Annotated in this window: 202 protein-coding genes, 3 tRNA genes, 2 other RNA genes and 3 pseudogenes (2 of these 210 running past the window's edge); 71 read left to right on the top strand and 139 right to left on the bottom strand. The window is 67.4% G+C overall.

Annotated features, from left to right (window positions below; genetic code table 11):
- The 6 genes in view from SL003B_RS07220 to SL003B_RS07195 are tightly spaced (at most 46 nt apart) and all read right to left on the bottom strand, a layout consistent with a single transcriptional unit that may run on beyond the window.
- Positions 1–251: the 5' end (the start) of a hypothetical protein gene (locus SL003B_RS07220; protein ID WP_013652172.1), read on the bottom strand. The gene continues 304 nt to the left of window position 1, outside the view; 251 of the gene's 555 nt are visible here — the first part of the coding sequence; it begins with the start codon at positions 249–251; its stop codon lies beyond the left edge, outside the window.
- Complete coding sequence (locus SL003B_RS07215) at positions 220–648, bottom strand: hypothetical protein (protein WP_013652171.1); 429 nt, start codon at positions 646–648, stop codon at positions 220–222. The genes SL003B_RS07220 and SL003B_RS07215 overlap by 32 nt, the downstream gene beginning before the upstream one ends.
- Positions 649–690: 42 nt before the next feature.
- A complete protein-coding gene (locus SL003B_RS07210; protein WP_013652170.1) occupies positions 691–2,175 on the bottom strand; it encodes a hypothetical protein in 1,485 nt (494 codons plus the stop codon).
- Positions 2,176–2,202: 27 nt separating this feature from the next.
- Positions 2,203–2,931, bottom strand: coding sequence for a hypothetical protein (locus SL003B_RS22250; RefSeq protein ID WP_013652169.1), 729 nt, complete (start codon positions 2,929–2,931; stop codon positions 2,203–2,205).
- Between the two features lie 22 nt (positions 2,932–2,953).
- A complete protein-coding gene (locus SL003B_RS07200) occupies positions 2,954–3,184 on the bottom strand; it encodes a RebB family R body protein (RefSeq protein ID WP_013652168.1) in 231 nt (76 codons plus the stop codon).
- Positions 3,185–3,230: 46 nt separating this feature from the next.
- Positions 3,231–3,833, bottom strand: coding sequence for an RNA polymerase sigma factor (locus tag SL003B_RS07195; protein WP_242390345.1), 603 nt, complete (start codon positions 3,831–3,833; stop codon positions 3,231–3,233).
- Positions 3,834–4,556: 723 nt separating this feature from the next.
- Here SL003B_RS07195 and SL003B_RS07190 point away from each other — a divergent pair.
- Positions 4,557–5,969: a methyl-accepting chemotaxis protein gene (locus SL003B_RS07190; protein ID WP_013652166.1), complete on the top strand. Its 1,413-nt coding sequence runs from the start codon at positions 4,557–4,559 to the stop codon at positions 5,967–5,969.
- A gap of 260 nt (positions 5,970–6,229) precedes the next feature.
- Here SL003B_RS07190 and SL003B_RS07185 read toward each other — a convergent pair whose 3' ends face one another.
- The 17 genes from SL003B_RS07185 to SL003B_RS07115 all read right to left on the bottom strand — a co-directional run bounded on the left by SL003B_RS07185 (position 6,230) and on the right by SL003B_RS07115 (position 20,962).
- Positions 6,230–7,000, bottom strand: a complete 771-nt coding sequence (locus SL003B_RS07185) for an ABC transporter ATP-binding protein (protein WP_013652165.1) — start codon at positions 6,998–7,000, stop codon at positions 6,230–6,232.
- 11 nt (positions 7,001–7,011) lie between these two features.
- On the bottom strand, positions 7,012–7,992 hold the full coding sequence (locus tag SL003B_RS07180) for an ABC transporter substrate-binding protein (RefSeq protein WP_013652164.1): 981 nt from the start codon (positions 7,990–7,992) through the stop codon (positions 7,012–7,014).
- 34 nt (positions 7,993–8,026) lie between these two features.
- The gene (locus tag SL003B_RS07175; protein WP_013652163.1) at positions 8,027–8,860 is read right to left on the bottom strand and encodes an ABC transporter permease; all 834 of its coding nucleotides are present in this window, start codon (positions 8,858–8,860) and stop codon (positions 8,027–8,029) included.
- Between the two features lie 13 nt (positions 8,861–8,873).
- Entirely contained in the window at positions 8,874–10,226 is a 1,353-nt protein-coding gene (locus SL003B_RS07170; protein WP_013652162.1) for an LLM class flavin-dependent oxidoreductase, read from the bottom strand.
- 32 nt (positions 10,227–10,258) lie between these two features.
- Positions 10,259–11,155 carry a TauD/TfdA dioxygenase family protein gene (locus SL003B_RS07165; RefSeq protein ID WP_013652161.1) on the bottom strand — a complete coding sequence of 299 codons (897 nt, stop codon included), beginning with the start codon at positions 11,153–11,155 and terminating at the stop codon, positions 10,259–10,261.
- 94 nt (positions 11,156–11,249) lie between these two features.
- The gene (msuE, locus tag SL003B_RS07160) at positions 11,250–11,819 is read right to left on the bottom strand and encodes an FMN reductase (protein ID WP_041375425.1); all 570 of its coding nucleotides are present in this window, start codon (positions 11,817–11,819) and stop codon (positions 11,250–11,252) included.
- A gap of 139 nt (positions 11,820–11,958) precedes the next feature.
- A complete protein-coding gene (locus tag SL003B_RS07155) occupies positions 11,959–13,323 on the bottom strand; it encodes an FAD/NAD(P)-binding protein (protein ID WP_013652159.1) in 1,365 nt (454 codons plus the stop codon).
- Between the two features lie 286 nt (positions 13,324–13,609).
- Entirely contained in the window at positions 13,610–14,251 is a 642-nt protein-coding gene (locus tag SL003B_RS22720) for an RBBP9/YdeN family alpha/beta hydrolase (protein WP_277914624.1), read from the bottom strand.
- A 98-nt stretch (positions 14,252–14,349) separates the two neighbouring features.
- The gene (locus SL003B_RS07150; RefSeq protein ID WP_041375424.1) at positions 14,350–15,006 is read right to left on the bottom strand and encodes a peroxiredoxin; all 657 of its coding nucleotides are present in this window, start codon (positions 15,004–15,006) and stop codon (positions 14,350–14,352) included.
- Between the two features lie 42 nt (positions 15,007–15,048).
- Positions 15,049–15,528, bottom strand: coding sequence for an Lrp/AsnC family transcriptional regulator (locus SL003B_RS07145; RefSeq protein ID WP_013652156.1), 480 nt, complete (start codon positions 15,526–15,528; stop codon positions 15,049–15,051).
- Positions 15,525–15,728, bottom strand: coding sequence for a hypothetical protein (locus SL003B_RS23320; protein WP_148259267.1), 204 nt, complete (start codon positions 15,726–15,728; stop codon positions 15,525–15,527). The genes SL003B_RS07145 and SL003B_RS23320 overlap by 4 nt, the downstream gene beginning before the upstream one ends.
- Positions 15,729–15,912: 184 nt before the next feature.
- Positions 15,913–16,632: a sulfate/molybdate ABC transporter ATP-binding protein gene (locus tag SL003B_RS07140; RefSeq protein ID WP_013652155.1), complete on the bottom strand. Its 720-nt coding sequence runs from the start codon at positions 16,630–16,632 to the stop codon at positions 15,913–15,915.
- 12 nt (positions 16,633–16,644) lie between these two features.
- Entirely contained in the window at positions 16,645–17,508 is an 864-nt protein-coding gene (gene cysW, locus SL003B_RS07135) for a sulfate ABC transporter permease subunit CysW (protein WP_041375423.1), read from the bottom strand.
- 275 nt (positions 17,509–17,783) lie between these two features.
- Entirely contained in the window at positions 17,784–18,623 is an 840-nt protein-coding gene (gene cysT, locus SL003B_RS07130) for a sulfate ABC transporter permease subunit CysT (protein ID WP_041375422.1), read from the bottom strand.
- 3 nt (positions 18,624–18,626) lie between these two features.
- On the bottom strand, positions 18,627–19,796 hold the full coding sequence (locus SL003B_RS07125; RefSeq protein ID WP_013652152.1) for a sulfate ABC transporter substrate-binding protein: 1,170 nt from the start codon (positions 19,794–19,796) through the stop codon (positions 18,627–18,629).
- A 182-nt stretch (positions 19,797–19,978) separates the two neighbouring features.
- Positions 19,979–20,446 carry an RrF2 family transcriptional regulator gene (locus SL003B_RS07120; RefSeq protein WP_041375421.1) on the bottom strand — a complete coding sequence of 156 codons (468 nt, stop codon included), beginning with the start codon at positions 20,444–20,446 and terminating at the stop codon, positions 19,979–19,981.
- A gap of 440 nt (positions 20,447–20,886) precedes the next feature.
- Positions 20,887–20,962 (bottom strand) — tRNA-Lys (locus tag SL003B_RS07115).
- Positions 20,963–21,478: 516 nt separating this feature from the next.
- On the opposite strand from SL003B_RS07115, the gene SL003B_RS07110 reads away from it, so the two are divergent.
- From SL003B_RS07110 to SL003B_RS07095, 4 genes are all read left to right on the top strand, one after another.
- Positions 21,479–23,254, top strand: a complete 1,776-nt coding sequence (locus tag SL003B_RS07110) for an acetolactate synthase 3 large subunit (RefSeq protein WP_013652150.1) — start codon at positions 21,479–21,481, stop codon at positions 23,252–23,254.
- Between the two features lie 14 nt (positions 23,255–23,268).
- Entirely contained in the window at positions 23,269–23,841 is a 573-nt protein-coding gene (ilvN, locus tag SL003B_RS07105; RefSeq protein ID WP_013652149.1) for an acetolactate synthase small subunit, read from the top strand.
- Between the two features lie 168 nt (positions 23,842–24,009).
- Positions 24,010–25,254 (top strand): phosphoglycerate dehydrogenase, encoded by a 1,245-nt coding sequence (gene serA, locus SL003B_RS07100; RefSeq protein WP_013652148.1) that lies wholly within the window; start codon positions 24,010–24,012, stop codon positions 25,252–25,254.
- A gap of 106 nt (positions 25,255–25,360) precedes the next feature.
- Complete coding sequence (locus tag SL003B_RS07095; protein WP_013652147.1) at positions 25,361–26,107, top strand: pyridoxine 5'-phosphate synthase; 747 nt, start codon at positions 25,361–25,363, stop codon at positions 26,105–26,107.
- A gap of 18 nt (positions 26,108–26,125) precedes the next feature.
- Here the strand turns inward: SL003B_RS07095 and SL003B_RS07090 are convergent, their stop codons facing one another.
- The 3 genes from SL003B_RS07090 to SL003B_RS07080 form a co-directional block, all read right to left on the bottom strand.
- The gene (locus SL003B_RS07090) at positions 26,126–26,908 is read right to left on the bottom strand and encodes a matrixin family metalloprotease (RefSeq protein WP_013652146.1); all 783 of its coding nucleotides are present in this window, start codon (positions 26,906–26,908) and stop codon (positions 26,126–26,128) included.
- 196 nt (positions 26,909–27,104) lie between these two features.
- On the bottom strand, positions 27,105–27,551 hold the full coding sequence (locus tag SL003B_RS07085; protein ID WP_013652145.1) for a YbhB/YbcL family Raf kinase inhibitor-like protein: 447 nt from the start codon (positions 27,549–27,551) through the stop codon (positions 27,105–27,107).
- A gap of 215 nt (positions 27,552–27,766) precedes the next feature.
- Positions 27,767–28,567 carry a siderophore-interacting protein gene (locus SL003B_RS07080; RefSeq protein ID WP_013652144.1) on the bottom strand — a complete coding sequence of 267 codons (801 nt, stop codon included), beginning with the start codon at positions 28,565–28,567 and terminating at the stop codon, positions 27,767–27,769.
- A 202-nt stretch (positions 28,568–28,769) separates the two neighbouring features.
- Between SL003B_RS07080 and SL003B_RS07075 the strand changes: the two genes are divergently transcribed.
- Positions 28,770–29,411, top strand: a complete 642-nt coding sequence (locus SL003B_RS07075; RefSeq protein ID WP_013652143.1) for a TetR/AcrR family transcriptional regulator — start codon at positions 28,770–28,772, stop codon at positions 29,409–29,411.
- Between the two features lie 80 nt (positions 29,412–29,491).
- Positions 29,492–30,511, top strand: a complete 1,020-nt coding sequence (ilvC, locus tag SL003B_RS07070; RefSeq protein ID WP_013652142.1) for a ketol-acid reductoisomerase — start codon at positions 29,492–29,494, stop codon at positions 30,509–30,511.
- Positions 30,512–30,597: 86 nt separating this feature from the next.
- Here ilvC and SL003B_RS07065 read toward each other — a convergent pair whose 3' ends face one another.
- The 5 genes from SL003B_RS07065 to SL003B_RS07045 all read right to left on the bottom strand — a co-directional run bounded on the left by SL003B_RS07065 (position 30,598) and on the right by SL003B_RS07045 (position 35,062).
- The gene (locus SL003B_RS07065) at positions 30,598–31,542 is read right to left on the bottom strand and encodes a D-alanyl-D-alanine carboxypeptidase family protein (protein WP_013652141.1); all 945 of its coding nucleotides are present in this window, start codon (positions 31,540–31,542) and stop codon (positions 30,598–30,600) included.
- Positions 31,543–31,582: 40 nt separating this feature from the next.
- Positions 31,583–32,344: an ABC transporter permease gene (locus SL003B_RS07060; RefSeq protein WP_013652140.1), complete on the bottom strand. Its 762-nt coding sequence runs from the start codon at positions 32,342–32,344 to the stop codon at positions 31,583–31,585.
- Complete coding sequence (locus SL003B_RS07055) at positions 32,341–33,267, bottom strand: ABC transporter ATP-binding protein (RefSeq protein WP_013652139.1); 927 nt, start codon at positions 33,265–33,267, stop codon at positions 32,341–32,343. The genes SL003B_RS07060 and SL003B_RS07055 overlap by 4 nt, the downstream gene beginning before the upstream one ends.
- A gap of 197 nt (positions 33,268–33,464) precedes the next feature.
- Positions 33,465–33,731 (bottom strand): hypothetical protein, encoded by a 267-nt coding sequence (locus SL003B_RS07050; protein ID WP_013652138.1) that lies wholly within the window; start codon positions 33,729–33,731, stop codon positions 33,465–33,467.
- The gene (locus tag SL003B_RS07045) at positions 33,728–35,062 is read right to left on the bottom strand and encodes a type ISP restriction/modification enzyme (RefSeq protein ID WP_013652137.1); all 1,335 of its coding nucleotides are present in this window, start codon (positions 35,060–35,062) and stop codon (positions 33,728–33,730) included. Before SL003B_RS07045 ends, SL003B_RS07050 begins: the two co-directional genes overlap by 4 nt.
- Before the next feature lie 144 nt (positions 35,063–35,206).
- Between SL003B_RS07045 and SL003B_RS07040 the strand changes: the two genes are divergently transcribed.
- The 3 genes from SL003B_RS07040 to SL003B_RS07030 all read left to right on the top strand — a co-directional run bounded on the left by SL003B_RS07040 (position 35,207) and on the right by SL003B_RS07030 (position 39,349).
- Positions 35,207–36,397, top strand: coding sequence for a GNAT family N-acetyltransferase (locus SL003B_RS07040; protein ID WP_148259266.1), 1,191 nt, complete (start codon positions 35,207–35,209; stop codon positions 36,395–36,397).
- 83 nt (positions 36,398–36,480) lie between these two features.
- The gene (locus SL003B_RS07035; protein WP_013652135.1) at positions 36,481–37,392 is read left to right on the top strand and encodes a PhzF family phenazine biosynthesis protein; all 912 of its coding nucleotides are present in this window, start codon (positions 36,481–36,483) and stop codon (positions 37,390–37,392) included.
- A gap of 400 nt (positions 37,393–37,792) precedes the next feature.
- Complete coding sequence (locus SL003B_RS07030; protein WP_013652134.1) at positions 37,793–39,349, top strand: 2-isopropylmalate synthase; 1,557 nt, start codon at positions 37,793–37,795, stop codon at positions 39,347–39,349.
- A gap of 344 nt (positions 39,350–39,693) precedes the next feature.
- On the opposite strand, the gene SL003B_RS07025 is transcribed toward SL003B_RS07030, so the two are convergent.
- From SL003B_RS07025 to miaA, 3 genes are all read right to left on the bottom strand, one after another.
- Positions 39,694–40,227 carry a GNAT family N-acetyltransferase gene (locus SL003B_RS07025; RefSeq protein ID WP_013652133.1) on the bottom strand — a complete coding sequence of 178 codons (534 nt, stop codon included), beginning with the start codon at positions 40,225–40,227 and terminating at the stop codon, positions 39,694–39,696.
- A 117-nt stretch (positions 40,228–40,344) separates the two neighbouring features.
- Positions 40,345–40,818, bottom strand: coding sequence for a GIY-YIG nuclease family protein (locus tag SL003B_RS07020; RefSeq protein ID WP_013652132.1), 474 nt, complete (start codon positions 40,816–40,818; stop codon positions 40,345–40,347).
- Positions 40,818–41,798, bottom strand: a complete 981-nt coding sequence (miaA, locus tag SL003B_RS07015) for a tRNA (adenosine(37)-N6)-dimethylallyltransferase MiaA (RefSeq protein ID WP_242390343.1) — start codon at positions 41,796–41,798, stop codon at positions 40,818–40,820. Before miaA ends, SL003B_RS07020 begins: the two co-directional genes overlap by 1 nt.
- Here miaA and serB point away from each other — a divergent pair.
- Positions 41,782–42,675 (top strand): phosphoserine phosphatase SerB, encoded by an 894-nt coding sequence (gene serB / locus SL003B_RS07010; RefSeq protein ID WP_013652130.1) that lies wholly within the window; start codon positions 41,782–41,784, stop codon positions 42,673–42,675. The two genes, miaA and serB, sit on opposite strands and share 17 nt — an antisense overlap.
- A 15-nt stretch (positions 42,676–42,690) precedes the next feature.
- Here serB and SL003B_RS22245 read toward each other — a convergent pair whose 3' ends face one another.
- The 8 genes from SL003B_RS22245 to SL003B_RS06970 all read right to left on the bottom strand — a co-directional run bounded on the left by SL003B_RS22245 (position 42,691) and on the right by SL003B_RS06970 (position 52,245).
- Positions 42,691–45,621, bottom strand: a complete 2,931-nt coding sequence (locus tag SL003B_RS22245; RefSeq protein ID WP_148259265.1) for a putative bifunctional diguanylate cyclase/phosphodiesterase — start codon at positions 45,619–45,621, stop codon at positions 42,691–42,693.
- A gap of 586 nt (positions 45,622–46,207) precedes the next feature.
- Positions 46,208–47,689, bottom strand: coding sequence for a DegQ family serine endoprotease (locus SL003B_RS07000; protein WP_013652128.1), 1,482 nt, complete (start codon positions 47,687–47,689; stop codon positions 46,208–46,210).
- Between the two features lie 139 nt (positions 47,690–47,828).
- On the bottom strand, positions 47,829–48,014 hold the full coding sequence (locus tag SL003B_RS06995; protein WP_013652127.1) for a DUF2065 domain-containing protein: 186 nt from the start codon (positions 48,012–48,014) through the stop codon (positions 47,829–47,831).
- Positions 48,011–48,910, bottom strand: coding sequence for a protease modulator HflC (hflC, locus tag SL003B_RS06990; RefSeq protein WP_013652126.1), 900 nt, complete (start codon positions 48,908–48,910; stop codon positions 48,011–48,013). The genes SL003B_RS06995 and hflC overlap by 4 nt, the downstream gene beginning before the upstream one ends.
- Positions 48,910–50,091: an FtsH protease activity modulator HflK gene (hflK, locus tag SL003B_RS06985; protein WP_013652125.1), complete on the bottom strand. Its 1,182-nt coding sequence runs from the start codon at positions 50,089–50,091 to the stop codon at positions 48,910–48,912. Before hflK ends, hflC begins: the two co-directional genes overlap by 1 nt.
- A 195-nt stretch (positions 50,092–50,286) precedes the next feature.
- Positions 50,287–50,754, bottom strand: a complete 468-nt coding sequence (locus SL003B_RS06980) for a GNAT family N-acetyltransferase (RefSeq protein WP_013652124.1) — start codon at positions 50,752–50,754, stop codon at positions 50,287–50,289.
- Between the two features lie 16 nt (positions 50,755–50,770).
- Positions 50,771–51,616: a universal stress protein gene (locus SL003B_RS06975; RefSeq protein ID WP_013652123.1), complete on the bottom strand. Its 846-nt coding sequence runs from the start codon at positions 51,614–51,616 to the stop codon at positions 50,771–50,773.
- A gap of 77 nt (positions 51,617–51,693) precedes the next feature.
- The gene (locus SL003B_RS06970; protein WP_049792560.1) at positions 51,694–52,245 is read right to left on the bottom strand and encodes a dihydrofolate reductase; all 552 of its coding nucleotides are present in this window, start codon (positions 52,243–52,245) and stop codon (positions 51,694–51,696) included.
- Between the two features lie 326 nt (positions 52,246–52,571).
- On the opposite strand from SL003B_RS06970, the gene SL003B_RS06965 reads away from it, so the two are divergent.
- Positions 52,572–53,666: a TRAP transporter substrate-binding protein gene (locus SL003B_RS06965; RefSeq protein ID WP_041375419.1), complete on the top strand. Its 1,095-nt coding sequence runs from the start codon at positions 52,572–52,574 to the stop codon at positions 53,664–53,666.
- Positions 53,667–53,958: 292 nt separating this feature from the next.
- Here SL003B_RS06965 and SL003B_RS06960 read toward each other — a convergent pair whose 3' ends face one another.
- From SL003B_RS06960 to SL003B_RS06940, 6 genes and pseudogenes are all read right to left on the bottom strand, one after another.
- Positions 53,959–55,344 carry a TRAP transporter large permease gene (locus SL003B_RS06960; RefSeq protein WP_013652119.1) on the bottom strand — a complete coding sequence of 462 codons (1,386 nt, stop codon included), beginning with the start codon at positions 55,342–55,344 and terminating at the stop codon, positions 53,959–53,961.
- A complete protein-coding gene (locus SL003B_RS06955) occupies positions 55,344–55,916 on the bottom strand; it encodes a TRAP transporter small permease subunit (RefSeq protein ID WP_013652118.1) in 573 nt (190 codons plus the stop codon). The genes SL003B_RS06960 and SL003B_RS06955 overlap by 1 nt, the downstream gene beginning before the upstream one ends.
- A 153-nt stretch (positions 55,917–56,069) precedes the next feature.
- Positions 56,070–56,189, bottom strand: a pseudogene (locus tag SL003B_RS22715) (thymidylate synthase); the annotation flags it as partial.
- 27 nt (positions 56,190–56,216) lie between these two features.
- A complete protein-coding gene (locus SL003B_RS06950; RefSeq protein ID WP_013652117.1) occupies positions 56,217–56,507 on the bottom strand; it encodes a type II toxin-antitoxin system RelE/ParE family toxin in 291 nt (96 codons plus the stop codon).
- Positions 56,508–56,509: 2 nt separating this feature from the next.
- Positions 56,510–56,746 carry a type II toxin-antitoxin system ParD family antitoxin gene (locus tag SL003B_RS06945; protein ID WP_013652116.1) on the bottom strand — a complete coding sequence of 79 codons (237 nt, stop codon included), beginning with the start codon at positions 56,744–56,746 and terminating at the stop codon, positions 56,510–56,512.
- A gap of 205 nt (positions 56,747–56,951) precedes the next feature.
- Entirely contained in the window at positions 56,952–57,758 is an 807-nt protein-coding gene (locus SL003B_RS06940) for a thymidylate synthase (RefSeq protein ID WP_041375418.1), read from the bottom strand.
- Between the two features lie 290 nt (positions 57,759–58,048).
- Here SL003B_RS06940 and ssrA point away from each other — a divergent pair.
- The 4 genes from ssrA (at position 58,049) to SL003B_RS06925 (ending at position 59,586) form a co-directional block, all read left to right on the top strand.
- Positions 58,049–58,415, top strand: a transfer-messenger RNA (tmRNA) gene (gene ssrA / locus SL003B_RS22710).
- A 120-nt stretch (positions 58,416–58,535) separates the two neighbouring features.
- On the top strand, positions 58,536–59,144 hold the full coding sequence (locus SL003B_RS06935) for an SspB family protein (RefSeq protein ID WP_013652114.1): 609 nt from the start codon (positions 58,536–58,538) through the stop codon (positions 59,142–59,144).
- Positions 59,145–59,167: 23 nt separating this feature from the next.
- Positions 59,168–59,368, top strand: coding sequence for a DUF4169 family protein (locus SL003B_RS06930; protein ID WP_041375417.1), 201 nt, complete (start codon positions 59,168–59,170; stop codon positions 59,366–59,368).
- Positions 59,365–59,586: a ribbon-helix-helix domain-containing protein gene (locus SL003B_RS06925; RefSeq protein WP_013652113.1), complete on the top strand. Its 222-nt coding sequence runs from the start codon at positions 59,365–59,367 to the stop codon at positions 59,584–59,586. Before SL003B_RS06930 ends, SL003B_RS06925 begins: the two co-directional genes overlap by 4 nt.
- Positions 59,587–59,608: 22 nt before the next feature.
- Here the strand turns inward: SL003B_RS06925 and SL003B_RS06920 are convergent, their stop codons facing one another.
- Both SL003B_RS06920 and SL003B_RS06915 read right to left on the bottom strand, forming a co-directional pair.
- On the bottom strand, positions 59,609–63,583 hold the full coding sequence (locus tag SL003B_RS06920) for an AsmA family protein (RefSeq protein WP_013652112.1): 3,975 nt from the start codon (positions 63,581–63,583) through the stop codon (positions 59,609–59,611).
- Positions 63,584–63,692: 109 nt separating this feature from the next.
- Positions 63,693–65,108, bottom strand: coding sequence for an FAD-binding oxidoreductase (locus tag SL003B_RS06915; RefSeq protein ID WP_041375416.1), 1,416 nt, complete (start codon positions 65,106–65,108; stop codon positions 63,693–63,695).
- 156 nt (positions 65,109–65,264) lie between these two features.
- Here SL003B_RS06915 and SL003B_RS06910 point away from each other — a divergent pair, with 156 nt between their 5' ends.
- Together SL003B_RS06910 and SL003B_RS06905 are read left to right on the top strand one after the other, a co-directional pair.
- Positions 65,265–65,759 carry a thioesterase family protein gene (locus tag SL003B_RS06910; RefSeq protein ID WP_013652110.1) on the top strand — a complete coding sequence of 165 codons (495 nt, stop codon included), beginning with the start codon at positions 65,265–65,267 and terminating at the stop codon, positions 65,757–65,759.
- A 131-nt stretch (positions 65,760–65,890) separates the two neighbouring features.
- Positions 65,891–67,534: a chloride channel protein gene (locus SL003B_RS06905; protein WP_013652109.1), complete on the top strand. Its 1,644-nt coding sequence runs from the start codon at positions 65,891–65,893 to the stop codon at positions 67,532–67,534.
- 8 nt (positions 67,535–67,542) lie between these two features.
- On the opposite strand, the gene SL003B_RS06900 is transcribed toward SL003B_RS06905, so the two are convergent.
- Together SL003B_RS06900 and SL003B_RS06895 are read right to left on the bottom strand one after the other, a co-directional pair.
- Positions 67,543–68,571: a phytanoyl-CoA dioxygenase family protein gene (locus SL003B_RS06900; RefSeq protein WP_242390341.1), complete on the bottom strand. Its 1,029-nt coding sequence runs from the start codon at positions 68,569–68,571 to the stop codon at positions 67,543–67,545.
- Between the two features lie 83 nt (positions 68,572–68,654).
- Entirely contained in the window at positions 68,655–70,469 is a 1,815-nt protein-coding gene (locus SL003B_RS06895) for an aminopeptidase P family protein (RefSeq protein ID WP_013652107.1), read from the bottom strand.
- A gap of 235 nt (positions 70,470–70,704) precedes the next feature.
- Between SL003B_RS06895 and SL003B_RS06890 the strand changes: the two genes are divergently transcribed.
- Positions 70,705–70,929 carry a hypothetical protein gene (locus SL003B_RS06890; RefSeq protein ID WP_013652106.1) on the top strand — a complete coding sequence of 75 codons (225 nt, stop codon included), beginning with the start codon at positions 70,705–70,707 and terminating at the stop codon, positions 70,927–70,929.
- 90 nt (positions 70,930–71,019) lie between these two features.
- On the opposite strand, the gene SL003B_RS06885 is transcribed toward SL003B_RS06890, so the two are convergent.
- The 3 genes from SL003B_RS06885 to ligA form a co-directional block, all read right to left on the bottom strand.
- Entirely contained in the window at positions 71,020–71,910 is an 891-nt protein-coding gene (locus SL003B_RS06885) for a 50S ribosomal protein L11 methyltransferase (RefSeq protein WP_013652105.1), read from the bottom strand.
- Between the two features lie 127 nt (positions 71,911–72,037).
- Positions 72,038–74,476: an ATP-dependent helicase gene (locus SL003B_RS06880; RefSeq protein ID WP_013652104.1), complete on the bottom strand. Its 2,439-nt coding sequence runs from the start codon at positions 74,474–74,476 to the stop codon at positions 72,038–72,040.
- Between the two features lie 133 nt (positions 74,477–74,609).
- Positions 74,610–76,775 carry an NAD-dependent DNA ligase LigA gene (gene ligA, locus SL003B_RS06875; RefSeq protein ID WP_013652103.1) on the bottom strand — a complete coding sequence of 722 codons (2,166 nt, stop codon included), beginning with the start codon at positions 76,773–76,775 and terminating at the stop codon, positions 74,610–74,612.
- Between the two features lie 135 nt (positions 76,776–76,910).
- Between ligA and SL003B_RS06870 the strand changes: the two genes are divergently transcribed.
- Entirely contained in the window at positions 76,911–77,153 is a 243-nt protein-coding gene (locus tag SL003B_RS06870; protein WP_013652102.1) for a hypothetical protein, read from the top strand.
- A gap of 48 nt (positions 77,154–77,201) precedes the next feature.
- Here SL003B_RS06870 and recN read toward each other — a convergent pair whose 3' ends face one another.
- The 20 genes from recN to rnpB form a co-directional block, all read right to left on the bottom strand.
- The gene (recN, locus tag SL003B_RS06865; protein WP_013652101.1) at positions 77,202–78,872 is read right to left on the bottom strand and encodes a DNA repair protein RecN; all 1,671 of its coding nucleotides are present in this window, start codon (positions 78,870–78,872) and stop codon (positions 77,202–77,204) included.
- A 25-nt stretch (positions 78,873–78,897) separates the two neighbouring features.
- Complete coding sequence (locus SL003B_RS06860; protein ID WP_013652100.1) at positions 78,898–79,758, bottom strand: outer membrane protein assembly factor BamD; 861 nt, start codon at positions 79,756–79,758, stop codon at positions 78,898–78,900.
- 234 nt (positions 79,759–79,992) lie between these two features.
- Positions 79,993–80,949, bottom strand: coding sequence for a UDP-3-O-acyl-N-acetylglucosamine deacetylase (gene lpxC, locus SL003B_RS06855; protein ID WP_013652099.1), 957 nt, complete (start codon positions 80,947–80,949; stop codon positions 79,993–79,995).
- A 249-nt stretch (positions 80,950–81,198) separates the two neighbouring features.
- Positions 81,199–82,956, bottom strand: coding sequence for a cell division protein FtsZ (gene ftsZ / locus SL003B_RS06850; protein ID WP_013652098.1), 1,758 nt, complete (start codon positions 82,954–82,956; stop codon positions 81,199–81,201).
- A 101-nt stretch (positions 82,957–83,057) separates the two neighbouring features.
- Positions 83,058–84,380, bottom strand: coding sequence for a cell division protein FtsA (gene ftsA / locus SL003B_RS06845; RefSeq protein WP_013652097.1), 1,323 nt, complete (start codon positions 84,378–84,380; stop codon positions 83,058–83,060).
- Complete coding sequence (locus tag SL003B_RS06840) at positions 84,377–85,291, bottom strand: cell division protein FtsQ/DivIB (RefSeq protein ID WP_013652096.1); 915 nt, start codon at positions 85,289–85,291, stop codon at positions 84,377–84,379. The genes ftsA and SL003B_RS06840 overlap by 4 nt, the downstream gene beginning before the upstream one ends.
- Entirely contained in the window at positions 85,279–86,205 is a 927-nt protein-coding gene (locus SL003B_RS06835) for a D-alanine--D-alanine ligase (RefSeq protein WP_013652095.1), read from the bottom strand. The genes SL003B_RS06840 and SL003B_RS06835 overlap by 13 nt, the downstream gene beginning before the upstream one ends.
- 127 nt (positions 86,206–86,332) lie before the next feature.
- Entirely contained in the window at positions 86,333–87,286 is a 954-nt protein-coding gene (murB, locus tag SL003B_RS06830) for a UDP-N-acetylmuramate dehydrogenase (RefSeq protein ID WP_013652094.1), read from the bottom strand.
- Positions 87,283–88,695: a UDP-N-acetylmuramate--L-alanine ligase gene (gene murC, locus SL003B_RS06825; protein ID WP_041375415.1), complete on the bottom strand. Its 1,413-nt coding sequence runs from the start codon at positions 88,693–88,695 to the stop codon at positions 87,283–87,285. The genes murB and murC overlap by 4 nt, the downstream gene beginning before the upstream one ends.
- Positions 88,692–89,810 carry an undecaprenyldiphospho-muramoylpentapeptide beta-N-acetylglucosaminyltransferase gene (gene murG, locus SL003B_RS06820; RefSeq protein WP_013652092.1) on the bottom strand — a complete coding sequence of 373 codons (1,119 nt, stop codon included), beginning with the start codon at positions 89,808–89,810 and terminating at the stop codon, positions 88,692–88,694. Before murG ends, murC begins: the two co-directional genes overlap by 4 nt.
- A gap of 11 nt (positions 89,811–89,821) precedes the next feature.
- Positions 89,822–90,979: a putative lipid II flippase FtsW gene (ftsW, locus tag SL003B_RS06815; protein ID WP_013652091.1), complete on the bottom strand. Its 1,158-nt coding sequence runs from the start codon at positions 90,977–90,979 to the stop codon at positions 89,822–89,824.
- Positions 90,979–92,379, bottom strand: a complete 1,401-nt coding sequence (gene murD / locus SL003B_RS06810; RefSeq protein WP_013652090.1) for a UDP-N-acetylmuramoyl-L-alanine--D-glutamate ligase — start codon at positions 92,377–92,379, stop codon at positions 90,979–90,981. The genes ftsW and murD overlap by 1 nt, the downstream gene beginning before the upstream one ends.
- 7 nt (positions 92,380–92,386) lie before the next feature.
- On the bottom strand, positions 92,387–93,472 hold the full coding sequence (mraY, locus tag SL003B_RS06805; RefSeq protein ID WP_013652089.1) for a phospho-N-acetylmuramoyl-pentapeptide-transferase: 1,086 nt from the start codon (positions 93,470–93,472) through the stop codon (positions 92,387–92,389).
- A gap of 9 nt (positions 93,473–93,481) precedes the next feature.
- The gene (locus SL003B_RS06800; RefSeq protein WP_013652088.1) at positions 93,482–94,912 is read right to left on the bottom strand and encodes a UDP-N-acetylmuramoylalanyl-D-glutamyl-2,6-diaminopimelate--D-alanyl-D-alanine ligase; all 1,431 of its coding nucleotides are present in this window, start codon (positions 94,910–94,912) and stop codon (positions 93,482–93,484) included.
- Positions 94,909–96,378, bottom strand: coding sequence for a UDP-N-acetylmuramoyl-L-alanyl-D-glutamate--2,6-diaminopimelate ligase (locus tag SL003B_RS06795; RefSeq protein ID WP_013652087.1), 1,470 nt, complete (start codon positions 96,376–96,378; stop codon positions 94,909–94,911). The genes SL003B_RS06800 and SL003B_RS06795 overlap by 4 nt, the downstream gene beginning before the upstream one ends.
- 86 nt (positions 96,379–96,464) lie before the next feature.
- On the bottom strand, positions 96,465–98,180 hold the full coding sequence (locus tag SL003B_RS06790; protein WP_013652086.1) for a peptidoglycan D,D-transpeptidase FtsI family protein: 1,716 nt from the start codon (positions 98,178–98,180) through the stop codon (positions 96,465–96,467).
- 10 nt (positions 98,181–98,190) lie between these two features.
- Positions 98,191–98,547, bottom strand: a complete 357-nt coding sequence (ftsL, locus tag SL003B_RS06785) for a cell division protein FtsL (protein ID WP_013652085.1) — start codon at positions 98,545–98,547, stop codon at positions 98,191–98,193.
- Positions 98,548–98,551: 4 nt separating this feature from the next.
- Positions 98,552–99,592 (bottom strand): 16S rRNA (cytosine(1402)-N(4))-methyltransferase RsmH, encoded by a 1,041-nt coding sequence (gene rsmH / locus SL003B_RS06780; protein ID WP_013652084.1) that lies wholly within the window; start codon positions 99,590–99,592, stop codon positions 98,552–98,554.
- Entirely contained in the window at positions 99,589–100,059 is a 471-nt protein-coding gene (locus SL003B_RS06775; RefSeq protein WP_013652083.1) for a division/cell wall cluster transcriptional repressor MraZ, read from the bottom strand. The genes rsmH and SL003B_RS06775 overlap by 4 nt, the downstream gene beginning before the upstream one ends.
- A 361-nt stretch (positions 100,060–100,420) precedes the next feature.
- Positions 100,421–100,821: RNase P RNA component class A (gene rnpB, locus SL003B_RS22545), an RNA gene on the bottom strand.
- A gap of 150 nt (positions 100,822–100,971) precedes the next feature.
- Here rnpB and SL003B_RS06770 point away from each other — a divergent pair.
- Positions 100,972–102,600 carry a Na/Pi cotransporter family protein gene (locus SL003B_RS06770; protein WP_158306629.1) on the top strand — a complete coding sequence of 543 codons (1,629 nt, stop codon included), beginning with the start codon at positions 100,972–100,974 and terminating at the stop codon, positions 102,598–102,600.
- Between the two features lie 99 nt (positions 102,601–102,699).
- Positions 102,700–102,966 carry a hypothetical protein gene (locus tag SL003B_RS06765; RefSeq protein WP_013652081.1) on the top strand — a complete coding sequence of 89 codons (267 nt, stop codon included), beginning with the start codon at positions 102,700–102,702 and terminating at the stop codon, positions 102,964–102,966.
- 34 nt (positions 102,967–103,000) lie between these two features.
- Here the strand turns inward: SL003B_RS06765 and SL003B_RS06760 are convergent, their stop codons facing one another.
- From SL003B_RS06760 to SL003B_RS06745, 4 genes are all read right to left on the bottom strand, one after another.
- Positions 103,001–103,405 (bottom strand): hypothetical protein, encoded by a 405-nt coding sequence (locus tag SL003B_RS06760; RefSeq protein ID WP_013652080.1) that lies wholly within the window; start codon positions 103,403–103,405, stop codon positions 103,001–103,003.
- 383 nt (positions 103,406–103,788) lie between these two features.
- Complete coding sequence (locus SL003B_RS06755) at positions 103,789–104,466, bottom strand: lytic transglycosylase domain-containing protein (protein ID WP_013652079.1); 678 nt, start codon at positions 104,464–104,466, stop codon at positions 103,789–103,791.
- Positions 104,467–104,720: 254 nt separating this feature from the next.
- Positions 104,721–105,482 (bottom strand): N-acetylmuramoyl-L-alanine amidase, encoded by a 762-nt coding sequence (locus tag SL003B_RS06750; protein WP_013652078.1) that lies wholly within the window; start codon positions 105,480–105,482, stop codon positions 104,721–104,723.
- Positions 105,479–106,171, bottom strand: a complete 693-nt coding sequence (locus SL003B_RS06745) for a J domain-containing protein (protein ID WP_013652077.1) — start codon at positions 106,169–106,171, stop codon at positions 105,479–105,481. Before SL003B_RS06745 ends, SL003B_RS06750 begins: the two co-directional genes overlap by 4 nt.
- Before the next feature lie 279 nt (positions 106,172–106,450).
- Between SL003B_RS06745 and SL003B_RS06740 the strand changes: the two genes are divergently transcribed.
- A complete protein-coding gene (locus SL003B_RS06740) occupies positions 106,451–108,484 on the top strand; it encodes a putative bifunctional diguanylate cyclase/phosphodiesterase (RefSeq protein WP_013652076.1) in 2,034 nt (677 codons plus the stop codon).
- A 24-nt stretch (positions 108,485–108,508) separates the two neighbouring features.
- Here the strand turns inward: SL003B_RS06740 and arsH are convergent, their stop codons facing one another.
- From arsH to SL003B_RS06720, 4 genes are all read right to left on the bottom strand, one after another.
- Positions 108,509–109,234, bottom strand: a complete 726-nt coding sequence (arsH, locus tag SL003B_RS06735) for an arsenical resistance protein ArsH (protein WP_013652075.1) — start codon at positions 109,232–109,234, stop codon at positions 108,509–108,511.
- Positions 109,227–109,649 (bottom strand): arsenate reductase (glutaredoxin), encoded by a 423-nt coding sequence (gene arsC / locus SL003B_RS06730; protein ID WP_041375414.1) that lies wholly within the window; start codon positions 109,647–109,649, stop codon positions 109,227–109,229. Before arsC ends, arsH begins: the two co-directional genes overlap by 8 nt.
- The gene (locus SL003B_RS06725; RefSeq protein ID WP_041375413.1) at positions 109,646–109,984 is read right to left on the bottom strand and encodes an ArsR/SmtB family transcription factor; all 339 of its coding nucleotides are present in this window, start codon (positions 109,982–109,984) and stop codon (positions 109,646–109,648) included. Before SL003B_RS06725 ends, arsC begins: the two co-directional genes overlap by 4 nt.
- Before the next feature lie 79 nt (positions 109,985–110,063).
- Entirely contained in the window at positions 110,064–110,615 is a 552-nt protein-coding gene (locus SL003B_RS06720; protein ID WP_049792559.1) for a winged helix DNA-binding protein, read from the bottom strand.
- Between the two features lie 155 nt (positions 110,616–110,770).
- Here SL003B_RS06720 and SL003B_RS06715 point away from each other — a divergent pair, with 155 nt between their 5' ends.
- Positions 110,771–111,442, top strand: a complete 672-nt coding sequence (locus SL003B_RS06715) for a nitroreductase (protein WP_013652071.1) — start codon at positions 110,771–110,773, stop codon at positions 111,440–111,442.
- A 2-nt stretch (positions 111,443–111,444) separates the two neighbouring features.
- A complete protein-coding gene (locus SL003B_RS06710) occupies positions 111,445–112,938 on the top strand; it encodes a glycosyltransferase family 39 protein (RefSeq protein ID WP_013652070.1) in 1,494 nt (497 codons plus the stop codon).
- On the opposite strand, the gene SL003B_RS06705 is transcribed toward SL003B_RS06710, so the two are convergent.
- Complete coding sequence (locus SL003B_RS06705; RefSeq protein WP_049792558.1) at positions 112,935–113,678, bottom strand: quinoprotein dehydrogenase-associated SoxYZ-like carrier; 744 nt, start codon at positions 113,676–113,678, stop codon at positions 112,935–112,937. The genes SL003B_RS06710 and SL003B_RS06705 overlap by 4 nt on opposite strands.
- Before the next feature lie 654 nt (positions 113,679–114,332).
- Here SL003B_RS06705 and SL003B_RS06700 point away from each other — a divergent pair.
- From SL003B_RS06700 to SL003B_RS06675, 6 genes are all read left to right on the top strand, one after another.
- Positions 114,333–115,325, top strand: a complete 993-nt coding sequence (locus SL003B_RS06700) for a TRAP transporter substrate-binding protein (RefSeq protein ID WP_013652068.1) — start codon at positions 114,333–114,335, stop codon at positions 115,323–115,325.
- Between the two features lie 322 nt (positions 115,326–115,647).
- Positions 115,648–116,181 carry a TRAP transporter small permease gene (locus SL003B_RS06695; RefSeq protein WP_013652067.1) on the top strand — a complete coding sequence of 178 codons (534 nt, stop codon included), beginning with the start codon at positions 115,648–115,650 and terminating at the stop codon, positions 116,179–116,181.
- Positions 116,182–116,187: 6 nt separating this feature from the next.
- Entirely contained in the window at positions 116,188–117,501 is a 1,314-nt protein-coding gene (locus SL003B_RS06690; protein WP_013652066.1) for a TRAP transporter large permease, read from the top strand.
- An 89-nt stretch (positions 117,502–117,590) separates the two neighbouring features.
- On the top strand, positions 117,591–118,340 hold the full coding sequence (locus tag SL003B_RS06685) for a sulfite exporter TauE/SafE family protein (protein ID WP_013652065.1): 750 nt from the start codon (positions 117,591–117,593) through the stop codon (positions 118,338–118,340).
- A gap of 138 nt (positions 118,341–118,478) precedes the next feature.
- Positions 118,479–122,063 carry a hydantoinase B/oxoprolinase family protein gene (locus SL003B_RS06680; protein WP_013652064.1) on the top strand — a complete coding sequence of 1,195 codons (3,585 nt, stop codon included), beginning with the start codon at positions 118,479–118,481 and terminating at the stop codon, positions 122,061–122,063.
- A gap of 91 nt (positions 122,064–122,154) precedes the next feature.
- The gene (locus tag SL003B_RS06675; protein WP_041375412.1) at positions 122,155–122,487 is read left to right on the top strand and encodes a hypothetical protein; all 333 of its coding nucleotides are present in this window, start codon (positions 122,155–122,157) and stop codon (positions 122,485–122,487) included.
- 73 nt (positions 122,488–122,560) lie between these two features.
- Here the strand turns inward: SL003B_RS06675 and SL003B_RS06670 are convergent, their stop codons facing one another.
- Positions 122,561–123,694, bottom strand: coding sequence for an exonuclease/endonuclease/phosphatase family protein (locus SL003B_RS06670; protein WP_013652062.1), 1,134 nt, complete (start codon positions 123,692–123,694; stop codon positions 122,561–122,563).
- 158 nt (positions 123,695–123,852) lie between these two features.
- On the opposite strand from SL003B_RS06670, the gene SL003B_RS22240 reads away from it, so the two are divergent.
- Entirely contained in the window at positions 123,853–124,752 is a 900-nt protein-coding gene (locus tag SL003B_RS22240) for a diguanylate cyclase (protein ID WP_013652061.1), read from the top strand.
- Positions 124,753–124,825: 73 nt separating this feature from the next.
- Here SL003B_RS22240 and SL003B_RS06660 read toward each other — a convergent pair whose 3' ends face one another.
- Positions 124,826–125,119, bottom strand: a complete 294-nt coding sequence (locus SL003B_RS06660) for a hypothetical protein (protein ID WP_013652060.1) — start codon at positions 125,117–125,119, stop codon at positions 124,826–124,828.
- A 326-nt stretch (positions 125,120–125,445) separates the two neighbouring features.
- Here SL003B_RS06660 and SL003B_RS06655 point away from each other — a divergent pair, with 326 nt between their 5' ends.
- Positions 125,446–127,209, top strand: a complete 1,764-nt coding sequence (locus SL003B_RS06655; RefSeq protein ID WP_041375411.1) for a methyl-accepting chemotaxis protein — start codon at positions 125,446–125,448, stop codon at positions 127,207–127,209.
- Between the two features lie 34 nt (positions 127,210–127,243).
- On the opposite strand, the gene SL003B_RS06650 is transcribed toward SL003B_RS06655, so the two are convergent.
- A complete protein-coding gene (locus tag SL003B_RS06650) occupies positions 127,244–128,029 on the bottom strand; it encodes a HugZ family pyridoxamine 5'-phosphate oxidase (RefSeq protein ID WP_013652058.1) in 786 nt (261 codons plus the stop codon).
- 284 nt (positions 128,030–128,313) lie between these two features.
- On the opposite strand from SL003B_RS06650, the gene SL003B_RS06645 reads away from it, so the two are divergent.
- Positions 128,314–128,793, top strand: a complete 480-nt coding sequence (locus SL003B_RS06645; RefSeq protein ID WP_013652057.1) for a BA14K family protein — start codon at positions 128,314–128,316, stop codon at positions 128,791–128,793.
- A 130-nt stretch (positions 128,794–128,923) separates the two neighbouring features.
- On the opposite strand, the gene SL003B_RS06640 is transcribed toward SL003B_RS06645, so the two are convergent.
- Positions 128,924–130,144: an alanine racemase gene (locus SL003B_RS06640; RefSeq protein ID WP_013652056.1), complete on the bottom strand. Its 1,221-nt coding sequence runs from the start codon at positions 130,142–130,144 to the stop codon at positions 128,924–128,926.
- 188 nt (positions 130,145–130,332) lie between these two features.
- Between SL003B_RS06640 and SL003B_RS06635 the strand changes: the two genes are divergently transcribed.
- A complete protein-coding gene (locus SL003B_RS06635) occupies positions 130,333–130,959 on the top strand; it encodes a LysE family translocator (RefSeq protein WP_013652055.1) in 627 nt (208 codons plus the stop codon).
- A gap of 30 nt (positions 130,960–130,989) precedes the next feature.
- Here SL003B_RS06635 and SL003B_RS06630 read toward each other — a convergent pair whose 3' ends face one another.
- From SL003B_RS06630 to SL003B_RS06605, 7 genes are all read right to left on the bottom strand, one after another.
- On the bottom strand, positions 130,990–132,060 hold the full coding sequence (locus SL003B_RS06630; RefSeq protein WP_013652054.1) for a DUF2336 domain-containing protein: 1,071 nt from the start codon (positions 132,058–132,060) through the stop codon (positions 130,990–130,992).
- A gap of 944 nt (positions 132,061–133,004) precedes the next feature.
- Positions 133,005–133,613 carry an FMN-dependent NADH-azoreductase gene (locus tag SL003B_RS06625; protein WP_013652053.1) on the bottom strand — a complete coding sequence of 203 codons (609 nt, stop codon included), beginning with the start codon at positions 133,611–133,613 and terminating at the stop codon, positions 133,005–133,007.
- 117 nt (positions 133,614–133,730) lie between these two features.
- Positions 133,731–137,459 (bottom strand): methionine synthase, encoded by a 3,729-nt coding sequence (metH, locus tag SL003B_RS06620; protein ID WP_013652052.1) that lies wholly within the window; start codon positions 137,457–137,459, stop codon positions 133,731–133,733.
- Between the two features lie 17 nt (positions 137,460–137,476).
- Positions 137,477–138,391: a methylenetetrahydrofolate reductase [NAD(P)H] gene (gene metF, locus SL003B_RS06615; protein ID WP_013652051.1), complete on the bottom strand. Its 915-nt coding sequence runs from the start codon at positions 138,389–138,391 to the stop codon at positions 137,477–137,479.
- Positions 138,392–139,399, bottom strand: coding sequence for an ArsR/SmtB family transcription factor (locus SL003B_RS06610; RefSeq protein WP_013652050.1), 1,008 nt, complete (start codon positions 139,397–139,399; stop codon positions 138,392–138,394).
- 261 nt (positions 139,400–139,660) lie between these two features.
- Positions 139,661–139,831, bottom strand: coding sequence for a hypothetical protein (locus SL003B_RS23525; protein ID WP_158306628.1), 171 nt, complete (start codon positions 139,829–139,831; stop codon positions 139,661–139,663).
- A gap of 402 nt (positions 139,832–140,233) precedes the next feature.
- A complete protein-coding gene (locus SL003B_RS06605) occupies positions 140,234–141,319 on the bottom strand; it encodes a DUF2336 domain-containing protein (RefSeq protein WP_013652049.1) in 1,086 nt (361 codons plus the stop codon).
- 214 nt (positions 141,320–141,533) lie between these two features.
- Between SL003B_RS06605 and tsaA the strand changes: the two genes are divergently transcribed.
- A complete protein-coding gene (gene tsaA / locus SL003B_RS06600; RefSeq protein WP_013652048.1) occupies positions 141,534–142,061 on the top strand; it encodes a tRNA (N6-threonylcarbamoyladenosine(37)-N6)-methyltransferase TrmO in 528 nt (175 codons plus the stop codon).
- 134 nt (positions 142,062–142,195) lie between these two features.
- Here tsaA and katG read toward each other — a convergent pair whose 3' ends face one another.
- Positions 142,196–144,367: a catalase/peroxidase HPI gene (katG, locus tag SL003B_RS06595; protein ID WP_013652047.1), complete on the bottom strand. Its 2,172-nt coding sequence runs from the start codon at positions 144,365–144,367 to the stop codon at positions 142,196–142,198.
- A 326-nt stretch (positions 144,368–144,693) separates the two neighbouring features.
- Here katG and SL003B_RS06590 point away from each other — a divergent pair, with 326 nt between their 5' ends.
- Entirely contained in the window at positions 144,694–145,659 is a 966-nt protein-coding gene (locus tag SL003B_RS06590) for a hydrogen peroxide-inducible genes activator (protein ID WP_013652046.1), read from the top strand.
- Here the strand turns inward: SL003B_RS06590 and SL003B_RS06585 are convergent.
- The gene (locus tag SL003B_RS06585) at positions 145,614–146,264 is read right to left on the bottom strand and encodes a helix-turn-helix transcriptional regulator (protein WP_041375903.1); all 651 of its coding nucleotides are present in this window, start codon (positions 146,262–146,264) and stop codon (positions 145,614–145,616) included. The genes SL003B_RS06590 and SL003B_RS06585 overlap by 46 nt on opposite strands.
- A gap of 108 nt (positions 146,265–146,372) precedes the next feature.
- On the opposite strand from SL003B_RS06585, the gene SL003B_RS06580 reads away from it, so the two are divergent.
- Positions 146,373–146,699, top strand: a complete 327-nt coding sequence (locus tag SL003B_RS06580) for a DUF2293 domain-containing protein (protein WP_013652044.1) — start codon at positions 146,373–146,375, stop codon at positions 146,697–146,699.
- A gap of 22 nt (positions 146,700–146,721) precedes the next feature.
- On the opposite strand, the gene SL003B_RS06575 is transcribed toward SL003B_RS06580, so the two are convergent.
- The 6 genes from SL003B_RS06575 to ettA form a co-directional block, all read right to left on the bottom strand.
- Entirely contained in the window at positions 146,722–147,141 is a 420-nt protein-coding gene (locus SL003B_RS06575; RefSeq protein ID WP_013652043.1) for a Zn-ribbon domain-containing OB-fold protein, read from the bottom strand.
- Position 147,142: 1 nt separating this feature from the next.
- Positions 147,143–148,420 (bottom strand): thiolase family protein, encoded by a 1,278-nt coding sequence (locus SL003B_RS06570; protein ID WP_013652042.1) that lies wholly within the window; start codon positions 148,418–148,420, stop codon positions 147,143–147,145.
- 318 nt (positions 148,421–148,738) lie between these two features.
- Positions 148,739–149,131 (bottom strand): RidA family protein, encoded by a 393-nt coding sequence (locus SL003B_RS06565; protein ID WP_013652041.1) that lies wholly within the window; start codon positions 149,129–149,131, stop codon positions 148,739–148,741.
- A 63-nt stretch (positions 149,132–149,194) separates the two neighbouring features.
- Entirely contained in the window at positions 149,195–149,818 is a 624-nt protein-coding gene (locus SL003B_RS06560; protein WP_013652040.1) for an MOSC domain-containing protein, read from the bottom strand.
- Between the two features lie 85 nt (positions 149,819–149,903).
- Positions 149,904–150,461, bottom strand: a complete 558-nt coding sequence (locus SL003B_RS06555) for a pyridoxamine 5'-phosphate oxidase family protein (protein WP_013652039.1) — start codon at positions 150,459–150,461, stop codon at positions 149,904–149,906.
- Positions 150,462–150,796: 335 nt separating this feature from the next.
- Entirely contained in the window at positions 150,797–152,446 is a 1,650-nt protein-coding gene (ettA, locus tag SL003B_RS06550) for an energy-dependent translational throttle protein EttA (protein WP_013652038.1), read from the bottom strand.
- Positions 152,447–152,756: 310 nt separating this feature from the next.
- Here ettA and SL003B_RS06545 point away from each other — a divergent pair, with 310 nt between their 5' ends.
- Both SL003B_RS06545 and SL003B_RS06540 read left to right on the top strand, forming a co-directional pair.
- Positions 152,757–153,272, top strand: a complete 516-nt coding sequence (locus SL003B_RS06545) for a MarR family winged helix-turn-helix transcriptional regulator (RefSeq protein ID WP_013652037.1) — start codon at positions 152,757–152,759, stop codon at positions 153,270–153,272.
- 14 nt (positions 153,273–153,286) lie between these two features.
- Positions 153,287–153,982 carry a GNAT family N-acetyltransferase gene (locus tag SL003B_RS06540; protein WP_013652036.1) on the top strand — a complete coding sequence of 232 codons (696 nt, stop codon included), beginning with the start codon at positions 153,287–153,289 and terminating at the stop codon, positions 153,980–153,982.
- A gap of 3 nt (positions 153,983–153,985) precedes the next feature.
- Here SL003B_RS06540 and SL003B_RS06535 read toward each other — a convergent pair whose 3' ends face one another.
- Positions 153,986–155,293 carry an NAD(P)/FAD-dependent oxidoreductase gene (locus SL003B_RS06535; RefSeq protein ID WP_013652035.1) on the bottom strand — a complete coding sequence of 436 codons (1,308 nt, stop codon included), beginning with the start codon at positions 155,291–155,293 and terminating at the stop codon, positions 153,986–153,988.
- Between the two features lie 3 nt (positions 155,294–155,296).
- A complete protein-coding gene (locus tag SL003B_RS06530; RefSeq protein ID WP_013652034.1) occupies positions 155,297–156,616 on the bottom strand; it encodes an NAD(P)/FAD-dependent oxidoreductase in 1,320 nt (439 codons plus the stop codon).
- Positions 156,617–156,821: 205 nt separating this feature from the next.
- On the opposite strand from SL003B_RS06530, the gene selD reads away from it, so the two are divergent.
- Positions 156,822–159,032, top strand: a complete 2,211-nt coding sequence (selD, locus tag SL003B_RS06525) for a selenide, water dikinase SelD (RefSeq protein ID WP_049792651.1) — start codon at positions 156,822–156,824, stop codon at positions 159,030–159,032.
- A 59-nt stretch (positions 159,033–159,091) separates the two neighbouring features.
- Here the strand turns inward: selD and SL003B_RS06520 are convergent, their stop codons facing one another.
- The 15 genes and pseudogenes from SL003B_RS06520 to SL003B_RS06450 form a co-directional block, all read right to left on the bottom strand.
- The gene (locus SL003B_RS06520; protein ID WP_013652032.1) at positions 159,092–159,463 is read right to left on the bottom strand and encodes a hypothetical protein; all 372 of its coding nucleotides are present in this window, start codon (positions 159,461–159,463) and stop codon (positions 159,092–159,094) included.
- Positions 159,450–159,899, bottom strand: coding sequence for a hypothetical protein (locus SL003B_RS06515; protein ID WP_013652031.1), 450 nt, complete (start codon positions 159,897–159,899; stop codon positions 159,450–159,452). The genes SL003B_RS06520 and SL003B_RS06515 overlap by 14 nt, the downstream gene beginning before the upstream one ends.
- Positions 159,900–159,926: 27 nt before the next feature.
- Positions 159,927–160,021, bottom strand: a tRNA-Sec gene (locus SL003B_RS06510).
- Positions 160,022–160,135: 114 nt separating this feature from the next.
- Positions 160,136–161,968, bottom strand: a pseudogene (gene selB / locus SL003B_RS22705) (selenocysteine-specific translation elongation factor); the annotation flags it as partial.
- On the bottom strand, positions 161,965–162,741 hold the full coding sequence (locus SL003B_RS06500) for a tetratricopeptide repeat protein (RefSeq protein WP_013652030.1): 777 nt from the start codon (positions 162,739–162,741) through the stop codon (positions 161,965–161,967). The pseudogene selB and the gene SL003B_RS06500, both read right to left, overlap by 4 nt.
- The gene (gene selA / locus SL003B_RS06495) at positions 162,735–164,132 is read right to left on the bottom strand and encodes an L-seryl-tRNA(Sec) selenium transferase (RefSeq protein ID WP_013652029.1); all 1,398 of its coding nucleotides are present in this window, start codon (positions 164,130–164,132) and stop codon (positions 162,735–162,737) included. Before selA ends, SL003B_RS06500 begins: the two co-directional genes overlap by 7 nt.
- Before the next feature lie 4 nt (positions 164,133–164,136).
- Positions 164,137–165,063: a formate dehydrogenase accessory protein FdhE gene (fdhE, locus tag SL003B_RS06490; protein ID WP_013652028.1), complete on the bottom strand. Its 927-nt coding sequence runs from the start codon at positions 165,061–165,063 to the stop codon at positions 164,137–164,139.
- A gap of 154 nt (positions 165,064–165,217) precedes the next feature.
- Positions 165,218–165,886: a formate dehydrogenase subunit gamma gene (locus tag SL003B_RS06485; protein WP_013652027.1), complete on the bottom strand. Its 669-nt coding sequence runs from the start codon at positions 165,884–165,886 to the stop codon at positions 165,218–165,220.
- A complete protein-coding gene (gene fdxH, locus SL003B_RS06480; RefSeq protein ID WP_013652026.1) occupies positions 165,879–166,787 on the bottom strand; it encodes a formate dehydrogenase subunit beta in 909 nt (302 codons plus the stop codon). Before fdxH ends, SL003B_RS06485 begins: the two co-directional genes overlap by 8 nt.
- Before the next feature lie 15 nt (positions 166,788–166,802).
- Positions 166,803–169,280 carry a formate dehydrogenase-N subunit alpha gene (gene fdnG / locus SL003B_RS06475; protein ID WP_206771963.1) on the bottom strand — a complete coding sequence of 826 codons (2,478 nt, stop codon included), beginning with the start codon at positions 169,278–169,280 and terminating at the stop codon, positions 166,803–166,805.
- 12 nt (positions 169,281–169,292) lie between these two features.
- Positions 169,293–169,790 (bottom strand): molybdopterin oxidoreductase, encoded by a 498-nt coding sequence (locus SL003B_RS24165; protein WP_013652024.1) that lies wholly within the window; start codon positions 169,788–169,790, stop codon positions 169,293–169,295.
- Positions 169,791–170,361: 571 nt separating this feature from the next.
- A complete protein-coding gene (locus tag SL003B_RS06465; RefSeq protein ID WP_013652023.1) occupies positions 170,362–171,876 on the bottom strand; it encodes a PhnE/PtxC family ABC transporter permease in 1,515 nt (504 codons plus the stop codon).
- Complete coding sequence (locus SL003B_RS06460; protein ID WP_013652022.1) at positions 171,869–172,531, bottom strand: ATP-binding cassette domain-containing protein; 663 nt, start codon at positions 172,529–172,531, stop codon at positions 171,869–171,871. The genes SL003B_RS06465 and SL003B_RS06460 overlap by 8 nt, the downstream gene beginning before the upstream one ends.
- Positions 172,528–173,388, bottom strand: coding sequence for a putative selenate ABC transporter substrate-binding protein (locus SL003B_RS06455; RefSeq protein ID WP_013652021.1), 861 nt, complete (start codon positions 173,386–173,388; stop codon positions 172,528–172,530). The genes SL003B_RS06460 and SL003B_RS06455 overlap by 4 nt, the downstream gene beginning before the upstream one ends.
- A 357-nt stretch (positions 173,389–173,745) precedes the next feature.
- A tRNA-Ile gene (locus tag SL003B_RS06450) sits at positions 173,746–173,822 on the bottom strand.
- A 290-nt stretch (positions 173,823–174,112) separates the two neighbouring features.
- Here SL003B_RS06450 and SL003B_RS06445 point away from each other — a divergent pair.
- Positions 174,113–175,282, top strand: coding sequence for an AI-2E family transporter (locus SL003B_RS06445; RefSeq protein ID WP_013652020.1), 1,170 nt, complete (start codon positions 174,113–174,115; stop codon positions 175,280–175,282).
- The gene (locus tag SL003B_RS06440; RefSeq protein WP_013652019.1) at positions 175,279–176,031 is read left to right on the top strand and encodes an SIMPL domain-containing protein; all 753 of its coding nucleotides are present in this window, start codon (positions 175,279–175,281) and stop codon (positions 176,029–176,031) included. Before SL003B_RS06445 ends, SL003B_RS06440 begins: the two co-directional genes overlap by 4 nt.
- A 37-nt stretch (positions 176,032–176,068) precedes the next feature.
- Here the strand turns inward: SL003B_RS06440 and SL003B_RS06435 are convergent, their stop codons facing one another.
- Positions 176,069–176,656 (bottom strand): GNAT family N-acetyltransferase, encoded by a 588-nt coding sequence (locus SL003B_RS06435; RefSeq protein ID WP_013652018.1) that lies wholly within the window; start codon positions 176,654–176,656, stop codon positions 176,069–176,071.
- Between the two features lie 145 nt (positions 176,657–176,801).
- Here SL003B_RS06435 and speD point away from each other — a divergent pair, with 145 nt between their 5' ends.
- The 3 genes from speD (at position 176,802) to SL003B_RS06420 (ending at position 178,837) form a co-directional block, all read left to right on the top strand.
- Positions 176,802–177,320, top strand: a complete 519-nt coding sequence (speD, locus tag SL003B_RS06430) for an adenosylmethionine decarboxylase (protein WP_013652017.1) — start codon at positions 176,802–176,804, stop codon at positions 177,318–177,320.
- The gene (gene speE / locus SL003B_RS06425) at positions 177,317–178,189 is read left to right on the top strand and encodes a polyamine aminopropyltransferase (RefSeq protein ID WP_013652016.1); all 873 of its coding nucleotides are present in this window, start codon (positions 177,317–177,319) and stop codon (positions 178,187–178,189) included. Before speD ends, speE begins: the two co-directional genes overlap by 4 nt.
- Positions 178,190–178,336: 147 nt before the next feature.
- A complete protein-coding gene (locus tag SL003B_RS06420) occupies positions 178,337–178,837 on the top strand; it encodes a cytochrome b (RefSeq protein ID WP_013652015.1) in 501 nt (166 codons plus the stop codon).
- Between the two features lie 72 nt (positions 178,838–178,909).
- Here SL003B_RS06420 and SL003B_RS06415 read toward each other — a convergent pair whose 3' ends face one another.
- The 5 genes from SL003B_RS06415 to SL003B_RS06395 all read right to left on the bottom strand — a co-directional run bounded on the left by SL003B_RS06415 (position 178,910) and on the right by SL003B_RS06395 (position 185,853).
- Positions 178,910–179,323: a ketosteroid isomerase-related protein gene (locus SL003B_RS06415; protein ID WP_013652014.1), complete on the bottom strand. Its 414-nt coding sequence runs from the start codon at positions 179,321–179,323 to the stop codon at positions 178,910–178,912.
- Positions 179,324–179,476: 153 nt separating this feature from the next.
- The gene (locus SL003B_RS06410; protein WP_013652013.1) at positions 179,477–180,562 is read right to left on the bottom strand and encodes a DUF930 domain-containing protein; all 1,086 of its coding nucleotides are present in this window, start codon (positions 180,560–180,562) and stop codon (positions 179,477–179,479) included.
- A gap of 341 nt (positions 180,563–180,903) precedes the next feature.
- Complete coding sequence (gene rpoD, locus SL003B_RS06405; protein WP_013652012.1) at positions 180,904–182,904, bottom strand: RNA polymerase sigma factor RpoD; 2,001 nt, start codon at positions 182,902–182,904, stop codon at positions 180,904–180,906.
- 416 nt (positions 182,905–183,320) lie between these two features.
- Complete coding sequence (dnaG, locus tag SL003B_RS06400) at positions 183,321–185,267, bottom strand: DNA primase (protein ID WP_013652011.1); 1,947 nt, start codon at positions 185,265–185,267, stop codon at positions 183,321–183,323.
- Positions 185,268–185,355: 88 nt separating this feature from the next.
- Complete coding sequence (locus SL003B_RS06395; protein WP_013652010.1) at positions 185,356–185,853, bottom strand: GatB/YqeY domain-containing protein; 498 nt, start codon at positions 185,851–185,853, stop codon at positions 185,356–185,358.
- Between the two features lie 241 nt (positions 185,854–186,094).
- On the opposite strand from SL003B_RS06395, the gene carA reads away from it, so the two are divergent.
- Positions 186,095–187,294 carry a glutamine-hydrolyzing carbamoyl-phosphate synthase small subunit gene (carA, locus tag SL003B_RS06390; RefSeq protein ID WP_013652009.1) on the top strand — a complete coding sequence of 400 codons (1,200 nt, stop codon included), beginning with the start codon at positions 186,095–186,097 and terminating at the stop codon, positions 187,292–187,294.
- A 168-nt stretch (positions 187,295–187,462) separates the two neighbouring features.
- On the opposite strand, the gene SL003B_RS06385 is transcribed toward carA, so the two are convergent.
- The gene (locus SL003B_RS06385) at positions 187,463–188,005 is read right to left on the bottom strand and encodes a MerR family transcriptional regulator (protein WP_242390340.1); all 543 of its coding nucleotides are present in this window, start codon (positions 188,003–188,005) and stop codon (positions 187,463–187,465) included.
- A gap of 584 nt (positions 188,006–188,589) precedes the next feature.
- Entirely contained in the window at positions 188,590–189,642 is a 1,053-nt protein-coding gene (locus tag SL003B_RS06380; RefSeq protein ID WP_013652007.1) for an AraC family transcriptional regulator, read from the bottom strand.
- Positions 189,643–190,037: 395 nt separating this feature from the next.
- On the opposite strand from SL003B_RS06380, the gene SL003B_RS22700 reads away from it, so the two are divergent.
- The 3 genes from SL003B_RS22700 to greA all read left to right on the top strand — a co-directional run bounded on the left by SL003B_RS22700 (position 190,038) and on the right by greA (position 194,423).
- Positions 190,038–190,352, top strand: coding sequence for a helix-turn-helix domain-containing protein (locus SL003B_RS22700; RefSeq protein WP_013652006.1), 315 nt, complete (start codon positions 190,038–190,040; stop codon positions 190,350–190,352).
- A gap of 129 nt (positions 190,353–190,481) precedes the next feature.
- A complete protein-coding gene (gene carB, locus SL003B_RS06370; RefSeq protein WP_013652005.1) occupies positions 190,482–193,844 on the top strand; it encodes a carbamoyl-phosphate synthase large subunit in 3,363 nt (1,120 codons plus the stop codon).
- Between the two features lie 105 nt (positions 193,845–193,949).
- The gene (gene greA / locus SL003B_RS06365; protein WP_041375408.1) at positions 193,950–194,423 is read left to right on the top strand and encodes a transcription elongation factor GreA; all 474 of its coding nucleotides are present in this window, start codon (positions 193,950–193,952) and stop codon (positions 194,421–194,423) included.
- Between the two features lie 33 nt (positions 194,424–194,456).
- Here greA and SL003B_RS06360 read toward each other — a convergent pair whose 3' ends face one another.
- Positions 194,457–194,927, bottom strand: coding sequence for an Lrp/AsnC family transcriptional regulator (locus tag SL003B_RS06360; RefSeq protein ID WP_013652003.1), 471 nt, complete (start codon positions 194,925–194,927; stop codon positions 194,457–194,459).
- Positions 194,928–195,091: 164 nt separating this feature from the next.
- Between SL003B_RS06360 and SL003B_RS06355 the strand changes: the two genes are divergently transcribed.
- From SL003B_RS06355 to SL003B_RS06345, 3 genes are all read left to right on the top strand, one after another.
- On the top strand, positions 195,092–196,093 hold the full coding sequence (locus tag SL003B_RS06355; RefSeq protein WP_013652002.1) for a mitochondrial fission ELM1 family protein: 1,002 nt from the start codon (positions 195,092–195,094) through the stop codon (positions 196,091–196,093).
- Positions 196,094–196,181: 88 nt separating this feature from the next.
- Positions 196,182–197,147: a thioredoxin-disulfide reductase gene (trxB, locus tag SL003B_RS06350; protein ID WP_013652001.1), complete on the top strand. Its 966-nt coding sequence runs from the start codon at positions 196,182–196,184 to the stop codon at positions 197,145–197,147.
- A 41-nt stretch (positions 197,148–197,188) separates the two neighbouring features.
- The gene (locus SL003B_RS06345) at positions 197,189–198,085 is read left to right on the top strand and encodes a LysR family transcriptional regulator (protein ID WP_013652000.1); all 897 of its coding nucleotides are present in this window, start codon (positions 197,189–197,191) and stop codon (positions 198,083–198,085) included.
- 594 nt (positions 198,086–198,679) lie between these two features.
- Here the strand turns inward: SL003B_RS06345 and msrP are convergent.
- The gene (gene msrP, locus SL003B_RS06340) at positions 198,680–199,642 is read right to left on the bottom strand and encodes a protein-methionine-sulfoxide reductase catalytic subunit MsrP (RefSeq protein WP_013651999.1); all 963 of its coding nucleotides are present in this window, start codon (positions 199,640–199,642) and stop codon (positions 198,680–198,682) included.
- 191 nt (positions 199,643–199,833) lie between these two features.
- Positions 199,834–201,897, bottom strand: coding sequence for an elongation factor G (locus SL003B_RS06335; protein WP_013651998.1), 2,064 nt, complete (start codon positions 201,895–201,897; stop codon positions 199,834–199,836).
- Between the two features lie 261 nt (positions 201,898–202,158).
- On the opposite strand from SL003B_RS06335, the gene SL003B_RS06330 reads away from it, so the two are divergent.
- The gene (locus tag SL003B_RS06330) at positions 202,159–202,506 is read left to right on the top strand and encodes a hypothetical protein (protein ID WP_013651997.1); all 348 of its coding nucleotides are present in this window, start codon (positions 202,159–202,161) and stop codon (positions 202,504–202,506) included.
- 48 nt (positions 202,507–202,554) lie between these two features.
- On the opposite strand, the gene SL003B_RS06325 is transcribed toward SL003B_RS06330, so the two are convergent.
- The 3 genes from SL003B_RS06325 to SL003B_RS06315 form a co-directional block, all read right to left on the bottom strand.
- On the bottom strand, positions 202,555–203,034 hold the full coding sequence (locus tag SL003B_RS06325) for a DUF992 domain-containing protein (protein ID WP_013651996.1): 480 nt from the start codon (positions 203,032–203,034) through the stop codon (positions 202,555–202,557).
- Between the two features lie 176 nt (positions 203,035–203,210).
- A complete protein-coding gene (locus SL003B_RS06320) occupies positions 203,211–204,410 on the bottom strand; it encodes a pyridoxal phosphate-dependent aminotransferase (protein WP_013651995.1) in 1,200 nt (399 codons plus the stop codon).
- Between the two features lie 139 nt (positions 204,411–204,549).
- Positions 204,550–205,689, bottom strand: coding sequence for a nitrogen regulation protein NR(II) (locus SL003B_RS06315; protein ID WP_013651994.1), 1,140 nt, complete (start codon positions 205,687–205,689; stop codon positions 204,550–204,552).
- A 250-nt stretch (positions 205,690–205,939) separates the two neighbouring features.
- On the opposite strand from SL003B_RS06315, the gene SL003B_RS06310 reads away from it, so the two are divergent.
- The 5 genes from SL003B_RS06310 (at position 205,940) to SL003B_RS06295 (ending at position 208,412) form a co-directional block, all read left to right on the top strand.
- The gene (locus SL003B_RS06310; RefSeq protein ID WP_013651992.1) at positions 205,940–206,227 is read left to right on the top strand and encodes a hypothetical protein; all 288 of its coding nucleotides are present in this window, start codon (positions 205,940–205,942) and stop codon (positions 206,225–206,227) included.
- Positions 206,227–206,448: a hypothetical protein gene (locus tag SL003B_RS06305; RefSeq protein ID WP_013651991.1), complete on the top strand. Its 222-nt coding sequence runs from the start codon at positions 206,227–206,229 to the stop codon at positions 206,446–206,448. The genes SL003B_RS06310 and SL003B_RS06305 overlap by 1 nt, the downstream gene beginning before the upstream one ends.
- 307 nt (positions 206,449–206,755) lie before the next feature.
- Positions 206,756–207,166, top strand: coding sequence for a DUF3775 domain-containing protein (locus SL003B_RS06300; protein WP_013651990.1), 411 nt, complete (start codon positions 206,756–206,758; stop codon positions 207,164–207,166).
- Between the two features lie 148 nt (positions 207,167–207,314).
- Positions 207,315–207,446, top strand: a complete 132-nt coding sequence (locus tag SL003B_RS23960; RefSeq protein WP_277914618.1) for a hypothetical protein — start codon at positions 207,315–207,317, stop codon at positions 207,444–207,446.
- 24 nt (positions 207,447–207,470) lie between these two features.
- Entirely contained in the window at positions 207,471–208,412 is a 942-nt protein-coding gene (locus SL003B_RS06295) for a heparan-alpha-glucosaminide N-acetyltransferase (protein WP_013651989.1), read from the top strand.
- Positions 208,413–208,416: 4 nt separating this feature from the next.
- On the opposite strand, the gene SL003B_RS06290 is transcribed toward SL003B_RS06295, so the two are convergent.
- Complete coding sequence (locus SL003B_RS06290) at positions 208,417–209,331, bottom strand: choline/ethanolamine kinase family protein (protein ID WP_013651988.1); 915 nt, start codon at positions 209,329–209,331, stop codon at positions 208,417–208,419.
- A gap of 158 nt (positions 209,332–209,489) precedes the next feature.
- Here SL003B_RS06290 and SL003B_RS06285 point away from each other — a divergent pair, with 158 nt between their 5' ends.
- The gene (locus tag SL003B_RS06285; protein WP_013651987.1) at positions 209,490–209,774 is read left to right on the top strand and encodes an Rdx family protein; all 285 of its coding nucleotides are present in this window, start codon (positions 209,490–209,492) and stop codon (positions 209,772–209,774) included.
- A 22-nt stretch (positions 209,775–209,796) separates the two neighbouring features.
- Here the strand turns inward: SL003B_RS06285 and SL003B_RS06280 are convergent, their stop codons facing one another.
- Positions 209,797–210,417: a hydrogen peroxide-inducible genes activator gene (locus SL003B_RS06280; RefSeq protein WP_277914622.1), complete on the bottom strand. Its 621-nt coding sequence runs from the start codon at positions 210,415–210,417 to the stop codon at positions 209,797–209,799.
- A 113-nt stretch (positions 210,418–210,530) separates the two neighbouring features.
- On the opposite strand from SL003B_RS06280, the gene SL003B_RS06275 reads away from it, so the two are divergent.
- A complete protein-coding gene (locus SL003B_RS06275) occupies positions 210,531–210,716 on the top strand; it encodes a ferritin family protein (protein ID WP_013651985.1) in 186 nt (61 codons plus the stop codon).
- An 87-nt stretch (positions 210,717–210,803) separates the two neighbouring features.
- On the opposite strand, the gene SL003B_RS06270 is transcribed toward SL003B_RS06275, so the two are convergent.
- A complete protein-coding gene (locus tag SL003B_RS06270) occupies positions 210,804–211,034 on the bottom strand; it encodes a hypothetical protein (RefSeq protein WP_148259260.1) in 231 nt (76 codons plus the stop codon).
- Positions 211,035–211,289: 255 nt separating this feature from the next.
- Between SL003B_RS06270 and SL003B_RS06265 the strand changes: the two genes are divergently transcribed.
- Entirely contained in the window at positions 211,290–212,840 is a 1,551-nt protein-coding gene (locus SL003B_RS06265) for a diguanylate cyclase domain-containing protein (RefSeq protein ID WP_013651983.1), read from the top strand.
- 12 nt (positions 212,841–212,852) lie between these two features.
- Here the strand turns inward: SL003B_RS06265 and SL003B_RS06260 are convergent, their stop codons facing one another.
- Positions 212,853–213,299: a MarR family winged helix-turn-helix transcriptional regulator gene (locus SL003B_RS06260; protein WP_013651982.1), complete on the bottom strand. Its 447-nt coding sequence runs from the start codon at positions 213,297–213,299 to the stop codon at positions 212,853–212,855.
- A gap of 96 nt (positions 213,300–213,395) precedes the next feature.
- Between SL003B_RS06260 and SL003B_RS06255 the strand changes: the two genes are divergently transcribed.
- From SL003B_RS06255 to SL003B_RS06225, 7 genes and pseudogenes are all read left to right on the top strand, one after another.
- Positions 213,396–213,884, top strand: coding sequence for a DUF1579 domain-containing protein (locus SL003B_RS06255; protein ID WP_242390339.1), 489 nt, complete (start codon positions 213,396–213,398; stop codon positions 213,882–213,884).
- Positions 213,885–213,905: 21 nt separating this feature from the next.
- Positions 213,906–214,682: a VOC family protein gene (locus SL003B_RS06250; RefSeq protein ID WP_013651980.1), complete on the top strand. Its 777-nt coding sequence runs from the start codon at positions 213,906–213,908 to the stop codon at positions 214,680–214,682.
- A 748-nt stretch (positions 214,683–215,430) separates the two neighbouring features.
- Positions 215,431–217,590, top strand: a pseudogene (gene uvrB, locus SL003B_RS23800) (excinuclease ABC subunit UvrB); the annotation flags it as partial.
- A gap of 1,165 nt (positions 217,591–218,755) precedes the next feature.
- Positions 218,756–219,295, top strand: coding sequence for a chalcone isomerase family protein (locus SL003B_RS06240; protein ID WP_013651978.1), 540 nt, complete (start codon positions 218,756–218,758; stop codon positions 219,293–219,295).
- Positions 219,292–220,605: an MFS transporter gene (locus SL003B_RS06235; protein ID WP_013651977.1), complete on the top strand. Its 1,314-nt coding sequence runs from the start codon at positions 219,292–219,294 to the stop codon at positions 220,603–220,605. Before SL003B_RS06240 ends, SL003B_RS06235 begins: the two co-directional genes overlap by 4 nt.
- A 60-nt stretch (positions 220,606–220,665) precedes the next feature.
- The gene (locus tag SL003B_RS06230; protein ID WP_013651976.1) at positions 220,666–221,028 is read left to right on the top strand and encodes a DUF6665 family protein; all 363 of its coding nucleotides are present in this window, start codon (positions 220,666–220,668) and stop codon (positions 221,026–221,028) included.
- Positions 221,029–221,324: 296 nt separating this feature from the next.
- On the top strand, positions 221,325–222,233 hold the full coding sequence (locus SL003B_RS06225; protein ID WP_242390338.1) for a DUF1402 family protein: 909 nt from the start codon (positions 221,325–221,327) through the stop codon (positions 222,231–222,233).
- 20 nt (positions 222,234–222,253) lie between these two features.
- Here SL003B_RS06225 and SL003B_RS06220 read toward each other — a convergent pair whose 3' ends face one another.
- A complete protein-coding gene (locus SL003B_RS06220) occupies positions 222,254–222,928 on the bottom strand; it encodes an MBL fold metallo-hydrolase (protein WP_013651974.1) in 675 nt (224 codons plus the stop codon).
- Between the two features lie 224 nt (positions 222,929–223,152).
- Here SL003B_RS06220 and SL003B_RS06215 point away from each other — a divergent pair, with 224 nt between their 5' ends.
- Both SL003B_RS06215 and SL003B_RS24160 read left to right on the top strand, forming a co-directional pair.
- Positions 223,153–224,265: a DUF1176 domain-containing protein gene (locus SL003B_RS06215; protein WP_013651973.1), complete on the top strand. Its 1,113-nt coding sequence runs from the start codon at positions 223,153–223,155 to the stop codon at positions 224,263–224,265.
- A 208-nt stretch (positions 224,266–224,473) separates the two neighbouring features.
- Positions 224,474–225,076, top strand: partial view of a cold-shock protein gene (locus tag SL003B_RS24160; RefSeq protein ID WP_013651972.1) — the 5' portion only. It continues 150 nt past the right edge of the window; only the first 603 of its 753 coding nucleotides appear in the window; it begins with the start codon at positions 224,474–224,476; the stop codon falls past the right edge of the window.

Below are 225,076 nucleotides of genomic sequence, written 5' to 3'. Positions count from 1 at the left end.
GCGATGTCGGCGGCGGCCTGCACCACCCGTTCCGCAGCGGCAAGGCCGCTTTCGTAGGCCTGTTCTCCGGCCTGCTTCAGACGCGCCGCCTCAACCCCCGCGGCCAGCGCCGTCGGCAACGCCCGCGAGACCGCCTGATAGTCCGCCTGCAGCGATGCGATCTTGATATGCTCCTCGAGTAACTGCTTCAGCAGCGTCTCGCCCGCCGAAGGGCCGGTTTCAGGCGCGGAATCGGTCTGCGTTTCTGACATCGTCGTGCTCCTCACAGCTGCGTCCCGAACGCTCGTGCCCCCGTCCACCGCAGCCGCAGCCGCAGCCTCCGCGTGCCGCGGACGGTCCGCCCGCGAACCACAGGCCGCTGGTGCCGCCGCAGCACGGGCAGCACCCGCCACCCGCCATGGCCTCGACCCCGGCGTGACCTTCCGGTCCAGCCTCTCGCATCGCCTGCACCTGATGCGCCGCCTGGCTGGCACCCTTCAGCGACGCCCGTGCCCAGGCGATATGCGAGGCGATCCGGGGGTACAGGCAATAGAGGCGCTCGTAGTCCGCGCAGGTCCGCTCGCCGCCGAGGTCTTCCGCCCAGCGGCCGAGCAGGCCCGCCAGCACCGTGTCCAGCTCGCTGCCCACCAGATCCAGTTCCCGTTGCATCGCCGTGTCTCCTTTCACTGCCGCCCGTCGGGCGCTGTCCGTTCAACATTCCTCGCCCTCGAAACCCGAGTCGAGGCTGCGCAGGAGGCCCTGGAACTCCGGTCGCCGGGACAACGCAGGCCAGATCCGTTCCGCGCTCGCGTTTTGGCCTGCCGGGCCGAATTCTCCGCCGAAGCCGTAGTCGACCCCCGCACAGGGCGTCAGGCGCAGCGCACCGCCCGCCTCGCTTGCGTCGAAAGCGCTGTTGTGGAGGCGGTCGCGCGCATTCTCCGAGGCAAAATCGTCCCGGGCATGCCGGACGGTCACCGGGCCGTGGATGGCGCGCCCTTCGGCCGTCAGCAGCGTCGGAGCGGCCAGTGACGTTAGGACAATAGCGCCCTCCGACCCCGGCCCCGAGGCGGGCATCGCCTCGGCGAGCTCCGCGAGGCCGTCGAAATGGACGCAGCCAGCGAGGCGCCGCCGCCGCGGCCCGGCAGGCGGCACCGGGAGCCCGGCACAGACCGCCGTCGCGCCCAGGCAGGGCGGCGCCAGCGTCGTGAGCATCAACAACTCCGGCTGCGACAGGTCCGGATCGCCGACGATCTTGGCCACCTCCGCAGCACTCAGGCCCGACAGGGCCGCGACCCGACGCGCTATGGCACTCTCGGCCGGCCACGGCCCGCCGTCTCCGGACGACCCGGCATCCAGCGCGGCCAGCAGGCACAGGATCCGCAACTCCGCATGGGCGGCGCGGCAGCGGGCTGAGGCGTTCGGCACGAACAGCACCGGCCGCAACCCGTCGTCTCCCGACGTCGGCACGGCAAGCGCGGCGGCGACGTTGTGGCCGCGGCCGGCATTTCCCCGATCCCAGGCATGGGACAGGTAGGACAGCAGCTGGCGCATCATGGCCGTCTCGTCCGCAAGCGGCTGCGGCCAGCGGCGTACGACCGCGCGCAACGGCTCAGCGACGAAGATCCGGTCCAGCGCGTCGACATGCCCCTGCCCGAGCCGGACCATACTTGCCCGGCCGGGATTCAGGCCAGGATTCAGGGCCGGATAGGTCCGTGCCGCGCCGATGCGTTCGGCGGCAACCTCCCCGCAAAGACCGCCGGCATACGTCGTCCAGCGCTGCACGAGAACGCGACCGCCGCCGTCGTCGGCCACGGCCAGCCCGATCCCGCCACCGCCGGCCAGAACGGAGCGGGAGGCCAGGCACAGGAACGCCAGCGCTTCGCCGGTCAGGGCCGACCAGTCGGGCAGCGACAGCTCGACGACGGCATGACCGGCCTGCCGCGCGGCGCTTGCCAGATAGCAGAGCGGGCTGGTCAGCAGCGGCAGCTGCGGGTCGCCGCTCGCCTCCCGCGCCCCGGCGCGGCGGACCGCGAACGCCTCGTCGCTCATGTCGAGGCCGTAGAGCACCAGGTCGTCGAGTTGCGGCCGGTCCCCGGCAGCCGCGCGCAGGCTCGCCTCGGGGACGGCCAGCGCATAGCTTCGCCGCGCCGGATCCGCATCCGGCAGAGCGGCAAGGAATGCGCTGAACGAAGACATGGATCCTCTCCCCGATCCGCCGGGCGGCTACGAAACGTTGAGATCCGACAGGATCGTCTTGGCCGACTGTCCTGCGGTCGAACTGACGGTGCCGTAGACCGTCACTGCAGCGTTGACCATGTTCTGGATCTCGCCGAGCAGGGGCACCGCGACGATCTCGCCGATCGGCCCCTCGGCCGCCTTCTTGATCGCGACCGCCTGCGCGGCGAGGGCGATCTGCATGACGGCGTTCATGTAGTTGGCCGCGTCCTGGACGGCGAGGCCGGTGGTCTGGCCGACCATGATCTCCGGCGGCGTGGTAGCCATCTTGAGCCCGTAGGACTCGGTTTCCGTGTTGGTGAACTGGACCGCCTGCACGACCTTCTGGTTCAGCGCCGACGTGCTCGGCTGTGCCGCCGCAGCCGGGTTGGAAAGCCGGCCCGCGCCAGCGTCCTGAAGGCCGCTTCGGCTGCCGTTTCCGAGACTCGCCCCCAGCGGGCCGGCGGGCTGCGCTGCCGCTCCTGGATTGACGCCAGGTCCGACGCGGGATCCCGGCCCACCCCCTCCGGCCATGGCACCGGGCGCGGCCCCGGGTCGCGCGGTCATCCGGGTCTCCCCGCGCGCAGCCTGCTCGACGCCAGGACGCGACCGCGGCTCCGCCCCACCCGGTCCGCGCTCGGAGCCCTCCATCGGGCCGCCCCGGACGCCCGATGCGGGATGGACGGTCTCGGCCGCCTCGGCCGGCGCCTTTCTGCGGAACAGGGACGACATCCACATGATCGCTCTCCAATACAATCCGTCAGGACTTCTCGCCGATGTCCATGATCAGCTGGCAGGCCTTGGACACCACAGCGGTGGTGATCTGATTCATTGCCTGCTGGCTATGCACCGCGTTCTGAATCGACAGGCCCGTCGCATGGCTGCTGACCTGGTACAGGGCGGCGATTGCCTGGGCCGGCGCTTCGGCGACCACCTTGACGTTGGTCTGGGTGACCGCATCGGTAATCTGCGCGTTGACGTTGTCCGGCATGGCGTTTTCCTATTCGGCACGGGCTGTCCCGCTTCTCACGGACGCATCAGCGATCGGTTCGTGAACGCCCGCCGGCGGCAGCATCCGACGCACTGTCGTCCAGCGCCCGGCGCAGCATCTGGCGCAGGGTCTGCACGCGCTTGCGCGCCAGCGGCTCGGAAATGCCGAGCACCACAGCGATGTCGCGATAGCTCCTTTCCTCACCGAAGCGCATCTGGAAGATGGTGCCGTAGGACGGCGGCAGGGCGCGGATCACCGTCTCGACCTTGCGCAGCGTTTCCTGCTGCCACAACACGCTTTCCTGCGACGGCCCGGTGTCGGCGAGATCGGCAACATGGTCCTGGTAGACGTCAGCCTCGAAATCGCGCACCTGGCGCTCCGAATTCCTCCGCCGCAACCGGCTGATGTATTCGTTCTTCATGGCGAATAGCAGGAACGCCCGCGGCTCCCGGATCTGCGTCTCGTTCCGCGCCACATGCGTCACCGCCTTGACCAGGGTTGACGACAGCAGATCCTCCGCCTCGTCGCGGTTGCCGCGCGTCAGGCGCATCGCGCTGCGCCGCAGGATGCAAGCATCGTCGATCCAGCTCGACCACAACCCCCTGGCTGGCGTATCATCGCCCGTCGGACTGTTGCTGACTTCGCACACGAGCACCCCCTTGTCGACTTTCAGGTTGGGTTGAAGCTTTTCAGAATGCAGGACGCGGAATCAACTCTCTTGTGAAGATAATCTTCGATTTTATACATTTTCTTCAGGAGCCCAGAATTAAATCTGATGCAGATAATTTATTATTTATATTAGTATCTATCTTGAAAAACGAAATACCCGATAGTCTTATCTCCGATCCAGGACAGAGACATCAAATCGTCGCAGCACGCTCGATACAATCATAGATAGAATATGCGGTGGCATTCTCCTATCTAGGATTACCCTCCTCACGGAGCTGCAACCCATCCGCAACCTGTTTCGTGCCCGCCTGGCCACCTTTTCTCGCCGCAGCCGCCGAGTGGATGAGGAGGTCGATCATCGATCACCGCTTCGTGATCACCGCTTCGCGGTCCCGCCCGCATCCCGCCGCAAGCCATCATCGCCCGCAACGGAAGAACAAGAAACCGGTCACCTTGTGCCTCAACGAAAGCTGTATTGCTGCGGCCGCTTTGCTGCACTGCAGAATGCGCAGGACAGTTATCGACCGGCAGGCCATCCAAATCTCAATATAGTACCAAAGTATCAAACCAACAAAAACGACTGTAAAATTCGCAGACCCCTCTGTTTACTGCAATAGGGAGAACGCGCACGACGCAGGCGTCACCCGTAAAGCCCGACATCGGGCATCATGTCGCGCCACATCTTCGGGAACCGGCCACACCCATGCCTATTCGACTGCCGAGAAAGACGCAGGTTGCGCAGACCGAAGCCGCTGATTTCGAGCACCTGTTCGATCTGCTCCACAAGGTGTCCCACCTCACGGCGCAGACCGACGATTTCGGCCGGTGGCTGCGTGATTTCATGAAGCTCATCTGCGACTTCGCGGACTGGAAGATCGGCCATGCCTGGGCGCCGCTGAAGGACGATCCCAACGAACTGGTCTCCATCCGCATCTGGCACCTTCAGCCCGGCGTGAACGCGCGCGCGTTCATGGAAAAAACCGAGACGCTGCAATATGCCTCGGGGGTCGGCCTCCCCGGCCGCGTCCATCAGAAGAAGAAGGTCGACTGGATCCCGGACGTCAATCTCGACGACAACTACCCGCGTAAGCCCTATGCCAACGCGGCCGGCTTCAAGGGCGGCTACGGCTGCCCCGTCATGGTCGACGGCGCCGTTGCGGCCGTGATCGAATTCTACGACGACCGACCGGCCGATCCGTCGCCGCTGCTGATCCGGACGTTGGAATACCTCGGCATGCAGGTCGCGCCGGTGCTGGAGCGCTCCGAGCGCGCGCGCCAGCGGCGCGAGCTTGCGGATGCACTGGAGACGCGGGTCGCCAGCGCGGTCGGCGAGATCTCGCAATCGGCCCTGAGCATGCAGCAAGCCGCCGAAACCGCCAAGACGCTGTCGACCACGGCCCAGTCGCGCTCAAGGAGCAGCGCCGACGCCTCGACCCGCTCGTCCGACCAGGTCAGGACCGTCGCCGCCGCGACCGGTGAACTCAGCCAGGCGATCCGCGCCATCGAGGGCGAACTCGGCGCGGCGCGCAATACCGTCGCTGCCGCAGCGGACCGCGTCGTCTCCGCCAACGCCACCTTCGAGAGCCTCCGGCAGGGGGCGGGCGAGATCGAGGAGGTGATCGGCATCATCAACAAGATCGCCGAGAAGACCAAGCTGCTGTCGCTCAACGCCACCATCGAAGCCTCGCGCGCTGGCGCGCTCGGCGCCGGCTTCGCCGTCGTCGCCTCGGAAGTGAAGGATCTCGCCGCTCAAACCGAGACCTCGACCCGGCACATTGCAGAACGCGTGCAGGACATCCAGGTCCTGGCCTCAGAGGCGCTGCAGGAATTCAAGGCGATCGCCGCGACGATCCAGGACATCCGCAACTCGACCGAGTCGATCTCCGGCTCCGTCGAACGCCAGCAGCGCACGACCGAGGCGATCTCGGCGAACTCGGCCGAGGCAGAAGGCCAGTCGCAGGCCGCCTGCGACGCCGTCAATGACGTGGTCCACGACCTTGCCAGCATCGACGAGAATTCCGATTGCGTGCTGGACACGGCCGGCCGGTTCGTCGCCCGCATCACCGCGCTCCAGGACGAGGTCGGCAGCTTCCTGAAGATGATCCGGGAGGACTGACAGCGCTCGGACGCGCACGGCATCGCCCTGCCGAGCATACGCAACTCGGCCGTGAGCGAAGATCGCGGTCAGTTCCGTGCCGGTGGAAAAGAGAATGGACATACCATTGTTCTTTCCGCTGAAATTTGGGAAGAGAACCCATAGCGCCCCGATCGATGAGACCTGATCGGGGCGCTCTGTGGCACTGGCTAGCGCGGCGATGATCCTCCCGGCTATCGGCTCTGTGAGCCTGACGCCGCGCCGCTGGGTAGGAACCGTGGTCAGTGCAAACCGAACTCGGCCATGAGTTGCTGGCGGAACGTTACGAAACGTGCCTCGTTCCTATCGCGCGGGCGCGGCAGGTCGATATCGATCAGGCGGATCGCAGCGCCCTTGGTTTTGGGTAGAACTAGAACCCGGTCCGCGAGAAAAATCGCTTCTTCGAGATCATGGGTGACGAGAACCATGGTAACCCCTTCTTCGACCCAAATGCGGGACAGTTCCTCCTGCATAGTGATTTTGGTCATGGCATCGAGCGCTCCCAGCGGTTCGTCGAGCAGCAGGATCTCAGGCTGTACGGTCAACGCACGGGCGATGCCCACCCGCTGAGCCATTCCGCCCGAAAGCTGCCGAGGCCAAGCGCTCTCGAACTCGCTAAGGCCGACCAGGCGAATGTAGCGCCGGGCGCGCTCCCTGGCCTCGATTGCCGGCACGCCCTGCACCTCCAATCCGAAGGCGACATTACCGAGTACGGTGAGCCATGGCAGCAGACGCGGCTCCTGGAAGATCACCGCCCGATCACGGCCCAGACCGTGGACGGGGGCACCGTCGATCAGAACTCCACCCTTATCGGGGTTCTCCAACCCCGCGAGAATCCGCAGCAAGGTCGTCTTTCCCGAGCCGCTCGCGCCCACAATGGCGAGGCTCTCGCCACCACGGATCTCCAGATCGATGCCTTTCAGCACTGTCAGCGGTTCGCCATTGATGGCGAAGGCCTTGGTGAGGTCACGGATCGTGACCTCACCCCGGGCTTGGGACTCAACGACAGTCATTGCCCACCCCCTCAGTTCGACGCCTGCTGGTCGCTGGTGACCAGTAGGATGTCTTTCGCACGGAGCTGCCCGTCAGCCAACGCGCCTTCCCGAACCAGGACGTCGATCCAGAACTGAACGTCACGCTCGACGGCAACGCCACCCGCGCGCACGCCATACCCAGCGAAGTATTGGGCGACCTCGGGGTTCTCACCGCGCTCCTGAAGGACACGGGCGAGGATCTCGCGCGTCTCCTCGGGGTTCTCGCGGGCGAAGTCGAGCGCGCGGGCCGATTGCTCCACGAAGGCGCGGGCCGCCTCGGGATGGGCATCGACCCAGTCCCGGCGCAGCACGGTGAACCCGCCGGCGATCTCGCCCAGCACGTCAGTGTCGTCGAAGACCGCGCGAAGACCACCATTCGCCCGCGCCGCCCCTTCGAAGGTCGTCTGCCAGTAACCGAAGGCGGCGATGTCCACCTGGCCCGAGCGCAGCACCTGTTCCAGTTGCGGGCCCGGCACGACCACGAGATTGGCGACGTTCCGCGGTAGTCCCACCGAATGCAGTGCCTCGCGGACGGTGTAATCGAGATGCGCGCCCAGCGTGTTCACGGCGATGGTCTTGCCCGCGATATCCTCGATCGAGCGGATCGGGCTCTCCTCGAGCACGTGGAAGATCGATTGCGTTTCGTCGTTGATCCCATTGGTCGGATAGGCCGCGATGAAATCGTTGCCGCTGGCGATCGAGTTGATGACGGCCGAGGTTGCAGCTGACCCGATGTCGACGCTGCCCGAGGCGAGGGCGAAAAGCGACTCCGGCCCGCCGCCCGCATAGCCGATGTTTTCAAGCTTAATGCCGGTACCGTCAAAATAACCCAGTTCCTGCGCGAGTTCGTGGGCCGAGACGCCGCCATGGCTGGCGAGGAAGCGCAGGGTCACAGTCTCGGCCTGGGCTGAGCCCGAGAGCCCGAGGGCAAGCGTTGCGGCAGCGGTGAGGGATTTGAAGCGATAGGTCATTGGATGTTCCTTTCTATGGTGTTGGTTCGGCGTGTCAGTGTTGTGCGGGGCTCCAGCGGCAGAGCCGCCGTTGCAGGGTGACCAGAACCCAGTTCGCGGCGAGCCCGAGGAAGGCCAGCAGGAAGATCGCGGCGAACATCAGCGGGATCTGGAAATTGTACTGTGCGTTCATCACCTGAAACCCGACGCCCTTGTTTGCGCCGATCATCTCGGCTGCGATCAGCAGCAGCAGCGCCGTAGTCGCCGACAGACGCAGGCCAACGAAGATCGAGGGCACCGAGGCTGGCAGGACCACGCGGCGGAAGGTCGTCAGCCGCGTAGCGCCGAAGGTGCGCGCCATCTCGATCAGCTTCGGATCGACCTCCTTCACGCCGCCGATGGTGGCAAGGAGAATGGGAAAGAGCGTGGCCCAGAAAATCACGAAGACCTTGGAGGCCTCTCCGAGCCCGAGGAGCAGGATGAACACCGGATAAAGGGCAAGCGCCGAGGTTTGCCGAAAGAGCTGAAGGATGGGGTCAAGCGCCTGTTCGACAGCCCGGATCTGGCCCATGAACAGGCCGAGGGGTATCCCGAGAGCGGCGGCCGCGAGGAAGGCGATTCCCGCCCTCTGCAAGGAGACGGCGATATCATCGAGCAAGGCTCCGGACGAAATTCCATTCCACAGGGCTCCTGCCACCCGGTCGATGGGAGGGAAAACGGCAGGATTGAGCCAACCAGCGGTGCTTGCGATCTGCCAGCCGGCAAAGAAGCCGAGAATAGGGCCATAGTTGGCCGCGATACGCCGCCCGGTAACCAGGAGGCGTCCAAGCACCGCGCGAACGTCAGGACCGTTGGTGGTGCGGGCAGCATCTGAGAATTGGTAGGTCATATTAAGTCCTTCCTTATTCGGCGGCCTGTACGGTTTCGTGCGCGACTGCATGCCTGTTAACGGGAAAGGGCAGTCCAAGGTTCTCCCGCAGAGTCGTGCCCTCATAGGCGCGACGGAACAGTCCGCGGCGCTGTAACTCGGGGATCACCAGGTCGACGAAGTCATCGAGGGCCGTCGGCAACCAGGGCGGCAGAATGTTGAAGCCATCTGCGGCTTCGTTCTCGAACCATTCCTGAAGCTGATCGGCAACCTGTTCGGCAGATCCGACAATCGTGTAATGGCCGCGTGCCGAAGCGACCCACTGGTAGAGCTGGCGAATGGTGAAATTGTTCTCGTCCGCGATCTGCCGGATGAGTGTCTGACGCGACTTCATGCCCTCGGTCGGCGGTGCCGGCGGGAGCGGGCCGTCAAGGTCATAGCCGTTAAGATCAAGCGTGCCGCCAGTCAGGCCGTTCAGCAACGCAATTCCGTCCTCCTCTAGGATGAGTGAGGTCAGGCGGTCGTATTTCTCGCGCGCCTCGGCTTCGGTACGGCCAACGAAGGGCGAGACGCCGGGCATGATAAGAACATGCTCCGGGCTACGCCCGTTGGCGGCGGCACGCGCCTTGATATCGCGGTAGAACTCCTGCGCTGTGTCGAGCCGTTGGTGAGCGGTGAAGATTACTTCTGCCGTCGCAGCCGCAAGCGCGCGTCCGTCCTCGGATTGCCCCGCCTGCACGATCACCGGATGCCCTTGCCGTGAGCGCGAGACGTTCAGTGGTCCACGGACCTTGAAATGCTCGCCCTCGTGGTCCGCATAATGCACCTTCGTTGTGTCGAAGAAGACGCCGCTCTCCTTATCACGGATGAAGACGTCATCCTCGAAGCTGTCCCAAAGCTTCTTAACCACCTCGACATGCTCGCGCGCCCTTGCATAGCGGAAGGCATGGGGATGCTGATGATCGAGGTTGAAGTTGCGCGCGGCGGCCTCGGTCGCGGTGGTGACGACGTTCCAGCCGACCCGCCCGTCTGAGATCAGGTCGAGGGAAGCGAATTTCCGCGCGATGTTGTAGGGTTCTTCGTAGGTCGTCGAGGCAGTCGCGATGAAGCTGATACTCTTCGTCAAAGGCGCCAGCGCAGCGAACAGGGTCACCGGCTCGAAGCCGGCCACCTTCGCGTTGCCGCCCTCCATGCCACCACCAAAGGCCACTGCCAGGCCATCAGCAAGGAAATAGGCATCGAACAGGCCGCGCTCCGCAGTCAGTGCCAATTGCTTATGGAATTCGAAGTTCGTGGCGCCGTCCGCCGGGCTGTCGGGATGGCGCCATGCGGCGACGTGCTGGCCGCCGCCCGGCAGGAATGCGCCGAGTTTGATCTGTCTGGTCATCGGAGAATACCTTCCTAGGTGCGTGTGAGCAGTTATTGCAGGGCGAGACTCGGGCGGCCGTCGGGGCCGATGGGCAGGTCCCCGTCGATCGTGACGCGACGGACGACACGATGGGCATCGCCATAATCGTTCACGGCAATATGCTGGGTCGCGCGGTTGTCCCAGATCGCCACATCGCCGGCCTTCCAGCGCCAGCGGACCGTATTTTCAGGCGCTGTGATGTAGGTTTGGAACAATTCATAAAGTTTTATCGAAGCAAATCGATCGAAACCGGCAAATCTTTGCACGAAACTTCCCAGAATGAGTGTGTGCTCACCTGTTTCCGGGTGCACACGCACTACAGGATGATCGGTCTGGAAGACCTTAGAACGGAAGACTTCGTCGTAATGCTTCTTTTCGACCTCGGTCGCCCACGGCCGGTGGCTTGCATAGTCATAGGCATTGGAGTGGACTGCGCGCAGGTTGTCGGCGAACCGTTTCAAGGGTTCCGGCAGAGCATCATACGCCGCTGCCGTGTTGGCCCAGATCGTGTCGCCGCCTGTTTCCGGGATGGTGATGCCTCGAAGCACCGAGTATTTCGGATAGGCGGGCACGAAGGTCACGTCCGTGTGCCACTGGTCTGCACGTCCGCCATGCCCAGAGTCGAGCTCAAGGATCGCGGCGCTCCCCTCGCGAATATGCTGGGTCGGATGCGGGACAAGCTCGCCAAGCAGCCTCGCGAAGCTCTCCTGGCCAGCATCATCGAGGTGATCCTGCCTCCGGAAGAACACGACCTTGTGGCGCGCGATGCGCGACTTGATCTCGGCAATAACTCCCTCGGGCAGGTTTCCAGAAAGGCGCACATTGCGGATCTCGGCGCCGATAATCGGCGTGATTAGAACAACGTCGTCGCTCGAAAGAGACGTTGAGGGAATGTCGTGGACAGTCATGGGAACTCCTTCCCTTGGACACGCCTCCGCCGTCGCCTGACACCGGGGGCCCAGGCGCAAGGAGGCAATTCAGATGGATGGTTCGTTTGCGCCCTCAGGCAGCGTTATTTGCGAGGCCCAGCAGCCCGAATGCGGCTTGGGCCCTGATGGCCGTTGCAAGTTGCCTCGTCGCCGTTTCGAGGCGGGTCAGAAGCTCCGGCGACGAGGGCTCGCCGTCCTCAAAGTCAGCGGAAGACGCGTAAACACCAGTCGCGATCGTTGCCGCCTCAAAGAAGCCGAACAACGGACGAATCTGATGCTCGATCACGAGCGCATGCCGGTCCCCCCCGCCCGTTGCCGTGAGAAGAATCGGCCTGTCCTTCAGGGCCGCCGGTTCGATGAGATCGAAGAGATGCTTGAACAAGCCTGTATAGCTCCCCTTGTAGACCGGGGTTCCGACGATGAGTGCGTCCGCGTTTAAGATTCGCTTCACAACGTCACGCGCTTCAGGTGCAAGATCTCCGATCCCGGATGCAGCCCCCAGCGAGGGGCCGATGTCACGCAGATCATAAACGGCACCGGCCCAGCCTGTTCTTTCAGCACTGTTTCTGACGGCGGCCGCGACCAGCGCACGCGTGCGGGATGGATTGCTCAGGCTTCCCGCAAACCCAACAATTTCAGGCATTTCAGATCCTTTCTCGACAAAATCTATCGAGTATTAGATCTAATAAATTTCCGGCATCGAGACCATTCCAAAGAAACGTCGGATCGGAGATGATTTGCTCTGATGAAAAGGCGGCAAAGAGAACAATCGCTATCTCGCTTCACCAGCCGGAACCGGTGCCGATCAGGTCGCGGGAAAGACGGAAGACCTGTTCGCGTATATCCGGAATCGCGGTGATTTCCCAAAGTGTGCCACGAGCTGCGGGGCCGATCGCGCGGATCCGGCGAGAGGCTCGACCGTTTGCGTCGATCACCTTCGCATCTGTTGTCGTGTCGAGGCCGAGTCGCAGCGGATCGAGACGAGCCGCCCCGCGTGCAAGCAGGTCACGGATCACCGGCGCCGCGTGCGTTTCCGGATCGCGCCGGATACCCCGGCAGTCGATGACATGGTCAGCAGGAAGAGTTGTTTCATCCTCTCTGCCGTGCCGTGTGATATTCACGCTGACGCGCCCTCCAAGCAAGGTGGTGGCCCTCTCGAACCGGCCACGGATGATGACGAGTTGGCCGTCAGCCTTTGCTTTTTCCAACCGTGCCGCCGACACCGGTGGCATCTTGTGGCGATGTACCTCCCACCACGACGCGGCATGGCGGAGAAAGCGGGCACGCGCGGCGAGGTCCCATGAACGCCAGGCCGTCGCGATGTGCGGACGAATGCCGTCGACCACATCGCGCCAGGTTCCTCCCCGGGCTTCGGCAGATCTCGCCTGCCGGCGTAACCAATGTAGGAACACGCTTACCGGAGCACCGAACGGAATTTCTTCCTGGGAGAAAGGTATTGGACGGGTGGAGGCATGGACGTGCGGCAGGAGCCCCCGCCGGGATAGACAGCAAATTTGCCCGCGATGACCGGATGCGAGCAATGTCACGACATGATCGACCATGCTCAGCCCGGTTCCAATGATCAGAATCGTCGAGTCAGGAGTAAGTGGTGGTGAGAAATCCCAAGCATTGCGAAGGGGAGGATCCGGATCGACCGGTACCGCGTGACCGGTTGCAAGAACGGCGCTATCGCCCGAAATGACCGAGCCGTCGGCAAGGCGCGCGATCACGCCGGCATCGGTTTCGCTCAGGCTGACGCAGTTCCCTCGGACGCAGTGCAGCCGTTCCGCATCCGGGCCAGATCGCCATGGCTCCAGAAGGCCCGAAAGATATTGCCCGTAGGTCGCGCGATCCACGAAGCAGCTTGCAGTCGCTTGTTTTCCTTTACCGGTCAACCATTGCTCGAAATGGTCAGGTCGATCCGGAAAGGCGCTCATCTGGGAAGCACGGGTGTTCAGCAGGTGATCGGGATGCCTCGTGCTGTAGGCGATGCCGCATCCGAGCATTTGGCTTTGCTCGATGATGGTGACCCGGATGCGTTTCGCTGGTCCGCGCAGCAGATGGGCCGCCATGAGAACGCCGCTCGCGCCACCACCGACGATCACGCAGTGATGCCACGCTCCTCCCCTTGTCAGGAGACCCTTCATCACAGAAGGAACGTCAACATCAGAAAACAGAACATAGCCAAAACGAAACTTATAGCAAAGCTGAAATCGTCCACTTCGTGGTCCGGAAGATCACCTTCGATATGCTCCAGATACACGAGGAGTCCGGGATCATAAGAACAGTACGGAGACATATTATTCCTCCTTACCAGAAGAAGCCTCTCACTCCCTCATGAAAGCAGTACCAAGGCGAACAGCCAGACGTAGCAGGCGCTGAAAACGGCTGCCGGCAAGGCCCTCCTCATCACTAGGGTGATTGACGATTGCCTCATGACCGCACCGCAGCGATGGCGACCTGCACTTGGGTTCTTCTCGCGCTGCTAAAAGCACCGCTATCCCGGAAGTTTGAGAGCCGATCGGCAAATACCTTGACCGCAGGCCAGGGGCCGAAGCCGGAAGCCACATTGATGTGGCCAGCCTCTCCCATGTCAACGAAATCGGCCCCCCAGGTCTGAGCCAAATCCCGCGCTCGCGCCTGATCCATCCAGAAATCGTTCCGGCTTGCGGCAACGATGGCGGGAACGCCGAGATGCAACTCCGGTATTCGTCCGAAGCTGTCAGTTCGCAAGCTTCGCGACGGTTCTGCCGGCGCAACTAACAGGGCGCCGCCAATCCGAAGCTTCGGGCGCCTTGCCAACAGGTGAGCAATGGCGATGACTCCAAGCGAATGCCCAACCAGTAGAGCATCCGGGTGAGCTAGAATGGCGGCAGTGATTGCCGCAATCCAAGCGTCGGATTCCGGCATCGACCACGATTGCTGTTTGACGATCCTCGCTGTTGGGTCGGTGGACGCCCACCAGTGTTGCCAATGCGGTTCCGGGGAGCCATCAAGGCCAGGGACAAGCAGAGTTCTGATCATGCGACGTCTCCTTTCCTCAAAAAGACTACCGAAATAATCGTGTTTATGAATTCCAAAATATCCCCGTCAAAGAGAACATTCTTCTCTATAAGGGATGGCGCTCCTTCGGCGCGGGGCGCCAATTTGCCGTATGGTGATGCCTAATCAGTTCAATCCGGCTGTCTCGTCTCCCGGAGATACGGAAGAACCCGTTCGAACTCCCCGAATCGTGCCACAGCATCCTCGTCCGAGACGGCAGCGGTTATGATCACATTCTCGCCTTGTCGCCAGTTGGCGGGTGTCGCCACTTGATGTTTGGCGGTAAGTTGGATGGAATCCAGCGCTCTCAGGATTTCGTCGAAATTGCGTCCCGTGGTCATCGGATAGGTCAGAGACAGCTTGATCCGCTTGTCTGGGCCGATGATGAAGACAGTGCGCACAGTGGCATTGTCAGCGGGCGTACGCCCCTCGGAGCCGCCTTCGAGCGATGCGGGCAGCATATCGTAGAGCTTGGCCACTTTCAGTTCGGGATCGCCAATAAGCGGGTATGCGGGTTCGTGCCCCGTCGCGACTTTGATGTCGCCTTTCCATTTTTGGTGGCTTTCCACCGGATCCACCGAGATCCCAATGATCTTGGCGTTGCGTTTGGCAAACTCGGGGGCAAGTCCAGCCATAACGCCCAATTCGGTGGTACAGACCGGAGTGAAATCCTTAGGGTGGCTGAACAGAACCGCATAGTCGTCGCCAATCCAATCGTGGAACCGGATCGGGCCTTCCGTGGTGTCTGCCTCGAAATCCGGGGCTATATCGTTAAGGCGTAGGGTCATGTCATCCTCTCCTGGCATCTGCTTCGGCTGTTTTGGCTGGTTTCAGGGGGTCGTGACGTCGATCGGCCATACCGTCGACATCGCGATGGTTTCCATAGAGAACTTTGACGTCACGTTCCGGCATGGAAGGGCGCGCGTCAGGTCCAGATAGAACGCGTCGAAAGCTGTCATGTCGGGGACCAGGACCTTAAGCAGGTAGTCCACATCGCCTGCCATACGGTGCACCTCGACGACGGCAGACAGTGTCTTGACAACCTCCCGGAACGTTGCCCGCCATTCCGACGTATGATCAGCAGCCTCGATCTCGACGAATACGGTCAGTCCGAGGCCGATCGTCTCCGGATCGACAATGGCGACACGTCCGGTGATAACGCCCGCGGCTTCCAGCTTCTGAACACGTTTCCAACATGGCGTCTGAGATAAGCCAACGCGATCGGCCAGTTGTGCGACCGGTAAAGCCGCATCGCGCATCAGTTCATAAAGTATCTTTCTGTCGATTCTATCGAGGTCAGACTTACTCATCGCTCGGATCCCCAAATCAAATCGCCCCAAGGCGCTGCAAGTTGCCTGAAGATAAATCCTTCTGCCTGCGCCAGATATGCTGGATCGGCTTCATCCGTGGTCAGCGCCAACCGGTGCTTCTGATCCACAAGAAGGGCGTGCCAGGCCAGGCGGCGATCACCCGCCCACGGTTCCGGCAAAACGAGCACCCGCAGCCGCATCAGAACATCGGGATGGTTACGCCATACACAAACCCATTTGGGAGACGCTGCGCGGAGCACCCACCCCTCAGGCAACGAAGAGGCAGCCTCTGTCGCCTTCATCCGTACGGTCGTTAGGCGAAGGGCTATCCGAAGCCAAAGAGGAGCAGCGATCTGTTCGGCAGGCTGCATGGCGTACCGTGCATCAGGTCCTGGTGAACTCCCGCACGAAGTCGCTGGCTGGCTTCGCGCGGATCTCGGTCGGTTTACCGACCTGCTCGATCCGGCCCATCGACATGACGACAACGAGATCGGCGAGTTCCATGGCTTCCTCCTGGTCATGGGTGACAAAAACGGTCGTCAAACCGGTTCTGTCGTGGATGTCCCGCAATCCCTGCCGAAGCTCCTTGCGGACTTTCGCATCAAGCGCGCCGAAGGGCTCGTCGAGGAGAAGCATGCGCGGCTCGATGGCAAGCGCGCGGGCAAGCGCCACGCGTTGACGCTGCCCCCCCGAGAGCTGGTTCGGGAAGCGACCGCCGATGTCCGGCAACTGGATCAGATCGAGCAGGCGGTTGACCCGGCGGCCGATCTCGGCGTCGGTCGGACGCTCCTTCCGCTTCCGAGCGCGAAGCCCATAGGCTATGTTTTCGAAAACGGTCATGTGCCTGAAGAGCGCGTAGTGCTGGAAGACGAATCCCGCCCGACGCTCCTGCACCGAAAGCCCCGTAGCGTCCTGCCCGCCGAAGAGCACGCGCCCGGAGGTAGGGAATTCCAGTCCGGCCAGAATGCGTAGGAGCGTTGTCTTGCCAGAGCCTGAGGGACCGAGCAGCGCGATCAGCGCGCCCGATGGAATGAAGAGAGAGACGGGATGCAGTGCCCGTTCGGTGCCGAATTCCTTGGCGAGTTCCTCGATCTCGATGTTCACGGGGGTACTCCTTCAGTGACGCCGTGTGGCCGCCAGCAGGTCCGCATGACGCCATTCCAGTAGGGATTTAAGGGCAAGAGTGACGAGCGCGAGAAGTGCGAGGACAGCGGCAAGCGAGAAGGCCGCGACCGAGAGATATTCGTTGTAGAGCATCTCGATCGCGATCGGCATGGTCGTGGTCACTCCCCGAATCTTGCCTGAAACGACCGCCACAGCACCGAACTCGCCCATCGCGCGGGCGTTGCACAAGAGAACGCCGTAAAGGAGGGCCCAGCGGATGTTGGGTAGTGTCACTGTGAAAAAGACACGCCAGCTGGAGGCGCCCAAGGTCAGCGCGGCTTCTTCCTCCGCTCGGCCCTGTTCGATCATGACCGGGATCAATTCCCGGGCGACAAAGGGAAAGGTCACGAACATCGTGGCAAGCACGATGCCGGGAAAGGCGAACACGATCTTCATGTCATTGGCAATGAGCCAAGCCCCCATTGAGGAATTGGCCCCGAAGAGCAGGACGAGGGCCAGCCCTGCCACGACCGGCGAGACCGAGAACGGCAGGTCGATCAGCGTGATAAGGAACGCCTTACCGCGAAAGTCGAACTTGGTGATCGCCCAGGCTGCCGCGATGCCGAAGATGGCGTTCAGGGGCACGGCGATGGCCGCGACGATCAGCGTAAGCCGGATCGCCGCGCGCGCGTCAGGCGAGGCGAGCGCATCGAGCGAGGCCGCCCAGCCCTGCCGCAAGGCCTCGGCGAAGACGGCCAGGAGCGGCATGAACAGGAGAAGCGAGATCAGGACGAGGACTGTCCCAATCAAGATGTGGCGCGCGAGGCGCGGCTCCGTGGTGACGGAGGTCGGGTGCATGAGTGTTGTATCAGACATCGCTCAGCCTCGAATTTCGGTGAGGCTCTAGCGCGGCCGCCGCATTGTCATCTGTCGCGGAGTTGCGCATCAAGGCGATAGCGGCCAACGCGACCGAGATGACCGGCATCCCGACGAACCAGAGCATCAGGATTAACCAAACGGGCCTTCCTGCTATAATCGCAACGAGCACCAGAGCCATGGCGCCGAGACTACCCAAGGCGGCGAAGAAGAAGCCCGATCCCTCGGGAAGACCTCGGTGGGGGGAGAAAGGCCGGGAGCGAGTGGGCGTGACATTAGACAAGGCCGATCCTCCGTCTGCTCCAGATCTGGATGGCGTTGATGGCCAACAGCATCGCGAAGGAGATCACGAGCATGGCGATCCCGATCGCCGTTGCGGCGTCGTAATTGTACTCCTCAAGCCGGATCACGATGAGGAGAGGCGCGATCTCGGTCTGGAACGGCAGGTTGCCAGCGATGAAGATGACTGAGCCGTATTCGCCCACCGACCGCGCGAGCGCGAGCGCAAAGCCGGTGAGAAGCGCGGGCGTCAGCATCGGCAGGACCACCTTGCGCAGCGTGTAGAAACGGTGTGCACCGAGCGTAGCGCTTACCTCTTCCACCTCACGGTCGATCTCCTCGATCACCGGCTGCACGGTGCGCACGACAAAGGGCAGCCCGATGAAGATCAGCGCCATCCAGATACCGATCTCGGAATAGGCAACCTTGATGCCGAATGGAGCCAGAACCTGCCCGAACACACCATTCGGTGCGTAAAGCGCCGTCAGCGAAATGCCGGCGACCGCGGTTGGCAGCGCGAAGGGCAAATCGACGGCAGCGTCGATGAGCTTGCGACCCCAGAAACGATAGCGCACGAGTACCCAGGCAAGCATCAGGCCGAAGACGAGATTGAAGAGCGACGCGATCAGGGACGCGCGGAAGGACAGCGTCAGTGCCGCCCAGATACGACGCGAGTTGACCATTTCCCACAACTCACCGGGGCCAATCATCACCCCACGGCCCAGAAGCGCACCGATCGGAAGGAGAACCACGATGGACAAGACCGCCATCATGATCCCGAAGCTCAGCCCAAACCCCGGGAGGGGTGAGGGCGAGCGCAGAATGCTCGCCCTCATGGATCACTGTCCTGAATAGATTTGGTCGAAGATGCCGCCGTCGCCGAAATACTCGGGCTGCACGCTTGCCCAGCCGCCGAAATCCTCGATGGTCACCAGCCGGATGTCCGGGAACCGGGCGACATCCTCCGGCGCGGCGGCCGAAGTGTCCCAGGCGCGGTAATAGTGGCGGAGCGCCAGCGCCTGCGCCTCTGGGCTGTAGAGGTACTCGAGATAGGCCTCTGCGGCGGCGCGCTGCGCGTCGGAGGCGATGTTACCGTCTACCAGCGTCACCGGCGGCTCGGCCAGGATCGAGACAGAGGGCACGACGATGTCGAACTTGTCCTCTCCAAGTTCCTTCAGCGAAAGAAAGGCCTCGTTCTCCCATGCCAGCAGCACGTCACCAATTCCGCGCTGGGTGAAGGTCGTTGTCGATCCGCGCGCGCCGGTGTCGAGCACCGGCACGTTTCTGTAAACCGCCCCCACGAACTCCCGCGGGTCGAGCCCGTTCTGCTCGGCATAGCCCCAGGCCGCGAGAAAGTTCCACCGCGCCCCACCGCTCGTCTTAGGGTTCGGAGTGATGACTTGAACGTCGTCGCGCACCAGATCTTCCCAGTCCTTGATGCCCTTCGGATTCCCTTCCCGCACGAGAAAGACGATGGTTGAGGTATATGGCGAGGAATTGTGCGGCAACCGCGACTGCCAATCCGCCGGAATCTTGCCGGTACGTTCTGCAATTGCGGCGATATCGGCCGACAGCGCCAGCGTCACCACCGTCGCATCCAGGCCGTCGATCACGGCACGCGCCTGCGCGCCCGCGCCGCCGTGGGACTGCTGGACCGTAACGGGTGCGTTGCCCTGCGAAGTCCACCATTCGTTGAAGAGCTCGTTGTATTCCCGGTAGAACTCCCGCGTCGGGTCGTAGGAGACGTTCAGGATCTGGACCCGATTTTGCGCCGATGCAGCCCCCGGCGCGCCACCGGCAAGACCGAGCACTGCCAGCGCCGCCAGAAGGGCGCCCTTCCACCGACCGCCCGGTCGGACCCGCCGCAAGCCTGCGACAGCCGCCCCAGATGTGACGGTTGCGACCGGCAGGCCGTTGCCCGAACGCGCCTCGACACGGCCTTGGCTGTGACTTCGGAGAATCAAGCTTGGTGCGAGCGCGTTGGCGCCCAGATGGATATAGTAGGACATCGCGACTTCCTTTGCTCAACCCTGTCGTAACTCCGATGTCAGGCCGCAGGTCCGGCCCCCTGGGGCGGCTCCGCACAGGAGCGACCACGGACCCGGAGCCTTGCCTGACACCTAAATAACGACAGACTTAATCGTATTTTTCAAAGGAAGAATCGTGCCTTTTCAGTCGTGATTAGAGAAGATTATTCTCCGACCGCGACTTCGCGGAGCTTGAAGCGTTCCAGGGGCTGGGACTCCTGCTGCAAATCCGCCAAGGTGAGGGACTCGATCATAAGGATATATGCCGAATAGAACCCGCCAAAAACGGCCCGAACGCGGCAGGATTTTTCATCCTTGCAGTCCTCGCAGGGTCGATAGGCACGGCGCGACAGGCACGGCAGAGGCGCGATTGGTCCGTCGATCAAACGCAGAATTTCGGCGATGGACACATGCCTGGGTTCCTTGATCAGTTCGTAGCCACCCTTGCGCCCGCGGCGGCTGCCAATCAGTCCCGCACGTTTCAGATCAAGCAGAATGTGCTCCAGGAACCGCTTTGGAGCTCCAGATAACTCAGCAACCTCCTCGATCCGCAGGGCTTTTCTGTTACCGGCCCGTTCATCTGCGAGGACCATGAGGGACTTCAGCGCGTACTTGGCCTTTTGGGTAATCATCGGTAACAGCAGCTCAAAGATGTCGTCGGATTGGTTGGGCAGACAAAGACGAATACCACAACAGAAGGTGACTTAACACAAAACACGGTAATTTTCGTCGACATTAACGAGGATCTTTCCCCTTCGCCCTATCGTCCGGCGCCACGCCTTCGCCTCAGCAAGCCAATGAGAAGTGTAGCATGCAAACTTGGCGCCGCGCACCTCAGTTGAGCGACTGAATTGTCCGGTTTCGCAGAATAATATTAAGCTAGCGCGCTTAGAAGATCTGCAGAAAAGGAAGGCCGCTTGATTGGAAGCAGGAAACCGATTCCCACAACACCCGACACAGCAAGTATGGGAGAAGCCGATCCTCTACAGTTTTTCGCAGGCCGCCTGAGTGTGACCTGAGACACTCACACTGCCATCGACAGCCCAAGACAACATATTAAGTTTAGGGAGGATGGTGGGTGCACAAGGATTCGAACCTTGGACCGTCTGATTAAGAGTCAGATGCTCTACCAACTGAGCTATACACCCATCCCGCGCAGCGGTCGCAACCGGCGCGTCGACTGCGGGGTATATATCGAGGCCGGTCCGCTCATGCAAGAACCTTGATGAATTTTTTGTGGCATGCCAACCGCACCGCGACCGTACCGCGACCGAGCCGGCCCGGGCCGGGCCGGTCGCAGATCCGCGATGGCCTCGGCCGCCTCCGCAACTTTCGGCAAGCCCGGCCCCGTCCGGCGAAACAATCGTATTTTGCCCTTGACCCTTTTCCGGCCCCCGACTAGTGTGCAGCGCAGTCGGGTCGGGCAGCCATTGCCCCGGCCGGACGGGTTGACCGCGAATTTCGGGCTGAACGCATCATGGCGTCTCTCATTCTCGTAGTAGGACAGCGCGCCGCCGGAACGGGATGATCCCGTTCGGAACGGGCTGGCGCGCGCAAGGGCTCCTCGGGAGCCCTTTTTCGTTCCCGCCCCTCTCCGGAGACCCGCTTGCATCCCGCATCGCAAGCCAACCGAACCCCGAGTACTGATAGCAAGGAACGCAACGATGACACGGGAGATGAGCGGCGCCGAAATGGTGATCCAGGCGCTGAAGGACCAGGGTGTGAAGCATGTCTTCGGATATCCCGGCGGCGCCGTGCTGCCGATCTACGACGAGATCATCCAGCAGGACGGCATCGAACACATCCTGGTGCGCCACGAGCAGGGCGCCGGCCATGCGGCCGAAGGCTATGCCCGCTCTACCGGCAAGCCCGGCGTCGTCCTCGTCACCTCGGGCCCGGGCGCGACCAACATGGTCACCGCGCTGACCGACGCCATGATGGATTCGATCCCGCTCGTCTGCCTGACCGGCCAGGTGCCGACCCACCTGATCGGCAACGACGCCTTCCAGGAATGCGACACCGTCGGCATCACCCGGCCCTGCACCAAGCACAACTGGCTGGTGCGCGACGTCAACGACCTGGCGCGCATCCTGCACGAGGCCTTCTATGTCGCCACCTCCGGCCGGCCGGGGCCGGTCGTCGTCGACATTCCGAAGGACGTCCAGTTCGCCACCGGCACCTATCACGGCCCGACCGGCAACCCGGCCGCCGCGCACAAGAGCTACCGACCCCAGATGAAGGGCGACATGGCCGCCATCCGCCAGGCCATCGACCTGATGGCGACCGCCAGGAAGCCGATCCTCTACACCGGCGGAGGCGTCGTCAATTCCGGCCCGCAGGCCAGCCAGCTGCTGCGCGAACTGGTCTCGCTGACCGGCTTTCCGATCACCTCGACTCTGATGGGCCTCGGCGCCTATCCGGCGAGCGGCAAGAACTGGCTCGGCATGCTCGGCATGCACGGCACCTACGAAGCCAACATGGCGATGCACGACTGTGACCTGATGGTGTGCATCGGCGCCCGCTTCGACGACCGCATCACCGGCCGCATCGACGCCTTCTCGCCCAATTCGCGCAAGATCCACATCGACATCGACCCGTCCTCGATCAACAAGATCGTCAAGGTCGACGTGCCGATCATCGGCGACGTCGGCCATGTCCTGGAGGACCTCGTGCGCATCTGGCGCACCTCGTCGATGAAGGCCGATCCCGCCGCCCTCAAGGCCTGGTGGAAGCAGATCGACCAATGGCGCGCGCGCAAGTCGCTCGCCTACCGGCCGAGCGAGGACGTCATCATGCCGCAATACGCGATCCAGCGGCTCTACGAACTGACCAAAGATCGCGAAACCTACGTCTCGACCGAGGTCGGCCAGCATCAGATGTGGGCGGCGCAGTTCTACGGCTTCGAGGCGCCCAACCGCTGGCTCACCTCGGGCGGGCTCGGCACGATGGGCTACGGCCTGCCGGCGGCGCTTGGCGCCCAGGTCGCCCACCGCGATGCGCTTTCCATCTGTATCGCCGGCGACGCCTCGGTGCTGATGAACATGCAGGAGATGTCGACTGCGGTTCAGTTCGGCCTGCCGATCAAGATCTTCATCCTCAACAACCAGTACATGGGCATGGTGCGCCAGTGGCAGCAGCTGCTTCACGGCAACCGCCTGTCGCATTCCTACATGGAAAGCCTGCCCGACTTCGTGAAACTGGCGGAGGCCTATGGCGGACTCGGTCTGCGGGTCGACAAGCCGGCCGAGCTCGACGACGCGATCCGCGAGATGATCGCCAGCGACAAGCCGGTGCTGTTCGACTGCCGCGTCGCCAACCTCGCCAACTGCTTCCCGATGATTCCCTCGGGCAAGGCCCACAACGAGATGCTGCTGCCCGACGAAGCCAACGACGAGGCGGTGGCGAATGCCATCGGCAGCGAAGGCAAGGCCCTGGTCTGAGGAGGACCCGCACCATGAACGCAGTGAACGTCAACGCGCCCTCCGCCTATTTCATGGCCGAGGTCAGCGACAAGACCGAGACCCACACCCTGTCCCTGCTTGTCGACAATGAGCCGGGCGTACTCGCTCGCGTCATCGGCCTGTTTTCGGGGCGCGGCTACAACATCGACAGCCTGACGGTCTCCGAGACCGAGCATGAGGCGCATCTGTCGCGCATAACCATCGTCACGACCGGCACGCCGATGGTGATCGAACAGATCCGCCACCAGCTCGATCGGCTGGTGCCGGTGCATCGTGTCACCGACCTCACCGTCGAGGCGCGCCGCCTGAACCAGGACAAGCCGCTCGAACGCGAACTCGCCCTGGTCAAGGTCGCCGGCGCCGGCGAGAAGCGGCTGGAGGCTCTGCGGCTCGGCGACGCTTTCCGCGCCACCGTGATCGATGCGACGACCGAGCATTTCGTCTTCGAGATCACGGGCCGGACCAGCAAGATCGAGCAGTTCATCCAGATCATGAAGCCGCTCGGCCTGGTCGAGGTGTCGCGCACCGGCGTCGCCGCCGTGCAACGTGGCCCCGAAGGGCTGTAGCGCACGCTCCTGCCGGCGCGCCGTTGTGTCGCAAGCCTGCAAGGCTGGCGCGCCGCCAGTAGACGCCCGCGCGTCCGACCGCGTATAGGAAGGCCTGCGAGGCGCCGGATCCCCGGCGCTTCGTGTCGTCTTGCCCCCTCGTTCGCTATTCAGGAAGGCAGAAGCGCCATGGGTCATGGATTGTCGCGGCCGAAGAACCAGATTCGCTGGCTGCTGCTCGAAGGCATCGCTCCGACCGCCAGGGCCGTGCTCGAGGCGAACGGCTATCACAACGTCGAGATGCTCCCCAAGGCGCTTGACAGGGACGCCCTGATCGAGGCGATCAAGGGTGTCCATGTCGTGGGCATCCGTTCGCGAACCCAGATCACCGAGGAGATCCTCGCCGCCGCCAACACCTTGGTCGCCGTCGGCTGCTTCTCGGTCGGCACCAATCAGGTCGACCTGCACGCGGCGATGGAACGCGGCATCCCGGTCTTCAATGCCCCCTTCTCCAACACCCGCTCGGTCGCGGAACTGACCATCGCCGAGATCGTCATGCTGATGCGCGGGATCTTCGAAAAGTCCACCGCCGCCCATGCCGGCCGCTGGATGAAGACCGCTGCGGGCTCGCGCGAGGTGCGTGGCAAGACGCTCGGCATCGTCGGGTACGGCAACATCGGCACCCAGCTCGCCATGCTGGCCGAGGCCTTCGGCATGTCCGTGATCTACTACGACAAGACCGACAAGCTGCGCCACGGCAACGTCGTGCCGGCCGACACGCTCGACGAGTTGCTCGCCCGCGCCGACGTGGTCTCCCTGCACGTCCCCGACACGCCCGAGACACGCAACATGATCGGCGCCGAGCAACTGGCGAAGATGAAGCCGGGCAGCTTCCTCATCAACAACGCCCGCGGCAAGGTGATCGACATCGACGCACTGGCCGCGGCACTCGAGAGCGGCCACATCGCCGGTGCGGCCATCGACGTCTTCCCCTCCGAGCCGAAGTCAAACGCCGACGAATTCGTCAGCCCGCTGCGCGCCTTCGACAACGTCATTTTGACACCCCATGTCGGCGGCTCGACCGAGGAGGCACAGGAGCGCATCGGCGAGGAAGTGTCTCGCCGTCTGGTCGAATATTCCGACGTTGGCTCGACGCTGGGAGCGGTCAACTTCCCGCAGGTGCAGTTGCCCAAGGGCACGGACGCGACCCGCTTCATCCAGGTCCACCGCAACGTACCGGGAGCGATGCGCACCCTCAACGACCTGTTCGCGCGTCACAACCTGAATATCCACGCCCAGTACATGCAGACGATCGAGGACATCGGCTACGTGGTTCTCGACGTCGACGGCCAGGTGCCGAACGGGGTCGACATCCTGGAGGAAATCCGCGCCCTGCCCAACACCATCCGGGCGCGGCTGCTGAACCGGGTGTGACCGGCGGTTGACACCGACCGCGTTTTCGCCACGCTGGTAATCGCGCGACGGCCCGCCGCCGCGCCGCTCCCTCCCGTCCGACCATCCCGATCCCGGATCGCCGCCCATGACCGCCTCGCGCCTGTCCGTCAACGTCAACGCCGTCGCCATGCTGCGCAACCGGCGCAACCTGCCCTGGCCGAGCGTCACCGGCTTGGCCGCGATCGCGCTCGAAGCAGGCGCCAAGGGCATCACGGTGCATCCGCGCCCGGACGAGCGCCACATCCGCCGCTCCGACGTCTACGACCTCGCCGAATTGATCGAGGACCGGTTCCCGCACAAGGAACTGTGTCTGGAGGGCTATCCCGCGCCCGACTTCCTGAAGCTGGTGGAAGAAGCCCGGCCGGATCAGGTCCTGTTCGTGCCAGACGCGCCGGAGCAGTCGACCTCCGACCACGGCTGGCGCTTCGACACCGACGCCGGGCCCTTGGCGGAGGCGATCGCCGCGGCCCGGGATTGGTCGGTCGCCGTATCGCTGTTCCTCGACCCCGACCCGACCCTGCCGGAAGGCGCGGCGGCGATCGGCGCGGAGCGCATCGAGATCTACACCGGCCCCTATGGCGCCTGCTACGACGACCCGGCCGCCGCCGCCCGCGAACTGGACCGGATCGTCGCCACGGCCGAGGCCGCCCGCGCCGCCGGCCTCGGCGTCAACGCCGGTCACGATCTGACCGTCGACAACATTCCTGCCTTGATTGCGCGCGCGCCCTTCATCCGCGAGATGTCGATCGGACACGGCTTCACGGCCGACGCCCTCATTTACGGCTTTGCAGAAAGCGTGCGCCGCTTCCGCCATGCAATGGGCGAGATCTGAAATCTTCGTTGAAACCGCTCAGCCGTCCTGTCGACGGCGGACCTGCGGCTCGCCGTAGAGACGGACGACACCGGCGACGTCGCCGACCTGCGGCGTCCGGTACGCTTCCTGATACTTGAAGTGCATCAGCGGCCCAGCCCCGTGCGGATGATCGAGCCCTATGGCGTGGCCGATCTCGTGTGCGAAGGTGTAGCGCAGGTCATAAGTGTCCGCGTCACCGTTGAAGCCGATCTTCCAGGAGCGTGCCGGATTGAGGCAGATCGCCGACCGTTCGATGGGCGCGATATCCGCCGCGCCGGCTGTCACGCCGGGAGAAACCTGCGGCAGGTTCATGCCCCGACCGCCGGCCGGTGCCGGCCGCGCCACAACGCGCGCGCCCGTGCCTGCGCGCACGTTGGCAAAGGCGTAGCCGCGCGGCTGCGCCTGTGCCCCGATGACGATCTGCGCATCGCGCGTCGAGTCGACCTCCTGAAAACTCACCCCGCCGGCCGCCTGCCAAAGGGAAAAGGCTGCCGCAGCCTCGGCCCTTACAGCCGCCATCGTTAGCCCGGACCGCAGTGCCAGGGCGTCGAGAGGCACGATCCGCTGGCAGTTGCGCGCCTGCGGATCCTCGATCGCCGTATCGGCGAAGGCGTAGGTGACATGAGCCGGCGACCCGAACTCCGGAGTACCCCACTTGACGAACTGGCCGTCGAGCTTCAGCAGCTTGTATCCTGCCTCCTCTGCCATAGCTGCCGCAGACAGGAGCGTCACTGCGGCCAGCGTGCCGCCGATCACCTTGGCGATGCTCGTCAGCGTCAAGGGTCCCCCCACAATCCCCAACCCGGATCTCCCGAGCCCGTCGCTGGCGCCGGCACCGCCCTGCCGGGTCGATTCGGCTTCGAGTTCAAGGCTACCCATGCGTCACCGGTTCCGGCAAGTCCGCACGACGATTGACCGCCCCGAGCGCGCGGAACTGCACGGCGGCAAGCTGGCATCCTTCACGGGCGAGCAGACCCTAGCGCTTGGAGGTGCCGGTCAGACGGGCCTCGGCAAGCGCGTGCTGGCGCGCCAGCGCCTCGACCTGTTTGACCGTCGCGATCCGCGGCGCGGCGAGGCTCTGCGTCGACAGCGCGTAGAGGCGGAAATGATAGTGATGCACACTGTGGCCACGTGGCGGACATGGCCCGCCATAGCCTCGGCGCCGGAAGTCGTTGACCGCCTGCGCGCCGACGTCCGGGTCGATCCCCTCCTCCAGCGCAGCCTGCCCGGCGGGAATGTCGTAGATTGCCCAGTGATGCCAGGTGCCGGCCGGCGCGTCGGGGTCGTCGCAGACCAGCGCGAAGCTCCTGGTGCCCGCCGGCGCGCCGGTCCAGGCGAGCGGCGGCGACAGATCCTCTCCGTCGCAGGTGTAGGGACGCGGGATCGTCCCGCCGTCTTCGAACGCCGCAGACGTCAGTTTCATGACCGGACATCCTCCACGTGACAGATCGTCTGCCTGCACAGTCGCGGATCGCGGACGGCTCTGCCTTGACGCCGATCAAGATCCGCGTCGGGGACCCCGCCGAGCCAAGCCGAGCGAACCGGGCGCATCGATCCCGGGCAGGCCGACGCTGCCTGCCGAAAGGGGACCGCCTCCGCCCGCTCGAGGATGGTGCGCGCGCTGGGCTGCGGCTCCGATCAGCCGGCCCGGCCGTCCCGGCGCGCCGCCTGGTGTTCGTCCTCGACCATGCCGATCTTCCAGTAGCCGGAGATATAGGCATCGGCCTTGTCGACGCCGCGCTCGGTCTGGACCAGCAGCCGCAGCGCGCGGATGACGCCGCTCTCGCCGGCGATGCAGGTCTGGATCCGTCCCTGCGGGAAGGTGAGACGACGAATGACATCGATCAGCGCCGTCGAGGGCTGGTGCGGGTCGCCCTGGACCAGCCAGTGCACCTCGATGCCATCCGGCATGTCGATGTCCTGCCGGTCTTCGGCGCTGTGGATCTCGAAGATGGCCACGCCCCGGGCCGACCGCGGCATCGCCTCGAGCGTGGCGGTCGCCACCGGCAGGGCGGACATGTCCGCCGCCACGAGATACCAATCGGCGTGAAAGCCGCTCACCTTGACCGGTCCCGGCCCCATGAAGGCCAGGAAATCGCCGGGCCGCGCGGCTTGCGCCCATCGGGTTGCCGGACCCTCGTCGCCATGGGCGACGAAGTCGATGTCCATCTCCGGCCCATCGCGGCGGAAGGCGCGCACGGTATAGGTGCGCACCGGATGAATGCGACCGCTCGGCTGGCCTTCGGCGTAATGGGCGGCGAAGGCGGTCAGGCTCTCGCCGGACCGGGGAAAGGCGAGCTTGCAATGGGCGCCTTCCTTGCCGTCCGGAAAGTCGGCGAGGTCCTCGCCCGTGAACGTGATCCGGATCATGTTCGGGGTGAGACGGCGGGAAACCTTGACCGTGAGGATGCGCGGCTTGCGTCTTTGGGCAGGGATCATTCAACGACCTATACTTGACTTATGAATTCAAGTTTATTCCGAACGGGCCGGCTTGAGAAGCCCCGCTTGGCTGCTCACGGCGTTGAAGAAGGAAATCCGGCCGGTCGCCCGCAATCGCGCTTGACCTTCGCGGCGCCCTCGCATAAATCTCGAACCGTACCGTACGGTACACAATTTCAGGAACCGATCCGGTAAGCCGTCCGTGTCCATCGTCGATCTGCACGACATAAAGCCAGGCACCGAGCCCGCCTTCACGCCGCGCCAGCAGGAGGTGCTCGAATGCGCCCTCAGGCTGCTCGTCGAAGGCGGCGAGAAGGCGCTGACCACCGCCGGCCTCGCGCGCAGCGCCAACTGCTCGAAGGAAAGCCTGTACAAGTGGTTCGGCGACCGCGACGGCCTGCTTGCCGCCGTCGTCGCCTATCAGGCCAGCAAGGTGCACTTCGCCTCCGAGGCCGCGGCCACCGACGCCGCCACCTTCCGCACCCACCTGACCGGCTTCGTGCGCGAACTCCTGCAGGTGCTGCTCGGCGAGACCTCGCTGGCGCTCAACCGCCTCGCCATCGGCCAGTCCAAGCGCGACGACGACCGCCTCGGCCGCCTGCTGCTGGTGCGCGGCAAGTACACTATCAGCGCCCGCGCGCGCAGCCTGCTCGAAGCCGGCCGGTTCCGCGGCTTCCTCCGCTTCGACGACGCCGAGGAGGCCTATCAGGTGCTCTACGGCCTGGCCGTGCGCGACCTGCACATCCGCCAGTTGCTCGGCGATCCGCCGAAGCCGCGGGACCAGGACTTCGCCGGCCAGGCCGAGCTTGCCGTCGACCGCTTCTACCGGCTTTTCGGAGCCTGAGGATTTCAGGAAAAGGGGCGGGCCTCCGCCCTTGCAACGCAGCCCCTTGGACGGGGCGCAACGGGAGAAAGGGAAATACCATGCGTGTCTATTACGATCGCGACGCCGATCTGAATCTCATCAAGTCGAAGAAGGTCGCCGTCATCGGCTACGGCTCCCAGGGCCGCGCCCATGCGCTCAACCTGAAGGATTCCGGCGTCAAGGACATCGTCGTCGCCCTGCGTCCGGACTCCACCACCGCGAAGAAGGTCGAGGCCGACGGCCTCAAGGTCATGAGCGTCGCCGAGGCCGCCGCCTGGGCCGACCTGATGATGATGGCTACCCCGGACGAACTCCAGGCCGACATCTACAAGGACCACATCGCCGGCAACATCCGTGACGGCGCGGCCATCGCCTTCGCCCACGGCCTGAACGTCCATTTCGGCCTGATCGAGGCGAAGTCGACCGTCGACGTCCTCATGGTCGCGCCCAAGGGCCCGGGCCACACCGTACGCGGCGAATACCAGAAGGGCGGCGGCGTGCCCTGCCTCGTCGCGGTCCATCAGGACGCCACCGGCAACGCGCTCGACCTCGGCCTGTCCTACGCCTGCGGCGTCGGCGGCGGCCGCTCGGGCATCATCGAGACCACCTTCAAGGAAGAGTGCGAGACCGATCTGTTCGGCGAGCAGGCCGTGCTCTGCGGCGGCCTGGTCGAGCTGATCCGCGCCGGCTTCGAGACGCTGGTGGAAGCTGGCTACGCGCCGGAAATGGCCTATTTCGAGTGCCTGCACGAGGTCAAGCTGATCGTCGACCTCATCTACGAGGGCGGCATCGCCAACATGAACTACTCCATCTCGAACACCGCCGAATGGGGCGAGTACATGTCCGGCCCCCGCGTCATCACGAGCGAGACCAAGGCCGAGATGAAGCGCATCCTGACCGACATCCAGACCGGCAAGTTCACCTCCGAATGGATGCAGGAATGCAAGGCCGGCCAAGCCCGCTTCAAGGCCACCCGCCGCCTCAACGACGCCCACCAGATCGAGGAAGTCGGCGAGAAGCTGCGCGGCATGATGCCCTGGATCAAGAAGGGCGCGCTGGTCGACAAGTCGCGCAACTGAGCCGACGCCACGACCGCATCTTCGGAAGCCGCGGCCCCTGCCGCGGCTTCTTTCGTTTCCGCCGCGACGCGCCGGCCGCCGACGGCTCAGAAATAGGTCTCGATCAGCCGGGTCACTTCCGCGTCGCGGGCGCTCTCGCTCTTGCCGCCCATGACCACGACGACGAAGCCGCGTCCGCCTCGGCTTCCGGTGGCGACCAGGTTGTAGCCCGACAACCCGATGTAGCCGGTCTTCAGCCCGTCGACGCCGGGCACCCTGCCGAGCAGCTTGTTGGTCGCTTCGAAGGTCCTGCCGTTATAGGCGAAGGACGTGGCGCGGAAGTAGGCCGCATACTGTGGGAAACGGGCCTTCAGCGCCCGGCCGAGGATCGCCATGTCGCGCGCCGTGGTCACCTGGCGCGTGTCGGCCAGGCCGCTGGCGTTGACGAAGCGCGTCCGGCTCATGCCAAGGCTGCGCGCCTTGGCCGTCATCTGCGCCGCGAAGGCACTTTCCGAGCCCGCCAGGCGCTCGGCGATCGCCACCGCGACGTCGTTGGCCGAGCGCACGGCCAGCGCCTGCGCCGCCTCGCGCACGGTGATGGTCGACCCGGTCGCCAGGCCGATCTTGGCCGGCGGCCGCGCCGCCGCCCGGGCGGAGACGGCCAGCGGCGTGTCCAGCGTCAACTCGCCCCGCTCCACCGCCTCGAACAGCAGGTACAGCGTCATCATCTTGGTCAGCGAGGCCGGATAGCGCGGAGCATCGGCATTCGCCGCAAAGAGTTCCGCCCCGCTCGCTGCGTCGATCACCAGCGCCGCATGGCCGCGCGCCTCGGCCGAGGCCGGCACCAGCGCGACGCTGTCCACCGTGACCGGGTCGGGCACCGCCGTCGGCGCGACCGCCGCCTGCGCGCTGCCGATCACCTGCGGCGCAAGGCCCGCTTGCCGCGTGTCGCCCGATCCGGACTGGCAGGCGGCGAGCGTGAGCAGGGCGAGCGCGGCAAGCGCCCGCGCGGTCACGGTTAGGAAGGGAGATCCGGAAATGCCGTCACGCACGGAACCATCCTCTGTCGAATACGGGCAATCGCTGCGCTCCTCACGTCTTCAGCCGGTAGCCGGTCTTGAAGATGCGCCAGATGATCGCCAGGCAAAGGAACAGGAAGAACAGGGTCATGGCAAGGCTCAACCCGACGTCGACGTCGGCCTGGCCGTAGAAGCTCCATCGGAATCCGGAGATCAGGTAGACCACCGGATTGAGCAGGGTGACGGTCTGCCAGAACTCCGGCAGCATGCGGATGGAGTAGAAGCTGCCGCCCAGGAACGCCAGCGGCGTGACGATCAGGAGCGGCACGAACTGCAGCTGCTCGAAATTCTTCGCCCAGATGCCGATGATGAAGCCGAGCAGCGCGAAGGTCACCGCGGTCAGCACGAAGAACACCGCCATCCAGACCGGATGCCGGATTTCCAGGTCGACGAACAGCCCCGCCGTCAGCAGGATGATCACCCCGACCATCATCGACTTGGTCGCCGCCGCCCCGACATAGCCGATGACGATCTCCAGATAGGACACCGGCGCCGACAGCACCTCGAAGATGGTGCCGACGAAGCGCGGGAAATAGATGCCGAAGGCTGCGTTGGAGATGCTCTGCGTCAGCAGCGACAGCATGGTCAGGCCGGGCACGATGAAGGCGCCGTAGCTCACCCCCTCGACCTCGGTGATGCGCGAGCCGATCGCCGCGCCGAACACGATGAAATAGAGCGACGTCGAGATCACCGGCGAGATGATGCTCTGGAAGATGGTGCGCGCCGTGCGCGCCATCTCGAACTGGTAGATGGCCAGGATCGCGCGGACGTTCATTGCCTCTGCCTCACCAGGTTGACGAAGATCTTTTCCAGCGAATCCTGCGTCGTCTGCAGGTCGCGGAAGCGGATGCCGGCCTCGCGCAGGTCGTTCATCAGCCCGGTGATGCCGGTGCGCTCGCTCTGGCTGTCGTAGGTATAGACCAGTTCCTCGCCGCCGTCGGACAGGCTGAGGTCGTGGCCGGCGAGGCGCGCCGGCACCTCCGCCAGCGGCTCGATCAGGTGCAGCTTGAGCTGCTTGCGCCCGAGCTTGCGCATCAGCGTGTGCTTGTCCTCGACGAGGATGATCTCGCCGCGGTTGATCACGCCGATCCGGTCGGCCATCTCCTCGGCCTCCTCGAGGTAATGCGTGGTCAGGATGATGGTCACGCCCGACGCCTTCAGCCGGCGCACCACCTCCCACATGTCGCGCCGCAGCTCGACGTCGACGCCCGCCGTCGGCTCGTCGAGGAACAGGATCTTCGGCTCGTGCGCCAGCGCCTTGGCGATCAGCACGCGCCGCTTCATGCCGCCCGACAGCGTCATGATCTTGGCGTCGCGCTTGTCCCACAGCGACAGGTCCTTGAGCACCGTCTCGATATGGTCCGGATCCTTGCGCAGGCCGAACAGGCCGCGGCTGAAGCTCACCGTCGCGCGCACGGTCTCGAAGGATTCGGTCGTCAGTTCCTGCGGCACCAGCCCGATGCGCGCCCGCGCTGCGCGATAGTCCCTGACGATGTCGTGGCCGTCGACGCGCACGGTGCCGGAACTCGCGCTGACCAGGCCGCAGATGATGCTGATCAGCGTCGTCTTGCCGGCGCCATTCGGGCCGAGCAGGGCGAACAGCTCGCCCGGCTCGATCCTCAGGTCGACCGACTTCAGCGCCTGGAAGCCGGTGGCATAGGTTTTCGACAGGTTCTCGACCGAGATCGCGGCGTGCATGGAGACAAGGCCTGATGTGAAAGCGATGAGGCCGGTCGGCGGCGGCAGGACCGGCGGAACGCGAAAGAAACGACACTCCTATACGATAAGGCGCTCGCCGTCTCGATCAACCTTGCCAGCCCGATTCGCCGGCTCGATGCGCCAGCCAGATGCGCCGGCCACCACTGCCGGCGATCGGTCGCGGCGGTCAGGCCCGGTCAGGCCAGCCGGTCGAGTTCGGCCTCGAACGCGCGCCGGTACCGGTCGGCTTCCTCCGGCGGCAGGGCGTTGGTCATCTGCGGGAAGACGAGCTGGTGATAGGCGCGGGTCCGGCGGTCCCAGGGCATGGCCTCGGCGCGCCTCAACTCGGCCAGCACCGCCTCCAGCTTGCCGCGCACGCGCTCGGGGTCCAGCGCGTAGCGGGCCGGCTCGGCGGGGAGGAGGTCTCCCTGCACCGCGAACATGTCGAGTTGGGCCTTGTTCATGCGTCCGCCGCCGTCACCGGAGAATCGGCCGTATTGTCCCCGGCCGCTCCGACCGCTTCAATCCCGATCAGCGGCTTTTCCAGAATGCGACCGAGCAGGTCCGCCTGGCGCGGCTCCAGCTTCGCCAGCCGGCCCAGCACGTGCAGCAGGTTCATCAGGTCGCTGGTATAGTCGGCGAGCCAGTGATCCGGCTGGATCCGGTCGAGCGGCGACGGCGGGCGGCGGTCGCCGATGATCGGGCGCGTGCGGTCGCGCTTGCGGTAGCTGAACCATTGGCGCAGCACCTGCTTGCCGGAGACCTCGTAGGCCCACGCCTCGGGCGGCACGTTGTCGATATGCCCCTTGCCGACGATCAGCCGGCGGCTGGCCGCGTCGTAGTCGATCGTGTCGGGCAGCGGCTCCGGCGCGCCGGGAATGGCGCCGTCGGCCGGAATGCGCGGCGCCTCCTCCGGCGAAAGGCGCGGCGGTCCCTTGGGGCGCCCCGCGGCCGGATCGGCGAAGCGCTCGCCGTAGCAATGCAGCCAGATCACCTCGCGGCCGAGCGCCACGGCCTCGAAAAAGAGCGTCGCGTCGGCGGTCAGCGGCACGCGCAGGCCCGGCTGCACGAGATCGTCGCGGAAGCGCTCGGTGAAGGCCGGATGGGCGAGCGTGGCGGCGAGATAGGCCATCACATCGGCGGGCGTGACTTCCTGCCCGTAGGCATCAGCGAGGAAGGCGAGCACCTCCGGCCGGATGTTGGACCGGCTGGCGCCGGCATCGCGAAAGAGCGGCATCACCCGGCCGCCGAACGAGCCTTTGTAGTGGTGAAGATCGGGAATCAGGTCGGTGATCGTGATAGCAGGACCCGATGTCGGAGAGTGCGCGTCGAGCGCGGTCAGCTTCCGGCCCGCGGTCTCGACGTCGCCGCCGAGCCGCACGATGGAGCCTTCGAGCTTGCCGTCCCGCCACAGGCTGAAAGCGTTGCCGTCGGTGTAGATCAGGTTCGGCAGCGACTTGAGCTTGCTCCACTGCTCCTTGTCGTGCGGATCGTTGAACCGGCGCGGATCGGCACCCTTGCCCGGCGCCTTGACCTCGATGAAGCCGACCAGCGCCTTGCCGACCGTGACGGCATAGTCGGGGCGCGTCTTGATGTCGGCGAGGCTGGTTTCGCCGACCAGCCTGACGCCACCCGAATGCGGCACCGCCAGCGGCGCGAGCCCGGCCTCGATCAGGATTTCCAGCGGACCGCGCAACTGGTCCTCCGGCGATCCCGAAATCGCCGGATTGGACAGCTTGGCGCGCGCGCTTTCCCCGAACGCGGCCACGATGTCTTCAAGTGTCGGCTTCGGCATGAGAATCCACCGGCAACGCCACTCTAGGCAGAGCCGCGCGGAAGGAAAACCGAAACCTTTGCCCCCGGCAACCGGCGGCCTTGCCTGCGCCGGCCGGGCGGGCTACCCATGTCCTGCTGCCGTCCGCACGATGCGACAGGAGCCATGACGCTCAAGCTCAGACCCGCCCGCCTTTCCGACACCGCGCCGCTCACCGACATCCTGCACCGGTCCAAGGCTTCCTGGGGCTATCCGGCCGACAAGATGGATCAGTTCCGCGCCGAGGTCCGCATCACGCCGGCGACCATCGCGGCCCAGAGCCTGACCGTCGCCGAACGCGACGGCCGCCCGGTCGGCTTCGCCGGCGGCGAGGCGAAGGCCGACCACTTCTACCTGCACTTCCTGTTCGTCGCCCCCGAGCACCAGCGCCGCGGCATCGGCCGGCTCCTGCTCGCCGCCGCCGAAGACCGCGCCCGTGTCCTCGGCCTCGCCCGCATCCTGCTCGAAAGCGACGTCAACGCCGTCGGCTTCTACACCCGGCACGGCTTCTCCGTCCTGTCGGAGCGCGACAGCACCATGGCCGAGGGACACCGGATCCCGTTGATGAACTACGCCCTGCCGCCCATGGTCCGCCCGCTTTCCGGCGTCGACCTGCGCCTGGCGGCGAACCAGCCCTGGCCGTTCGAGCTGGCCAACCGCCCGGCGATCGAGGCGCACTGGCGCGAAGCGCAGCGCGCCAACCCGCATCTGTGGAACGGTCGCACCCTCAAGCTGGTCGACTGGACGCTGGCCGGCGGTCGCCTGTGCGGCGCCTGCGTCGAGACCTCCTTCGCCGCCTTCCTCGCCTGGCGCGACTGGGGCTGCCCGGACCGCGCCGCCTGGAACGCCTTCGGCTCCGCCCTCGTGCGCAGCCGCGACGGCGCCCTGCTCTACGGCATCATGGCGCCGACCACCGCCAACGCCGGCCTCGTCTATCCCCCCGGCGGCAGCCTCGACCTCGCCGACCTCGCCGCGGACGGCAGCGTCGACGTGCTCGGCTCGATCGCCCGGGAGCTCGCCGAGGAAACCGGCCTTGCCGCCGCGGACGCCCATGCCGGCGCCCTGTTCGCCGTCCTCGACGGCCCGCGCCTCTCCGTCGCCCGCGCGTTCCGCTTCGACCGCGACGCCGATGATCTGCGTGCCGCCATGCTGCGTCATTCCCGCGCCAGCGCGGAGCAGGAACTTTCCGACATCGTGATCCTGCGCGAACCGGCCGATCTGCCGCGCGCCAACGTGCCCGCCTTCGCCCGCGCCCTCGCCGGCCACGTACTCGCCGGCCACGTACTCGCCGAAGGGCCGACCGACGCCGCGCCCTGACATCCCGACCCCGCCGGGGTGGCAGGCGTCCGGGATCCGTGCCACAGTCCGCCCGACCGACACCCGGACAGGAGAACCGCCCCATGGGACGCCGCTACGCCGTGCTCGACGTGTTCACCAGCCAGCCCCTCGCCGGCAACCCGCTCGCCGTCGTGCTGGACGCCGAAGGCCTCGACGACGGACGCATGCAGGCGATCGCGCGCGAGTTCAACCTGTCCGAGACGGTCTTCGTCCTGCCGGCCGAGAACCCCGCCCACAGCGCCTGCGTGCGCATCTTCACCCCAGCCGCAGAACTGCCCTTCGCCGGCCATCCGACCGTCGGCACCGCCGTCCTGCTGGCCACCGAACGCTTCGGGCAAGTCGACGGCGAGCAGGATGCCATGGTCGTGCTGGAGGAGATCATCGGCGCGGTGCGCTGCGGCGTGGTGCTGCGGGAAAACGCCGCCGGATTCGCCGAGTTCGACGTGCCGCGCCTGCCGCGCTCGATCGAGCCGGTCGCCGACAGCGACGCCATCGCCGCCGCCCTCGGCCTCGAGCCGAGCGAGATCGGTTTCGAGAACCACGTGCCGACCAGCTGGGAAGTCGGCGTGCCGTTCCACTACGTGCCGGTGCGCGATCTGGAGGTGATCGCCCGCGCCGCGCCGGTGCCCGCCCTGTGGGCCCGGGCCTTCGGCCAGGGCTCCCATCGCCACGCCTATGTCTATTGCCGCGAGACCCGCGCCCGCGACAGCGCCTTCCATGCCCGCATGTTCGCCCCAGACATGGGCCTTGTCGAGGATCCGGCCACCGGTGCGGCCGCCGCCTCCTTCGCCGGCCCCGTCCACCGCTTCGACGCGCTGCCCAACGGCACCCATTTCCTGCGCCTGGAGCAGGGCTTCGAGATGGGCCGCCCGTCGCTGATCGACCTCGGGATCGACGTCGAAGGCGGCGCCCTGCACGCCGTGCGCATCGGCGGCCAGGCGACCGTGGTCGCGCGCGGCGAGCTGTTCGTGTGAGGCACCCCGCGGCCGGTGTCCGGTCGCGGAAGCCGTGATCGTACCCGCCTCCCCCTTGCCCCCGCGCCGCCTTTCCGCTACAAACCCGGCATTAACCTCCTTGTCATCTTTCGCGCGCCATTCTGGTCGCCAGAGGTGATGACCCGAAAGGCCCGCAGTTCTCATGATCGCCCGCTGCGACATGATCGACCTGACCAGCGACGCGCCGACCGCGCGCGGCGGCCTTTCCCTCATTGGCGCCCTCCTTCTGCTTAGATGCCCCTGAGCGTCGGCTGCCCCATGCGCGGGCGGGCTCTCAGGGGATAGCGGACAACATCGACCATACGTGTCAATTCGCTCCCGCCAGGGCCCTGCCGATAGCGATCGGCCGCCGGGGAGCCAAGGGAAGGAACTCTCCATCATGACCGCCGAGATGGCCAAGGATCAGGTCAGGATCTTCGACACCACCCTGCGCGACGGCGAACAGTCCCCTGGGGCCTCCATGACGCTGGAGGAAAAGCTGCAGGTCGCCGAGATCCTCGACGACATGGGCGTCGACATCATCGAGGCCGGTTTCCCGATCGCCTCCAACGGCGACTTCGAATCCGTCCGCGAGATCGCCAGGCGCGCGAAGCGGGCGGTGATCGCCGGCCTCGCCCGCGCCATCCACGCCGACATCGACCGTTGCGGCGAGGCCGTCAGGCACGCCGAGCGCGGCCGCATCCACACCTTCGTGTCGACCTCGCCGATCCATCTGAAATACCAGATGAACAAGACCGAGGAGCAGGTGCTCGAGATCATCACCGACACGGTGACCCGCTCGCGCAACCTGATCGACGACGTCGAGTGGTCGGCCATGGACGCCACCCGCACGCCGCTCGACTACCTGTGCCGCTGCGTCGAGGCCGCCATCAAGGCCGGCGCCACCACAATCAACCTGCCCGACACGGTCGGCTACGCGACGCCCGACGAATACCGGCAGATGTTCGTCGACATCCGCAACCGGGTGCCCGACGCCGACAAGGCCGTGTTCTCGGTCCACTGCCACAACGACCTGGGTCTGGCGGTCGCCAACTCGCTCGCCGGCGTCGCCGGCGGCGCGCGCCAGATCGAGTGCACCGTCAACGGCCTCGGCGAACGGGCCGGCAACGCCGCGCTGGAGGAGATCGTCATGGCGATCCGCACCCGCGGCGACGTGCTGCCCTATGTCTGCAACGTTGAGCCGAAATACCTGATGCGCGCCTCCAAGCTGGTCTCGGCCGTTTCCAACTTCCCGGTCCAGTACAACAAGGCGATCGTCGGCAAGAACGCCTTCGCCCACGAGAGCGGCATTCACCAGGACGGCATGCTCAAGAATGCCGAGACCTACGAAATCATGCGTCCCGAGGACGTCGGCGTGAAGGCCACCTCTCTGGTCATGGGCAAGCATTCCGGCCGCCATGCCTTCAAGGACAAGCTGAAGGAACTGGGCTACGAGCTCGGCGACAACGCCCTGCAGGACGCCTTCCGCCGCTTCAAGGACCTCGCCGACCGCAAGAAGCACGTCTATGACGAGGACATCGAAGCCCTCGTCGAGGACGAGATCGCGACTGCCGGCGAAGGCGCCAAGGTCATAGCCCTGACCGTCATCGCCGGTACCGGCGGCCCGCAGAAGGCGATCCTGACCATGGACATCGACGGCCGCCACGAGACGCGGGAGGCTACCGGCGACGGTCCGGTCGACGCCACCTTCAAGGCGATCAAGGCGATCGTGCCGCACGACGCCCGCCTGTCGCTCTACCAGGTGCATGCGGTCACCGAGGGCACCGACGCCCAGGCGGAAGTGTCCGTGCGCCTGGAGGCCAACGGCCGCGTCTCCACCGGCAAGGGCGCCGATACCGACACGCTGGTCGCCTCCGCGCGGGCCTATGTCGCCGCGCTCAACAAGCTGTCGCTGCGCCAGCAGGCGCTCAACCCCGGCGCGCTCAAGGCGGTCTGACAAGGTGGCCTGACCTCGCCGTCGGCCGGGGCCGAACCTGACGACGAAGGGCGCGACACCCGCCGTGTCGCGCCCTTCTTGCGTCTTGCACGGCCCCGGCCCACCCACCGCCGTCGCCCGGCCGAGCGTAAGCCTCCGCCATTTTGTCGGAAGTCACCCCGGCCGCACCGCAGCGGAGAGCCGGCCCACTCGTTGCCAGAACGGTAGTTGCTGGCGTCGGTCCGCGCCGCTTCGCCCATTGGCAGGAGGGCCGCAATCGGCCCCGGTTCTCCGCTGCCTCCCGACCCGGCGACGGAAAGAGCGCAAGAATCGGCCCCCGATCGCCTCCCGATCAGGCCCTCTTGTCAGGCATTGGAAACCAGCTTCTGCATCGCCGGGCTGAGGATCTGGTAGACGTCGCAGGGCATGCCCTTGATGCTGCGCGTCTCGCGATAGGTCAGCCCGGCCTTTTCCAGCACCCGTCGCGACGCGCGGTGGTCGGTGCGGCAGAAGCCGATCAAGTGCGTGTAGTAGGTCTTGTCGAAGAACCAGCGGGTCAGCGCCCGGCTGATCTCGGTGGCATAGCCCTTGCCCCAGTGGGCCCGCATGAACGAATAGCCCATCTCGATTTCCGAGGTCTCGTCGTAGGGCGTGAAGCCGGCGCGGCCGACGAACTCGCCGTCGCGGGTCAGGATCTTCCACTTGCTGAAGCCGTGCCGCTCCTGGTCGGTGATGAACTTGTCCAGCTTGCGCCGCACCGTGGCCTTGTCCCAGGCCGCCGCGGTTCCCAGATAGCGGTTGACCTCCGGATCCGCGTGCAACGCCTCCATCAGCGGCAGATCGTCCTGCCTGAACGGCACTGCCCGCAGGCGCTCAGTCGCCAGAACGGTCTCTAGCATCTCTCGCTCCCTTACCGCGTCGCACAACCCCTCCCACGTACGGCACCCCACAGATAGCTCCAGATTGTGCAGATACAAGGGCCGAATGAGATATTTTACCGATACACACAGCCAGCCTCACGCCGGTCCGGATCCCGCCCCGTCCGCCATCGCCAGCAGATGCGCCACGCAGTGCCGGCAGTCCGACGATCCGAACCCCGGCATCGGCACGAAAGCCCCGAACTCGGCCTGCAGCGCGGCGGCAAGAGCGCATTCGCCGTGTTCGAGGAACGCTGCGGCGGCGATCTCCGTCGCGATGCCGCTCAGCCGGTCGATGTGCCAGCGCCGCCGCTTGTCGGCGCGCAGGTGCCGGCCGATCCGGGCGCGCAGGCCGCCGGGTCCGCGCGCGCTGCCGCAATAGAGGTAGAGTCCGGCCAGCAGCCTGCCCGCCCCCTGCCGCGCGAGGTCAACGACGACCGGTTCGGCGAGCCGCAGCACCAGCACATAGGCGCCGGGGAGCGCGGGAAGCCGCTCCGCCTCGCCCTCGCCAACCCAGACCGCGGCACCGAGCCGGCGGGCGATCGCCTCGCTCTCCTCCGGCGCGCGCCGCATCAGCCGGAGACCGCGTCGGCGATCCGCTCCGCCATTGCCGCCGTCGTCTCGGCGGCCGGATCGAGCCGGGCCCAGTCGCCCATCTGGTTGCGGAACCACGTCTCCTGGCGCTTGGCATATTGCCGGGTCGCAACCGTCAGCCGTCGCGCCGCCTCCTCCAGGTCGATCTCCGCCGCAAGATGCGCCGCGATCTCCTTCACCCCGATGGCGCGCATCGCCGGCAGGCGCGGCGATAGGCCCCGCTTCAGCAGGGCGGCGACCTCGTCGATTGCCCCGCCCTCCAGCATGGCTTCCGCCCGCCGCGCGATCCGCTCGTGCAGCCAGGCGCGCGGCGGCGCCAGCACCAGCCGCGTCGTCTCGGCCTCGGCAAGGGTCGCCGCGCCCTGCGACGCCGCCTGCCAGTCGGCCAGCGTCCGGCCGGTCGCCTCGACCACTTCCAGCGCGCGGGTCAGGCGCTGCAGGTCGGCGAGACGCTCGGCCGCCTGCGGATCGCGCGTCCTGAGCGCGGCGCGGATCGCCTCCGTCCCTTCCGTCTCCGCCACGTGCCGCCACCGCGCCCGGATCGCTTCCGGGATCGCTGGCAATTCCGCCAGGCCCTCGATCAGCGCCTTGAAATAGAGCCCCGTGCCGCCGACCAGGATCGGCACCCGGCCCGCCTGCCGCGCCGCCTCGATCGCCGGGCGCACCAGGTCGAGCCACTCCCCGGTCGAAAACGGCTCGGCCGCCGGCCGCACGCCATAGAGCCGATGCTCCGCGCTCGCCTCCTCCTCCGCCCCCGGCCGCGCCGTCACGATCGAAAGCTCCCGGTAGATCTGCATGGAATCGGCGTTGATCACCACGCCGCCGAGCCGGCACGCGAGGTCGAGCGCGAGAGCCGACTTGCCGCTGGCCGTCGGCCCCGCTATCAGGAGCGCGCCCGGTGCGCCGCGCGGCGTCCGCCCGCCCTCAGGAAGAGACACGTCCATGACCCTTGTTGCCACGCTCGTTTCCAATCCGGCCGCGCCCGCGCTCGATGCCGCGCTGCTGGCAGAGGCGCGGAGCCGCCTGACCGCGCCCGCCGCGGCCGATGTCCTGGCCGAGGGCGTCGCCGCCGATCTGGCCGTCGGCGCCGGTCTCGACGCCGAGGCCGCCGAGGCCGCCCTGCGCGATCTGGTCGCCGGCCGGCCGCTCGACGTCTTTGTGCAGCCCCGGGCCCGCCGGCGCAAGCGCCTGCTGATCGCGGACATGGATTCCACCATGATCCAGCAGGAATGCATCGACGAGCTGGCCGCCGAACTCGGCCTCAAGGACCATATCGCCGCGATCACCGAACGGGCCATGCGCGGCGAGATCGAGTTCGAGCCGGCCCTGCGCGAGCGCGTCGCCCTGCTCAAGGGCCTGCCGGTCGATGCCGTGCAGACCGTGCTCGACAGCCGCATCCGCCTCACCCCCGGAGCGCGGGCGCTGGTGCACACCATGAAGCAGCACGGCGCCTATTGCGCCCTGGTCTCAGGCGGCTTCACCCTGTTCACCGCGCCGATCGCGGCGCAGATCGGCTTCGACGAGAACCAGGCAAACCGCCTGCTGATTCAGGATGGCCGGCTCACCGGCGAGGTCGAGGAACCGATCCTCGGTCGCCTGGCCAAGCGCGAGCGGTTGGAGCATCTGGTTGCCGAGAAGGGCCTTGACTACGCCGAAACGCTGGCCGTCGGCGACGGCGCCAACGATCTGGCCATGCTGGACCGTGCCGGTCTCGGCGTCGCCTTCCGCGCCAAGCCGAAGGTCGCAGAGGCCGCCGACGCGCGCGTCGACCATGGCGATCTCACCGCGCTCCTCTACCTGCAGGGCTATCGCGCGAACCAGATCGCCCCCGACTGAGGCGGGTGGCGCGTATCAGCCGGCGGCGGCCGGGACGGTGGCGGCCGCCCGACCCTGCAGCAGCCGCACCGCATCGGCGGCCGGCATCGGCCGGCCGGTGAGGAATCCTTGCGCCTGGGTGCAGCCCTCGGCCTTCAGCGCCCGCAGCTGGTCCTCGGTCTCCACGCCCTCGGCGGTGGTGGTGATGCCGAGGCTCAGGCACAGGCTGGTCACCGCGCGGATCACCGCCCGGCTTTCGGCGTCCTCGCCGATGTCCTGGATGAAGGAACGGTCGATCTTGACCTTGTCGAAGTTGAACTTGCGCAGGTAGCTGAGGCTCGAATAGCCGGTACCGAAGTCGTCCATCGCGATGCGGATGCCGAGCCGCCGCAGGTCCTCCAGCACGCCGAGCGTCGCGTCCGTATCCTGCAGCAGGACGCCTTCGGTGATCTCGATTTCCAGCCGGCTCGGCAACAGGCCGGAACTGGCCAGGGCCGCCATGATGTCGAGCATGAGCGTACGGGTGCGGAACTGAACGGGCGAGATGTTGACCGCCACGCGCACGTCCTTCGGCCAGGTGGCGGCCTCCCGGCAGGCTTCCTTGACCACCCAGGATCCGATCTCGCCGATCAGGCCGGTTTCCTCCGCGATCGGGATGAAGTCGGCCGGCGACACATTGCCCCTGACGGGATGGGTCCAGCGCAGCAGCGCCTCGAAGCCGACCACCTCATGGCTCCCGATGTCGAACAGGGGCTGGTAGTGCAGGGCGAACTCGCCGCCCTCGAGCGCCTTGCGCAAGTCCAGTTCCAGTTCCCGGCGCGCCTGCATGCGCGCGTCCATGTCCGACTCGAAGAAGCAGTACGTGTTGCGCCCGTCCTGCTTGGCCCGGTACAGCGCCATGTCGGCGTGCTTCATCAGCACGTCCGCGTCGGTGCCGTCGTCCGGCGCCATGGCGATGCCGACCGAGGCGCCGACCACGATGAAGTTGCCGTCGACCTCGTAGGGGATCCGGATCGTCTCGATCAGCCGGTCCGCGGCCGCAGAGGCGTCTTCCGCGCGCGGGTTGCCGGCCAGCATGATGGCGAACTCGTCGCCGCCCAGCCGCGCGACGTGGTCGTGGCGCCCGACCGCCGCGCGCAGGCGCTTGGCGACCTCGACCAGCAGCCGGTCGCCGGTCGGATGGCCCAGCGTGTCGTTGACCGCCTTGAACTGGTCGAGGTCGATATAGAGCAGCGCCAGCCGCCGGGCCTTCCGCCGCCTGAGCAGCGCCTCGCAGGCCTCCTCGCGGAACAGCACCCGGTTGGCCAGGCCGGTCAGCGCGTCGTGATGGGCCAGGTGGGCGATACGCTCCTCCTGACGCCGCCGCTCGGTGATGTCCTCGTGCACGGACACCGTGCCGCCTTCTGGGGTAACGCCGGCGGTCACCACCACCGTCCGCTCGCCGTTCAGGTCGAGCGCCTTCTGGCCGTCCAGGAAATAGTTGAGGCGCAGCAGCTTCGACTGGTCAGGCTCGTCGAGTACAGAAGCGCCGTTCTTCAGGCAGGCGCGGATCACGTCGGCGACCGGCTGACCCACGATCTCCCGGCCGTCGTCGAGACCGTAGAGCTTGCGGAAGTTCTCGTTGCACAAGATCACCTTGCGGCTCGCATCCGTCAGCAGGATGCCTTGCGGGATGCTTTCGATCGCCGACGAAAGGCGTTCGAACTGCTGGCGAACCTCCGCCCGCGACTCCTGGAGCAGCCGCTGGCGCGCCTCTTCCAGGCTCCTGGTCATGGCCGCGAAGGACGATGCCAGCACGCCGATCTCGTCCCTGCGGGCGCAAAGCCCGGCCGGTATCGGCACGTCGTGGCGTTCCGAGACCTGGATCCGCCGGATATGGGCCGTGAGGAGTTCGATCGGCCGCACCACCCGGATGCCGAACACGACGATGGCGATCGCGCAGGTCAGCGACGCCGCCCCGGCCAGAAGATGGATGGCGAAGGTCGCATCGCCGACCTTGCCGTTCATGGCCTCGATCGCCTGCTCGTTCATCAGCCGCGCCCGGTTGGCCAGGATATGGACCGCCTTGCGCAGGCGCGACCCGGTCACGTGATGCTGCGCCTCCTCGCGGGCCATCTGCACGCGCAGATCCATGCCGCGCTCGATCAACGCATGCAGGCCGTCCGGTCCCGTCAGCCTGGCGCGCAGGTCGTCCGCCATGGACTGGAAGCGAGTTGCGGCATCGTCCTCGCCGATCGCGCGGATCAGCTTCGCCAGGTTGGCGATCTCGTGCGTCAGTACGTCTGTGACGCGCTCCTGGACGAACAGCGCCGCCCGCACCGCCTCCGGATCGGCCAGGAGGATGTCCCGGTGCAGGCTGTCGCGCAGCCGCGCAGCCTGTTCACGCGCCGCGTGAATACTGCTGAGCACGAATGCACGGCCTGGGCCCGCCTCCACCCCGCCGCGCTGCCAGGTCGCGCTGCGGACCTGACCGTCGAGCCTGAACAGCAGGTTGCGGACCAATGTCCCGGTCTCGGCCTCCAGCCGGTCGCGTGCGGCGATCCACTCCCGATAGGCCTGGCAACTCCCGATCATCGCCTTGTGCTGCTCGATCAGATCGTCGCGGGCGGTTGCGATCGCACCGGCGAGGTCGCCCAGACCGACGCCGCGGGCGTGCCGCTCGAGCCGATCGATGTCCGCGTAGCTGGTCCGCTCAAGGTTGGCGATCGCCTCTTCGACATGTCCGTCCTGCTTCAGGAAGCATTCCTGCACGACCTCGTGCGCCAGGGCGCCGACGTGCTGCACCGTGTCGGAGGCTTTGAGCGCCGCATGATAGAGCGGTCCTGTCGTCTGGTTGGTCACCGAGATGGCGTCGGACAGGGCAACGATATTGCGGTCGCTCAACACGCTCAACGCCGCCAGCAGCACGATGATGACCATGCCGGCGAACGCGATCCTGGCCCGCAGGCGACGCGCGATATAACGCATGAAGCCCGTCATCCGCCGCCTCGCGCTCCCTCGCACGTCCGCCCCGCGGCGGAGCGCTCAGGCGCTGCGCCAAGGCTCGTCCGTGGTTCCGGCATTCCGTTCGCTCCCCACAACATGCGGTATCACGGGCACGGCACGCTCCGCAGGAGCATCGGCGCCGCACCATGTGATGGGCATTCTTACCGAGCTTCCGGTATATTTCGTAAATTTCCGCTGCGTTTTTTCAGGCCGCCGTGCCCTCCGCTCGCCCGGGGCGACGGCGGAGGGGGTATGTGCATGCTCCCTCCCATGGGGAGAGGGCTGGGGTGAGGGAGAGCGCCCCGGCGTGAGGGGATGCAGCGGATCGTTCGGCGCCTCTGCCGCCCTGCGGAGAGCCCCCCCTCAGCCAGAGTTCGCTCCGACCCCTCCCCAGGGGGTAAGGCCCATAGACAGCGGTTCACCGGCCCCGGCCGCAGCGCCGGGGCACACTCGCGGGGCAGCCTGCCGAAGGTGAGAAGGAGCATGCCGGCGGTGCGCACCGAGCCATGCGACCACCGCTCCGGCAACGAGTGGGTCTCGCGGTGCCGCGGCCGCACGACCGCCCGGATCACTCCTCAATGCGCAACGGCACGAAGCGCAGTTCTCCGGTCGGGTTCGACAGCAGCAGCAGGGCCGACTTGCGCTTCTCCGCCTTAAGCGCCGCGATCCGGTCGAGCACGTCCTTTGGCGTGGCGACCGGCTCCTGGCCGACTTCCTTGATCACGTCGCCCGCCTGCACACGCTTGTCGGCGGCGACACTGCCCGGCGCCACCTCGGTGACCACCACACCCTCGATCTCGGCGTCGATCTGGAACTTCTCGCGCAGTGCATCGTCGAGGTCCGCGAGGATCATGCCCAGCGCCTCGCTCTGCGGCGCCTGCTCGGTCTCCTGCTTCGGCGCCGCGCCGCCACCGTTCTCGGCCGCTTCGGCGTCCTCGAGCCGGCCGAGCGTCACCTGCAGCGTCACTTCCTCGCCCTTGCGCAGCACGACGACGTCGACCGCCTTACCGATCGCCGTGTCGGCGACCATCCGCGGCAGGTCGCGCATCGCCGGCACCGGGCGGCCGTCGAACGAGACGATCACGTCGCCGGGCTGGATGTCGGCCTGCGCGGCCGGCCCGTCCTCCGACACGCCGGCGACCAGGGCGCCCTTGGCCTCATCCATGCCCAGGCTCTCGGCGATCTCGTCGGTCACTTCCTGGATGCGCACGCCGAGCCAGCCGCGCCGCGTCTCGCCGAACTCGCGCAGCTGCGCGATGACGTTGACCGCAGTCTTGGCGGGAATCGCGAAGCCGATGCCGATCGAGCCGCCGGAGGGCGAGATGATCGCGGTGTTGATCCCGACCACCTTGCCGTCCATGTCGAACAACGGTCCGCCCGAATTGCCGCGGTTGATCGAGGCGTCGGTCTGGATGAAGTTGTCGTAGGGGCCGGCGTTGATGTCGCGGTTGCGCGCCGACACGATGCCGACCGTGACCGTGCCGCCAAGGCCGAACGGGTTGCCGATCGCCATCACCCAGTCGCCGACGCGGATCGCGTCGCTGTCGCCGAAGTCGACCGCCTTCAGCGGCTTGGTCGGCTTGACCTTGAGCACGGCGAGGTCCGTCTTCTCATCAGAGCCGAGCACCTCGGCCACCAGCTTGGTGCCGTCGTTGAAGTTGGCGGTGATCTCGTCGGCGCCCTCGATCACGTGGTAATTGGTGATGATGATGCCGTCCACGCCGTCGATGACAAAGCCCGAGCCGAGCGACTGCACCTGGCGCGGCTGGTCCCTGTCGCGGTTCTGACGGTTGAAGAATTCCTCGAAGAACTCCTGGAACGGCGAGCCTTCGGGCACCTTCGGCAGCGGCACCGAGCGCTGCGCCTTGACCGTCTGCGCGGTCGAGATGTTCACCACCGCGTCGGCGAGGCCTTCGGCGAGGTCGGCGACCGATGCCGGCCCCTGCGCCAGCGCCGGCGGCAACGGCATCGCCACGGTCAGCGCGACGGCCGCGGCGACGGCCACCGCCGCGCCACGGATGATCAGTTTCGGTGCGAGCAAGCGGGCCATCGGCCGGTCTCCTTCCATCCCGTCGGGCCATCCCATCGGGCGCGGCATTCCGCCGCCTGGATACACGCGCAAGGGTGCACGACATGCAGCCCTTTTTCCACGCTTTCGTGACGCGGCGCCGGCAAGCGCGCGGCGCCCGTCAGCCGCGGATCAGCCAGACCAGGAAGACCCCGACGGCAAGCGCTGCGAGGCCCGCCATGCGCAGCATCTGGTCCGGCATCTGCAGGGCGCTGCGCATGACGTTCTTCATGCCGCCGGGCGCCAGCGCGTAGAGGGTCCCCTCCAGCGCCAGCACCAGCCCGACGGCGGTCAGGAAGTCGCTCATTGAGCGGGCGATGCCGTGGGCCGGTTGTAAAGACCCGCCGGATCGTTGAAATAGCGGAAGAAGTTCGAATCCGGCGACAGCACCAGGCTCGTTCCGCCGTCCTTGAAGCCGGTCTCGTAGGCCTGCATCGAGCGGTAGAAGGCGAAGAAGTCCGGGTCCGCCCCGAAGGCCTCGGCGAAGATGCGGTTGCGTTCCGCATCGCCGTCACCTCGGATGATTTCCGCGTCGCGCCGGGCCTCGGCGACCAGCACGGTTGCGTCACGGTCCGCGCGCGAGCGGATGCGGCGGGCCTGCTCCTCGCCCTGGGCGCGGATTTCGGTCGCCTCGCGCTGGCGCTCGGTCTGCATGCGCGAGAACACCGCCTGGCTGTTGGCCTCCGGCAGGTCCGCGCGGCGGATCTTCACGTCGACCACCTCGATGCCGAGCGCAGCGGCGCTGGTGCCGACGTCGCGGCGGATGCTGTCCATCAGCGCCGACCGGTCGTCGCGCACCACGGCCGTGAACGAGGCCCGGCCGAGTTCCGTGCGCAGCGACGACTGCAGGAAGGTCGACAGGCGCTGGTTCGCCTCGCGGATGTTGTTGACGCGCTGGAAGAACAGCACCGGGTCCTGGATGCGGTAGCGCGCGAAGGCGTCCACCACGAGGCGCTTCTTGTCGGAGGCGATCGCCTCCAGCGGCGGCATGTCCAGGTCGAGGATGCGCTTGTCGAAGAAGACGACGTTCTGCACCAGCGGGATCTTGAAGTGCAGCCCGGGCTCCTGCGCCACGCGGATGATCTTGCCGAACTGCAGCACCAGCGCCTGCTGGGTCGGGTTGACGATGAACATCGCCATGTAGACCGCGAAGGCTGCGGCGGCGAGCAGGATGGCGACGACGCCGAGGATACCGTTCTTCATCACTGGGCTCCTCCGGTGCGGGTCGCCGCCGGCGTCTGCGTCCGTCCGGTCAGCTCGTTGAGCGGCAGGTACGGCACCACACCCTGGCTGCCCTGGCTGTCGATGATGATCTTGGAGTTGCTGCCCAGGACCTTTTCGATCGTTTCGAGATAGAGCCGCTCGCGCGTCACGTCGGGCGCCTTCCTGTATTCGTCGAAGATCTTGGTGAAGCGCTGCGCCTGACCGGTCGCCTCGGCGATCGTCTGGTCGCGATAGGCGCTCGCCGCTTCCATCACCCGCGCCGCCTCGCCGCGCGCTTCCGGCACGATCCGGTTGGCGTAGGTCTGCGCCTCGTTCTGGATGCGCTCCTGGTCCGCACGCGCCGCCTGCACGTCGCGGAACGCGTCGATGACCTGCTGAGGCGGATCGACCTTCTGCATCTGCACCTGGGTGATCTCGATGCCGGCCCGATAGGTGTCCAGCGTCGACTGCATCAGCTCCTGCACGGCGATCTGGATCGGCGCGCGGTTCTCGGTCAGGATCGCGTCGATGTTGGACTCGCCGACCACCTCGCGCATGGCGCTTTCGGCGACCGCCTTCACGGTGCCTTCCGGGTTCTGGATGTTGAACAGGAAGTTGGCGACGCCCTCGCGAGTGTTCTGGATGCGCCACTGGACCTTAAAGTCGACGTCGACGATGTTCTCGTCGCCGGTCAGCATGAGGCTTTCCTCGGGCACGTCGCGCGAGCGCACGCTCGATCCGGAGACGAATTCCTCCATGCCGACGGTCATTTCGCGCTGCCGCTCGACGTCGGGCGTATAGACCTCGCCGATCGGATAGGGCCAGTTGTAGTTCAGGCCCGGCGCGGTCTGGTCGCTGACCTGACCGAACACCAGTTCGACGCCGACCTGACCCTGCTCGACCCGGTACAGGCCGGTCAGCATCCACACGCCGACGACCACCACGCCGGCCAGCAGCATGCCCTTGGCGCCGAGGTTGCCGCCGCCGCCGGGCAGCACCGTCTTCATCCGGTCCTGGGTGCGCTTCAGCAGTTCCTCAAGGTCGGGTGGCGTGCCGCCGCCCCGGCTCGGGCCGCCGCCCCAGGGTCCGCCGCTGCCGCCACCGCCGCCGCCCCAGGGCCCGCCGGTGTTTCCGCCGCCCTTCCAGCCGCCGCCTCCGCCACTCTGGTTGCTCCAAGGCATCAAGACTTCCTTCCTCGGGGCGCCGGCAGATCCGGTCGCCTGATTGAACCCGCGTGTTTTCGCTTGCTGGGGGTTATAGGGAAGTTACCGGCCGCTTTCAACGAAACCCGACCGGCGCCGCCCGCTTCCTCCCGTCGCAGTGCGCTGGCTGCGCAGGTGGGTCGGCGCGGCCGGTCTGTCAAGGCCGTCCCGGCGTCAATCGGCGCCACCGAGCAGCATATCGACATGCGCGATGCCGTCTTCCAGATAGGGCGGCGAGACGGCGGCGAATCCGTGCCCGGCATAGAAGTCCTCGAGATGCGCCTGCGCCGACAAGGCGATGGCGCAGCCCGGATGGAGCGCCCGCGCCCGGGCGATGCCCTCCGCAACCAGCTGGTGCCCGAGCTTGAGGCCGCGCCGCTGCGGCGCCACCACGATCCGCCCCAGCCGCGCCTGCGGCCCGTTTACGCCCGGGGCGAACAGGCGCAGGCAGCCGGCCAGGGCGCCGTCGGCATCGCGCAGCAGATAGTGCTCGGCCTGCGGATCCAGGCCGTCAATCTCCCGGTAAGGGCAGGCCTGTTCGACCACGAACACGTCGACCCGGAGCTTCAGCAGCGCATGGAGTTCGGCCACCGACAGTTGGTCGAACCGACGCCAGACACCCGTGAACGCGCTCTCCGCCATCGCCCCCGCCATCGCGTCAATGCGCCAGGAACAGCGGGATGCCGGTCCGTTCCAGCATGGCGCGGGTCGTGCCGCCGAGGATCGCCTCGCGCAGGCGCGAATGCTCGTAGGCGCCCATGACGATCAGGTCCGCGCCGATGTCCTCTGCGGTCGCAAGCAGCGCCTCGCCCGCCGGCTTGCCGCCCGAGGGCACCGGCGTCACCGTCACCTTGAGCCCGTGGCGGGCCAGCACCAGCGCCATATCGGCGCCGGGATCGTCGCCGTGGTTCTCCGGCCCGCTCACCGGATCGACCAGCACCAGCGTCACCTCCTCCGCCCGCAGCAGCAGCGGCAGCGCGTCGGCAAGCGCGCGCGCCGCCGTGCGCCGCGAGTTCCAGGCGACCATGACACGCCGCCCGATCGGCCTGTCGCCGATGCCCGCCGGCACCACCAGCACCGGCCGGCCGGAATCGAACAGCGCCCCGTCGACGACCTGGTACTCGACGCCGCCCAGATCGCCGGCGACCGCCCGCAGCAGCACGACCAGGTCGGCATAGATCGCATGGCGGGCGACCAGGTTGTCTTCCCGCTCGGCGATCGCCAGGCGCGGGCGCACATCGAACGACAGTCCCTCGCACGCGAGCCGCGCCTCGACCGCCGCGCCGGCCGCCTTCAGCCGTGCCTCGCGCCGCTCGCTCTCCTCCAGCCAGATCTGTGCGTAGCCTTGGCCGCCGTAGCCGTAGAACGGCAGCGGCGGCACCTCGCCGACCACCAGCACCGACAGATGCGCGTCGAGCGCGCGGGCCAGCCCGACCGCCGGCGCAAGCTCCAGCGTATCGGCCGCGGCGCCGTCGACGACGGCAAGCAGTGTCTTGAACGACATGGGGTCCTCCTCCGCCCGCGCGGGGCGCGATCTCCGAAGCCTCGGCCGCGCGCAACGCGCCTTTGCACCCTTCTACCTCATTGCGCCGGCGCGGGGATATCCTTCCGCCGCCAGGTGACGTGGCAGAAGCAGGCGCTGTCCTTCTCGCCGCGCACGCCCTCCACCCGCGCCGTCTCCTGCCACACGTCCCGGTCGATGGCCGGAAAGCGCGTGTCGCCCTCCGGCCGCGCGCGCACCTCGGTGATCTCCAGCCGGTCGGCGAGTGCCATCGCCTCGGCATAGATCTGCCCGCCGCCCATGACGACGATCTCGTCGGCGCCGAGATCTGCGGCCAGGTCCGCCGCCCGCGCCAGCGCGTCCGCAAGCGAGCCAGCCACCTCGACGCCCTCGGGCGCATAGGCGGGCTGGCGCGAGATGACGATATTCGGGCGTCCCGGCAGCGGCCGGCCGAGCGATTCGAACGTCTTGCGGCCCATCACCACCGGCTTTCCAAGCGTGATCGTCTTGAAGTGCCTGAGGTCCGACGGCAGGTGCCAGGGCATGTCGTTGTCCGCCCCGATCACGCCGTTCTCGGCAACGGCGGCGACGATGACGATCTGCGGGCGGAGGCGGGCGGAACTGGACGCCAAGGCAGGGACCTCGCGAGGCTGGACGGGAACGCGCGGGCGCTTCCGCACGCAAGCCCGGACCTTAGGGGATCGCCCGCCGCCGGTGTAGTCCGAGGCTGCACAAATCGGTGGACGCGGCAGCCCGGCTCGCCCTGCCGACCGCCGTGGCGGCTCCGGCATTTTTCAGTAGGTCGTTGCGGCACATTCCCTTTTCCTGAAACCTGCGTGAGCTTGGAACTGGACAACGTCCGGCGCAGGTGCTTTTTTCCGGCTTCGACCTGCGCGGCGACTTGCGCGGCGCAGGAACCGAAACGACAAGAACCCCGCATACTTGGGAGGTAAGTTTCATGGATAGACGCTCGTTCATCAGGACATCCGCGGCGCTCGGTGCCGGCGCCGCGACCGCGGCCCTCGCCGCTCCGGCGATTGCCCAGGACAAGATCACCTGGCGCATGGTCACCACCTGGCCGAAGAACTTCCCCGGCCTCGGCGTCGGTGCCCAGCGCCTCGCCGACCGCATCACCGCCGCCTCCGGCGGCCGCCTGACCATCCAGGTCTATTCGGCCGGCGAACTGGTGCCGCCGCTGCAGTCGCTCGATGCCGTCATCGGCGGCTCGGCGGAAATGTCGCATGGCGCCGCCTATTACTGGCAGAACAAGAGCGCCGCGCTGTCCTTCTTCACTGGTGTACCCTACGGCATGACCTCGCGCGAGCTCGCCGCCTGGGTGCGCTACATGGGCGGCCAGGAGATCTGGGATGAGATCTACGACCAGTTCGGCGTGCAGGGCTTCCTGTCCGGCGACACCGGCACCCAGGCCGGCGGCTGGTTCCGCAACGAACTGACCGGCCTCGACTCCGTCAAGGGCATCCGCTTCCGCACCCCCGGCCTCGGCGGTCGCGTGTGGGAAAAGCTCGGCGCCACGGTGACCAACATGGCCGCTGGCGAGATCTTCCAGGCCCTGCAGTCGGGCGCGCTGGACGCGGCCGAGTTCGTCGGCCCCTACAACGACCTCGCCCTCGGCTTCTACCAGGTCGCGAAGAACTACTACTTCCCGAGCTTCGTCGAGCCGGGTCTGGCGACCGAACTGGTCGTCGACAAGGCCAAGTACCAGGCGCTGCCGGCCGACCTGCAGGCGCTCGTGCGCGACGTCTGCCAGGCCGAGTACGACCAGGTCGCCTCTGACTTCTACGCCAACGACCCGCGTGCTCTGCAGACCCTGGTCAACGACCACGGCGTCAATGTCCGCGAGTTCCCCGAGGAGATCCTGGAGGCCGGCGCCAAGGCCGCCATGGAAATCATGGCCGAGTTGCGCGACTCCGGCGATGCGCTGACCAAGAAGACCACGGAAAGCTTCATCGCCGCGCTCAACATCGTCCGCACCCGCTCGGAAAAGACCGACGGCGCCTTCGTCACCGCGCGCGAGAAGTACTTCAAGATCTGACCTTTCGTCGGACGCGAAACGAAAAGCCCGGGCGCAAGCCCGGGCTTAGCGTGTCGACACACCCGCAACCTCTCCGGTGTCATTCCGGCCAAGCGTGAGCTGCGAGCCGGAACCGGAGAGCCACGATGTCGATGATGTCGATGGTCTCGATAAAGCAGACCGAGAGGCCCCGGCTCGCCGATCCCGCATCCGCGCTTCGCTGCGTGCGGGATAACGTGTTTGGAGACGTGTCAGCAGTCTGAAGCCCGGCGCATGCGCCGGGCTTTTTCGTCCAGTCGATTGGTTCGCCCGCTCACAGCACCTTGGGCAGCCAGGTGACGATCTGCGGGAACGCGAACAGCAACCCGATCGCGACCAGTTGCAGCAGCACGAACGGGATCACGCCCTTGTAGATCGCCAGCGTCGACAGGCTGGCCGGGGCGACGCCGCGCAGGTAGAACAGCGCGAAGCCGAACGGCGGCGTCAGGAACGATGTCTGCAGGTTGACGCCGACCAGCACGCCGAGCCACACCGGATCGACGTCGAGCGCCAGCAGGATCGGCGCGGTGATCGGGATCACGATGAAGATGATCTCGAACGTGTCCAGGATGAAGCCGAGCAGGAACATGATCAGCATGACCAGTGCCACCGCGGTCAGCGTGCCGCCCGGCAGGCTGGACAGGAACTCGTGCACCAGGTTGTCGCCGCCCATCAGGCGGAACACGATCGAGAACACCGAGGCGCCGAACAGGATGATGAACACCATCGAGGTGATCGTCGCCGTCGCGATCACCGTCTCGCGCAGGATCGCATAGGTGAGCCGCCAGCGCAGCGCGGCCAGCACGATCGCGCCGACCGCGCCGACCGAGGCGGCTTCCGTCGGCGTGGCGATGCCGCCGAGGATGGAGCCGAGCACCGAGACGATCAGCAGCAGCGGCGGCACCAGCGCGACGGCGACCTCCTTCCACAGCCCCGCCTTCTCCGCCTCCGGCACCGGCGTCGCCGGGCAGGACGCCGGGTCGGTGACCGCCTTGAACAGGGTCCACAGCGTGTAGAGGCCGACCAGCATCAGGCCCGGCAGAAGCGCGCCGGCGAACAGGTCGCCGACCGACACCGGCACGGGGGCGAAATTGCCCTTGGCCATCTGCACCTGCGAGTTGATGCCCGACAGCATGTCGCCCATGAAGATCAGCACCGTCGACGGCGGGATGATCTGGCCGAGCGTGCCGGAGGCGCAGATCACGCCGGACGCCAGTTTGGGGTCGTAGCCGGCACGCAGCATCGCCGGCAGCGAGATCAGGCCCATCGTGACCACCGTCGCGCCGACCACGCCGGTCGAGGCCGCCAGCATCGCGCCGACCACGATCACCGACAGGCCGAGACCGCCGCGCATGTTGCCGAACAGCTTGCCCATGGTCAGCAGCAACTGCTCGGCGATCTTGGACCGCTCCAGCATCACGCCCATGAAGATGAACAGCGGCACCGCCACCAGCACCTCGTTGGTCATGAAGCCGATGTAGCGGTTGGGCAGGCTGCCCAGGTTCGACGGGTCGAACACGCCGAACCACATGCCGACGAGACCGAACAACAGCGACACGCCGGCGAGCGTGAAGGCCACCGGAAAGCCCAGAATCAGGAAGGCAATGATGCCGAAGAACATGAGCCCCGACAGGAGCTCGCCGATCAGGACGGGATCCATCAGCGTGCAGCCTCCGCCAGGTCATCCGCCTTGCGGCCGTATCGCATCGCCGCCGGCACCAGGTCCTGCCGCCCGCCGAGCACCAGTACCGAACGCAGCAGCATGGCCACCCCCTGCAGTGCGACCAGCACCGCGAAACCGATGATGAAGGACTTCAGGATGAACAGCCCGGGCATGCCGCCGACATTCGCCGACGCCTCGTAGTAACCCCAGGCCCGGGTCACGAACGGCATCGAGTAGCGATAGACGATCCAGGTGAAGGGCAGCAGGAAGACGACCACGCCGATCGCGTCGATCACCGCCTTCTGCCGGTCGCTGGCCGGACGGTAGAAGATGTCGACCCGCACATGGTCGTCGCGCAGCAGCGCGAAGCCGGCGACGGCGGTGAACATCGCGCCGTTCAGCCAGATGTAGAGGTCCTGCATCCAAACGAAACTGGTCGCGAAGGCGTAGCGCAGCACCACCACCGTGAAGCACACCAGCACGATGCCGAGCGCCAGCCAGGAAAAGATCCGCCCCAGCAAGTTGTTGATCCCGCTTATGAGGCGGATGATCGCCGCGATCAGGGTCATCACGCGCCTGGTCCCCTTGTCGGTCAAATGTGCGCCGGACATGGCACAAACAGAGCGGTCCCGGCAACCGATTCCTGTCCGCCCGGTCGACAAAACGCAAGGCGACCGTCGATCCGGCCCCGCCCAAAGGTGCATGCGCCCCCTTCGCCGCCCTCACACCGCGATCGGCGCCTTGATGTGCGGATGGGGATCGTAGCCCGACAGCGTGAAGTCCTCGTAGGTGAAGGCGAACAGGTCGGTGACCGCCGGATTGAGCGTCATGGTCGGCAGCGGTCTGGCGGGTTTGGCCTGCCGGCGCGATCATAGGTGACGGGCGACATCCATCCTCTGGTGCAGGACCCGGATCACGACCAGGGCCTCTTCCGTGAGGCGGTAGAAGAGCAGATGGGCTCCGAAAGCAGCCTTGAAATATCCGGGTCGAACATCATCGACGGACCGCCCGGAAAGCGTCCCGGATGCCAGACCCGCGCAAGTCGCCTGCATGTCGCGGAAATATCGGATCGCCTGCGCTTCGCCCCATTGCCCGAGAGTATAAGCCCAGATGGCATCGAGATCCGCTTCCGCTGCCGGCGAGAACTGGATCCGCCGCATACCTAGTCGCTCGTCTTGTGGGCGAGAAATGTGTCGAAATCGAAATCCTTCGGCTCGCCGGACGCTTCGCCGGCCTCCAGGGCTGCCCTGAGGGCGTCCATCCGTGTTTCGTGCTCTTCAAGCAGGCGCAGTCCCGCCCGCACCACGTCGCTCGCGCTGCCGTAGCGCCCGGTCTTGACCCTTTGATCGACGAAATCGGCGAAATGATCGCCTAGGGAAATCGAGGTGTTGCGCGCCATTGTGCTCTCCGTCTGAAGGCAGAATACCAAATTTTGGTAAAACCGGAAGGCCAGCCGTCGATGGCACTGCTCGCGCTGGTCAGGTCGCGGCTTGTGCGCCGCAATTGGAACTCGGTAACGCCGCGCACGCGGACCGGTCGGTGAGACGCAGGGGAGCAGTCGTCCGGCCCCGACCAAAAAGGTCATGCGCCTCCCTTCGCCGCCCTCACACCGCGATCGGCGCCTTGATGTGCGGATGGGGATCGTAGCCCGACAGCGTGAAGTCCTCGTAGGTGAAGGCGAACAGGTCGGTGACCGCCGGATTGAGCGTCATGGTCGGCAGCGGTCGCGGTTCGCGCGTCAGCTGTTCGCGCGCTTGGGCAAAATGGTTGGCGTAGAGATGCGCGTCGCCGAAGGTATGCACGAAATGGCCCGGCTTCAGGCCGGTGACCTGCGCCACCATCATGGTCAGGAGCGCGTAGGAGGCGATGTTGAACGGCACGCCGAGGAACACGTCGGCCGAGCGCTGGTAGAGCTGGCACGACAGCCGCCCCTCCGCGACGTAGAACTGGAACAGCGCGTGGCAGGGCGGCAGCGCCATGGCGTCGACCAGTGCCGGGTTCCAGGCCGAGACGATCAGCCGGCGGCTTTCCGGCGTCTCGCGGATCATCCGGAGCACGGTCGCGATCTGGTCGATGGTCCGCCCGCCATCTTCGGGCGTCGGGGCCGGCCAGGAGCGCCACTGCGCGCCATAGACCGGGCCGAGTTCGCCATGCTCGTCGGCCCAGTCGTCCCAGATCTTCACGCCGTGCCGGTTGAGATAGCCGATGTTGGTGTCGCCGGCGAGGAACCACAGCAGTTCGTGGATGATCGACTTGAGGTGCAGCTTCTTGGTCGTCACCAGCGGGAAGCCCGCGGCGAGGTCGAAGCGCATCTGGTGGCCGAAGATCGAGCGCGTGCCGGTGCCGGTGCGGTCGCCGCGGTCGGTGCCCTCGTCGAGGATCTTCTGCATGAGGTCGAGATACTGCTGCACAACGTCGTCCCGTTCGCTGGTGGTCGATGATGCCCGGTCGGGATGGCCGGTCGGGATCCGTGACCCGTCTGGGCGGACAGGATGCCGATTCCACTCGCCCCCCGCCAGCCGTCCGGACGGTCTTTCCACCGTTGCCGGCCCGCCTGCCGGCATCCGCTCCATGAGCGCAGCGCGTCGGCAGGCTACCGGCACAAGGCCGGCAGATCTCCGGCAGGAGGCCGGAGGGATGCCGGAGGGATGTCGGAGGGATGCCGGAGGGCTTCGGGAGAGAAGTGGGACGGCCCGATTTGCCCCTTTGCAAAGCCCGACCGAACTCCTATATTCGTCCTGCCGGCTTGCCGGCTACGGCGATAAATGGTCAGTGGAATAAGCCTTTCGGACCCGGGGGCGGTACCCGGCGCCTCCACCCAAGCCCATGAAAAACTCTTTGATTTCATGGGCTTTGGCGGGGGCGAAACAGGATCGACGAGGGTGTAAAGACTGCGCTTTCGCTCGGCATGGTACCACCGATATCGGGCCATCCTTATAGTTGCCAACGACAACTATGCTTCGGACGTCGCTCTCGCCGCGTAATGCGGTGCGGGTAGTCCACCAAAGTCCTTCCGGGTAGCACCGGCAGGCGGGGTCCGGAGGCACCTGGCAACAGAAGCCTCCACCTTATCCCTGCGGGGACCGGGACGCGCGGGACGCCAAGCCGCTTTGGGGTCTTTTCTTTTTCGCTCCCACGGGCCAAGGTGCGTTCGGGTTATCCTCGATTGATTCCGCCGGAACACGACCATGGCCGAAGACCTTCTGCGATACGACATCCTCGTCCAGGACGCCCTGCGCGGCGCGGTGAAGAAGATCCTCGCCGAAGTCGCCCGCACCGGTCTGCCCGGCGATCACCATTTCTACATTGCCTTCGACACGACCGCCCCCGGCGTGCGCATCTCGTCGCGCATCAGGGAGCGCTATCCCTCTGAAATGACGATCGTTTTGCAGCACCAGTTCTGGGATCTGGCGATCGGCGAACACGCCTTCGAGGTCGGCCTGTCGTTCGGCGGCGTGCCGGAAAAGCTGCTCATCCCCTTCAGCGCCATCAAGGGTTTCTTCGACCCGTCGGTCCAGTTCGCACTCGAATTCGAGCCCGGCAAGACCGCCGAAGAACTGCCCGAAGACCTGCTCGAGGCGGTCGGCGAACTGGCCGACGTCGAGGCGTCGGCCGCCCGCGACCTTGTCAGGGACGCGGACAAGGCTCCCGCCGCCAACAAGACGCCGCGCAAGTCCAAGCGCGACGCCGCGCCCACCAAGGCGGACGTTGCGAAAGGCGAAAAGGAAGCCACGCCAAAGGCTTCGGAGGCTGGCGGCGAAGTCGTCTCGCTCGACGCGTTCCGCAAGAAGACCTGACGGCAGGGCCAGGAGAGCGGATCATGGGCGCGGATATCGTCAATCTCCGCCAGGCGCGCAAGCAGCGCAACCGCAGGGCCCGGGAGGTCGCTGCGGAGGAAAACCGCCGCCTCCACGGCCGCCCCAAGGCCGATCGCAAGCTCGACGAGGCGCTCGCGGACAAGGCCCGCAAGAGCCTCGACGGCCACAGGCGCGAGGACGATCCATCCCGTTCCTCGACATGAGCCTGGTCAAGCGCTCGCTCACGCTGAAAGGCCACAGAACCAGCCTGGCGTTGGAGCCTGAGTTCTGGCAAGTCCTTGATGAAACTGCACGATCCCGCAAGGCATCGCTCGCCAGCGTCGTCGATGCGATCGATGGCGAGCGCCCGCCCGAGCAGGCCCTGTCCTCGGCCGTGCGCGTCTGGGTCATCCGCACCCTGCGCCGGGCCGCCCGGACCTGAGGGCGCGCAACCGCGCCAGGCCTCATTCGGCCGGAAAGGTCACCACCACGCCGTTCGGCATGGTCACGAACCGCGGCGCCTTGTTCTGCAGTGGCGGTGTACGTACATCCGGCCTTCGCCCACCGGCCTGCTGCGGCGGCGCCGGGCTGCGCAGATCCTGCGGCGGCCCGACCGCCGTCGCGCTCCCATCGGCGGCGGTACCGACCGGCGCGCGCTCGTCCACGACGACACCGGGCTCGAGCGGCGGCAGGGACGACCCATTCTGCGCAGGCTCGAGGCTGCCGGTCTGCTCCTCGATCAACTGGCGGATGCGATCCTCGAACGAGGGCTCGCGCGCCCGCGGTGCGTCTCCGGGAGCCTCTGGCTCCGCCGGAACCGGCGCGGCTCCGGGTTCCTCTCCAGCCGATGGATGGGTGCCGGCGTCCGCCGGGACGGCATCCTGCTGCCCGGGTGCATCCTCCGGCTGGACACCGCCTGGCACAGGTGCCCCGGCGGAGCCGTCGTCTCCGGCAGCATCGCCGGCGTCCTGGGGCTTTCGGGCCTCCTCGGCATCGCGCTGCCGCAAAGCCGCAACCTCGCGCAGGCGCTTGAGCTCACGCACCAGTCGGTCCCGTTCCAGGATTTCCGCCTGCAGCTTCTCGACCCGCTCGACCTCCTGCTCGAAGGCCCGCAAGGTCAGATACGCAGTGAAGGGCGTGATGTCGATGCGCCGCGCGGGCGCGTCGATCGGCCCCGAAAACAGGATCGCCACCTGAGGTTCGGCGCCGGCTACGGTGTCGGTACCCGGATCGACCCGCAGGGACAGATCGCTTTCCAGGGTCCAGTCGTTGAGGTTGATCTGGGCCGATCCGAACAACGCCGCGTCTCGAGAGTCGAGCGTGACATTCCGCGCTCCGAGCCGTCCAGCCACCAGGCTCAACGCTGCGTCCAGGCTTTGGAAGGGCAGCGTACCGACGTCCAGATGGCTGGCGAACACGTCGCGGATCCGGTCGTCCTGAAGCTCGAGTCCGGCGTCAGCGGCCCGGATAACCAGGGCGAACGCCTCCGGGTTGAGACCGCGGATGGCGCCGTCGCGCACGGCAACCGTCCCCCCGCCGGACAGGCCGGACACCATGGCCGAAATCGACCGGCCGGAGGTCTGGAACTCGACGAAGGCATCCATGTCGCCGGTCGCGACCGGCCGGCCGCTCCGCGCCCACGCAAGCTCCTCCAGCCTCGCGCCGGTCAGCTTGATCGTGCCCGACAGGCCGGCTTCGCCTCCCGCCCGGGTCAGCGCCGCCTGGGCTGCCAGGACACCCCCGGCATAGCGGCCGCGCAACGTGTCGAACCGCAGCAGACCCGGTCGCAAACGCACCCGGCCAGTGACGGACTCAAGCCGGGTCGCCTCATCGACGACAAGCTGTCCGGCCTCAAGGTCGATGGTCAGGTCGATCGTTTCCAGCAACGGTGCGCCGAAGGGAGCGACCGGCCATGCCCCCCTGGTATCGCCTGCCGAAGCCCATTGATCTGCGCCGAGAAGGACTTCGGACAGGTCGCGCATATCCAGGGACGAGACCGCCATGGCGCCGTCAAGCCGCCGCGTTCCGGTCGCTGGGGAAATGGCGAGATCGCCGGTCAACGTCCCCGACACGTCGGCCTCCGCGATCCTGCCGGAAAGGTCGGTCATGCGGACCTGCGTCCCCTCCCCCTCGATGTCGAACCGCACGGCAGCACCGATGTCGCCCGACAGGACAGGAAGCACATGCCCACCCAGCAGGGCGAAGGGCGCGAGATCCGCGGCTTCCGCATCGACCGAAGCGCGATAGCGCAAGGGCTTTCCGTCGGGCAGGAAAAGCTCGCCCTCGGCGCCGAGGCGTCCGCCGCCGGCTTCGGCGCTTAGATGCAGGGTCAGTCCGTCGCCGGCACGACCCGTCAGCGTGACCGCAAGGGATCCCGGCCCCAGATCCGCGGCCGGCATCACCTCGAAGCCCAGTTGCCGCAGGATCTGCGCAGCGTCCTCGCCGTCGACCGAAAGTGTCGATCCGATGTCCGCCTCGCGCCAGGCGTCGACACGTCCCGCAAGTTCGGCTTCCCAGGCGAGTGCGACGCCGCCTGCCTCGCCGCTGAGGGTGATCGCGCCCGTGCTGGTATCGCCGGTTGCCGACGCCTGGAAGCGGGCTTCCAGGGTGGCCGGAACGAGATGGTCGGCAGCGCTCGCGAACCGCTTGGCCAGCACGCTGTCGGGATAGGCCGTTTCCAGCAGAGTCGCCACACCCTGGAGGGAGTCCGCGGTCAACGATGCGGTCAACGTTCCCGACGGTGCGGCGAAGGGATCATCGATGGCGCCGCGCGCCGCGATCTGCGCGCCGGCGAAATCCTCGGCCGACAGGTTCTCGATCCGCAATCTTTCCTCAGAAAGCGCCGCCTCCAGCGCTACCTGCCGGCCTTCCACGCCCCGGACCGTCATTTCCCGGGCGAGAATCCGCAAGGAGACGTCCAGGCTCGCCAAATCGAGTCCGAAGGCGCCTGAAGGGTCGCCGAACAGGGCCGAGAACATCTCGATCTGGTCGAGATCCAGGCGATTGGCCTCCAGGCTGAGCTCCGCCACCGAGCGACCGCTGCGATTTTTCTGGTAGGTGACCGAACCGGCCCCCTTCTCCCCGGCAAGATCGAAGTTCATTTCGCTGAACGCGAAACCGTCCGGGACGAGTGTCAGCCGGCCGTCCAGACGCACCGGCGCAACCGCCTGTGCCGCCTTGGCCTCGTGCCGCCACCAAGACAGGAACGCTCCCGGCTGGTCGGAGGACAGGGACACGGTCCCGGTGTAGGTCAGCCCCGGATCAAGGGCGAGATCGCCCTGCGTCGCGATCACCGTCCGTCCAGGAAGGCGCGCCGCCGCGCGTGCGACACGCCAGCCCGCGACCGCCGTCTCGAGGTCGAGGCGAACGCTCTGGACGATGCCGCCGCCGATCACGACCGCCGGGACATCGAACGAAATGACCCCTGGCACCGACGGGATCGCGATCGCCCCGAGGCCGGCGAGCAGCTGCCCCCCGGCCTGTCCGAGCGATACCGGCTCCTGCGGTCCCTTGCCGTAGATGCGGTCCAGATCGATCTGCTTGGCGCTCGCGCGGATCTCGAAGCGCCGCGCTCCGATCAAATCTGCGTGCCCCTGCCCGCTCAGCGTCACAAGCCGGTCTTCCGGTCCGTAGCGGAACTCAAAGGCCGGGAAGGAAAGCCGCGAAATGCCCAGTTCGACCTCGCCTTCGGCACGCCAGGCGATATCGGGCTCCGTAGCCGCCGTCACCGATGCGACGGAGAACCTGCCGGTAAAGGCCGGTGCCCCGGCCTCCTGCGACAGGTTTCCGTCGATCGTCAGTTCCATCGGCGTCGTCGACGGAACGACGTCCGCTTTCACACGGATCTTGCCGTCCGCAAGCCGTTCTCCGGTCGCCACGCGCAGCGAATAGGGTTTCTGAAGATGACTGACGGTACCATCGATCTTGTAGGGACCGTTCAGGGAGCGGGCGCTGATCAGCAGATTGGCCTTTTCCAGCCGGTGCACGGAGCCATCGCGTGCGTCGACGAGCGCGACGATGCCGTCATCGATCTCGATGTGCTCGAACATGACGGTCTTCGGATCGCGACCGGACAAGACGTCGGAGGCGGACCGGGAGGTCAGCCAGTCGAGACGCCCCGCCTCGTCCAGGGAAAGCCTCAGATGCGGCCGTTCCAAGCGCATCTCGGTGACCTGGATTTCCCCTTTCAGCAGGGGCGGCAGTTCGACGCGCATTTCGAAGCGGGATACGACCAGCAGCGGGTCCTCCGCTTCGCCGACGCGAACATCGGTGAAGGTCACTGTGGGCGCCGGAAGAAGGCTGATGTCGGCCTTGCCGAGAACGGTCACCCTGTGCCCGAGCGCCTCCTGCGCATAGCGCTCGAAGGTGGAACGATAGGCTGTCCAGTCGACAAACAAGGGACCGACAAGCGCTGCGACCAGCGCCAGGATGACAGCCACGCCCGCTGAGATATAGACCGAATTCAGCGTCTATCTCCTTTCCGGTCCCGCCCCCTCATGCGCCCGGACTGCATTTGGTTGGCTTTGCCCCCCGGTTTCAAGAGGTTTCTCATGAAGCCGGCACGATCTTGCCCGGGTTCATGATGTTGTCGGGATCCAGCGCCGTCTTGATCGCCCGCATGACCGACAGGGCCTCGCCGTGCTCGCGCTTGAGATATTTCATCTTGCCCTGCCCGACGCCATGTTCTCCGGTGCACGTGCCCTCCATGTCGATCGCGCGCCAGTTCAGCCGTTCGATGAAGGCTTCGGCGGTTGCCTTTTCCTCGGCGTTGTCCGGATCCACCAGGATCGAGACATGGAAATTGCCGTCACCGACATGGCCGACCATCGGAGCGATCAGGCCCGTCGCCTCGATGTCCCGGCGGGTTTCCTCCACGCATTCGGCAAGCCGCGAGATCGGCACGCAGACGTCGGTCGCGACCGCCTTTGACCCCGGACGCAGGCCGAGCACCGCCCAGTAGGCATCGTGCCGGGCCTGCCACAGTTTCGTGCGGTCCTCGGCCTTGTCCGTCCACACGAATTCGCCGCCGCCGCAATCCGCAGCGATGGCACTGAACAGTTCCGATTGTTCCCGCACACCGGCAGTGGTGCCGTGAAACTCCAGGAACAGCGTCGGCGTTTCCTGCAGGTCGAGTTTGGAATAGGCGTTGCAGGCCTTGACCTGGAGCGTGTCGGCAAGTTCCATGCGCGCCACCGGAATGCCGCTCTGGATGGTCAGGATCACCGCGTTGCAGGCGCTTTCCACATCCGGGAACGGACACACGCCGCCCGCGATCGCTTCCGGAATGCCGTGCAGCTTCAGCGTCAGTTCGGTGATGATGCCGAGCGTGCCTTCCGAGCCTACCAGCAGCCGGGTCAGATCGTAGCCGGCCGACGACTTCTTGGCACGCGTGCCGGTATGCACGACCGAGCCATCCGCCATGACCGCGGTCAGCGCCAGGACGTTGTCCTTCATGGTGCCGTAGCGGACCGCATTGGTGCCCGAAGCCCTGGTCGCCGCCATGCCGCCGACGCTGGCATCGGCCCCCGGGTCGATCGGGAAGAACAGGCCCGTGTCGCGCAGGAATTCGTTGAGCTGCTTGCGGGTGATGCCAGGCTGGACGACGCAGTCGAGGTCTTCGGCATGCACCTTGAGCACCCGGTTCATCCGCGACACGTCGATCGAGATGCCTCCGGCCGGCGCGTTGACATGGCCTTCGAGCGACGAACCGGTCCCGAACGGAATGATCGGCACCTTGTGCTGTGCACAGATCCGGACGATCTCGACCACCTCCTCCGTGCTGTCGGCGAAGACCACGCCGTCGGGGGCCTGATTCGGCAGCCAGGTGGTCGTGTGGCCATGCTGTTCGCGGATCGCGCGGGAGCTTGCGAAACGCTCGCCGAACCGCTGGGCCAGGATGCCGACGGCAACCTCGATGCCCGGTTCGTTCCTGGTCAGGTGCATGTGAAGGGCCGCAGGCGACATCGGCAAAATCCCTTTTTCGTCTCGTGGTTCGAGCAGGTTTCATCCCTGCCGGCACCGTAGCAAATCCCTACGCCGCGCCAAAGGCTTCTCATTCGCCCGGCCTGATGCAAAGATTGCCGACGACCGTGTCGAGACCGTCAAAGGAGCAGCCGGAACATGCGTCAGGAACCGTACGAGGCGCCCTTCCGCAGCACGGTCATGACCGTGAAACCGGATTGGATCGACTACAACGGCCACCTCAACATGGCCTATTACAACGTCCTGTTCGACACCGCCGTCGATCAGGCCTTCCTGGCGATCGGGCTCGGTCCGGACTATGTCAGGACCCGCGGCGCGTCCTATTTCACCGCCGAGGCGCACGTCTGCTACCTGCGCGAACTGCATGAGGGCGACCCTGTGGTGGCGAGCGTCCAGGTGCTCGACTGGGACGACAAGCGGCTGCATGTGTTCCAGGAACTGTGCCACGCCGACGACGGCTTCCTGTCGGCCACCTCCGAGCAGTTGCTGCTGCATGTCGACATGACAGCGCGAAAGGTCGCGCCCTGGCCCGACGACATCCGTGCGGCGCTGGCGGCGATGGCCGCCCATCACGCCGTTCTCGACCGACCCCGGCGGGCCGGGCGCAGCATCGGCATCGCGCGCAAGGCGTGACGGCACCGCCTGGACCTCTATTTCCCTTGGAGAACCCCGAATTGGCGCCCGGCGGCTCTTCGATGGCCGGCCATTCCGTGCGTTAGTGACTGGGATTCCCTGCCTGAAGTTCCAACCGCCGACGACTGCCGATGCGCATCATCCTCGCCACCGCCCTCCAGTTGCCGAAGATCGTGAAAAGCTGGATCGCGCCGAACCTGAAGATGTTCGCCGCCGCCCGCCTGCCGGTCGTCTGGGCACTGTCCCTTGTCATTGGCTTGCTCGTCGCCGTTGCTGCGGTTGCGTTTCGAACCGCCATCGGTCTCGTCCAATTGCCGTGGCTCGGCACCATGTCGGAGCAGGTGGCAAGCGCGGCAGGCGCAATCCCGTGGTGGGTCATTCTGCTGGCGCCTGCGACCGGCGGCCTGATCGTCGGCCTGATGCTGGAAAAGCTCCAGGCCAAGCAGCGCGTCGGCGGCGTTGCCGACGTCATCGAGGCGCGCGCCCAGGGCGGTCGCGGACTGCCGTTCTGGCCCGGCATGTCGTCGGCGGCGATCACCGTCCTGTCGCTCGGCAGCGGCGCAAGCGCCGGCCGAGAAGGCCCCATGGTGCATCTCGGCGCGACCATCGGCGCCGCGCTGTGCCAGACTTTCCGGCTGCCCGACTCGGCCCGCCGGACGCTGCTCGCATGCGGCGTCGCCAGCGCCGTGTCGGCCTCCTTCAACGCGCCTATCGCCGGCGCCCTGTTCGCCCACGAGGTCGTCCTCGGCCACTATGCCCTGTCCGCCTTCGTGCCGATCGTGATCGCCTCGGCGGCCGGCACGCTGCTGTCGCGGCTGTGGTTCGGCGACACCGCCGCCTTCATCATCCCGGACTACCAGATCACCTCCTATTGGGAGTTCCCGGCCTTCGCCCTGCTCGGCATCACCTGTGCGGCCGTTGCCATCCTGTTCCAGTTCGCCCTGATCGGATCGGACTGGATCGCGCGCAACATCTCCATGCCGCTGTGGTTCCGTCCGGTCCTCGGCGGGCTCGCCGTCGGCGCCATCGGCATCGCTTTCCCGGAAGTGCTCGGCGTCGGCTACGAGGCGACCGACGCGGCGCTCAAACAGCAGCTGTCGATCTCCATCATGCTGGCCCTGCTCGTCGCCAAGACACTCGCCACGGCCATCACGCTCGCCTCCCGCTTCGGCGGCGGCATCTTCTCGCCGTCCGTCTACCTTGGCGCCATGACCGGCGGCGCCTTCGGCCTGATCGCCGCCTCGGCCTTCCCCGACATGGCCTCCAGCCACGGCCTCTATGCCATCCTGGGCATGGGGGCGGTGACAGCGGCGGTGATCGGAGCTCCGATTTCGACGACGATGATCGTGTTCGAACTGACCGGCGGCTACGCGCTGTCGATCGCCCTGCTCCTGTGCGTGTCGATCGCCACCGGCATCACCCAGGCGATCCATGGCCGTTCGTTCTTCCACTGGCAGCTGGAGATGCGTGGCGTGGTCCTGCAGGACGGCGCGCACCGCTACCTGATCCGCACCGTCCACGTCGAGGATTTCATGCAGCGGCTGGACATGCCGGAGGCGCTAGAAGTCCCTGAGCCCGGCCACAAGCCGGTCGTGCTCTACACCACGGACACGCTCGAGACGGCGCTGCGAACCTTCGACGAGAGCGGAGCGACGCGCCTGCCCGTCGTCCTGCGCGCGGATCCGGCGCGCGTCGTCGGCCATGCCCATCATGTTCGTGCCCTGAGCTACTTCAACTCCGCGCTGATCAAGGCTGCGGAAGAGGAGCACCGCTGAACCGACCGTCATTGCCAGCGGCGCGGCGGATCGAGCGGCCTCACCTTGCCGACACCGGGCTGACCCGTCGGCCGGCCGGTGCGCATCTTCCAGGCGTTGATGGCATCGTGGATCTCCGCCTGCCGCCAGCGCAGTCCGGGCAGGGAGAAGGGATCCAGTCCCGGCCAGGGAAGGAACGGGTTGCGCCGCAAGGAGCCGTAAATGCCAAGCCGGATCGTCGGCCTGGTGCTCACGCCACGGGCATGAAAGCCGTGGGTGTCTGCGACCACCAGCGTGTTGGCCGGGACGGCAACCTTGACCGGCTCCCGGTACCCGAGATCGGCCAGTTCCTCGTCGGAAATGCGGAACGAGCCGAGCGCATGCATCGATCGTCCCTCCGTCGAGGCCGCAATCGCCTTGGCGCGCTCCCAGGCCAGCCGCTGCGGCGTCATGCGGTGGGATCCGGGCACATAGGTGAAGGGTCCGCCGTCCTCGGCGACATCCGTCAGGAAGTACCAGCACTTGGATGTCGGCTGGAACGTGTCGGAGTGGAACACCGTCTGCGGATCACGCTCGCCGCGGTCGGGTTCGGCAAAAACCGTGTGCAGGAAGGTGATTGGATCGGCGTTCCAGGAACCGACGTAGCGCAGCAGGCCCTGGAACAGAGGGCCGGTGACCAGCGCGCCGAACTCCGGCAGGTCGCGCAGCATCTTCCGGGTGATCGGGGTGAAGCGCGTTACCGTATGGCCCTGAAGCATCTCCTGAGCAGAGAACTCGTTATCCTCGACCTCGTGCTTCAGCCGCTCGAAGTCCTCGGGCGGCAGGACGTCGCGGACGATCACATAGCCGTCGCGCGCATAGGCTTCGGCATGCTCGGCGGAAACCATGCGCTTGAGGAGGCTGCGGCGGAAGTCGGCCATCCGCTCGGCCAGCAGCAGCCGTTTCTCATGCAGCCCGTGCTCGTTCAGCCAGCGGCTGCCGATGATCGGGTTGTCCACGAACGACTTCGCTCCGGTGGCCAGTTCGAAAGCCCAGAGCGGCGATTTCAGAAAATCCATTGCGCGCATGGCCGAGACCCCATCGATGTGCGTGCCCGCAATTAATCATCATGGGGAGCACCGGGCAAGACGGCCCAGCGATGTCAGATCGGTTGCGTTGCGACCTCGAGCCAGCGACCTGCCTCCTCGTCGAGGAGCGGTCCGACGGTGGTCAACACCCGCCGGTGATAGGCATTCAGCCAGGCGCGCTCTTCCCCGGTCAGCAAGCTGGCGTCGACCAGCCGCGTGTCGATCGGCGCGAGCGTCAGGGTCTCGAAGCCGAGCATCGGGCGTTCGCCGCCGTCGACCTCGAAGGGGCCGGTCACAACCTCCAGGTTCTCGATGCGGATGCCGTAGCGTCCGGCCGGATAGTAGCCGGGCTCGTTGGACAGGATCATCCCCGGCTTGAGCGGGACGGTGCCAGTCTTGGCGATCCGCTGCGGCCCTTCGTGCACCGACAGGTAGACGCCGACGCCGTGACCGGTGCCGTGATCGAAGTCCAAGCCGGCCTTCCATAACGCGATCCGCGCCAGCGTGTCGAGTTGGGCACCGGTCGTCCCGACGGGGAAACGCGCCGTCGCGATGGCGATATGCCCCTTGAGCACCAGGGTGAAATGGCGCTTCATCTCGTCGCTCATCGGCCCGACAGCGAGGGTCCGGGTGATGTCCGTGGTCCCATCCTCATATTGTCCGCCCGAATCGATCAGGAACGGCCTGCCGACCGGGATCTTCCGGTTGCTCTGCCGGTTGACCCGGTAGTGGCAGATGGCGCCGTTCGGCCCCGCGCCCGAGATCGTGTCGAACGAGATGTCCTTGAGCGCGCCGGTCTCGAGCCTGAATCTTTCGAGTGCCTGTGCGGCGCCGATCTCGTCGAGGTCTCCGGCCGGGGCCGTCAGGTCGAACCAGTGCAGGAAGCGGACATAGGCGACCGCATCGCGCAGATGCGCCGCGCGGGCACCGGCGATCTCCACCTCGTTCTTGACCGCCTTGGGCAGCAGGACGGGGTCCGCCCCCTCGACCACACGCCCGCCGCCGGCAACGATCTGATCCGCAATCGCCTGGCCGGCGAGGTCCGGATCGATCAGCACCGCGCTTCCCTGGCTGCCGAGATCCTTCAGGGCCGGCAGGAAGCCGGCCGGCTCTCCGATCTCGGCGAGGTTCGACAAAGTGTCGCGGACGGAGTTCGAAAGCTTCCGGCCGTCAATGAACAGCGCAGGCTTGCGGTCGCGGCGAACAATCGCAAAGGACAGCGGCAGCGGCGTATGACTGACGTCCGAGCCGCGGATGTTGAACAGCCAGGCAATCGAATCGGGCTGGGTCAGCACTGCGGCATCGGCCGAGGACTCGGTCACGGCGGCAGAGATCCGAGCGATCTTGTCGGCCGCCGCTTCCCCGGCCAAGCTGATCGGATACAGGCTGACGGCGCCCACGGGCGGCGCCGGCCGATCCAGCCACGCGGCATCGACGGGGTTGTCCGCAACCGCCACCAGGTCCGCTCCGGCCTTTTCGCACGCCGCTTTCAGGCGCCGGACGCCGTTCACGGTATGAAGCATCGGATCGTAGCCGAGCCTCATGCCCTGCTCGAGATGCATGGCCAACCAGGTCGTCGGCGGCTCGTCGATCAGATGCTGCGGCTCGAAGACATCCGTGTCGACCTGCTCGCGCACCTGCAGCGTGTAGCGGCCGTCGACGAAGATCGCCGCCCGGTCGGCCAGGACGATCGCGATGCCGGCCGATCCGCCGAAACCGGTCAGCCAGTGCAGTCTGCTGTCGCAGGGCGGCACGTATTCGCCCTGGTGGGCATCCGCGCGCGGAACGAGAAAACCGTCTAGGCCGCGTCGGGACAATTCGGCACGCAATGCCGCAATTCGCGGCGCGCCGCAGGCCGGATCGGTGATGTCGTCGAAGGTCTGGAACATCGCTCGAAGCTAGTCCGGACGACTGGAACGATCAACGGTCATTCGGATCTGCGCCCAGGAAAACATCGTGAATATTCCGTTTCACACCGCATTGCAGCAATGATATTTCGCACATGCAAAAAACGCAGGACAGGCATGCACATAGAGGTCTTTTCCGATCGCCGCAGCGGCAACATATTCGGGACGACAACGAAGGGGTGAACCCCCTGCCAACCTTCCAAAACGGAGATCCGAGATGGCTATCTCTACCATGACGTCGACCGGCCTCGTCGCCGAAACCGGCCGTCCCTCTGGCGGCTTCTTCCGCCGCGCCTTCGAGCACATGGTCTCGGCTCGCGAGAAGCAGGCCCGCCGCTACGTGAACGGTTATCTGCTGTCCCTCGACGACGCGACGCTCGCCTCCTACGGCTACGACCGCGCCGAACTCGAGCGCCAGGGCTCTGCCGGCAGCCAGTTCTGAGCCTTTCCAAGCAGAAGATCCGCGGCGGCTATAGCCGCCGCTGGCCCCTCTTTCGGCCTGACAGGTCCGCTGCCCAAGAGCGACCTCAGATCAGGCCCCGCCCGCTCCCTTGACCAGCGTGAGCGTCAGCCAGCCATCCTTTTCCCATCGGCGCACGAGCCGGAACCCCTGCGTTCCATAGGCGAAGACGATGCGCGGCCCGTCCTCGACCCTCAATCCTGACAGCACCAGCGTGGCTTGAGGCGTCATCCGGCGTGCGATCGCCTTGGCCATCTGCATCAACGGCCGGGCGAGAATGTTGGCGATGACCAGATCGAACGGCCCGAGTTCCGCGAACAGGCGGTGATCGACCCCGGGCACGGTGAAGGTCCGTACCAGCGTCGAAACGCCGTTCAGCCTCGCATTTTCGCGTGCCGTGCGCGTCGCAACCGGATCGATGTCGGTCGCGAAGACCCGCTGCCGCGCCAGTTTGGCGGCCGCAATGGCGAGCACGCCAGTCCCCGTGCCCAGGTCTAGAATGTTCGCATAGCGCCGGCGCGCCAGCAGCCGGTCGATCTCGCGCAGGCAGCCTTCCGTCGTGCCGTGATGCCCGGTCCCGAACGCCAGCGCCGCCTCGATCTCGATGCCGATGGCGCCGCCTGGTACCTTGTCGCGGTCGTGGCCGCCGTGCACGACGAACCGGCCGGCCGCGACCGGCGCCAGCCCCTCCAGGCTCTTTTCCACCCAGTTTATGTCGGCGAGGACCTCCGCCTCGACCGGCGCGGCGAACGCGTCGGCGCCGAGGCGGTTCTTCAGTTCGGCCACTGCGGCGTCCAGTTCCAGGCCGAAGAACAGGATCTCGACGGCCCAGATCAGGCCGTCATGGGATGCCTCGTAGACCGTCACCGGATTGCCCTCATCCTCGAACGCCGCCTCGGCGATGGCATAAATCCTTTTCGCTTCAAGCTCTTCGGCGGTGACGCGGACTCTGACCGTGTGCATAGGATCCTCTGATCTGCAGGATAGTCCCGGCGCCGTATAGCCGGCCAGCCCGGGCGGCGCCAGCCCCTTAGAAGCTGCCGGAAACCCGCCGGAGACGTGCCGGAAACCTGCCGGAAACTGCCGGCCGTCAGTGCCGCTCGACGAAGCTGTCGAGCACGCGCTTGCGGCCGGCCTTCTCGAAATCGATGGTCAGCTTGTTGCCCTCGATCGAGGCGATGGCGCCGTAGCCGAACTTCAGATGGAACACCCGCTCGCCGACCGCATAGTCGGAGACCCCGTCACCGACCGAGCGGGCGACCAGTTCGCCCTCGATGGTCAGCGGTCCCTGCTGGCGCGCGCGCGCCGAGCGCATGTCGGCGCGCGCAAAGCCTCCGGCCTCGGCAAAACCGCCCTGGGCCGCCCTGGCGCGCTGAGCGCGCTGCCACCCGGGCGTCGAATAGGATCCGGACTGGAACGGGTCGCGCGCATCGAAGCGCGACGCGCCATAACCGCCGCCGCCGTAACCGCCGTAGCGGGTCGACGGCTCGACGACCTCGACATGGGCCTCGGGCAGTTCGTCCAGGAAGCGCGAGGGGATCGACGACTGCCACAGGCCGTGGATGCGCCGGTTGGAGGCGAACCAGATCTTCGCCCGCTTGCGCGCGCGGGTGATGCCGACATAGGCGAGCCGGCGCTCCTCCTCCAGCCCCGCCCGGCCGCTCTCGTCGAGCGCCCGTTGGTGCGGGAACAGGCCTTCCTCCCAGCCGGGCAGGAACACGGTGTCGAATTCCAGCCCCTTGGCCGAATGCAGCGTCATGATCGACACCGCCTCGCCCGCCTCGGCGTTGTCGCGGTCCATGACCAGGGCGATGTGCTCCAGGAAGCCGGCCAGGGACTCGAACTCCTCCATCGAGCGGACGAGTTCCTTCAGGTTGTCGAGCCGGCCCGGCGCCTCGGCCGAGCGGTCGGCACGCCACATCTCGGTGTAGCCGCTCTCGTCGAGCACGATCTCGGCGAGCTCGGTATGCTTCATGGCCCCGAGCTGGGCGCGCCAGCGCTCGAAGGCGGCGAGCAAGTCGGCCAGCGCCTTGCGCGCCTTGGGCTTGATTTCCTCGGTCAGGCACAGCTGCGCCGCCGCCTGCATCAGCGGAATGCGTTCGGCGCGTGCCAGTTCGTGGACGATCTTCAGCGTCGCCTCGCCGAGCCCGCGCTTGGGCGTGTTGACGATGCGCTCGAAGGCCAGGTCGTCGGCCGGCTGCGCAATGCAGCGGAAATAGGCCATGGCGTCGCGGATCTCCATGCGCTCGTAGAAGCGCGGGCCGCCGATGACCCGGTAGTTGAGCCCGAGCGTGACGAAACGGTCCTCGAACTCGCGCATCTGGAACGACGCGCGCACCAGGATGGCGATCTGGTCGAGCGAATGCCCCCTGGCCTGCAGCGCCTCGATCTCGTCGCCGATCGAGCGCGCCTCCTCTTCCGAATCCCAGGCCGAGGCGACGCAGACCGGTTCGGCCTCCGGATCGGCGTCGTCGGTGAACAGGGTCTTGCCGAGCCGGCCCTCGTTGTGGGCGATCAGATGCGAGGCGGCGGCGAGGATGTGGCTGGTCGAGCGGTAGTTGCGCTCCAGCCGGATCACCGTGGCGCCGGCAAAGTCGTGCTCGAAGCGCAGGATGTTGTCGACCTCCGCGCCGCGCCAGCCGTAGATCGACTGGTCGTCGTCGCCGACGCAGCAGATGTTGGGATTGCCCTGCGCAAGCAGCCTGAGCCACAGGTACTGGGCGATGTTGGTGTCCTGGTACTCGTCGACCAGCATGAAGCGGAAGCGCCGCTGGTAGTCGGCGAGCACATCCGGATGGGTCTTGAACAGGGTGATGACGTGCAGCAGCAGGTCGCCGAAGTCGGCGGCGTTGAGCACCGACAGACGGTCCTGGTACTCGGCATAGAGCTTGCGCCCCTTGCCGTTGCCGAAGGCGCGCGCCTCGCCCTCGGGCACGTCCTTGGGCGTCAGCGCGCGGTTCTTCCAGCCGTCGACGAGGCTGGCGAAGGCGCGCGCGGTCCAGCGCTTGTCGTCGAGCCCCTCGGCCTGGATCACCTGCTTCATCAGCCGCAGCTGGTCGTCGGTGTCGAGGATCGAGAAGCCGGAGCTCAGACCCACCAGTTCGGCATGCCGGCGCAGAATCTTGACGCAGATCGAATGGAACGTGCCGAGCCAGGCCATGCCATCAACATTACCGCCGATCAGGTGGCCGATGCGCTCGCGCATCTCGCGCGCCGCCTTGTTGGTGAAGGTGACGGCGAGGATCTGGGACGGCCAGGCGCGGCCGCTGGACAGGATGTGGGCGATGCGCGTGGTCAGCACCCGCGTCTTGCCGGTGCCGGCACCGGCGAGCACCAGGACGGGTCCGTCGATGGTCTCGACCGCCTGGCGCTGCTCCGGGTTGAGGCCGGCGAGATAGTCGGGCCCGCGCCGGGCAGCGAGCGCCCGCGCGGCGATGCCCCCGCCCGCCCGCGCGGGCGCGGCCGGCGCCGCGTCGTAGCCGGCGTCGATGGCGCTCCAGTCGTCGGAATAGCCGGAAGGCTCGGTCATGCTGCTCTTTCGCGAATCTCGGGTCGATCGAGAACAATATAGCAACGAACACGGCAAGTGCGAGGCTTCGGGGACGAGTTAGGCGGGGAAAGGCCTGCACCGGGATGACAAGGCGGTGTGGGCTTGCACCGCCTCACCCGCCGACCAGGTCGAACCAGTCGTCCTCGGTGATGACCTCGATGTCGAGCTCCTGGGCGGTCTTGAGCTTGGAGCCGGCGCCCGGTCCGGCGACGACGAGGCTGGTCTTCTTCGACACCGAGCCGGCGACCTTGGCGCCGAGCCGTTCGGCCATGGCCTTGGCCTCGTCGCGGGTCATGCGTTCGAGCGCGCCGGTGAAGACGACGGTCTTGCCGGCGACCGGCGACCCTTCGGCGGCGACCTTTTCCGCGTCGAGCGGCGTGACCTCGGCCAGGAGGGCGTCGAGGGCCTCGCGGTTGTGCGGCTCGGCGAAGAACTGCACAACCGCCTCCGCGACGACCTCGCCGACGCCATCGATGGCGTTGAGCTCGGCCCAGGCGTCCGAACCGTGGTCGGCGGCCGCCCGCATCGCCGCGGCGAAGGCGTCCCAGGAGCCGTAGGCGCGCGCCAGCAGTTTCGCGTTGCCCTCGCCGACATGGCGGATGCCGAGCGCGAAGATGAAGCGGTTGAGGTCGACCCGCCGGCGCGCGTCGATGGCGGCGAACAGGTTGCGCGCGCTGGTCTCGCCCCAGCCGTCGCGGTTCTTCAGCTTGCGGATCGGCGAGGCGGCGTCGCGCGCCTCGAGCGTGAAGATGTCGGCCGGGGTTCGGATGCCGCCCTCCTCCGGCGGCAGGTCGTAGAAGAACTCGACCTGCTTGTCGCCGAGGCCCTCGATGTCGAAGGCGTTGCGCGACACGAAGTGCTTCAGCTTCTCCTTGGCCTGGGCAGCGCAGACGAGGCCGCCGGTGCAGCGGCGCACCGCATCGGGCCGGCCAGTCTTGGCGTTGATCTCGCGCACCGCGTGGCTGCCGCACACCGGGCAGACGGTCGGGAACGCGAAGGGGACCGCATCCGCCGGCCGCTTGGCGAGGTCGACGTCGATCACCTGGGGGATGACGTCGCCGGCGCGCTGGATCTGCACCGTGTCGCCGATCCTGAGGTCCTTGCCGCCGCGGATCGGCTCGCCGTCCTGGCCGATACCCCTGATGTAGTCCTCGTTGTGCAGGGTGGCGTTGGAGACGACGACGCCGCCGACGGTGACCGGCTCCAGCTTGGCAACCGGCGTCAGGGCGCCCGTGCGCCCGACCTGGATCTCGATGTCCCTGAGGATGGTGAAGGCCTTCTCGGCGGGAAACTTGTGGGCGATCGCCCAGCGAGGGCTGCGCGAGACGAAGCCGAGCCGGGCCTGCAGGTCGAGCCGGTCGACCTTGTAGACGACGCCGTCGATGTCGTAGCCGAGTGTCGCCCGCTCCTCCTCGATGGCGTGATAGACGTCGATCAGTTCCTCCACGCTCCGGCACAGGACCATGCGCGGATTGACCGGAAAGCCCCACGCGCCGATCAGCGACACCATCTCCATCTGCGTCGCGCGCGGCACCTCGCTCATCTCGCCCCAGGCATAGGCAAAGAACTTCAACGGCCGCGCGGCGGTGATGTCGGGATTGAGCTGGCGCAGGCTACCGGCAGCCGCGTTGCGCGGATTGGCGAACACCTTGCCGCCGTTGGCGGCCATGCGCGCGTTCAGCGCGGCGAAATCGGCATGCGCCATGTAGACCTCGCCGCGCACCTCGACCACCTCCGGCACGCCGGCGGGAAGCCTGTGGGGGATGTCGGCGATCGTGCGGGCGTTGGCGGTGACGTTCTCGCCGACGGTGCCGTCGCCACGGGTCGCCGCCGAGACCAGCCGGCCGCCCTCGTAGCGCAGCGACAGCGACAGCCCGTCGATCTTCGGTTCGGCGGTGACGCCGAGCGCGCCCATGAGCGGATCGAGCCTCAGGAAGCGGCGCACACGGGCGACGAAGTCACGCACGTCGTCGTCGGAAAAGGCATTGTCCAGCGACAGCATCGGAATCGCGTGGGTAACCTTGCCGAAGCCCTCGCTGGGGGCGGCGCCGATGCGGGCCGACGGGCTGTCCTCGCGCACCAGATCGGGAAAGCGCTCCTCGATCGCCGCGTTGCGCCGGCGCAGGGCGTCGTATTCGGCGTCGGACACGGTCGGCGCGTCTTCGGCGAAATAGCGCTGGTCGTGGGCCGCGATCTCGGCGGCGAGACGGGCGAGTTCGGCCTCGGCCTCCTGGCGGGACAGGCTCTCGACGGCGGCAGCGGCGCTTTTCTCGTTCATGGACCTTGCACGGGGCTCGTGACGGGACAAAAGGCGCCGGCCGGCGCCTCGTCGGCGAGGTAGCGGAACCCGGCCCCCTTCTCAAGAGTTAGCCGTCCGATAGCCGGATTTGGCCACAGCATGAAGGAGACCACAATGGCAATTCACGAGCGCGGCACGACCGTGCTGAGCAACGGCACCGGCGCCGGCTGGTTCATCGCCGGCGCCCTGATCGTCGCCCTGATCGGCGGCGCGCTGGTCCTCGCCCTCGACGTCTTCGAGCGGGGCGACACCCTGTCGATCGAGCTGGAGATGCCCAGGGTGGACGTTCCGAAGGTCGAGCTGCCCGAGGTCGACGTCCCGACCCTCGACGTCCCGCCCGCCGACCTCCGGGATTGACCGGACGAGACCCAGGCGGGCCGAGCGCAGGCGGCGGGCGATCCTCCCTCAGCCCGCCGCCTGAGCGATCAGCCGGGCCGCGGCGGCGCGGGCCTCCTCGGTGATGACGCTGCCGGCCAGCATCCGCGCGATCTCCTCGCGCCGGTGCTCCCGGTCGATGCGCGCGATGCGGGTCGCCACGCGCTCCGCATCGGCCTCTTCCTTGGAGATCAGGAAATGCCCCGCGGCACGCGCCGCCACCTGCGGCGCGTGGGTGACGGTGAGCACCTGAACCGCCTCGGCGAGGCGGGCAAGGCGCACGCCGATGGCCTCGGCGACGGCGCCACCGACACCCGTGTCGATCTCGTCGAAGACCAGCGTCGGCGCCGAACCGGTGTCGGCAAGCGACACCTTGAGCGCCAGCAGGAAGCGCGACAACTCGCCGCCCGAGGCGACCTTCATCATCGGTCCCGGTCGCGTGCCCGGGTTGGTCTGCACCCAGAATTCCACCGTGTCGATGCCCGTCGGGGTGCGGCTTTCGGGGTCGCGCGCCAGCTCGACCAGAAAGCGCGCCCGTTCCAGCTTCAGCGCCGGCAGTTCCGCGGCGACCGCCGCCTCGAGCGCGCGGGCGGCATCTGCGCGCTGCTCCGACAGGGACGCGGCGGCGGCGTCATAGGCGACGCGGGCGGCGACGGCGGTCGCCTCCAGCGCGCCGAGCTTCTCCTCGCCGGCGTCGAGATCGGCCAGATCGGCGGCCATGCGCCGGCGCAAACCGGCGAGGTCGTCGACGGCAACCGAGAACTTGCGGCCGGCGGCGCGCAGGGCGAACAGGCGCTCTTCGGTCGATTCCAGCTCGCGCGGGTCGAAGTCGGTCTCGCGCAGGGCTGCCTCCAAGCCGCTGCGCGCCTCCTCCAGCAGGTCGAGCGCCCCGGCGAGCGCGCCGGCCGGGCCGGACAGCAGCCCCGGCGCCTGGTCGGCCTTGCGCTCCATGCGCCGGAGCAGGCTGGACAGTTCCGGGATCGGCGAGGCGGAGCCGTTCAGCGTCTCGTAGGCCTCGCTGAGGTCGGCGGCGATCTTCTCCACCTGCATCATGCGCGTGCGGCGTGCGGCCAGTTCCTCCTCCTCGCCGGCCTGCGGGTCGAGCGTCGCCAGTTCGTCAACGGCGGCGCGCAGGAAGTCGGCCTCGCGCCGCGCCGCCTCGATGCGCGCGCGGTGCTCGCGCACGGCGCGCTCGGCGGCGCGCAGCCCGCCATGGGCATCGGCGACCGTAGCGGCGAGCCCGTCGAGGCCGCCGAAGGCATCGAGCAGCAGCCGGTGGCTCTCGGGATCGACCAGGGCGCGCTCGTCGTGCTGGCCGTGCACCTCGACCAACATCTGGCCAGCCTGGCGCAGCAGGCCGACGCTGACCGGCTGGTCGTTGAGGAAGGCGCGTGTGCGCCCGTCGGCGGTCTGGATCCGGCGCAGGATGACGTCGCCGTCGTCCGGCACGTCGTTGGCGCGCAGGAGCGCCCGCACCGGGTGGCCGGTCGCGACGTCGAACACCGCGACCACCTGACCCTGGGCCTCGCCGTGCCGCACGAGGCCGGCATCGCCGCGCCCGCCGAGGGCGAGGGTCAGAGCGTCGAGCAGGATAGACTTGCCAGCGCCGGTCTCGCCGGTGAGCACGGTCATCCCGGCCGCGAAGTCGATGTCCAGCCGGTCGATCAGGACGATGTCGCGGATGGAAAGGCTTGCCAGCATGGAAAAGCCGCCCCCCGGCGCGCGGTCAGAGGATCTTGACGGAGTTGAACGCCCGGCTGATCCAGCTGCCGCGGTTTTCCGACGGCTCGTAGCCGCCCTTCTTCAGCAGCGCGAAGGCGTCCTTGTACCACCGGCTGTCGGGATAGTTGTGTCCGAGCACGGCGGCGGCGGTCTGCGCCTCGTTGACCACACCGAGCGCGTAGTAGGATTCGGTCAGGCGGAACAGCGCCTCCTCGACATGGCGCGTGGTCTGGTAGTTGATGACCACCATCTTGAAGCGGTTGATCGCGGCGATGTAGTTGCGCCGGTCGAGATAGTAGCGGCCGACCTGCATCTCCTTGCCCGCGAGCTGGTCGTAGGCGACCAGGACCTTGGACTTGGCGTCCGCGGTGTATTCGCTGTCGGGATAGCGCCGGATCAGTTCGTTGAGCGCCGACAGAGCCTTTTCGGTCTGCTCCTGGTCGCGGGTGACGTCCGGGATCTGGCGGAAGTAGGATTGGCCGATGATGTAGAGCGCATAGGCCGAATCCTCGCTGCCGGGATAGAGTGTGGTGAAGCGCTCGGAAGCGGCGATCGCCTCCGGGTAGCGGCCCAGCGAGAAGTTGATGAAGGCGAGGTTTATAAGCGATTTGCGGGCGTATTCCGAATAGGGATAGAGCTTGTCCAGTTCGGAGAATTTCTTGCCCGCGTCCGACAGACGCCCGGCGTTGCGAAGCGCCAGGCCCTCGTTGAACAGCACTTCGGCCGGAGTGTCGTCGAGCGCGAGGTCATCCTTGTCCGATGCGCATGCCCCCAGCGCCAGCGCGGAAACAAGGACGAGGGAACGAAGCAGGACGGCCACTTTTGCGGGACGTCTTGCCGCCTTGGTCTCCACGATGTCCAGCACGCAAACCACTCCTTCCCCGTCCGGGGCTCATGCCGCCTGGCCCTGCCAAGGCCGGCCCGAACGGCCAATGCACGAAACCAACCAATTCGTTCGGCAAGGGTTTTACCGGAATCGAACGCCGTTCGTCACGCCGTGTGTCGTTTTTTTTGAGCTTTTTTGTGGCGGAACTGCCGGAACGATCGTCGGCAGCTGCGAGGCCGGCCCTCGGACCGGCTCAGATCGCGCTGGCTGGGATCAGGAAACGTCGGGCCCGTACACGGCAGCCGCGAGGCCGGACCGTTCGATCTGGCCGCCCTCGCGCCAGACCGGCGCCTCGACGATCTCGTAGGCATCCTTGCCGGCCCCGGAGAACAGTTCCTCGAGGATGGCATGGTTCATCTTGTGGCCGCCCTTGTAGGAGCGGTAGAGGCCGAGGATCGGCAGACCGGCAAGGGAAAGGTCGCCGACCGCATCCAGCGCCTTGTGGCGAACGAACTCGTCCGGCCAGCGGGTGCCTTCCGGATTGAGCACGCGGTCCTCGGCGATGGCGACGGAATTCTCCAGCGAGGACCCGAGCGCGAAGCCCATGGTCCACAGGCGCTCGACGTCCTTGACATACCCAAAGGTGCGCGCCCGGGCGAGGTCGCGACGGAACACCTCCGGCGTCAGGTCGGCAGCGAAACGCTGCCGGCCGATCAGCGGCGTGTCGAAATCGATGGTGACCTCGAACCGGCAGCCGTTGTAGGGATGCAACTCGCACCAAGCGCTGCCGTTGTCGACGCGTACGGACTTCCTGATCTTGAGGTAGCGGCGACCGCGGTCGAGCCGCTTCAGGCCGACCTGGTCGATCGCCTCGACGAAGGCCAGGCTGCTGCCGTCCATGATCGGCATTTCCGGTCCGTCGATCTCGACGATGGCGTTGTCGACGCCGAGGCCGTAAAGCGCCGCCATCAGGTGCTCGACCGTCGACACCCCATCGCTCGCCGGATCGCCGATCACGGTACAAAGGGCGGTGGCGGTGACACGATCCCAGCGCGCCGGCACCTCGCCGACGGTGTCGTCCGAGCGCTCGCAGCGCTGGAACACGATGCCGGTTCCGGCATCGGCAGGTTGCAGCGTCACCGTCGCCGGCTTGCCAGAGTGAACGCCGATCCCGGTCAGTGCGACCTGTTCGGCAAGCGTCGTCTGGAGGTCCGGCCGGTTGTTCGTCATGCGCTGCCTTCTATCGTCCAGGGCGTTCGTCTCAAGGGGCGAACGCATCCGACACGACTCGTTAACATTCCCGTGTGGTGCCGAACATAGCTCTGGGGGGCGTTCGGCCGAAATAAAGCTTTATTACGGTTTGTAACGAACGAAAATGCGGCAAGGAATTGAAAAACTGAGACAATTCTACCGTAACGGCAACGGCCCGGAGATCGCTCTCCGGGCCGCCGCCAAGGGAAGAAGGCAAGGGTCGCTGACTCAGTTGGACTGCCGGCGCAGGAACGCCGGAATCTCCAGCTGATCCTCCTCGCTCGCAGCCTGCGGCCGGACCGGCGGGCGACCGGTGGCATCGAGCTGGCCGGCGGCACCGTGAGCGGCCTGCGGGCGCGGCTGAGGCGCCGGAGCCATCTGCGGCGCGCGCGGCGCGGTGCGCATGACCGGCTGCGGAGCCGGAGCTGCGGGGGCCGCGCGCGGCGGGGCGACCGGACGGGCGTCCATCTCGACCTCGTGGTCGTCGCGCCGCGACAGCCCGCTGGCCAGGCGGCGCAGCAGTCCCATCGGCCGGCGGTCGTCGGCGTGGTCGTCGTCCTCCTCGTGGTGGTCGACCGCCGCTGGGGCCGGCGGAGCGGCATAGGGCTTGTCCGCGGCGGCGCGCAACTCGCGCTGCGCGATCGGCGGGAAGTCCTCCACGCGCGGCATTCGCGGCGCCGACAGCGGCTGTTCGGCCACCGGCGGGATGTAGGGCTGGCTGACCGGCACGTCCTCGTGGCGCGCCACCGGAGTTTCCTCCTCGAGGGAGGCGGCCGGGGCCTTGGCATTCAGCAGCTCGGGGGACGGACGGAAGGCCTTGATCTGGACTTCCGGATCCGTCGCCGCTGCCACCGGGGCCGGCTCGGGGATCGACAGTTCGCGCTCCAGGCTTTCGATCGCCCGGGTGGCGGCGTCCTGCGGGACCGCCGGACGCTCGACCGGGCGGGTGACTGCGACCGGCCTTTGAACCTGCTCGACACGCTGCATGCCCGCCGTGAAGTCGGCCTGGGCAAGCGACTGCTCTTTGTCGATGCCGGTCGCCACCACGGAGACGCGGATGATGCCGTCGAGGCTTTCGTCGAAGGTCGCGCCCAGAATGATGTTGGCGTCGGCGTCGACTTCCTCGCGGATGCGGGTCGCCGCTTCGTCGACCTCGAACAGGGTCAGGTCGTTGCCGCCAGTGATCGAGATGAGCAGGCCCTTGGCGCCCTTCATCGAGGTCTCGTCGAGCAGCGGGTTGGCGATCGCGGCCTCGGCCGCCTGCTGGGCGCGCTTCTCGCCCGACGCCTCGCCCGTGCCCATCATTGCCTTGCCCATGCCGCGCATGATCGAGCGCACGTCGGCGAAGTCGAGGTTGATCAGGCCTTCCTTGACCATCAGGTCGGTGATGCAGGCGACGCCCGAATAGAGCACCTGGTCCGCCATCGCAAAAGCATCGGCGAAGGTGGTCTGTGCATTGGCGATCCGGAACAGGTTCTGGTTCGGAATGACGATCAGCGTGTCGACGTTGCGCTGCAGTTCCTGGATGCCGGATTCCGCGATGCGCATGCGGCGGGCACCTTCGAACTGGAACGGCTTGGTGACCACGCCGACCGTCAAGATGCCCTGCTCGCGCGCGGCCCGCGCGATGACCGGGGCGGCGCCGGTGCCGGTGCCTCCGCCCATGCCCGCGGTGATGAACACCATGTGCGAGCCGGACAGGTGGTCGTTGATCTCGTCGATCACTTCCTCGGCCGCCGCGCAGCCGACTTCCGGCTGCGAGCCGGCGCCGAGGCCTTCCGTCACCGCGACGCCCATCTGGATGAGGCGTTCGGCGTGGTTCATGGCGAGCGCCTGGGCATCCGTGTTGGCGACGACGAAGTCGCAGCCCTGGAGGCCGGCCGTGATCATGTTGTTGACGGCGTTTCCGCCCGCGCCGCCGACGCCGAAGACCGTGATCCGCGGCTTCAGCTCCTGAATGTCGGGCATCTTCAGGTTGATGGTCATTTTATCCTCGCGACCCTCTGGGACACCCGAGCCGGGGGCCCCTCTTCTTCCCTTGCCATGTCAGCCGTTTCCGGCGGTTCCTGTCCGACGCGTCGGACGCGTCAGAAACTCTCCCTGATCCACTGGCCCACCCGGGCCAGATAGCCTGTGTTGCCGGTCCACCCCGAGCGTCTGGTTTTTGGTTGGAACTGCTCGATCTGGGCGACCTGCGGATAGATCAGAAGCCCGACGGAGGCGGCGAACGCCGGCCCCTTCGCAGCCTCCGGAAGGCCGGCGACGCCAAGAGGCCGGCCAATACGCACGTTCCGGCCGATGATCCGGCGTGCCACCTCGGCCAGACCGGTGAGCTGGCTCGCCCCCCCGGTCAGGACGATCTGCTTGCCGACCCGGCCGGCAAATCCCGATGCCGTCAGCCGGTCGCGGACCAGTTCGAGGATTTCCTCGACGCGTGGACGGATCACCCGGGTCAGGGCGGAGCGGGGAATCTGGTTGGGCAGGTCGCTCTCACCCTCGACCGGCGGGATGGTCAGCATGTCGCGGTCGTCCGCGCTGCTGGGCAGGGCCGAGCCATGGAGCGTCTTGAGCCGCTCCGCGTCGGTCAGCCGGGTGGCGAAGGCGCGGGCGATGTCGGTGGTGACGTGCTGGCCGCCGACCGCGATCGCGTCGAGATGGACCATCTGGCCCTCGACGAACACCGACAGGGTGGTCGTACCGCCGCCCAGGTCGATGCAGGCGACGCCGAGTTCGGCCTCGTCGTCGACGATCGTCGACAGGCCGCTGGCGAACGGCGTCGCCACCAGCGTCTCGACCTGCAGGTGGCCGCGGTTGATGCACAGTTCGAGGTTGCGCACCGGCGGCACCTCGGTGGTGACCACCTGCATGTCGACGCCGAGTTTCACGCCCATCATGCCGCGCGGGTCGCGGATGCCGCGGTTGCCGTCGAGCGAATAGGAGATCGGCAGCGCGTGGGTGACCGCCCGCCCCTCGGTGACGGAATGGGACGAGCCGGCCGCGAGCACGCGCTGGATGTCGGCTTCGGCGACCGAATCGCCTGCGAGCGGTACCGTGGCGCTGAAGATCTCGCTCTGCAGCCGGCCGCAGCTGACGTTGGCGATGACGGATTCGACGGTCACCCCGGCCATGCGTTCGGCGGAATCGACGGCCAGCCGGATAGCCTGCTCGGCGGCGTCCATGTCGACCACGACGCCGGACTTGATGCCGCGTGAACGCTGGTAGCCGTAGCCGAGCACTTCGACCGCATGCGAGCGCCCGGCGAGGATTGCGCCGTCCTCGCGCGGGGTCAGCTTGGCAATCAGGCAGCAGATCTTGGTCGAGCCGATGTCGAGCACGGACATGACGACGGCGCGCCGCCCGGGCAACGGGCGCATGCGCGGCAAGTAGAGGGCGGATCCGGAGCGGCTCACGTGTTGGCCCCTCCCCGCGCGACGCGGTCCCGGCCGCGCTGGGTCGCCTTGCGCCGTTCCGCCGCCTCCTCGGTCAGCCGCACCACGACCCGGTCGGCGACCCGCAGATCGACCGCAGCGATGTCGCGGGTCAGCAGGGCGGTCTCCTCGTCCATGCGCACGAGATCGGCGAGCGCGGTCGCTACGTTGTGTTCCGGCAGGCGTATGGAGATGCCGTTCTCCAGCATCAGGTCCCAGCGGCGCTGACCGACCAGGAAGGCCGCGCGCACGCGCGAGCGCAGGGCCGGAACCTCGGCCAGGGCGGAAACGATCTCGCCGGCGCGGCGCTGCGCCCCGTGGTTGACGACCAGCAGCAGGTTGGCGTAGCGGCCGTCGACGTCGTCGGTGATGACGTCGCCCTGCTCGTTGACGATCGACACCCGGTCGCCGCGCTGCCACAGCGCGTAGGGAATGCGTTCCTCGATGGTGATCTGCAGCGTGCCCGGATAGAGCTTCAGCACCGAGGCGTTCCTGACCCAGGGGATCTCGGTCAGTCGTTGGCGGGCAGCGTCGGCGTCGAACAGGAGCAGCGAGGTTCCGTCCTGGATCTCGAGTGCCTCGAGGATCTGGAATTCGTTGGTCTCGCGCTGGCCGGACAGCTTGACCTGCTCGACGCCCAGGCCCGCGGCGCTGACCAGCGAATCGGCGACCATGCGGCCGTGTCCGCCGAGGACGACGCCATAGCCGATGGTTGAGGCGAGGAATGCCAGCGCGGCGACCGATCCCGAGAAGCGAGGCAGGGTCGCGACGACGCCGGCGGACCGCCACAGCGGCCGGCGATGCAGGCGTGCGACGCCGCGCCCGCGCGGAGCGAGCTCGGCCTCGAGCGGCCTTGCGGCGTCGTCCTTCCTAGAGCGCCTCAGCGACAGCAACTTGCATCCTCCACCATCCAGGTGACGAGGTCTCCGAAATCATATCCCTCATGGGCAGCCAGTTCGGGAACCAGAGACGTCGGCGTCATGCCGGGTTGGGTGTTCACTTCCAGGCAGATCAGGGAGCTCGTTCCATCGGCCTTCTCGTCGAAGCGGAAATCCGCCCGCGACACGCCGCGACACCCGAGAGCCTGATGCGCCGTCAGGGTAAGTTTCTGGACTTCTTGGTAAATAATCGGTGAAATTTTCGCAGGAAGAATGTGTTGTGAACCGCCTTCGGCGTACTTTGCCTCGTAGTCGTAGAAGCCGTGTCCGAGCGGCACGATGTCGATGACCCCGAGCGCACGGTCGCCCATGACCGCGCAGGTCAGTTCCCGACCGGGGATGTATCGCTCGCACATCAGCACGTCGGGGTAGGGCCAGTCGTCGCGGCTGAGTTCCTGCGGCGGAAACTGCGCGTCCTCCTTGACGATCAGCACGCCGAAGCTCGACCCCTCGTTGATCGGCTTGAGCACGTAGGGTGGCGCCATCGGGTGCTCGCTGCCGATGCTGCGCCGGTCGACGATGCGGTGCTCCGTGACCGGCACGCCGGCCGCCGCCATGACGGCCTTGGCCTTGACCTTGTTCATGGCGAGCGCCGAGGCCATGACACCGGAATGCGTGTAGGGGATCTGAAGGATCTCCAGGATGCCCTGGATGCAGCCGTCCTCGCCGAACGGACCGTGCAGGGCGTTGAAGGCGACGTCAGGCTTCGCCTCGGCCAGCACCGCGGCGATGGTCCGATCGACGTCGATTCGGGTCACGCGGTAGCCGCGCGCCTCGAGAGCATCGGCGCAGGCCCTGCCCGAACTCAGGCTCACGGGCCGTTCGTTGACCCAGCCGCCCATCAGAACCGCAACATGTTTTCCAGTCATTCGCCGACTCACCGGTACACCGCTCCCCGCCACTCTTTTTGACGGCAAATCGGTAAGGAACCGTTAACTACTCGGTTAAGGAAAAAATTTACCGACGATTCCCGCGCCGGCGCGCCACGGCGCGTCGTCAGTCGAGAAAGGGCGTCACCCCTTGCCCGGGCAGAAAGCGGCCGAGGCGCTTGATCTCCCATTCCAGGCAGATGCCGCTGTGGGCGCGCACGCGCCGGCGCACCGTCTCGCCGAGCAACTCCAGGTCGAAGGCGGTCGCGTCGCCGGTATTGATCATGAAGTTGCAGTGCATGTCGGACATGCGCGCGCCGCCGATCTGCAGGCCGCGACAGCCGGCCGCGTCGATCTCCTTCCACGCGGATGTGCCGGGCGGGTTCTTGAAGGTCGAGCCGCCGGTCTTCTCGCGGATTGGCTGCGCGCGCTCGCGGTGGGCGGCGACCTCGGCCATCTCGGCGCGGATTTCGACTTCCGCCTGCGGCGTGCCGGCAAGCACCGCGCCTGTGAATATGAGGTCGGCTGGCACCGCGCTGTGGCGGTAGGAATAGCCCATGTCGGCGTTGCTCAGGACGATCCGGTTGCCGCGCCGGTCGAGCGCGGCGAGCTCGACCAGCCGCTGGCAGGTCTCCGTGCCGTGGGCGCCGGCGTTCATGCGCAGCGCGCCGCCGAGCGCGCCCGGAATGCCGGCGTAGAACGAAAAGCCGCCGATGCCGGCCTCCGCCGCCGCCTCGGCCACGCGCTTGTCGGGGACTGCGGCCCCGATGCGCAGGCGCGCGCCGTCCAGCACCTCGACGGTGCCGAAACCCTTGCCGGTCAGGCGCACGACGACGCCCTCGATGCCGCCGTCGCGCACCAGCAGGTTGGACCCGAGGCCGATCGGCAGCACCGGGATCTCCTCCGGCAACGCAGCGAGGAACAGCGCGAGGTCGTCCTCGTCGGCCGGTTGGAACAGCAGCTGCGCCGGTCCGCCGACGCGCAGCCAGGTGACGGCGGCGAGCGGCTGGTTGGCGGTCAACTTGCCGCGCACGCCGGCAAGCCAGTCGCCGAGGGTCGCCAGGAGGTCGGGAAAGCTCACCGCACGCCTCCGAGCGCGGCGAGCTGGGCCGGCAGGGCGTGCGCCCACTGGGTGATCGTGCCGGCGCCGAGGCAGACGACATAGTCGCCCGGCCGCGCGTGTTCGGCGACGAGCGCGGCGAGCGCCTCCGGACCTTCGAGTGCGAACACCGAGCGGTGGCCGCGGGTCTTGAGGCCCGTGACGAGGTCGTCGCGGCCGGCGCCCTCGATCGGCTGTTCGCCGGCCGCATAGACCGGCGCCACGATCACCGTGTCGGCATCGTTAAAGCAGGTCGAGAAGTCGTCGAACAGGCTGGCGAGGCGGCTGTAGCGGTGCGGCTGCACGACCGCGATGACGCGGCCCTTCGCGGTCTCGCGCGCAGCGTGCAGCACGGCGCGGATCTCGACCGGATGGTGGCCGTAGTCGTCGAAGATCTCGACGCCGTTCCAACTGCCGGTATAGGTGAAGCGCCGCTTGACGCCGCCGAAGCCGGCCAGCCCCTTGCGGATCGCCTCGCTGTCGACGCCGAGCTCGTGCGCGACGGCAATGGCCGCGGCGGCGTTGGCGACGTTGTGCAGGCCGGGCATCGGCAGCACCAGATTGCTCAGCGTGCCGGTCTCGCCGGTACGCCGGTCCTGGAAGCGGACGGAGAAGGTCGATCGGCCGCCGACCATGGCGACGTCGGTGAAGCGCACGTCGGCCTGCGGGTTGGCGCCGTAGGTGACGATGCGCTTGTCCTCGATCTGGCCGACCAGCGACTGCACCTCGGGATGGTCGAGACACATGACCGCGAAGCCGTAGAACGGCACGTTCTCGACGAAATGGCGGAAGGCGGCGCGCACGCCGGCGAAGTCGCCGTAGTGATCGAGGTGTTCCGGATCGATGTTGGTGACGACGGCGACGTCGGCCGGCAGCTTGACGAACGTGCCGTCGCTCTCGTCGGCCTCGACCACCATCCAGTCGCCCGCGCCCATGCGCGCGTTGGTGCCGTAGGCGTTGATGATGCCGCCGTTGATCACCGTCGGGTCGAGCCCGCCGGCGTCCAGCAGGGCGGCGATCAGCGAGGTCGTGGTGGTCTTGCCGTGTGTGCCCCCGATGGCGATCGCCTGCTTGAAGCGCATCAGCTCGGCCAGCATCTCGGCTCGGCGCACGACCGGAATGAGCTTCTCGCGTGCTGCGACCAGTTCCGGGTTGTCGCGCCGGATCGCCGAGGACACGACCAGCACTTCCGCCCCGCCGAGGTTTTCCGCCGCATGGCCGATGGCGATCCTGATGCCCTTCTCGCGCAGCCGCGCGACATTGGCGTTCTCGCTCATGTCGGAGCCCTGGACCGTGTAGCCCAGGGTGTGCAGCACCTCGGCGATGCCGCTCATGCCGATGCCGCCGATGCCGACGAAATGCACCGGGCCCAGTTCGCGCGGCATTTTCATCCGCCGTCTCCTTTTCTCGTGTTCCCGCCCGCGGCGATCCGCTCGACCAGATCGGCGAGCCGGGCGACCGCATCGGGCTTTCCGTTCGCACGCGCAGCCGCCGCCGCAGCCGCAAGCGCCTTCGGCGCCTGCATCAGCCGCGCCAGATCGCCGGCCAGGCGATCGGCGTCGAGATCCTTCTGCGCCACTGGCCAGGCCGCGCCGGCGCGCTCCAGAACCGCGGCGTTGGCGCTCTGGTCCTGGTCGAGCGCATGCGGCAGCGGCACCAGGATCGCCGGACGGCCGATCACCGCCAGTTCGCTCACCGACGAAGCGCCCGACCGGCACACCACCAGATGCGCCGCGCCGATGCGCTGCGGCAAGTCGCCGAAGAACGCGGCCAACTCGGCCTCGACACCCAGCCGGTCGTAGGCGGCGCGCACCCGCTCCAGGTCTTCGGGCCGGCACTGCTGCACCAGCCGAAGCCGCCGGCGCAGGTCCTCCGAAAGCCGTTCCAGCGCCGGCGGTACGAGGTCGGAGAAGAACCGCGCGCCCTGAGAGCCGCCGAACACCAGGAGGTGGAACGGCCCGTCCGGATCCGGAGCGCAATAAGGTCGGCCCGCCGCCTCGATGACGGCCGGTCTCACCGGATTGCCGGTCTCTTCCGTCCTGGCCGCGATCGCTTCGGGAAGGCCGGCGATCGGAACGCTGGTCGCGACCGCCTTCACGCCCCGGGCGAGCATCCGGTTGGCGCGGCCCATGACGGCATTGGCCTCGTGCAGGATCGACGGCGTGCCGGTCAGCCGGGCCGCAAGCATCGGCGGAAAGGTCGGATAGCCGCCGAAGCCGACGACGGCGGCCGGACGCGTGCGCCGGATCACGCCGATCGCCTGCGCGGTGCCGCGCGCCAGGCTGAGTGCGGTGCGCAGCATCGCCACAGGGGTGCGGGCGCGCAGCGTCTCGGACGCGATGATATGGACTGTGCGGGCCGGGAACGGCTGGCCGTACTGGTCCGCACGCTCGTCGGTCGCGAGATCCACGCTCCAGCCGCGCCGGGCAAGTTCGCCCGCAAGAGCCTGGGCCGGGAACAGGTGGCCGCCGGTGCCGCCAGCGGTGAGGAGGATGGTTCCGCGCATCGGCCGGCCGCCTAGATCAGGCTCGACGGCGACAGCCGGCTGATGGTGACGCTCTCGGAATGCACCGGCCGCGGTCGCCGCCGCGTCAACGCCAGGATCATGCCCGCGGTCAGCGCCGTCGACAGCAGCGACGAGCCGCCATAGGAAATGAACGGCAGCGTCATGCCCTTGGCCGGCATCAGGTTCAGGTTGACGGCCAGGTTGATCGTTGCCTGCAGGCCGAACAGGACGACGAGGCCGGCCGTCGCCAGGCGGCCGAAGGCGTCCTGGTCGCGACCAGCGTGGGACAGGCCGCGCAGCACCACAAAGGCGAACACCGCCACCAGCAGCAGGCAGACGATGATGCCGAATTCCTCGGCCACCACCGCGAAGATGAAGTCGGTGTGGCTGTCCGGCAGGATGCGCTTCACCATGCCCTCGCCCGGACCCTTGCCCCACCAACCGCCGGCGAGGAAGGACTCCATCGCCGTGTCGATCTGGTAGGTGTCGCCCGACGACGGATCGAGGAACCGGTTCACGCGCGCGGTCACGTGCGGCAGGAGGAAATAGGCCGATCCGAGCCCCACGACGCCGGCGACGCCGAGCGCGACGATCGCCAGCCATGGCAGGCCGTTGAGGAAGAACAGGGCGGTCCACACCAGGCCGAGCAACATGGTCTGGCCGAAATCCGGCTGGGCCACCAGCAGCGCCGCGCTCATGCCGAACAGCAGCGCGGCGAACAGCGCGCCCGGCACCTCGCGCCGCCGCCCGCTTTCCGACAGCAGGAAGGCGACCAGCACCACGAAGGCCGGCTTCAGGAACTCCGACGGCTGGACGGAGACGCCGAGGATGGAGATCCACCGCCGCGCGCCCTTGACCTCGACGCCGAGGAACAGTGTCGCAACCATGAGCACCAGCGCGCCGATGAACACCGCCAGCGCCAGCCGGCGCACCATGCGCGGCGACAGCAGCGAACAGCCGAGCAGGACGATCAGGCCCGGGATCAGGAACATCGCCTGGCGCTTGACGAAATAGTAGCTGTCGAGTCCGATGCGCTCGGCCACCGGCGGGCTGGCGGCGAAGGACAGCACGACGCCGCCGATCATGAGCAGGATGAAGCCCGCAAGCAGATAGTGATCGACCGTCCAGAGCCATTCGGCCAGGGGACTGCGATCGGCGCGGCTGACCATCAGGCGACCTCCCGGGACTTTCGGACCATGTCCAGAGCATTGACGGCAGCGACGAAGGCGTCGCCGCGCACCTCGAAGTTCGGATACTGGTCGAAGGAGGCGCAGGCCGGCGACAGCAGCACCGCGACCTCCCCGGCCGGATCGTCGGCGGCATCGGCCGCGGCACGGCTGACCGCCACGTCGAGAGTGCCGCAGATCTCGTGCGCGACGCGGCCGTCGAGCGTCTTGGCGAAGGCCTCGGCTGCCTCGCCGATGAGATAGGCTCTGGCGATGCGCGGGAAATAGTCGGCCAGCGGCTCGATGCCGCCGGATTTCGGCTTGCCGCCGGCGATCCAGTAGATACGGTCGTAGCTGGCCAGCGCCCAGGCAGCGGCATCGGCGTTGGTCGCCTTGGAATCGTTGATGAACAGGATGCGACCGCTGCGCGCGACGATCTGCATGCGGTGGGCGAGGCCCGGAAAGCTGACGAGCGCGCCGGCGATGCGCGCCGCGGACAGCCCGAGCGCACGCAGCGCCGCGAAGGCGGCCGCAGCGTTCTGCGCATTGTGGCGCCCGCGCAGCGCGCCGATGCCGGCGAGATCGGCGCCGAGCGTCTGCGCGCCGCTGTCGGCCTCCACCAGCCGCGAGCCCTCTGCGAATACCCCGTCGGCCTGCGGCAGATGGCCGGAGATGCGCCGGACACGCACGCCCGCGCGGGCGATCCGGTCGGCGATCGCCTCGCTGAACCGGTCGTCGACGCCGACGACCGCCGTCCGGCTGCCGGCGACCAGCCGCTCCTTGATGGCGGCATAGTTCTCCATCGTGCCGTGCCGGTCGAGATGGTCCGGCGACAGGTTCATCAGGATGCCGACTGTGGGTTCGATGCTCGGCGCGAGGTCGATCTGATAGGACGAGCACTCGACTACGTAGTGCCGTCCCGGCTGCAGCGGCGCAAGGTCCAGCACCGGCGTGCCGATGTTTCCGCCCATCTGGACGTCGAGGCCGAGGGTCTTCAGCAGATGCGCGATCAGCGCCGTCGTGGTCGACTTGCCGTTGGTGCCGGTGATGGCGATCAGCGGCGCGTCCGGGCAGATCCGCCGCCGCTCGCGGCAGAACAGCTCTATGTCGCCGATCACCTCGACGCCGGCCGTCCGGGCGAGTTCGACGCTCCAGTGCGGTTTCGGATGGGTCAGCGCCACGCCCGGCGCCAACACCAGTGCGGCGAAGGTCGACCAGTCGGCGTTGCGCAGATCCTCGGTGACCACCCCCCTGGCCGCCGCTTCCGCGACGCGTGCCGGAGCATCGTCCCATGCGCGCACCTCGGCTCCGCCGGCCCGCAGCGCCTCGGCCGTCGCCATCCCCGAGCCGCCGAGCCCGAAGAGAGCGACCGTCCGTCCTGCGAAGCTGGTCACGGGGATCATCGTCGCCTCACCGCAGCTTGAGCGTCGCCAGCCCGATCAGGGCGAGCACCACGGCGATGATCCAGAACCGGATCACCACCTGCGACTCGGTCCAGCCGAGATGTTCGAAATGATGGTGGATCGGCGCCATCTTGAATACCCGCTTGCCGGTCAGCTTGAACGAGATCACCTGCACGATCACCGATACCGCCTCCAGCACGAACAGGCCGCCAATGATGGCGAGCACGATCTCGTGCTTGGTGGCGACCGCGATCGCGCCGATCATGCCGCCGAGGGCGAGCGAGCCGGTGTCGCCCATGAAGATCGCCGCCGGAGGTGCGTTGAACCACAGGAAGCCGAGCCCGGCGCCGATCACCGCGCCGCACAGCACGGCCAGTTCACCGGTGCCAGCGACGTGGTGGATCTGCAGGTATTCGGCGAACACTGCGTTGCCGGACAGGTAGGCGATCATGGCGAAGGAGGCCGAGGCGATCATCACCGGCACGATGGCGAGGCCGTCGAGGCCGTCGGTCAGGTTGACCGCATTGCCCGCGCCGACGACGACAAAGGCGGCGAAGGGAATGAACAGGATGCCGAGATTGAGGACGAGGTCCTTGAGGAAGGGGAAAGCGATCGAGGTCGAGAACGGCCCGCTGTCGAGCAGGGTCACGGCATAGGCCGCAAGGCCGGCGATGGCGAACTCGAGTCCGAGCCGGGCCTTGCCGCCGAAGCCCTTGTGGCTGGACTTGGTCACCTTCAGGTAGTCGTCGTAGAAGCCGATCAGGCCGAAGCCGACGGTCACCCCGAGCACGATCCAGACATAGGGGCTGGTCAGGTCGGCCCATAGCAGCGTGGCGACGATCATCCCGGACAGGATCATCAGGCCGCCCATGGTCGGCGTGCCTTTCTTGGTCAGCAGATGGCTCTGCGGCCCGTCCTCGCGGATCGGCTGCCCCTTGCCCTGGCGAAGCCGCAGGCTGGAGATGATCTTCGGCCCGAACAGGAACACGAACAGCAGCGCCGTCATGATCGCGCCCCCGGTGCGGAACGTGATGTACTTGAAGACGTTCAGCGCAGAAATCTGGCCGGACAGTTCGCCGAGAAAATAGAACATGTGGATTCCCTAGGCCGCCACGGATTCGTCCGCAGCGGGATATTCCTGCTTGAGCGCTTCGACAAGGGGGCCCATGCGCGTGCCGAGCGATCCCTTGATCATCACCACATCGCCCGGCCGGAGGTCCTCCTTGAGCATGGCCGCGAGCCCCGCCGCCTCCTCCGCATAGGCTGCGCGCCGATGCACCGGCAGCAGTTCCCACAGCCGGCGCATGTGCGGACCGGCGCAATAGACCAGGTCGACGCGGGCCGCGGTGACCGGCTCGATCAGCCCGGCGTGAAGCGTGTCGGCAGCTTCGCCGAGTTCGCGCATGTCGCCGAGCACGGCAATGCGCCGGCCCGGCGGCGACACCTGGGCGTCGCCGAGCACCTGCAGGGCGGCGCGCATGGAGGCCGGATTGGCGTTGTAGCTCTCGTCGATCAGCGTGGCGACGCCCGCCGGCAGCCGCAGGCGCGTCTGCGCACCGCGCCCCTTCGGCGCGCTGAGATCGCCGAGCGCGATGCCGGCGAGCGCCAGGTCGGCGCCGAGTTCGACCACGGCGAGCAACACGGCGAGGCTGTTCTTGACCAGGTGGCGCCCCGGAGCACCGATCTTGTAGGTGATGTCCTGGCCGAGGACGCGCGCCTGGATCGAGGAACTGCCGGTCTGCATGGCGACGCGCTGGGGAAAGGCGTCGGCCTGCGGGTCCTCGCCGAAGGTGCGGATCTCGGTCACGCCGGCGTTCCTCGCCAGGAAGGTCAGAAGGTCGAACTGGGCGTTGTCGCGGTTGAGAATGGCGACGCCGCCGGGTTCCAGGCCGGTGAAGATCTCGGCCTTGGCCTGGGCGATCTTTTCCACCGAGCCGAAGAATTCCAGGTGCACCGGCTGCACGGTGGTGATGATGGCGACATGCGGGCGCACCAGCGCGACCAGCGGCGTGATCTCGCCGGCGTGGTTCATGCCGATCTCGAACACGCCGTAGTCCGTATCCGCGGGCATGCGCGCGAGCGTCAGCGGCACGCCCCAGTGGTTGTTGAACGAGGCGACGGAGGCGTGGGTGCGGCCCGAGCGCTCGAGCGCAAGGCGCAGGGCCTCCTTGGTGCCGGTCTTGCCGACCGAGCCGGTGACCGCGACGATGCGGGCATGGCTGCGTGCCCGCGCCGCGCGGGCGAGGCCGCGCAGGGCCTCAAGCGGATCGTCGACGACGACGTAGCGTCCGTCCGCCGGGAGGCGCTCGAGCCGGTCGCGGGCAACGAGGGCAAGGGCGGCGCCGGCTTCCAGCGCCGCGGCGACGAAATCGTGGCCGTCGAAGCGCTCGCCCTCGATGGCGACGAAGGCATCACCCGGCTGCAGCGTGCGGCTGTCGATGGAAATGCCGCCGATTGCCCCCGGCACGTCGCCCAGCACGCTCCCGCCGGTCGCGTCGACGAAGGCGTCGCGGGTCCACAGCGGTTGGGTCATGCCTTGTCTCCTGTATCGAGGGCGGCGCGCACGGCGTCGTGATCGGAAAAGGGAAGCACCGTGTCGCCGACGATTTGGCCCGTTTCATGGCCCTTGCCGGCAACGCACAGCACGTCGCCCGCCTCGAGCCGAGCTACCGCCTCGGCGATCGCAGCGCCCCGGTCGCCGATCTCGAGCGCGTCCGGCGCACCGGCCAGCACCGCCTTGCGGATCGCGGCGGGATCCTCGCTGCGCGGGTTGTCGTCGGTGACGATGACCACGTCGGCATGGCGGGCGGCGGCGGCTCCCATCAGCGGACGCTTGCCGGGATCCCGGTCGCCGCCGGCGCCGATGACGACGAAAAGCCGGCCGCAGGTGAACGGCCGCAGCGCGGCGAGCGCGTTTTCCAGCGCGTCCGGCTTGTGGGCGTAGTCGACGAAGACGAGCGCGCCGTTGGCCTTGCGCCCGACCAGTTCCAGCCGGCCGGGCGCGCCTTCCAGATCCTCCAGCGCGCGCAGCACGGCGCCGGTCGCCTCGCCGGCGGTGATCGCGAGGCCGGCGGCGATCAGCGCGTTGGAAACCTGGAAGCGACCGGCAAGGGGCAGCGAAATCTTGTAGTCGCCGCGCGGCGTCTCGACGGTCAGTTCCTGGCTGAAGCCGGAATGGCGCAGGCCGGTCAGGCGCAGGTCCGCGCCGCGTTCGCCGACCGTGAAGATGTGCAGGCCGCGCTCGCGGGCCACCGCCAGCACCCGGTCGGCGCAGCGCTCGCCCGGATCGACGACGACGCTTCCGCCGGCAGGCAGCAGGTCGCGGAACAACCGCAGCTTGGCCTGCAGGTAGTCTTCTTCGGTGGCGTGATAATCCATGTGGTCGCGGCCGAGGTTGGTGAAGGCGCCGGCGACAAGCCGCACGCCGTCGAGCCTGTGTTGCTCGAGCCCATGGCTCGACGCCTCCAGCGCGGCGTGGGTAATGCCCTCGTCGGCCAGGCGGGCCAGTTCGGCGTGCAGCGACACCGGGTCGGGCGTGGTCAGCCCACCATAGGCGCGCCCCCTCGATGTCACCGTACCGATGGTGCCGAGGCTGGCCGAGGCGTGGCCGGCATGCTCGAAGATCTGGCGAACGAAATGGGCGACGGAGGTCTTGCCGCTGGTGCCGGTGACCGCGACCATCGTGTTCGGTTGGCGGCCGTAGAAGCGCGCCGCCATCAGCGCCAGCGCCCGGCGGGCGTCCTGGGCAACCAGGACGGGAACGCTGTCCGGCATCGTGCCGGCAAGCGCAGCAGCACCCTGCGCGTCGGTCAGCACGGCAACCGCGCCCTGTTCCAGGGCCCTGGGCACGAACCGCCAGCCGTCGACGGCGGTGCCCTGCAGCGCGGCGAACAGGAAACCGGGGCGGACCTGTCGGCTGTCAGCGGTCAGGCCGGAAACGGAAAGGGTGGGCGGCGGATGCGGCAGGCCGAGGTCGGCCGCGAGGCTGTCTAGATGCATGTCATCGTTGCGTCCGGTTCGTGCGCCGTCGGAAGGCCGGTCCGGAGCGTCCTGCGGCTGCGACCCCGCGCTCCGGCCCGCGCCATTTAATAGGAAATCTCGATCGTTTCAGCCCCCTCTCCGAACTGCGGCAGCACGCCGAGCATGGGTGCCGCGCGCCGGATGATGGCGCCGGTCACCGGCGCGGTGTTCAGCCCGGCCGTCGCGGCGAGCCCCTCGCGCTCCGGTTTCGGTTCGTCCAGAACCACCAGAACGACATAGCGCGGATCGTCCATCGGGAACGCGGACAGGAACGAGTTGCGCCGCTTGTTGCTCACGTAGCGGCCGTTCTCGACCTTTTCCGCCGTACCGGTCTTGCCGCCGACCAGATAGCCCGGCACCTCGGCCCGCTTGCCCGATCCCGACAGCACGTTGAGGCGGAACAGGTAGCGCATGGCGCGGCTCGCCTCTTCGGAAATCACCCGCGTTGCCAAGCTGTTGGCCGTCTGCTCGTCGCGCGGCAGAAAGGTCGGAGGGATCAGCCGGCCGCCATTCACCAGCGCCGCCGCAGCGACAGCGGTCTGCATCGGCGTGACCGAGATGCCGTGGCCGAAGGAGACCGTGATGGCCGCCAGTTCGCCCCAGCGCTTGGGCAGCAGCGGCGTCGCGTTCTCCGGCAGTTCGGTCGGCAGGCGCTCGGTCATGCCGAGCTTCTTCAGGAACGCCTGCTGCTCGTCGATGCCGGTCGCCAGCATCATTTTCGCGGTGCCGATGTTGGACGAATAGATGAAGATCTCCGGCACCGACAGAATGCGGTTTTTCCCGTGGAAATCCGAGATCGTCCGCCCGCCGGCACGGATCGGGCGGGTGGCGTCGAAGCTGTCGCGCATCGACACGCGGCCCGAATCGAGCGCCATGGCGGTGGTAAAGGTCTTGAACACCGAGCCCATCTCGAACACGCCGCCGGTCGCCCGGTTCAGCTTGTCCTTGTCGAGCGCCTCCTCGCGGTTGTTGGGGTCGTAGTCCGGCAGCGACGACATGGCGACCACCTCGCCGGTGTGCGCGTCGAGCACGATGCCGACGGCGGCGATCGCCTGGTAGCGCTCCATCGCCTTGGCCAGTTCGTCGCGCACCACATGCTGGACGCGCAGGTCGACGGCGAGGCGCACCGGCTCCATCGGCCGGTCCGAGGCGAAGCCGATCGAGCGCAGGTCCGACAGCCAGGCGTCGTCGACGTGCTTCTCCATGCCGGCCAGGCCCTGGTTGTCGATGTTGACCGAGCCGACGATGTGGCCGGCGGTCGGCCCGCCCGGATAGAAGCGCTGTTTTTCCCACAGGAAGCCGATGCCGGGCAGGCCGAGACGGTGGATAGCCTGCTGCTGGGCCGGGCTGATCTCACGCTTCAGCCAGATGAAGCCGGCCCGGCTGGACAGGCGCTGGCGCATGGTGTCGCTGTTGAGCTCGGGGAAGACGCTGCCCAGGCCCTCCAGCACTTCCTCGACGTCGACGATCTTGCGCGGCTCGGCATAGACCGAGGCGGTCCTGATGTCGGTGGCCAGGATCTCGCCGTTGCGGTCGACGAGGTCGGGCCGCGAGGCCGCGACGGCATCTTGGGCGGAGATGAATTCGGCCGCCGGCGTCTCGTCCATCTGGGCGAGCAGCACCAGACGTCCGCCGATCAGCAGGTACACCGCCGCGAAGGCGGCCATGGCCAGGTAGACGCGCGACCGGACCGCGCCCGACGAGATCGAGCCGGCGCCGACGCGCGGCTGGCTGCGGCGGATCTGCAGGAAGGAGGTCGGTTCGCTGGCCGCGGTCGTCATCGCCCGTTCCTCACCGGATCACCGTCGTCGTGCCGGCATAGCCGCCGAGGCTGCCGTCGCTGCGGATGGGTTCGAGCATGACCGGCCGCATCGGCAGGTCCTCGGGCGACACGATCTGCTCCGCCTCCAGCGGCTGCAGCTGCAGATAGGCATTGTAGCGTTCGACCAGCCCCTGCAGCCGGTCCGGCTGGTTGAGGATGCTCCATTCCGCCTTCAGCACGCGGATCGCCTCGCGCTCGTCGGCGATCTGCCGCTTGAGCGCGGCGATCCGCTCGGCCGAACGCTCGGCGGCCATCTTCATGTCGTAGACCGTGCCCGCTCCGAGCAGCACCGCCAGAATGAACACGAAATTCAGGTAGCGCCCCATCCCCTCAGCCCCCAAGTCCGTGAAAATCCGCCAGATGCGGGACGCCGACCGCATGGATGTCGAGGCCGCGTGCCGGCGCCGCGGTGCGTCGCGCCGCACGCAGCCGCGCCGAGCGCGCGCGCGGATTGGCTGAGGTCTCGGCCTCGTCGGCCTCGACCGCGCCCTTGACCAGCAATTCGAAGGTCGCCGGCGGCACCTCCGCCTCCGGCAGGTGGCGCGACCCGCCGGCGCGCACCCGCGTGCGGTCGGCGAGGAAGCGCTTGACGATGCGGTCCTCCAGGCTGTGGAAGCTGACCACGACCAGCCGGCCGCCCGGCCGCAGGATCCGCTCGGCCGCCGTCAGCGCCTCGGCCGCCTGGTGCAGTTCGCCGTTGACGTAGATGCGCAGCGCTTGGAACGTCCGCGTCGCCGGATGGATATGCGCCTTCTTCGGCGCGCGCCCGACGACCCGCTCGACCAGGTCGGCAAGTTCGCCGGTGCGCGTGAACGGTTTTTCCGCGCGTGCCTCGCTGATCGCGCGCGCCACCGCAGCGGCGCGCTTTTCCTCGCCGAGCAGGCCGATGATGCGGGTCAGGTCCCGGGCCGGCAGCGTGTTGACGACGTCGGCCGCGCTTGGTCCGGCCTGCTCCATGCGCATGTCGAGCGGCCCGTCGCGCATGAAGGAGAAGCCGCGTTCGGCCTGGTCGATCTGCATCGACGAAACGCCGAGGTCGAGCACCACGCCGTCGACGGCCTCGTGGCCGCAGGCGCGCGCGTGGGCGTCGAGGTCGGCGAAGCGGCCCGGCACCAGCACCAGCCGCCCGCCCGAGGCCCGCACCAGATCCTGACCGCCGGCAATCGCGTCCGGGTCGCGGTCGACGCCGATCACCGCAGCTCCGGCCTCCAGGAAGGCGCGGCTGTAGCCGCCGGCGCCGAAGGTGCCGTCGACGATCACCTCGCCTTCCGCCGGCCGCAGCGTGTCGAGAACCGCGGACAGGAGGACGGGCACGTGGCGGGCCGGTCCGCCAGCGTCTGGATCGATGTCCGTAACGCGACCAGCCATCATGCCGGTCCTCCTGCCGCGGGTGCCGGAGCCGTCTGCCCCGACAGCATGGCGAGCGCCCGGCGCGTGGCCTCCGCACGGTGCTCGCGGAACCGTTCCGGTTCCCAGATCTGGAACTTGTAGCCGAGGCCGACGAAGGTCACCTGATCGCTGACCCCGGTCGCCTCGCGGATCATGTCCGAAATCACGATGCGGCCGTCGGCGTCGATCTTCGGCGTCTCGCTGGCGCCGAACAGCGCCACCGCAAGCGCGTCGTGGTCGGGCGACAGCTTGGCGAAGGCGTTGAGCCGGGCCTGGATCTCGTCGACCAGTTCGTTGCCGCCGGCATCCACGGCCGGCGCATGCGGCGAAGCGATGCAATAGAGCCCTTCGTAGCCGTCGCGCGCCAGCACGGCCCGGAACGGCGCGGGGATCGACACACGCCCCTTCGCGTCCAGCCGGTTGGTAAAATGCGACACGAAGCCGGCCATGATCCCCTTTCGCCGGGCCTTTCTGGCCCTACCCCCCAACTCGTCCGGACACTTCTGGAAACGCCCGCACGCGCCATGCCGTGCGCCTGACCGCGCCCGATCCCGTCACGCGGACCGGATCCATCGGCTGTTTCCGGGTTGATATGGGATACCATGGGAGAATATGGGCGTCAATGGAATCGGATGGATTCAACCCCTCCGGACATACAGCCCGACGCCCCCTGCCAAAGACGACGACATCGTTAAGAAAACGCTGACGAGCGGTGAAATCGGGGCAAGCAAAGGCCCTGCGCCGACGCCCTGCGTCGGCCGCCGTCCGCGGCACGCCGCTGCGGTACGGTCTGGGTGTGTGAAAAAGAAAGATGCCAGTCGGCCTGTAAGCCGGGTTCTGTATGGCGCGGGGCCGGAACCCCGCGCGTGACGACCATTCATCTGGGACGCCCGTCGCCGGACGCCTCGCGCAACCTACCCGGATGGCCGGCCTGGAAACCGACCCGGACCCGAAGGCCCTGCGCCATCCCTATTCGGTCTTGCTCCCGGTGGGGTTTACCATGCCGCGGACGTTGCCGGCCGCGCGGTGGGCTCTTACCCCACCCTTTCACCCTTGCCGCGCACCCGAGGGTCGCGGCGGTTTGCTTTCTGTGGCACTTTCCCTGGGGTCGCCCCCGCCGGGCATTACCCGGCACCGTGTTTCCATGGAGCCCGGACTTTCCTCCCCCGCGGCCTTTCGGCGCTTGCGGCAGCGGTCGTCCGGCCGACTGGCTTCGCTGCCTTATGTGGGAACGGGCGGCGGGTCAAGCCAGAGCGGCCGGCGAACTTTCCAGGCGCCGCCGGCCCGCCCGCTGCGCGTTCGGGTGGACAAGCGGACGACACGGGCTGCGGAGGCGCCGCGATTGCAGTATGGTCCGCGCCATGATCCTGTCTGTCCTGACCGCGCTCGGCGGCGTCGGCCTGTTCCTGCTGGGAATGGAAATGCTCACCGAAGGCCTGCGCGCACTCGCCGGCAACGCGCTGCGGCGCTTCCTCCAGCGCTTCACCAGCACGCCGCTCAGAGGCGTGGTCGCCGGCACCTTCATGACCGCCCTGCTGCAATCGTCCAGCGCCACGACGGTCGCCGCGGTCGGCTTCGTCGGCGCCGGCTTGCTGAGCTTCACGCAGGCGCTCGGCGTCATCTTTGGCGCCAACATCGGCACGACGATGACCGCCTGGGTCATCGCGGTACTCGGCTTCAAGCTCCAGCTCGGCACCCTGGCCATGCCGCTGGTGATGATCGGCATCATGCTGAAAATGTTCGCCCAGGGCCGCTGGACCCATATCGGTCAAAGCCTTGCCGGCTTCTCGCTGCTGTTCATCGGCCTCGACGTCATGCAGCAGGGCCTCGCCGCGCTCGAAGGCAGCTTCACGCCGGACGACTTCCCGCCAGACACCCTGCTCGGCCGCTTGCAACTGATCCTGGCCGGTGCAGCGATCAGCGGCATCACTCAAGCTTCAGCCGCTGGCATCGCGGCCGCGATGGCGGCCATGAGCGCCGGCACGATCTCCTTTCCCCAGGCCGCCGCCCTGGTCATCGGCATGAATGTCGGCACCACGGTCACCGCCGTGCTTGCAGGTCTCGGCGGCTCGGTCGCGATGCGCCGCACGGCCTATGCGCATCTGGTCTTCAATCTGCTGACCGGCGCGATCGCCTTCCTGCTGCTCATCCCCCTGCACCACACGATTGAGGTGCTGACCGCCGGCGACACTCCGGCCGAGGCGCAGATGGCGCTGGCCGGCTTCCATACCGTCTTCAATGTCCTCGGTGTCCTGCTCATCATCGGCCTGGTACGACCGTTCGCCCAATTCGTCATCCGCCTGGTGCCGGACCGGGGGCCGAACCTGACCGGCACGCTCGACGACCGTCTGCTGGCCGATCCGCCGGCCGCGCTCGACGCGCTCCAGGCGGCGACAGCGAACACCGCCTCGACGCTGTTTTCCCTGCTCGAGACGCGGTTGCGCGACCGCTCCGCCGCCAGCCCGCGCCGCGAGATGCTCGAGATCAAGTCGGCGCTGGAGGAGATCGGCCGCTTCGCCGAACGGATCAAGACGCCGCCGAACCAGGCGGCCGTCCATGCGATCCACATGGCGGCGATCCATACCATCGACCATCTCGACCGGTTGAGCGAGCGCTGCGCCCAGACAGACCGCATCTATACCGTGGTCGCAACGCCGGAACTCGCAAAGCGCGGTGAGGAACTGCGCCAGGCCTTGCGCGATTTCGTCGCTCAGGGCGTGGCCGGTGCCGACGAGGACCGCGCCAATCGCCTGCGCAAGCGCCTGCGCGAGGACCGGCACGCGCTGCGCGAGACCATCGTCCTGAAGGCGGCCGAAGGCGAACTGGCAGCCTCGGAGGCGACCGCGCGGCTGGACGCCATCCGCTGGGCCCACCGCGTCTCCTACCATGTCTGGCGCATCATCCATCATCAGAAGGCGATCGCCGAGGCCCACGCCCGTCCGGTCCAGCCCGGGCCGCGCCTGGGCGAAACCATCGAGGAGGAACTCTAGCCTCGGCCCCGCCACGGGCCTCGGCGCACCCTGGAACGGAACCCCGGCCGGGCAACGACGTTTGCCTGCCAATGGACCCGCAACCCAGGGAGATATCCCATGCGCACCAAGACCATCATTTCGGCCCTCGTCTTCATGCCGGTGAACGCCGTGCTGTTCGGTGCCGGCATCATTCCCGTGCTGGCCATCCCGGAATTGCGCGCCTACGCCATGATCCTGATCCCAATCGTGGTCGCCGCGAGCCTCGTCGCCAGCGTGCCGCTGTCGCGGTGGATCGCGCCACGCCTGCGCCTGCGCGACCGCACGCGCCGCCCGGAAGCGCACCGGCAGGGGACGGATTACCCCGTGAGCGGATCCGCCCGGTGACGGAGGATTCGCGGCCGATGGCCGGTCGACCCGGTCAGTTCGCCGGCCCGCCGCAGATCACGTAGCTGTTGCCGCAAGCCTCCTGCGCGTCGCTGAAATAGCGGTAGCAGGTGTCGTTCGAAGGACAGTAGTGCGGATAGTCCTGATCGCAGTAACGGCACCAGCCGCCGAAGAAGCCACAGAAAGCCTCCCCCGGATCGGCCGGCGGACAGGACTGCGCCACGGCCGAGCCGGGCTTGTGCGGAGCCGGCGAGACCGGAGTCGCGCCGGGCCTGGACACCGGCGCCTCGGTCTGCGCACCGGACTGGTCGGTCGCCTGCGCCAGAAGTTGGGCCAGCACCGGCGCGATGGATTTCGGCATGCCGGATCCCTCCGCCCAGGCGCTGCCGCTGCCCAAACCGAGCAGCAGGACGCAGATCGTTGCCAGGATCGTTTTCATGTCGGGTCCTCCCCCCGTTGCTCCGTCCGACCGTCAGGCCAGCAAGGGCATCTTGTTGATCTTGCCCCTCCTCGACATCAGGCCAAGAAACGTCATCGTTTTCAATGGAATTCCGCCCCACCCGGCGTGTCGATACACCCGCAGCCTCTCCGCTGTCATTCCGGCCAAGCGTGAACTGCGAGCCGAAACCGGAGAGCCACGGTGTCGATGGTGTCAATGAAAGGAGACCAACAGGACCCCGGCTCATCGATCCCGCATCTGCGCTTCGCTGCGTGCGGGATGACGCGTCTGGAGGGGTGTCGGCAGTCTGAGGCCTGCGCGGTTTCCCGCGCAGGCCCCGGGAACTGCGGCATGCGGGGCTTCGCCCGACCGCAGGAGACCGTTCAGGTCGAGGCGAGGATCTGCTTGACCTTGCTGCAGTAGCGGCGGCTGACCGGGTTCATGCGCTTGGCGAAATGACCGGCGTTGTAGCGCAGGATGGTGCCGCAGGTGTCGCCGGAAGCGAGCTTGTGGGCGGCGGCGAGGTAGCGCATGCCCCATTCCAGGTTGGTGGCGGGGTCGTAGAGCGCCGAGGCCGAGCCCCGGTAGCCAATGCCCCGCGCAGTAGCCGGCTTGATCTGCATCAGCCCCACTTCGCCGGCGCTGCCGCGCGCCTTGGGGTTGTAGTTGCTCTCGACCCGCACCACCGCATGGGCGAGGTCCACCGGCACCCCGTGCCTGCGGGCCGCGTCGCGGATCAACTCGTCGATGCCTCCGGCCGCGCGAGCGGCCGGCGAAAGGCGGCTGCGGGACTTCTTGCCCGCCGCGCCGGCCTTTGCCTCGGCCTTGGCGACGACCAACGCCGGGGCGATTTCTTCGTCGGCCGGGCGCAGGGCGGGCACGAGGGGGCTGCCGGGGCGATGTTCGACCAGCACCTCCTGCATCTGCGGCATCTCGTCCTGCGCCGGCTGGGCGTCGGCGCCGCTGGCAGCCGCGACAGGCCCGAGGGCGGCGCTGAAGGTGAAGGCGGCGGCGATCAGGCCGAGGCCGGCGCGGCGCAAGGCAATGCGCGACTGGATCATGCAGTCATACTCCGTTTTTCTTTTCGTCTCGTCGGATGGGTCATTGGGAAGGCGCAGAGGAATGCCCGCCCGATGGGACGAAAATCGGCCCGCATCGATCACGAAATGTTACAGAAACTAAGGAAATACAGCCCGGAAATCGGGGAATTGATCGTCAGTTTATGCAGAAATTGACGTCAATTTGTTGCCAATCGGGCCGGACCGGGCACTTTCGTGACCTGCCCCGTTGCAGCGCCTCGGTCCGCGCCGCCGGGTCAGCCGAGCTCCGGCAGCGCCGCCAGCAGCGTGTGCAGCGTGACGATCGTCGACACGTCGGCGATGCCGTCGACCCGCTCGGGCCGGAAGTGGCGCTGGAACGCGGCCACCGCCGCCCTGGTGCGGGCGTCGAACACGCCCGAGATCGGCACGTCGTAGCCGTAGAGCGCCAGCATCGACTGCAATGCCTCGACGGGCTGGCCCGCCTCGCCCTCCTGGAAGAAGCGTCCGCCGGCGAGCGGTGCCGGCGCCACGTGGTGGCCGATGCCCGCGCGCGCCAGCCGCTCCCAGGGGAACTTCTCGCCCGGATCCTCCTTGCGCTGCGGCGCGACGTCCGAATGCGCCAGAACCCGCCAGGGCGGGATGGCGTGGCGGGCGCAGATGTCGCGGCACAACGCGATCACCGCCTCGACCTGCACGGCGGGGAAATCCCGGTAGCCCCATTCGTGGCCCGGGTTGGCGATCTCGATGCCGATCGAGCGCGAATTGATGTCGGTCTCGCCCTTCCAGAACGACCTGCCGGCATGCCAGGCCCGCCGCGCCTCCGGCACGCATTGCAGGATGTCGCCGGTCTCGCGCACGAAATAATGCGCAGACACCTCGGCGCGCGGGTCGCACAGCCGCCTCAGCGCGGCGTCCTCGTCCGCCATGCCGGTGTAGTGCAGCACGATCATGTCGATCGGCTTGCCCTCGCGGCGCTCATTGTGGTTCGGCGAGGGGTGTACCCTCAGGGCGAGGCCCGAATCCGGCTTGACGCTCACAGTCCCCTCTCCGCGCAGATCTGGGCATAGGCCGCGTTGAGCGCCGCCAGCCGGTCGTTGGCGATGCGCACGAATTCCGCCGGCACGCCGCGACCGATCAGCGTGTCGGGATGGGTCTCGCGCACCTCGCGCCGGTACTGCGCCTTCACCTCGTCGTCGCTCGCCTGCGGCGCCAGGCCGAGCACCGCGTAAGGATCGCCGCGCTCGCGCACGTGCCGGGCCAGGACCTTGTTGAACTCCCGCCGATCCAGCCCGAAGATCTCCGCCACCCGGGCCAGATAGCCAATCTCGTCCTCGTGCACGAGCCCGTCCGCCTTGGCGATGTGGAACAATCCGTCGAGGATGTCGATCAGCGTCTTGCGCTCGTAGGGAAACAGGTCGGCCAGCTTCTTGGCATAGGTTTCGAAGCCGGCGACGTCCTGCTTGGCGAGATCGAACAGGCGCGCCACGTTGCGCTCCTCGCCCGGCGGGATGTCGAACAGCTCGCGGAAGGCCAGCACCTCGTCGGTGGTCACCACCCCGTCCGCCTTGGCCATCTTCGCCGACAGGGCGACCATCGCCACGGTGAAGCCGACCGTGCGCGTTCCCTCCGGTCGCGCCAGCACGAGCTGAATCAGCCGGTCGACGATCTGCGCGCCGCCGGTCCCGACCGCCGCGGCGATCGACCCAATGCTGGTCCAAACGCTCATTCCAGGACGCCCAAGGACAGGATGCTCCGGCACGTCGGGCCGCCGTCGGCGCCGCCCCTGTGGTGACTTGGGGCCGCGCCCCCGATTTCGGCCGATCGACCCGGCAGGTCCCGGACTAGCCGCAACGACCCGCCCCGCGCAAGTCCCATGCGGCCGCCCGCAGGGCCCCGTATCGACAAAAGCCACGGTTCAACGCTCTTTCGGATTGCCGATTCACTTTGACGAAACCTTCCCCAGCTAGGGTTGCCCTCGAGCAGACACTCGGGATTTTTCACCAGCATGAACCGCACGAACAGCCGCCGCAACCTCCTGGCCTTCGGAGCCATGCTGCTGCTGCTCGTGCTGGTGGCAGCCGGCGTCTACGGCACCAACCGCCTGCTGACGCACTGGCTCCTGGTGCAATCCATCCAGGGTACCTTCAACGCCTGGAGCAACGGCTACCTGGAAGCGGATGAGGAACCGGCCATCGGCACGTTGCGCCTGTCGTCGACGGCCGAAGTGACGCTGCGCGGCGCGATGGGAAATGATGCGTCGCTCGAGGACGGCGAGACGGTCCTGGACAGGCTTCGGGACATCGCCCGAAGGGAACTCGGGCCCGACGCGGTCATCGCCTCCCAGGCGCTCGCCTTTCCCGCGGAGTGGACGCACGCAACCACCGCGGACATCGTTGCGGGCCTTGTCCCGGAATTCCTGACCGGAACGATCGGCGCCACTGATCTCGCGACGGTCATCGACTCTGTACGCCAGGCGAACGCTCCCATCACCACGGTCTACCTCACCTGGTGGGGCGGCATTCAAAAGACCGCGATCATCGCCCTTCCCCAACGCTCTGACGGCGCGACCATCGGCGCCCTGCTGCTGGAAGTCGACGTGTCCAGCAAGGTCGCATCGGTCAACCGCACGCTGCACGTCACCACGGGCCTCGTCGGCGCCCTGTGCCTGGCGTCCTTCCTGATCGCCGGTTTCCTGCTCTGGCTGCGCTTCCACGACCAGGTGAAGACCAACCAGGACATCGCGTTTCTCGCCCATCACGATCCGCTGACCGGGCTGCCCAACCGCGCGGTGTTCAGCGCCCGGCTGAACGAGGCGCTGCGCCTCGCCCATGCCAAGGCGAGCAACATCGCCGTGATCCTGATCGACGTCGACAAGTTCAAGGCGATCAACGACACCTACGGCCACGGCACCGGCGACATCTATCTGCAGGTCATCGCCGACCGGCTGCGGGCGGTCTTCGGCGATCACCTGGTGTCGCGCCTGTCGGGCGACGAGTTCGCCGTCATGATCGGTTCGGTATCGGACGTCGCGCGTCTGACCCGGCTGGCCGCCGAGATGATTTCGGCGACCAAGGCGCCCTGCATCATCGACGGCAAGGAAATCCCGATCTCGCTGTCCCTCGGCATCGCCAGGGCCACCGACGGCAGCTGGCGCTCGTCCCGCCTGCTGCATTGCGCCGACCTCGCCCTCTACAAGGCCAAGCATTCCGGCCGCTCCATGTTCGTCTGGTACACGCCCGAGATGGACGCCGAGGCGCAGAAGCGCAAGGAGATCGAGGACGGACTGATCAAGGCGTTGAAATACGACCAGTTCGAGCTCGTCTACCAGCCGCAGTTCTCGCTTCATGACGACACGCTGAAGGGCTACGAGGCGCTGATCCGCTGGGAGCATCCGACCAAGGGCACGATTTCTCCCGACGTCTTCATCGCCGTCGCCGAGGACACCGGCCTGATCGAGGAGATTGGCGACTGGGTCCTGCGCAAGGCCTGCAAGGAAGCCGCCCGCTGGGAAGACCGGGGTCTTCATGTCGCGGTGAATTTCTCCCCGGCCCAGTTCCGCGCCGGCGAAACCCAGATCAAGGTCGCCCGCGCGCTGAAGGAATCGGGCCTCGATCCGCGCCGGCTGGAGATCGAGATCACCGAGAGCCTGCTCATCGCCGACACCGAGGCGGTAGTCGATACGCTGCGCGACATCAGCCGGCTCGGCGTGACCATCGCCATGGATGATTTCGGCACCGGCTATTCGTCGCTGAGCTACCTCAGCCGGTTCCCGTTCGACAAGATCAAGATCGACCGCAGCTTCATCCGCAACCTCGGCAAGGACCTCGGCACGGACGCCATCGTCACCTCGATCATCGGCCTCGGCCGCTCGCTCAATGTCCTGATCACCGCCGAAGGCGTCGAGAACCAGGATCAGGTGACGCTCCTGCGCGCGGCCGGATGCGACCTCGTCCAGGGCTTCCTCTACGGTCGCCCCGGCGCGGTCAGGAGCCCCGCCCGCCCGGTGGTTTCACTTCCCGGGCAAGCGAGCGCGGGTTGAACCGGACGACCGCCGCACGCATGGTCAGATCGAGCGCTGGTTGACCCGTTTCGACAGTTCGGCCGCGCTTTCCTTGCGTTCCGAATAGCGGTCGACCAGGTAGCCGGCCCGGTCGCGCAGCAGCAGGGTGAACTTCGTCAGTTCTTCCATCACGTCGACGACGCGGTCGTAGAGCGCCGACGGCTTCATGCGCCCCGCCTCGTCGAACTCCAGGAACGCCTTGGGCACCGACGACTGGTTGGGAATGGTGACCATCCGCATCCAGCGGCCGAGCACGCGCATCTGGTTGACCGCGTTGAACGACTGCGAACCGCCCGAGACCTGCATCAACGCCAGCACCTTTCCCTGCGTCGGGCGCACGGCGCCGAGGCTGAGCGGGATCCAGTCGATCTGCGCCTTCATGATGCCGGTCATCGCCCCGTGGCGCTCCGGCGAGCACCAGACCTGCGCCTCCGACCAGGCGCACAGGTCGCGCAGTTCCTGGACCTTCGGATGGCTCGTGTCCGCGTCGTCCGGCAGCGGCAGGCCGGAGGGATCGAACACCCGCGTCTCCGCGCCGAAGCGGCACAACAGGCGTTCCGCCTCGAAGGTCAGCAGGCGGCTGTAGGAGCGCGCCCGCACCGACCCGTAGAGCAGCAGGACCCTTGGCGGATGCTCCGAAGGTGTGACCTCGAACAGCCTGTTGCGGTCGATCGGCGGCAGCAGGTCCGCGACCAGGTTCGGCAGCGTGTCGTCCCTGCCGTCAGCCACCCTGCGGCTCCTTCCGTTCGGCGACCACTTCGCCGTCCTCCTTGGTGAAGGATCCGATCGCCGGATTGGGCAGGATGTCGAGCACCGCCTCGGAGGGTCGGCACAGGCGCACGCCCTTGTCCGTCACCACGATCGGCCGGTTGATCAGGATCGGATGGGCCATCATGAAGTCGATCAGTTCGTCGTCGCTCCATTTCGGGTCGTCGAGGCCGAGATCGTCGTAGGGCGTACCCTTGCGGCGCAGCAGGTCGCGCACGGGAATGCCCATGCGCGCGATCAGGCCGGCCAGTTCGGCCCGGCTCGGCGGCGTCTTCAGGTATTCGATGACGACCGGCTGCTCGCCGGAGCGGCGGATCATCTCCAGCGTGTTGCGCGACGTGCCGCAGGCCGGGTTGTGATAGATCGTGACGGTCACGACGGGTCCTTTCTCTCGCAGCTTGGCGGCGCCACCCCGCATATGTCGGGATGGCCGCCGCAGCAGTCCTCGGTCAGGAAGCCGAGCAGGCGCCGCATGTCCTCGAAACGGACCGCATAGAGCACCTTGCGCCCCGACCGTCGCGCATCGACCAGCCCGGCCCGCTCCAGCGTCGCCAAGTGGAACGACATGCGGGTCGGCGGCACGCCCAGCGCTGCCGCGATCTCGCCGGAGGGGCGCCCCGACGGACCCGCCTTCACCAGCAGGCGGAACGCCGCCAGCCGGTCAGCATGGGCGAGCGCGGCAAGCGCCTCGATAGCCTGATCGTCCTTCATGATCAAATACTACAACTATATTTGTAATTTTCAAGTGTGAGCAGGCCGCGCACCTGCGGCCCCCGCTGCCGTCTGCCGGCTACATCGCGGCGGCGGCCCGCGCGGCCTGGTCGTAGGTACCCGAGACGGTGCGCAGGGTGGTCGCCAGCCGCGACAGCTCCGCCTCGTCGAGGCCGATCGCCTTGACCGGCCCGACCAGCAGCGCCTCGCGCAGGCGGCGGTATTCCATGCAGGCGGTCTCGCCCGCCGGGGTGATCGAGACGGTCTTCTCCTTGCCGCGCCGGCCCGAGACGATCAACTCCGCCTTCTCCAGCTTCTTCAGCGCATAGGCGACCGTGTAGGTGTCCTCAATGTTGAGCACGAGGCAGATGTCGGCCAGCGTCTTCGGCCGGCCGCGGTGGTTGACCGAATGCAGCACCAGCACGTCGAGCGGGCCCAACCCCTCGACCCCGGCCGCCGTCATGCAGCGCACCATCCAGCGATGATAGGCGTTGACCATCATGGTCACCGCGAATTCGATCTCCGAAAGCGCCGGCATCGCGCCGGAGGCGAGATGGGCTGCGGACACGATCGGGCCGATCGGCGCACCATCGCCGCTCGGCGGCGTGTCGACGGGATTTGGCGGGGTCATGGGCACTCCTGCTGCTCCGGATCGACCGACGATAGCGGAGCCTGCGCGCGGGATTCAACCGCCGGCAGACCCGTCCGACGAAGGATTGCCGAGCACCCGCCCGACCGACTAGCCTGAGCGTCGCTTCTCTCCCGCGTTTCTCGCCCGGACGGATCATGAAAGTCTCCGAAGCCCTCGCCTCGCGCATCAGCTGCCGCGCCTTCCTTCCCGAGCCGGTGCCGCTCGCCACCGTACGGGCGATTCTCGAGGGCGCCGCGCGGGCGCCATCGGGCGGCAACCTGCAGCCCTGGCATGTCCATGTCCTGACCGGCGCGCCGCTGAAGGCCCTGATCGCGGACATCGCGGCCAGGACCGCGCTGACGCCGCGCGGCGAAGGCACCGAATATGCCGTCTATCCGCCCGACCTGAAGGAGCCCTACGCGGCGCGCCGCTTCAAGTGCGGCGAGGACATGTACCGCCTGCTCGGCGTCGAACGCGAGGACCGGAAGGGCCGCGGCGCCCAGTTTCGCCGCAACTTCGAGCTGTTCGGCGCCCCGGTCGGGCTGTTCGTCTATCTCGACCGCACCATGGGGCCGCCGCAATGGGCCGACTGCGGCATGTTCCTGCAAAGCGTCATGCTGCTCGCCCGCGAGCACGGCCTGCACACCTGCGCCCAGGAGGCCTGGGCGCAATGGCATGGCACGTTGGCCGAGCACCTGTCGCCGCCGGCCGAGCACATGTTCTTCTGCACCATCGCGCTCGGCCGCATGGACGAGACCGCGCCGGTCAACCGGCTGAAGACGGAACGGGCCGCCGTCGACGACTTTGCCCGCTTCCTGGGCTTCTGATCGTGACCGGTCCTGTTCAGGCTCGCCCCGTCGCTGCGCCGGGAAGCCGCCGCGACCAGCTGCTTCTGGCCGCAATCCTCGCCCTCGCCGCCCTGCTGCGCCTGCCGGGACTCGACCGCACCAGCCTCTGGTACGACGAGGCGGTGTCGTGGAGCCAGTCGTCGCTGCCCTTCGGCGCCATGGTCGCGGCGGTCGCCGGCGACAACTACCCGCCCCTGCACAACATCCTGCTGTGGGCCGCGATCCGGCTCTTCGGCGACGGCGAGGTCGTCCTGCGCCTGCCCTCGGCGCTCGCCTCGATCCTGGCCGTCTGGCTGCTCTACCGGCTCGGCCGCAGCCTGTTCGGGCCGGCCACGGGCCTGCTCGCCGCGTTCCTGCTCGCCCTGTCGCCGTTCCAGGTCTGGTACGCCGGCGAGGCGCGCATGTACGCGCTGTTCGCCGCCTGCGGCCTCGCCTTCCTGTGGGCCGCCGCCGAGGCGCTGCGCCGGCCCTGCCGGCGGGCGTTCTGGCTCGCCACCCTCGCCGCCGCCCTGTTCCTCTACTGCCACATCTACGCGGCCTTTTCGATCGCCGGCGTTGGCCTCCTCGCCCTCGTCCTGATCGCACTCCGGTGGCGCGACGGTCTCCCGGAAGGACTGGCGCCGCGCGGACCGGACTGCCTCCTCGCCGCGCTGGCCGCTGCCGGCGTCCTGTTCCTGCCCTGGCTGGTCCTGCTCGTCGGGCGCGCCCGCCATGTCGCTGCCGAAGGCTTCTGGATCGCCTATCCGGATGCCGCCTTCCTCACCGTCATGGCGGGCGAGATCGCCGGATCGGGCACCTATGCCGCCGTTCTCGCCGGACTGGTCGGCATTTGGCCGATCCTGGCAACCGTCCGGCGCCGGTCCGGCCGGACTCCGGAGTGCCTCCGGACAGAATCAGGAGCCTGGCAGGTCGGACTGCTCGCCGCCTTCGCGGGTGCGCCGGTGCTTCTCGGCTACGGTCTGTCGATCGCCGTGCGACCGATCCTGTTCGACCGCTATCTCATTGCTGCCGCATCAGTTTTTCTGTTGATGGCAGCCGCCGCCGCGACCCGTCTGGCGCCCCGCGCCGGGGCTCTGGCGCTGGCGGCGGCCAGTCTGGCGCTCATCGCCGCGCCGCTCCACCACACGCTCGCCGAAAAGCCGCGGCCCGAGTGGCGCGCGGTCGCGGAAATCTTTCGTGCAAACCGGACGGGATCGGAATCGCTCATTCTTTACAAGGGCATGGCGGAGCCGCCGCTGCGCTACTACCTGCGTGCTCCCGGGGAGATCGTCGCCTTGCCGCGCCCCGCCGACCTGGCCGAGGCGCTCGCCGGCCGCGACCGCGCCTTCCTGCTGATAGCCCACACCGACAGGCCTGAAATGATTGAACTTCTAGCGCTTGCGGCGGCGGATTTCGAGCAGACCGGGTCATGGCGCCGCTTCGGCTGGGGCGACAGCGGCCTGACCCTCCTGATGCTCACCCGCCGCTCAGGCTAACTTCCTGATCCGATTTGGAAACTTCTCTCCCACCTCGCCCCGTCGGTGTCGGTCACCGTGACCGTCATGGTGTCGGCGCCGTTCGGAACGTAGTCGAAGCCGATCTGCGGGTCCTGGGACAGGGTGATCGAACCGGTCATCGAGAACACCTTCTCGCCGCCCTGGTGGACCTCGATATCCGACACGATGCGCAGCGGCACGTAGAGCAGGGTCACCTGATCGAGCACCATGCCCGTGTGATTGGGGTGGCGAACCGTCAGCGTTGCCTTCGGCCGGGCGAGGGACAAGCCCGCAGCGGTCGCCTCCCGGTCCAGACGCATCTGGCCCATGGTGGCGGCGATTTCCGCCGGATCGCCGGCCGGCGGCGCAGCGCAGGCAGCCTGTCCGCCGGCGAATTTCACGAAGCGGGAAGCCATCAGCAGCGCCCCGTCGTCAAGTTCCACCACCGCCCGCACCTCGGTCGCCGCATTGAGCCGCAGACGCGTGGCGAGGTCGAGCTGGCGCCGCGCACCGGCGATTTCGAACACGGCGGCGACCGGTGACGGGTTCTCGTCGACGACGAAGGTCACCGCCCGGATCGCCCGGCCGTCGGATATCCGCGCCTCGAGCCGCACGGGAACGGCACTCTGGTTGTCGGGACGAGCCGGGGCGGTGAGGACAAGTGCGTCCGGAGCGGGTCGGATCTCGCGATCGCCGAAGACCAGGCCGCGCAGTTCGCCCCAGGTCGAGTCGGCCTGCACAGGGAAAGAAAATCCTATGAAACAACAATAACTTATTACGCCGAAGGCGAGGCTGAAAGCACGCAATGTCATAAACCGTCCCTCCCGCTGGCGGCCGATGAACCCGCATCGCGCGGCCCGCGCCGGTCCGGCCAGAGAGCCCCCGCGAAGGCCGGAATTCCGCCGAGTTTCGCCGTTTTCGCCGTTGCCGCCAAGCGGCACTTTCGGATCGGAGGGGGAACCGCAGGCCGCTGCTGTCCCCTCCTGAAACCCTCCTAAAACCCTCCGAAGACCCTCCTGGAACCCGCCGGAGACCTGCCGGAGACCTGCCGGCGCCTGCTCCTTCTGTCTCACTGGTAATTTATTGACAATTTATCGACACGAGATACCGTGACGGGGTCGATCGACCGACCGCATTCGGCAGGCGACAGGGGCATGACGGGTCACGCCGAGACAGGCGCCGCACGCGCAAGGGCTGTCCCCGAAACCACCTCGCTCCGGACCGCGCGAGCACAGACGCCAGGATCAGGCGCCAGGATCGGGCGCCAGGATCGGGCGCCAGGATCAGACGCCGGGAGGCGCCGCCCGCGACAAAACCGATTGCCGGATCGGCCCGCCTGCCGCAGTCTGAAAGCAAAAGACCGCACTGAAGCGACAACAAGAGGGGAATCCACGATGACACGCACCTTGAAATCCGGAATTCTCACCACGGTTTCGGCCGCAGCCTTCGCCGCCGTGACCGCGACCGCCGCCGTCGCCGCGGAGAAGTGGGACATGCCGATGGCCTATCCGGCGACCAACTTCCACTCCGAGAACGCCGCCACCTTCGCGGCCTGCGTGACCGCCGGCACCGGCGGCGAGATCGAGATCGTCACCCATCCGGGCGGCTCGCTGTTCGGCGGCGCCGACATCAAGCGCGCCGTGCAGACCGGCCAGGTGCCGATCGGCGAGCGCCTGCTGTCGGCCCACGCCAACGAGAACCCGCTGTTCGGCATCGACAGCATTCCCTTCCTCGCCACCTCCTTCGACGACGCGGTCAAGCTGTGGACCGCGGCCGAGCCGGCGATCGCGGAAGCGCTCGACGAACAGAACCTCGTGCTGCTCTACACCGTGCCGTGGCCGCCGCAGGGCTTCTACTTCAACATGGAAGTCAATTCGGTCGCCGCCATGAAGGGCGTCAAGTTCCGCGCCTACAACGCGGCGACCGCCAAGCTCGCCGAACTGACCGGCATGCTGCCGGTGCAGATCGAGGCCGCCGAGATCTCCCAGGCCTTCGCCACCGGCGTCGCCCAGGCGATGATCTCCTCCGGCGCCACCGGCTACGACAGCAAGCTGTGGGAGAACGTCTCGCACTTCTACGAGGTCGACGCCTGGCTGCCGCGCAACGCCGTGTTCGTCAACAAGGACACCTGGGCCGGCCTGAGCGACGCGGCCAAGACGACGCTGACCGACTGCGCCGCCACCGCCGCCTCGGACGGCCTGCAGAAGGCCAAGGACTACACCCAGTTCACCCTGGACGGGCTGAAGTCGAACGGCATGCAGGTGCTCAAGCCGTCCGAGCAGCTCAAGAGCGACCTGAAGGCTATCGGCGAGACGATGACCAGCGAATGGCTCGCCTCCGCCGGCGACAAGGGCAAGGCCATCGTCGACGCCTACAAGAGCATGTAGGCCCTGCGGATGGGCGGACCGGCAGGTTGCTGCCGTTCCGCAGCTCGCGCAGACCCTTGAGCGTGCAAGCGCGGAGTGAACTGCGTATCGGCGGCCTGCTGCCACATCGTGCATCCCTGTCGTCCCGGTTGGCGCGCACGGCCGAGACCGGGGTCCAGCCCCCTGGTCTCGGCGCCCAGCGGCCAACGGTGACCGCCCAGGTTGCCGAGCCCTGCCTGCGCAGGGGCGACAAGGGAGCGGGTGTCGGCATCGCCGTCCCGTTCGCCCCGCGCCGGCGGGGACCGTTCGCCTTGCCACAGGACAGACCAGCGGGAATGGCATCATGAAGACACTCGGGCGCGGGCTGCGCCGGCTCCTCGACGGGCTCTATTTCGCCGGCGGGCTGATCGCGGCGGTCTGCCTGGTCGCAATCCTGGCGATCATCGTCGCCCAGATGGTGACCCGCTGGACCGGGCTGACCTTTCCCGGCGCGACCAGCTATGCCGGCTACGCCATGGCGGCGGCCTCGTTCTTCGCCTTCGCCCATGCGCTCAACCGCGGCGCTCACATCCGCGTCAGCGTGCTGCTGACGGCGCTCGGACCGAAACGCCGCTGGCTGGAACTGTGGTGCTTCGCCATCGGCGCCGCCCTGTCCTGGTTCTTCGCCCGCTACGCCATCAAGGCGGTTTACTGGTCGTGGAAGCTGAAGGACGTCAGCCAGGGACAGGACGCGACACCGCTGTGGATCCCGCAGCTCGCCATGGCCGCAGGCACGGTGCTGCTCGCCATCGCCATGACGGACCACCTCGTCCGCATCGTGTTCCTGGGCGAGCACGGCATCAAGGCCGACACCGTCGACCAGAGCCAGGGGAAATAAGCGGCCATGGACGCCTTCGGACCCGTCGCCATCTTCCTGTTCACCCTGTTCCTGCTGCTCGGCAGTGGCGTATGGGTTGGCCTCGCGCTGCTCGGCGTTGCCTTCGTCGGCATGGAACTGTTCACCTCGCGCCCGGCCGGCGACGCCATGATCACGACGATCTGGGCAGCCTCCTCGTCCTGGACGCTGACCGCCCTGCCGCTGTTCATCTGGATGGGCGAGATCCTCTACCGCACGCGCCTGTCGGAGGACATGTTCCGCGGCCTGTCGCCCTGGATGGCACGCCTGCCCGGCGGCCTGCTGCATACCAACATCGTCGGCTGCACCGTGTTTGCCGCCGTCTCCGGCTCCTCGGCGGCGACGCTGTCGACCGTCGGCAGGATGTCGATCCCCGAACTGCGCAGGCGCAACTATCCCGAACGCATGGTAATCGGCACGCTGGCAGGCGCCGCGACGCTCGGCCTGATGATCCCGCCATCGCTGACGCTGATCGTCTACGGCGTGACCATCAACGAATCGATCACCAAGCTGTTCATGGCCGGCGTGGTCCCGGGCCTCGTGCTCGCCTCCCTGTTCATGGGCTACGTGGCGCTCTATTCGAAGCTGTCGAAAGCCTACCGGCCGGATCCCGAACCGGCGATGAGCCTTGCCGAACGGCTACGCAACTCGCGCTTCCTGCTGCCGGTGATCGCGCTGATCGTCGTGGTCATCGGGTCCATGTATCTCGGCTGGGCGACGGCGACGGAAGCGGCCGCCATCGGCGTCATCGGCGCGCTGATCCTCGCCGCGGCGCAGGGCTCGCTGACGCTGAAGACCTTCGGCGAAAGTCTGATGGGCGCCACCCGCACCTCCGCGATGATCGCCCTGATCCTGGCCGGCGCCGCCTTCCTGTCGCTGTCGATGGGCTTCACCGGCCTGCCGCGCGCGCTCGCCACCTGGATCGGCTCGCTGAACCTGACCGCCTTCGAGCTGCTGATGGCGCTGCTGGTGTTCTACATCATCATCGGCTGCTTCCTGGACGGCATCTCGTCGGTGGTGCTGACCATGGCGGTGGTCGAGCCGATGATCCGCCAGGCAGGCATCGACGTGATCTGGTTCGGGATCTTCATCGTCGTCGTGGTCGAGATGGCGCAGATCACGCCGCCGATCGGCTTCAACCTGTTCGTGCTGCAGGGCATGACGCGCCACGAAATGAACTACATCGCCCGCGCCGCGCTGCCGATGTTCGCGATCATGGTCGTGATGGTCTTCGTGCTAATCCTGTGGCCGGAGCTCGCGACCTGGCTGCCTGAAACCATGAGCCGGCGCGGCGCCGGCTAGCCTTGGACCTGCGTCTCCTCCCGATGCGGGCGCCGCCAGTCCGGCACCCGCACCGGCCACCGCAGCCTCAGCACCGAAACGGTCCACGCATGTTCGACATTCCTTCCGCCACCCTGTCCGACCTGCCGCTGCTCATTCTGGCGGAGGCCATCGTCGCGCTCGCCGCCATCCTGCAGGCCAGCGTCGGCATGGGCTTCGGCATGCTCGCGGCACCGCTGCTGGCGCTGATCGATCCGACGCTGGTGCCCGGCCCGATGCTCGTGCTCGGCTTCGTCACCGCCGCGATCGGCGCGCTCCGGGAACGGCGGGGAATCGACTGGGGCGAATTGCGCATCGGCTTTACCGGGCGCGTGGTCGGCGCGGCCGCGGCGGTCGCCCTGCTCGCCTCCCTGCCCGACCGGTCGCTGTTCTCGCTGATCTTCGGCCTGCTGGTCGCCTTCGCGATCGTGCTGTCCGTATCCGGCTGGAAAATCGCCTTCACCCGGGTCAACCTGTTCGCGCTGTCCACCGTGTCGGGGCTGATGGGCACCATCACTTCGGTCGGCGCCCCGCCGATGGCGCTCCTCTACCAGCACCGCGACGTGCTGACGGCACGGCCGACGCTGAACGCGCTGTTCGCCTGCGGCATGATCGCCGGTCTCGCCGGCCTCGGCCTCAGCGGCTGGATCGGCTGGCGCGACGTCGGCACGGCGGCCCTGCTGGTGCCGGGCATGGCGACCGGCTTCTACCTGTCGCGCTACACGGCGCGCTTCGTCGACCGGCGGTTTCGCCATGCCGCGCTCGGCCTTGCTTTTGCGGCAGGCGTCCTTCTCATTGTGCGCGGCACGCAGGCATTGTGACGATAATAATTTGTCGATAAATTATGAATGAGAACCTGCACTGACGAGGCCGGCAAAGCCCCCGCCCCAAGCCCGGGACAGGGCGCCGCAGCCGCGCCAGAGCCAACGACAAGACCCAATGTAAAGAGGATCTGCGCCATGGCCGGCAAATGGGATTTCTGGATCGACCGCGGCGGCACCTTCACCGACATCGTCGGCCGCGCGCCGGACGGCTCGATCCGCGCCCACAAGGTGCTGTCGGAGAACCCGGAAGCCTATCGCGACGCCGCGGTGCAGGGCATCCGCGAACTGCTCGGCGTGGCCGCCGCAGACCTTATCCCGGCCGGGCGCATCGCCACGGTCAAGATGGGCACCACGGTCGCCACCAACGCCCTACTGGAGCGCAAGGGCGAGCGCACCGCGCTCCTCATTACGCGCGGCTTCCGCGACGCGCTCGCCATCGGCTACCAGGCCCGGCCGGACATCTTCGCCAAGCAGATCGTCAAGCCCGAACTGCTCTACGAGCAGGTGCACGAGATCGCCGAACGCGTGCGCGCCGACGGCAGCCTCGAGACACCGCTCGACCTCGACGGTGCACGCACCGCCCTGCAGGCCGCCTTCGACGACGGCATCCGGTCGGTCGCCATCGTCTTCATGCATGCCTATGCCTTCCCCGAGCACGAGCGCCAGGTCGCCGACCTCGCCCGTGCCATCGGCTTCCCGCAGGTCTCGGTCAGCCACGAGGTGTCGCCTCTGATGAAGCTGGTCGGACGCGGCGATACGACCGTGGTCGACGCCTATCTGTCGCCGATCCTGCGCCGCTACGTGCGCCAGGTGCAGGAGGAACTGGGCGACGGTCCGCGGCTGATGTTCATGCAGTCCTCTGGAGGACTGACCGCCGCCGACCTGTTCCAGGGCAAGGACGCGATCCTCTCGGGCCCCGCCGGCGGCGTCGTCGGGGCGGTCGAGACGTCCAGGATGGCCGGCTTCGAGCGGATCATCGGCTTCGACATGGGCGGCACCTCGACCGACGTGTGCCACTTCGACGGCGCCTTCGAGCGCGCCTTCGAGACCGAGGTCGCCGGCGTGCGCATGCGCGCCCCGATGATGCGCATCCACACGGTCGCCGCCGGCGGCGGCTCGATCCTGCATTACCGCGACGGTCGCTTCCAGGTCGGCCCGGATTCGGCCGGCGCCAACCCGGGTCCCGCCTGCTACCGCCGCGGCGGGCCGCTGACGGTGACCGACGCCAACCTGATGACCGGCAAGCTGGCGCCGGACTTCTTCCCCAAGATCTTCGGGCCTGCGCGCCACGAGGCCCTGGACGGCGATGTGGTCAGGGCCGGGTTCGCCGATCTGGCTGCCCGCATCGGCGACGGCCGCAGGCCGGAGGAGGTCGCCGACGGCTTCCTCAAGATCGCGGTCGAGAACATGGCCAACGCGATCAAGAAGATCTCGGTCCAGCGCGGCTACGACGTCACCGACTATGCACTGACCTGCTTCGGCGGCGCCGGCGGCCAGTCAGGCTGCATGGTCGCCGACGCGCTCGGCATGAAGACGGTGATCGTGCATCCCTTCTCCGGCATCCTGTCGGCCTACGGCATGGGCCTCGCCGACATCCGCGCCAACCGCCAGCAGGCGGTGGTCAGGCGCCTGGACGACGGCCTCGTTCCGGAACTCGAAGCGCTCAAGGCGGAACTCGCCGCGCACACCGAGGCGGAACTGGAGGGCCAGGGCATCGAGGCCACCGGTCGCGTCACCGAGGCGCGCGCGCATCTGCGCTACGAGGGCACCGACACGCCGCTGCCGGTGCCGCTCGCCGGCGTCGCCGCCATGACGGCCGACTTCGAGGACGCCCACCGCAAGCAGTTCGGTTTCGCCTACGAGAACAAGCCGGTGGTGGTCGAGGCGCTGGAGGTCGAGACCTTCGGCGGCGGCGCGGGCATCGCCGAGCCGGACCGGCCGCTGTGCGACGCGACGCCGGAGCCGGCGCGAAGGACGCGCTTCTTCTCCGACGGCGCCTGGCACGAGGCGGCGATCCACACCCGCGACCGGCTGGGGCCGGGCATGGCGGTCGACGGGCCGGCGCTGATCATCGAGCCGCACGCCACCATAGTGGTCGAGCCGGGCTGGCGCGCCGCGGTGAACGCCAAGGACCACGTGATCCTCACCCGCGTCGTGCCGCTGGCGCGCACGGAAGCGATCGGCACCCATGCCGATCCGGTCATGCTCGAGGTGTTCAACAACCTGTTCATGTCGATCGCCGAACAGATGGGCGTGACGCTGCAGAACACGGCCTATTCGGTCAACATCAAGGAACGGCTCGACTTCTCCTGCGCGGTCTTCGATGCCGACGGCGCACTGGTCGCCAACGCGCCGCACATGCCGGTGCACCTAGGCTCGATGGACCGCTCGGTCGAGACCGTCATCCACCTCAACGCGGGCCGGATCGCGCCGGGCGACGTCTTCGCGCTCAACGCGCCCTACAACGGCGGCACCCACCTGCCCGACATCACCGTCGTCTCGCCGGTGTTCGACGGCGCCGGGACGGAAATCCTGTTCTGGGTGGCCAGCCGCGGCCATCACGCCGACGTCGGCGGCTCCGCTCCCGGCTCGATGACCCCGCGCGCGACCACCGTCGACGAGGAAGGCGTTCTGTTCGACAATTTCAAGATCGTCGACCGCGGCCGCTTCCGGGAGGCCGAGCTGGTCGAGCTCCTGACCGACCATCCCTTCCCGGCGCGCAACCCGCACCAGAACGTCGCCGACCTGAAAGCGCAGATCGCCGCCAACGAGAAGGGCATCCAGGAACTGCGCAAGATGGTCGCCCATTTCGGCCTCGACGTCGTCCAGGCCTACATGGGCCACGTCCAGGACAACGCCGAGGAGAGCGTGCGCCGGGTGATCTCGGCGCTGAAGGACTCGGACTGCGACTATCCGACCGACCAGGGCTCGGTGATACGGGTCAGGATCACCGTCGACAAGGACAGGCGCGAGGCGACGGTCGACTTCACCGGCACCAGCGCGGTCAAGCCGAACAACTTCAACGCGCCGGAGCCGGTGACGCGCGCCGCCGTGCTCTACTGCTTCCGGGTGATGGTCGAGGGCGACATCCCGATGAACGCCGGCTGCCTCCGGCCGATCCGGATCGTGCTGCCGGACGGCTGCATGCTGAAGCCGGCCTATCCGGCCGCCGTCGTCGCCGGCAACGTCGAGACCTCGCAGCACGTCACCAACGCGCTGTTCGCCGCGCTCGGTGCCATGGCCAACAGCCAGGGCACGATGAACAACCTGACCTTCGGCAACGCCGCCTACCAGTATTACGAGACCATCTGCTCCGGCTCGCCGGCCGGCCCCGGCTTCCACGGCACCGACGGCGTCCACGTCCACATGACCAACTCACGGCTGACCGATCCGGAGGTGCTGGAGTTCCGCTTCCCCGTGCTGCTGGAGGACTTCCACATCCGCAAGGGGTCTGGCGGCAGGGGACGGTGGCACGCCGGCGACGGCACCAGCCGCACGCTGCGCTTCCTGGAGACCATGGACTGCGCGATCCTCGCCTCGCACCGGACGATCCCGCCGAAGGGCCTCGCCGGAGGCGGCGACGGCGAACTCGGCCGCACCGAGGTGCGCCGCCTCGACGGTCGCATCGAGGTGCTCGACGGCTGCGACCAGACGGTGCTCCAGGCCGGCGAGGCGGTGACCGTGATCACCCCGACCAGCGGCGGCTGGGGCACGGCCTGAGCGACCGCACAATCCCGCTAGGCAATCGATTTCCGGCGCAGTATCGTCCCGCGCCGGCAATTGTGCCGTGCGTATTCTTTCAGGTGATACCATGAACAAAATCGTGTCTGGGTCGGCGCTTGCGTTGCTGATCGCCGCCACCGTCAACGCCTCCGCCGGCCAGTGGCTGTTCGATCTGGAGAACCGCTCGGAATTCAGCGTGACCTCGTTCCGGACTCAGGAGAACGGCCAGTGGAGCGACAACTGGCTGAACGAGATCGTCGCCCCGGGCGAGGTCTTCGAGATGGACTTCGGTACCGACGAGGGCGACTGCGTCGTGCGCACGCGCATCGAGTTCACCGACAACACCTATATCGACGCCAACATCGACTATTGCGACATTTCGGTGATCACCGTCCGCAACAAGGACGTGGTCTGGAAGTGACGCCGGCGCCGCCGCAGGCGGCCGGATGACAGCGTCGAGGCCGGGTGTCCCCCGGCCTTTTTTCGTGCCCGCCTCAAGCGACCGGCGCGCTGCGCCGGTCGAAGCTCATCGACACCGGCTTGTGGTCGCTGGTCAGGGCGTATTTCGGCCGCGTGCCGGTCACCGCGTGATGGACCTCGTGTTCGACCAGTCCGCCGCGCCGGCGCGCCGCGAAGGCGAAGGGCTCGACCTGCGGGTTGTTGGTGAAGGCCTGGCTGAACAGCACGTGGTCGAGCAGGATGCGCGGGTCGCGTCCCGGATCCAGTCGGTCGCGGAAGAACACCGACCAGCGCTCGTCCTCTGGCGCATCGAACAGGGCGTGGTTGAGGAAGCGGCGGGCGAAGAAGATTTCGCCCTGCAGCGAGCTGATCAGGTCGTGATAGAGGAAGCGCCGCTCGATCCGCTCCTTGCCGGGCCCGTCGTTGAGATCGCCGGCGACGATGATCGGCGCGCTGGCGTCGGCCTTGAAGCGGGCGTCGATGTAGTGGCGGATGTCGGAGCATTCGGTGGTGATCTTGGTCCGCGCCTTGATCAGGTCCGCGACCAGAGCCGGATTGTTGGCGAAGAACGCCGCATCCGACGGCTCGCCCGTAGCCCGGACCTGGGTCAGCTTGCTCTTCAGATGCGCGCCGATGATCTCGACCAGAACGCCGTCGACGCGCGCCAGCAACACCTGCGGGTGGCGCCAGTGCGAGTGATTGCGGTCGATGTCGAATTGCAGCTGGCCGCCGACGAATTTCGGATAGGACACGTCCCAGCTGCCACCGCGATGCTCGCCGGCGGAATTGGCCTCGGTCAGGCTGCGCCACTGGTCGAGATGGAGCAATTCGCCCGTGATCGGGCGGCCCTTGCGGATCAGGAACCAGATCCACTGGCGACCCGTGCTGGCATCGGTGCCCTGCATGCCGTAGTCGCGCCGGTCGCCCGAGCCGCGTACCACGAGATCGTGGTCGGGCGCGACCAGGGCGAAGAAGCGGTTCGCCCGGGCCTCGCCGTTCGGTCCCTCGCAGACCAGCAGGATGTCGGCGTCCAGCGCGGCGATCTCCTCGCGGATCGCATCGCGCCGCGCCTCGGCCCTGCGCCTCTCGGCCGCATCGCCGCGACCCAGATCGTCAAGCAGCTTGTCGGCGTGCTCGATGTTCCAGCACGTGAACTTGAACCCCTGCATGGCTATCCTCCCCGACGCCCAGGCGGCCCGGATACGACCTGGAGGCGAAAGTGTTTCCAAGTTCGACCGGGGCGTCAAGCGCCTGGACGGCCGTACGCCGTCTCAACCAAACCGCAACCTGTTTTTGCAACAATTGCGGAGAGGAGGACGGCACCAGAATGACGGTCAGGGCACGCAGTTTCGAAGAACGGCTCGACGCACTGAGCGAGCTCGAGCACCATTTCGCTCATCACGATGCCTGGCTGGAGCGTCTGCACCGCACGCTGGTCTGCCGCATCCCGGCAGAAGCCGACATCACCGACGAAAAGGCGCATTGCAAATGCAATCTCGGCCGATGGCTGGGCGACCGCGGCGAAACGATCTTCGGCCATGATCCCCGCTTCGCCAAGATCCTGTCCGCGCACGAAGTCATGCACGGACAGGCCCGCACCCTGGCGGCAGAGGCCGTGGCCGGCCGCCCGATCCCCCCGGACAGATACGACAGGTTCGTCGAGGTCCTCACCGCCCTGCGCACGGAAATCAAGGCGCTCCACACCGATCTCGCCACCGGAATCGTCAAGTCCGACCCGCTGACCGGTGCCGAGAACCGCCTGTGGATGCGCCAGCGGCTGGAGTTCGAGGTCGCCCAAGCCCATGCCAGCGGCGAAGCGGTTAACCTCATCATGATGGACGTCGATCACTTCAAGCGGATCAACGACCGCTTCGGCCACCTGTTCGGCGACCAAGTGCTGGCCGGGATCGCCGAATCGGTCACGGCAAGTGTCCGCGCACAGGACCTGTTCTTCCGCTACGGCGGCGAGGAATTCCTGCTCTGCATCCGCCATGCAGACCTGTCGGCCGTCATGACGCTGTGCGAACGGATCCGCACCACCGTCGAAGGTCTGCGATTCAGCGGTCCGCAGGACGAGGATGTCCGGGTGACCGCATCGTTCGGCCTGGCGCCCCTGGATCCCGGCACGACGCTCGATGGCGCGATAGATAACGCCGACCGCGCCCTTTACGACGCGAAGGCCGCCGGCCGCAACAGGGTCGCTATCTGGGACCGACCTGCCGCCTGAGGTGCTGCGACGAGACCGCGACCGGCATCCGAAGACCGGCATCCGAAACCTGTCCGGGCCTGTCCGCTGCCCGTCAGTCCGTACGCGGTTCCCTGTCGATGCAGCTCCAGCCGATGTCGCAGGCGGGCGTGTCGCGCGTCGCCGTCACCGCCGGCACCGCAACCTGCGCCGGCAGGCACCATGCGCCGGTGGCGACGAACTGCTCGTAGGTCCGCGGCCCGGTGTTCATCGTCAACCGGCCGTGGCGGGCGAGCAAATCGCGCGCCTCCGCACAGGTGAGCTTCCACAGATCCGGCCGGGCCGAAAAGGCCGGGCTTGCGCTGACGGCGACAACAGCCGCGACCAGCAGCACGCGTCCTGGCATCATGAGACTGTCCTTCCGCGGGATCAGACGAGGCGCGCCTGGCACGGCGCTGCGGGCGATGCCCCGGTCCCGCCTTTCGTCCGCACGCCCGACCGACGGGATCATCCCCCCAAGCCGCTCGGGCGTCGACCCAATTCTCCGTGACCGACATGCCCGGACCGCCGTCGCGGATTTCGATCCGTGACGCATAAACACTGCATAAACCAACTTGGGGTTTTATAGAAACAACGACTCGTCTCGACGTCTGATTGTAGTGAGCCCTAACAATGACCCTCGTTTCGGGCCTGCTCGGCACGATCAACACTTCGCAAGGCCACGGAGATCCATCCATGACTGCCGCTCCCTCCCGCCCCTTCGCCGTCCGGTCCGTCAGCGCGAAAATCCTGGCGGTCGTCGGCCTACTCAGCCTCGCCATGATCGCGATCGCCGCGATCGGCACCACACAGATGAACTCCATCGGCCTTGAACTGGAAGAGATCGCCGACCAGAACATTCCCCTGACGGAAACCGTATCCAAGGTGACCGCACACCAGCTCGAACAGGCGATCCTGCTCGAACGCCTGCTGCGCCTTGGCGGCATCGACACCGGCAACGACACGACGCGCTTCCAGGCGACGATGGCGCACTTCGAGAAGCTGGCCGCCCAGGTCGACGCGGAAATCAAGGCAGCCGAGCACCTTGCCGAACAAGCGCTTGAACACGCCGTTACAGAGGAGCACGCGGCCAAGTTCCGCTCGATCCTGGCCCAGCTCAAGGACATCGAGCGCGAGCATGCCACCTATGACGACCATGCCCTGGAGGTGGTCAGGCTTATCGAGGCGGGCCGGATCGAGGACGCGACCGAACTGGCCCGGCGGGTCGAGCAGGAGCAGGAAAATCTCGATCACGAACTCGTCGAACTGATGGAGGATCTCGAAGCCTTCACCGCCGCATCGGCACGCGCCGCCAAGGAACACGAACAGCAGGCGATCCGCCAGCTCGTGGTCGTGTCCGGCGTGTCGATCCTGGTCGGCATCGCGCTTTCACTGCTGATCGCCATCAGGGGCATCAGCCGGCCGCTGAAGGCGGTCACCTTCGCCCTCGACCGACTCGCCCAGGACGACACCTCGGTGCAGTTGACGGTCCGAAGCGCCGACGAGATCGGCCGGTTGGCCGTCGCGTTCGAGGCGTTCCGGGAAAAGACTATCGAGATCAAGCGCCTGCAGGCTCAGGCCAGGGAGGAGGAGGAACGCATCGAGCTGGAAAAGCGCGAGGTCACGATGCGGCTTGCCGACGAGTTGGAAAGGACCGTCAAGGGCGTCTCCGACAGGATCGCCACGGCCGTCCACGAACTGGAGCAAACCGCCCACAGCATGGCCGCGACTGCCACGCAGACCTCCCAGCGGGCCGGCACGGTGGCCGCTGCCGCGGAGCAATCCTCGGCCAGCGTGCAGTCGGTCGCCAGCGCATCGGAAGAACTGGCCGCCTCGATCCGCGAGATCAGCCGTCAGGTCTCCGGCGCGATGGAGGTCGCCGCGAAGACCAGTCATCAGGCTCAGGCCTCGAGCAAGACCGTGGAGGGCCTGTCGGCCTCGGCGCAACGCATCGACGACGTCGTCAGGCTGATCAACGACATCGCCGAACAGACCAACCTGCTCGCCCTCAACGCCACCATCGAGGCGGCCCGGGCCGGCGAGGCGGGCAAGGGGTTCGCGGTGGTTGCTTCCGAAGTGAAGGCGCTGGCGAACCAAACCGGCAAGGCGACGGAAGACATCAGCCAGCAGGTTTCCGAGATGCAGAACGGCTCGGCCAGAACTGCCGAGGCGATCCTGACGGTCGTCCAGGCGATCGCCAGGATCGACGAGCAGATCAGCGGCATCGCCTCCGCCATCGAGGAGCAGAATGCAGTCACCGCCGAGATCGCCCGCAACGTCGCCGACGTCGCGAACGGCAGCGCAGACATTTCCGCCAACATTTCCGACGTCAGCCACGGCGCCACGGATTCGAGCGCCGGCGCCCGGCAGGTGATGGCGACGGTCCAGGATCTGGCCGGCCAATCCTCCCTGCTGCAGGACGAACTCGACCGCTTCCTGCTGACCATCCGCGCCGCCTGAGGCGGCGCGGAGGTCCTATTTCCAGGTTCCGCCGTCAGGCGGCGCCGCCCGCGCCGCCCTGCTCCCGCGCGCGTCTGGCGAGGTCGACCAGGACGGTCTTCAAGGCCGCCGGAGCGTCGAGCGGGGTCTCGAACCACAGCCGCGCGATCCGGTCGCCGGCGACGAGGTCCATCCCCTCCGGGTCGAGCGAGGCGAGGCGCCAGTCGGCCTTTGGCGCACGGCACAGCACCTCGGCATAAAGCGCGACGGCATCGCGGTGATCCTCGTTCATGTGCGCCACCGCGCCCGCCTCCCAGCCGAGAAGCGCAGCGCAGGCCTCGGGCGCGAGGATCATGTCAGCGGGCTGGAGGCTGTAGGCCTTGGCGAAGCCGCCGTTCAGGCTCGCCCGTTCGATCTCCAGCCGGAAGAAGGCGAAATCGCCGAAATCGACGTAGAGTTCGGCCTTCGGGTGGCGGGCGAGATAGCGCCGCCGCATCCGGGCGTGATCCTCGCCGCCGCGTTCGATCCGCACCGCCCGGGTGAACAGCGTGATGCGCGGATGGGCGAGCGGATCGCCCTTGCCCGCCTCGCCGAGCAGCAGCGATGAGCGCGGATCGGCCATGATCGCCGCGGTATGGCCCGACAGCGTCGAGGCCAGCATGACCGGCGTGCCGTCCATGTCGGGGGCGACCGCGACGCGGCTGGCGAGCGGATGGCCGGTTTGCGGTTCGAGCGCGGCGAGCGCGCCGTGACGGGCGCAGCGCACAAGACCCCGGGCGAGGCGGCGCGCCTCGTCGTCGGTTTCGCGGATGACGGATTTTTCCTTCGGCGTTTCGGCCATGGTGCGTGTCCTTGCCTCGACATCTCCCTCGGGCGGCATTTAACGCTGTGCGGCGCGGAATTTTTCAAGTTTTTTGCCGGCACGACCAGCGCAGGAGAGCGTGAGCAAGGGATCTCCACATTCATTTTCAATATCTTAGATCAAGGCTCCCCGGATCCGCCAAGACCCTGAACGCCAGATGAACGCGCCTCTCACGACGCGTTCAGCGCCGCCGCGGCATAGTCGCCTCATCGGTTCGACGCCCCATCGCTTCGATGCCAAGCGTCCTTGAAGGAGACCCTGCCATGACCACCACCAAGCGCCTGATTGCCGCTGCCCTGTCCGGCGCCCTGCTGCTGCCGACCGTTAGCCTCGCCGAGGCCGGTCCGCGCGACGGCTGGCGCGGCCATCCCCACGGCGGCTGGCACGGCCCGCACCGTCCGGCACCGCCCCGCCATCACGGCGGACGCCGCGACGACGCCGGCGCCGCCCTGGCCGCCGGCATCATCGGCCTCGCCGCCGGCGCCGTCATCGTCGGCGCCATGACCCAGCCGGCGCGCCCCGCGCCGCTGCCCGCACCGAGCCATGGTCCGGCTTATGGTCCAAGCTATGGCCCGGCCTACGGTCCGGTGCCGCCGGCGCCCGGCCGCGTCTACGACGCCGGCTTCGGCTACCAGCCGTGGAGCCCGGCCTGGTACCGCTACTGCGCCGACAAGTACCGCAGCTTCAACCCGTCGACCGGCACCTACACCACCTACGCCGGCGAGCAGCGGTTCTGCCAATAACCCGCCGCGTCCCGGGCGACAGGCCAGCCGAACTGGCCGCCCGCCCGGCCGGACCACCTGAAGGGGCCGCGCCCGGCGGCCCCTTTTTTCGTGCCGAACGGCGGAACGTCGCCGGTCAGTCGCCCCCCGGTCAGTCAGCCATGGTCTCGATCGAGGCGAAGCCGCTGGGCGCCTCGCCGGCCTCGAACGGCGTCTCCACCTCGACCACGGTATCGGGATAGAAGCCGTTGAAATGGGTGCGCAGGGACAGCGAATAGGCGCCGATGTGGCCGATCTCGATCCAGTCGCCGGTATCGACGGTCTCCGGCAGCCAGAACGGCCGCGACAGGATGTCGACGCTGTCGCAGGTCGCGCCGCAGACCTTGAACGGCACGATCTCGTCCGGATTGCCCGCGCGCCGCTTGCGCGCCGGATCGGGGATGAACCGCGCCGGCAGGGTGATCTTGCCGGTCCAGCTGTCGGACAGCGACGCCCAGATGCCGTCGTTGATGTAGAGCCGCCGGCCCTTCTTCAACAGCACGCGCACGACGAGCGAGATCGAGCGCGCGACGATCACCCGGCCGGGTTCGGCGACCAGCGGCAGGGTGTCGAAGCCCCAGTCGGAGATGTCCTGGCGCAGCTGCGCCATCAGCTCCTCCAGCGACGGCATCTCAGGGGTCCGGCGGCGCGGATCGTGGCCGTAGACGGCCGGAAAGCCGCCGCCGACGTCGAGCGCGACGATCGGCACGCCAGCGCGCGAGCGGATCCAGTCGGCGGAGGCGAGCGCCCGTTCGTAGGTCTGCGGATCCTCGATCTGGCTGCCGACATGGAAGCACAGGCCGCAGCGGAAGCCGATGCGGTCGATGCGCTGCAGCAGTTCGACCGCATGGGCCGGCGCGGCGCCGAACTTCTTCGACAACTCGTAGGCGGCCTGCCCCTTGGTGGCGATGCGCACGAACAGGGTGATGTCGCCGGGATCGATGTCGAGCGCGCGCACGACGCGCAGGATCTTGGCGACCTCGTCCTCATGGTCGAGCGACAGGGTGCGGATGCGGTAGGTCTCCAGCGCCAGGCGGATGTGCGACTGCGCCTTGACCGGATGCATGTAGAGCATTTCGGCTGAAGGCGCGACGCCGCGCACGGCGGCGAATTCCGCCGGCGAGGCGACGTCGAAACAGTCGATGCCGGCCTGCGCCAGCGTCGCCAGCACGAAGGGCTCGCCGTTGGTCTTGACCGCATAGGCGGTCTTGCCGGGAAACAGGCCGGCGAAGCGGCGCGCGTCCTCGGCCAGCACCTTGGGCCGGAAACAGTAGACCGGCTGGTCCGGGCGCATCGAAAGGGCTGCGTCGACGGCGGTCTGGTATCGCTCCATGAGATCGTTCCCGTGGCTCAGGGGTCTGTCTGCGACGGGCAGTGGAGCCCAGCAGGACCGCGAAGGCAAGCGCAAGGGCCCACCGTCCACCGCCGCGCACGCCACGACGTCGCACCGCACGCGGACGGCCTTGCATTTTTCCGCGGCTCTTGCTTCGCTGGTGCAGCATCCTCTAAAGGCCTCCCGATATGACCTGGGAACTCTATTCCGCCTATGTCCTCGCCACCCTGGTCGTGCTCGCGATTCCCGGGCCGACGATCATGCTGGTGATCAGCTACGCCCTCGCCCACGGGCGCCGCTCGGCGGCGGCGAGCGTGCTCGGCGTCGGCCTCGGCGATGCCACCGCGGCGACCGCATCCCTGCTCGGCCTCGGCGCCGTGCTAGCGACCTCGGCAACCCTGTTCACGCTGCTCAAGTGGGTCGGCGCCGCCTACCTGCTGTGGATCGGCGTCAAGATGTGGCGCCAGCCGCCGGCGCCGCTCGACGCCATGGAGGTGGCGCCGATGAACCCGCGCCGGATCTTCTGGCACGCCTATGTCGTGACCAGCCTCAACCCGAAGGGGATCGTGTTCTTCATCGCCTTCCTGCCGCATTTCATCGCGCCGGGCGCGCCGCTGGCACCGCAGTTCGGCCTGCTCGGCGTCACGTTCGTGGTGCTGGGGATCGCCAACGCGGCGGTCTATTCGCTCGCGGCCGCCTCGGTGCGCGAGCGCATCCGCCGGCCGCAGACGCTGAAACTGGTCAACAGGGTCGGCGGCGGCCTGCTGGTCAGTGCCGCGGCGATGACCGCCCTGTTGCGCCGCACGGCGAGCTGAGAGGCACCGAACGCGCCGGCGCCCTTTGCGTCAGGACGCCTTGCCGCCGCGCTGCTTGATGGCGGCCAGTGCCCGCACGGCCTCGGCACGCTGCATGCGGGCGTAGCGGTTGATCGCATCCGTCATCGCCTTGCCGCTCAGTTGCAGGCGTTTGGAGCGCATCTTGACGACGTTCTTGTAGGCGTTGTCGGTGACGCCGTTGGCCCGACACAGGATGATGAGCGGCGTGTCGCCCTGGTTGAACACGACGCGGGTCACGGATTCGGCCGGCAGTTCGCTGACTTCGGCCAGAAGCATGGCAAGATCGATCGGCCGGTCCGCCTTGGCGAACTGGTTGACGGCGTCGTCGATCGGCCGCTTGCGCGACTTTACGTCGCGGATCAGCATTTCCGCGCGGCTTTTTGCACTGCCGAGATCGCGCATCTGCGCCTGGACTTCCTGTGCGGCGCGCTCGGCGAGAAGCTGGATCAGCGTGTTGTTGGTGCCGAGTTCCTTGATGCGCTTGCGCAATTCCTCGGACAGATAGGGGATCAGCCGGCGCGCCGGCTCTTCGGGAATGTCACTTCGGCCGATCAGCGCTTCCTGGACGATCGGATGCTGCTGCGCCTTCTCCAGGAGCCGTTCGAACGTATCCGGCGTGAAGCGGGCCTGTTCGTTGCCGGCAACCTTGGCCAGCACCTGGGAATTGCCGCGACCGACAATGACGGTCGTCACGTTCTCGCCGAGGGGGCCGCGATCCGCAATCGCGCCGAGATGATCCATGGATCCTTCCCAGGCGATCGAGGCAAGATCCTCGTCGGTCAGAACCGGCGAGTTCTCGAGCACCTGCTTGGCTACATCGATGCTGTCGCTGGCAAGGCGCACCATCAGGTCGTGCGGAGCGTGCGGGTGATCGGAGACGCGTGCGGACAGGGCGACCCGCGCCTCTTCCTCCAACTGGCCGAGAACGCGCAGGACGATGTCGCCGAACAGCAGGGCGATATGGTCGATCTCACTGTCGTCGGCGGCGAGAAACAGATCGGTGACCGCCTCGACCAAGGTCTTGCGGCCGCTCGACGAACTGTCTCTGGCGAGCTCGGACAGCTGTTTCAGATTGACCATTCCGCCCCCCACGGACACCGCCCCGACTCCTTTTCACAATTCTAGGGGGAGATAAGTTAACGATTAATTAACCGGACGATGAAAACAGATCGCAACGCTTAACCTCTCCCGTTAAGGTGTATTTTCATGCTTAATATACATTTAAAGATTAAGTATATCATATAAATTTAGGAAGATTTACGTAAATTGATACGTATTTCCAAAAAGTCGAAAGTACCGACGCATGAAAGCGCTGCGCCACTCCGCACCGGCCGCGGACAATAGTAGTCCCGCAGCGTCAACGCGACAATTCGGCGCGGATGCCAGCAATTCCGCTGTTTTTGCGGCGCAAAAACTTTTTCGCTTCGGTTGACGGCAAAGCTTCTCTACACTTGTTTTTGTGAAGGGATGGACAATCGGGAGGCTACAACAATGTCGATCGTCCGAAATCTCGACGTCATCGCCGTTTGCGCGGCATTCGGGTTCCTCGGCGCCATCGTTTTCGGGGTGCTCTAGGCGTCACATGCTTCCGAACAGGCGGCGGCATAGCGCCGGAACGGCCCCGCCTTCGCAAGGTAACATTCGTCTTGCGGCCGGCATGCACAGCAGCCGTCGCGGAGTGCAAGCGCTTCTCCACGACGGGTTTTACTGGCAGATGCCGGCTCTCTGTCGGAGGAAAGCTTGCCGGACCACCGCACTGCGGCGGTCCGGTCGTTTGGCTTCGGCCTAGAGTGCTTTCCGATCGAGCGGAACCGCTCGATCGCTCCAGCTTCTTCACTGGGGCATATTCCTATCAGCCGGATCGATTCGATCCGGTCGGACTATGCTCCAGTATCCCTTGTCGTGCCGGATCCCAATGCCCGCCGGACCGGACTGTCTGGCAGTCTCCCCGCCCCCCGAGGCCGATGGATACTGCCGCCACCGCTCCTGGCACACGAGGTGACCGGACGAACGCTTGCAACGGCTCAGGCCGCGCGCCCGGCGAGATCCTCGATGGCGGCACGGGCGGCTTCGCGCTTCGCATCCGCGTCCATCATCATCTGGTCAGCAGCGATGAAGCTCACGTCGGTGATGCCGACGAAACCGAGCATGTGACGCAGATAGCCCGACGCGAAGTCGATGTCGGACCCGATCGCGGTTCCGCCGGAGGCGAACACCACATAGGCCTTGCGTCCGTCGAGCAGCCCGACCGGGCCGTTCTCGGTATAGCGGAAGGTCTCGCGCGCCCGCGCGACCAGATCGATCCAGGCCTTGAGCGTGGCCGGAACACCGAAATTGTAGACGGGCAGGCCGATCACCAGAATGTCGGCACTCCGAAGCTCGTTGACCAGCGTGTCCGACAGGGCCAGCTTCAGCTTCTGTTCCGGCGTCCGCTCGGCAGGATCGGTGAAATTGGCGCCGATCCAGGCTTCATCGATGAAGGGAAGGCCGGTCGACAGGTCGCGAGTCAGCACGCGTGCCTGCGGATCGGCCTCCAGGAGCCGGGCGACGAGATCATCCGCCAGCTGGCGGCTGACGGACGCCTTGCCCCGGGCGGACACGTCCAGCTTGAGGATCGTCTTGGGGTTCGACATGAAAGGTCTCCAACGGTTTGCGCCGGGAGGGGCGCTTTGTTCAACCGCTAGAAGATCTAGTGCCGGACTTTCGGATCACTATATCCGAAAAAATGAACGGTGTGTCGATGGCAGCGGCTATTCCGCCGCTTCCATCCGATGCGGATCGTAGTTGAGGATCGGCGCCAGCCAGCGTTCCGCGAGGCCGACGTCCCAGCCCTTGCGCGCGGCATAGTCCTCGACCTGGTCGCGCTCGATCCTGCCGACGCCGAAATAGTGGCTGTCCCTGTGGCTGAAATAGAGCCCCGACACCGACGAGCCCGGCCACATGGCATAGCTCTCGGTCAAGCGGATGCCGGTTGCCGCCTCGGCATCGAGCAGGTCGAACAGGGTCGCCTTTTCCGTATGGTCGGGCTGCGCCGGATAGCCGGGAGCCGGGCGGATGCCCTGGTACTTTTCCTCGATCAATTCCTCAGCGCTGAGCCTTTCGTCGGGCGTGTAGCCCCACAGCTCGGTGCGCACGATCTGGTGCAGCTTCTCGGCAAAGGCTTCGGCCAGCCGGTCGGCCAGCGCCTGGCTGAGGATCTTGCTGTAGTCGTCGCCGGCCCGGGCGTAGCGCGCCGCAAGCTCGTCCTCGCCGTGGCCGGCGGTGACCGCAAATCCGCCGATCCAGTCGGCGACGCCAACCCCTTCCGGCGCGATGAAGTCGCTCAACGCCACATTCGCCCGCCCGCCGCCGGCACGCGCCATCTGCTGGCGCAGGGTGTGCAGCACGGCCCGCTCGGCCTCGCGGCCCTCGTCGGCATAAAGGACGATGTCATCGCCACGGCTGGCCGCCGGCCAGAAGCCCGCAACGCCGCGGGCGGTCAAAAGCTTGCCCTCGACGATCTCGTCCAGCATGCGCCGGGCGTCGTCGTAGAGCGCCCTGGCCGCCGGACCATAGCGGTTGTCGGTCAGCACGCCGGGATAGCGACCCTTGATTTCCCAGGTGGCGAAGAACGGCGTCCAGTCGATCACCGGCACCAGGTCCTCCAGCGGGAAGCTGTCGAACACCGTCGTGCCGAGCCGCCTCGGGCGGACCGGCGCGAGCGAGAAATCGGCCTGGAACGCATTGGCGCGCGCCTCGGTCAGGCTGACGCGCTGTCCGGCGCGGCGCCCGGCGGCATGCTCCTCGGCGATCCGGGCGTATTCCTCGCGCACCTCGGCAAAGTAGGGCGCGCGCTGGCCCTCGCTCATCAGCCGGGAACAGACGCCGACCGCGCGGCCCGCGTCGGTGACGTAGATCGCCTGGCCGCGGGCGTAGTTGGGGTGGATCCTGACCGCCGTGTGGATGCGGCTGGTGGTCGCCCCGCCGATCAGCAGCGGCACGTCGAGTCCCTCCCGCTCCAGTTCGGCCGCCACGTGGCACATCTCGTCGAGCGAGGGCGTGATCAGGCCGGACAGGCCGATGATGTCGACCTTCTCGGCCCGCGCCGTTTCCAGGATCCTGGCCGCCGGCACCATGACGCCGAGGTCGATGACCTCGAAGTTGTTGCACTGGAGCACGACGCCGACGATGTTCTTGCCGATATCGTGGACGTCGCCCTTGACCGTCGCCATCAGGATCCTGCCGGCCGAGGACTGGCCCTCCTGGCCCAGCTCGCGCTTTTCGGCCTCCATGAACGGCATCAGGTAGGCGACCGCCTTCTTCATCACGCGCGCCGACTTGACCACCTGCGGCAGGAACATCTTCCCCGACCCGAACAGGTCGCCGACGACGTTCATGCCGTCCATCAGCGGCCCCTCGATGACGTGCAGCGGCCGCTCGAAGGACCGCCGCGCCTCCTCCGTGTCCTCCTCGATGAAATCGGTGATGCCGTTGACGAGGGCGTGTTCGAGACGCCGGGCAACCGGCCAGCCGCGCCATGCGAGGTCGGCCTCCTTCTTCCTGCCGCCCTCGCCCTTCCAGCGCTCGGCCGCCTCCAGCAGCCGGTCGGTGGCGTCCTTGCGCCGGTTCAGCACCACGTCCTCGCACAGATCGCGCAGCTCCGGGTCGAGGTCGTCGTAGATGGCGAGCTGGCCAGCATTGACGATGCCCATGTCCATGCCGCGGGCGATGGCATGGTAAAGGAACACCGAATGCATCGCCTCGCGCACGCTTTCGTTGCCGCGGAACGAGAAGGACAGGTTGGAGACGCCGCCCGAGACGTGGGCGTGGGGCAGGGTCTCGCGGATCCAGCCGGTCGCCTCGATGAAGTCGACGCCGTAGTTGTCGTGCTCCTCGATGCCGGTAGCGACGGCGAAGATGTTGGGATCGAAGATGATGTCTTCCGGCGGGAAGCCGACCTGCTCCGTGAGCAGCTTGTAGGAGCGCGCGCAGATTTCGGTCTTGCGGGCGAAGGTGTCGGCCTGGCCCTGTTCGTCGAAGGCCATGACCACGACGGCGGCGCCGTAGCGGCGCACCAGCCTGGCCTGGGCGACGAAGGCCGCTTCGCCTTCCTTCATCGAGATCGAATTGACCACGCCCTTGCCCTGGATGCACTTCAGGCCGGCCTCGATGACGCTCCACTTCGAGCTGTCGATCATCACGGGCACGCGGGCAATGTCGGGCTCGGCGGCGACGAGGTTGAGGAAGGTGACCATGGCCGCTTCCGAATCCAGCAGGCCCTCGTCCATGTTGACGTCGATGATCTGGGCGCCGTTCTCCACCTGGCTGCGGGCGACGTCGAGCGCGGCCGTGTAGTCGCCCTCCTTGACCAGCTTGCGGAAGCGGGCCGAACCGGTGACGTTGGTGCGCTCGCCGACATTGACGAAATTGGTCTGCGGCGTGACCACGAACGGCTCCAGGCCAGACAGGCGCATGTGGCGCGGCACGTCCGGCAGCGCGCGCGGCCGGTGCGGTGCGACCGCTTCGGCGATCGCGCGGATGTGGGCCGGCGTGGTGCCGCAGCATCCGCCGACGACGTTGACCAGGCCGGCGCGGGCGAACTCGCCGAGCAGGCCGGCCATGTGCTCCGGGCTCTCGTCGTAGTCGCCGAATTCGTTGGGCAGGCCGGCGTTGGGATAGGCGCACACCAGCGTGTCGGCGACGCGCGCCAGTTCCGCGATGTGGGCGCGCATCTCCTTGGCGCCGAGCGCGCAGTTGAGGCCGATCGTGAACGGCTCGGCATGGCGCAGGGAATTCCAGAACGCTTCCGGCGTCTGGCCCGACAGGGTGCGGCCGGACAGGTCCGTGATCGTGCCGGAGATCATCACCGGCAGGCGCAGGCCGCGCTCCTCGAACACCTCGTCGATGGCGAACAGCGCGGCCTTGGCGTTGAGCGTGTCGAAGATGGTCTCGACCAGCAGGATGTCGGCGCCGCCCTCGATCAGGCCGCGCGCCGCCTCGCCGTAGGCCTGGCGCAGGTCGTCGAAGGAGACCGCCCGATAGCCCGGATTGTTGACGTCCGGCGAGATCGAGGCGGTGCGGTTGGTCGGCCCGAGCGCACCGGCGACGAAGGCCGGGCGGTCCGGATGGTCGGCGCGGTAGCGGTCGCGAGCGGCGCAGGCGAGCCGGGCTCCTTCGAGGTTCAGTTCGTAGGCGAGCGCCTCCATGCCGTAGTCGGCCTGGGCGATCGTCGTTGAGGAGAAGGTGTTGGTGGCGACGATATGGGCGCCGGCGCGGTAATAGGCCAGATGGATGTCGCGGATCGCCTCGCCCCTGGTCAGGTTGAGCAGGTCGTTGTTGCCCCTGACGTCCTGCGGCCAGTCGGCGAAGCGGGCGCCTCGGAACGCCGCCTCGTCCAGCCTCAACGCCTGGATCTCCGTTCCCATCGCCCCGTCGAGGATGAGGATGCGCTCGTCGGCGACCGCCTTGAGGCGGTCGAACACGTCGGACTTCTTGAGCATGGCGGGTTCCGTCGACCTCAGGCGGCCTGCTGTTCCGGGTGCGCGGGCCTCAGGCCCAGCATGTGGCAGATCGCATAGGTCAGATCCGCCCGGTTCATGGTGTAGAAATGGAAGTCGGAGAGACCGCGGTCGACCAGGTCCATGACCTGCTCGCAGGCGATCGCGGCACCGACCAGCTTGCGCGTCTCGGCGTCGCCGTCGAGGCCGGCGAAGCGCCTGGCCAGCCACTGCGGGATGGACGTGCCGCACTTGGCCGAGAACACGATCGTCTGCTCGAAGTTCTGGATCGGCAGGATGCCCGGCACGACCGGAACCGACAGTCCGGCGGCGGCGATGCGCTCCAGATAGGCCTCGAACAGGTCGTTGTCGAAGAAATACTGGGTGATGACGCGGCTCGCGCCGGCGTCGATCTTGCGCTTCAGGTTGTCGATCTCGACCTGCCAGTCGACGCTCTCGGGATGGCGTTCCGGATAGCCGGAAACCGAGATCTCGAAGCCGCCGACATTTCGGATGCCGGCGACCAGGTCGGACGCGTAGGCGTAGCCGTCCGGACGCGGCCGGTAGCGCGCGCCGAGGCCCTCGAGCGGATCGCCGCGCAGGGCGACGATGTGGCGCACGCCGCTGTCCCAGTAGTCGCGCACCACCGCGTCGACCTCCGCGCGCGAGGCGCCGACGCAGGTCAGGTGGGCGGCCGGACGCAGGCAGGTCTCGGTCAGGATGCGCTGCACCGTGCGGTGGGTGCGCTCGCGCGTCGATCCGCCGGCGCCGTAGGTCACCGACACGAAGGACGGCGCCAGCGGCGCCAGCCGTTCGATCGTCGACCACAGCGTCGCCTCCATCTTCTCGCTCTTGGGCGGAAAGAACTCGAACGACGCCGAGATCGGCGGGGTCTGGGTCTGCCGCGAGCGGCGGCCGTCCTGGAACTCAGTCATTCACGCGACCTCACGGGTTGCATCGGCAAGCGGCAGGTCGGTCACGATCCGCCGATCACGGGCCAGCCACAGGGTTACGGTCAGTTTGGAGGCCTGGTCCTGGCCAGGCGTCAGGTCCGTGACCGCCTCGACGTCGAGCTCGAGCCCCTCCAGCCAGCGCGCCATCTGCTCGTGGCCGAAGCCGAGCCGGCGATGGGCATGGGCGTCGCGCAGGAACTCCAACTCGTGCGGCGCGAAGTCGACGATCAGCAGCCGGCCGCCGGGGCGCAGGGCGCGGGCGGCTTCCGCCAGCGCGCGCGCCGGATCGTCGAGGAAGTGCAGCACCTGGTGGATGGCCACCACATCGAAGGAGCGCGGCGGCACGTTGAGCGCATAGATGTCGCCGTGGCGCACCTGGGCGTTGGTCAGGCCGAGGCGGGCGAGATTGGCGCGGGCGACCGCCAGCATGTCGTGCGAGGCATCGATGCCGAGCGCAGAGGCATACTTGTCGGAAAACAGCTCGAGCAGGCGACCGGTGCCCGTCCCCAGGTCGAGGAACGCGTTGAACGGCTTGTCGCCGAGCGCTGCGACCATGGCCGCTTCGACCGCGCGTTCCGACACGTGCAGCGAACGTTCCTGGTCCCAGGTGAGCGCCTTGGCGGCGAAATAGGCGGCAGCCTCCTCGGCCTTGGCCTTGCGGATCGCCTTGAACCGCTCCCGGTCGCCGGCCAGCACCGGATCCTCCTTCGAGATCCGGGCGACCAGGTCGCGGGCGACATCGGCGGTCGCCCCGTCGGCCAGGCGGTAATAGACCCAGGAGCCCTCCGGGAAGCGCAGGATCAGCCCGGCCTCGGCCAGAAGCTTCAGGTGCCGGGAGATCCGCGGCTGGCTCTGGCGCAGGATCTCGGTGGCGTCCTTGACCGTCAGCTCGCTTTCCGCAAGCAGGGCGATCAGGCGCAGGCGCGTCGCCTCGCCGATCGCCCTGAGCACGTTGAGGGCCGTGTCCACCGAAAGGGTCTGTTCGTCCATCGTCCGACCGCCGACATCGTAGATTGATATAAAGATATCTTTATACGATCATTTCATGCATTGCAAGCCTCCATCGACCGACCGACGCAGACGACGGCAGGCACAATGCCCAGTCAGGAAGGTTGCAGAGGCCCGGTCAGACGAGGAAAAGTCGGGACGCCGCCGTAGAGGCCGACGGCAAAGTCCGCCACCCCGGCGGCCCAACACCCGCAACAGGGCGTCTTCAGCGGCTGATCCGCAGCGTCGGATGCGGACCCGCGCTTAGCGGCCGGTCAGGTCCTTCACGTCCTTGCGCGTGGTCAGGTCGCGCTCGGCGTCGTAGATGTCGTCCATCATGAACTCGACCGGACGATCCTTTGCCGACGTGTAGGTTCCGCTCCTGGCGCCGAAGCGCAGGATGCCGAGCTTCGCAAGCAGGTCGAGCAGCTTCACGGTCAAATCCTCCCCTCACTGCGTTCCGGAAACCGAAGGCCCGGATATGTCCTTCATACGCCGGATTGGCCGGACGGACCTTGACCCATCTCAACACGGATATCCATTCCCCTAGGGCATGCCAAAGATCTGAAATGGCACGCAAAAGAACGTTGCGGATATCGGCATGCATTGGGCGTTGCCGTCAGGCCAAGGGCCCGATGCGCAGGAAGCACCGTCCCGCGCGACGACGTTATTTCCGAAGTCTCCCGGATCGCCGGACGGGTTTCGGACACGGCAGCGAAGGCGCTCGGCACCAGCGCCGGCAGGAATCTGTCGCCCGGGCACGAAAAACCCCGCCTCGCGAACGAGGCGGGGTTTTCTGCAGCAGACCGGGAGGCGCTCCGGTCCGTGCGAGATCGGTCAGTGCGAGATCATGTCGTCCCAATGGGAGAGTTTCTGGATCGCCTCGTCCTGGCGCATGCCTTCGTACATCGCCACGGCCTGGGCGCGGGCCTGAACCGACAGCCGGTGCCGCCACGGACCGACCTTGAGCAGGGTGCTGACCGTCAGCGACGAGAAGCCGTGCGCCTTGGCAACGATCAGGAACGGCTCGACGTCGAGACGCACCATCCAGTGGCTGGCCTCGTGCAGGCCGACCTTGGTCAGGCAGGCGAAGGCGACCACCGCCTCGGCGAAGCGGTCGTCGGCGGCGAACCAGCGCAGGCTGGTCTCGTTCAGACGGCCTTCGCGCACCAGCGCCATGACCCGGCCGCGCGCGGTCTCGAAGTCGTAGCGGCTGAGCCAGTATTCGTTCGACATGCGCTGAACGGCAATCCGGGCCGCCTGCGGCAGGCGCTCGGCCTCCTTGTTCTCGCCGCTGCTCAGCAGCCGTTCGCGCACCGCGCCGGTGGCGATCGTCACCAGACGCTCGATCTCGGTCTCGGCGAGATCGTTGCGTTCGCTCAGCGCCGTCTGCAGCGCGGGGTCGTCGGTTGCCGCGTCGAGAAGGCCGGCCATGCCGTCGGTGGAAAACACCGCACCCTGGTTCGCGGCGACCCGCCGCTTGACCCGGATGTCGCCACGGCGCACCAGCACGTCGGTGACCTCTTCCGACAGCACCTCGCGTTCGGCGATCGCCAGGCGGTGGCCGTTGCCGTTGCTGCCGGCAATGTCGACCAGGTCGCAGTCGCGCAGCACGGTGGACTTGCGCAACAGGCTTTCCGCCACGTCGATCTGGTCGCCGGCGAGCTGCCGGATGGTACGCTCCGGCCCCCGGCGCAGTTCCGACAGGCGCTCGGCGACGAAGCGCCGCACCTCGACCTCGACCATGTCGACGAGCCGGAGCAGGACCGAGTCGTAGATGTCGACCTGTTCATCGGAACACTTGTCCGACGTCAGGGAAAACAAGACCGCGACATGCCGGGCGAGTTCTGCCCGACGGTCGGCGCTCGAGTCTGCCGAAAGGCCCTGAAAGTTGACCAGTTCCGTATGAAACGCTTCAGACATTTGCACTCACCCGTTGTCTGGAACATTTCACCTTCTTAGTCGACAGATTTAAAGATAAGAAAAACACGAATGAGGCATATAAGTACTTATTTTAGAAAGAATTTGATCAAAATTTATCCAGAACACCGCAGCCATTGCGAAGCCGACAACGGCCGATAGTGTAGGGTCCACAAGCATGCCGGCATACCGGCCAACGATCATCGGAGATCCGCCCATGAGTTCCGATACGCCCCGTCCCGGCGAGATCGCCCTGCCCTTCGACCCCGGCAAGCAGCCGCCCGATGCCGGACTGGTGTTCATCGGACGGATCCGCACGCCCTGGACCGACCGCCACGCCTGCCCGCGCAACGGCCGCGACTCGCAGGACATCTGCCGCATCGAGATTGACCCGCCCTATGCCCAGGGCCTGCAATCCATCGAGACGTGTTCGCACCTGTTCGTGCTCTACTGGATGCACGAGGCGCGCCGCGACCTCATCGTCCAGTCGCCGGCGTTCGACAGCCGCAGCCACGGTTGCTTCGCCCTGCGCACGCCGATCCGTCCCAATCCCGTCTCGCTGTCGGTTGTCGACCTTCTCGAGGTTGCCGGCACGACGCTGCGCGTGCGCGGCCTGGACTGCCTCGACGGCACGCCGCTGATCGACATCAAGCCCTATTTCGCCCGCAGCGACGCGATTGCCGACGCCACGGTCGGCTGGCACGGGCAGCGCACCCACCCGGGCCGGCGCTCCACCGCGATATAGCCGGCGACCGCAACCGGACTGCGTCCGGCGGCGCAAAAAAGAAGGGGCGGATGGCTCCGCCCCTCAAGTGGCACCTAACCTGCGCCGGCGACGCATGTTTGCGCCACCGGCAGGATTGCGTTCGCTCCGACCGATCAGGCGAGGTCGTAGCGGTCGGCGTTCATCACCTTGGTCCAGGCCGCGACGAAGTCCTTGACGAACTTCTCCTTGTTGTCGTCCTGGGCATAGACCTCGGCATAGGCGCGCAGGACCGAGTTCGAGCCGAACACGAGGTCGGCGCGCGTCGCCGTCCACTTCGCCGCGCCCGTCTTGCGGTCGACGATGGTGTAGCTGTTCGAACCGGTCGGCTCCCACTTGAAGCCCATGTCGGTGAGGGTGACGAAGAAGTCCGTCGTCAGCGCGCCCTCGCGGTCGGTGAAGACGCCGTGCTTCGTGCCGCCGTGGTTGGTGCCCATGGCCCGCATGCCGCCGACGAGGCAGGTCATCTCGCAAGCGGTCAGGCCCATCAGCTGGGCGCGATCGAGCATCAACTCTTCCGGGCTGACGACATAGTCCTTCTTCAGCCAGTTGCGGAAGCCGTCGGCGACCGGCTCAAGCACGCTGAACGAGTCGGCATCCGTCATCGCGTCGGTTGCGTCGCCACGACCCGGGGCAAAGGGCACCTCGATGGCGAAGCCGGCTGCCTTCGCCGCCTGCTCGACACCGACGTTGCCGGCAAGCACGATGACGTCCGCGATGCTTGCGCCGCTCGCGGCCGCGATCGGTTCCAGGACCGAAAGGACACGGGCCAGTCGCGCCGGCTCGTTGCCTTCCCAGTCCTTCTGCGGAGCCAGGCGGATGCGCGCACCGTTGGCGCCGCCGCGATAGTCGGACTGGCGGAAGGTGCGGGCGCTGTCCCAGGCGGTGGCGACCATGTCGGCGACCGACAGGCCGCAGGCTGCGATCTTCGCCTTGACCGCCCCGACGTCATAGGCGGCGTTGCCGGCCGGAACCGGATCCTGCCAGATCAGCTCTTCCTGCGGGGCTTCCGGGCCGATGTAGCGGGTCTTCGGACCCATGTCGCGGTGGGTCAGCTTGAACCAGGCGCGGGCGAAGACTTCCGAGAAGTAGGCGTGGTCCTTGTGGAACCGCTCGGCGATCGCGCGATAGGTCGGATCGAAGCGCATCGCCATGTCGGCATCGGTCATGATCGGCATGCGGCGGATCGACGGATCCTCGACATCGACCGGCATGTCCTCTTCCTTGATGCCGATCGGCTCCCACTGCCAAGCGCCGGCCGGGGACTTCTTCAGCCACCAGTCATACTTGAACAGCAGGTCGAAGTAGCCGTTGTCCCACCGGGTCGGATGGGTGGTCCAGGCGCCCTCGATGCCGGAGGTGACGGTATCGCGGCCGATGCCGCGGCCCTTGTGGTTGTTCCAGCCGAGACCCTGCTCGCTGATGTCGGCCGCTTCCGGCTCGGCGCCGAGATTCTCGGCCCGGCCGTTGCCGTGGGTCTTGCCGACGGTGTGGCCGCCGGCGGTCAGCGCCACGGTTTCCTCGTCGTTCATCGCCATGCGGGCGAAGGTCTCGCGAACCTGCGCGGCGGTCTTCAGCGGATCGGGCTGGCCATTGACGCCTTCCGGGTTCACGTAGATGAGGCCCATCTGCACGGCGGCCAGCGGGTTTTCCATCGTGTCCGGCTTGGACACGTCGTCATAGCGGTTGTCCGACGGCGCCAGCCATTCCTTTTCCGAACCCCAGTAGACGTCCTTCTCCGGGTGCCAGATATCCGCGCGGCCGAACGCGAAGCCGAAGGTCTTCAGCCCCATAGACTCGTAGGCCACATTGCCGGCGAGGATGATGAGGTCGGCCCAGCTGATCTTGTTGCCGTACTTCTTCTTGATCGGCCACAGCAGGCGGCGGGCCTTGTCGAGGTTGGCGTTGTCCGGCCAGGAGTTGAGCGGGGCAAAGCGCTGGTTGCCGGTGCCGCCGCCGCCGCGGCCGTCGGCCAGGCGGTAGGAGCCGGCAGCGTGCCAGGCCATGCGGATCATCAGCCCGCCGTAGTGGCCCCAGTCCGCCGGCCACCAGTCCTGGCTGTCGGTCATCAGCGCCTTCAGGTCGGCCTTCAGCGCGGCGTAGTCCAGCGTCTTGACTTCCTCGCGATAGTCGAAGCCCTTCAGCGGGTTGGTCTTGGTGTCATGCTGGTGCAGAATGTCCAGGTTCAGCGCGTTCGGCCACCAGTCCATGACATCGGCGCCCGTGCTGGTGAGTGCCCCGTGCATCACCGGGCACTTGCCGGCGCCCTTCTCTGTCTTAGCGTCCATTTCCATCTCCGATCATCTTCCGGATTGTGTTGCAAAGTGTCGCCTTCGACCCCGCACGCCAGCGGGCGCATTTCGCGCCCGGTCCCTCCCGGCATGCAGGACCACCGCAAGGCAGCGGCCGTCGTGATTGCGTAACTGTGCTGTCGTCGTGCCTCCGGTGCCGTCCACCTGTCCGATGGCGGCATCCTGTTTCTTCTGCCAGGTCCATGACGCGGGCTTGTGAAGCCGGAGCGGCTGTCCCTTGAATTGTTCCAGACTATAGGGGGGCGGATCCGATAAGGTCCAATTGTATTGCTTTTGATCCTCGATCAGGTAAACTTATCATCATGCCTTCGCTTCGCCAGTTTCGCTATCTCGACGCCCTCGCCACCCATCTGCATTTCCGCCGGGCGGCGGATGCGGTCGCCGTCTCCCAGCCGGCCCTGTCCATGCAGATCCGCGAACTGGAGCAGGAACTGGAAATCAAGCTGGTCGAACGCCAGCCCAACGCGGTGCGCCTGACCCGCGAGGGCGAGGAGATCGTGACGCGCGCGCGCAAGATCCTGTCCGACGTGCGCGACCTGGTCGACTACGCGCGCCAACTCGGCCAGCCGCTGTCCGGCACCCTGCGCCTCGGCATCATTCCCTCGATCGCGCCCTACCTGCTGCCGCGCATCCTGCCGGCGCTGGGCGCGGCCCATCCCAACATGCAACTGACCATCCGCGAGACGCTGACCGAGGCGATGACCCAGGAACTGCTCGCCGGCGATCTCGACGCGATCATCGTCGCCCTGCCGGTCACCGATCCCGGCCTGGTCGCCGAGCCGCTGTTCGTCGATCGCTTCCTGCTCGCCCGCCACAACCGCCCGGGCCTCGACTGCAGCCGGCCGGTCGAGCCGGCAGACCTGGAAACCGACACGCTGCTGCTGCTGGAGGAAGGCCACTGCCTGCGCGACCAGGCGCTCAACTATTGCAGCAGCCTGCCGACCGGTCGGAAGTCGCCGCTCGGCGCGACCAGCCTCGCCACCGTCATGCAGATGGTCGCCGCCGGCTACGGCGTCACGCTGCTGCCCGAGATCTGCGCCGCGACGGAAGTGCGCGACGACCGCGTCGCCCTGTTGCGCTTCGCCGATCCGCAACCGGCGCGCACCGTCGGCCTTGCCTGGCGCAAGTCGTCGCCGCGCCGGCAGGATTTCGAGACGCTTCGCCAGACCCTGATGGCGACGCTGGAAGGATGCGGCTGCGCGCCCTGTCCGCTGCCGGCAACTCAGGCTGCCGCCGACGCCGCGCCCGCTGCCGCGGCGATGCGGTAGACGCAGCGGCGCCCCCCGGACAGCAGGTGCTCGACCCGCTCGACGGAGGCATCCGCACCGAGGACGGCACGGAACACGGCAAGTTCGGAGCGGCAGAAACCGGGGCATGCCGAGGCGGCCGCGCAGATCGAGCAGTGGTTCTCGATCAGCAGCCAGCCTCCGGCGCCGTCCACCTCGACCTCGGCCATGTAGCCTTCGGCGCTGCGCAACGCCGCAAGCCGGGCGACCCTCTGCCCGAGGCCGGAGATGGCACCCAGTTCCGCCGCATAGGCGACGCGAGTCTCCGTCTCGCGGTGGGCGACCAGCCGCTCCAGCCCAGCCTCGCCGTAGAGGTCGCGCGCGGCGCGCACAAGCCCGAGGGTCAGCGCGGCATGGTTATCCGGATAGCGCGCGTGCCCGGCGGCGGTCAGCGCCCAGACGCGTCGGGGCCGGCCGACCGCGCCCTTGAGATCGGTGAAGCCGACCAGATCTTCGTCCGACAGGCCGTCCAGGTGCTGGCGCACGGCCACGACCGTGACGTCAAGCGCCTCGGCGAGAGCGGCGGCCGTCTGCGGGCCATCGGCCTTGAGCGCGTCGAGAAGGCGGGTGCGGGTGCGATCGGACATGCCGCCTTCTAGCATGACCGGCCGGATATAAAAACATTCGGCTTTTCAAATCCTGCGCCGCAGCGTAGCACCAGGGGAAGGCGGGCAGCAGCGACGGGACGGACGGCCATGACCGGTGGCACGAAACGGCAGAAGGACATGCGCAAGGCCCTGCGCGCGCTCGCCCCGCGCGTGCCGATGGCCGACGCGGAGGCTATCCTCGTCGCGGCGCTTGCCGGCCACCTGCGCCACCTGCCGGAGACGATCGCGCTCTGGCAGGCGGTCACCAGCCATATCCGCCACACCCACACCGACTACGATGCCCTGCTCAACGAGGGCTACGACCGCGATTCGGCACGTTTCTTCGTCATCGACGCGATGAACGCCGTGCTGCAGGACTGGGGCTGCGCCCGCCGTATCGAGCCGGACGAAGACGATCCTCCGGCCGGCCCGTGACGACGACGTCAGCCTCCCGCCCTCAGCCCGCCGGACGGAAGGCCAGCACGGGCAGGTCATCCATCACCAGGATGTCGGCGACTACCGGCACCGGTCCACGTTCGAACACCGCGCGCAGCGCCTCCGGCGTTGCCTCGATGCCGCGGATGATCGCCTGCACCGTGATGCCCTCGTCCAGCCGCAGGTGACCGTAGACATAGGGCGCGATCGGCTCGAAACGCGGGTGGCAGGCGGGCGAGATGTTGTGGGTGGCGAACAGCAGCGTGCCCCTTCCCGTCAGCTCGACCCAATCAAGGTCCCAGCTGCCGCAGTGCTCGCAGCAGGTGGTCGGCGGGAAGGTGTGGCGGTCGCAGGAGCGACACTTGCGCGCCTTCAGCACGCCCTGGCGCAGTCCGTCGTAGTAGATCTTGATAGCGGAGTCGTTGGCTTGTGCTTGCGGCATCTCACAGTCCTCCCAGAACCAGGGTGGTCCCGACCATGGCGTAGCCATGGGTGTGGATCACGGCGATATCGGGCCGCTTGGGGATCTGCCGCGCACCGGCCGCCCCGCGCATCTGCGTCACCGCTTCGTAGGTGTCGGAGCCGGCGCTCGCCGCCCAGGCATGGCCGAAGGCGTGGCGGCCACCGTGCGTCGACATCGGCCGGTCGCCGTCGAAGCGCAGGCGGCCGTCGCGCGCATAGGCGAGCGACTTGCCCGGCTCGATGTAGCCGATCAGTTCGGCCGTGCACAGGCCGGAGATGTGCGAACAGTCGTGGGTATGCAGATAGCCGATGTCAGCGGGCTTGATGCCCGACATGTCGAGCGCCTGGTCGACCGAACGGCGGTCGCCTTCCCAATAGGTCGGATCCTCGTCGTACCAGGGAAGATCGCGATAGCAGATGCCGAAGCCCTTCAGTTCGACCGGCTGCGACCGGGCACCGGCAAGTTCGGCCCGGGTGACGACCATCGCCGAGGCGCCGTCCGCCGTCGTCACCAGGCTCTTCAGCCGCGACGGCCAGGCGACGAACGGATTGTCCTTGTCCGACCGCCACAGTTCGAACGCATCGGCATAGCCCTTGCGCCTGGCCTCGTCTTCCAGCGTCTCCTGGATATTGGCCTTCGGCGTCATCGACCCGTGCAGGCGGCGGGTCCGGCAGACTTCGAACATTCCGCGGTCGAAATCGTCGATGCCGATGCCGTACTTCCGGCAGTAGCCCAGAGCCACGATGCCGTTGTAGGTGGAGAAGATGTCGTAGCCCTGCGGCACCTGATAGGCCTGGTTGACCGCCATGTCGGTCCACAGCCAGGTCATCTGGTGGGAAATCGGCTCGCGCTCGTAGGGACTGAGGTCCTTCACCCTGGTCCGGGTGGTCTCCAGGCCGACGACCAGCACCTTGTCGTGGACACCGGACGCGATTGCCATCGCGGCCATCGCGGCGCCCACGTTGGTGGTGGAGCACTGCGCCTCGAAATGCACGCCCGAGCGCAGTTCGGTGCCGATCCATTTAGACAGCTGCGAATAGGTCGCCGGCAGTTGCGAGGAATGCACCATCGCGTTGCCGACATAGACCGCATCGACGTCCTGGCCGCTCATGCCGGCGTCGTCGAGGGCTTCCTTGACCGCCGCCGCGGTCATTTCCTGGATGCTCAGTCCCTTCAGTTCCGGTGTTTCCAGAAGATCGCCGAAGCGGCTGCAGCCAACGCCGGCGATGGCGATCCGCTCTCTCAGTCTGTTGCGCATGCGTTCACTCCCGATACCCGGTCCGACAGAGACCGTTGTCCCCGCCTGCTGCCGGACACGAAACGCCGCACTGGATACGATCGTGGCCGGGCTTGCTGGTGACCGGCATACGGATGCGCCGGGTGCCCGCTGTCGGAATGCGGTCTGGGAACGGTCCATGTCCCCTGCAGCGTCGTGGTCGTCGCTTCCGCCTTCGATCGCAGGCAAGAGACTGCGACAACTCAAGGCTGTTCGCGTTGACTCACATCAACGCAACCGAACATATCCTCGCGAGTGGCGATGTCGGATCGACCCGCCGCAGCCGCAGTTGAGGCCCCCTCAGGGCCGGCGGGCGACGAGGTCGATCTCGACCAGCGCGTCGACGGCCAGGCCGGTGACCCCGACGCAGGTGCGTGCGGGCAGTTTTCCGGGCTCGAAGAACCCCTGATAGACCGCGTTCATGGCCGCATAGTCGCGCTGGAAACAGGTCAGGTAGACCCGCGCGAAGGTGACGTTTTCGAGCCCGAGGCCGATGCCGGCGAGCACGAGCTTCAGGTTCTCCATCACGCGGGCCGTCTGGGCCTCGACGCCCTCGGGCAGCGGCGCGTCGGGCGCGTGCGGATCGGTCGGCATCTGGCCGGTGACGAACACCCAGCCGTCGGCCTCGACGGCATGGGAGAACGGCGCGACCGGGCGCGGACCGCCGGCAATCATGTGGTGGATGGGCAGCATGGGTCCTCCTTGGGTCGGTTGGGGGCGGCGGTCGATCGCGCGGAAGGACCGTCAGCCGGACGGTCAGTCGGGCGAATAGATCCACTGTTCGGGCACATGGGCGGTCGCTGCCTCGCCGGCGCGCACCGTGCCCGGTCGCTCGACATAGGCGACCAGGCCGCGCAGGCGGCGCGCCTTGTCGGGAAACAGCAGGTCGAGGCCGTCGCGTTCAGGGTACCGGGCAGCAATCGCCCGGCCGGCGATGCGGCACGGCGCGTTGTCGCCGTCGACGCGCAGCACCGCGCCGCCCTCGAACACGAGCCGCGTGCGCGGCGGGATCAGACTGAGGCGGGGGATGCCGGCGAGCACGATGTTGCCGCCGATCCATTCCGCCCTGAGTTCGGGCAGGTCCATGCGCCGCGCCACCAGGGCCAGTTCCTCCGCCGACAGCACCGACACCTGACGCTCGTTGGCCATCTCCGTGCCGCGCGGATACCACGGCTCGCGCCCACCCGAGCGGCGCGTGAAGCCGGCATGGCGGTCGCCGGGAATACCCTCGAAGGTCAGGACAAGGTCGTCGCACCGTGCCGTTTCGAAGCTTTCCGCCCCCGCCGTCTTGAGCACGCTGACGACCCTGCCGGCCAGCCGGCGGCCACGCACCAGGAGGTCGGGGTCGGGACTCTCGTCGCCGAAAAGATCTGCCGGCATGGTCCGTCCTTGCTTGGGGATCCCGTTCCTTCAGGTAGACCGGATGAGCGGCGCCGGCAACCAGACGCCGGCGTTGCCGGACGGCTCAGGTGCCTTCGAACATGCCGCTCGCAAACCCGTCGAGGCTGACCTGGTTGTTGGCGCGCTGGTAGGCCTCCATCTCCTCCGCCGTCTTGGCGGCGGACCAGTTGTCGAGCGACGGCCGCTCGCCCTTGTACTCGAACAGCGGCACGCCGTAGCCGCAGGAGGTCTGCACCAGGTCGATGTCGAGCCGCACGATCTGGCGCGCGCCGGCGGGCTCCTCGCCGGAAAAGGCGCTGTCCAGAAGCGCCGCATAGGCCGCCGTGTCGCGGCGCAGGACCGCGCCCTTGCCGTAGAGACGCAGGATCAGCGGCGGTCCCTCGACCGCGCAGACCATCAGCGTCATGCGGTCGCACTGCCTCAGGTGCGCCGCCGTCTCGTTGCCGCTTCCCGTCCGGTCCAGATAGGCGACCGCATTCGCGGACAGCACCCTGAGCGCCGTCGTCGGCCGCGGCGACACGTTCACCCGGCCCGTCGATGCGGCGGTCGCGGTGAAGAAGATGTGCTGGTGCGCGAGGAAGGCGCGATGCTCGTCGGACAGCTCCGGAAACCGTTTTGCCATTGGCAATCTCCCCAAGTCAGAGCGTCGAGATTGCCGGCAGCCGGATGCGCCGACAAGGTCATTTGCACGCAAAACGGCGGGCCAACCGACCCGCCGTCAGACTGCTGACAAACCTCCAAACGCGTCATCCAGCACGCAGCGAAGCGCAGATACGGGATCGGCGAGCCGGGGGCTCTCGTTCTACATTATTGGAATCGTTGACACCGTGGCTCTCCGGTTCCGGCTCGCGCTCCGCTTGGCCGGAATGACACTGGAAAGGCTGCGCGTTTGTCAACAAGCTGACGGCGGGCCAACCGACCCGCCGTCTCTGTATCCTGAAAACCCTCGCCGGCCGTCTACCGCGTCAGCGGCTTGTACTTGATCCGGCGCGGGTCGGCGGCGTGGGCCCCCAGACGTCTGACCTTGTCCTTCTCGTAGTCCTCGAAGTTGCCCTCGAACCATTCCACGTGGCTGTCGCCCTCGAAGGCGAGCATGTGGGTGGCCATGCGGTCGAGGAACATGCGGTCGTGGGAGATGATCACGGCGCAGCCGGCGTAGTTTTCCAGAGCGTCTTCAAGCGCCGCCAGCGTCTCGGTGTCGAGGTCGTTGGTCGGCTCGTCGAGCAGCAGCACGTTGGCGCCCTGCTTCAAGACCTTGGCCAGGTGCACGCGGTTACGCTGGCCGCCGGACAGGTCGCCGACCTTCGCCTGCTGGGCCGGGCCCTTGAAGTTGAACGACGAGCAGTAGGCGCGGGAGTTGATCTCCTTGTCGTCGAGGTAGATCACCTCGGCGCCGCCGGAGATTTCCTCCCACACCGTCTTCGACGGATCGAGCGTGTCGCGCGACTGGTCGACATAGCCCAGATGCACGCTGTCGCCGACGATGATCTCGCCCGAGTCGGGCTTTTCCTGGCCGGTCAGCATCTTGAACAGCGTCGACTTGCCGGCGCCGTTCGGGCCGATCACGCCGACGATGCCGCCGCGCGGCAGCTTGAACGACAGGTCGTCGATCAGCAGCCGGTCGCCGAAGCCCTTGGAGACGTTCCTGACCTCGATGACGTTGGCGCCAAGGCGCTCGCCGACCGGAATGAGGATCTGCTCGATCGTCGGCATGCGCTCTTCCTGCTTGGCGAGCAGGTCCTCGTAGGCCTTGATGCGCGCCTTGGACTTGGTCTGGCGGCCCTTCGGCGACATGCCCATCCATTCGCGCTCGCGCTCGATCGCCTTGGAGCGGGCCATGTCCTCGCGGCCTTCCTGGACCATGCGCTTGGTCTTCTTCTCCAGATAGACCGAGTAGTTGCCCTCGTAGGGGATGCCGCGACCGCGGTCGAGCTCGAGGATCCAGCCCGTCACGTGGTCGAGGAAGTAGCGGTCGTGGGTGATGATCAGCACCGCGCCCTTGAATTCGCGCAGGTGACGCTCCAGCCAGTGGACCGTCTCAGCGTCGAGGTGGTTGGTCGGCTCGTCGAGCAGCAGCAGGTCCGGTTCGGACAGAAGCAGCTTGCACAGCGCCACGCGGCGCTTTTCGCCACCCGACAGGTTCTCGACGGAGGCATCTTCCGGCGGGCAGCGCAGCGCTTCCATCGCCATCTCGACCTTGCTTTCGAGGTTCCACAGGTCTTCCGCGTCGATGATGTCCTGCAGTTTGGCGCCTTCCTCGGCGGTCTCGTCCGAGTAGTTCATCATCAGTTCGTTGTAGCGGTCGACGATCGCCTGCTTGTGCGCGACGCCCTCCATGACGTTTTCTTTGACCGTCTTGGAATTGTCGAGCTGCGGCTCCTGCGGCAGATAGCCGACCTTGGCGCCCTCGGCCGCCCAGGCCTCGCCGGTGAACTCCTTGTCGAGCCCGGCCATGATCTTTAGGAGCGTCGACTTGCCGGCGCCGTTGGGGCCGAGAATACCGATCTTGGCGTCCGGGTAGAACGACAGGTGGATGTTGTCGAGCACCTTCTTGCCGTTGTAGGCCTTCGACAGGCCGTGCATGTGATAGATGAACTGGCGCGCCATGGGGCTTCGCGTCTCCGTCGTGAGGAAAGTCCTGGGAGGAATTCGGGGCACTATTACGCGATGAGCTCTTGGGGAGCAATGCGTGCCGCACGGGATTTCGGCGAAAGATGGGAACGCTCGGCCACTCCTGCAAGGCCGACAGCCCTGCGCAGCGTGACGGAATACGGGCGTCGGCCCGCCGCGAGAACCTCGGAAATGAAAGTGTCGCGAAGGTCCAGGCCTCGGCACAGGAAGGGCACCAGGCATTGGCCGTCTCCATTGACGATATTAATATAACTAGTTATATAACTAAGCATACAAGGAGGTGGCGATGGTGGAAGACGTCGTCCGGAGGCTGGGCCACGCCACGCTCGGTAGCCGGTTGAAGCGGATCGGGGAGCGGTTGCAGGCCGACACCCAGGAGCTGACGGCACGGCTCGCCGAAAGCGACCTGCCGGTGGCGCACAACCCGGTGCTGGCCGCGCTCGACCGCAACGGTCCGATGAGCATCGGCGACCTGGCGCAAGCCCTCGGCCAGAGCCAGCCGGGCATCACCCGCATGGTCGGCAAGATGAAGGCCGCCGGCCTGGTCGAAACCCGCACCGATGCGACCGACCGGCGGGTCAGCACCGTACGGCTGACGACCAGGGGCGAGGCGCTGACCACACATCTGAAGGAGGTGCTGTGGCCGGCCGTCGAGGCCGCTGTCGCGGACGCCTGCGAAGGGCTTTCCGGCACCCTGCTCGAGCAACTGGACCAGCTTGAGGACCGGCTTGCCGAGAAGCCGCTCGGCCGGCGTGTCCGGATCCGGGTCAAGGCCCGCCAGGCCGGCGAACGGAAGCGGTAACGGAGTATCCGGGAATGGAAGACGCCCTCGATCACGCGGTCTGGACCGCTCTCATCACGCGCCAGAGCGGCTTTGCCCTTGGGCAGCAAGGTGCTCGGCGGTTCAGGCCCGACGTGGCGCCCTTTGCTGCCGCCCGCGACGACAGTCCCGAAAGCCTCGCGGCCCTCGGCGATCTGATGGCCGATGGCGAGACCGACGTTTACCTGCTCCAGCGCACAGAGATCGTCCTGCCCGCGACGCTGACGGCTCCGATGACCGCACCCGGCGTGCAGATGGTCAAACGGCGCGCCGGCGACGCACCGGCACTCCGCGAGGAAATCGTTCGCCTGACGGCAGCCAACATCCCGGACATGCGGGCGCTCATTGACCTGACCAGGCCGGGGCCGTTCCGCGCCCGCACCGTCGAGCTCGGCGACTACTTCGGCATCCGCGTCGGCGGCCGGCTGGCGGCGATGGCCGGCGAACGGCTGAAGCTGCCGGGCTTCACCGAGGTGAGCGCGGTCTGCACCCATCCCGACTTCCGCGGCCGGGGCTTCGGCGCGGCCCTGACGGTGTTCGCAGGCAGGCGCATCGAAGCGCGCGGCGAAACCCCGTTCCTGCACACCTATGCCAGCAACGCAGGCGCGATCCGTCTCTACGAAAAGCTCGGTTACGAGGTGCGCTGCGGCGTCCATGTCGCCGTGCTCGCCAAGCCGGCCCAGGATGCCTGACGTCTACCGATCCTTCAGCCCGTACCACCAGTAGGCGCCCTGCAGGTAGAGGCGACGCAGAGCCGGGGCCGGGAAGCGGCGCAACGGCGCGCGCACCACCGCCGGCAGGTCGTCGGCCCGGGCGAGGCTGAGGGCGAGGTTGGCAGCTGCCTCGCCGGCGAGCGAGGCCATGGACACTCCGTTGCCGTGATAGGCCATGGCTGCGAAGACGCCGGGCCAGCCCGGCACTTCGCCGATGAACGGGTTGAGGTCGAGCGCGAGACAGACGTGCCCCGACCAGAAATGGCTTTCCTCGACGCGGGCCCAGGCCGGGAACAGGCGCGCGAAGTCGGCGCGGATGCGCCGGTGCATGGCGGCGTGTTCGCGCGCCGTCCCGAAGATGCCGCCGCGCATCCCGAACAGGAAGCGCCGGTCGGGCAGAAGACGGAAATAGTGCAGCAGCGTGCGCGTGTCGGCCGCCATACGCGGCGAGGTCCAGCCCTGCGCCGCCAGTTCGCCCTGCGTCAGCGGCCGGGTCACCAGGATATTGGACAGCACCGGCAGTAGCCGGCCGGCGAGCCAGTCGGGCACGTCCTCGCGGGAATAGCCGTTGCCGGCAAGGATCACCCGCCGCGCCGCGACCGTGCCTTCCGGGGTCTGCAAGTGCCAGCGCCCGCCGCCGGGCCGGATCGCGGTCACCGCAGAGCGAGCGTTGAGGACCGCGCCGGCGGCGCGCGCCGCCGCGGCCAGGCCCTGGACGTATTTCATCGGGTTGAGCGCGAAGCCGTGCGGCACATGCATGCCGCCGAAGAAGTCGGGGCCCGCCATGCCGCGGTCGGCCAGTCCCTCGCGCGACAGGATCTCGGCACCGAGCCCGAAAGCATCGTTCAGGAACGCTGCCTCCTCGGCGAGGCCCTTCAGCGCGGACGGACGATGGGCGAGGATCGTCTCGCCATCGGAATGGCGGTCGACGTCGAGGCTCCAATCGGCGAGACGCTGCTCGACCGTATCGATCGCCTGGAGTTGGAAGCGGACGAAACGGCGCGCCTCGTCGCGGCCGTAGCGAGCAACCAGATCCTGCGCGCTGCGCTTGGAGCCGCCCATGCAGCAGAAGCCGCCGTTGCGCCCCGACGCACCCCAGCCGACGCGCGCAGCCTCCAGCACACGCACGGATGCTCCCGCGCTTGCCGCCTTCAGCGCCGCGCTCAGGCCGGTGAACCCGGCGCCGACGATCGCCACGTCGGCTTCGACGTCCCCCGACAGCGGAGGATCTTCGGCGATCGCCCCGACCGTGCCTTCCCAGAAGCTGCCGATGGCGAGTTCGCCGGCCATAGCTCAGATGCCCAGCCGGTCGCGCAGGGCGAACCAGGTCATCGCAAGCACCAGCAACGGGAAGCGCAGCCGGTCGCCGCCGGGGAACGGCGCCAGCTTGAGGCTCTCGAACACCTCGAAACGCCCGGCCGTGCCGTCGACTGCCTCGGCGAGCAGCCGGCCGGCGAGCGTCGCCATCGCCACGCCGTGGCCGGAATAGCCGCCGGCGGCAAGCACGTTGGGCGACAGTCTGGAGAAATAGGGCATGCGCCTGGGCGTGATCGCCAGCGTGCCGCCCCAGCCGTAGTCGATGCGAACGTCCTTCAGTTGCGGGAACACCTGCAGCATCGGCCGGCGCACGAAGGCCTTGATGTCGGAGGGAAAGCGATAGCCGTAATTCTCGCCGCCGCCGAACAGCAGCCGGTTGTCGGACGAGCGGCGGAAATAGTTGATGACGAACTTGCTGTCGGCGACGGCGACGTTGCCGGCGATCAGCGTCTCCGCTTCGCTCTCCGACAAGGGCTCGGTGGCGATGATGAAGTTGTTGATCGGCATGACATGGGCCGACACCGTGCGGTCGAGCCGGCCGAGATAGCCGTTGCAGCCGAGCACCAGGAAGCGGGCGCTCACGCTGCCGCCGGGGGTGGTCACGCGGACCGGATCGCCGGGCTCGTAGCCGGTGACCGTGCTCTCCTCGAAGAAGCGCACGCCAGCCGCCTCGCCGGCCGCCGCCAGGCCGAGGGCGAAGTTGAGCGGATGCAGGTGACCGGCGCCGGCATCGAGCGTCCCGCCGAAATAGGCCGGGCTGGCGAGCCGCTCGGCCATTTCCTTGCCGTCGACGAAGCGGATCAGGTCGTAGCCATAGCGGCTCTGAAGGTGTTCTGCATAGGCCCTGCTTTCAGCGACATAGGATCGTCGGTGGTCGGCGTGCAGCACGCCGTGGACGAAGTCGCAGGCGATGGCGTGGCGGGCGATCAGATCGGCGACCAGCGCCTTGGCCTCCTCGGCAAGGCCCCACAGCCGCTGCGCATGGGCCTCGCCGAGCTGCCGTTCCAGCGTGATCTGGTCGAGGCGCTGGCCGGAACCGACCTGGCCGCCATTGCGTCCCGACGCGCCCCAGCCGAGCCGGTGCGCCTCGAGCAGCACGACATCGTACCCGCGCCCGGCCAGGTGCAGCGCGGCCGACAGTCCGGTATAGCCGCCGCCGATCACGCAGACGTCGCAGGATATGGTGCCGGCGAGCGGGGCATGCGCCGTCTGCCGGTTGGCCGTCGCGGAATACCAGGACGGCGGATGGCGGCCGGCCCGATCGTTTGCGGTCAGAAGGTCGAGGCGGTTCAGCATGATCGGACTCTCGCCGGTCGCAGGGACGCCAAGTCTTTCCCGCCGACAGGCGCTTGGCAAGCCCGCGCCGGGCGCGAAATGTCGCGTGCGCCGCGGCACCGTCGGCCGGCGCCGGCACTATCGCGCCCCGGTGCTTCTCGCCCTTGCGGCCAAAGCGCGCTAAGGTCCGAACCAGTTCTCGCCGATGGCCGGATGCGACTTCACGATGCGTGCGCCCCTTCCCCTGACCCAGGACATCCTTCTGATCGGCGGTGGCCATGCCCATGCGCTGGTGCTGCGCATGTGGGGCATGGCACCGCTCGCCGGCGCGCGCATCACGGTGGTCAATCCGGGCCCCGTCGCGCCTTACACGGGCATGCTGCCCGGAGCGATCGCCGGCCACTACAGGCGCGACGAGATGATGATCGACCTGGTCCGCCTCACCCGCTTTGCCGGAGCCCGGGCGATCCTGGACCGGGTGGTCGGCCTTGACCCTGAGGCGCGCCAGGCGCGGCTCGCTTCGGGCCGGGTGCTGGCCTACGACGTCGCCTCGATCGACATCGGCATCGCCTCCGACCTGCCGCATCTCCCCGGCTATGCCGAACACGGTGTCAGCGCCAAGCCTCTCGGCGACTACAGCGAGCAGTGGCAGCGGTTTGTCGCCGATGCGCCGCAGGCGCCGCACCTGACCGTCATCGGCGGCGGCGTGGGCGGCGTCGAACTGGCGCTGGCCTCGGCCCATCGCCTGGCGGCGGCCGGTCGACAGCCGCGGATTACCGTGGTGGAACGGCAGGCCACGGCGCTGCCGGGCGTCGCCCCGGCGACACGGCGCAGCTTGCTGGCTGCCATGGACGCCCATGGCATCGCATTGCGGACCGACGTCTCTGTCGCCCGGATCCTGGCAGACGCCGTTGACCTGACGGACGGCTCCCGCCTGCGCTCGGACTTCACCCTGTCGGTCGCGGGCTCGCAGCCGCAGGCCTGGCTGGCCGAGACCGGGCTCGTTCTGCATGACGGCTTCGTCGTCGTCTCGCCGACGCTGCAATCCTCGGATCCGGCGGTCTTCGCCGCCGGCGACTGCGCCCATCTGGCCTTCGCCCCGCGTCCCAAGGCCGGCGTCTATGCGGTGCGCGAGGCACCGGTCCTCTTCCACAACCTGCGCGCCGCCGTCGCCGGCGGCGCCATGCGCCGTTATGCGCCGCAGCGCGACTACCTGAAGCTGATCTCCATGGGCGGCAAGGCCGCTGTGGCCGACAAGTTCGGCCTGCGCATCGGCGGCCGCTGGCTGTGGCAGATCAAGGACAGCATCGACCGACGGTTCATGACCAGGTTCGACGCCTATCCCGCCATGCCCGTAGAGCCCCTGCCGCAACCGCACGCCAGGGGGTTGGCCGAGGCGATGGGGACCAAGCCGATGTGTGGCGGTTGTGGTGCCAAGGTCGGCAGCGTCACCCTGGCCGAGGCCCTGGCTGCCCTGCCCCCGCCGCAGCGCGACGACCTGCTCTCCGGCCCGGGCGACGATGCCGCGGTGCTGTCCGTCGGCGGCATGCGGCAGGTGATCACCACCGACCACCTGCGCGCCTTCGTCGGCGATCCCCATCTCATGGCGCGCCTTGCCGCGATCCACGCGCTTGGCGACATCTGGGCCATGGGCGCCGCGCCGCAGATCGCGCTGGCGCAAATCACCCTCCCGCGCCTGTCGGAACGGCTGCAGGCGCGGATGCTCGCCGAAGTCATGGCCGCTGCCGGCGCCGTGTTCCGCGACGCTGGAGCAGAGTTGGCCGGCGGCCACACGGCGGTCGGAGACGAACTGACCATCGGCTTCACGGTCACGGGCCTGGCGTCGGCTCCAGTGGCCAAGCACGCCGCGCAGCCGAGCGATTGTCTGATCCTGACCAAGCCGATCGGCACCGGCGTGGTGCTGGCCGCCGAGATGGCGCTCGCCCGCACGCGCCGGACCGGAGGCCCGATGCTCGGAGAGGCCTGGGCCGCCTGCATCGCCGCGATGGCCCGCCCGCTCGGTATGGCCGCCGACATCCTGCGCGGATCCGCCCGTGCGATGACCGACGTCACGGGCTTCGGCCTCGCCGGCCATCTGTGGGAGATGCTCGGCCACGGCCGTCTCTCGGCGCGGCTGGATCTGTCTGCAATCCCGCTCCTGCCGGGGGCCGCGGATCTCGCCGAGCAGGGCATTGCCTCGACGCTGATGCCGGCCAACCGGGCCGCCCTCGACCATCACGTCGACGGACCGCGGGGCGCGACAACCGATCTCCTGTTTGATCCGCAGACCTGCGGCGGGTTGCTGGCCGCGCTGCCGGCCGAGGCGGTGGACAAGGCGATGGCAGCGCTCGATGCCGCCGGCGAGGCCGCGGTTCGGATCGGCACGGTCGAGGCCGGAGCCGCGACGGCCGGCCAGGGCCGGATCGTCCTGGTCTGACGTTCCGGTCCGTCACGCTATCCGCGCGCAAGCCGCAAGCCTTCAGGGGTGGTCGGGCCTCATGCCGGATCGATCCGGATCGCCCGCCCCCTGGGGTCGAAGAAGCCGGCCTCGTTCAGTACCATCCGGTCGGCGGTCACCTGATCGATCCGGTCCTGTAGGCGCGACGCGGCGACGACATCGATCACCGGGCCGCCTCCGACAGCGTTCTCGGCAAAGATCGCCACACCGTCCCAGGGCTTGCCGCTCTGGTCGATAAGCCCGCGCATCTCGGGCCAGGTGATGTCGTCCCCGATCACGTGCAGATAGGCACAGGCCAGCATGTCGACCTGCTCGCGAATCGCCACCAGCAGGATGAGCGCCGTGAATCCCTCGCTCGCCGCATAGCGGGCCGAGAGCCAGCGCGAGAAGTCGGTCTCAGAACTCGACAACCGGGGCCTCGAGCGGTTCCTGGTCGAACAGGGCGAGGAACGGGCTGCCGGTCGTCTCGGCATACCAGTCCTCGAAGTCCGCCATCTCGGCGATCGGATCGGTCTCGTCCGCAGCACCCGTGACGCTTCGCCGGACCGCCTCGGCGACCGGCGCGAAGCGGTCGAGGATGCGGGCGTGCGCCTCGCTGCCGCCGGACCAGCCGAACTCGGCACAGATGGCTGCCTGCGCCGCCTTGGCGGCGGCCTCGTCGCTGTCGGCAGGGATACAGACGGCCGTCATCCTGGCCATGAACCCGGCCCGGCGGAAGGCGAACACGCGGGCGCGCTCCCGCCTGGCCACTTCTTCGGCAAAGGACCTGCGGAAGCGCACCTCCTCCTGTTGCGCCTCGCTGGCGCGGCGATCCAGTTCTGTCAGGAAACCGGGTCTTTCGGTCATCGTCCAGCCTCTCGAACGTCGGCAACTTGGCGGAGGAGGCGGGAGTCGAACCCACCAGGGACTGTCTCGCAGCCCCTCCCGGATTTGAAGTCCGGACGCCCCACCGGGGACGATTCTCCTCCTGAAACGGGTCCGGGCGTCTGCACCCGGCAATATAGGTCCTTCTTGTGCGGGTTGATGCGGCGGATGTCGCCGCGCCGCATGGTCAGCCCCTGGCGATCGAAGAATTCGAGGATCTGGATGGCCACCTTGCGGCCGTTGTCGAGCCGGTCGCGGAAGGCCGTGACGGGAAAGCCTTCCGGTGCCGCCGCCTCGGCCAGGTCCCGGACGATGCCGGCCATCTCGGTCACCGTCTCCGACAGGAAGAAGTGGTCGTGCGCAAGTTCCTCCACATCGCCGCGCCGGGCGGCGAGCTTGAGGATACGGCGCACCAGCCCCTCGTCGAGCCCGGTGTCGCGCGCGATGTCGCGCACGCGCGGCGTGCGGAACCGGCCTTCGCCCGCGAACCGCGGCAGCAGGCGGCGCCAGATCTCCTCTTCCTCCGGCGACAGGCGCACCTCGAACCAGGGCCGGCGCAGCCAGGACCGGTCGGGCCTGGCCACGCCTTCCTCGGCCAGCCGGCCCAGCACCGCCTGGAACACCGGCGCCGGCAGGCGCGGGACCAGCGACAGGCGCAGGCGTTCCTGGCCAAGGCCTGGCAGGTCCGGGCGCTCCTCGTGCGCCTGGTCGAGCCGTGCACCGATCTCGTCCCGCAGTCGCGCCCAACCGGCGGCGGAAAAGGCCGCCGTGCCGCCGTCGGGTCGCGGCAGCACCACAAGTCCAAGCCGGTCGACCAGAGCGTCCGCCGCCTCGGGCAGCTCGGCCCGATCCCGCACCCAGCGCTGCGGATCGACCCAGCCGCGCGGGCCGTCGAGCAACGCGGCCAGCGCCTCGTCGGGCGCGGACGTGGCGAGTCGCCGCAACTCGTCCAGCCGCGCGGGCGCGCGCCGCCGCCGCTCAGGCCCCGCGAGGTCGAGGATGGTTCCGCCGCCGATCGTGCGGGTGGCCGAGATGTCGCGCAGAACGAACCGGTCGCCCACCGCCGCCGCGAGCGGCGCGTCGAGCACGAGCTGGGCGAACCCCTCCGCGCCCGGCGGGATCGCATCCGCGCTGAGCGGCACCAGCCGCGCCGTGGTTTCCTCGGCCGCGTGATGCACCCGCACGGCAGCCCATTGCGACAGGGCCTTCGCCTCGCCGCGCAGCACGCGCACCGACACGTCCATGCGCTGCGTCGGCCCATGGAGCGACGGGTACAGCAGCACGGCGCCGCGCGTCACGCTGTCGGTCGAGATGCGCGCTCCCGCCAGCGCCACGGCGCAGCGCTGCCCGGCGAAAGCCTCTTCCGCCGCCGCGTTCTGGGCATGGAGCGAGCGAACGCGCGCCTCCAGTCCCGCCGGCGAGACGACGAGCCGGTCGCCCACCGCCACGCGGCCGGACAGGATGGTCCCGGTGACCACGGTGCCGGTGCCCTGCAGAGTGAACACCCGGTCGATCGCAAGCCGGAAGGCATCGTCGGCCCGCCGGGTTCCGAGGTCGAGCGCAGCCGCGTCGAGCGCAGCGGCCAAACGCTCGATGCCCTGCCCGGTCGCGGCAGACACCGGATGAATCGGGATGCCGGCCAGGCCGGTGCCGCGCAGCGCCGCCCGGATTTCCGCCTCGGCCTCGGCCAGCCGCTGCGGGCCGACCAGATCGGCCTTGGTCAGGGCGACCATCCCGTGCCGAAGGCCGAGCAGGTCGGCGATCGCCAGATGCTCGCGCGTCTGCGGCATGGGGCCGTCGTCGGCGGCGACCACCAGCAACAGCAGATCGATCCCGGTCGCTCCGGCCAGCATGGTGTGCACCAGCCGTTCGTGCCCCGGCACGTCGACGAAGCCGACCGTGCCATGGGGCCGACGCCAGTAGGCGAAGCCGAGCTCGATCGTGATCCCGCGCGCCTTTTCCTCCTTCAGCCGGTCGGTCTCCACACCTGTCAGGGCACGGACCAGACTGGTCTTGCCATGGTCGATATGGCCCGCGGTGCCGACGATCATGGCAGCAACTCCGCAAGCGGCGCGGTGGCAAGCGCCTCCGCCTCGCCCCGCTGGCGGGCATCGAGCCCGGCCATGAGCCCGTGCAGATAGACGCCGGCCAGCGCGCTGCCGGCCTCGCACCCCTTCAGCACCAGCGCGCAGCCCTGCACCGGATCGCGTGCCGTGCCGCGTCCGAGCGCGCGGGCGACGCCCAGGAGCACCAGCGCATCGGCCTCGCCTGCCCGTGCGGCAAGGGCCCACCACCAGGCCGCCGCCACCGGGTCGACCTCGCCCCCGGCACCGTCGTAGAGCATCCGCCCCAGCCGCAGCATCGCCGCGCTGCGCCCGCCCTTTGCCGCCTGTTCGGCATAGACGCGCGCCACCGGCAGGTCCGCATGGGGGCCGTCCGCATCGCCGAACATCTCGGCCAGATGCTCGGCGGCAAGCAGGTCGCCCCCGGCGGCCGCCTTCTTAAGCAGATCGCGGGCGGTCACCGCGTCGACCGGCACGCCGCGTCCGTCGAGATAGGCAAAGCCCAGCATCCGCGCTCCTGCCGGATCGCCCTGCAGGGCCGCGGCGATGAGCCATTTGACTGCCGCCTCGTCGTCGGGGCGGATCCCCTGCACGCTGAGCAGTATGGTGCCCACCTCGGCCTGCGCACGCGCATGACCGGCCTTGGCGAGCGGCACCAGGAGGTCAAGCGCCGCCTCCACCCTGCCCGCGTCGAGCAGGCCGATGGCCCGTTTCAGTTCCGCTTCGGGATCGGGCCTGGCACCGAACAGCCTCTTCAGCATGGTGCCTCCATGCCAAAGGCAGGCAGCTGCGCGACAAAGGCGTCCTCGTCGTCTAGGCAGCGCAGGTCGAGCAGCACCGCACCGCCCTCGAGGCGCCCGACCACCGGGATCGGCAGGCGGCGAAAGGCGACAGCGAGCCGGTCGGCCTCGCCCCCGGCGGCCGGCAGGCACAGCGCGATCGAAGGAATCGTCTCCAGCGGCAGCGCTCCGGAGCCGATCTGGCTGCGGGTCTCGGCGATCTCCACCGCACGGCCGGTGGCCGCGGCGACGGCAGGCGCGAGCCGAGCGGCGAGCGCACGCAGGTCCTCGACCCCGCGCGCGAAGGCCGCCAGCGTCGGCAGGCGCTCGGCCAACCGATCCGGATCGCGATAGAGCTTGAGCGTCGCCTCCAGCGCCGCTAGCCGCACCTTGTCGAGCCGCACGGCGCGCTTGATCGGGTGACTGGCGCAGGCGCGCACCAGATCGCGCCGCCCGACGATGAACCCCGCCTGCGGCCCGCCCAGCAGCTTGTCGCCCGAGAAGGTCACCAGATCCGCGCCGTCGCGCAGCGCGTCCTGCACCGTGCGCTCGCGCGCCAGCCCCCAGCGGGACAGGTCGACCAGCGTGCCCGAGCCGAGGTCGTCGACGAGCGGCAAGCCGGCCTCGCGGGCGAGCAGCGCCAACTCGGCGGTGGTGGTTTCCCTCGTGAAGCCCTGGATCAGGTAGTTCGAGGTATGTACCTTCATCAGCAGGGCCGTCTGGGGTCCGATGGCGCCGGCATAGTCCTGCGGATGCGTCCGGTTGGTGGTTCCCACCTCGCGCAGGCGCGTCCCCGCCGCCTCCATGATCGCCGGCATGCGGAACGAGCCACCGATCTCGATCAGTTCGCCGCGCGACACGATCGTCTCGCGCCCCTGCCCCAGCGCCGCCAGCACCAGCAGCACGGCGGCGGCGTTGTTGTTGACGAGACAAGCGTCCTCCGCCCCGGTCAGTTCGCTCACAAGCTGCTGCACGGCATCGTCGCGCTGGCCGCGCCGGCCGGACTCCAGGTCGTATTCCAGCGCCAGCGGGTGGCGCATGGCGCGGGTCGCCGCCTCGACCGCGGAGTCGGCATAGATCGCCCGACCCAGATTGGTGTGCAGGACCGTGCCTGTGAGGTTGAAGACGCGCACCATCCTCGACGCGTCGGCCCGCTCGAGCGCCGCGAGCGCCTGGCGGCCGAGCCCTTCCGCCGCCGCCGAACGGTCGGGCGCCGCCGCCGGATCGGCGCGCAGCCGCGCGCGCAGGGCCTCGAGCCCGGCGCGCACCTCCGACAGCGTCGCCGCATGGCCGAAGCGCGCGCTGCACAGCTGTCCGGCCGGCCCGCGCAGCACCTCGTCCACCGACGGCAGGTTTGCGAACCCCTGGCCCATGGACTCAGTAGCCGATGAGGAACGGATTGACCGAGAAGCGCGTCTTGCCGGTCTCCGCCAGCATCAGGTCGAGCGCCAGGGAGCCGACGTCGTCGGCGAGCGGATCGAGCGCGGGATCCCGGTTCTGATAGACGATCTTGGTGTAGCTCGAGCACGTCGGGCAGGTCTCGGCCTTGACGTTGTCGTCGCCGCCCTCGATGCCGTGGAAGACCAGTCCGCGCTCGTTGCCGCAACTGAGGCACAGCACGCGCACGACGTGCCATTCGGTGGCGCACAGCGCGCAGGTGCAGAAGCGGGTGTTGGCCATGCCCTCGCGCCCGACCACGGCGCTGGCCACCGGCGCGCCGCCGCAGGCCGGGCAGGCGCCGTTAGCGACCTTTTTCAGGCTGTCGGCATCCAGTCCGGCGGCCATGCGCGTCATGTGCACTTGCAGCGCCGCGGCAGCCAGCACCGTTTCCGCGATCCGCGTCGGATCCGCCTGCTCGGCCAGCGCATCGTCGAGCAGCGCGCCGCGGCTCTCCGGGCTGGCGGCCCGCAGCCGCGTCACCGCCGCCTGGGTCTGGGCCGGCATGGGCCCGCCGTCGAGCGCGGCCAGCAGGGCGTCGAAAGTGGCGAGCGCGACCGGGTCGCCGGCCAGTCCCGTGCGTCCGAGCTGCGGCATGCCGTGCCGGCTGGACCTTGCGCGCTCGTCCTCGGCAGGCAGCACGACCGGCGGCAGTCCGGCCAGGATGCCTGCCTGGGCGGCACACAGACCGGACAGGAACAGGAGATAAGGAGCAAGGTCGTCGCCCCGCGCCGCCAGGTCGGCGAAGCGCCGGGCGCGCGCGGCAAACACCTTGTCCGGGTTGGGGGTGAGGGCGAATGGCGGGGCTGCCACCTCGCCGATGCTGGTCGGATCGGGCGCAGACGAATGAGAGCCGGCACGCGGCATCTTGACCTCCCTCGCAAGACCGTCCCGTTTGTGGGACTCGTCGGTTGTGATGGCCCGGGCCGCAACGGTCCGGGCCAATGGTCTGTCGGGCGTTCTGCCCATTGCCTTTTTGAGGCCTTTTCCGGCCGTCGTTCAGGCGTGCGATCCGCCGGGATCACTCCGCCGGACGGGACTTGCCGCCCCGGGCGACCTCCTCGCGCAGCCAGCGACGGTGATGCCGCCAGCCCCAGCCGCCCGTCACCTCGCCCCTCGTCATGGCCGAGATGGTGCCCTTGACCCAGATCGCGGCATAGACATGAACGATCCACACGACGATGGCGATCACCGCCGCGATGGCATGGATCAGCACCGCGACCCGGCTTTGTTCGATCGTGAAGCTCAGCCCGAGGTTGGCGGCCAGCCAGTCGTGCTGCTGGTCCCACAGCACGACCCCGCTGAGGAACAGCGCGACGATCAGGATCGACATCAGCCAGAACACCATCTTCTGGCCGGCGTTGTACTTGCCGATCTCGGGCAGATCCTCTTCCCGGCCGGCGAGGACCGAGCGCAGGCGCGTCAGCCAGACGTTGTCCGTCCGCTCCCAGAGATTGAGCCTCCAGAACCGGAAGAACAGGCCCAGGAAGCTGACCGCCAGAACCAGCCCGATCCAGGGATGGAACTCGCGCACGTTGGCGCCGCCGCCGAACAGCCCCGACAGGAAGAACAGGCTCGGATGGAACAGTGCCAGGCCGGACAGCGCCAGCAGCACGAGGCTGACGGCCGTCACCCAGTGGTTCAGGCGGGCGCCCGCCGAGTAGCGCCTGACGTAGGTCTTCTCAGGCATCGCGCCCCTCCTTCAGCTTGCGGGCTTCCGCCTCGTCATGTTCGGACACCTCGTTGGGGCCGGCCATGAGGTAATGGCCGATGCCCACGACCGCCGCCGCCCCCATGGCGAGCATGCCGGCGTATTTGGTGACGCCCTTCCATGTCTCGACCAGCGGGCTGATGCGCGGCGCGTCCGGCAGCCCGGCGTAAAGCGAGGGCTTGTCGGCATGGTGCAGCACATACATGACATGCGTGCCGTTCACGCCCGGCGGATCGTAGAGCCCGGCCCTGGCATAGCCGCGCTCCTTCAGGTCCTCGACCCGCTCGTTGGCCAGGGCGATCATGTCGTCCTTGGACCCGAACGTGATCGCCTTGGTCGGACAGGCCTTGGCGCAGGCCGGTCCCATGCCCTCGGCCACGCGGTCCGAGCACAGGGTGCACTTGTAGGCCTTGTGGTCGGCCTTCGAGATGCGCGGGATGTTGAACGGACAGCCCTTCACGCAATAGCCACAGCCGATGCAGGCTTCCGAGATGAAGTCCACGATCCCGTTGGAATACTGGACGATCGCGCCCGGAGACGGGCACGCCTTGAGGCAGCCGGGATCGGTGCAATGCATGCAGCCGTCCTTGCGGATCAGCCATTCCAGCCGGTCCTCCGCGGTGTTCTCGTATTCCGTGTAGCGCATCAGCGTCCAGGTGTTCGGATTGAGGTCGTGGGGGTTGTCGTAGACCCCCACGTTCTCTTCCGGTTCCTGGCGCAGCTCGTTCCATTCCATGCAGGCCACCTGGCACGCCTTGCAGCCGATGCATTTGGAAATGTCGATGAGCTTGGCGACCTCGGTTTCGCGGCTCAGCGCCGGCTCGGCGCCGGAACTGGCCGAGCGCCGGACAAGGTCGAGTTTCGGTTGGATGTAAGCCATCGTCCTTGCCCTCCCCTATGCCACGCTCGGCGCGTCGGAGCGCTCGATGTTGACTAGGAACGCCTTGTATTCCGGCGTGTTGGTGTTCGCGTCGCCGACATAGGGCGTCAGCGCGTTGACGCCGATGGCCACCTTGGTCTCCCCGACGAAGCCGTAGTGCAGCGGCATGCCGACCACGTGCACGGTCTTGCCGTCGACCTTCAGCTCGGGGATGCGCTTGGTCACCACCGCCTTGCCCTTGACGGAGCCGCGGTTGGACGAGACGCGCACCCAGTCGCCGTTGGAGATGCCCTTTTCCGCAGCCAGAGCCGGGTTGATCTCGACGAAGAACTCGGGCTGCACGATCGCGTTCAGCTTCGCGGTCTTCGTCCACCAGTGGAAATGCTCCACCAGGCGATAGGTCGTGGCGACATAGGGGAACGCGTCTGAGGTGCCGAACGCCTCCAGGTCGCCCTGGAACACCCGCGCGGTGGGATTGGCGGAGGTATTCGGGTGCAGGACGTTGGCCACCGGGCTTTCGAACGGCTCATAGTGTTCGGGGAACGGCCCCTCGGCCATGAGCTTGCGCGCGAACAGCCGCGACACGCCTTCCGGGTTCATGATGAACGGGCCGACGTCGCGGTTGGGGTTCACCGTCGCACCGTAGTCGGGCACGTCGGGTCCGACCCACTTGGTGCCGTCCCATTCGAGGTAGCGCTTGCGCTCGCTCCACGGCCGGCCCTGCGGGTCGGCAGAGGCACGGTTATAGAGGACGCGCCGGTTCGCAGGCCAGGCGAAGCCCCAGTTGGGATGCACGCCGAGGCCCGACGGATCGGCATTGTCCCGCCGTGCCGTGATGTTGCCCGCCTCGGTATAGCTGCCGGTGTAGATCCAGCAGGCCGCCATGGTCGAACCGTCGTCCTTCAGATGGCCGAAGCTAGCCAGCTGTTGCCCGGCGGAATACTGCTTCTTGGTCGGGTCCGACGCGTCGGGGATGTCCGTCAGCGCCTTGCCGTTAAGTTCCCGAAGCAGTTCGTCGGGCTGAGGATACATCGGATCTGCGTACTGCCAGTCGATGTTCAGGATCGGCTCGGGTGCCGTGCCGCCCTCGTCCTCGTAGAGCTTGCGGATCCGCTGAAACAGCTCGGCGATGACCTGGGCGTCGTGGCGCGCGTTTCCGGGCGGCTCCGCCGCCTTCCAGCGCCAGTTCAGCGTCCGGCTCGAGTTGGTGAAGCTGCCTTCATCCTCCGCGAAGCAGTTGGTCGGCAGCACGAACACCTCGGTCTGGATCGCCGCCGAATCGACCGGATTGGCCTCGCCGTGGTTCTTCCAGAACTCCGCCGTGTCGGTCATCAGCGGGTCCATCGTGACCAGGAACTTCAGCTTCGACAGCCCGGCCGACATCTTGGCCTTGTTGGGCACCGACATCAGCGGGTTGAAGCCCTGGCAGATGAAGCCGTTGACCTCGCCGTTATGGACCCGCTCGAAGATCTGCAGCGTGTCGTAGACCTTGTCGATCTTCGGCAGCCAGTCGAAGCCGAAATCGTTCTCCGGCGTCGCGTTCGTCCCGTACATGGCCTTGAGCAGGCTGACGTAGAACTTCTTGTAGTTCTGCCAGAAGCTCGTCTGGTCCGGCAGCAGCGGACGGAAGTCGCGCGCCGCCATGTGGCCGTCGAAGTTCCCTTCCGCATCGCGCGGCATGCCCAGATAGCCGGGCGTCAGATGCGCCAGCACGCCGATGTCGGTGAGGCCCTGTACGTTCGAATGCCCGCGCAACGCGTTCACGCCGCCACCCGGTACGCCCTGGTTGCCCAGCAGCAGCTGGATCATGGCCGCCGTGCGGATGTTCTGCGAGCCATGCGTGTGCTGGGTCCAGCCGAGCGCGTACATGATGGTCATCGACCGCTCGCCGTTGCCGGTGGAGCCGATGTACTCGCAGACCTGCAGGAACTTGTCCCTGGGCGCGCCGGTGATGCGTTCCACCGTCTCGGGCGTGTAGCGCGCGACGTGCTTCTTGAGCAGCTGGAACACCGAACGCGGATGCGTCATCGACAGGTCGCGCCTGGCGAATCCGTCCTCGCCGAACTCGTACTCCCAGGACGTGCGGTCATAGGCTCGCCGGTCGGCATTGTAGCCGGAGTACAGCCCTTCCCCCTCGTCGAAGGCATAGTCGCCCCGGACGATGAACGAGGCGTTGGTGTAATGCGCCACGTAGTCCTTGTGGACCTTGTTTTCGGTCAGCAGGTAGTTGATCACGCCGAGCAGATACGCGGTATCGGTGCCCGGACGGATCGGACAGTAGTAATCGGCCACCGCGGCCGATCGCGTGAACCGCGGGTCCACCACCACAAGGCGCGCCTTGTTGTGATGCTTGGCCTCGGTTACCCACTTGAAGCCGCAGGGATGCGCTTCGGCGGCATTGCCGCCCATGATCAGGACGACATCGGCATTCTTGATGTCGGTCCAGCTGTTGGTCATCGCACCACGCCCGAACGTCGGAGCCAGACTGGCCACCGTGGGGGCGTGTCAGATGCGCGCCTGGTTGTCGACCTGGACGAGCCCCAGACCACGCACCGTCTTCCAGGTGAGCCAGCCGGTTTCGTTCGACGTCGCGCAGCCGGCAAGGAAGCCGGTCGACAGCCAGCGGTTGACCGTCGTCCCGTCGCCGTTGCGCTCGATGAAGTTCGCGTCGCGATCGTCCTTCATCAAACGCGCGATGCGCTCCATGGCGAAGTCCCAGCTGACCGTTTCCCACCGGTCAGAACCGGGCTTGCGGTACAGCGGTTCGGTGACGCGCTGCCTGGACTTGATGAAGTCGAGCACGCCTGATCCCTTGGGGCACAGCGTGCCCCGGTTCACCGGGTTGTCGGCGTCGCCTTCGACATGGAAGATCTCGGCCTTCTCGCCCTTGGAGACGTCGCCGCGGCTGTAGATGAGCATGCCGCAGCTGACGGAGCAGTAGGGGCATGTGTTGCGTGTTTCGGTGGCCGAGGTGAGCTTGAACTGGCGCACAGTCGAGGCCAAGGCCTGCTCCGAGCCGCCGAATCCGAACGCACCAATCGCCGTTCCCGCCAAGGAGCCGCCGGCCCCTCGCAGGAACATGCGTCTTGTGACTTGAACGTTCATTTCTCTCCCTCTCTGCTGGCAAGCTGCCTGCCTGGCAGTCAACTATTTCGAATGACTGGAGGACCTCCGCAAAACCCAGAACATGCGACATCATTATCCAATCCGCCAGGCTATGCAACAGATTCACGGAAGCCATAAACACGATCGCCACTTGCTGCACTGCAGTATACGAATCACGATTGCTTTGAATGTTGAGCTTGATCATCATCTTTCCCGACGGCACGCCGCCGGCAGTTGCGCCGTGTCGACGCCACACCGGATCAGGAATACCGGGCTATGCGCATCCGTCACCGCCGGGTGCCACCCTGCCCGCCCGTCACACGCATGAAACATCGCCACCGCTGGCCGGACGATCGGTGATGCGGCGCAGCAAGCGGCCTGGCGCCGTGGGTTTCCTGCAAGCGTCGCCGCACGCCCCGGCCCGGGCCGGCCCGGGCCGGCCATCCCCGCCTGCCGACGGTCGCCACCCTCATGCCGTCCTGTCGCCGATCACCGTCTGTGCCGGCAGACTGCGGACATTGGCCGCGCCGATGCAGCCCCGCACCCGGCGTGACAGCGCGTCCACCGCCGCCGTCAGGGCGCCTGCGGCAACGAGCAGAACCACGGCCCGGTCCAGCCTGAGTTCGGCCACCGCGCTGTCGATAAAGAACCCGAGGGTCATCCCCCCGAGCAACCCCATCACCGCGGTCTCGCGCAGGATGATCTCCCACCGGTAGAGGCACAGCGCGAGAAAGGGTCCGAACAGGCGCGGCGCGAATTCCCATGCCCAGAGCGTCACACCGCGCGGCGCGTCGGCGCGCAGCCCGGGCTCGAGTGCAGCCGCCTGGCGGCCGACCAGATGCGCGATGATCGCGCCGTTGTGCAGCGACAGCGCCAGGATCGCCGGCAGCATCGACGGTCCGAAGAGCTGCAGGAACAGATAGGCCAGCATGTATTCGGGAAAGGAGCGCAGGACCACCAGCACCAGATGGCCTGCCAGCGCCCCTGCCCGGCCGGCGACCCGCGGCACGATCAGCCCGAAGCCGGCAAAGGCGAAAGCCCCCGTCAGCACAAGCGCGATCTGCGCGCAGACGAGCGTCGCCCACAGTCCCGGCAGCGCCTCGGCCCGCAGCAGTGATGCCAGCCAGCCGGCCAGCGCGCTCCAGTCGCCACCGGCGCGCAACGGTGCGGGCACGATGTCCTGGCTCAGGAACCGCCACAGAGCGCCCTCGCCCATCGGCGGGCTGTGCACGCTGGCGAGCACGGCGATCGCGACCACGATCCAGACCGGCACCAGCGCCCGGCGCATCCACAGCCGGATCGAGGCGATCAGCACGATGTAGCAGATCATGATGGCCGAGGCCGCGCCATAGTCGCCCTGCCGGAAGAAACTGTCGAGCTGGAAGCCGAGCGTCGGCAGTCCGACGAAGCCCAGCACCGCCGAGGAGCGCAGTCCGCATTCCAGCCGGTACAGCGTGTAGATCCGCATCGGCGCGAGAGCCAGCGGCGCGCGGGCGTAGAGGAAGCGCGACAGCCCGTCGACCCCCGGCGGCAGCACCTTCGACGGCCTCTGGTCCGCCTCCTCCAGGTACTCGGCGAAGACCTTGGCGAAGATGCCTGCATAGGGCAGCGCGATGGCCAGGACGCCGGTCGCCGCGCCGATGCCCAGCGCCTGCATCAGCAGCAGAGCCCAGAACAGTTCGTGCACCGAACGCAGGGCGATGCACGGCCAGCGCACCGCCCGCAGCCCGTAGAAGGGCGCCAGCGCCAGCCCGGCCAGGGCGCCCGCGGCCACGCCCGCCACGGCGAAGGCCACAGTCAGCAGGAGGGCGCGCCCGATCTGCTCCACGGCGCCGAAATCCGGCGCCAGGAAGCCTGCCGCCATGCGCCCGAGCGCCGACCACGGATCGTGCCCGGCAAGGCCCAGATCGGCGAAGGGCAGCGCCGCTAGCCCCAGCAGCAGGAAGGCGCCGGTCACCTGCAGCCGCGTCAGCCGCTCAGGCATAGAGCGCCTCGATCTCGGCCGGCGCGACCTGCTCGGGCGCGGCGTCGAAGGCCACCGCGCCACCGCGCAGGCCGACCAGCCGGGTGGCGAAGCCCAACGCCTGACCGACGTCGTGCAGCGCGACGACCGAGCGGTCGAAACGCGCCGCGATCCGCGCCAGCAGCGCCGCCCCCTGCGTTTCGTCGACCGCCGAAACCGGCTCGTCGGCGACCAGCACCTCGCCGCCGCGCCAGAACGCTCGCGCCAGCGCCGTGCGCTGCTTCTGGCCGCCCGACAGCGCCTCGACCGCCCGGTCGATCTCCGGAGCCAGGCCGAGGTCCTGCAGAATGGCCAGCACGCCGGCGCGGTCGGCCTGGCGCGGGCGGATCAGGTTGGTCAGGTTGTAGAGCGCCCCGTGGTCGTCGAGCCGCCCCATCAGCGCGTTGCGCAGCACGCTCAACTGCGGCACCAGGGCATGGTCCTGCGGCACCAGCGCGACGCGCTTGCCCTGCGCCGCCAGCCGCCCGTAGACCGCATTCAGCAGCGTCGATTTCCCCGCCCCGCTGCGCCCCAGCAGCACCACCCGCTCGCCGGGGGCGAGCGCGAAGCTCACCCCCGTGAGCACGGCGGTCGCGCCGTAGCCCAGCGTCTCGCGGCTGAGCAGCATCCGCGTCATTCGAGCAGGCCGAGCTCGCGGGCGGTCTTCTCGATCGGATCGAAGTCGGCGTTGGTGGCGGGAATGAACGCCTCGCGCGGGAAGCTGGCCAGCAGCTCGGGATCGGTCATGCCCACCAGCGCCGCCTGGACGCGGTCGGCGAAGCCGGCGCCGAAACGCGCGTCGACATCGCCGCGGATCGTCCAGTTGTAGTCCGGGTAGGGCGGCGTCTGCCAGACGACCTTGGCCGTCGCGACCTCCGGCGCGCCGGCTGCGACGGCCTTGTCGTAGACGGCGTAGTTCAACGCCCCGACCTGCCACGCGCCGGAGGCGACCAGGCGCAACGTCTGCGAATGGTCGCCGGAATAGCCGACGCGCGCGAAGAACGCCTCCGGCGCCTCTCCGGTCTCTTCCCGGATGTGGAACTCCGGCATCAATCGCCCCGAGGTCGAGGTTTTCGCCCCGAAGGTGAAGCTCATGCCGCGCGCCGCGGTCGGGAAGCTTTCGCCGCGGACAAGGCCGGTGCTCTCATGGGCGATGAAATAGCTGATGAAAGTCGGATCCTCGGACCCTTGCGCGATGGCCCGCGCGCCCGGCACCATCAGCCGCGCCTGCACGCCCGAGAGGCCGCCGAACCACGCCAGCTGCACCTGATCGTTGCGGAACGCCGTCACCGCCGCCGGATAGCTCTTCACCGGCACGAAGGCGACCTCGACGCCGAGCTGGGATTCCAGATACGCGGCCACCTTGGAAAAGCGCGTGACCAGCGCGGTTTCGTCCTCGTCCGGTATCGCCGAGAAATAGAGCGTCTGCGCTGCGGCAGCGCCCGACAGGAAAAGTGCGGCGCAGAACGCGCCCATGAGTTGGCACACGCGCATGTCGTCCTCCCACGGAACAGGTCTGTTGTCTGGATGATCGGGCGACGAAGGGTGTCCGGGGCCTTGCCCCCGACCGGAACCGGGTCCGGACCGGCCGGACACGGCACCCCGCGCAGGACCGGACACGGTCGAAGCGCGAGGTCGGAGCGCACACGGCGCATCGGATCGTCGATTGTTTGAGAATATCGGATGCCGCGCGTCTGTCGAGTACGGAATGAACGGCACAGCCCGCCACCCGCACCGGCCGGACCACGCACGAAGATTGGCCGGGCTTAAGATTGGGCGCGATCTGCCCCTGCGCAGGATCGCGCCCTCGCAAGCGCGGTTTCTGCGTGGCGGCTTGATGCTGGCGAAAAATGGTGGGCCCGGAGGGACTCGAACCCCCAACCAATCCGTTATGAGCGGACGGCTCTGACCAATTGAGCTACAGGCCCTGAGCGCCGACGGGACCGCGCAGGCGGTTTCGGACGCCGCCTGTTCGTACACCACCGGGGAAGGCGTCGGCAAGGGCAATCGGCCGCCGGAAGCCGTTGACGCCCCTTGGCCGCGTCCGAACGGCACCCTGCCAGTTTGACACCGGTCCGGCACTGATCCGGCACTCGTCCGGCACCGCTGTGAAGCCGCTTGTGGCGCGTATCGCGGCACCGAAAATCCGCAGCCGGTCTGGCCAGGCAGGCCGGTTCGCGCTAACGGTCGAGGATCCTGCGCGAACCGGACGGATCCCATGCGCTACTCGCTTCTGGGCGTGACCTTGACCGTAGCCCTCGTCACGCTGGTCGGCTGGCTGCTGGCCGTCGGCCGCTCGCTGCTGCTGCCCTTCGTCACCGCGCTCATCGTCTGGTATCTGATCAACGCGCTGGCGCGCGCGATCCGTCTGGTGCCGATCGGACCGTTCCAGGTGCCCAACGCGCTCGCCCTGCTGCTGGCGCTGATCGCCATCTTCACCGCCGCCACCTTCGTCTTCGACCTGGTCGCGGCCAACCTGGCGCAGCTGGCGCGCGACGCGCCGACCTACCAGGCCCGCCTCGAGGCGGTGTTCGCCACCCTGTCGACGCGCCTGTCGCTGCAGGATCCCATCGAGCTGCGCGACTTCCTGCCCGACGCCTTCGTCACCCGCTTCGTCGCCGCCGGCGCCACCTTCGTCACCACGATGGCCGGGTCGGCCTCGCTGGTATTCATCTACGTGGTGTTCCTGCTGATCGAGCAGTCGACCTTCGACCGCAAGTACCGGGCACTGTTCACCTCGCCGGAGCGCGCGCAGGCCGCCTTCGCCCTGCGCGAGGAGATCAACCGCCGCGTGCTGCACTACATCGGCATCAAGACCGCGGTCAGCATCTCAACCGGTCTGCTCACCACGCTGCTGCTGACCGCGATCGGCCTGCCCTATGCCGCCCTGTTCGGCTTCATCGCCTTCCTTCTCAACTACATCCCGACCATTGGCTCGCTGATTGCCGTGCTGTTCCCGAGCGTGCTCGCCCTCGTCTACTATGACGAGTTCGGCCCGTTCATCGCCATCACGCTCGGCCTCGGCGCCATTCAGTTTGCCATCGGCAACCTGATCGAGCCGCGGTTGATGGGCTCCAGCCTCAACCTGTCGGGCATCGTCATCATGCTGTCGCTGGCGCTGTGGGGGGCGATCTGGGGCATCACAGGCATGGTCCTGTGTGTGCCGATCACGGTGGTCATCGTCATCGTCTGCGCGCAGTTTCCGGCCTCGCGACCGATCGCCATCCTGCTGTCGGCGGGCGGCGACGTCGGCCCGCCGCCCCACCCCTATCCACAAGTCCCCGACCTGCCCGGCCAGCAGGCGCAGGCTTCGCCGGACGCCTTGCGGCCGCCGCAATCGGGCGCAAGGGTCGTCACCGAACCAGTCGAACAGGAGAAGTCCCGATGAGCCCCTCCCGTCCCGAGCGTCGTTTCCCGCGCCGCAGCCTGGCGCTCGCCCTCGCGCTGGCCTCCGCCCTGCTGCTCGACCTGACGGCGCAGCGGCCCGCCGTGGCCGAGGAGCGCGCGACCGCGACCCTCACCCTGCAGGGCCGCGGCTCGGTGACCGCCGTTCCCGACATGGCCCGCGTCACCAGCGGCGTCGTCAGCGAGGCGCCGACCGCGGCAGAAGCGCTCAGCGCCAATTCGGCCGCCCTCAACGCGGTCTTCTCGGCCCTGCGCTCCGCCGGCGTCGAGGAGCGCGACATGCAGACCAGCGATTTCTCGGTCCAGCCGGTCTACACGGGCTACGACCCCGACAGCAAGGAGCCGCCGCGGATCGTCGCCTACCGGGTCTCCAATGCGGTCACGGTGAGGGTACGCGACCTGGCCGGTCTCGGCCCTCTGCTGGACGCCATGGTCGCCGCCGGCGCCAATGCCGTGAACGGCATCTCCTTCCTGGTCAGCGATGCCGACACGCGGCTCGACGAGGCGCGCCGCGCCGCCGTCGCCGACGCCCTGCACAAGGCCGAACTCTATACCGGCGCGGCGGGCGTGAAGCTTGGCCGGGTGCTCACCATCGCCGAGGGCGGCGCCACCCCGCCGCGACCCAAGTACCGCATGGAGGCCATGGCTATGGCCGACGCCCCGACGCCGATCGCCGCCGGCGAGGAGACATTGGAGGTCACTGTCACCATCGTCTGGGAACTGGCGGACTGACGCGAGGTGCTTGGCGCGCTGCTGCGGGCGGTCGCGGTCACAGGTCGCGCAGCCACACCTGCATGGGCTTTTCCGTATCCTCTTGCGCACCGATGTCCCGCCAGGGGAAATGCACGATGGCGCCCTCGAGCGGCCGATAGCCGCGCTTGCGCCAGAACGCGTCGAGCGGCACGTAGCCGGCAGGGCGCAGCGGATGCTCGTCGGGGCGGATGACGGCGCAGAAGGTCGCCTGCCGGTAGCCGAGGCGGCGGGCATGGGCTTCGCGCTCGTCGAAGAAGCGGTGACCGATGCCCTTGCCGCGCCAGGCCGGATCGAGCACCGATTCGGCAAGGTAGAAGATGGCGCCGAGATCCAGGCCGCGCTCCTCGAACGGCCTGCGGAACTGGATCACCTCGCGCTCCAGGGGCTCTCCGGTGGCCGCGCCGACCAGCCGGCCGCCGTCGAAGGCGCCGACGATCACCGCGCCGGGCGTGCCGGCATAGCGCGACAGGTAGCGCGCCTCGTACTCCATCGAGCCGTCGTAGAGATAGGGCCAGTCCCGGAACACCGCGATGCGCAGCCGCGCCAGGTCTTCCAGGACGGTGTCGAGTTCTGCGCCGGTCAGGATCCTGATCTCGACCGCCATGGGCGTCTCCCTGTTGTCGTTATGGGCTTTTTCGGCACGATGGACCGACTGGTTGCAAAATCAAGCATTGAGTTGCAGGAATGTTCCGATTATATGCAGCGCTCCGGAATGTTCCGGGTTTCATCTGCTGGTTGGGGAGAGCGCCATGTCTCACGACGCCCTCTTCCAATTGGGGATGGACTTGGAGGCCCACCCTGCACCGCGTGCCGAGCGCGCGGCCGGGCCGAGAAGCACCACCCAGACGGAAGACACCATCGTTGCCCCGGTCCCCGCACGTGACGCGGACGACCGGCTGGACCACTTTATCGAGAAGCAGGGCATCCGCTGCGCGGGCGCACACCTGATCATCGACCTTTACGAGGCCGAACGTCTCGACGATCTCCCCTACATCGAGGAGACGCTCAAGACCTGTGTCGAGGAGGCCGGTGCCACGCTGCTGCACATTCATCTGCACCCGTTCGAGCCGACCGGCGTGAGCGGGGTGGCGGTGCTGGCGGAAAGCCACATCTCCGTGCACACCTGGCCGGAGGCCGGCTATGCGGCCTTCGATGTGTTCATGTGCGGCGACGCCAAGCCGGAGAAATGCGTCGACGTGCTGGAGCGTGCCTTCAGGCCGTCGCGCACCGCCGTGTCGGAACTGCTGCGCGGCAGGGAGGTCGCATGACCGACGGCCTGTTCTTCCGCGAGACCCTCTATCCGGGCGTGCAGGTCAGCTATGCCTGCGACAGCATCCTGTACCAGGACCGGACGGAGCATCAGGACCTTGTCCTTTTCGACAACCCGGTGTTCGGCAAGGTCCTGATGCTCGACGGCGTCACCCAGGTCACCTCGGCGGACGAGTTCATCTATCACGAGATGATGGCCCACGTGCCGATCCTGGCCCATGGCGCCGCCGAGGAGGTGCTGATCGTCGGCGGCGGCGACTGCGGCCTGGCCGAAGAGGTGCTCAAGCATGGCAGCGTCCGTCGACTGACCCAGGTCGAAATCGACTCGTCGGTCGTGGAATTCTCGAAGCAGCACTTCGCCGACTTCAACGCGCCGGTTTTCGACGACGACCGTTTCGATCTGGTCATCACCGATGGTGCCGACTTCGTCGCGCGGACGGAGCGTCGCTTCGACGTCGTGATCGTCGATTCCACCGATCCGCACGGTCCCGGCGCCGTGCTGTTCTCCGAAGACTTCTATCGCGGCGTGCACCGCTGCCTGAAGCCCGGCGGCGTTCTGGTGACGCAGAACGGCGTGCCCTTCCTGCAGCGTCAGGAACTGGTTGACGGCATGGCGCGCCTGTCGCGCGTCTTCGCCGACGCCACGTCCTATGTCGCGGCGATTCCGACCTATTTCGGCGGTCACATGACCCTCGGCTGGGCGAGCGACGACGCCGGCCTGCGCCAGACGCCGGTGGCAACGCTGCAGACACGCTTCGACGCGGCGGGCTTCGCGACCCGCTACTATACGCCCGAGGTCCACGCCGCAGCCTTCGCCCTGCCGCGCTACATTCTCGATGCGGTGGAACTGGGACGAAATCGGGCCTGAGCGGGACGGTGCGGCAAGCAGCCGCGCCGTCCGTTACAGTTTGCGACACCTCGGGCAAACCTCCGCGACACAAGGGCCCTAATGTGGGCGAACCGCACGAAGCGCATCGCGCGTGCGCGCGGATTTTCGTCAGCCTCGGGGTCAGCCATGTCTAGAAGCCAGCCTACCACCTACAGCAGCACGCAGATCGCGATCCACTGGATCGTCGCCGCGCTGGTCCTCTTCCAGATCGTGTTCGGAGAGAGCATAAAGGACCTCGGCCGCGCGCTGCGCCGCGGCGAGGCACCCGATGCCATGGTGTCGCTGATGGGCAACCTGCATATCTGGTTCGGGGTCGCCATCCTGGTGCTGACACTGGTGCGGGTCTTTCTCAAGGTGACCCGCGGCGCCCCGCCGGCCCCTCCCGGCTCGGCGCTCAGCCTTTTCGCGATGAAGGCGGTCTACGCCCTGTTCTACCTGCTCATGCTCGCCGCCCCGGTCACCGGCCTTGCCGCCTGGTATCTCAGCGTCGACGTCGCCGGCGACATCCACGAGGCCATGAAGCCGGCTTTCGTCCTGCTCATCGCGATCCATGTGCTGGCCGCGCTCTGGCACCGTTTCGTGCTGAAGGACGACGTCATGGGCCGGATGCTGTCCTCACGCCCCTGACGGGTGCCGGACTGCACTGTCCCGGTGACGGCCTGCCCGGGCCGCGGTGGCGACCGTGCAGCCGCGGCCGGCTCAAGCGGAGACCTGGGCGATCCAGTCCTGCAGGTTGTAATAGGTGGTGATGCGCGCGATCCGGCCGTCGCGGATGGCAAAGAACGTGCCGGCCGGCAGGCGGTAGGTCTGGCCCCTGGCCTCAGGCAGGCCCTCGTCGGTGGCCAGATAGGTGCCGTTGACAACGAACTCGGCCGCCGCGCGGCTGCCGTCCTCGGAGGCGAAGACGACGATGTCGGTCAACTCCTCCCTGTAGCACCGCGTCATATGCGCGTTGAAGGCGGCGAACAGATCCTTCCCCGTCCGCCGTCCGCCCTGGTTGACGTCGTGCGCGACGTCGTCGGCGACCAGCGCCAGCATGGCCTCGATGTCGCCGGCGTTGAAGGCAGCATAGTAGGACTGGATCAGGGCACGGGCAGCAGCGGCATCGGACATGGTCAGGACTCGTCGGTTGTGCGAAAAACGGAAAGGACTCGAAGCCGGAACGCCGTCCCGGCGGGCGGATACTGTCCGCCGGAGGCTGGGCGCGCAAGGCGCCCAAAGGTCGGAAAAGGCGGAAAAGGCGGCCCGCCCGGCTCCTCCTCGGCCTTAGAAGCTCGGGAAGCCGCGCTGCTGCCATTGGCTGCGCGGGATCGCGGCGCCGACCCGAAGTCCGAATTTCACCACCTTCGTCACGCCCGGATCCACCTCGCAGCGGAAGGCGAGGTCGTACCATTCGCCCGCCGAGCGGAACGCAGCCTGGCGAGGCTCCAGCACCGTGCCCGCCTGCGGCCGGAACGAGGGCAGGATCTCGGGTCGGCGCGGCGGCGCGGCGGCGTTCAGTTGGGCGCGCAGTTCGGTCATGCACAGGAGGTTTAACCGATCGCCCGCAGGCATGCCGGCCATCGCCGTCCTCGCCCGAGGATCGTCCAGGATCGCGTCGGAATAGAGCCGCCGCGCCTCGCGCATCCCTTCCGGTTGCACGGCGTCTGACCGCCTGCCCGCTTCGGGCTTCGGCGCCGGCGTCGCCGTCGTCATGATCGGTCCGACCGTACCGAAATCCCCGGCTATCCCCTCGCCCCCGGTTTCCGCGCCCGCATCCGGCTCGGAGGGTCCCGGTTCGGCGGCCTCCGGTTCGAGGATTTCCGGCTCGACGGCCTCCGACAGATCGGCCTCGGGCGTTTGCGACGTGTCGGCGGCTTCGTCCTCAACGGATTCGGCCGGGTCGGCCTCCGTAGTCTCCCCATCCTCGGCCTCGAGGTCGAGCCGCTCCGGCGCCTCCGCCTGGTCCGCCGCATCTCCATCCGGGGCGATCCGCGACCCGCCGTCGGCGTCGCCGAATTCGACAACCGGCTGCAGGACGGGCAAGGGGGTCGGCTGGTCGCCGGGCGGCTCCTGCGTCTGCGCCATCACGTCGGGCGCCGGCATCGGCGCCGCAGTGGGGGACGGCTCCTCCGGTTCGGGCGTTTCAGGCTCGGGCGTTTCAGGCTCCTGGGGGGCCGGATCCGGCAACTCCGGCGTCTCCGCATCGGACGTCTCCGGGACCAGCACGACCTCGATCGGCGCCTGTTCGGAGGCCGGCGCGAAGGGCTCCACTTCGACGAGCAGCGCCACCCCCGCAAGCGCATGCAGGAGCAGCGAGACCGCGAGTCCCGTGCCGAAAATCCGCCGATCTGGGAAGCGAGTCTCGTCCATTGCCCCATGCATAGCGACGATTGTGGCCAAACGGGAGCCTCTCGAACGACGCGTCCGTCATTGGTCGGGCTGGCGGCCTCAAGCAAAAACCCGGCGTCTCCGCCGGGTTCAGACGCTGACAAACCTCCAAGCTCGTCATCCCGCACGCAGCGAAGCGCAGATGCGGGATCGGAGAGCCGGGGGCTCTCGTTCTACATTATTGGAATCGTTGACACCGTGGTTCTCCGGTTCCGGCTCGCGCTCCGCTTGGCCGGAATGACACTGGAGAGGCTGCGAGTGTGTCAACAAGCTGAACCCGGCGTCTCCGCCGGGTTCCTTTTCGTTCGACTGTCGCAGCCAACTCAGCTGTCCAGGAAGCTCCTGAGCTTCCTGGAGCGGCTCGGATGCTTCAGCTTCCTGAGCGCCTTGGCCTCGATCTGGCGGATGCGCTCGCGGGTGACCGAGAACTGCTGGCCGACCTCCTCCAGGGTGTGGTCGGTGTTCATGCCAATGCCGAAGCGCATTCTGAGCACGCGCTCCTCGCGCGGCGTCAGCGAGGCGAGCACGCGGGTCGTGGTCTCGCGCAGGTTCGACTGGATCGCCGCGTCGATCGGCAGGACCGCGTTCTTGTCCTCGATGAAATCGCCGAGGTGGCTGTCCTCCTCGTCGCCGATCGGCGTTTCGAGGCTGATCGGCTCCTTGGCGATCTTCAGCACCTTCCGCACTTTTTCCAGCGGCATCTGCAGCTTTTCGGCCAGTTCCTCCGGGGTCGGCTCGCGGCCGATCTCGTGCAGCATCTGGCGCGAGGTCCGCACGATCTTGTTGATCGTCTCGATCATGTGGACCGGAATGCGGATCGTGCGCGCCTGGTCGGCGATCGAGCGGGTGATCGCCTGCCGGATCCACCAGGTGGCATAGGTCGAGAACTTGTAGCCGCGCCGATACTCGAACTTGTCGACCGCCTTCATCAGGCCGATGTTGCCTTCCTGGATCAGGTCGAGGAACTGCAGGCCGCGGTTGGTGTATTTCTTGGCGATCGAGATGACGAGCCGAAGGTTCGCTTCGACCATCTCCTTCTTGGCGATGCGCGCCTCGCGCTCGCCCTTCTGCACCATGGCGACGATCTTGCGGAACTCGGTGATCTCCAGGCCGGTCTCGGTCGCCAGCGTCTGGATCTCCTGGCGCAGCTCGCGGATCGTGTCCTTTTCCTTGGCGACGAAGTTCTTCCAGCCGCGGGTGGCGAGATTGGCCACCTTCCTCAGCCAGTTGGGATCGAGTTCCGCGCCCTGGTACTGCTTGAGGAAATCGGTGCGATCGACGCCGTGGCTGTCGGCCAGCCGAAGCAGCCGGCCCTCGTAGCCCATCAGCCGCTTGTTGATGTCGTAGAGCTGTTCGACCAGGGCGTCGATCCGGTTCTGGTTGAGCGACAGGCTCTTCACGTCGACGACGATCTCGTCCTTGAGCTTCTTGTAGCGGCGCTCCTGGGACGGCGACAGCGTCCGGTTGGCGAGCTTGTTCTCGACCAGCTGGTCCTGCAGGCGGCGCAGCTTCTTGTAACTGTCGGCGACCCGGTCGAAGGTTTCCAGCACCTGCGGCTTGAGCTCGGCCTCCATAGCGGACAGCGAGACGTTGGTCTCGAACTCGTCCTCCTCGTCCTCCTCGCCCTCGCCTTCCGCACCGCGCTCGCTGTCGTCGCCGCTGGCAGCGGGCGCGCGCTTTTCCGTCTCGCCCTCCTCATCCTCCTCGCCGTCCCCGCCGGCCGGGCCCGCCTTGGCGTCCGGGCCGGCATAGGTGGCCTCGAGGTCGATGATGTCGCGCAGCAGGACCTTGCCTTCGTTCAGTTCGTCACGCCAGATGATGATCGCCTGGAATGTGAGCGGGCTCTCGCACAGGCCGGCGATCATGGCCTCGCGGCCGGCCTCGATGCGCTTGGCGATGGCGATCTCGCCCTCGCGCGACAAGAGCTCGACCGAGCCCATCTCGCGCAGATACATGCGCACCGGATCGTCGGTGCGGTCGGTCGGCTCGCGGGTGGTGGTGGTCTTGGCGACCGCAGTGCCCCCTGAAGGAACGAGGTCGCTGCCGTCATCACCGTCGTCGATCGCGGCCTCGTCGACCTCGTCTGAATCGATCACGTTGATGCCCATGTCGGAGAGCATCGACATGGTGTCCTCGATCTGCTCTGAAGACACCTGCTCGGAGGGCAGCACCTCGTTCAGTTCGTCATAAGTGACGTAGCCGCGTTTCTTCGCGGCCTTGATCATCCGCTTGACCGCGGCGTCCGACAGATCCAGCAGCGGACCGTCCTGCCCCTCGGCTGCCGGTTCCTGCGTCTCTTCCGCCTGTGTCGCCTTAGCTACCATATTCTGCTCCAGAACCGCCGCGTGGCAGCGGCGTCGCGCCCGACTATCCGCCTGGTTCGAGGAAGTGCCCGCGCGCCGCCTAAAACGTCGCAGCCGACCTTCCCCGTCTCGATTCGGGTTGTAAGCAGTGTCCCCTTAAGTCCTGCTTAACCGTACCCTTCCGCCGCCACGCCAGTCCCGGCAGGCAGCAGCCATAAACCATCGCCTCGCACGCCGATCTTTGCCATCGGATGCAAGGTCCGTTTCAGGATGTTGCAGCTCGCCTTGATGTTTCGCCCCGGGCCCATGCCGTCTTGGACGCCTTGTGCTGCCTGAATGACCCTATTTAGCTCGACGTCTGCGATTCGCAAGTGTGATTCGCCGACCGTCAATGCGATTCGCGCGAATTCCCACCCGAATGTTAACGCAAAGGCCGGTCAGGATGCGGAGACGAGGCTGTCTGGGGCGGTCGCCCCCACCCCTTGCGGGGAGCGCAGCTTTTTCGCCCATTCGGCAAGGGCCGCCTCCTCGCGCGCGCATTCCTCGCGCCGGCGGGCGAGATCCTGCGAGAGTCCGCGGATCCGATTCCACGCCTCCTCGTCGACGTCGTCCTCGCCACCGAGTTCCTGCTGCAGTTCCCGCTCAAGCGCCCGCAATTCGAGCCCGTCCAGGAAATGGAGGAACACCGCCTCGACGAAGTCCTCCGGCGGATCGTTGCGCAGCAGCGGAAACCGCTGCAGCAGATCGCTGAACCCCGCGCGGGCGGGGGGCGAGCCGTTCGACTCCGGCTTCGCCGCCATCACCTCCGACAGGATCTGATAGAACCTCTCGTCCAGGCTCTCGAAGAAATCGGCGACGGACGTCGCGTCGAGGTCGGTCGCGACCCGGCACAGTTCGTCGCGAAAGCGTGCATGGAGCTCGTCGGCAAAGCCGAGCGCGGCAATGCGCTCGATGTGCCGGTCCAGCAGGTCCGGATAGCGAACGCACAACCCGCAGACCAGCCGTTCTGTCCCGAACATCGGTCCCTCAGGGGCGGAGACACGTGCCAGTGCCGCCGGGCGGGCGGCCGCACCGGCGGCGGCGCCCGAGCGGCGCGCCCGCTCGAAGAACAGGTTGGACAGGCGGAAGCGGATGTCGAGCTGGTAGCGGCGGCGCACCCGCTCGTCGCGGATCGTCGCGATAAGATCCTCGAACCGCTTTTCCAGCGCCGCCTTGCGTTCGGGCGTATCGAGGCTTGCGACCGAAACCTCCCGCTCCCAGACCGCCTCGGACAGCGGCTGGGCCCTGCGCACCTCCTCCAGGAAGCCGGCAAGACCCCTGGCACGGATCAGGTCGTCGGGATCCTGGCCATCGGGCAGGAAGCAGAACTGGAACGAGCAGCCGCTTCTCAGCACCGGGAAGATGCGGTCGATGGCGCGATGCGCCGCAGCCACGCCGGCGGCGTCACCGTCGAAGCACACGACCGGCTCGGGCGCGAGCTTCCACAGCCGTATGATCTGGTCCTCGGTGAACGCCGTGCCGAGCGTCGCGACCACATGCTTCAGGCCCGCCTGCCACAGGGCGATGGCATCGAGATAGCCTTCCACGACAACTGCCTGCCCCGCCTTGAAGGCCGGCTCGCGCGCCCGGTGGACGTTGAAGAGCATGACGCCCTTGTGGAACAGCGGCGTTTCCGGGGAATTGAGGTATTTCGGCTGCCCATTCGGATCGAGCGTGCGCCCGCCGAAGGCGACGACGCGACCGCGCTCGTCATGGATCGGAATCATCAGCCGGCCGCGGAACCGGTCGTAGGACGGGCGCCCGTCGTCCGGCTTGATGACCAGGCCCGCCTCGACCATCGCCGCCTCGTCGACACCCTGCGCCGTGAGGTGGCGCTTAAGCGCGTCGCGGGACTCAGGCGCGAAGCCGACCCGGAACTCCTGCAGTGTGGCGGGCGAAAGATTGCGCCGCGCGGCATAGGCGCGGGCCACCTCGCCGCGCGGGCCGGCGAAGTCCATCTGGAAGAAGCGGGCAGCCATTTCGCACACCTCGGCGAGACTGGCCCGTTTCCTCTCCCGGCGCGCGGCCTGCGGATCGGGCGCCGGCAGGGCGACCCCGGCCTGGCCGGCCAGCCGCTCGACCGCCTCGGGAAAGCTCAGGCCTTCGGTGTCGGTGAGGAACCGGAAATGATCGCCCGAAGCGCCGCAACCGAAACATTTGTAACGACCGCGCCGGTCGTCGACATGAAAGCTCGGCGACTTCTCCTGATGGAACGGGCAGCAGGCCCAGAAGTCGCCCTTGCCCGGCTGCGTCTTGCGCCGATCCCAGGTCACGCGCCGCCCGACGATGTCCGACAGGTTCAGCCGCGCCCTGATCTCATCCAGCAGTCGGTTGTCGAAACGCATCGCGGTCGTTCACCACCATCGTGCCGATTCCGTGTTCGGCACCGGTCGTCGCTCATCATATCAAGATAGGAACCGCGCCGACGGACCTTCAAGGCGTTTCTTTGCCGCCCCCCTTGCCTTCCGGCTCGGGCGCCCTGATGCGCAGCAAGTCCTTCATCACGCAGGACGCCTGCACGAAGTCCATCTGACCCGGATAGCGCTCCTTGAGCGTCGACATGCACCGGCCGATGTCGCGCAGCCCGTGCGCGTCGAGGTCGCGGATCGTTTCGGCGCAGATCCGCCGGACATCGTCGTCCTCCATCTGCGGCGGCAGGAACTCGCGGATGATGGCGCTCTCGGTCTCTTCCTGCTCGGCGAGGTCGAGGCGCCCCGCCTCCTCGTATTCGCGCATGGAGACCTCGCGTTGACGCACCATCTTGCGCAGGAACTCCAGGATCTCATCGTCCGCGACACCGTCGCGTCCGCTTTCGCGTGCCGCACTGTCGCGGTCCTTCACGGCTGTCAGGATCAGCCGCAAGGTCGCGGCCCTTCGCTTGTCGCCGGCTTCAAGTGCGTCCTTCAACGACGCACTGATTTGTTCGCGCATCCGATGTCCCCGCTACGCTCAGAGCCGCTCTAGATAGCGGACTGCCTTTCGCATCGCAAGCTGCACACTGACAAGCATCTGATTTTATTGGAATTTATTAGACGCACGCGATATTGACCTGTCTCGCTGCTTCCCCTAGAGTCCCGCGCTTGAAGCACAGGGCAGTGTTCCGGACATCGTTTCCGTTTGCCTGGGCGTGCTGACGCGTATGATGTCACCAACAACACCGAGAAAGCAAGACATGACGACCGCAGACGCGTGGTCCGTTCCGACCGCCACGGCGCTCCTTGTGCTGGCCGACGGAACCGTGATCGAAGGACAAGGCCTCGGCGCCACCGGCGAAGCGGTCGGCGAAGTGTGCTTCAACACCGCGATCACCGGCTATCAGGAAATCCTCACCGATCCGTCCTATGCCGGCCAGATCGTGACGTTCACCTTCCCTCACGTCGGCAACGTCGGAACCAACGACGAGGACATCGAGACGGTCAACATGGCTTCGGTGTCCGGAGTTCGCGGCACGGTGCTGAAGGCCGATGTGACCGATCCCTCCAACTATCGGGCCGGCCGCCGTTTCGACGAATGGCTCAAGGCGCGCGGCATCATCGGCATCTGCGGGGTCGACACCCGCGCGCTCACGGCGCGCATCCGCGAGCGCGGCGTGCCCAATGCCGTCATCGCCCATGCTCCGGACGGAGCCTTCGACATCGAGGCGCTGAAGGCCCGCGCCGCTGCCTGGCCGGGCCTGGAGGGCATGGACCTGGCGCGCGACGTCACCACCGGCCAGAGCCGCGGCTGGGACGAGACGCCGTGGACATGGAACAAGGGCTACGGGCGCCAGGAGGACAGCGAGTTCAACGTCGTTGCCATCGATTACGGCATCAAGCGCAATATCCTGCGTCTTCTGACCGAGGCCGGCTGCAAGGTGACGCTGGTGCCGGCCGAGACGCCTGCCGAGGACATCCTCGCCCACAACCCCGACGGCGTGTTCCTGTCGAACGGCCCCGGCGACCCGGCGGCCACGGGCGACTATGCGGTGCCTGCGATCCGTGCGCTTGTGGAGCGCGACATTCCCGTCTTCGGGATCTGCCTTGGCCACCAGATGCTCGCCCTCGCCCTCGGCGGGCAGACCGTCAAGATGCATCAGGGCCATCACGGCGCGAACCATCCGGTGCACGATCACACCACCGGCAAGGTCGAGATCACCTCGATGAATCACGGCTTCGCAGTCGACCGCGAAAGCCTTCCCGACACGGTCGAGGAGACCCATGTCTCGCTGTTCGACGGCTCCAACTGCGGCATCCGGCTGAAGGGGCGGCCGGTCTTCTCGGTCCAGTACCATCCGGAAGCCTCGCCGGGGCCGCGCGACAGCCACTACCTGTTCCGCCGCTTCACCAACCTGATGCGCGAACGCAAGGGACAGGCGGCGGTCCCGGAACGCTAGAGTCAACGCTAGAGTACCCGTGTTGGTCAAGGCCACGCGGGACCGGATCGGATCCGACCGCAAACGCCGCTCGGCGCAACCGCCACGGCGCGAAAGAACGGCAAAGCCCGGCACTAGGCCGGGCTTTTTCGTGTCGGTATGATCGCACGCTAAGGCAGGGGCAGGCGCTCACGATGCCGCGATGAGCTTCTCCAGCGAGTCGACGACGCTGTCGACCTCTGCGACCTGCTCCTGCAGGAGCGCATGCTGCTCGCGCAGAAGGTCCTGCTGGGTCGCGCAGATCGACTTCAACTCGAGAAGCTGGTCGCGACGCGGCGCACCGCCCTCGACAAGTTTGATGACCCGCCGGATTTCCACGAGGGTCAAGCCGATCTTCTTGGCCTGCAGGATCACCCGCATGCGTCCCACGTCACGCGACGTGTAGAAGCGGCGCGCCCCCTTGCGAACCGGATTGATCAGCCCCTTTTCCTCGTAGAACCTCAAGGTTCTCAGAGTGACGCCAAACAGATCCGACATCTCGGATATCGCGAGGAGCTTGCCCTCGCCGTCATCATCCACAACCGGCCCCGCGATATCAGGGACGATGACCATATTGGTAGCTATACTGTTCATGTTCAAGTCTTGCCCGGTGGTTGATTTTTGTAGCAAAGACCACATCGCATCCGGCACCTGCAGCTTGGCCGCCCACCTCGGCCGCACAGCAGTTCCCACGTTGCCCATCCGCGATGTACTGCCGTCGGGACTTGGAGCGGGTGCCCCGCTTCCCAACCCCAACGACACAGCCAGACCTTACGCGGCTATCACTATCGCATCATTCTAGTGTATTCCGCTTCTCAATTCACGCCTATTTTTACGCTTTCGACCCACCGGAAATTCCGGGAGACGTTTAATTCGGCCTCCGAAATGACGACCGACAGCAAAGTCCTGCTGAAAAATTGAATCCTCCGGAGAGGCAAGGCAGAAAAAGAATATTAATAGAATTGTTCTATTAATTATCGATAATTCAAGACACGTGATTACAATCAAGCAATAGCGGAAGTTACGGATTTAAACAAGTCAAGCTTCAAACACAACCACCGCCACCTGGGAAAGCAGGACCGTTTAGCACATCTCGAATTGCGGGTCTTTTTTGCACCGCAACGTGAACAGGTCTACGACATCATCGCCCATCAATTAAATAACACGTTAAATATATTCTATGCGCGGACATGAATATCGGCAACTCGGCAGGGTTCGTATCCTGAAGAACCTGCAGGCCCTGGCAGGAAGGCTAGGAACCGCGCGGTCAGGCATTGCTAGGAGCGTTTCGTCTGACGCCAAACGCTCGGCGTATCGCCAAACCAGCGCTTTGCCGCACGGGTGAAGTTGCCGACGGCGGAAAAGCCAAGTCGGAACGCGATCTCTGAAATCGCCAGATTGGTATTCTCCAACAGTTCCGACGCCATGTCGCGCCGGATCGTATCGTACAGTTCCTGAAAGGTGACGCCGTTTTCGGACAGTCGCCGCTGCAGCGCCCGCCCGCTCATGCCCAGCGCCCGCGCCACCGTTTCAAGCGACAGGTCGGCATCCGAGATCCGCGTTGCGATTTCCTCCCGCACAAGAGCCGCAATTCCTCCCGGGCAACCCCGATCAGCGAGGCGCCGCTGCGACAACTCCAGCAAGGCGGCGAACAGGGCCTCGTCATGTCTCGGATTCGGGAGAGCCAGGATCTCCGATGGCAGGATGAAGCTGTTCGCCTCCGCCTCGAACTCGACGGTCGGTCCGAATATCTGCCGGTGCAGCCTGGGATCGGCCGGTCGGGATCGGCTCAGACGAACCTCGATCTTTCTGGCGGCCTCGGCTCCGACCTGGGCCTGCAGGCGGGACCGGACAACGGCGGCAATCCGATCGATCACCTGATCCTGCAGGACGACCATGCCGGACAGCTTCCACACCAGTTCCGTGGCCCGGCCAGAACTGCGGATCTCGCAATGCGCCAGATCTATGAGCGAGCGGTGATGGGTCGCGACGACATCCAGAGACGTCCTCAGATCCGGCGCGTAGCCGATGGCCAGCATCAGGGGATGGATCGGGCGCGGCTCGACCGCCTCGGTGCATTTCAACCCCAGAAGCGGTTCATCCAGTCGCTTGGAGGCCAGTTCGATCAGATGGGCGAAATCCTGCAGCGCGATGAAGCGCGAATAAAGATAGCGGCGGGGCGGCAGCGTAACGCCGGCCCACCGGGCAAGATCCTCCAGACGGATCCCGTTTGCTTCTAGAAATATCTCAACACTACGAAGGACGCTTCCAAAAATCTGAGCGGCCTGCTCGCTGCCTTCCTTCGATCTGGGATATTGTTGCTCTTGCATCTGCTGGTTTTACGCACGATACGCGCCAAGATCGCAATCTTGAAGCGCACAACTATTTAGACAAGTTTATCTCGGCGTTGTATATAGACATTCTCGGGCGGATGTGAGCAAAAAAAGTCCACCTTCAGAATCCAGTATCGCTATGGTTATTGTCATTTATAACCATCCGGAAGAATTCGAGTGCAGTTTTAGGCATTCCTGACAATGTCGCCGCCGCCGCCAGCATGACCCATTCGTCCCCCCGCCGTCGCGCCGATGCCTCCGATCCACCTCTGGCAGCGGAACCGTTTTTTTTGCCGGCGAAATGTTCCGTTTGGCCCGAGGCATCGGGATGCTATTCAATCAGGCACGAGGGTTGGCGCAGCGCCGGAAGACCGGCGCGGGGAACGGAATAAATGGCCGAAACGAAGAAATCGTCCGCAAAGGTCGTCATGGGTCCGGAGCAGTTCCGGGAGTGGCGGCGATCCCTTGGCTTGAAGCAGAAGGAAGCTGCGGACCGACTGGGCTTGAAGAAGCGCATGATCCAGTATTACGAAAAGGGTGACCGCGACGGACGGCCTGTGGAAATCCCGAAATCGGTCCGTCTGGCATGCTATGCGCTTGCCAACGGCATTTCGGATTTCGACGGCACCTGCATCGCCCGGACCGAGATCGAAGACCAGCATGCGCCGTCGTCTTCCCCGGACCAGGCGCGCGGCACGGTCGATTGACGGCAATGCGGGGTTTCGCCCGCCCGTTTTATTGCCTATAAGGCGCGCTCAGCCGACAATGCACCTCCACCCAGGAACGTGCCCGCAAGCGCCGCACCGCCGCCGCGCCCCGGGCCGATGCGAGCGACGATGCCCAAACGCACAGACATTTCTTCCATCCTGATCATCGGCGCTGGCCCGATCGTCATCGGACAGGCCTGCGAATTCGACTATTCGGGCACGCAGGCCTGCAAGGCCCTGCGCGAAGAAGGCTATCGGATCATCCTGGTCAACTCCAATCCGGCGACGATCATGACCGACCCGGAACTGGCCGATGCCACCTACATCGAGCCGATCACGCCCGAGATCGTGGCCAAGATCATCGAAAAGGAGCGCCCCGACGCCCTGCTGCCGACGATGGGCGGACAAACGGCGCTCAATTGCGCTCTCGACCTCGAGCGCGAAGGGGTGCTGGCGAAATTCGGCGTCGAGATGATCGGCGCGCGCGCCGACGTCATCGAAAAGGCGGAGGACCGCGAGAAGTTCCGCGCCGCCATGGATGCCATCGGCCTCGAAAACCCGCGCGCGGCGATCGCTTCCTCGCCGGCGATCCGGGACGAGAACGGCAAGATCGTCGGCTATGACCGCAACGCCGGCTTCATGGAAGCGCTCAAGGCATTGGACGAGATCGGACTGCCGGCCATCATCCGTCCGGCCTTCACGCTCGGCGGCACTGGCGGCGGCGTCGCCTACAACCGTGAAGAGTTCGAGACCATCGCCCGTTCGGGCATCGACGCCTCGCCGGTCGGCCAGGTCCTGATCGACGAGAGTCTGCTGGGCTGGAAGGAGTACGAAATGGAAGTCGTCCGCGACAAGGCGGACAACTGCATCATCATCTGCTCGATCGAGAACGTCGACCCGATGGGCGTGCACACGGGCGATTCCATCACCGTCGCGCCAGCCCTGACGCTGACCGACAAGGAATACCAGATCATGCGCGACGCCTCGATCGCGGTGCTGCGCGAGATCGGGGTGGAAACCGGCGGCTCCAACGTCCAGTTCGCAGTCGACCCGGAGAGCGGCCGGCTCGTCGTCATCGAGATGAACCCGCGCGTGTCGAGGTCCTCGGCTCTCGCCTCCAAGGCGACCGGATTCCCGATCGCCAAGATCGCGGCCAAGCTCGCCGTCGGCTACACGCTCGACGAACTGGAGAACGACATCACCGGCGGAGCCACCCCGGCGTCCTTCGAACCCTCGATCGATTACGTCGTCACCAAGATCCCGCGCTTCGCCTTCGAGAAGTTCCCCGGTTCCGAACCGGTGCTGACCACCGCGATGAAATCCGTCGGCGAGGTGATGGCCATCGGCCGCACCTTCGCCGAGAGCCTCCAGAAGGCCCTGCGCGGCCTGGAAACAGGGCTGACCGGCCTCGACGAGGTCGACATCCCCGGCCTCGGCCAGGGCGACGACAAGAACGCCATCCGCGCCGCCATATCGACCCCGACCCCGACCCGCCTGCTCAACGTCGCCCAGGCAATCCGGCTCGGCACCCCGGTCGACCAGGTCCACCAACTGTGCGGCATCGATCCGTGGTTCCTCGAACAGATCCGCCACATCGTCGAGATGGAGGCGAGAATCCGCACCCAGGGCCTGCCTGGAAACGCACCGATGCTGCGCCGCCTGAAGGGCATGGGCTTTTCCGACGCTCGCCTCGCCGCCCTTGCCGGCCTCGACGAGGAGGACATCGCGAAACGGCGTACCGAACTCGGCGTGCATCCGGTCTACAAGCGGATCGACACTTGCGCCGCGGAGTTCGCTTCCCCGACCGCCTACATGTACTCCACCTACGAGGAGCCCTTCGCGGGCACCCTTGCCGATGAGTGCAAGCCGTCGGACCGCAAGAAGGTGATCATCCTCGGTGGCGGCCCGAACCGGATCGGTCAGGGCATCGAATTCGACTACTGCTGCTGCCATGCCTGCTTCGCCCTCGAGGAGGCCGGCTACGAATCGATCATGATCAACTGCAATCCGGAGACGGTTTCGACCGACTACGACACCTCGGACCGGCTCTATTTCGAGCCGCTGACCGCCGAGGACGTGCTCGAGATCATCCGCGCCGAACAGTCCAATGGCACGCTGCACGGCGTCATCGTCCAGTTCGGCGGCCAGACTCCGCTGAAGCTCGCCCAGGCCCTGGTCAAGGCGGACGTGCCGATCCTCGGAACCTCGCCCGACATGATCGATCTGGCCGAGGACCGCGACCGTTTCCAGAAGCTGCTCACCAGACTCGGTCTGAAACAGCCGCAGAACGGCATCGCCTACTCCGTCGAGCAGGGCCGGCTGATCGCCGGCCAGCTCGGCCTGCCGCTGGTCGTGCGTCCCTCCTACGTTCTCGGCGGACGGGCCATGCAGATCATCCGTGACGAGGAGGCCCTGAACTCCTACCTCCTCGGCACCCTGCCCGAACTCATCCCCGGAGACATCCGCGCCAAGTATCCGAACGACAAGACCGGCCAGATCAACACGCTGCTGGGCACCAACCCGCTGCTGTTCGACCGCTATCTGGACGGCGCCATCGAGGTCGATGTCGATGCGCTGTGCGACGGCAAGGACGTGTTCGTCTGCGGCATCATGGAGCACATCGAGGAAGCCGGCATCCATTCCGGCGACAGCGCCTGCTCCCTGCCGCCCTATTCGCTGTCAAAGGATCTCATCGCGGAGCTGAAGCGCCAGACCGAGGCCCTCGCCAGGGCCCTTCAGGTCGGCGGCCTGATGAACGTGCAGTACGCGATCCGCGACGGCGAGATATACGTGCTGGAGGTCAATCCGCGCGCCTCGCGCACGGTGCCTTTCGTGGCCAAGACCATCGGCGCGCCGATCGCCAAGATCGCCAGCCGGATCATGGCCGGCGAGAGCCTCGCGTCCTTCGGTCTGACCGAGAACACCTACAGCCACGTCGCCGTCAAGGAAGCCGTGTTCCCCTTCGCCCGCTTCCCTGGCGTCGATACGGTTCTCGGTCCGGAAATGCGCTCGACCGGCGAGGTGATGGGCCTCGACCGGGCTTTCGCCACCGCCTTCGCCAAGTCGCAGATCGCCAGCGGCACCGGCGTTCCGGAGGGCGGCACGGTCTTCATCTCCATGCGCGACCAGGACAAGGCAGGCGTGGTCGATGCGGTGCGCCGGCTGGAACGCCTCGGTTTCCGGATCATCGCCACCAGTGGCACGCAGCGCTATCTGGAAGCCCAGGGAATTGCCTGCGCAAAGATAAACAAGGTGCTTGAAGGCCGCCCGCACATCGTCGATGCTATCAAGAACGGAGAGGTCCAGCTCGTCTTCAACACAACCGAAGGCGCGCAGGCCTTGTCCGACAGCCGGTCGATGCGCCGCGCCGCCTTGCTGCACAAGGTGCCCTACTACACGACCCTTGCCGGGGCCGTGGCTGCAGCGAAAGGCATTGAGGCGTACAAGTCCGGCAGCCTTGAAGTGAGACCGCTCCAGTCCTACTTCGCCTGAGGCTCATCCATCCGCAATCCGGCCGGGACGAACACCGGCTGGATTGTATTTTTTGTGACGCATGGCCCGACTGGCCGGGCCCCTATACCTGAAGGTCCAAGACCAATGGAAAAAGTTCCGATGACCGCCGCCGGATACGCGATGCTCCAAGCGGAGTTGAAGGAACGCACCTCGGTCGAACGTCCGCGGATCGTCGAAGCGATTTCCGAAGCGCGCGCCCACGGCGACCTGTCGGAAAATGCGGAATACCATGCCGCTAAGGAAGCCCAGAGCCACAACGAGGGCCGCATTGCCGAACTGGAGGACAAGCTCGGCCGCGCCGAGATCATCGACGTCTCCAAACTGTCCGGCGACACGGTGAAATTCGGCGCCACGGTCACCCTCATCGACGAGGATACCGAGGAAGAAAAGCAGTACATGATCGTCGGCGACGTCGAAGCCGACGTGAAGCAGGGCAAGATCTCGATCTCCTCCCCCATCGCGCGCGCCCTGATCGGCAAGTCGGTGGGCGACAGCGTCGAGGTCTCCGCGCCCGGCGGATCGCGCTCCTACGAGATCGAGGACATCAAGTTCATCTGAGCGCGCCAGCTGCGCGACGCAGCATTCGTCCGGCTACCGGTCGATCGGAACTGCGGCCTCGTCCTTGGTGCGCCGAATCGTTAGGGCGGTGCGCACGCTGTCGACGTTGGGTGCCGCGGTCAGTTCGCGGATGATGAAGTTCTGGAACGACTGCAGGTCGGGCGCCACGCATTTCAGCAGGAAATCGACCTCACCCGACAGCATGTAGCATTCGCGCACGATCGGCCAGGAATTCACGGTCTGCTCAAAGGCGATGAGGTCCGCCTCGGTCTGGCTGTGCAGCCCGACCATGGCGAAGGCGGTGACGTCATAGCCAAGCTGCTTTTCGTCGAGCAGGGTGCGATAGCCGCGGATCAGGCCGGCCTCCTCGAGCGCACGCACACGCCGCAGGCAAGGCGGCGCGGATATGCCGACACGACGCGCCAATTCGACGTTGGTCATCCGGCCATCTTGCTGAAGTTCCTTCAGAATGTGCCAGTCGATCGCATCAAGCCGTGCTTTCAAGTAGATCTCCTTGCCGCCCCGGCGGCACTGTTGGCGGCACGGCGCGCGCAGCACGCCGGCGCCCTGTCGGACGGCCGCGGCGCGGCGTCTTGCGCCCACCCCGGCTGGATGGCTGCGAATTATGATTTTTTTCGCATTCCTGCAAGACTATAACAAAACCGCGCATGATTCAGAAAGATCCCGAAACGCCGGCGACCGAACGGCCCCGAACTGTCTGGGTGTTGACCGACGGCAAGGCCGGCGACGAGGCCCAGTGCATCGGCGTTGCGGAAGCCCTCGAGGCCCCCTTCGAATGCCGGCGCGTGGCGCCGCGCGCGCCCTTCGTCTGGCTGATGCCGTGGGGTCCGATCGATCCGGCCGAGTCCGAAGATCGTCCTGAGAGTCCCTTGAAACCGCCCTACCCGGACCTTGCCATCGCCTCCGGTCGGCGGGCCGTTCCCTACCTGCGCCGCCTGAAGCGCCTCAGCGGCGGGAAGACCTTCACCGTCTTCCTCAAGGACCCCCTGACCGGTCCCGGCACAGCGGATCTGATCTGGGTACCCGAGCACGACCGCCTGCGCGGTGCCAACGTGCTGGTGGCGGTCACCGGCCCGCACCGTTTCTCGGCGGCGGCGTTCGCCGCCGCGCGCGCCACCGTCCATCCGCAGATCGATGCCCTGCGCTCGCCCCGCCTCGCCGTCCTCGTCGGCGGCAACAGTCGCCACCACCGCTTCACGCCCGACGACATCGCCCGCTTCGCCGTCGGCCTCGAGCGCCTCGCCGCAGATGGAGCGGCGCTGATGATCACCACGTCGCGCCGGACGCCCGCCACACTCCTCGACAGGCTGCGCGATCTTGCCCGGACCGGCGGCCACTATCTGTGGACGGGCGACGGCGACAATCCGCTCGTCGCCATGCTCGCCAAGGCCGACGCCGTCGTCGCAACGGCCGATTCGACCAACATGATCGGCGAGGCGGCTGCGACCGGAAAACCCGTGCATGTCTTCCGGCCGAACGGCGGGCATCGAAAAATCGACCGCTTCTTGGGGAATTTGGACCGCCTCGGGATCATTCACCCCTTTCCCGGACCGCTTAAAACGACTACCTACGAGCCGCTGAACAGCACGCCGCTGATCGCCGAGGCCATCCTGTCCGCCTTCGCGAACGCCCGACGCAGGTCTGGCTGATGCGGTGGCCGCGTCGGACGGCGGCGTGACGCACCACGAAGGACAGGCCACAGAAGGACAGGCCGCAGAACGACGGGGCGGACCGGACATGGCGACAGAAAACGTCAAGCTTCTCATCATCGGATCGGGACCGGCCGGCTACACTGCCGCGATCTATGCCGCCCGCGCCATGCTCGAGCCGACCCTCGTTGCCGGCATCCAGCCCGGCGGTCAGCTCACCATCACCACCGAGGTGGAGAACTACCCCGGCTTCGCCGAGCCTATCCAGGGCCCATGGCTGATGGAGCAGATGCAGAAGCAGGCCGAGCACGTCGGCACGCGCATCCTGTACGACACCATCACCGAGGTCGACCTGAGCAGGCGTCCGTTTCGCGCCGTCGCCGACAGCGGCACGGTATTCCTTGCCGAAGCGCTCGTGATCGCCACCGGCGCCCAGGCGCGCTGGCTCGGCATTCCCTCCGAAGAGGCCTTCATGGGCGCCGGCGTGTCCGCCTGCGCCACCTGCGACGGCTTCTTCTACCGCGGCAGGGAGGTCGTGGTGGTCGGCGGCGGCAATTCCGCAGTCGAGGAGGCGCTCTACTTGGCCAATCTCGCGTCGAAGGTCACCGTGGTGCACCGGCGCGACAGCTTCCGCTCCGAGCGCATCCTGCAGGAGCGCCTGTTCCGGAACCCGAAGATCGAGGTGATCTGGGACAGCGTCGTCGACGAGATCCTCGGCGGCGGCATGCCCAAGGCGGTCACCGGCGTGCGCCTGAAGAACGTCAGGACGGGCGAGACCCGGGAGTTCGCCACCGATGGTGTCTTCATCGCCATCGGCCACGCCCCATCGGTCGACTTGTTCCGCGGCCAGCTGGCGCTGAAGCCGAACGGCTACATCCTGACCGAAGCCGACTCCACGCGCACCTCCGTCCCCGGCGTTTTCGCTGCGGGCGACGTCACCGACGACGTCTATCGCCAGGCCGTGACCGCCGCCGGGATGGGCTGCATGGCCGCCCTTGAAGCGGAGAAGTTTCTCGCCGAACATGGCGGCGCCGCTACGGCAGCCGCGCAATAGGCGAATCGCTCGGCCGAACGACGCGCCCTGGAGGCAAGAAAATGGACTGGGACAAGCTGCGTATTTTCCATGCCGCCGCCCAGGCGGGCAGTTTCACCCATGCTGGCGACAGCCTGAACATGAGCCAGTCCGCCGTCAGCCGCCAGGTCAGCGCGCTGGAACAGGATCTCGGCGTGCCGCTGTTTCACCGCCACGCGCGCGGCCTGCTGCTCACCGAACAGGGTGAACTGCTCTACCGCACCGCGCGCGAGGTGCTGATGAAGCTGGAGGCCGTACGAACCCGTCTGACCGACACCCGCGAGAAGCCCTCAGGCGTGCTGCGCGTCACCACCACGGTAGGCCTCGGGTCGACCTGGCTGACGTCGCGCATCAACGAATTCATCGATCTCTACCCCGAGATGGAGTTGCGCCTGATCTTCGACGACGACGAACTCGACCTCTCGATGCGCGAAGCCGATGCTGCGATCCGCCTGCGCCAGCCGACTCAGCCCGACCTCATCCAGCGCAAGCTGTTCACGGTGCATTTCCATCTCTATGCCTCTCCGCAGTACCTTCAGCGCTACGGCACGCCGAAGAGCATCGAGGATCTCGACGAGCATCGCATCGTCACCTTCGGAGAACATGCGCCGGTCTATCTGCGCGACATGAACTGGCTTGAGACCGCCGGGCGCTCGCCCGCAGACCCACGCCGCTGCGTGCTGCGCGTCAACAACGTGGTGGCCATCAAGCGGGCCGTGCAGAGAGGCGTCGGCATCGCCATTCTGCCGGACTACATCATTGAGAATGATTCCGCCCTCGTGCCGCTCTTGGCCGAGCTCGAGGACAAGATCCCGAGTTTCGACACCTATTTCGTCTATCCATCCGAACTCAAGAACACGGCCCGCATCACCGCGTTTCGCGATTTCCTGCTGGCCAAGGCCGAACGCTGGTCGTATTGATCGACCTTTCGACCGCCTGAATGCACAATTATTCGCCAGCGCCTAGTTTGGCGGCAACTCAATCCCTCTCGGGTGGCGTTATCTTTCCCGATTGGCCGCCTTTTCCGGATAAAGCCAATCTTTTCTCGCCAATGGCGCATGCCGGCATGACGAGCCATTCGGTTAACGCATAGCAGCCCTGCGCACATGCCGCTTGTTTGATCACCTTGTGCACTGCATATAAGCAGCACTGTTGGTTCTGCGGCGCTGCACTTTCCTCCCAGCAGCGCCAAATCAGCCAGCTGTTCCCCTCTGGAAGGTGATCTCACCACGATGTGGTGGATCGAAATAACTGCCGGGTCTCTGACCCGGCATTTTTTTTGGTTCCGTCCTGTCTTGTCCGTCTACGGCGACCGCCCCCACAACAGTCTCTGCGGCGGAAGGTCGCGGTTCACCTCTGGATTATGCTCGACCCCGCCCCCATATACGCAAGGACGATGCACAACCTGACATCGTTTCCCCTCCCAGTGCTCCGCGCCGCCCCCAGCGCGGAACAAACTGAAAGGGGCCGGTTGAAACAAGACCGGCCCCTTCTCTTTTCCCGCGTGCCGCCCCCTACATGAACAGCGTCTCGCCCTCCAGCCCGGCATAGAGGCCGGCCACCTGCTCGGCGTAGCCGTTGTAGAGCTGCGTCGGAACCCGCTCTCCGGTGCCCAGCACCTCCTCGCTCGCCTGGCTCCAGCGTGGATGCGGCACGTCGGGATTGACGTTCGCCCAGAAGCCGTACTCGGCCGGCTGGATCGCCTCCCAGAAGCTGACCGGGCGCGTGTCGGTGAAGGTGATGCGCACGATCGACTTGATCGACTTGAAACCGTATTTCCACGGCAGCACGAGGCGGATCGGCGCGCCGTTCTGTCTCGGCAGCGGCTTGCCGTAGATCCCCGTCGCGACGAAGGCGAGGTCGTTGGTCGCCTCCTCGAGCGTCACTCCCTCGACATAGGGCCAGGGATACCAGCTCTGCTTCTGTCCGCTCGCCACGCTCGGGTTGTTGAAAGTTTCGAAGCGCAGGTACTTCGCGCCAGCCTGCGGCCCCGCCAGCCTGACAAGGTCGCTCAGGGCGAAGCCCGACCACGGCACGGCCATGGACCACGCCTCGACGCAGCGCAGGCGGTAGAGCCGCTCTTCAAGGGGCACCTTCCTCAGCAGGTCGTCGATGGCGATCGTCTGCGGCGTGTCGACCAGGCCGTCGATGACCACCGCCCAGGGCCGGATCGGCAGCGCCCGGGCTGCACGCGCGATCTGCTTGTGCGAGCCGAACTCGTAGAAATTGTTGTAGCTCGTCGCAAGGGCCTCGTCAGTGACGGCGCGGTCGAGTGCGAAGGCCGGATTGCGCGTCACCGGATAGAGCCCTGCGCTCGGGTCGTCTTCGGCGAACGCCCGCCTCGACACGACGCCGCCGGCCAGAAGGGCCCCCGCGCCGGCCATCCCGGCAAGCACCTTGCGCCGGTTCAAGTAGACGTCCTCGGGCGTGGCGAGATGTTCGGGCATCTCCCAGCCGCGTTTTCGGATGATCGTCATGGGGTCGTCTCTCGCGTTGTCGGATCCAGCAATGGCCAAGCGCGCTTCAAAAGCAAATAACGCCCCGGTGAGGTGTGGGAGACAGCGGTTCTCCGGCGCCTGCGCAGAGCATCGCGACGCGCGACAAGGCTGCGGCCCCGCGTCGAAGCGAGGCGGGGCCGCGGGAGCCGTGGCCGGCGCTGCCTTGCCGCTCAGGCCGCCTGCCTGCCGCTGCGCGCCAGCGCCTGATCGGCCGCCTTGCCGGTCAGTTCGGCCAGGTGGTCGAAGCGCTTCGTGTAGCTGGCGACACCCGCCGTCGCGGAGCGCAGTTCGACGATCAGATCGCCGATGTCCGCCTCCGGCATCAGCGCGCGCACTTCGTCCCAGCCGTCCCAGCCGGGCCGCCCGTCGAAGCCGAGCAACTGCCCGCGCCGGCCCGAGATGATGGCGTTGATGCGCGGCGTCGCTTCCGACGGACAGGCGACGGTGACCTCGTGGATCGGCTCCAGCAGCACCGGCTTGCATTGCGGCAAGCCTTCGCGCATGGCCAGGATCGCCGCCATCTTGAAGGCTTGGTCGGAACTATCAACCGAATGGTAGGAGCCGTCGGTCAGCGTCACCGCGATGTCGACCACCGGGAAGCCGAGCGGTCCCTGGTTGAGCGCCTCGGCCACGCCGTCGCGGACCGACGGGATGTACTGCTTGGGCACCACGCCGCCGGTGATGGTGTCGGAGAAGACGAAACCCTCGCCGCGCGGCAGGGGCCGGATCTCCAGCGCGGCGTCGCCGAACTGGCCGTGCCCCCCGGACTGCTTCTTGTGCCGGCCGCGCACCGAAGTCGCCGCCCGGATCGTCTCGCGATAGGGCACGGCCGGGGCATGGACCTCCAGCGACAGGCCGTACTTGCCCTTCAACCGCTCCTGCGCCACGCGCAGATGCATCTCGCCCTGCCCTTCCAGCAGCGTCTCGCCGGTCTCCTGGGCATGGGTAAAGCGGTAGGACGGATCCTCCTCCACCAGCTTGGTCAGGGCGGACGACAGCTTGACCTCGTCCTTGCGCTCGGCCGCTGCAACCGCCAGTCCGAGCACCGGCTCGGGCGGCGCCAGCGGCGCCAACTGGGCCGCCGGCGCCTTGCCGACGCCGAGCGTCTCGCCGGTCGCGACGCCCTCCAGCTTGCCGAGGCCGACGGTTTCGCCGGCGGTCGCCGCCGCGCGCTTGCTCGCCTGCTGGCCCGTCAGGCTGAAGACGCCCGACACCTTCGCTTCGCTGCCGTCGGCACGCACGAGCATCGTGGCGTCGCCGACCGTTCCCGACAGGACACGCGCCAGCGACAGCTTGCCGCCGTGCGGCGTGTGCAGCGTCTTGATCACCTGTACCGCATCGACGCCTTCGGCGAGCCCGAGGCGCGCGCGTGTGCTGGCGATCCCCGGCCCCTCGTGGCGGAGCGCCTTCATCAGCCGCAGGATGCCGTTGCCGTGCTCGGCCGAACCGATGAACACCGGGCAGATCAAGCCGTCGCGCATCTCCGTCACCAGATCGGCGAAGACCCGCTCCCGTCCCGGCGCCATGTCCTCCAGCAGCGCTTCCATCAGCACGTCGTCGTGGTCGGCCAGCCGCTCCAGCATCGAGAAGCGCGCTTCCACCTCGCGCGCCTGCTCGTCGTCGGGAATGTCGATCACCAGGCTCTCGGCGTGTTCGCGGTAGACGAACGCCCGCTCGAGGGCGAGATCGATGAAGCCCATCGCGATGCCCTGCTTCCAGATCGGGATCTGGCGCAGGACCAGTGGAACCGCCGAGGCCGGCTGCAGCACCTCCAGAACCTCGCGCACCCGCCGGTCGGCCTTGTCGATCTTGTTCAGGAACAGCACGCGCGGCATCCGGCGCGCTTCCAGCGCCTTCAGGATCAGTTGCAGGGCCGGAACCTTTTTCTCGTCGGCCTCGGCCACGACGATGGCCATGTCGACGCCGCCGAGCACGCCGTCTGTCTCGGTCAGGAACTCGACCGATCCCGGACAGTCGATGAAGGTATAGCGGTCGCCCAGATAGTCGGTGTCGGCGAAGTTGGCCTCCACGCTCATGGCATGGGCGCGCGCCTCGGGCGAGGCGTCGCCGACCGTGTTACCGCCGGCGACGGTACCCTGTCGGGAAATGGCCCCCGTGCGTGCCAGGATCGCCTCCAGGAGCGTCGTCTTGCCGCTGGCGAACGGCCCGACGATGGCAATGCACCGGGGCCCGGCTACTCTGCCGTCGGCCGGGTCTCCATGAACGTCTCCCATGATGTCGTCTCCCGTTGGCTTGGGTTGCCAGCGCGGCCGCGGCGACACAGGGATGGCGCCGCACGAAATGCGCCGCCGCCCGCCTTGCGGGCGGACTGTCATCGTCGCGCCGATCGGCGCAGCCGGCAAGGGAATACTGTGTCGCAGCGCAGCACGGTCAGCAGCAGCCGTCGGGGCTGCCCATCGCGGCCGGCAATGCCTATCTATCCGTCAGAACCTCCAAAACCGGGCCGAACCCGGCACCGTCGCACGGAGAACCGCATGTCGATGCCCATCGACCCGGACCATGCCACACGCGCCCGCATCGCCCGCGTGCTCGCCGTCCTGCTTGTCGCCGTCACCCTGCCGCCTGCTCCCGCTGCCGCGGATCTGTACCTGGCGCAAACGTCGGAACTGCGGGATCGGTCGGGACCGCCGCAGGGCCGGCTGCCAGAGCCGAGTTCGCTGATGGAGCAGAGCCGGCGCAAGCTGGACGACGCCCTGCGCCAGCGCCAGCAGGCGGAGCAGGAAAGGCTTCAGGAGCGGGCGCGCCGGCTGGCGGAGCCGTGCCCCTCGTCCTCCAACCCCGGCTGCCGCGAGATCGACCGGGAAACCGTACCGCGGCGATGAAAAGGCCCGCCAGTGCGGCGGGCCTCGGCCCTCGATGCCCAACTTCGATCAGTTGATCGGCGTCAGGGTCATCCGGCTGACGCCAAGCGTCAGGTTCGTGCCGGCCTGGCTCTCGACGCTGAACGGATTGAGCGCGATCGACCGGTCGAGCCCGCCGACGAGAGCGTTGGCCTGCAGCCCCACGCCGAGGCTCGCCCCGGCGGTGACGCCGGCATAGGTACCGGCCAGGGTACCGGGACGCATGTCGGCGCTCGGCGCGAGCACCCCCCACACCAGCGTCGCATCGCGGCTGGTGCCGATGTCGAGGCCGAATTCGGACACCGTGCCGGAATAGAACTCCACCGGCGCGCCGCTGGCCGGCTTGAAGTTACAGCCGAGCCTATGGGTCGATCCGATGATGAAGCTGGATTCTCCCTCCACGGCGCAGGTCAGCACGCCGACCTGGACCCCGGGCGCCCGGTCCTGGGCGAGCGCGGGCGCAGCGGCGACGAGACCGGCGGCAACGGCAAGGCTTGCGATGCGGAACATGCATGTCTCCTGGGTTCGAATGCGGGAACGGCGATGCCATCGGCCCGCGAAGGACGGCCATGATCGGAAAACGGTCGCCACGCGCGAAGGTTCCTCCTGATTGCGTCGGCATCGCGGCAAGGCGCACGAAAAGGGGCGGATCGCTCCGCCCCTCGTGTGGTCTGCCGTCGGCCGGGTTATGTCAGGTTGCCGCAGAAGCGCTGGATGCGCGTGCAGGCCTCTTCCAGGGCCTCGGTCGAGGTCGCGTAGGAGATGCGGAAGTTCGGCCCGAGGCCGAAGGCCGAGCCGTGCACCACCGCAACGCCCTCCGCCTCCAGCAATTCGGTGACGAAATCCTCGTCGGTGGCGATCACCTTGCCGGACGGCGCGGTCTTGCCGATGCACCCCTCGCAGGACGGGAACACGTAGAACGCCCCTTCCGGCACCGGGCAGGCGATGCCCTTGGCCTGGTTCAGCATGGAAACGACAAGATCGCGCCGTGCCTTGAAGATCTCGTTGTTCCTCGGGATGAAGTCCTGCGGGCCGTTGAGCGCCTCGACCGCGGCATATTGGGCGATCGAACAGGGGTTCGAGGTCGACTGCGACTGCACGGTCGCGATCGCCTTGATCAGGGCGACCGGGCCGGCGGCGTAGCCGATCCGCCAGCCGGTCATCGCATAGGCCTTGGAGACGCCGTTGACGGTCAGCGTGCGCTCGTAAAGCGACGGCTCGACCTGGGCCGGCGTGGTGAACTCGAACGCGTCGTAGACGAGATGCTCGTACATGTCGTCGCTCATGATCCACACGTGCGGGTGCTTCACCAGCACGTCGGTCAGCGCCTTCAGCTCGGCACGCGTGTAGGCGGCGCCCGACGGGTTCGAGGGCGAGTTGAAGATGAACCATTTGGTCTTCGGCGTGATCGCCGCCTCGAGCGCCGCCGCCGTGATCTTGAAGGTCGTCTTGTCGGCCTCGACGATCACCGGCGTTCCGCCGGCCAGTTCCACCATGTCCGGATAGCTCACCCAGTACGGCGTCGGGATGATCACCTCGTCGCCCGGGTTGATGGTCGCCACCAGCGCGTTGTAGAGCACCTGCTTGCCGCCGGTGCCGACGGTGACCTGCGCCGGCGTGTAGGTCAGGCCGTTCTCGCGCTTGAACTTGGCGCAGATCGCCTCCTTCAGCTCCGGAATGCCGTCGACCGCGGTGTACTTGGTCTTGCCCTCGTTGATCGCCTTGATCGCCGCCGCCTTGATGTTGTCCGGCGTGTCGAAGTCCGGCTCGCCCGCGCCGAGACCGATGACGTCCCTGCCGGCGGCCTTCAGCTCCCGCGCCTTGTTGGTGACCGCGATGGTCGCGGACGGTTTCACGCGCGCCAGCGCATCGGCGATAAAGCCCATCATGCCCTCCGTGGGAGAATTGGGGTATTCCAAGCGCGCGGACCCTAGTGCCACAGCCTGGTCTGCGCAAGAGGAACTGTCGCCGCCGCCGGGCACAATCCGCCGGCCGTCTGGCGCTTTTGGTCCCCGCGGCCCGAACTCAGGCCTTGGCCTCAAGCAGGAGCTTCGGCGACTCCTCGTCCTCTTCGAACAGCACCGCCCGCAGCCGCTTGTTCTTGGACACGCCGTCCAGGCTGTTGACGACCACCGACTGCGGCACGCCGGTGCCCTTCTTGGCCGCGTCGAGCAGGGTCGCGTAGCTGCGCGGATGCAGCAGTGTCTCGGTCACCGGCTGGTCGTCCATCACCTGCTGCGTCAGTTGGTAGGCCTTGCGCGCGGCCTTGTTGGCCGCAACGATCTTGCGCGTCTTGGTATCGATCACCAGCGCGGCCGTGCTGAACAGGTCGAAGACCCTGGCGAAATCCGTATGCGATCCCTCGCCCGGCTCGGCCGAGAACAGCACACCGCCGATGGTCTCGCTGATCCTGAAATACATGACGTTGTAGTTCAGGTTGACGGTGTCGCCCTTGGGCAACTGGAACCGCCCGCGCCCGGACGCGTTCGCCCGCCTCGCCAGCGACGTCAGCACCAGCGAGGTAAGCGTCTTGCCGACCCGTTTGGGGATATGCGCGATGTTGCGCCCCAGGCACAGGCTCGGGTCCTCGATCTGGAACGTCTGGAAGAAACCGGAGCTGGCGTAGCGGATGTAGCCGTAGTTGTCGATCGTCAGCACGGCCCGGTTCGAGTTCTCGACGAAATGACGGATGATCGGCGCCAGACCGCGCACGATGCTGCCGACGTCTCGCTCGCTGCCGTCCAGCATCGGATAGCAGACGACGAAGGTCTGCCCGGCGTCCGTTTCGTGGCGATAGCTCGCCAGGGACATGCCCGACGGACCGTTCTGCAGCCCCATGCCGACCTCAAGTGGTCCCGCCTTGCCCTTGCGGATGGCGCCATGGATCAGGCTGAGGATGTTCTTCTGGTCCTGCGGCGTCAGCAGGCGCATCGCGTCGCCGAACGGCGCGGCCAGCAGGCGGCCTCCCGTACCCTCGAAGCTGAGCGATCCCGTCTCCAGCCACATCAGCGTCTTGGCATTGACGTCGGCGAGAAAGAAGTGCAGCCCGGCAAGGCGAAGCGCCGGACCCGGTTCCGTTCCGCCTTCGGCGGCAGCGGTCGTTGCCGGCGCGTCCTTCTCGATGTCCGCGGTCGCGGCCATCCGGGCGTTTGCCTTCACGTTCATATGGTCGACCTGTCCATCGCTCCCGAGGCGGTGTCCCCTGCGGACTGTCAGCTTGGCCGCAAAATGCAAAAAAGAGGTGAACTTTCCCGCACAAGCCTTAGCGATCGGGGGCAGGACTCGATCCGAGGCGCCTGCCCGCGGCCACAAATCGGTCACGAAAAGACACATGAAACGCCGCGGTCGGAGCGAAACGCCGTCCCATTTGGCACCCACTGTGATCGGGTCTGGGCACTACAGGAAAGGACCCGTCATGAACGGACCGTCTTTCGATGACAGCCACCGTGCAAACCGCACGGCGCCCGCCGGCTCCAGCCTGGTGCTGGCATCGGCTTGGGCCGCAGGACTGACTGCCGCAGGACTTTTCGCCCTGGCTGCCCCGTTTCACCCGATGCTCGCGCTGCTCGTCGCCGGATTCCTGGCCATGGCCGCGCTGACCGGCCTTCTGTGGCACCGCCTTGAGCGCGACATCCGCCTCCTGCCGACCGCGAGCGGGCGTCGGCGGACGGGCTCTGCCGGAGACTGGTCAGGAGAATGGTGATGGCGACCCGGCCCTTCGGCGACATGCCCACGGCACCGCAGCTTCGCACCGAGGAACGGGAAACCGGCCTGCGTCCGCTTGGCTACGCGATCGCCCTCGGCGTGGCGCTCGCCATCGCGATGTCGCTCGGCGGCGGACTTCTGTTCGAGGGACCGGCCCCGGCCTCGAAGCCCGGCGCCGGGAGCACAACGCCGGACACCGCGCAAACCGCTGCCGGCTAATCTCCCAACCGGGGAAGGGCCAGGACCGGCAACGCCAAACGCCACGCAGCGTGCCGGTCCCGGCCGCACCAGGTCCGCCCCCTGATTTCCAATCAAGATCAATCGCTTACCTCAACTGATCGGGCAAGCAATTGTGTTCTGTTTCCATCGTATACGGGAAACCGAGCGCGGTTCAAGGCGCATGCCCGCTCGCCGGCGAATTCCGTTCCGGCTACAACCCGGCGGCTCGCCATGAGGGCGAATGCGCAGTTGCACTTCCCTTGGGCAGAGGGGATAACAAAGAAACGATGATCGGAGATAGAGAGCAATGCCCGTTGACCTCAACCTGTCGGCAGAGACCATCCGGATGTTTGCCCAGAAGGCGCGTGCCGCGTCGTCTGCGCTTGAGGATGCCTTCGAGAACGGCCGCGAGGGCGACATCGAGTTCGATCCCGAAACCCTGTCCGACACCCATCACCACGACGGCCTCGCCGAAGAAGAAATCGAGGATCTCAGCGAGGAGGAATTGCGGGAACTGATCGACGACCTCAATGTCGACGAAGCCGCCGAACTGGTCGCCATCGTCTGGATCGGCCGCGGCGACTTCGACGCCTCCGACTTCGAACAGGCGGTCGAGGAAGCGCGCGAACGCGCCGTCACCGCAACGTCGAAATACCTGCTCGGCATGCCTATGCTCGCCGACTATCTGGAAAGCGGGCTGGAAGCGCTCGAGATGTGATTGCCTCCGTTGTCGGTGTCGCCCGGGCGGAAATCTCTGGATAACCGGAAAACGGCATTCCTTGCTGCGTTAACCTTCTGCTAACCATGATGGAGGTTCCTTAGGGTCTGCCCGACGGCGCCGCGCACCAGCAATGGAGGCCTCCGGAATGAGTTTCCAGGATCGGTATCGACCGGACGCCTATGAAAACGCTAGACCCTCTCCCTGGCCGCTGGTCGGCACCATCCTCGCGATCGCAGCCGTGCTCAGCCTCTTTGCCAAGGCGTTCTCCGGCGGCTGAGCAAGACTCTCCGCGAACCGCGTCATGACTCCCGCCCGGCGCATCGAGGCGGTAGACGTCGCGCGCGGACTGGCTCTCGCCACGATGGTGGTCTACCACCTGTCCTGGGATCTGTCCTGGTTTCGCCTGGTCGACTGGCCGGTCGACCAGCATCTCGCCTGGCGCGCCTTCGCCGCAGCCATAGCCGGAAGCTTCCTGTTTCTAGCCGGGGTCAGCCTCGTCCTTGCCCACGGCGACGGCGTGCGCTGGAAGGCCTTCTGGCGGCGCGAGGCCGTGATCGTCGCGGCTGCCGCGGCGGTGTCGCTGGGCACATGGGCGGCGCTCGGTCCGGCGCTGGTCCGCTTCGGCATCCTGCATTGCATCGCCGCGGCGAGCCTGATCGCCCTGCCCTTCGTGCGCCTGCCCGCCGTGGCTGCCCTTGCGGCTGGCGCAGTGGTGCTGTCGCTGCCGCTGTGGGCCGGCGGCCCCGCCTTCGACGGCCCCTGGCTGCTGTGGACCGGGCTCGGGCACCCGGGCGTCTCGAGCGTCGACCACGTGCCGCTGGCACCCTGGGCGGGGGCGGCTCTGCTCGGTGTCGGCGCCGCGCGTCTCGGCCGGAGCCAGTTGGAACGCCTGCGCGCCTGGCGGCCCGCCGGCGTCGGGCCCGCGACGCTCACGCGCGCCGGGCGCCATTCCCTCGCCGTCTATCTGCTGCATCAGCCGGTGCTGTTCGGCGCCCTGTGGGCCGCCTCCGCGGCCGGGCTGACCCCGGACCGGGCGTCGGCCGAGTTCGTCGACACCTGCAGCTTCACCTGCATCCTCGCCGGCGGCGAGGAGGCGGCGTGCCGGCGCACCTGCCGGTGCACCTTCGAGGCGCTCGGCTCCGATGGTCTGTGGCAACGCCTGCTCGACGATCCCGAGGATCCGGACCTGCGCGAGGAAATGAACCGCCGCTACGCCGCCTGTTCCCTCACGCCTGACCGGTAGGGGATCACTCGGCATCCGTCGGCCAGACCTCCGGCAGACCGGCAGCGAAGCGATCCGCGCTTTCGAACCGGAGCCTCGCATAGGCCCCGAAGTCGGTCGCCGGATTGCCGGCAGCCTCCTGGTCAAGCGCCCACAGCGCCGAGATCGTGGCGCACAACGCCTTGAAGCCGGCGAGGCGGTCTGCGGCCGGCACCCACCCCGCCGCGGCCGCATAGGTCGCCAGCATGGCCCGCTCGGCACCGCCGTCGAGGCCGCATTCCAGCGCCGCATAGGCGAGGTCCCAGGCTGGGTCGGCCATGGCGGAATATTCCCAGTCGATCAGCACGATCCGGCCGGCCGCGACCAGCACGTTGCCCGCGACGAGATCGCCGTGAGACGGCACCGTGCGGCCGGCACCGCATTCCATCGACCGCGCCAGCCCCTCCATCCGGGCGATCAGCAGCCCGGCTCCGGCCGGCAGGGCGGCATGTCGGCCGACCTCGGACGCCAGCCGCCGCAGGATCTCGCGCGGGCCGAACCGTCCGCGGAACGGCACGGTCGCGCCGTGCAGGCGCCCGATCGCCGTTCCGAGCCGTGCGGCATCGGCAGCGCGGGCCTCTCGCGGGCGCTCGGCCAGCGGTGTCGCCGCCTCCACCGCGCGCACCAGCATCACGCCCCGCCCGGGATCCGCGTGGACCACGGCCGCGCCGATCCCGCACGCCTCGGCGATGCGTGCATTGTGGAGTTCCGCCTGCCGGTCGATCCGCCCGGCGTTCTCCGGCCGCTCGACCCGCAGGATGAACCGGCCTTTTGCAGCCGTCAGCCGGAACACGCGGTTGGACAGACCTGCCAGCGGCTCGATGTCGGCGACCGCCCCGAGCGCCGCGCGCACGGCCGGCTCGGCGCAGAGGGACAGGACATCGTCGTACCGGGTCTTCATTCGCCGCGCACACTCCGTTAGAAGACACTGGGCGGGAACGCCCAGCACGAGCCCTCCGCACCCCGTCCCGTTCAGGCCCTTCGCACCGCCTCGTCCGGTCCCGCCGGGGCGGTGGACGGCCCGGCCGGCCGAACCCCGCTCAAGACCAGGAGCCTGCCATGACCGGCCTGCCCGCGCCCCACATCGTCATCACCTATTGCCGCCAGTGCAACTGGATGCTGCGCGCCGCCTGGATGGCGCAGGAACTGCTGTCGACCTTTGCGGAGGACCTGGGCGCCGTCACCCTCGTGCCCGGCACCGGCGGAACCTTCGTCATCACCTGCGACGGAACGCAGATCTGGGACCGCACCGTCGACGGCGGCTTCCCGGAGGCCAAGGTCCTCAAGCAGCGTGTGCGCGACCTGGTCTGGCCGGACAGGGGCCTCGGCCACGCGGATCGCTAGCACCGGGCACTAACTCTGACGATCAACGTCGGAAACCGTCGCGGATGCGGACGAGTTCGTCGCCGAGGCGGCGGAACTCCGTCGCGCGCGGCGAGGCTTTGCGCCAGGCGAGCACCATCCGGCGCGGACAGGCGCCGTCGAGCGGCACCAGCGCCACGCCCTGACCGTCGGCGACGCCTGCGTCGATCGCGACCTGCGGCAGCAGGGTCGCCCCCAGACCCTCCGCCACCATCGCGATCAGCGTCGGCAGGCTGGTCGCCTCGAACGAGCGATCCTGCACCGGCCCGCCGGGCTCGAAGGCCGACAGGGCATGGCGCTGCAGGCAATGTCCCCTGGCCAGCAGCATCAGGTGCATGTCGGCGATGTCGGGCCCACGCAGAATCTGCTTGCGGGCGATCGGATCGTCCGGTCGCACGGCCAGCTGGTAGCCGTCGGCAAACAGGAACTGCACCTCGACGTCGCCGACCTCGTAGGGCAGCGCGATCAGGATCGCGTCGAGGCGGCCCGCGCGGAGGTCCTCCAGCAGGTCGTCGGTGGTGGCCTCGCGGAAGAACAGCCTGAGATCGGGATAGTCGTCGCGGATCGCCGGCACGACGCGCGGCAGCAGGTAGGGCGCCAGCGTCGGAATGGCGCCGAGATGCAGGTCGCCGGACAGGAACCGGGTGTTCGCGGCGGCGTAGTCTTACCTCAAGATCCCGGTCAACCGCTTCGGGTCGAAAGTGCAGCCTGAATGCCCCTGAACGGAAGGAACCTGCCATGAGCACCAGAAAAGCCAGCCTCGACACCCTCCAGAAGGCCGTGGCGATGGAACTGAGCGCCGCCCATCAGTACCAGTTGCACGCCCATGTGCTGAAAGACTGGGGGATCGACCTGATCGAGCGCATCGGAGAAAAGACCTACATTGCCAAGCACATGTCGGTCGGCGAACACCACGAAGACTAGGCCGTGGCCCCATCGCCACCCGGTCCTTCGTGGCTCCTGCCTGCCGGTCGGCGCGCCTCCCCGCCGGCCGGCAGGCAGGTCATTCCGTCACCGAGCGCTTCGACCGTGTCCTGGTCCGGGCCGGCCGACGTCGTCCATCGAGAAGCCTATGCCGCGCCCGGCCAGCCAGCGCGCGAAGCGCTCGACCTTCGTCTCCAGCGAGCAGGTCGGCGGCAGGGCGTCCAGATCCGCCTGATAGGCGGCCAGCAATTCCGTCTGCCGGGCCTCGTCCAGATCGGACCATGGCGTCAATCGCTCCGCACCCGGTTCGTCGTTCATGCCCATGCTCTTCTGCGTCCCTCGCGATCCCGTGGCGCGACGCTACGTCTTCGCGCTTGCGGCGGCACCACCGCAAATCGCCGCAGCGCGGTGGCGTTCCGTTAACCCCGTTGCGCGATTCCCTCCCGCTGCATCCCGCGACTCAGGATTGCTTCACCCCCCCGGCGCATGCTGGTGACGAGCGCATCGATGCGTTCGGCCCGCACGGGAAGCTTCCGCTTGCCGCCGACCGGACGCAGCAGGCAGGGGACACGGATGCACCGCGAGACCAGACTGGCCAAGCCGGAGGCCATGGAGCCGCTCGACCTCGGCGGGCCGCGGTCGCGTATCAGCCTGCGCCATCTCGCCTATCTCGCCGTCGCCGTGCTGCTCGCCGGCGGCGTATTCGCCATGACCTGGCTCCTGCTGACTACGACCCGCAGCGCCGACCGCCTCGCGCTACATCACGAGCAGGCGCTGGTGCGCGAAGCGCTGAAGCACGAACTCGCCCTGCTCGCCCGCGACCAGACCTTCCTTTCCGTCAGCGACCGGACGGTCGAGGCGGTGCGGGCCGCCCGCCTCGCCCCGGCCGAAGCATCGGACATCGCCCGCCGGATGTGGCTGGATTACGACCACGACTGGACGCTGCTCCTCGACGCCGGCGACGCGCCGCTGCTGGTCGCCGCCGAGGACGAGGTCGTGCCGCCGGCCGCAGCGGACCCGGTTCTGGCCGTCGCGCGCGATCTCGTCGACCGTGCCCGCGCCGGCTATGCTGCCGTCCGCCGCCCGGCCGCCGAAGGCTACCGCGTCCGCTATGTCGACAAGGGCGAACTGGCGCCGATCTACGCCACTGACGTGCGCGCGGTATCCGGCATCCCGGCCTTGGTCGGCGCCATGGCGGTGGTTCCGGACACCGACGCCGTCACCCTGCCCGACGGGCCACCGGGCGTCGTCGTGTCCGTGCGCCTGATCGAGCCGAGGCTTCTCGCAGGTATCGCCGACACCTTCCTGCTCGACGGCTTCCGCTACACGGCCGACGCCGCCCCGAGCTCCGCGCATGTGCCGGTCGCCATCGACGGCGCACCGCCGATCGGCGCCTTCGCCTGGACGTCCGCCGCTCCCGGCAGCGCCATCCGCGTCGCCGTCGGCCCGCTCGCCGCCGGCCTGATGATCGCGTTCCTTGCCCTTGGCTGGGCGGCGGCGCGCAAGCTCGCCGAACGCTCGCGGGCGCTGGAGGAGAGCGAGCGGCGCAACCGCCACATGGCGCTGCACGATTCCCTCACCGGGCTCGGCAACCGGGTCTATTTCGGCGAGAAGCTGGATGCCGCCCTGGCCGCCTGCCACGCGCGCCCCTGCGCCGTGCTGGCCATCGACCTCGATCGTTTCAAGGCGGTCAACGACAGTTTCGGCCACGACGCCGGCGACATGGTCATCCGCACCGTCGCCCGCCGCCTGCAGCAGGCGCTGTCCGGCTCCGGCCTCGTCGCCCGCACCGGCGGCGACGAGTTCCTCGCCCTGGTCACCGAGACGGTGGAAGAGAGCCACATCCGCTGGCTGTGCGACACCATCATCGAGGAGGCGACCAAGCCGATCCCGGTCGGCGGCGGCATCGCGCGCATCGGCGCCAGCATCGGCTGGGCGCTGGCTCCGCGCAACGGCGACACCGCCTCCATGGTCCTGCGCATGGCCGACCAGTCGCTCTACCGCGCCAAGGAAGCCGGCCGCAACATGGCCGTGTTCATCGAGGACCTGTACCGCGAGCAGGCCGGCACCCGGAATGCGGAGCCGGTCCTGCGGCCTCCGGCATCCGGACGGCGCAGCGCCTGAGATCCCGACCGGTCATCGGCTCAGGGCCGCGAGCCCCCGGCGCAGCGTGTCCGCGTCGGCCTCAAGGCCCGCCTCCAGAGCCTCGTGCAGCGCGCGCCAGACCGGCAGTGCGGCGGCGAGCACCGCCTCCCCCTCGCCGGTGAGCCGCAGACGCTTCTCCCGCCGGTCGTCCGGATTGGCCGCCACCGTCACCCAGCCGCGTCGGGCGAGCGGCTTCAGCGCCGCCGTCAGCGTCGTGCGATCGAGGACGAGCAGCCGCGCCACCTGCCCCATCGTCGGCGGCTCCGGCCGGTTCAGCGCCATCATCAGCGAGAACTGCTGGTTGGTTAGGCCGAACGGCTGCAGCGCCGTGTCGAAGCGCCGCGCCAGCGCCCGCGCCGCCCGCTGGGCATGCAGGCACAGGCAGGTGTCGCGAACCTGCAGGGTGGTGGGGAAGGGAATCAGGGGAGCATTTGACATGATTCAATTATGTTGATATCAACTTTTCTCGTCAATCCGTACAAGTGCGGAACCCGATCCCCACCGCCGCCCCGGACCGGCAGAAAGGCCGAGACGATGATGCAGCCCTCGACGCCCCGCGACGAACACCGCTTCCTGCAGCGCCTGGTCGGCGACTGGGTCGTCACCGCCACGACCGGCCATGCAGAGTACGATCCTTCGAAACCGGACACGCGCTGGACCGAGACCGTCCGGTCGGTCGGCGACCTGTGGGTCGTCGGCGAGAGCGCGGGGCCGATGCCCGATGGCAGCCGCGCGACCATGGTGATCACGCTCGGCTTCGATGCCGCGCTTGGCCACTACGTCGGCACCTGGATCGGCTCGATGATGGATCGCCTGTGGGTCTATCGCGGCTGGGTCGAGCCGGACGGCCGCACCCTGACGCTCGAGGCGGAGGGACCGGATTTCGACGACCCTGCGAAGACTGCCGTGTATCGGGATGTCATCGCCTTCGTCGACGATGACCACCGCCGCTTCTCGGGCTCGGTCCGCCGGCCCGACGGCAGCTTCCAGACCTTCATGACCCACGACTACAGGCGCGCCTGACCCAGCCACGAGGAGAGTGCGATGCAGGGGACGTTCATCTGGTACGAGCTCATGACCTCCGACCCGGCCGCCGCCGCCGACTTCTACGGCAAGGTGGTCGGCTGGCAGGCGAAGGACTCCGGCATGGCCGGCTTCGACTACACGATCTTTTCCGTTCCCGGCTTCGACATGGGCGTCGCCGGCATGATGGCGCTGACGCCGGAAATGCGCGCGCAGTCCATCCCGCCGAGCTGGATCGGCTATGTCGCCGTCGACGACGTCGACGCCAAGGCAAGTGCCTTCGCCGCCGCAGGCGGCGCGATCCTCAAGACACCGGAAGACATCCCGTCCATCGGCCGCTTCGCCGTGGTCGCGGATCCGCACGGCGCGGCGCTCTGCCTGTTCAAGCCGTCTATGCCCAACGGCCCGATGCCGCCGGAGCCGGAACACGGCACGCCCGGCACCTTCGGCTGGCGCGAGCTCTATGCCGGCGACGGCGCGCAGTCCTTCGACTTCTATGCCGGACAGTTCGGCTGGGAGAAGGACATGGCCGTCGACATGGGGCCGATGGGCGTCTACCAGTGCTTCGCCCTCGGCGGCAGGCAGATCGGCGGCATCATGACCAAGCCTCCCGAGATGCCCGTGCCGTCCTGGAACTATTACGTCACCGTCGAGGCGATCGACGCCGCCGCCGGGCGCGTGACCGCCGCCGGCGGGCGTGTCATGCACGGCCCGCAGGAGGTTCCCGGCGGCAGCTGGATCGTCAACTGCTGCGACCCGCAAGGCGCCATGATCTCCCTCGTCGCGCCCAAGCGGTAAGCAGAGGCAGGCCGGGACGGTCGCTCGACCGATTGCGTCGACGAGCGGCCGTCACCCTCCGTCCGGACAGGCGCCGATCGCCGGAACAAACCGGATACGGCCTCTTTCCTCCCAGGCGGACTCGGCCCATATTGGCGCTATGGCCCGCACACCGACCTCCCGCCCGCCCCAGCACGCCGCCCCGGACAGTGCCCCGGACAGTGCCCCGGACATCGACCCGGACATCGACCCGGACGCCCCGGATACCACCTCCGGCGCTGCGGACGGTTTCGGCGAGGCGCCGCAACGCGCACTGTCCGGCGCGCCGCTTTCAGGCTCCGTCGCCGACTGGGCACGGGAGATCGCCGCCGAGGCGGACGTACCCGCACGCAAAGGCAACTCGGTCCGGGCCGAAGCTCCGCACGCCCGAACGAACGACGCGCCCGATGGCGCACCCCGAGGCAGGACGGCAAGCGGAAGCGGGCGCTCGTCCGCAAGCGCCAAGAAGGAAAAGCCGACGAAGTCGGCCCGCGGCACCTCCATGGGCAAGGCCGACACGGCCCGCGAACGGGCCGCCGGCGGCCTCAATCCGGTCGCGGGCCTCGACATCTCGCTGGAAGAGGCCGAGCAGCTCGAGCAGCGGCTGAAGCAGCACCAGAAGGACACCAGGAAGAAAAGGAAGGACAGCAAGTTCGGCGAGCTCGGCGGCAATCAGGGCGCCACCGCCACCGTCGCCGCCCTGTCGGCGCTGATCGAAAGCGGCAATCCGCTGCACAAGAACGGCGACATCTGGGTGCCGCACCGGCCGGAGCGGCCGGCCAAGTCGGAAGGCGGCGTGCCGATCAAGCTGGTCTCCGAATATGAGCCGGCCGGCGACCAGCCGACCGCCATCGCCGAACTGGTCGGCGGCGTGGAGAGCGGCGAGCAGACCCAGGTGCTCCTGGGCGTCACCGGCTCGGGCAAGACCTACACCATGGCCCAGGTCATCGCCCGCACCCAGCGCCCGGCGCTGATCCTGGCGCCGAACAAGACGCTCGCCGCCCAGCTCTACGGCGAATTCAAGAGCTTCTTCCCGGACAATGCGGTCGAGTATTTCGTCTCTTACTACGACTACTACCAGCCGGAGGCCTACGTCCCGCGCACCGACACCTACATCGAGAAGGAATCCTCGGTAAACGAGCAGATCGACCGCATGCGCCACGCGGCGACGCGCGCCCTGCTCGAACGCGACGACGTCATCATCGTCGCCTCGGTGTCCTGCATCTACGGCATCGGCTCGGTCGAGACCTACACCGCCATGACCTTCGCGCTGGAGGTCGGCGAGCGCATCGACCAGCGCCAGTTGCTCGCCGACCTGGTCGCGCTGCAGTACAAGCGCAACGACGCCGCCTTCCAGCGCGGCAGCTTCCGCGTGCGCGGCGACACCGTCGAGCTGTTCCCGGCCCACTACGAGGACCGCGCCTGGCGCATCTCGCTGTTCGGCGACGAGGTCGAGGCGATCACCGAGTTCGACCCGCTGACGGGCAAGAAGTCCGGCGAGATGAAGTCGGTCAAGATCTACGCCAACTCGCACTACGTCACGCCCAAGCCGACGCTCGCCCAGGCGATCAAGTCGATCAAGGCCGAGCTGAAGACCCGCCTGGACGAGCTCAACGCCCACGGCCGCCTGCTCGAGGCGCAGCGGCTGGAACAGCGCACGATCTTCGACCTGGAGATGCTGGAGGCGACCGGCTCCTGCGCCGGCATCGAGAACTACTCGCGCTACCTCACCGGCCGCGCCCCCGGCGAACCGCCGCCGACCCTGTTCGAATACCTGCCCGACGACGCGCTCGTGTTCATCGACGAGAGCCACGTCACCGTGCCGCAGATCGGCGGCATGTACCGCGGCGACTTCCGCCGCAAGGCGACGCTGGCCGAATACGGCTTCCGCCTGCCGTCGTGCATGGACAACCGGCCGCTGCGCTTCGAGGAATGGAACGCCATGCGGCCGCAGACGGTCTGCGTCTCGGCCACGCCCGGCAGCTGGGAGATGGAGCAGTCCGGCGGCGTCTTCGCCGAGCAGGTCATCCGCCCGACCGGCCTGGTCGACCCGCCGGTCGACATCCGCCCCGCCTCGTCGCAGGTCGACGATCTTTTGGGAGAAGTGCGCGCCGTCGCCGCGAAGGGGTATCGGACCCTCGTGACCACGCTGACCAAGCGCATGGCCGAGGACCTGACCGAATACCTGCACGAGAACGGCGTGCGCGTGCGCTACATGCACTCCGACATCGACACGCTGGAGCGCATCGAGATCATCCGCGACCTCCGTCTGGGCGCCTTCGACGTCCTCGTCGGCATCAACCTCTTGCGCGAGGGCCTCGACATTCCCGAATGCGCGCTGGTCGCCATCCTCGACGCCGACAAGGAGGGCTTCCTGCGCTCCGAGACCTCGCTGATCCAGACCATCGGCCGCGCCGCGCGCAACGTCGACGGAAAGGTGATCCTCTATGCCGACACCATGACCGGCTCGATGGAGCGCGCCATCGCCGAGACCAACCGCCGGCGCGACAAGCAGCTCGCCTACAACGCCGAGCACGGCATCACGCCGGAATCGGTCAAGCGCTCCATCGCCGACATCCTCGACTCGGTCTACGAGCAGGACCACGTCACCGTCGACGCCGGCTTCGCCGAGGCGGGCAGCCTGGTCGGGCACAACCTCAAGGCCCACATCGAGAGCCTGGAAAAGCGGATGCGCGAGGCCGCCGCAGACCTCGAATTCGAGACCGCCGCGCGCCTGCGCGACGAGATCAAGCGCCTGCAGGAAACCGAACTGGCGCTGGCCGACGACCCGCTGGCCCGCCAGGAGAGCATCGACGACCGGACCGGCGGCTACCGCGGCGACAAGAAATACGGCGCCGGCGGGACCAAGGCCGGCGCCAGCGGCAAGAAACGCGAAACCGCCGCCGACCGGGCAAGAGCCGCAAAGTCCAGGAACGCGGCAACCGCAGGCCTGTCAGGGGAAAATGGTCCGGGCCAAGGGCCCGCAAGCCAAACAGGCGCCGCGCCTGATGGCGCGCCCTCGCGGAGGACAGGGAGCGCCAGCGACCGCGCGCCCGTGAGCGCAAACCAGAGCTCTGAAGAGGTCCCTTCCCCAAGCTCAAAGGTCCGAAAAAATACCCTCGACGAGATGACCGTCGGCCGCACCGAGGTGCCGCTGTCCGACAAGCCGCTGCCGAAGAAGCCCGAGGACGACGTCAAACCGGTCGTGCGCGGCAGGATCGGCGTGGGGTCTTACGAGGATCCGGCGGAGGAACGGCAGAGAAGAGGCCGGCCGAAGAAGAGCGGGCGTCCGGGGCGGTAACAAACGCCGATTACGAATCCAGACATCGGCGCGAGCCTCAGCCAGCACCGTGTTCTGTTCGCAACGCAGTGCCTTATCCAACATCTCCTGAAACGAGTGGACCCCGGATCGGGTCCGGAGTGACGACTGAGTATGTGTCGTGACCGCGCCCCTTGCCCCAACGGTCATCCCGACTTGATCGGGACCTGCCCCGGATCGGGCCCGCCCAATTCGAAAAACTTATCCCCCCGCCGCGCCGGCGCCCCTACACTGGCCCCATCTCGCCCCCTTGCGGGACCGTGCGACGGGCCGTCCGTTCGCGGCGGGGCGGGATCGGAAGGGTGCTGGTGCGCCGGGAAAACGGGCCCGGCGTGCCGGTGCGGTGCAGGAGCGCTGGCTGCGGAGCAGTCCGCGGCCATACTGCCTACCCGGAACTGGCCTGACTGCAGCGCCCGCAAGGGCGTGAAACGGGCCTGACCGGCCGGCCCCGGGTCACCTCCAACCTTCCGGGCAAGGCGCTGACGGCGCTGCCGAAGAAACAGTTCACTCATGCTGCGCAGGCAGCAACGGATGCGCCTTGCCGCTCCCCGACATCGCCGCTCCGTCACGGGGTGCGGCGCTTTCGGCGCTGGCCGCTCCCTGCCATCCCCCCCCGACCCGTTGCCTCCCCGGCCCATTCCCCGCCTCGCGCGGCCACTCGCACGATCGTGAGCGATCCGCCTGCCCCGGCCGCGCGTAGGCGCCGGTTGTGACTCACCGTCCGCAGAGGGATGCCATGCCAGGACCGATCCGGATCGTTGCCGTCGTTGCCGTCGTTGCCGCCCTGCTTCTCGCCTCCGTTTCCGCGCGGGCCGACATCGGCCCGGCCGCCCGCCTCGTGCCCGCCGCCGAACTGGTCGGCAAGGGCCGGCTGACCTTCCTCGGCTTCACCGTCTTCGACGCCGAACTCTACGCCCCGCAGGGCGACTACGAGGCCGGCCGGCCCTTCGCGCTCAGGCTGACCTACCTGCGCGCCTTTTCCGGCGCGGCCATCGCCCGCCGCTCGGCCGAGGAAATGCGCCGCCAGGGCACGCGCGACGAGGCCCGGCTCGCCGACTGGGAGCGCCAGATGCGGGCGATCTTCCCCGACGTGGCGCCCGGCACCTCGATCACCGGTGTGCGCACCGCCGAGGGCCATGCGGTGTTCTACGCCGGCGGCCGGCGCCTCGGCGCGATCCGCGACGCGGAGTTCGCCCGCCGCTTCTTCGCCATCTGGCTCGGACCCGACAGCCGCGAACCGGCCCTGCGCGCCCGCCTCGTCGGGGCCCGCTCGTGAGCGCGCCGGCGCCGCATGCCGCAGCGCCGCCGACACGGTGCGCGCTGGCGCGCCACGGCGCCATGGCGCTGCCGCTCGCCTTCGCCGGCCTGCCGGTCTACCTGCACGCGCCTGACTTCTACGCCACCACGCTCGGCCTGCCGCTCGCCGGCCTCGGCGTCGTGCTGCTCGCGCTCAGGGCCGTCGACGCCCTGCAGGATCCGCTCATCGGCGCCCTCGGCGACCGCTTCGACCGCCGGCGTCCGGCGATCCTGGTCGCCGGTGCCGCGCTGCTCGGCGGCGGCCTGTGGCTGCTGTTCCATCCGCGCACCGAGGCCCCGCTCGCCTGGTTCGCGCTGGCCGTGTTCGTCTGCACCACCGGCTTCTCGGTGGTATCGATCAACCTGCAGGCGCTCGGCGGCCTGTGGCGGGTGGACATGCGCCAGCGCACGCGCATCGCCGGCTGGCGCGAGGGTCTCGGCCTGGTCGGCCTGCTGCTCGCCGCGCTCGCCCCCACGCTCCTGGACACCGGCGGCGGCAAGGTCGAGGCGTTCCACCGCCTGACGCTGGTCTATCTGCCCGTCCTCGCGTTCGCCACCGCGCTGCTGCTGCGTTGGCTGGCGACCGCGCCGCTCGACCGGCCGGCGCCGGGCGGCCCCGCCCTGTCCTGGCCGAGCCTGCTCGGCGATCCGTGGCGGCGGCACTTCTTCGCCGTGTACCTGATGAACACCGTGGCCAGTGCGATTCCGGCCGTGCTGGTGCTGTTCTTCATCCGCGACCGCATCCAGGCGGAGCACCTGACCGGCTTGTTCCTGCTCGCCTATTTCCTCTCGGGCGCAGCCTCCATGCCGCTCTGGCAGGTCGTTGCCGCCCGGCTCGGCAAGCTCGGCGCCTGGGCGGCGTCGATGGCGCTCGCCGTCGCCACCTTCGTCTGGGCGGCCCTGCTCGGTCCGGGCGACACCGCCGCCTACGCCGCCGTCTGTCTGCTGTCGGGCCTCGCCCTCGGCGCCGACCTCGCCCTGCCGCCGGCGATCCTGGCCGACCACATCGCCGCCACCCGCGGCCAGGCCGTCGCGGGTCGGCTCCATGCCGTGCTCGCCTTCGTCTCCAAGGCGGCGCTGGCGCTGGCGACCGGCCTCGCCCTGCCCGCCCTCGGGCTCGCCGGCTACCAGCCGGGCGCCGCTGTCGACTCGTCCAGCGGCCTCGCGCTGGCGCTCGCCTATGCCGCCCTGCCCTGCGCGCTCAAGGTCGCCACGCTCGCCCTGCTGCTCGCCCGCCTGGAGCGCCTGGCCGTGCACCACCGTCCGGCCGGCGAGGCGGCAACGCCTTGATTTCGCCGGCCGGACGGGCAATGGCTGACCCACGCCGCCCGTCGCAAGGTCAGCATGCCCATGTCGATCCGTCCGCCGAAACAGCTTTCCGATGCCGCGCAGGATCCGCTCGCCGCCGCACTCCAGCACGAGGCCATGGCGGAGAAAGCGGGCACGCTGGCACGCCTGACCGGCAAGCTGGAGGCGGCACTGGCCGCGCTCGCCGAGACCGAGGCGCGGCTTGCCGCCGCCGGCGACGATGTACCGCGGCTCGAGGCACGCCGCGAGGAACGCCTGGCTCTGGCCGGCGAGGCGCTCTGGCACGTCGTCATTCAGCGCGAGCTGTGCGGCCTGCGCCGGCACGGCGCCTTCCTCGACCACATGGGCGTGCCGAAGCCCGTGCGCCTGCGCATGGGCCCCGCGGTCATCCCCGCCAAAGGGTGACGGCGCGCCGGTCGCTCTTGAATCGAACGCTGCGGAATGGTCTCTTGGACGCAATTTTTCGCGTGAGTCGCATTTCGGGCATCCGGGTCGTCCTGCCATACGGCCGGGACGCCCGTCGGGGATGGAGCGGGGGCCTGCGATTGCGCTTGCGCGACGGGTGCCGGCACATGTATTTGCACGGGCCGTGGGCCTGGAGTCAGGCAATGCAGTCAACAGAACAACAAACCGGTCACCGTCGCACCTGGGTCCGTATCGCGACCGCGCTCGTCGCCTGCAGTGTCATACTGACCGCTCTCGTGCCTTTGGCGCCGGACGTGCAGGCCGCGTCCTACCGGCTCGTGCCCGAGGGCAACCGCAACAAGGCGCAGCCCGAGATCCCCTTCGCCTCGGCGCGCCGCACTGCGGCCAGCAGCTCCAGCTACGACGCCAAGTTCCAGCGCGTTCTGGCCGTGCTCAGGAGCGACCGCCAGCTGATCGCCGACATCAAGCGCGTCGCCGCCCGCTACAAGATCGACCCTATCCACATGATCGGCGCCATCGTCGGCGAGCACACCTACAACTACGACACGCTCGACAGCGCCCAGAGTTACTACGTCAAGGCGCTGTCCTATGCCGGCGTTCCCCTGCGTTTCCAGTACAACGGCGAGCCGGTCAGCCAGTTCGTGCAGCGGCCGCAGTTCGAGCGCTGCCGCAAGAATGGCCATGACGAGGACAGCAATGCCCTGTGGACCTGCTACGAGAACACCTGGAACGCGACCTTCCGCGGCAAGACCGTCGACGGTACGCGCTTTCCGCGGCTGAATTTCAACGAAGCCTTCTTCCAGCCGCTGTTCGCCGGCCAGAGCTTCGGTCTCGGCCAGCTCAGCCCGCTGACCATCCTCAAGATGACCGACAGCGTCGCGCGCCAGAGCCGGTTCAAGCGGCTGAACGCCGACGACGCCCGCGAGGTCTATCAGGCGACAATGGATCCGAACATCTCGCTGCACTACATGGCGGCAATCATCCAGGATTCCATCGAGGCCTACAGGGTCACCGCGCGGGTCGACATCTCCGGCAATCCCGGCATCACCGCGACGCTGTACAATCTCGGCGACCCGTGGGGCCGGGCGGCGCGCTTCCGCGCCTCGGGCAATGCCTGGCCGCAGGAGAACTACTACGGCTGGCTCGTCAACGACCGTCTCGAGGATCTGAAAGGCCTGCTGTGAGACGCCAGGCGCGCCCGCGCTCAGCGCAGGAACGGATTGGTCTCGCGCTCGTGGCCGAAGGTCGAGGCCGGGCCGTGGCCGGGCAGGAAGGACACGTCATCGCCGAGCGGCAGCAGCTTGGTCACGATCGAGCGGATGAGCGTGGCGTGGTCGCCACCCGGCAGGTCGGTGCGCCCGATCGAGCCTGCGAACAGGACGTCGCCGGAAATCGCGAAGCGCAGCTCGGCGTCGAACAGGACGACATGGCCCGGGGCGTGGCCTGGGCAATGCAGGACGGCGAAGCTGCGCCCCGCGATCTCGACGCTGTCGCCCTCCTCCAGCCAGCGGTCCGGCTCGACGCTGCGCACGCCGGCGACGCCGAACTGCCTCGCCTGCTCCTCGACCCGCGCGATCAGCGGCCGGTCCGCCTCGTGCGGCCCCTCGACCGGCACCGCGAGCGCCTCGGCAAGCTCGGCCGCCCCGCCGATATGGTCGATGTGGCCGTGGGTGAGCACGATGCGCTCGACCGTGACGTCGTATTTCTTCACGGCCTCCAGGATGCGGGCCACGTCACCGCCCGGATCGACCACCGCCCCCTTGAGCGTCCGCGGATCCCAGATCAGCGAACAGTTCTGCTGAAAGGCCGTCACCGGAATGACCGCAACCTGGATCGGCGGCAGATCAGTATCCTCGGGGGACCGGGTGGCATTGGCCATCGTTTCGCTCCGCATCGGCATGAAAGTGCTTGCGCCCTGAGTATCCCGCCCCGACCGAAGGGGCAAGCCGCCAGGAACAGGCCCCGGCCGGCGGAAGCGGCTGGTCACGCTCCGTCCTGTGGCTATCTGGCGGAAACCGTCAAGCCATCGCTTGGTAATCGGCCGCCCTTTTCGTAAAAGAGAAAATCGCACGTTTGCTACCCCCTGTTCGGACAGCCTGCTCCATGTTGCCGCGCCGTATCCTCCTTGGCACTCTGGCCCTTGCGATTGCCGCGCTGTCGGCCGGCGATGCGACCGCCGACGCGCGCGACATCCCGAAATGGGGCGTGTGGACCGGCGGTTGCGGCAACACAGGCATGTGCTCGGTATCCGCCATCGTGCGCAGCCAGTCCGCCTGGATCGACGTGCGCATCGTCCGCGACTGGCCGGCAGCGGCAACGCCGCTGCTGCGGATCACGGCCAACGCGCCCATCGCCAAGTCGGGCACGATCCGGTTCGCCATCGACGGCAAGTCCGTCGACGAGATCGAGATCGCGCAACTGCGCGAGGCGCAGACGAGCATTACCCCGCCGCCTGGCTTCCGGCCGATCGGTGGCAACGGCCTGTGGTATCCGGCCGGACCGGCGACGCAGGCGATGATCGCAGCGATCCGCGCCGGTGCGACGCTGACCGTGACCCTGCCGCTGGCCGGACAGGAGGTCTCGATCGACGTCCCCGCCGCCGGTCTCGCGGATGGCCTCGCCTGGCTTGACGACCGCCAGCAGCGCACCGGCACCATCACGGCCCTGGTCGATCCGGGTTCCAACGTCCCCGCCGATGCCCCGCACGGCCAGGCGATCCTGTCGCCTGACGCCCTGCCGCCGCAGGTGCGCGCTGCATGGGACGGCAACCGCTACTGCTCCGACATCGACCCGACCGTGTTCGCCAGCCTGGACGCCGTCGCCGCGCCGCTGGGGACCGACCGTACCCTCTACCTGCTGCCGTGCGGCGCGCCGACCGCCCACAACGCGGCCTTCGTCGGCTTCGAGGTGCGCGACGGCGAGGATATCAGGCCGATCTCGCTGGCGCGGATGTCCGATAAGGGGCCGATCGCAACGGATCTGATCTACAATGCCAGATGGCATCCGGGGCGGCTGGAGATCGAAGCGCTGTACAAGGGCACCGCGCGCGGCGACTGCGGCACCTGGAACCGCTGGCAGTGGACCGGCGCAACCTTCGCGCTGGTCGAGGAGGCCTCCAAACCGGTCTGCGACGACATCGTCGTCCCGCTCGCCGACTGGCCCCAGACATGGCCCCAGACATGGGCGCTGCCCGTTACTCCATCCAGACAGGAATGACAAGGATTCGCTTGCCGAATTATGGCCTCCGCCGCTATTATGCGATCGCGGCGGACTGGATCGGGTTGCAGCAGTGTTGTTTCACCCCAATACCATGATGTTGGCAGGTGCAGATCCTTGGGCTGCATAGAACATCCGCATCACGTTGCGGGAAGATAGGAATGGGTCGGTGCCGTCCGTGGCGGCACGCAACTAAGGTGATTCAGCAATGCACGATGGCGATTCGGACCGGCGGTCGCGCGGACGGCGCGGCGGCAAGCGTGAGTTCGGCGGTCCGCAGGACTTCGGCAGCGATTTTGGCGGCGGTTTCGGCGGTGGTGATTATGGCGGTGGCCATCGGCCCGGCGGCTACGGCGGTCGTGACGAATACGCGTCCGGCGATCGGGACGGCGGCAGCCGTTACGGCGGCGGCCGCGAAGGCGGCGGCGGCTACGGCGGCGGTGGCGGCGGTCGCGAAGGTGGCGGCGGCTACGGCGGCGGCGGTGGTCGCGGCGGCGGCTACGGCGGTGGCGGTGGCGGCTACGGTGGCGGTCGCAGCGGCGGTGGCGGATACGGCGGCGGCGGAGGAGGTCGCAGCGGCGGTTACGGCGGTGGCGGCGGCGGTCGCTTCGGCGGCGGCGGCGGCGGCGGCGAAGGGGACGGCGAAGGCTTCCGGCCTCGGCGTCCGCGTCCGGAATTCGACGGTCCGGTCGAACGCGGTCCGCGCCAATCCGGGACGGTGAAGTTCTTCAAGTCCGACAAGGGCTTCGGCTTCATCACGCCGGACAATGGCGAAGCCGACGTATTCGTCCATATTTCGGCCGTCGAACGC

The sequence above is a fragment of the Polymorphum gilvum SL003B-26A1 genome (assembly GCF_000192745.1).
Lineage (GTDB): Bacteria > Pseudomonadota > Alphaproteobacteria > Rhizobiales > Stappiaceae > Polymorphum > Polymorphum gilvum.
The sequence above is the reverse complement of the archived record's forward strand: the minus strand, read 5'-3'. Positions and strand labels throughout refer to the sequence as shown.

Excerpts from the sequence above, each read along its gene's own strand:
- SL003B_RS07095 (WP_013652147.1), top strand. The coding sequence starts at position 25,361 with ATGACCGCCTCGCGCCTGTCCGTCAACGTCAACGCCGTCGCCATGCTG.
- selA (WP_013652029.1), bottom strand. The coding sequence starts at position 164,132 with ATGGGCCAGGGGTTCGCAAACCTGCCGTCGGTGGACGAGGTGCTGCGC.
- SL003B_RS06250 (WP_013651980.1), top strand. The coding sequence starts at position 213,906 with ATGCAGGGGACGTTCATCTGGTACGAGCTCATGACCTCCGACCCGGCC.
- SL003B_RS06685 (WP_013652065.1), top strand. The coding sequence starts at position 117,591 with ATGTTCGACATTCCTTCCGCCACCCTGTCCGACCTGCCGCTGCTCATT.
- mraY (WP_013652089.1), bottom strand. The coding sequence starts at position 93,472 with ATGTTCTATTTTCTCGGCGAACTGTCCGGCCAGATTTCTGCGCTGAAC.
- SL003B_RS06455 (WP_013652021.1), bottom strand. The coding sequence starts at position 173,388 with ATGCGCGTGTGCCAACTCATGGGCGCGTTCTGCGCCGCACTTTTCCTG.
- carA (WP_013652009.1), top strand. The coding sequence starts at position 186,095 with ATGACGACCGCAGACGCGTGGTCCGTTCCGACCGCCACGGCGCTCCTT.
- SL003B_RS06610 (WP_013652050.1), bottom strand. The coding sequence starts at position 139,399 with ATGGACGAACAGACCCTTTCGGTGGACACGGCCCTCAACGTGCTCAGG.
- SL003B_RS06930 (WP_041375417.1), top strand. The coding sequence starts at position 59,168 with ATGGGCGCGGATATCGTCAATCTCCGCCAGGCGCGCAAGCAGCGCAAC.
- SL003B_RS07085 (WP_013652145.1), bottom strand. The coding sequence starts at position 27,551 with ATGAAACTGACGTCTGCGGCGTTCGAAGACGGCGGGACGATCCCGCGT.
- SL003B_RS06645 (WP_013652057.1), top strand. The coding sequence starts at position 128,314 with ATGACCACCACCAAGCGCCTGATTGCCGCTGCCCTGTCCGGCGCCCTG.
- SL003B_RS06410 (WP_013652013.1), bottom strand. The coding sequence starts at position 180,562 with ATGGACGAGACTCGCTTCCCAGATCGGCGGATTTTCGGCACGGGACTC.
- serA (WP_013652148.1), top strand. The coding sequence starts at position 24,010 with ATGGGTCATGGATTGTCGCGGCCGAAGAACCAGATTCGCTGGCTGCTG.
- SL003B_RS06770 (WP_158306629.1), top strand. The coding sequence starts at position 100,972 with ATGATCCTGTCTGTCCTGACCGCGCTCGGCGGCGTCGGCCTGTTCCTG.
- SL003B_RS06580 (WP_013652044.1), top strand. The coding sequence starts at position 146,373 with ATGACCGGTGGCACGAAACGGCAGAAGGACATGCGCAAGGCCCTGCGC.
- SL003B_RS07020 (WP_013652132.1), bottom strand. The coding sequence starts at position 40,818 with ATGCGGCGCGCGCCGGAGGAGAGCGAGGCGATCGCCCGCCGGCTCGGT.
- SL003B_RS06535 (WP_013652035.1), bottom strand. The coding sequence starts at position 155,293 with ATGGCCGGCGAACTCGCCATCGGCAGCTTCTGGGAAGGCACGGTCGGG.
- SL003B_RS06700 (WP_013652068.1), top strand. The coding sequence starts at position 114,333 with ATGACACGCACCTTGAAATCCGGAATTCTCACCACGGTTTCGGCCGCA.
- SL003B_RS06740 (WP_013652076.1), top strand. The coding sequence starts at position 106,451 with ATGAACCGCACGAACAGCCGCCGCAACCTCCTGGCCTTCGGAGCCATG.
- SL003B_RS06570 (WP_013652042.1), bottom strand. The coding sequence starts at position 148,420 with ATGCGCAACAGACTGAGAGAGCGGATCGCCATCGCCGGCGTTGGCTGC.
- ilvC (WP_013652142.1), top strand. The coding sequence starts at position 29,492 with ATGCGTGTCTATTACGATCGCGACGCCGATCTGAATCTCATCAAGTCG.
- SL003B_RS06950 (WP_013652117.1), bottom strand. The coding sequence starts at position 56,507 with ATGCGGCGGATCCAGTTCTCGCCGGCAGCGGAAGCGGATCTCGATGCC.
- SL003B_RS07050 (WP_013652138.1), bottom strand. The coding sequence starts at position 33,731 with ATGAACAAGGCCCAACTCGACATGTTCGCGGTGCAGGGAGACCTCCTC.
- SL003B_RS06415 (WP_013652014.1), bottom strand. The coding sequence starts at position 179,323 with ATGTCCGATGCCGCTGCTGCCCGTGCCCTGATCCAGTCCTACTATGCT.
- SL003B_RS06955 (WP_013652118.1), bottom strand. The coding sequence starts at position 55,916 with ATGACCCTGATCGCGGCGATCATCCGCCTCATAAGCGGGATCAACAAC.
- cysT (WP_041375422.1), bottom strand. The coding sequence starts at position 18,623 with ATGAGGGCGAGCATTCTGCGCTCGCCCTCACCCCTCCCGGGGTTTGGG.
- SL003B_RS06220 (WP_013651974.1), bottom strand. The coding sequence starts at position 222,928 with ATGGCCAATGCCACCCGGTCCCCCGAGGATACTGATCTGCCGCCGATC.
- SL003B_RS06260 (WP_013651982.1), bottom strand. The coding sequence starts at position 213,299 with ATGTCAAATGCTCCCCTGATTCCCTTCCCCACCACCCTGCAGGTTCGC.
- SL003B_RS06640 (WP_013652056.1), bottom strand. The coding sequence starts at position 130,144 with ATGGAGCGATACCAGACCGCCGTCGACGCAGCCCTTTCGATGCGCCCG.
- SL003B_RS06695 (WP_013652067.1), top strand. The coding sequence starts at position 115,648 with ATGAAGACACTCGGGCGCGGGCTGCGCCGGCTCCTCGACGGGCTCTAT.
- carB (WP_013652005.1), top strand. The coding sequence starts at position 190,482 with ATGCCCAAACGCACAGACATTTCTTCCATCCTGATCATCGGCGCTGGC.
- SL003B_RS06885 (WP_013652105.1), bottom strand. The coding sequence starts at position 71,910 with ATGCACACGGTCAGAGTCCGCGTCACCGCCGAAGAGCTTGAAGCGAAA.
- SL003B_RS06905 (WP_013652109.1), top strand. The coding sequence starts at position 65,891 with ATGCGCATCATCCTCGCCACCGCCCTCCAGTTGCCGAAGATCGTGAAA.
- SL003B_RS06555 (WP_013652039.1), bottom strand. The coding sequence starts at position 150,461 with ATGGCAAAACGGTTTCCGGAGCTGTCCGACGAGCATCGCGCCTTCCTC.
- murD (WP_013652090.1), bottom strand. The coding sequence starts at position 92,379 with ATGATCCCCGTGACCAGCTTCGCAGGACGGACGGTCGCTCTCTTCGGG.
- SL003B_RS06760 (WP_013652080.1), bottom strand. The coding sequence starts at position 103,405 with ATGAAAACGATCCTGGCAACGATCTGCGTCCTGCTGCTCGGTTTGGGC.
- SL003B_RS06540 (WP_013652036.1), top strand. The coding sequence starts at position 153,287 with ATGGAAGACGCCCTCGATCACGCGGTCTGGACCGCTCTCATCACGCGC.
- SL003B_RS06255 (WP_242390339.1), top strand. The coding sequence starts at position 213,396 with ATGATGCAGCCCTCGACGCCCCGCGACGAACACCGCTTCCTGCAGCGC.
- SL003B_RS06795 (WP_013652087.1), bottom strand. The coding sequence starts at position 96,378 with ATGCATCTAGACAGCCTCGCGGCCGACCTCGGCCTGCCGCATCCGCCG.
- SL003B_RS06585 (WP_041375903.1), bottom strand. The coding sequence starts at position 146,264 with ATGTCCGATCGCACCCGCACCCGCCTTCTCGACGCGCTCAAGGCCGAT.
- SL003B_RS06270 (WP_148259260.1), bottom strand. The coding sequence starts at position 211,034 with ATGAACGACGAACCGGGTGCGGAGCGATTGACGCCATGGTCCGATCTG.
- SL003B_RS06725 (WP_041375413.1), bottom strand. The coding sequence starts at position 109,984 with ATGAAGGACGATCAGGCTATCGAGGCGCTTGCCGCGCTCGCCCATGCT.
- SL003B_RS06635 (WP_013652055.1), top strand. The coding sequence starts at position 130,333 with ATGACCTGGGAACTCTATTCCGCCTATGTCCTCGCCACCCTGGTCGTG.
- SL003B_RS07045 (WP_013652137.1), bottom strand. The coding sequence starts at position 35,062 with ATGCCGAAGCCGACACTTGAAGACATCGTGGCCGCGTTCGGGGAAAGC.
- ftsL (WP_013652085.1), bottom strand. The coding sequence starts at position 98,547 with ATGGGGCGCTACCTGAATTTCGTGTTCATTCTGGCGGTGCTGCTCGGA.
- msuE (WP_041375425.1), bottom strand. The coding sequence starts at position 11,819 with ATGCCTGAAATTGTTGGGTTTGCGGGAAGCCTGAGCAATCCATCCCGC.
- SL003B_RS06345 (WP_013652000.1), top strand. The coding sequence starts at position 197,189 with ATGGACTGGGACAAGCTGCGTATTTTCCATGCCGCCGCCCAGGCGGGC.
- metF (WP_013652051.1), bottom strand. The coding sequence starts at position 138,391 with ATGACTGAGTTCCAGGACGGCCGCCGCTCGCGGCAGACCCAGACCCCG.
- SL003B_RS06630 (WP_013652054.1), bottom strand. The coding sequence starts at position 132,060 with ATGGTCAATCTGAAACAGCTGTCCGAGCTCGCCAGAGACAGTTCGTCG.
- SL003B_RS07155 (WP_013652159.1), bottom strand. The coding sequence starts at position 13,323 with ATGAAGGGTCTCCTGACAAGGGGAGGAGCGTGGCATCACTGCGTGATC.
- ftsW (WP_013652091.1), bottom strand. The coding sequence starts at position 90,979 with ATGGTCAGCCGCGCCGATCGCAGTCCCCTGGCCGAATGGCTCTGGACG.
- SL003B_RS07025 (WP_013652133.1), bottom strand. The coding sequence starts at position 40,227 with ATGCTAGAGACCGTTCTGGCGACTGAGCGCCTGCGGGCAGTGCCGTTC.
- SL003B_RS06800 (WP_013652088.1), bottom strand. The coding sequence starts at position 94,912 with ATGACCCAACCGCTGTGGACCCGCGACGCCTTCGTCGACGCGACCGGC.
- hflC (WP_013652126.1), bottom strand. The coding sequence starts at position 48,910 with ATGAAGAACGGTATCCTCGGCGTCGTCGCCATCCTGCTCGCCGCCGCA.
- serB (WP_013652130.1), top strand. The coding sequence starts at position 41,782 with ATGACCCTTGTTGCCACGCTCGTTTCCAATCCGGCCGCGCCCGCGCTC.
- SL003B_RS06675 (WP_041375412.1), top strand. The coding sequence starts at position 122,155 with ATGAACAAAATCGTGTCTGGGTCGGCGCTTGCGTTGCTGATCGCCGCC.
- SL003B_RS06285 (WP_013651987.1), top strand. The coding sequence starts at position 209,490 with ATGACCGGCCTGCCCGCGCCCCACATCGTCATCACCTATTGCCGCCAG.
- SL003B_RS06965 (WP_041375419.1), top strand. The coding sequence starts at position 52,572 with ATGGATAGACGCTCGTTCATCAGGACATCCGCGGCGCTCGGTGCCGGC.
- SL003B_RS06355 (WP_013652002.1), top strand. The coding sequence starts at position 195,092 with ATGATTCAGAAAGATCCCGAAACGCCGGCGACCGAACGGCCCCGAACT.
- SL003B_RS06465 (WP_013652023.1), bottom strand. The coding sequence starts at position 171,876 with ATGCCTGAGCGGCTGACGCGGCTGCAGGTGACCGGCGCCTTCCTGCTG.
- SL003B_RS23960 (WP_277914618.1), top strand. The coding sequence starts at position 207,315 with ATGAGTTTCCAGGATCGGTATCGACCGGACGCCTATGAAAACGCTAGA.
- SL003B_RS06435 (WP_013652018.1), bottom strand. The coding sequence starts at position 176,656 with ATGGCGGTCGAGATCAGGATCCTGACCGGCGCAGAACTCGACACCGTC.
- SL003B_RS06715 (WP_013652071.1), top strand. The coding sequence starts at position 110,771 with ATGAAAGTCTCCGAAGCCCTCGCCTCGCGCATCAGCTGCCGCGCCTTC.
- cysW (WP_041375423.1), bottom strand. The coding sequence starts at position 17,508 with ATGTCTGATACAACACTCATGCACCCGACCTCCGTCACCACGGAGCCG.
- SL003B_RS07000 (WP_013652128.1), bottom strand. The coding sequence starts at position 47,689 with ATGGCCCGCTTGCTCGCACCGAAACTGATCATCCGTGGCGCGGCGGTG.
- SL003B_RS07210 (WP_013652170.1), bottom strand. The coding sequence starts at position 2,175 with ATGTCTTCGTTCAGCGCATTCCTTGCCGCTCTGCCGGATGCGGATCCG.
- SL003B_RS07040 (WP_148259266.1), top strand. The coding sequence starts at position 35,207 with ATGACGCTCAAGCTCAGACCCGCCCGCCTTTCCGACACCGCGCCGCTC.
- SL003B_RS06515 (WP_013652031.1), bottom strand. The coding sequence starts at position 159,899 with ATGACCGAAAGACCCGGTTTCCTGACAGAACTGGATCGCCGCGCCAGC.
- SL003B_RS06330 (WP_013651997.1), top strand. The coding sequence starts at position 202,159 with ATGTCGATGCCCATCGACCCGGACCATGCCACACGCGCCCGCATCGCC.
- SL003B_RS06625 (WP_013652053.1), bottom strand. The coding sequence starts at position 133,613 with ATGTCGAACCCCAAGACGATCCTCAAGCTGGACGTGTCCGCCCGGGGC.
- rpoD (WP_013652012.1), bottom strand. The coding sequence starts at position 182,904 with ATGGTAGCTAAGGCGACACAGGCGGAAGAGACGCAGGAACCGGCAGCC.
- SL003B_RS06900 (WP_242390341.1), bottom strand. The coding sequence starts at position 68,571 with ATGGATTTTCTGAAATCGCCGCTCTGGGCTTTCGAACTGGCCACCGGA.
- ligA (WP_013652103.1), bottom strand. The coding sequence starts at position 76,775 with ATGAACGAGAAAAGCGCCGCTGCCGCCGTCGAGAGCCTGTCCCGCCAG.
- SL003B_RS07190 (WP_013652166.1), top strand. The coding sequence starts at position 4,557 with ATGCCTATTCGACTGCCGAGAAAGACGCAGGTTGCGCAGACCGAAGCC.
- SL003B_RS07185 (WP_013652165.1), bottom strand. The coding sequence starts at position 7,000 with ATGACTGTCGTTGAGTCCCAAGCCCGGGGTGAGGTCACGATCCGTGAC.
- SL003B_RS06485 (WP_013652027.1), bottom strand. The coding sequence starts at position 165,886 with ATGCCTGAGAAGACCTACGTCAGGCGCTACTCGGCGGGCGCCCGCCTG.
- SL003B_RS06230 (WP_013651976.1), top strand. The coding sequence starts at position 220,666 with ATGTCGATCCGTCCGCCGAAACAGCTTTCCGATGCCGCGCAGGATCCG.
- greA (WP_041375408.1), top strand. The coding sequence starts at position 193,950 with ATGGAAAAAGTTCCGATGACCGCCGCCGGATACGCGATGCTCCAAGCG.
- SL003B_RS06380 (WP_013652007.1), bottom strand. The coding sequence starts at position 189,642 with ATGCAAGAGCAACAATATCCCAGATCGAAGGAAGGCAGCGAGCAGGCC.
- SL003B_RS06745 (WP_013652077.1), bottom strand. The coding sequence starts at position 106,171 with ATGAGCGTTTGGACCAGCATTGGGTCGATCGCCGCGGCGGTCGGGACC.
- SL003B_RS06530 (WP_013652034.1), bottom strand. The coding sequence starts at position 156,616 with ATGCTGAACCGCCTCGACCTTCTGACCGCAAACGATCGGGCCGGCCGC.
- SL003B_RS06835 (WP_013652095.1), bottom strand. The coding sequence starts at position 86,205 with ATGACTGGAAAACATGTTGCGGTTCTGATGGGCGGCTGGGTCAACGAA.
- SL003B_RS06395 (WP_013652010.1), bottom strand. The coding sequence starts at position 185,853 with ATGCGCGAACAAATCAGTGCGTCGTTGAAGGACGCACTTGAAGCCGGC.
- SL003B_RS07165 (WP_013652161.1), bottom strand. The coding sequence starts at position 11,155 with ATGACTGTCCACGACATTCCCTCAACGTCTCTTTCGAGCGACGACGTT.
- SL003B_RS06565 (WP_013652041.1), bottom strand. The coding sequence starts at position 149,131 with ATGCTGCCCATCCACCACATGATTGCCGGCGGTCCGCGCCCGGTCGCG.
- SL003B_RS06590 (WP_013652046.1), top strand. The coding sequence starts at position 144,694 with ATGCCTTCGCTTCGCCAGTTTCGCTATCTCGACGCCCTCGCCACCCAT.
- SL003B_RS06680 (WP_013652064.1), top strand. The coding sequence starts at position 118,479 with ATGGCCGGCAAATGGGATTTCTGGATCGACCGCGGCGGCACCTTCACC.
- SL003B_RS06890 (WP_013652106.1), top strand. The coding sequence starts at position 70,705 with ATGGCTATCTCTACCATGACGTCGACCGGCCTCGTCGCCGAAACCGGC.
- SL003B_RS07145 (WP_013652156.1), bottom strand. The coding sequence starts at position 15,528 with ATGAGTAAGTCTGACCTCGATAGAATCGACAGAAAGATACTTTATGAA.
- SL003B_RS06240 (WP_013651978.1), top strand. The coding sequence starts at position 218,756 with ATGCCAGGACCGATCCGGATCGTTGCCGTCGTTGCCGTCGTTGCCGCC.
- SL003B_RS06560 (WP_013652040.1), bottom strand. The coding sequence starts at position 149,818 with ATGCCGGCAGATCTTTTCGGCGACGAGAGTCCCGACCCCGACCTCCTG.
- tsaA (WP_013652048.1), top strand. The coding sequence starts at position 141,534 with ATGAGTTCCGATACGCCCCGTCCCGGCGAGATCGCCCTGCCCTTCGAC.
- SL003B_RS06215 (WP_013651973.1), top strand. The coding sequence starts at position 223,153 with ATGTTGCCGCGCCGTATCCTCCTTGGCACTCTGGCCCTTGCGATTGCC.
- metH (WP_013652052.1), bottom strand. The coding sequence starts at position 137,459 with ATGCTCAAGAAGTCCGACGTGTTCGACCGCCTCAAGGCGGTCGCCGAC.
- SL003B_RS06325 (WP_013651996.1), bottom strand. The coding sequence starts at position 203,034 with ATGTTCCGCATCGCAAGCCTTGCCGTTGCCGCCGGTCTCGTCGCCGCT.
- SL003B_RS07150 (WP_041375424.1), bottom strand. The coding sequence starts at position 15,006 with ATGACCCTACGCCTTAACGATATAGCCCCGGATTTCGAGGCAGACACC.
- SL003B_RS06980 (WP_013652124.1), bottom strand. The coding sequence starts at position 50,754 with ATGGCGGAGAGCGCGTTCACGGGTGTCTGGCGTCGGTTCGACCAACTG.
- murC (WP_041375415.1), bottom strand. The coding sequence starts at position 88,695 with ATGAAAATGCCGCGCGAACTGGGCCCGGTGCATTTCGTCGGCATCGGC.
- SL003B_RS06870 (WP_013652102.1), top strand. The coding sequence starts at position 76,911 with ATGGCAATTCACGAGCGCGGCACGACCGTGCTGAGCAACGGCACCGGC.
- selD (WP_049792651.1), top strand. The coding sequence starts at position 156,822 with ATGCGTGCGCCCCTTCCCCTGACCCAGGACATCCTTCTGATCGGCGGT.
- SL003B_RS07125 (WP_013652152.1), bottom strand. The coding sequence starts at position 19,796 with ATGTCCTACTATATCCATCTGGGCGCCAACGCGCTCGCACCAAGCTTG.
- SL003B_RS06995 (WP_013652127.1), bottom strand. The coding sequence starts at position 48,014 with ATGAGCGACTTCCTGACCGCCGTCGGGCTGGTGCTGGCGCTGGAGGGG.
- SL003B_RS06275 (WP_013651985.1), top strand. The coding sequence starts at position 210,531 with ATGAGCACCAGAAAAGCCAGCCTCGACACCCTCCAGAAGGCCGTGGCG.
- trxB (WP_013652001.1), top strand. The coding sequence starts at position 196,182 with ATGGCGACAGAAAACGTCAAGCTTCTCATCATCGGATCGGGACCGGCC.
- SL003B_RS06935 (WP_013652114.1), top strand. The coding sequence starts at position 58,536 with ATGGCCGAAGACCTTCTGCGATACGACATCCTCGTCCAGGACGCCCTG.
- SL003B_RS22700 (WP_013652006.1), top strand. The coding sequence starts at position 190,038 with ATGGCCGAAACGAAGAAATCGTCCGCAAAGGTCGTCATGGGTCCGGAG.
- SL003B_RS06300 (WP_013651990.1), top strand. The coding sequence starts at position 206,756 with ATGCCCGTTGACCTCAACCTGTCGGCAGAGACCATCCGGATGTTTGCC.
- SL003B_RS06690 (WP_013652066.1), top strand. The coding sequence starts at position 116,188 with ATGGACGCCTTCGGACCCGTCGCCATCTTCCTGTTCACCCTGTTCCTG.
- SL003B_RS06960 (WP_013652119.1), bottom strand. The coding sequence starts at position 55,344 with ATGGATCCCGTCCTGATCGGCGAGCTCCTGTCGGGGCTCATGTTCTTC.
- dnaG (WP_013652011.1), bottom strand. The coding sequence starts at position 185,267 with ATGCGTTTCGACAACCGACTGCTGGATGAGATCAGGGCGCGGCTGAAC.
- SL003B_RS06265 (WP_013651983.1), top strand. The coding sequence starts at position 211,290 with ATGCACCGCGAGACCAGACTGGCCAAGCCGGAGGCCATGGAGCCGCTC.
- rsmH (WP_013652084.1), bottom strand. The coding sequence starts at position 99,592 with ATGATGGCTGGTCGCGTTACGGACATCGATCCAGACGCTGGCGGACCG.
- hflK (WP_013652125.1), bottom strand. The coding sequence starts at position 50,091 with ATGCCTTGGAGCAACCAGAGTGGCGGAGGCGGCGGCTGGAAGGGCGGC.
- recN (WP_013652101.1), bottom strand. The coding sequence starts at position 78,872 with ATGCTGGCAAGCCTTTCCATCCGCGACATCGTCCTGATCGACCGGCTG.
- SL003B_RS06660 (WP_013652060.1), bottom strand. The coding sequence starts at position 125,119 with ATGATGCCAGGACGCGTGCTGCTGGTCGCGGCTGTTGTCGCCGTCAGC.
- SL003B_RS06445 (WP_013652020.1), top strand. The coding sequence starts at position 174,113 with ATGCGCTACTCGCTTCTGGGCGTGACCTTGACCGTAGCCCTCGTCACG.
- SL003B_RS07200 (WP_013652168.1), bottom strand. The coding sequence starts at position 3,184 with ATGCCGGACAACGTCAACGCGCAGATTACCGATGCGGTCACCCAGACC.
- SL003B_RS06305 (WP_013651991.1), top strand. The coding sequence starts at position 206,227 with ATGGCGACCCGGCCCTTCGGCGACATGCCCACGGCACCGCAGCTTCGC.
- SL003B_RS06500 (WP_013652030.1), bottom strand. The coding sequence starts at position 162,741 with ATGCTGAAGAGGCTGTTCGGTGCCAGGCCCGATCCCGAAGCGGAACTG.
- ftsZ (WP_013652098.1), bottom strand. The coding sequence starts at position 82,956 with ATGACCATCAACCTGAAGATGCCCGACATTCAGGAGCTGAAGCCGCGG.
- SL003B_RS07030 (WP_013652134.1), top strand. The coding sequence starts at position 37,793 with ATGACCGCCGAGATGGCCAAGGATCAGGTCAGGATCTTCGACACCACC.
- fdhE (WP_013652028.1), bottom strand. The coding sequence starts at position 165,063 with ATGCCGCGTGCCGGCTCTCATTCGTCTGCGCCCGATCCGACCAGCATC.
- SL003B_RS06420 (WP_013652015.1), top strand. The coding sequence starts at position 178,337 with ATGTCTAGAAGCCAGCCTACCACCTACAGCAGCACGCAGATCGCGATC.
- SL003B_RS22240 (WP_013652061.1), top strand. The coding sequence starts at position 123,853 with ATGACGGTCAGGGCACGCAGTTTCGAAGAACGGCTCGACGCACTGAGC.
- SL003B_RS06310 (WP_013651992.1), top strand. The coding sequence starts at position 205,940 with ATGAACGGACCGTCTTTCGATGACAGCCACCGTGCAAACCGCACGGCG.
- SL003B_RS06670 (WP_013652062.1), bottom strand. The coding sequence starts at position 123,694 with ATGCAGGGGTTCAAGTTCACGTGCTGGAACATCGAGCACGCCGACAAG.
- SL003B_RS07080 (WP_013652144.1), bottom strand. The coding sequence starts at position 28,567 with ATGATCCCTGCCCAAAGACGCAAGCCGCGCATCCTCACGGTCAAGGTT.
- SL003B_RS07175 (WP_013652163.1), bottom strand. The coding sequence starts at position 8,860 with ATGACCTACCAATTCTCAGATGCTGCCCGCACCACCAACGGTCCTGAC.
- SL003B_RS06945 (WP_013652116.1), bottom strand. The coding sequence starts at position 56,746 with ATGGCGCGCAACACCTCGATTTCCCTAGGCGATCATTTCGCCGATTTC.
- SL003B_RS06575 (WP_013652043.1), bottom strand. The coding sequence starts at position 147,141 with ATGCCGCAAGCACAAGCCAACGACTCCGCTATCAAGATCTACTACGAC.
- SL003B_RS07120 (WP_041375421.1), bottom strand. The coding sequence starts at position 20,446 with ATGATTACCCAAAAGGCCAAGTACGCGCTGAAGTCCCTCATGGTCCTC.
- SL003B_RS06895 (WP_013652107.1), bottom strand. The coding sequence starts at position 70,469 with ATGTTCCAGACCTTCGACGACATCACCGATCCGGCCTGCGGCGCGCCG.
- SL003B_RS06295 (WP_013651989.1), top strand. The coding sequence starts at position 207,471 with ATGACTCCCGCCCGGCGCATCGAGGCGGTAGACGTCGCGCGCGGACTG.
- SL003B_RS06315 (WP_013651994.1), bottom strand. The coding sequence starts at position 205,689 with ATGAACGTGAAGGCAAACGCCCGGATGGCCGCGACCGCGGACATCGAG.
- SL003B_RS06545 (WP_013652037.1), top strand. The coding sequence starts at position 152,757 with ATGGTGGAAGACGTCGTCCGGAGGCTGGGCCACGCCACGCTCGGTAGC.
- SL003B_RS22245 (WP_148259265.1), bottom strand. The coding sequence starts at position 45,621 with ATGCGTTATATCGCGCGTCGCCTGCGGGCCAGGATCGCGTTCGCCGGC.
- SL003B_RS06655 (WP_041375411.1), top strand. The coding sequence starts at position 125,446 with ATGACTGCCGCTCCCTCCCGCCCCTTCGCCGTCCGGTCCGTCAGCGCG.
- ettA (WP_013652038.1), bottom strand. The coding sequence starts at position 152,446 with ATGGCGCGCCAGTTCATCTATCACATGCACGGCCTGTCGAAGGCCTAC.
- speD (WP_013652017.1), top strand. The coding sequence starts at position 176,802 with ATGTCTCACGACGCCCTCTTCCAATTGGGGATGGACTTGGAGGCCCAC.
- SL003B_RS07055 (WP_013652139.1), bottom strand. The coding sequence starts at position 33,267 with ATGCACGCCGCGATCTCGGTCGAGAACCTGTCGAAAACCTATGCCACC.
- SL003B_RS07215 (WP_013652171.1), bottom strand. The coding sequence starts at position 648 with ATGCAACGGGAACTGGATCTGGTGGGCAGCGAGCTGGACACGGTGCTG.
- fdxH (WP_013652026.1), bottom strand. The coding sequence starts at position 166,787 with ATGGCTTACATCCAACCGAAACTCGACCTTGTCCGGCGCTCGGCCAGT.
- SL003B_RS07180 (WP_013652164.1), bottom strand. The coding sequence starts at position 7,992 with ATGACCTATCGCTTCAAATCCCTCACCGCTGCCGCAACGCTTGCCCTC.
- SL003B_RS07170 (WP_013652162.1), bottom strand. The coding sequence starts at position 10,226 with ATGACCAGACAGATCAAACTCGGCGCATTCCTGCCGGGCGGCGGCCAG.
- SL003B_RS06925 (WP_013652113.1), top strand. The coding sequence starts at position 59,365 with ATGAGCCTGGTCAAGCGCTCGCTCACGCTGAAAGGCCACAGAACCAGC.
- katG (WP_013652047.1), bottom strand. The coding sequence starts at position 144,367 with ATGGACGCTAAGACAGAGAAGGGCGCCGGCAAGTGCCCGGTGATGCAC.
- msrP (WP_013651999.1), bottom strand. The coding sequence starts at position 199,642 with ATGACGATCATCCGAAAACGCGGCTGGGAGATGCCCGAACATCTCGCC.
- SL003B_RS06755 (WP_013652079.1), bottom strand. The coding sequence starts at position 104,466 with ATGATCCAGTCGCGCATTGCCTTGCGCCGCGCCGGCCTCGGCCTGATC.
- SL003B_RS23320 (WP_148259267.1), bottom strand. The coding sequence starts at position 15,728 with ATGCGGCTGCGGGTGCTCGTTTTGCCGGAACCGTGGGCGGGTGATCGC.
- SL003B_RS06790 (WP_013652086.1), bottom strand. The coding sequence starts at position 98,180 with ATGACGACCGCGGCCAGCGAACCGACCTCCTTCCTGCAGATCCGCCGC.
- lpxC (WP_013652099.1), bottom strand. The coding sequence starts at position 80,949 with ATGACGAACAACCGGCCGGACCTCCAGACGACGCTTGCCGAACAGGTC.
- SL003B_RS07035 (WP_013652135.1), top strand. The coding sequence starts at position 36,481 with ATGGGACGCCGCTACGCCGTGCTCGACGTGTTCACCAGCCAGCCCCTC.
- SL003B_RS06320 (WP_013651995.1), bottom strand. The coding sequence starts at position 204,410 with ATGGGCTTTATCGCCGATGCGCTGGCGCGCGTGAAACCGTCCGCGACC.
- SL003B_RS06335 (WP_013651998.1), bottom strand. The coding sequence starts at position 201,897 with ATGGGAGACGTTCATGGAGACCCGGCCGACGGCAGAGTAGCCGGGCCC.
- SL003B_RS06650 (WP_013652058.1), bottom strand. The coding sequence starts at position 128,029 with ATGGCCGAAACGCCGAAGGAAAAATCCGTCATCCGCGAAACCGACGAC.
- SL003B_RS06440 (WP_013652019.1), top strand. The coding sequence starts at position 175,279 with ATGAGCCCCTCCCGTCCCGAGCGTCGTTTCCCGCGCCGCAGCCTGGCG.
- speE (WP_013652016.1), top strand. The coding sequence starts at position 177,317 with ATGACCGACGGCCTGTTCTTCCGCGAGACCCTCTATCCGGGCGTGCAG.
- SL003B_RS06775 (WP_013652083.1), bottom strand. The coding sequence starts at position 100,059 with ATGGCCGGCTTCGTGTCGCATTTTACCAACCGGCTGGACGCGAAGGGG.
- SL003B_RS06460 (WP_013652022.1), bottom strand. The coding sequence starts at position 172,531 with ATGACGCGGATGCTGCTCAGCCGCGAGACGCTGGGCTACGGCGCGACC.
- SL003B_RS06720 (WP_049792559.1), bottom strand. The coding sequence starts at position 110,615 with ATGACCCCGCCAAATCCCGTCGACACGCCGCCGAGCGGCGATGGTGCG.
- SL003B_RS07060 (WP_013652140.1), bottom strand. The coding sequence starts at position 32,344 with ATGAACGTCCGCGCGATCCTGGCCATCTACCAGTTCGAGATGGCGCGC.
- SL003B_RS07110 (WP_013652150.1), top strand. The coding sequence starts at position 21,479 with ATGACACGGGAGATGAGCGGCGCCGAAATGGTGATCCAGGCGCTGAAG.
- SL003B_RS22250 (WP_013652169.1), bottom strand. The coding sequence starts at position 2,931 with ATGTGGATGTCGTCCCTGTTCCGCAGAAAGGCGCCGGCCGAGGCGGCC.
- SL003B_RS06975 (WP_013652123.1), bottom strand. The coding sequence starts at position 51,616 with ATGTCGTTCAAGACACTGCTTGCCGTCGTCGACGGCGCCGCGGCCGAT.
- SL003B_RS06880 (WP_013652104.1), bottom strand. The coding sequence starts at position 74,476 with ATGACCGAGCCTTCCGGCTATTCCGACGACTGGAGCGCCATCGACGCC.
- murG (WP_013652092.1), bottom strand. The coding sequence starts at position 89,810 with ATGCGCGGAACCATCCTCCTCACCGCTGGCGGCACCGGCGGCCACCTG.
- SL003B_RS06910 (WP_013652110.1), top strand. The coding sequence starts at position 65,265 with ATGCGTCAGGAACCGTACGAGGCGCCCTTCCGCAGCACGGTCATGACC.
- ilvN (WP_013652149.1), top strand. The coding sequence starts at position 23,269 with ATGAACGCAGTGAACGTCAACGCGCCCTCCGCCTATTTCATGGCCGAG.
- SL003B_RS06290 (WP_013651988.1), bottom strand. The coding sequence starts at position 209,331 with ATGAAGACCCGGTACGACGATGTCCTGTCCCTCTGCGCCGAGCCGGCC.
- SL003B_RS06605 (WP_013652049.1), bottom strand. The coding sequence starts at position 141,319 with ATGTCTGAAGCGTTTCATACGGAACTGGTCAACTTTCAGGGCCTTTCG.
- SL003B_RS06765 (WP_013652081.1), top strand. The coding sequence starts at position 102,700 with ATGCGCACCAAGACCATCATTTCGGCCCTCGTCTTCATGCCGGTGAAC.
- SL003B_RS06915 (WP_041375416.1), bottom strand. The coding sequence starts at position 65,108 with ATGTCGCCTGCGGCCCTTCACATGCACCTGACCAGGAACGAACCGGGC.